The 230686-nt window shown below is 69.2% G+C and carries 188 protein-coding genes (2 of these 188 only partly in view); 109 read left to right on the top strand and 79 right to left on the bottom strand.

Annotation, left to right across the window (positions count from 1 at the left end; translation table 11 throughout):
* The 4 genes in view from EHF44_RS19435 to EHF44_RS19420 are tightly spaced (at most 7 nt apart) and all read left to right on the top strand, a layout consistent with a single transcriptional unit that may run on beyond the window.
* On the top strand, nt 1–1845 hold the 3' portion of the coding sequence (locus EHF44_RS19435) for a DUF2235 domain-containing protein (protein WP_124685379.1). 411 nt of this gene lie to the left of the window's left edge; 1845 of the gene's 2256 nt are visible here — the last part of the coding sequence; the start codon falls outside the window, past its left edge; the stop codon is at nt 1843–1845.
* Nucleotides 1842–2099 (top strand): PAAR domain-containing protein, encoded by a 258-nt coding sequence (locus tag EHF44_RS19430; protein WP_367613712.1) that lies wholly within the window; start codon nt 1842–1844, stop codon nt 2097–2099. Before EHF44_RS19435 ends, EHF44_RS19430 begins: the two co-directional genes overlap by 4 nt.
* 7 nt (nt 2100–2106) lie before the next feature.
* Nucleotides 2107–3375 carry a hypothetical protein gene (locus EHF44_RS19425; protein WP_124685377.1) on the top strand — a complete coding sequence of 423 codons (1269 nt, stop codon included), beginning with the start codon at nt 2107–2109 and terminating at the stop codon, nt 3373–3375.
* A 1-nt stretch (nt 3376) separates the two neighbouring features.
* Nucleotides 3377–7045, top strand: a complete 3669-nt coding sequence (locus tag EHF44_RS19420) for an ImcF-related family protein (protein ID WP_124685376.1) — start codon at nt 3377–3379, stop codon at nt 7043–7045.
* Here EHF44_RS19420 and glgX read toward each other — a convergent pair.
* Nucleotides 6937–9114 (bottom strand): glycogen debranching protein GlgX, encoded by a 2178-nt coding sequence (gene glgX / locus EHF44_RS19415; RefSeq protein WP_124685375.1) that lies wholly within the window; start codon nt 9112–9114, stop codon nt 6937–6939. The genes EHF44_RS19420 and glgX overlap by 109 nt on opposite strands.
* Before the next feature lie 196 nt (nt 9115–9310).
* Complete coding sequence (locus EHF44_RS19410; protein ID WP_124685374.1) at nt 9311–10306, bottom strand: alpha/beta fold hydrolase; 996 nt, start codon at nt 10304–10306, stop codon at nt 9311–9313.
* Between the two features lie 257 nt (nt 10307–10563).
* On the opposite strand from EHF44_RS19410, the gene EHF44_RS19405 reads away from it, so the two are divergent.
* Both EHF44_RS19405 and EHF44_RS19400 read left to right on the top strand, forming a co-directional pair.
* On the top strand, nt 10564–12234 hold the full coding sequence (locus tag EHF44_RS19405) for a RecQ family ATP-dependent DNA helicase (RefSeq protein WP_124685373.1): 1671 nt from the start codon (nt 10564–10566) through the stop codon (nt 12232–12234).
* A gap of 92 nt (nt 12235–12326) precedes the next feature.
* Nucleotides 12327–13139: a hypothetical protein gene (locus tag EHF44_RS19400; RefSeq protein ID WP_124685372.1), complete on the top strand. Its 813-nt coding sequence runs from the start codon at nt 12327–12329 to the stop codon at nt 13137–13139.
* Nucleotides 13140–13154: 15 nt separating this feature from the next.
* Here EHF44_RS19400 and EHF44_RS19395 read toward each other — a convergent pair whose 3' ends face one another.
* The 3 genes from EHF44_RS19395 to EHF44_RS19385 are packed head-to-tail and all read right to left on the bottom strand — an operon-like array spanning nt 13155 to nt 16035.
* Nucleotides 13155–14444, bottom strand: a complete 1290-nt coding sequence (locus EHF44_RS19395; protein ID WP_124685371.1) for a CaiB/BaiF CoA transferase family protein — start codon at nt 14442–14444, stop codon at nt 13155–13157.
* A complete protein-coding gene (locus EHF44_RS19390; RefSeq protein WP_124685370.1) occupies nt 14441–14854 on the bottom strand; it encodes a Zn-ribbon domain-containing OB-fold protein in 414 nt (137 codons plus the stop codon). Before EHF44_RS19390 ends, EHF44_RS19395 begins: the two co-directional genes overlap by 4 nt.
* 14 nt (nt 14855–14868) lie before the next feature.
* A complete protein-coding gene (locus EHF44_RS19385; protein WP_124685369.1) occupies nt 14869–16035 on the bottom strand; it encodes a thiolase domain-containing protein in 1167 nt (388 codons plus the stop codon).
* Nucleotides 16036–16289: 254 nt separating this feature from the next.
* Between EHF44_RS19385 and EHF44_RS19380 the strand changes: the two genes are divergently transcribed.
* On the top strand, nt 16290–17819 hold the full coding sequence (locus tag EHF44_RS19380) for a class I adenylate-forming enzyme family protein (protein ID WP_124685368.1): 1530 nt from the start codon (nt 16290–16292) through the stop codon (nt 17817–17819).
* On the top strand, nt 17816–18811 hold the full coding sequence (locus tag EHF44_RS19375) for a tripartite tricarboxylate transporter substrate binding protein (protein WP_124685367.1): 996 nt from the start codon (nt 17816–17818) through the stop codon (nt 18809–18811). Before EHF44_RS19380 ends, EHF44_RS19375 begins: the two co-directional genes overlap by 4 nt.
* Before the next feature lie 497 nt (nt 18812–19308).
* On the opposite strand, the gene EHF44_RS19370 is transcribed toward EHF44_RS19375, so the two are convergent.
* On the bottom strand, nt 19309–20106 hold the full coding sequence (locus tag EHF44_RS19370) for an enoyl-CoA hydratase/isomerase family protein (RefSeq protein WP_124685366.1): 798 nt from the start codon (nt 20104–20106) through the stop codon (nt 19309–19311).
* 172 nt (nt 20107–20278) lie between these two features.
* On the opposite strand from EHF44_RS19370, the gene EHF44_RS19365 reads away from it, so the two are divergent.
* Nucleotides 20279–21181 carry a LysR substrate-binding domain-containing protein gene (locus tag EHF44_RS19365; protein ID WP_124685365.1) on the top strand — a complete coding sequence of 301 codons (903 nt, stop codon included), beginning with the start codon at nt 20279–20281 and terminating at the stop codon, nt 21179–21181.
* 21 nt (nt 21182–21202) lie between these two features.
* On the opposite strand, the gene EHF44_RS19360 is transcribed toward EHF44_RS19365, so the two are convergent.
* Nucleotides 21203–22735: a class I adenylate-forming enzyme family protein gene (locus EHF44_RS19360; RefSeq protein ID WP_124685364.1), complete on the bottom strand. Its 1533-nt coding sequence runs from the start codon at nt 22733–22735 to the stop codon at nt 21203–21205.
* A gap of 148 nt (nt 22736–22883) precedes the next feature.
* Nucleotides 22884–23846, bottom strand: coding sequence for a Bug family tripartite tricarboxylate transporter substrate binding protein (locus EHF44_RS19355; RefSeq protein ID WP_124685363.1), 963 nt, complete (start codon nt 23844–23846; stop codon nt 22884–22886).
* 230 nt (nt 23847–24076) lie between these two features.
* Between EHF44_RS19355 and dkgB the strand changes: the two genes are divergently transcribed.
* The 7 genes from dkgB to EHF44_RS19320 all read left to right on the top strand — a co-directional run bounded on the left by dkgB (nt 24077) and on the right by EHF44_RS19320 (nt 33142).
* The gene (gene dkgB / locus EHF44_RS19350) at nt 24077–24880 is read left to right on the top strand and encodes a 2,5-didehydrogluconate reductase DkgB (RefSeq protein WP_124685362.1); all 804 of its coding nucleotides are present in this window, start codon (nt 24077–24079) and stop codon (nt 24878–24880) included.
* A gap of 110 nt (nt 24881–24990) precedes the next feature.
* Entirely contained in the window at nt 24991–26121 is a 1131-nt protein-coding gene (locus tag EHF44_RS19345; protein ID WP_124685361.1) for an alkene reductase, read from the top strand.
* 244 nt (nt 26122–26365) lie between these two features.
* Nucleotides 26366–26800, top strand: a complete 435-nt coding sequence (locus tag EHF44_RS19340) for an auxiliary protein of the heavy metal cation-transporting efflux system HmyCBA (protein WP_124685360.1) — start codon at nt 26366–26368, stop codon at nt 26798–26800.
* Between the two features lie 200 nt (nt 26801–27000).
* On the top strand, nt 27001–28407 hold the full coding sequence (locus EHF44_RS19335; protein WP_124685359.1) for a TolC family protein: 1407 nt from the start codon (nt 27001–27003) through the stop codon (nt 28405–28407).
* A gap of 2 nt (nt 28408–28409) precedes the next feature.
* Nucleotides 28410–29567, top strand: a complete 1158-nt coding sequence (locus EHF44_RS19330) for an efflux RND transporter periplasmic adaptor subunit (RefSeq protein WP_124685358.1) — start codon at nt 28410–28412, stop codon at nt 29565–29567.
* Between the two features lie 6 nt (nt 29568–29573).
* On the top strand, nt 29574–32690 hold the full coding sequence (locus EHF44_RS19325; protein WP_124685357.1) for an efflux RND transporter permease subunit: 3117 nt from the start codon (nt 29574–29576) through the stop codon (nt 32688–32690).
* A gap of 83 nt (nt 32691–32773) precedes the next feature.
* Nucleotides 32774–33142: a DUF2880 domain-containing protein gene (locus tag EHF44_RS19320; RefSeq protein WP_124685356.1), complete on the top strand. Its 369-nt coding sequence runs from the start codon at nt 32774–32776 to the stop codon at nt 33140–33142.
* On the opposite strand, the gene tehA is transcribed toward EHF44_RS19320, so the two are convergent.
* Entirely contained in the window at nt 33111–34121 is a 1011-nt protein-coding gene (gene tehA, locus EHF44_RS19315; RefSeq protein WP_124685355.1) for a dicarboxylate transporter/tellurite-resistance protein TehA, read from the bottom strand. The genes EHF44_RS19320 and tehA overlap by 32 nt on opposite strands.
* Nucleotides 34122–34352: 231 nt before the next feature.
* Between tehA and EHF44_RS19310 the strand changes: the two genes are divergently transcribed.
* Nucleotides 34353–34850 carry a DUF1579 domain-containing protein gene (locus tag EHF44_RS19310; protein WP_124685354.1) on the top strand — a complete coding sequence of 166 codons (498 nt, stop codon included), beginning with the start codon at nt 34353–34355 and terminating at the stop codon, nt 34848–34850.
* A gap of 41 nt (nt 34851–34891) precedes the next feature.
* Here EHF44_RS19310 and EHF44_RS19305 read toward each other — a convergent pair whose 3' ends face one another.
* Nucleotides 34892–35215 (bottom strand): hypothetical protein, encoded by a 324-nt coding sequence (locus EHF44_RS19305; protein ID WP_253700256.1) that lies wholly within the window; start codon nt 35213–35215, stop codon nt 34892–34894.
* A 226-nt stretch (nt 35216–35441) separates the two neighbouring features.
* On the opposite strand from EHF44_RS19305, the gene imuA reads away from it, so the two are divergent.
* Genes imuA through EHF44_RS19290 form a run of 3 tightly spaced genes read left to right on the top strand, consistent with a single transcriptional unit; the run spans nt 35442 to nt 41316 of the window.
* On the top strand, nt 35442–36335 hold the full coding sequence (gene imuA, locus EHF44_RS19300) for a translesion DNA synthesis-associated protein ImuA (RefSeq protein WP_124685352.1): 894 nt from the start codon (nt 35442–35444) through the stop codon (nt 36333–36335).
* Nucleotides 36268–37845, top strand: a complete 1578-nt coding sequence (locus EHF44_RS19295; protein ID WP_124685351.1) for a Y-family DNA polymerase — start codon at nt 36268–36270, stop codon at nt 37843–37845. Before imuA ends, EHF44_RS19295 begins: the two co-directional genes overlap by 68 nt.
* A 15-nt stretch (nt 37846–37860) precedes the next feature.
* Nucleotides 37861–41316 (top strand): error-prone DNA polymerase, encoded by a 3456-nt coding sequence (locus tag EHF44_RS19290; protein WP_124685350.1) that lies wholly within the window; start codon nt 37861–37863, stop codon nt 41314–41316.
* A 663-nt stretch (nt 41317–41979) separates the two neighbouring features.
* Here the strand turns inward: EHF44_RS19290 and EHF44_RS19280 are convergent.
* The 6 genes from EHF44_RS19280 to hpnD form a co-directional block, all read right to left on the bottom strand.
* Nucleotides 41980–42822 (bottom strand): citryl-CoA lyase, encoded by an 843-nt coding sequence (locus EHF44_RS19280; RefSeq protein ID WP_124685349.1) that lies wholly within the window; start codon nt 42820–42822, stop codon nt 41980–41982.
* On the bottom strand, nt 42819–44018 hold the full coding sequence (locus EHF44_RS19275; protein ID WP_124685348.1) for a CaiB/BaiF CoA transferase family protein: 1200 nt from the start codon (nt 44016–44018) through the stop codon (nt 42819–42821). The genes EHF44_RS19280 and EHF44_RS19275 overlap by 4 nt, the downstream gene beginning before the upstream one ends.
* Nucleotides 44019–44037: 19 nt before the next feature.
* Nucleotides 44038–45015 (bottom strand): Bug family tripartite tricarboxylate transporter substrate binding protein, encoded by a 978-nt coding sequence (locus EHF44_RS19270; RefSeq protein ID WP_124685347.1) that lies wholly within the window; start codon nt 45013–45015, stop codon nt 44038–44040.
* 228 nt (nt 45016–45243) lie between these two features.
* Nucleotides 45244–45936, bottom strand: a complete 693-nt coding sequence (locus EHF44_RS19265) for a phosphorylase (protein ID WP_124685346.1) — start codon at nt 45934–45936, stop codon at nt 45244–45246.
* The gene (shc, locus tag EHF44_RS19260) at nt 45933–47876 is read right to left on the bottom strand and encodes a squalene--hopene cyclase (protein WP_253700254.1); all 1944 of its coding nucleotides are present in this window, start codon (nt 47874–47876) and stop codon (nt 45933–45935) included. Before shc (EHF44_RS19260) ends, EHF44_RS19265 begins: the two co-directional genes overlap by 4 nt.
* Nucleotides 47877–48002: 126 nt before the next feature.
* Nucleotides 48003–48851 (bottom strand): presqualene diphosphate synthase HpnD, encoded by an 849-nt coding sequence (gene hpnD / locus EHF44_RS19255; protein WP_124685344.1) that lies wholly within the window; start codon nt 48849–48851, stop codon nt 48003–48005.
* 39 nt (nt 48852–48890) lie between these two features.
* Between hpnD and EHF44_RS19250 the strand changes: the two genes are divergently transcribed.
* Nucleotides 48891–49136, top strand: a complete 246-nt coding sequence (locus tag EHF44_RS19250) for a hypothetical protein (protein ID WP_124685343.1) — start codon at nt 48891–48893, stop codon at nt 49134–49136.
* Nucleotides 49137–49254: 118 nt separating this feature from the next.
* Here the strand turns inward: EHF44_RS19250 and EHF44_RS19245 are convergent, their stop codons facing one another.
* Nucleotides 49255–49458 carry a cold-shock protein gene (locus EHF44_RS19245; protein WP_008650922.1) on the bottom strand — a complete coding sequence of 68 codons (204 nt, stop codon included), beginning with the start codon at nt 49456–49458 and terminating at the stop codon, nt 49255–49257.
* Between the two features lie 927 nt (nt 49459–50385).
* On the opposite strand from EHF44_RS19245, the gene EHF44_RS19240 reads away from it, so the two are divergent.
* The 9 genes from EHF44_RS19240 to EHF44_RS19200 all read left to right on the top strand — a co-directional run bounded on the left by EHF44_RS19240 (nt 50386) and on the right by EHF44_RS19200 (nt 66137).
* Nucleotides 50386–53265 (top strand): bifunctional glycoside hydrolase 114/ polysaccharide deacetylase family protein, encoded by a 2880-nt coding sequence (locus EHF44_RS19240; protein ID WP_124685342.1) that lies wholly within the window; start codon nt 50386–50388, stop codon nt 53263–53265.
* A complete protein-coding gene (locus EHF44_RS19235; RefSeq protein ID WP_124685341.1) occupies nt 53228–57391 on the top strand; it encodes a tetratricopeptide repeat protein in 4164 nt (1387 codons plus the stop codon). The genes EHF44_RS19240 and EHF44_RS19235 overlap by 38 nt, the downstream gene beginning before the upstream one ends.
* Nucleotides 57392–57420: 29 nt before the next feature.
* Nucleotides 57421–57969: a penicillin-binding protein activator LpoB gene (locus EHF44_RS19230; RefSeq protein WP_124686675.1), complete on the top strand. Its 549-nt coding sequence runs from the start codon at nt 57421–57423 to the stop codon at nt 57967–57969.
* Between the two features lie 13 nt (nt 57970–57982).
* On the top strand, nt 57983–59491 hold the full coding sequence (locus tag EHF44_RS19225; RefSeq protein WP_124685340.1) for a PelD GGDEF domain-containing protein: 1509 nt from the start codon (nt 57983–57985) through the stop codon (nt 59489–59491).
* A gap of 3 nt (nt 59492–59494) precedes the next feature.
* Nucleotides 59495–60481, top strand: coding sequence for a tetratricopeptide repeat protein (locus EHF44_RS19220; protein WP_124685339.1), 987 nt, complete (start codon nt 59495–59497; stop codon nt 60479–60481).
* On the top strand, nt 60478–62064 hold the full coding sequence (gene pelF, locus EHF44_RS19215; RefSeq protein ID WP_124685338.1) for a GT4 family glycosyltransferase PelF: 1587 nt from the start codon (nt 60478–60480) through the stop codon (nt 62062–62064). The genes EHF44_RS19220 and pelF overlap by 4 nt, the downstream gene beginning before the upstream one ends.
* Before the next feature lies 1 nt (nt 62065).
* The gene (pelG, locus tag EHF44_RS19210; protein ID WP_124685337.1) at nt 62066–63436 is read left to right on the top strand and encodes an exopolysaccharide Pel transporter PelG; all 1371 of its coding nucleotides are present in this window, start codon (nt 62066–62068) and stop codon (nt 63434–63436) included.
* Between the two features lie 232 nt (nt 63437–63668).
* Complete coding sequence (locus EHF44_RS19205; RefSeq protein ID WP_124685336.1) at nt 63669–64388, top strand: response regulator transcription factor; 720 nt, start codon at nt 63669–63671, stop codon at nt 64386–64388.
* Nucleotides 64389–64421: 33 nt separating this feature from the next.
* Complete coding sequence (locus EHF44_RS19200) at nt 64422–66137, top strand: sensor histidine kinase (protein ID WP_124685335.1); 1716 nt, start codon at nt 64422–64424, stop codon at nt 66135–66137.
* Between the two features lie 327 nt (nt 66138–66464).
* On the opposite strand, the gene EHF44_RS19195 is transcribed toward EHF44_RS19200, so the two are convergent.
* Both EHF44_RS19195 and EHF44_RS19190 read right to left on the bottom strand, forming a co-directional pair.
* Entirely contained in the window at nt 66465–67322 is an 858-nt protein-coding gene (locus EHF44_RS19195) for an MlaA family lipoprotein (protein ID WP_124685334.1), read from the bottom strand.
* A 99-nt stretch (nt 67323–67421) separates the two neighbouring features.
* Nucleotides 67422–70148, bottom strand: a complete 2727-nt coding sequence (locus EHF44_RS19190) for an MMPL family transporter (RefSeq protein ID WP_124685333.1) — start codon at nt 70146–70148, stop codon at nt 67422–67424.
* Nucleotides 70149–70315: 167 nt separating this feature from the next.
* Here EHF44_RS19190 and EHF44_RS19185 point away from each other — a divergent pair, with 167 nt between their 5' ends.
* Nucleotides 70316–70942: an MlaC/ttg2D family ABC transporter substrate-binding protein gene (locus EHF44_RS19185; RefSeq protein ID WP_124685332.1), complete on the top strand. Its 627-nt coding sequence runs from the start codon at nt 70316–70318 to the stop codon at nt 70940–70942.
* 48 nt (nt 70943–70990) lie between these two features.
* Here EHF44_RS19185 and hpnH read toward each other — a convergent pair whose 3' ends face one another.
* Together hpnH and ispH are read right to left on the bottom strand one after the other, a co-directional pair.
* Nucleotides 70991–72160, bottom strand: a complete 1170-nt coding sequence (hpnH, locus tag EHF44_RS19180; protein WP_124685331.1) for an adenosyl-hopene transferase HpnH — start codon at nt 72158–72160, stop codon at nt 70991–70993.
* Nucleotides 72161–72192: 32 nt separating this feature from the next.
* Nucleotides 72193–73191 (bottom strand): 4-hydroxy-3-methylbut-2-enyl diphosphate reductase, encoded by a 999-nt coding sequence (gene ispH, locus EHF44_RS19175; protein WP_124685330.1) that lies wholly within the window; start codon nt 73189–73191, stop codon nt 72193–72195.
* Nucleotides 73192–73472: 281 nt separating this feature from the next.
* Between ispH and hpnA the strand changes: the two genes are divergently transcribed.
* Entirely contained in the window at nt 73473–74411 is a 939-nt protein-coding gene (gene hpnA / locus EHF44_RS19170) for a hopanoid-associated sugar epimerase (protein ID WP_253700394.1), read from the top strand.
* A gap of 23 nt (nt 74412–74434) precedes the next feature.
* Here the strand turns inward: hpnA and EHF44_RS19165 are convergent, their stop codons facing one another.
* From EHF44_RS19165 to EHF44_RS19155, 3 genes are all read right to left on the bottom strand, one after another.
* Nucleotides 74435–75580 carry a glycosyltransferase gene (locus EHF44_RS19165; protein WP_172966132.1) on the bottom strand — a complete coding sequence of 382 codons (1146 nt, stop codon included), beginning with the start codon at nt 75578–75580 and terminating at the stop codon, nt 74435–74437.
* A 272-nt stretch (nt 75581–75852) separates the two neighbouring features.
* Entirely contained in the window at nt 75853–76137 is a 285-nt protein-coding gene (locus EHF44_RS19160) for a hypothetical protein (protein ID WP_124685328.1), read from the bottom strand.
* 127 nt (nt 76138–76264) lie between these two features.
* On the bottom strand, nt 76265–76534 hold the full coding sequence (locus EHF44_RS19155) for a hypothetical protein (protein WP_124685327.1): 270 nt from the start codon (nt 76532–76534) through the stop codon (nt 76265–76267).
* A 201-nt stretch (nt 76535–76735) separates the two neighbouring features.
* Between EHF44_RS19155 and EHF44_RS19150 the strand changes: the two genes are divergently transcribed.
* Nucleotides 76736–77857: an AGE family epimerase/isomerase gene (locus EHF44_RS19150; protein ID WP_172966131.1), complete on the top strand. Its 1122-nt coding sequence runs from the start codon at nt 76736–76738 to the stop codon at nt 77855–77857.
* A gap of 2 nt (nt 77858–77859) precedes the next feature.
* Here the strand turns inward: EHF44_RS19150 and EHF44_RS19145 are convergent, their stop codons facing one another.
* Complete coding sequence (locus EHF44_RS19145) at nt 77860–78717, bottom strand: LysR family transcriptional regulator (protein WP_124685326.1); 858 nt, start codon at nt 78715–78717, stop codon at nt 77860–77862.
* 133 nt (nt 78718–78850) lie between these two features.
* Here EHF44_RS19145 and mdtD point away from each other — a divergent pair, with 133 nt between their 5' ends.
* Entirely contained in the window at nt 78851–80263 is a 1413-nt protein-coding gene (mdtD, locus tag EHF44_RS19140) for a multidrug transporter subunit MdtD (protein ID WP_253700251.1), read from the top strand.
* A gap of 7 nt (nt 80264–80270) precedes the next feature.
* On the opposite strand, the gene EHF44_RS19135 is transcribed toward mdtD, so the two are convergent.
* The 4 genes from EHF44_RS19135 to EHF44_RS19120 form a co-directional block, all read right to left on the bottom strand.
* Nucleotides 80271–81437 carry an AAA family ATPase gene (locus EHF44_RS19135; protein ID WP_124685325.1) on the bottom strand — a complete coding sequence of 389 codons (1167 nt, stop codon included), beginning with the start codon at nt 81435–81437 and terminating at the stop codon, nt 80271–80273.
* 120 nt (nt 81438–81557) lie between these two features.
* Nucleotides 81558–81929 (bottom strand): hypothetical protein, encoded by a 372-nt coding sequence (locus tag EHF44_RS19130; RefSeq protein ID WP_124685324.1) that lies wholly within the window; start codon nt 81927–81929, stop codon nt 81558–81560.
* 46 nt (nt 81930–81975) lie between these two features.
* Nucleotides 81976–82647: an alpha/beta hydrolase gene (locus EHF44_RS19125; RefSeq protein WP_124685323.1), complete on the bottom strand. Its 672-nt coding sequence runs from the start codon at nt 82645–82647 to the stop codon at nt 81976–81978.
* An 87-nt stretch (nt 82648–82734) separates the two neighbouring features.
* Nucleotides 82735–83040, bottom strand: a complete 306-nt coding sequence (locus EHF44_RS19120; protein ID WP_124685322.1) for a hypothetical protein — start codon at nt 83038–83040, stop codon at nt 82735–82737.
* A gap of 456 nt (nt 83041–83496) precedes the next feature.
* On the opposite strand from EHF44_RS19120, the gene EHF44_RS19115 reads away from it, so the two are divergent.
* The 6 genes from EHF44_RS19115 to EHF44_RS19090 all read left to right on the top strand — a co-directional run bounded on the left by EHF44_RS19115 (nt 83497) and on the right by EHF44_RS19090 (nt 95411).
* Nucleotides 83497–87447, top strand: a complete 3951-nt coding sequence (locus EHF44_RS19115; protein ID WP_124685321.1) for a cobaltochelatase subunit CobN — start codon at nt 83497–83499, stop codon at nt 87445–87447.
* Nucleotides 87448–87685: 238 nt separating this feature from the next.
* Nucleotides 87686–88756, top strand: coding sequence for a cobalamin biosynthesis protein CobW (gene cobW / locus EHF44_RS19110; protein ID WP_124685320.1), 1071 nt, complete (start codon nt 87686–87688; stop codon nt 88754–88756).
* Nucleotides 88757–88774: 18 nt separating this feature from the next.
* Nucleotides 88775–92557 carry a cobaltochelatase subunit CobN gene (cobN, locus tag EHF44_RS19105; protein ID WP_124685319.1) on the top strand — a complete coding sequence of 1261 codons (3783 nt, stop codon included), beginning with the start codon at nt 88775–88777 and terminating at the stop codon, nt 92555–92557.
* Complete coding sequence (locus EHF44_RS19100) at nt 92554–93564, top strand: ATP-binding protein (protein WP_124685318.1); 1011 nt, start codon at nt 92554–92556, stop codon at nt 93562–93564. The genes cobN and EHF44_RS19100 overlap by 4 nt, the downstream gene beginning before the upstream one ends.
* Nucleotides 93565–93620: 56 nt before the next feature.
* Entirely contained in the window at nt 93621–94238 is a 618-nt protein-coding gene (locus EHF44_RS19095; RefSeq protein WP_253700249.1) for a vWA domain-containing protein, read from the top strand.
* 99 nt (nt 94239–94337) lie between these two features.
* Entirely contained in the window at nt 94338–95411 is a 1074-nt protein-coding gene (locus tag EHF44_RS19090; protein WP_124685317.1) for a methyl-accepting chemotaxis protein, read from the top strand.
* A 12-nt stretch (nt 95412–95423) separates the two neighbouring features.
* On the opposite strand, the gene EHF44_RS19085 is transcribed toward EHF44_RS19090, so the two are convergent.
* Nucleotides 95424–96305, bottom strand: a complete 882-nt coding sequence (locus tag EHF44_RS19085; RefSeq protein WP_124685316.1) for an alpha/beta hydrolase — start codon at nt 96303–96305, stop codon at nt 95424–95426.
* A 461-nt stretch (nt 96306–96766) separates the two neighbouring features.
* Here EHF44_RS19085 and EHF44_RS19080 point away from each other — a divergent pair, with 461 nt between their 5' ends.
* Both EHF44_RS19080 and EHF44_RS19075 read left to right on the top strand, forming a co-directional pair.
* Nucleotides 96767–97270, top strand: coding sequence for a copper resistance protein CopQ (locus tag EHF44_RS19080; protein WP_124685315.1), 504 nt, complete (start codon nt 96767–96769; stop codon nt 97268–97270).
* 153 nt (nt 97271–97423) lie between these two features.
* Nucleotides 97424–98038 carry a TetR/AcrR family transcriptional regulator gene (locus EHF44_RS19075; RefSeq protein ID WP_124685314.1) on the top strand — a complete coding sequence of 205 codons (615 nt, stop codon included), beginning with the start codon at nt 97424–97426 and terminating at the stop codon, nt 98036–98038.
* Between the two features lie 68 nt (nt 98039–98106).
* On the opposite strand, the gene EHF44_RS19070 is transcribed toward EHF44_RS19075, so the two are convergent.
* From EHF44_RS19070 to EHF44_RS19050, 5 genes are all read right to left on the bottom strand, one after another.
* Entirely contained in the window at nt 98107–98874 is a 768-nt protein-coding gene (locus EHF44_RS19070) for an alpha/beta fold hydrolase (RefSeq protein WP_124685313.1), read from the bottom strand.
* Nucleotides 98871–99902 (bottom strand): M14 family zinc carboxypeptidase, encoded by a 1032-nt coding sequence (locus EHF44_RS19065; protein ID WP_124685312.1) that lies wholly within the window; start codon nt 99900–99902, stop codon nt 98871–98873. Before EHF44_RS19065 ends, EHF44_RS19070 begins: the two co-directional genes overlap by 4 nt.
* Before the next feature lie 20 nt (nt 99903–99922).
* A complete protein-coding gene (locus EHF44_RS19060; protein WP_124685311.1) occupies nt 99923–100837 on the bottom strand; it encodes a LysR substrate-binding domain-containing protein in 915 nt (304 codons plus the stop codon).
* Between the two features lie 232 nt (nt 100838–101069).
* Nucleotides 101070–103214: a phosphocholine-specific phospholipase C gene (locus tag EHF44_RS19055; RefSeq protein ID WP_124685310.1), complete on the bottom strand. Its 2145-nt coding sequence runs from the start codon at nt 103212–103214 to the stop codon at nt 101070–101072.
* A 61-nt stretch (nt 103215–103275) separates the two neighbouring features.
* A complete protein-coding gene (locus tag EHF44_RS19050) occupies nt 103276–103482 on the bottom strand; it encodes a hypothetical protein (RefSeq protein WP_124685309.1) in 207 nt (68 codons plus the stop codon).
* 456 nt (nt 103483–103938) lie between these two features.
* Between EHF44_RS19050 and EHF44_RS19045 the strand changes: the two genes are divergently transcribed.
* Nucleotides 103939–104421, top strand: a complete 483-nt coding sequence (locus EHF44_RS19045) for a hypothetical protein (RefSeq protein WP_124685308.1) — start codon at nt 103939–103941, stop codon at nt 104419–104421.
* A 12-nt stretch (nt 104422–104433) separates the two neighbouring features.
* Here EHF44_RS19045 and EHF44_RS19040 read toward each other — a convergent pair whose 3' ends face one another.
* On the bottom strand, nt 104434–105597 hold the full coding sequence (locus EHF44_RS19040) for a DSD1 family PLP-dependent enzyme (protein WP_124685307.1): 1164 nt from the start codon (nt 105595–105597) through the stop codon (nt 104434–104436).
* A 178-nt stretch (nt 105598–105775) separates the two neighbouring features.
* On the opposite strand from EHF44_RS19040, the gene EHF44_RS19035 reads away from it, so the two are divergent.
* The 3 genes from EHF44_RS19035 (at nt 105776) to EHF44_RS19025 (ending at nt 108343) form a co-directional block, all read left to right on the top strand.
* Nucleotides 105776–106150: a DUF6152 family protein gene (locus EHF44_RS19035; RefSeq protein WP_124685306.1), complete on the top strand. Its 375-nt coding sequence runs from the start codon at nt 105776–105778 to the stop codon at nt 106148–106150.
* A gap of 3 nt (nt 106151–106153) precedes the next feature.
* Nucleotides 106154–106651 carry a DUF6644 family protein gene (locus tag EHF44_RS19030; protein WP_124685305.1) on the top strand — a complete coding sequence of 166 codons (498 nt, stop codon included), beginning with the start codon at nt 106154–106156 and terminating at the stop codon, nt 106649–106651.
* Between the two features lie 147 nt (nt 106652–106798).
* Complete coding sequence (locus EHF44_RS19025) at nt 106799–108343, top strand: methyl-accepting chemotaxis protein (RefSeq protein ID WP_124685304.1); 1545 nt, start codon at nt 106799–106801, stop codon at nt 108341–108343.
* Between the two features lie 16 nt (nt 108344–108359).
* Here EHF44_RS19025 and EHF44_RS19020 read toward each other — a convergent pair whose 3' ends face one another.
* Nucleotides 108360–108953: a 2-hydroxychromene-2-carboxylate isomerase gene (locus tag EHF44_RS19020; RefSeq protein WP_124685303.1), complete on the bottom strand. Its 594-nt coding sequence runs from the start codon at nt 108951–108953 to the stop codon at nt 108360–108362.
* Nucleotides 108954–109133: 180 nt separating this feature from the next.
* On the opposite strand from EHF44_RS19020, the gene EHF44_RS19015 reads away from it, so the two are divergent.
* The 14 genes from EHF44_RS19015 to EHF44_RS18950 all read left to right on the top strand — a co-directional run bounded on the left by EHF44_RS19015 (nt 109134) and on the right by EHF44_RS18950 (nt 123864).
* Nucleotides 109134–109826 carry a PadR family transcriptional regulator gene (locus EHF44_RS19015; protein ID WP_124685302.1) on the top strand — a complete coding sequence of 231 codons (693 nt, stop codon included), beginning with the start codon at nt 109134–109136 and terminating at the stop codon, nt 109824–109826.
* Nucleotides 109827–109828: 2 nt separating this feature from the next.
* Nucleotides 109829–110665, top strand: a complete 837-nt coding sequence (locus EHF44_RS19010) for a siderophore-interacting protein (protein WP_124685301.1) — start codon at nt 109829–109831, stop codon at nt 110663–110665.
* Between the two features lie 72 nt (nt 110666–110737).
* A complete protein-coding gene (locus tag EHF44_RS19005; protein ID WP_124685300.1) occupies nt 110738–111121 on the top strand; it encodes a hypothetical protein in 384 nt (127 codons plus the stop codon).
* Between the two features lie 122 nt (nt 111122–111243).
* Nucleotides 111244–112461 carry an alanine transaminase gene (alaC, locus tag EHF44_RS19000; protein ID WP_124685299.1) on the top strand — a complete coding sequence of 406 codons (1218 nt, stop codon included), beginning with the start codon at nt 111244–111246 and terminating at the stop codon, nt 112459–112461.
* A gap of 115 nt (nt 112462–112576) precedes the next feature.
* Nucleotides 112577–113518 (top strand): LysR family transcriptional regulator, encoded by a 942-nt coding sequence (locus EHF44_RS18995; RefSeq protein WP_124685298.1) that lies wholly within the window; start codon nt 112577–112579, stop codon nt 113516–113518.
* Nucleotides 113519–113618: 100 nt separating this feature from the next.
* Nucleotides 113619–115400 carry an IlvD/Edd family dehydratase gene (locus EHF44_RS18990; protein ID WP_124685297.1) on the top strand — a complete coding sequence of 594 codons (1782 nt, stop codon included), beginning with the start codon at nt 113619–113621 and terminating at the stop codon, nt 115398–115400.
* A 166-nt stretch (nt 115401–115566) separates the two neighbouring features.
* A complete protein-coding gene (tcuA, locus tag EHF44_RS18985; protein WP_124685296.1) occupies nt 115567–117009 on the top strand; it encodes an FAD-dependent tricarballylate dehydrogenase TcuA in 1443 nt (480 codons plus the stop codon).
* Nucleotides 116996–118168 carry a tricarballylate utilization 4Fe-4S protein TcuB gene (tcuB, locus tag EHF44_RS18980; RefSeq protein ID WP_124685295.1) on the top strand — a complete coding sequence of 391 codons (1173 nt, stop codon included), beginning with the start codon at nt 116996–116998 and terminating at the stop codon, nt 118166–118168. Before tcuA ends, tcuB begins: the two co-directional genes overlap by 14 nt.
* A 44-nt stretch (nt 118169–118212) precedes the next feature.
* Complete coding sequence (locus EHF44_RS18975; RefSeq protein ID WP_124685294.1) at nt 118213–119001, top strand: class II aldolase/adducin family protein; 789 nt, start codon at nt 118213–118215, stop codon at nt 118999–119001.
* A 383-nt stretch (nt 119002–119384) separates the two neighbouring features.
* On the top strand, nt 119385–120350 hold the full coding sequence (locus EHF44_RS18970) for a tripartite tricarboxylate transporter substrate binding protein (protein ID WP_253700246.1): 966 nt from the start codon (nt 119385–119387) through the stop codon (nt 120348–120350).
* Between the two features lie 10 nt (nt 120351–120360).
* On the top strand, nt 120361–121251 hold the full coding sequence (locus EHF44_RS18965; protein WP_124685293.1) for an amidohydrolase family protein: 891 nt from the start codon (nt 120361–120363) through the stop codon (nt 121249–121251).
* Between the two features lie 60 nt (nt 121252–121311).
* Nucleotides 121312–122298 (top strand): Bug family tripartite tricarboxylate transporter substrate binding protein, encoded by a 987-nt coding sequence (locus EHF44_RS18960; protein WP_124685292.1) that lies wholly within the window; start codon nt 121312–121314, stop codon nt 122296–122298.
* Nucleotides 122299–122303: 5 nt separating this feature from the next.
* Complete coding sequence (locus EHF44_RS18955) at nt 122304–123305, top strand: D-2-hydroxyacid dehydrogenase (protein WP_124685291.1); 1002 nt, start codon at nt 122304–122306, stop codon at nt 123303–123305.
* 88 nt (nt 123306–123393) lie between these two features.
* Nucleotides 123394–123864 (top strand): response regulator, encoded by a 471-nt coding sequence (locus tag EHF44_RS18950; RefSeq protein ID WP_124685290.1) that lies wholly within the window; start codon nt 123394–123396, stop codon nt 123862–123864.
* A 120-nt stretch (nt 123865–123984) separates the two neighbouring features.
* On the opposite strand, the gene lpdA is transcribed toward EHF44_RS18950, so the two are convergent.
* The 3 genes from lpdA to EHF44_RS18935 all read right to left on the bottom strand — a co-directional run bounded on the left by lpdA (nt 123985) and on the right by EHF44_RS18935 (nt 127767).
* Nucleotides 123985–125787, bottom strand: a complete 1803-nt coding sequence (lpdA, locus tag EHF44_RS18945) for a dihydrolipoyl dehydrogenase (RefSeq protein ID WP_124685289.1) — start codon at nt 125785–125787, stop codon at nt 123985–123987.
* 173 nt (nt 125788–125960) lie between these two features.
* Nucleotides 125961–126695: an SDR family NAD(P)-dependent oxidoreductase gene (locus EHF44_RS18940; RefSeq protein WP_124685288.1), complete on the bottom strand. Its 735-nt coding sequence runs from the start codon at nt 126693–126695 to the stop codon at nt 125961–125963.
* Nucleotides 126696–126855: 160 nt separating this feature from the next.
* On the bottom strand, nt 126856–127767 hold the full coding sequence (locus tag EHF44_RS18935; RefSeq protein WP_124685287.1) for a LysR family transcriptional regulator: 912 nt from the start codon (nt 127765–127767) through the stop codon (nt 126856–126858).
* Between the two features lie 168 nt (nt 127768–127935).
* Here EHF44_RS18935 and EHF44_RS18930 point away from each other — a divergent pair, with 168 nt between their 5' ends.
* The gene (locus EHF44_RS18930) at nt 127936–128400 is read left to right on the top strand and encodes a RidA family protein (protein WP_124685286.1); all 465 of its coding nucleotides are present in this window, start codon (nt 127936–127938) and stop codon (nt 128398–128400) included.
* A 180-nt stretch (nt 128401–128580) separates the two neighbouring features.
* Nucleotides 128581–128775, top strand: coding sequence for a hypothetical protein (locus tag EHF44_RS18925; RefSeq protein WP_124685285.1), 195 nt, complete (start codon nt 128581–128583; stop codon nt 128773–128775).
* A gap of 14 nt (nt 128776–128789) precedes the next feature.
* Here EHF44_RS18925 and EHF44_RS18920 read toward each other — a convergent pair whose 3' ends face one another.
* From EHF44_RS18920 to EHF44_RS18905, 4 genes are read right to left on the bottom strand one after another with little or no spacing between them, the layout of a single operon-like run.
* Nucleotides 128790–129530, bottom strand: a complete 741-nt coding sequence (locus EHF44_RS18920; protein ID WP_124685284.1) for an SDR family oxidoreductase — start codon at nt 129528–129530, stop codon at nt 128790–128792.
* Between the two features lie 42 nt (nt 129531–129572).
* Complete coding sequence (locus EHF44_RS18915; RefSeq protein ID WP_124685283.1) at nt 129573–131189, bottom strand: DHA2 family efflux MFS transporter permease subunit; 1617 nt, start codon at nt 131187–131189, stop codon at nt 129573–129575.
* Entirely contained in the window at nt 131186–132334 is a 1149-nt protein-coding gene (locus tag EHF44_RS18910; protein ID WP_124685282.1) for an HlyD family secretion protein, read from the bottom strand. The genes EHF44_RS18915 and EHF44_RS18910 overlap by 4 nt, the downstream gene beginning before the upstream one ends.
* Nucleotides 132335–132366: 32 nt before the next feature.
* Complete coding sequence (locus EHF44_RS18905; protein ID WP_124685281.1) at nt 132367–132909, bottom strand: winged helix-turn-helix transcriptional regulator; 543 nt, start codon at nt 132907–132909, stop codon at nt 132367–132369.
* Between the two features lie 110 nt (nt 132910–133019).
* Between EHF44_RS18905 and EHF44_RS18900 the strand changes: the two genes are divergently transcribed.
* Nucleotides 133020–134477, top strand: coding sequence for an efflux transporter outer membrane subunit (locus EHF44_RS18900; RefSeq protein ID WP_124685280.1), 1458 nt, complete (start codon nt 133020–133022; stop codon nt 134475–134477).
* Between the two features lie 16 nt (nt 134478–134493).
* Here the strand turns inward: EHF44_RS18900 and EHF44_RS18895 are convergent, their stop codons facing one another.
* Nucleotides 134494–134703 (bottom strand): DUF2945 domain-containing protein, encoded by a 210-nt coding sequence (locus EHF44_RS18895; RefSeq protein WP_124685279.1) that lies wholly within the window; start codon nt 134701–134703, stop codon nt 134494–134496.
* A gap of 154 nt (nt 134704–134857) precedes the next feature.
* Here EHF44_RS18895 and EHF44_RS18890 point away from each other — a divergent pair, with 154 nt between their 5' ends.
* A complete protein-coding gene (locus EHF44_RS18890) occupies nt 134858–135775 on the top strand; it encodes a YihY/virulence factor BrkB family protein (protein ID WP_409559002.1) in 918 nt (305 codons plus the stop codon).
* 62 nt (nt 135776–135837) lie between these two features.
* Here the strand turns inward: EHF44_RS18890 and EHF44_RS18885 are convergent, their stop codons facing one another.
* Both EHF44_RS18885 and EHF44_RS18880 read right to left on the bottom strand, forming a co-directional pair.
* On the bottom strand, nt 135838–136287 hold the full coding sequence (locus EHF44_RS18885; RefSeq protein ID WP_124685278.1) for a DUF3597 domain-containing protein: 450 nt from the start codon (nt 136285–136287) through the stop codon (nt 135838–135840).
* A 91-nt stretch (nt 136288–136378) separates the two neighbouring features.
* Nucleotides 136379–137107 (bottom strand): IclR family transcriptional regulator, encoded by a 729-nt coding sequence (locus EHF44_RS18880; RefSeq protein WP_124685277.1) that lies wholly within the window; start codon nt 137105–137107, stop codon nt 136379–136381.
* A 166-nt stretch (nt 137108–137273) separates the two neighbouring features.
* Between EHF44_RS18880 and EHF44_RS18875 the strand changes: the two genes are divergently transcribed.
* The 3 genes from EHF44_RS18875 to EHF44_RS18865 all read left to right on the top strand — a co-directional run bounded on the left by EHF44_RS18875 (nt 137274) and on the right by EHF44_RS18865 (nt 139970).
* Complete coding sequence (locus tag EHF44_RS18875) at nt 137274–138254, top strand: tripartite tricarboxylate transporter substrate binding protein (protein WP_124685276.1); 981 nt, start codon at nt 137274–137276, stop codon at nt 138252–138254.
* Between the two features lie 79 nt (nt 138255–138333).
* Nucleotides 138334–139029 carry an RraA family protein gene (locus EHF44_RS18870; RefSeq protein WP_124685275.1) on the top strand — a complete coding sequence of 232 codons (696 nt, stop codon included), beginning with the start codon at nt 138334–138336 and terminating at the stop codon, nt 139027–139029.
* Complete coding sequence (locus EHF44_RS18865; RefSeq protein WP_124685274.1) at nt 139026–139970, top strand: hydroxyacid dehydrogenase; 945 nt, start codon at nt 139026–139028, stop codon at nt 139968–139970. The genes EHF44_RS18870 and EHF44_RS18865 overlap by 4 nt, the downstream gene beginning before the upstream one ends.
* A 79-nt stretch (nt 139971–140049) precedes the next feature.
* Here EHF44_RS18865 and EHF44_RS18860 read toward each other — a convergent pair whose 3' ends face one another.
* The 4 genes from EHF44_RS18860 to EHF44_RS18845 all read right to left on the bottom strand — a co-directional run bounded on the left by EHF44_RS18860 (nt 140050) and on the right by EHF44_RS18845 (nt 143952).
* Nucleotides 140050–140859 carry a GntR family transcriptional regulator gene (locus EHF44_RS18860; protein ID WP_124685273.1) on the bottom strand — a complete coding sequence of 270 codons (810 nt, stop codon included), beginning with the start codon at nt 140857–140859 and terminating at the stop codon, nt 140050–140052.
* A gap of 107 nt (nt 140860–140966) precedes the next feature.
* Complete coding sequence (locus tag EHF44_RS18855; RefSeq protein ID WP_437340357.1) at nt 140967–141758, bottom strand: isocitrate lyase/PEP mutase family protein; 792 nt, start codon at nt 141756–141758, stop codon at nt 140967–140969.
* A gap of 92 nt (nt 141759–141850) precedes the next feature.
* Complete coding sequence (locus EHF44_RS18850) at nt 141851–142981, bottom strand: TauD/TfdA family dioxygenase (protein ID WP_124685271.1); 1131 nt, start codon at nt 142979–142981, stop codon at nt 141851–141853.
* A gap of 11 nt (nt 142982–142992) precedes the next feature.
* Entirely contained in the window at nt 142993–143952 is a 960-nt protein-coding gene (locus tag EHF44_RS18845; RefSeq protein WP_124685270.1) for a tripartite tricarboxylate transporter substrate binding protein, read from the bottom strand.
* Nucleotides 143953–144378: 426 nt separating this feature from the next.
* Between EHF44_RS18845 and EHF44_RS18840 the strand changes: the two genes are divergently transcribed.
* A complete protein-coding gene (locus EHF44_RS18840) occupies nt 144379–144564 on the top strand; it encodes a hypothetical protein (protein ID WP_124685269.1) in 186 nt (61 codons plus the stop codon).
* 116 nt (nt 144565–144680) lie between these two features.
* Here EHF44_RS18840 and EHF44_RS18835 read toward each other — a convergent pair whose 3' ends face one another.
* The 3 genes from EHF44_RS18835 to EHF44_RS18825 form a co-directional block, all read right to left on the bottom strand.
* On the bottom strand, nt 144681–145058 hold the full coding sequence (locus EHF44_RS18835; protein ID WP_124685268.1) for a DUF427 domain-containing protein: 378 nt from the start codon (nt 145056–145058) through the stop codon (nt 144681–144683).
* Nucleotides 145059–145350: 292 nt separating this feature from the next.
* Nucleotides 145351–146040: a GntR family transcriptional regulator gene (locus EHF44_RS18830; RefSeq protein ID WP_124685267.1), complete on the bottom strand. Its 690-nt coding sequence runs from the start codon at nt 146038–146040 to the stop codon at nt 145351–145353.
* Nucleotides 146041–146232: 192 nt separating this feature from the next.
* Nucleotides 146233–146766 carry an Lrp/AsnC family transcriptional regulator gene (locus tag EHF44_RS18825; protein ID WP_253700244.1) on the bottom strand — a complete coding sequence of 178 codons (534 nt, stop codon included), beginning with the start codon at nt 146764–146766 and terminating at the stop codon, nt 146233–146235.
* Nucleotides 146767–146911: 145 nt separating this feature from the next.
* Between EHF44_RS18825 and EHF44_RS18820 the strand changes: the two genes are divergently transcribed.
* Entirely contained in the window at nt 146912–147928 is a 1017-nt protein-coding gene (locus EHF44_RS18820; protein WP_124685266.1) for a 1-aminocyclopropane-1-carboxylate deaminase, read from the top strand.
* Nucleotides 147929–147962: 34 nt separating this feature from the next.
* Here the strand turns inward: EHF44_RS18820 and EHF44_RS18815 are convergent, their stop codons facing one another.
* Entirely contained in the window at nt 147963–148718 is a 756-nt protein-coding gene (locus tag EHF44_RS18815) for a TerC family protein (RefSeq protein WP_124685265.1), read from the bottom strand.
* Between the two features lie 227 nt (nt 148719–148945).
* Between EHF44_RS18815 and EHF44_RS18810 the strand changes: the two genes are divergently transcribed.
* From EHF44_RS18810 to EHF44_RS18780, 7 genes are all read left to right on the top strand, one after another.
* A complete protein-coding gene (locus EHF44_RS18810) occupies nt 148946–149971 on the top strand; it encodes a 2-dehydropantoate 2-reductase (protein ID WP_124685264.1) in 1026 nt (341 codons plus the stop codon).
* Between the two features lie 221 nt (nt 149972–150192).
* Nucleotides 150193–150924: a GntR family transcriptional regulator gene (locus EHF44_RS18805; protein ID WP_124685263.1), complete on the top strand. Its 732-nt coding sequence runs from the start codon at nt 150193–150195 to the stop codon at nt 150922–150924.
* 310 nt (nt 150925–151234) lie between these two features.
* The gene (frc, locus tag EHF44_RS18800) at nt 151235–152506 is read left to right on the top strand and encodes a formyl-CoA transferase (protein ID WP_124685262.1); all 1272 of its coding nucleotides are present in this window, start codon (nt 151235–151237) and stop codon (nt 152504–152506) included.
* Nucleotides 152507–152617: 111 nt separating this feature from the next.
* Nucleotides 152618–153400 carry a fumarylacetoacetate hydrolase family protein gene (locus EHF44_RS18795; RefSeq protein ID WP_124685261.1) on the top strand — a complete coding sequence of 261 codons (783 nt, stop codon included), beginning with the start codon at nt 152618–152620 and terminating at the stop codon, nt 153398–153400.
* 247 nt (nt 153401–153647) lie between these two features.
* The gene (oxc, locus tag EHF44_RS18790) at nt 153648–155381 is read left to right on the top strand and encodes an oxalyl-CoA decarboxylase (RefSeq protein ID WP_124685260.1); all 1734 of its coding nucleotides are present in this window, start codon (nt 153648–153650) and stop codon (nt 155379–155381) included.
* A gap of 39 nt (nt 155382–155420) precedes the next feature.
* Nucleotides 155421–156671: a formyl-CoA transferase gene (gene frc / locus EHF44_RS18785; RefSeq protein WP_124685259.1), complete on the top strand. Its 1251-nt coding sequence runs from the start codon at nt 155421–155423 to the stop codon at nt 156669–156671.
* Nucleotides 156672–156858: 187 nt separating this feature from the next.
* Entirely contained in the window at nt 156859–157305 is a 447-nt protein-coding gene (locus EHF44_RS18780; protein WP_124685258.1) for a PAS domain-containing protein, read from the top strand.
* Between the two features lie 72 nt (nt 157306–157377).
* Here the strand turns inward: EHF44_RS18780 and sucD are convergent, their stop codons facing one another.
* The 4 genes from sucD to EHF44_RS18760 form a co-directional block, all read right to left on the bottom strand.
* Nucleotides 157378–158250: a succinate--CoA ligase subunit alpha gene (gene sucD, locus EHF44_RS18775; protein ID WP_124685257.1), complete on the bottom strand. Its 873-nt coding sequence runs from the start codon at nt 158248–158250 to the stop codon at nt 157378–157380.
* Complete coding sequence (sucC, locus tag EHF44_RS18770; RefSeq protein WP_124685256.1) at nt 158238–159431, bottom strand: ADP-forming succinate--CoA ligase subunit beta; 1194 nt, start codon at nt 159429–159431, stop codon at nt 158238–158240. Before sucC ends, sucD begins: the two co-directional genes overlap by 13 nt.
* A gap of 196 nt (nt 159432–159627) precedes the next feature.
* Nucleotides 159628–159945, bottom strand: coding sequence for a LysR family transcriptional regulator (locus tag EHF44_RS18765; RefSeq protein ID WP_124685255.1), 318 nt, complete (start codon nt 159943–159945; stop codon nt 159628–159630).
* 111 nt (nt 159946–160056) lie between these two features.
* A complete protein-coding gene (locus EHF44_RS18760; protein ID WP_124685254.1) occupies nt 160057–161016 on the bottom strand; it encodes a LysR family transcriptional regulator in 960 nt (319 codons plus the stop codon).
* 211 nt (nt 161017–161227) lie between these two features.
* Here EHF44_RS18760 and oxlT (EHF44_RS18755) point away from each other — a divergent pair, with 211 nt between their 5' ends.
* The 4 genes from oxlT (EHF44_RS18755) to oxlT (EHF44_RS18740) all read left to right on the top strand — a co-directional run bounded on the left by oxlT (EHF44_RS18755) (nt 161228) and on the right by oxlT (EHF44_RS18740) (nt 165977).
* Nucleotides 161228–162568 (top strand): oxalate/formate MFS antiporter, encoded by a 1341-nt coding sequence (oxlT, locus tag EHF44_RS18755; protein ID WP_124685253.1) that lies wholly within the window; start codon nt 161228–161230, stop codon nt 162566–162568.
* Between the two features lie 47 nt (nt 162569–162615).
* Nucleotides 162616–163527, top strand: a complete 912-nt coding sequence (locus tag EHF44_RS18750) for a LysR family transcriptional regulator (protein ID WP_124685252.1) — start codon at nt 162616–162618, stop codon at nt 163525–163527.
* Nucleotides 163528–163775: 248 nt separating this feature from the next.
* Entirely contained in the window at nt 163776–163988 is a 213-nt protein-coding gene (locus EHF44_RS18745; protein ID WP_124685251.1) for a hypothetical protein, read from the top strand.
* A 666-nt stretch (nt 163989–164654) separates the two neighbouring features.
* The gene (oxlT, locus tag EHF44_RS18740) at nt 164655–165977 is read left to right on the top strand and encodes an oxalate/formate MFS antiporter (protein ID WP_124685250.1); all 1323 of its coding nucleotides are present in this window, start codon (nt 164655–164657) and stop codon (nt 165975–165977) included.
* A 185-nt stretch (nt 165978–166162) separates the two neighbouring features.
* On the opposite strand, the gene EHF44_RS18735 is transcribed toward oxlT (EHF44_RS18740), so the two are convergent.
* Nucleotides 166163–167176: an alpha/beta fold hydrolase gene (locus EHF44_RS18735; protein ID WP_124685249.1), complete on the bottom strand. Its 1014-nt coding sequence runs from the start codon at nt 167174–167176 to the stop codon at nt 166163–166165.
* Between the two features lie 140 nt (nt 167177–167316).
* Nucleotides 167317–167937 (bottom strand): TetR/AcrR family transcriptional regulator, encoded by a 621-nt coding sequence (locus tag EHF44_RS18730; RefSeq protein WP_124685248.1) that lies wholly within the window; start codon nt 167935–167937, stop codon nt 167317–167319.
* 284 nt (nt 167938–168221) lie between these two features.
* On the opposite strand from EHF44_RS18730, the gene EHF44_RS18725 reads away from it, so the two are divergent.
* From EHF44_RS18725 to EHF44_RS18620, 22 genes are all read left to right on the top strand, one after another.
* Complete coding sequence (locus EHF44_RS18725; RefSeq protein WP_124685247.1) at nt 168222–168608, top strand: helix-turn-helix domain-containing protein; 387 nt, start codon at nt 168222–168224, stop codon at nt 168606–168608.
* 360 nt (nt 168609–168968) lie between these two features.
* Complete coding sequence (gene hmgA, locus EHF44_RS18720) at nt 168969–170297, top strand: homogentisate 1,2-dioxygenase (protein WP_124685246.1); 1329 nt, start codon at nt 168969–168971, stop codon at nt 170295–170297.
* Between the two features lie 19 nt (nt 170298–170316).
* Complete coding sequence (gene fahA, locus EHF44_RS18715; RefSeq protein WP_124685245.1) at nt 170317–171582, top strand: fumarylacetoacetase; 1266 nt, start codon at nt 170317–170319, stop codon at nt 171580–171582.
* A 469-nt stretch (nt 171583–172051) separates the two neighbouring features.
* Nucleotides 172052–172807, top strand: coding sequence for a beta-ketoacyl synthase chain length factor (locus tag EHF44_RS18710; RefSeq protein WP_124685244.1), 756 nt, complete (start codon nt 172052–172054; stop codon nt 172805–172807).
* The gene (locus EHF44_RS18705) at nt 172800–173576 is read left to right on the top strand and encodes a lysophospholipid acyltransferase family protein (RefSeq protein WP_124685243.1); all 777 of its coding nucleotides are present in this window, start codon (nt 172800–172802) and stop codon (nt 173574–173576) included. Before EHF44_RS18710 ends, EHF44_RS18705 begins: the two co-directional genes overlap by 8 nt.
* Nucleotides 173563–173832: a phosphopantetheine-binding protein gene (locus tag EHF44_RS18700; RefSeq protein WP_124685242.1), complete on the top strand. Its 270-nt coding sequence runs from the start codon at nt 173563–173565 to the stop codon at nt 173830–173832. The genes EHF44_RS18705 and EHF44_RS18700 overlap by 14 nt, the downstream gene beginning before the upstream one ends.
* 40 nt (nt 173833–173872) lie before the next feature.
* Nucleotides 173873–174130 (top strand): acyl carrier protein, encoded by a 258-nt coding sequence (locus tag EHF44_RS18695; protein ID WP_124685241.1) that lies wholly within the window; start codon nt 173873–173875, stop codon nt 174128–174130.
* 8 nt (nt 174131–174138) lie between these two features.
* Nucleotides 174139–174696 carry a hypothetical protein gene (locus EHF44_RS18690; RefSeq protein ID WP_124685240.1) on the top strand — a complete coding sequence of 186 codons (558 nt, stop codon included), beginning with the start codon at nt 174139–174141 and terminating at the stop codon, nt 174694–174696.
* A complete protein-coding gene (locus EHF44_RS18685) occupies nt 174689–176437 on the top strand; it encodes an AMP-binding protein (RefSeq protein ID WP_253700243.1) in 1749 nt (582 codons plus the stop codon). The genes EHF44_RS18690 and EHF44_RS18685 overlap by 8 nt, the downstream gene beginning before the upstream one ends.
* Nucleotides 176434–177207 (top strand): glycosyltransferase family 2 protein, encoded by a 774-nt coding sequence (locus EHF44_RS18680; protein WP_124685239.1) that lies wholly within the window; start codon nt 176434–176436, stop codon nt 177205–177207. The genes EHF44_RS18685 and EHF44_RS18680 overlap by 4 nt, the downstream gene beginning before the upstream one ends.
* A complete protein-coding gene (locus EHF44_RS18675; protein ID WP_124685238.1) occupies nt 177204–178202 on the top strand; it encodes an LpxL/LpxP family acyltransferase in 999 nt (332 codons plus the stop codon). Before EHF44_RS18680 ends, EHF44_RS18675 begins: the two co-directional genes overlap by 4 nt.
* Nucleotides 178203–178225: 23 nt before the next feature.
* The gene (locus tag EHF44_RS18670) at nt 178226–178642 is read left to right on the top strand and encodes an acyl-CoA thioesterase (protein ID WP_124685237.1); all 417 of its coding nucleotides are present in this window, start codon (nt 178226–178228) and stop codon (nt 178640–178642) included.
* The gene (locus EHF44_RS18665; protein WP_124685236.1) at nt 178639–179262 is read left to right on the top strand and encodes an outer membrane lipoprotein carrier protein LolA; all 624 of its coding nucleotides are present in this window, start codon (nt 178639–178641) and stop codon (nt 179260–179262) included. Before EHF44_RS18670 ends, EHF44_RS18665 begins: the two co-directional genes overlap by 4 nt.
* The gene (locus tag EHF44_RS18660; RefSeq protein ID WP_253700242.1) at nt 179255–181624 is read left to right on the top strand and encodes an MMPL family transporter; all 2370 of its coding nucleotides are present in this window, start codon (nt 179255–179257) and stop codon (nt 181622–181624) included. The genes EHF44_RS18665 and EHF44_RS18660 overlap by 8 nt, the downstream gene beginning before the upstream one ends.
* 5 nt (nt 181625–181629) lie before the next feature.
* Complete coding sequence (locus EHF44_RS18655; RefSeq protein WP_124685235.1) at nt 181630–182859, top strand: NAD(P)/FAD-dependent oxidoreductase; 1230 nt, start codon at nt 181630–181632, stop codon at nt 182857–182859.
* A 26-nt stretch (nt 182860–182885) separates the two neighbouring features.
* Complete coding sequence (locus EHF44_RS18650) at nt 182886–183455, top strand: DUF3261 domain-containing protein (RefSeq protein ID WP_124685234.1); 570 nt, start codon at nt 182886–182888, stop codon at nt 183453–183455.
* Complete coding sequence (locus tag EHF44_RS18645) at nt 183452–184642, top strand: beta-ketoacyl-ACP synthase (protein WP_124685233.1); 1191 nt, start codon at nt 183452–183454, stop codon at nt 184640–184642. Before EHF44_RS18650 ends, EHF44_RS18645 begins: the two co-directional genes overlap by 4 nt.
* A 2-nt stretch (nt 184643–184644) precedes the next feature.
* The gene (locus EHF44_RS18640) at nt 184645–185124 is read left to right on the top strand and encodes an ApeP family dehydratase (RefSeq protein WP_124685232.1); all 480 of its coding nucleotides are present in this window, start codon (nt 184645–184647) and stop codon (nt 185122–185124) included.
* Entirely contained in the window at nt 185121–185852 is a 732-nt protein-coding gene (fabG, locus tag EHF44_RS18635) for a 3-oxoacyl-ACP reductase FabG (protein ID WP_124685231.1), read from the top strand. The genes EHF44_RS18640 and fabG overlap by 4 nt, the downstream gene beginning before the upstream one ends.
* On the top strand, nt 185849–187078 hold the full coding sequence (locus EHF44_RS18630; protein WP_124685230.1) for a beta-ketoacyl-ACP synthase: 1230 nt from the start codon (nt 185849–185851) through the stop codon (nt 187076–187078). Before fabG ends, EHF44_RS18630 begins: the two co-directional genes overlap by 4 nt.
* An 88-nt stretch (nt 187079–187166) precedes the next feature.
* A complete protein-coding gene (locus EHF44_RS18625) occupies nt 187167–187613 on the top strand; it encodes an excinuclease ATPase subunit (RefSeq protein WP_124685229.1) in 447 nt (148 codons plus the stop codon).
* Between the two features lie 42 nt (nt 187614–187655).
* Nucleotides 187656–188351 carry a 4'-phosphopantetheinyl transferase family protein gene (locus tag EHF44_RS18620; protein ID WP_124685228.1) on the top strand — a complete coding sequence of 232 codons (696 nt, stop codon included), beginning with the start codon at nt 187656–187658 and terminating at the stop codon, nt 188349–188351.
* A 21-nt stretch (nt 188352–188372) separates the two neighbouring features.
* Here EHF44_RS18620 and EHF44_RS18615 read toward each other — a convergent pair whose 3' ends face one another.
* A complete protein-coding gene (locus EHF44_RS18615; RefSeq protein ID WP_124686665.1) occupies nt 188373–189107 on the bottom strand; it encodes an IclR family transcriptional regulator in 735 nt (244 codons plus the stop codon).
* A gap of 262 nt (nt 189108–189369) precedes the next feature.
* Between EHF44_RS18615 and EHF44_RS18610 the strand changes: the two genes are divergently transcribed.
* The 4 genes from EHF44_RS18610 to EHF44_RS18600 all read left to right on the top strand — a co-directional run bounded on the left by EHF44_RS18610 (nt 189370) and on the right by EHF44_RS18600 (nt 192210).
* Nucleotides 189370–189726 (top strand): helix-turn-helix domain-containing protein, encoded by a 357-nt coding sequence (locus tag EHF44_RS18610; RefSeq protein ID WP_124685227.1) that lies wholly within the window; start codon nt 189370–189372, stop codon nt 189724–189726.
* Entirely contained in the window at nt 189727–191049 is a 1323-nt protein-coding gene (locus EHF44_RS18605; protein WP_172966130.1) for a type II toxin-antitoxin system HipA family toxin, read from the top strand. It abuts the gene before it with no gap.
* A 180-nt stretch (nt 191050–191229) separates the two neighbouring features.
* Nucleotides 191230–191400, top strand: coding sequence for a hypothetical protein (locus EHF44_RS28405; protein ID WP_172966129.1), 171 nt, complete (start codon nt 191230–191232; stop codon nt 191398–191400).
* Between the two features lie 18 nt (nt 191401–191418).
* Complete coding sequence (locus tag EHF44_RS18600; RefSeq protein WP_124685226.1) at nt 191419–192210, top strand: alpha/beta fold hydrolase; 792 nt, start codon at nt 191419–191421, stop codon at nt 192208–192210.
* Nucleotides 192211–192379: 169 nt separating this feature from the next.
* Here EHF44_RS18600 and EHF44_RS18595 read toward each other — a convergent pair whose 3' ends face one another.
* The 4 genes from EHF44_RS18595 to EHF44_RS18580 form a co-directional block, all read right to left on the bottom strand.
* Nucleotides 192380–193108: a DUF4198 domain-containing protein gene (locus EHF44_RS18595; protein ID WP_124685225.1), complete on the bottom strand. Its 729-nt coding sequence runs from the start codon at nt 193106–193108 to the stop codon at nt 192380–192382.
* Nucleotides 193109–193127: 19 nt separating this feature from the next.
* Nucleotides 193128–195563, bottom strand: a complete 2436-nt coding sequence (locus tag EHF44_RS18590) for a TonB-dependent receptor (RefSeq protein ID WP_124685224.1) — start codon at nt 195561–195563, stop codon at nt 193128–193130.
* A 115-nt stretch (nt 195564–195678) separates the two neighbouring features.
* Entirely contained in the window at nt 195679–196701 is a 1023-nt protein-coding gene (locus tag EHF44_RS18585) for a FecR domain-containing protein (RefSeq protein WP_124685223.1), read from the bottom strand.
* A gap of 3 nt (nt 196702–196704) precedes the next feature.
* Nucleotides 196705–197226, bottom strand: a complete 522-nt coding sequence (locus EHF44_RS18580; protein WP_124685222.1) for a sigma-70 family RNA polymerase sigma factor — start codon at nt 197224–197226, stop codon at nt 196705–196707.
* A 908-nt stretch (nt 197227–198134) separates the two neighbouring features.
* Between EHF44_RS18580 and oxlT (EHF44_RS18575) the strand changes: the two genes are divergently transcribed.
* Nucleotides 198135–199454, top strand: coding sequence for an oxalate/formate MFS antiporter (gene oxlT / locus EHF44_RS18575; protein WP_124685221.1), 1320 nt, complete (start codon nt 198135–198137; stop codon nt 199452–199454).
* A 79-nt stretch (nt 199455–199533) separates the two neighbouring features.
* Here the strand turns inward: oxlT (EHF44_RS18575) and shc (EHF44_RS18570) are convergent, their stop codons facing one another.
* Together shc (EHF44_RS18570) and EHF44_RS18565 are read right to left on the bottom strand one after the other, a co-directional pair.
* Entirely contained in the window at nt 199534–201513 is a 1980-nt protein-coding gene (shc, locus tag EHF44_RS18570) for a squalene--hopene cyclase (protein ID WP_124685220.1), read from the bottom strand.
* On the bottom strand, nt 201510–202097 hold the full coding sequence (locus tag EHF44_RS18565) for a TetR/AcrR family transcriptional regulator (protein WP_124685219.1): 588 nt from the start codon (nt 202095–202097) through the stop codon (nt 201510–201512). The genes shc (EHF44_RS18570) and EHF44_RS18565 overlap by 4 nt, the downstream gene beginning before the upstream one ends.
* Nucleotides 202098–202257: 160 nt before the next feature.
* Here EHF44_RS18565 and EHF44_RS18560 point away from each other — a divergent pair, with 160 nt between their 5' ends.
* Entirely contained in the window at nt 202258–203811 is a 1554-nt protein-coding gene (locus EHF44_RS18560; RefSeq protein WP_124685218.1) for a methyl-accepting chemotaxis protein, read from the top strand.
* A gap of 27 nt (nt 203812–203838) precedes the next feature.
* On the opposite strand, the gene EHF44_RS18555 is transcribed toward EHF44_RS18560, so the two are convergent.
* The 6 genes from EHF44_RS18555 to EHF44_RS18530 all read right to left on the bottom strand — a co-directional run bounded on the left by EHF44_RS18555 (nt 203839) and on the right by EHF44_RS18530 (nt 210392).
* Nucleotides 203839–204033 (bottom strand): DUF1653 domain-containing protein, encoded by a 195-nt coding sequence (locus tag EHF44_RS18555; protein WP_253700388.1) that lies wholly within the window; start codon nt 204031–204033, stop codon nt 203839–203841.
* Between the two features lie 173 nt (nt 204034–204206).
* Nucleotides 204207–204758 carry an RNA polymerase factor sigma-70 gene (locus EHF44_RS18550; RefSeq protein ID WP_301337491.1) on the bottom strand — a complete coding sequence of 184 codons (552 nt, stop codon included), beginning with the start codon at nt 204756–204758 and terminating at the stop codon, nt 204207–204209.
* 411 nt (nt 204759–205169) lie between these two features.
* On the bottom strand, nt 205170–206573 hold the full coding sequence (locus EHF44_RS18545) for a lysine N(6)-hydroxylase/L-ornithine N(5)-oxygenase family protein (RefSeq protein WP_124685215.1): 1404 nt from the start codon (nt 206571–206573) through the stop codon (nt 205170–205172).
* Between the two features lie 65 nt (nt 206574–206638).
* Nucleotides 206639–207658 carry a GNAT family N-acetyltransferase gene (locus EHF44_RS18540; protein ID WP_124685214.1) on the bottom strand — a complete coding sequence of 340 codons (1020 nt, stop codon included), beginning with the start codon at nt 207656–207658 and terminating at the stop codon, nt 206639–206641.
* Nucleotides 207659–207736: 78 nt separating this feature from the next.
* Complete coding sequence (locus EHF44_RS18535; RefSeq protein ID WP_124685213.1) at nt 207737–208726, bottom strand: alpha/beta hydrolase; 990 nt, start codon at nt 208724–208726, stop codon at nt 207737–207739.
* Between the two features lie 22 nt (nt 208727–208748).
* The gene (locus EHF44_RS18530) at nt 208749–210392 is read right to left on the bottom strand and encodes a cyclic peptide export ABC transporter (protein ID WP_124685212.1); all 1644 of its coding nucleotides are present in this window, start codon (nt 210390–210392) and stop codon (nt 208749–208751) included.
* Nucleotides 210393–210596: 204 nt separating this feature from the next.
* Here EHF44_RS18530 and fhuF point away from each other — a divergent pair, with 204 nt between their 5' ends.
* Entirely contained in the window at nt 210597–211340 is a 744-nt protein-coding gene (fhuF, locus tag EHF44_RS18525; protein ID WP_124685211.1) for a siderophore-iron reductase FhuF, read from the top strand.
* On the opposite strand, the gene EHF44_RS18520 is transcribed toward fhuF, so the two are convergent.
* The 5 genes from EHF44_RS18520 to EHF44_RS18500 form a co-directional block, all read right to left on the bottom strand.
* Nucleotides 211288–211476, bottom strand: coding sequence for a hypothetical protein (locus EHF44_RS18520; protein WP_124685210.1), 189 nt, complete (start codon nt 211474–211476; stop codon nt 211288–211290). The genes fhuF and EHF44_RS18520 overlap by 53 nt on opposite strands.
* A complete protein-coding gene (locus EHF44_RS18515) occupies nt 211473–212633 on the bottom strand; it encodes a PepSY-associated TM helix domain-containing protein (protein ID WP_124685209.1) in 1161 nt (386 codons plus the stop codon). The genes EHF44_RS18520 and EHF44_RS18515 overlap by 4 nt, the downstream gene beginning before the upstream one ends.
* A gap of 75 nt (nt 212634–212708) precedes the next feature.
* The gene (locus EHF44_RS18510; protein WP_124685208.1) at nt 212709–214946 is read right to left on the bottom strand and encodes a TonB-dependent siderophore receptor; all 2238 of its coding nucleotides are present in this window, start codon (nt 214944–214946) and stop codon (nt 212709–212711) included.
* 90 nt (nt 214947–215036) lie between these two features.
* The gene (locus EHF44_RS18505) at nt 215037–226877 is read right to left on the bottom strand and encodes a non-ribosomal peptide synthetase (RefSeq protein WP_124685207.1); all 11841 of its coding nucleotides are present in this window, start codon (nt 226875–226877) and stop codon (nt 215037–215039) included.
* Nucleotides 226878–230686, bottom strand: the 3' end of a protein-coding gene (locus tag EHF44_RS18500; protein WP_124685206.1) for a non-ribosomal peptide synthetase. The gene runs 3979 nt beyond the window's last position; 3809 of the gene's 7788 nt are visible here — the last part of the coding sequence; the start codon falls outside the window, past its right edge; its stop codon occupies nt 226878–226880.

Below are 230686 nucleotides of genomic sequence, written 5' to 3'. Positions count from 1 at the left end.
GGCGTGTCCAGGATGGGTGATATCGAGAAGGCGCGCAAGCGGGCCCGGCAAGCGCTGATCGATGCGCTGGACGAGATGTCGTGGCGTCCCATTGCACAGACCTTCGAAGACGCCATTGCGCACGCAAGAACGTTGCCCGACAAGACGATCAGGGTGCTGCAACTGGCCGCGGAACGGCGCTGGGTGAGGCGGGCCATGGCAGCGGGGCGGGCGGCCATGTACGACATCAAGAAGAATCCGCTGAAGGCCGCAGTTGTATTTGCGAAAGCCATTTCTGTTGACGTCGTCCTTGATGCCATTCCTTTTGTCAGGGATAGCCGATTTGCCGCAATGGTGTTCGGAACGGGCGTCGAAGACCGGCTCAATGCCGCGCTGAAACAGTTCGAGAATGCCTATCGTGACGTAAAGACCAACGCCGGAAAAGTCCAACGCATCGAGGTATCGGTGTTCGCGGCGGACCGTGGCTGTGTGATCGCGCGTGCCTTCGTCAATGAACTCGTGCGCAAGTACAAGGGCCGCAGTGATCTCGATCTCCGGATGGTGCCTGTCGGCGAGAAGGGTGACCCGATCGAGATCCGCTTTCTCGGACTGCTCGACGCAGTGTCCTCGATCATGGCCGAGAACGAGCTGGTTGGCATTCTGCCATTCGTCGGCATGATCAAACAGCATCATGGTGACCGCGAACTCGCGGTGCCCGCGGCGGTTCAGAAATGTGTGCACTTCGCGGCTGCCCATGAACTGCGTTTCTACCAACGGCTCGACAGCCTGGAGAAGACGCGCGGCGAACAGTACCTTTATCCCGGCACGAGCGAGGACATCACTGGCGGCGCACCGCCAGGCTCGTTGGGCTTTAGGGCCGAACTGCAGCGTGTGGTCCTGCGAGACATGCTGCACGAGGGCTTGATGGCTGGCTCGATGCTAGACACGATGGAAGACTTGGAGAGACACAAGCTCTGGACTTACGAGAAATTCACCCTGGCCGCCCCCCTCTCGAACGGCAAGACGAACCACAGGATTCCCGATCTCATCGACGCGTATCGCAAACTGGTGCCGCGCGAGCGGGGTCTCAACTTTCAGGCACACATGGAAGTGTTCCTTCGCTGGCTCGCCGTCCGCTACCAGTCGCCCGAGTTCCGCAAGACAACGACCGCCCATACTGACGAAATCAAGCGACAGCATGTCGAGCGCGCACAAGAGATCAGGGCGGCGCAAGCGGCCTACAACGAGGAACGTCGCCGCTTGCCGGCCGATCGTGTTGCGATGGGCAAGGCACTTGCCAGGTTGCACGCCGCGCGCGAGGCGCAGGTCCTCGCCTTGCCGGGTACCGTGCTTCAGCTGCAACAGCCCATCGTGGGCGTCTGGGAGCGTATCGAGACTGAAGCGGCCGAACAGGTGCGGCAGCGTGCCGCCCATGAGAGTCTCAAGCGATCCGCAGAGAAGATCCGACAGATGTCGAACGACGCGGATTTCTCGGTTCGCCAGGAAATAGAAAGTGCCGCCGACGCCGTGGAGTCCATGCTGATGAGTCAGGAGGCCCTGGCGCTCGTGCAGGCATGGAAAGACGGCCTGTCTGGCAAGCATCCGCTGCCGGATGAAGTCATGATGCTCTTCGACATGCTGGTGCACGACACGATGTTGACCAGTTGGCACGATCATGTGCTGTCGTCAACGCTGTACTTCAGGACCCGTGCCACGGATACGCTGGGTGAGACCGATGACTTGGCCGAAGCCATGCAGCGGCAGCGCGACGACATGCGCGCTCGGCGCGCCGAGCAGATGCCGAGGATGGCACCGCCTGTGACGCGGCCCTCCGCAGGCTCAGGCGTCGCGCCGCGGAGGCAATGATGTCCGGGATCATCAGGGAAGGCGACCGCTTGAGCCAAGGCGGAGTGGTGCTGCGTGGCGGGGGCCGGATGTTCATGGGGCGTGCGTTGGCACGCCGTTCCGACCCGGTGCAGTGCGATGTGCACGGCTACAACTACATCGCCGAGGGCAATCCAGACATTCGCGATGGAGACCTTGAAGTGGCCGAGGACGGTCATCGATGTGCCTGTGGCTGCAGGCTGATCTCCTCATTGGCCAACAGCGGCTCGCGTTAGGACAGAGATGGCAGTTGATCTTTCGCGCTTGCCGGAGGAAGTACCCGTTCCAGAGGCCAGGCCATCACTCCTCGTCTGGTCGATGATCTTCATCGTGCTTGTGCTGTCTGGCTCCGCCTCCGCGCTGTGGCTCTGGCCCAGACAAGCTACGCCGCCCACAGCCTGGTTCTGGATCTCGGTCGTCTTGCTCCCGCTGTGTCTGGCCGGTGCCCTGGTACTGCGACACTTCGCCCGCATCGAAGGCCAGAAGAACCAGGCGCTGGCCATGAACACGGCGGTCAGGGCATTCCGCAACGCAGTATTCAAGGTGGCCAGCACGCCGTTGGCGGTGCTGTCTTCCGCATACATCGTGGACGTGGATGAAGCTGACAACGCGTTGGACGTCATCAGGCAACCTGCCGTGAAACGCACGCGCCAGTCCCTGCATTCGCGCGAGCGGATACAGGCTCGCGTACTGGACCCCTTGGCGGCGGCGTTGACTGTGGATGACAGGGCGCGCCAGAAGGCCACGCTGTCATGGGTACTCAAGTCACTGCTGGCGTCGGCTGCCGACAAGCTGGAGACGATTCCTCCGAGCATTCCGGTAACGATCCAACTCGATATTCGGTCGGTGCTCGATCAGTCGGACCTCCAGGAGGTTTGGCGGCAGCTTCCTTCATCGGTACGTTCGCCCAGACTCGTGGGCGATCCCGTGTTCGCGCCGACCGGCGGGCTGTGGCTGGTCGACGCGTGGCTCGACCGTGCCGCGTCTGAAGTGCGGGATGTCGTCAGCATGCTCGTCAGCGTCTGCCTGAGCGAGGTCCGCGAGGCAGACCCGCAGTCTGGTAGTTGCGAGGCAGCGTCGATACTTCTGGCGTGCCCGGAGGACCTCGCGTTGCGGCTGGGGCTCTCCATTGACGGGTGGCTCCATCGTCCGCAGCAATGCAACGGCATGTCGATGGAGCAGGCGTTGGGCTATGCGCTGAAATGGGGCCGGGTCGAAGCCCAGGCGATAGGCGGCGTCATCAGCGCTGGCCTGCAACAGGAGACCGCCTCGCAGCTGCGTATCGGCATGCATAAGGCGGGACGCTCGGAGCGTAATGCGGCTTCCGCGGATGTTGTGCTCGACACGATGGTCGGCGATGCCGGGCTTGCCGCGCCATGGCTCGCTGCCACCTTGGCATTGGCGGAGGCAAAGCAATCGGGAAGGCCGTGCATCGTTGCCACGCAGGATGAGCAACGCACCTTGCTGGCGGTCTTGGTGCCCTTTGCACATGAAGAGCAGGAAGGTAGGTGAAATGTTCAAGTTTCGTGTCGACGTAATTTCGTATGTGCTGGTGGCAGTCGTCATGGGTACCGTCATCTGGTACAAGGGCGATACCCTCGGGCTGGAATCGGAAACCCAGCGAGCCGCTGCAATCAGCGTACTGTGCGGCTTGCTGCTGCTGGTTGCGCTCTATTTCGGCTTCGAGAGCCGGCGTGACGAGGCCCAGGCGGCGCAGCGCCTGGCCAGGCTGCTTCGCCAGAATGCCGATCAGCTCGACGGCACTACGCAGTCACTGATCCTTGGCAAAGAAGACACACGTCGCAATGCGCAAGAGGTTGCCGACCTGGAAGCGCTGTGCCGACGACTGAAGGACGAGGAGGGCTGGCGGTGGCGGTATCGCCGGCCCTGGCTGCTGCTGACAGGGGACGATGCGGCGCTGGATCGGCTCCTTCCCGGCTTCGGGCATGGCAGTTGGTTGCTGACGCCCGACGCGGTGTTGCTGTCCCACAGGCCGGTCGAGGAAGGCACCGTGGACGCGCCATGGCTGAAGCGGTTGTGTCAATGCAGGCGACGACGTCCTGTTGACGCGGTTGTCATCGTGACAGACGGCAATCTGGCAGTACCCGAACCCCGGCGGAGTTCGCCTGCGTGGCGACACGTAGCGTCGCGTATCGCAGCCGTGCTTCGTTGGTCGGCACCGACCTTCATGCTTGAGGTTGCCATGACCGCCCGGCGTTCAGGAGAAGACTCTGCTACGCCCATCGTGGCTTGTGAATGCGGTGAGGAAACGGGTACGGGAGACCTGTCTCGAATGTTGCTGACGGTTCGGGACCAACTTGCGTCGCGCAGCCTCTCGCAAAGGATGGGTAGCCAACCTCGAAGCTATCTGGCGCGCCTGTCGCAACGGCTCGATCATCGCGCGGACGCCCTTGCGGCATGGCTGTCGCAGAACGCGGCTCAGCGGCGTCGGGCCGTCCACGGCATAGTGTTTGCGCCATATCCCCCTGGTCCGGCGACCTCCACCACGGAAGTCGAGACAGATTCGTTTCTCTGGCAATACCTCACCGAAGCAGCACGCCGCCACCCCGGCCGCCGGACGGTCTGGCATCCGCTGACGATTGCCGCCGGCGTGACCACGGCAGCCGTGGGCCTCTGGACCACCGCCATGCTTCTCTCCGCCGTCCAGAACCACCACGACCTCCGCACCGCCCGCCAGGCAGTGCAAGCCCTCCACACCGCGAGAACCAACCCCGAAACCCGCCTCCAGGCCCTCGACACCCTCCAGCAACACATCCAGCGCTACGAACACCGCCTGCAGAACTCGGCCCCTCTGTTCACCCGTTTCGGCATGAACCGCGACGCCGAGGCGCTAGCCGCGCTCTGGAAGCCCTACGCAGCCGCCAGCCATGCCGTGCTGGTCACGCCCGTGGTGCAGGACATGGAGGCGACGCTGGTCGATCTGGCGCAGTTGCAGGTCCAGGGCCTGACCGACGAGACCAGCCGCTGGGCGCTCGATGGCCGGGACACCCTGAAGGCCTACCTGATGCTGGTCCACCCCGAGCGGGTCGAGCCCGACTTCCTCGCCCAACAGCTCGCCCGGCACTGGTCCACCGAAGCCCGGATCACGCCGGGCCGGAAGCAGGATCTGGCCGAGCGCTTGGCCCGGTTCTATGCCGATCATCTGCGGGTCCATCCCGACTGGCGGGTCACGCCGCGCGCAGAACTGGTGGCCGGGGCGCGCCAGACGCTGCTGGCGGTAATCGGCGAGCGCAACGCGGTGGATACGATCTATCAGACGATTCTCGAAGGCGCCGGGCGTAAGTATCCCGACCTGACCCTGGCCGCGCTCGCCGCGGGCACCGATACCCGGGGCCTTGTCCGTGCCACCGGCGCCGTGCCCGGCGTCTTCACGCGGCAGGGCTACGAGGGCTACGTCGAGGCGGCGATCGAGAAAGCCACCCGCAGCCAGGACGTCGCCCACGACTGGGTGCTGACCGACGGTCAGGCGGAGGCCGCGCCATCGTCGCCCCAACCGTCAACTTCAGCCGATGCCTTGCGCGATGCCCTCGCGCAGCGCTACTTCGCCGACTATGCCGAGCATTGGCAGCAGTTCATGAACGGGTTGCAGTGGGAGCCGGCCACCACGCTGCCGGGCGTGGTCGACCAGCTCAAGCTGCTGGCCGACGCGCGGCAGTCGCCGGTGATCGCGCTCATGAAGTCGCTCGCCTACCAGGGCGGCGCCGGGGCGCGCAAGGATTCGCTATCGGACACGCTGGTCGCCAAGGCCCAAGGCATCCTGGGCCGCAAGGACGAGGCGCCGGAAACCGTCCGCCCTGACCCCGCCGGCCCGCTCGGCGCGGCCTTCGGGCCGGTGCTGCGGCTGGCCGGGCAGCCGTCCACCGGCAATACGGGCGGCAGCGAACTGAGCCTGCAGCGCTATCTGGACCGTGTCACGGCGGTGCGGCTGCGCCTGCAGCAGATGACCCAGAGCGCCGACGCCAACGCGCTGGCGCGCCAGATGGCGCAGTCGCTGTTCCAGGGCAAAGGGTCCGATCTGGCCGACACGCAGGCGTACGCGCGGCTCATGGCGGCCAGTCTCGGCGCCGAATGGGCCGGCATGGGCGAGACGCTGTTCGTGCGCCCGGTCGTGCAGGCCGAGCAGTCGGTGCTGCAGCCCGCGCAGGCGAGTCTCAACGAGGCATGGCGCCGATCGATCGCGCTGCCGTGGCAACGCGCGTTCGCCGGCCGCTATCCGTTCGCGGCGACCGCCAACGACGCGTCGCTGCCCGAGCTGGCCCGCTACATCCGGCCGCAAAGTGGCCTGATCAACACGTTCCTGCTGGCCGAACTGGCCGGCGTGCTGGCGCTGCAGGGCGACCAGTGGGTGCCGGTGGGCAGCGGCACCGGGCTGACGTTCGACCCGGCGTTCCTGAAGTCGATCAACACGCTGCAGCGCATCGGCGCCCATCTGCTGGTGCAGGGCGAGCCGCGCTACCAGTTCGAACTGCGCCCGATCCCGACGCCGGGCCTGACCGACACCCGGCTGACCCTGGATCGCCAGACGCTGCACTACTACAACCAGCGCGAGACCTGGCAGGCGATGTCGTGGCCGGTGGCCAACCTGCAGGAACCGCGCACGCTGCTGCAATGGCAGACCGAGCGGGCTGGCACGAACAAGACGCTGGAGATCGAGGGCGTCTGGGCGTGGGTGCGGATGCTGGAACACGCACGCGTGACGCCGATCGACAGCGCCACGGTGCAGTTGACCTTCCACGCGCGACCCGACACCGGCGATACCAGCCCGGGCATGGCAAAGCCCAAGCCCGAAACCGCCGAGCCCCCCGACAGCGCCGCCAGCCTGCTCCCGCGCGCCGAGCGCGTCGCCGCACCGGCCACGCTCGTCCATCCGATCCACTACCAGATGCGCACGGCCGTCGGCCGGGGCCCGCTGGAAGCGCTGGAACTGCGCGATTTGCGTCTGCCGGAGCGGATCTTTGTGGATCGGGCGGCGGTGCCAGCGCGACCTTTGAACTCAGGTAGCAGCACCCTGCGGCCACGGCCAAACGGCTTCCAGCGTTCCAGGGATGGGGGTCACGACTCCGACGTCGTCAGCGCCTTCTCCAGTTCGTCGAACACCCGCGCCGTGGCGCCCTTGGCCGCCAGCGAGAACAGCAGCAGCGAGTGGGCGGTGACCTGGTAGACGTCGCCGGACTGGAACACCGGCAGTTCGTCGCGCACGGCCATGTTGGTGTCGATCAGGCAGGTCCATTCGTCCTCGCCGGGGATGTCCGGCAGTGCGAAGTTCACTGGCTCGTGGTGTGCGTTGACCACCAGCAGCACCGTGGCGTCCGACGCCGGCTTGCGGATGCCCGACGTGCGCGCGCGGCCGTCCAGCACCAGCCCGAAGCAGCGCATGTTGCCGTCGTCCCATTGCTCGGGCGTCAGGTCGTCGCCGGTCGGGGACAGCCAGCGCACGTCGGCCACCTGCGTGGCCTCGTCCAGGTCGCCTGAGAGGAAGCGGCTGCGGCGCAGCACGGGCAGCTTGCGGCGCAGCGTGATCAGGTTCTGCACGAACGCGGTCAGCGCCTGGCCGTCCTCGGTGCGGTCCCAGTCGACCCAGCTTATCTCGTTGTCCTGGCAGTAGGCGTTGTTGTTGCCCTGCTGGGTGCGGCCGAATTCGTCGCCCGCGCACAGCATCGGCGTGCCCTGCGACAGCAGCAGCGTGGCCAGCAGGTTGCGCTTCTGGCGCTCGCGCAGCGCGATGATGTCGGGGTTGTCGGTCGGCCCCTCGGCGCCGCAGTTCCAGGCGTTGTTGTCCGAGCTGCCGTCGCGGTTCTCCTCGCCGTTGGCGTCGTTGTGCTTGTCGTTGTACGAGACCAGGTCGTGCAGCGTAAAGCCGTCGTGCGCGGTGACAAAGTTGACGCTGGCCCACGGGCGCCGGCCACGATGGTCGAACAGGTCCGCCGACGCGGTGAGCCGCCGCGCCAGTTCCGGCGCCATGCCCTCGTCGCCCTTCCAGAACCGGCGCGCGGTGTCGCGGAACTTGTCGTTCCACTCGCCCCAGCCCGGCGGGAAGTTGCCCACCTGGTAGCCGCCGGGGCCGCAGTCCCATGGCTCGGCAATCAGCTTCACGCTGGACAGGATCGGGTCCTGCCGGCATGCCTTCAGGAAGCCGCTCTCGTAGTCGAATCCCTGCGGCTCGCGCGCCAGGATGGTCGCCAGGTCGAAGCGGAAGCCGTCGATCCGCATCTCGGTGACCCAGTAGCGCAGGCTGTCGGTCACCATCTGCAGCACGCGCGGGTGCGACAGGTTCACGGTGTTGCCCGTGCCCGTGTCGTTGATGTAGTAGCGCTTCTGGTCGGGCAGCAGGCGGTAGTACGACGCATTGTCGATGCCCCGGAACGACAGCGTCGGCCCGCGCTCGCTACCCTCGGCGGTGTGGTTGTAGACCACGTCCATGATCACTTCCAGCCCCGCCTGGTGAAAGCGGTCGATGGTCTGCTTGATCTCCTGCACGTTGCCGGCCTTGCCGGACAGGAAGCGCTGGTCAGGCGCAAAGAAGCCGATCGTGTTGTAGCCCCAGTAGTTGGTCAGGCCCTTGTCCAGCAGGTGGCTGTCGTTGACAAAGGCGTGCACCGGCAGCAGTTCCACGGTGGTCACGCCCAGGCTCTTCAGATAGTCGATCACCGGCTGCTGGCCCAGCCCGGCAAACGTGCCCTGCAGCGGCTTGGGCACCAGCGGGTGCCGCTTGGTATAGCCGCGCACATGTGCCTCGTAGACCACGCTCTGGTCCCACGGCACGCGGCTGGCCAGCGGGTGCTCCCAACTGAACGCCTGATCCACCACCACGCACTTGGGCATGAAGGCCGCGCTGTCGCGGGTGTCGAAGCTCAGGTCTTCCTCGGGCGCGCCAATCGTGTAGCCGAACACGGCGTGGTCCCACTTCAGCTCGCCCACGTACGCCTTGGCGTACGGGTCCAGCAGCAGCTTGTTCGGGTTGAAGCGGTGCCCCTCCTCGGGCGCATAGGGGCCGTGGACGCGGTAGCCGTAGACGGTGCCCGGCGCCAGCCCGTCGATCCGGACGTGCCAGATCTCGTCGGTGAATTCGGGCATGTCGATCCGGTCGATCTGCTCGCGGCCGTCGGCGTCGAACAGGCATAGTTCGACGCGCGTGGCGTGAGCCGAAAACAGGGCGAAGTTGACGCCGCTGCCGTCCCAGGTGGCTCCCAGGGGAAAGGGGTGGCCCTCGCTGATGCGCGATTGCTGCATGGTGGTTCTCTCCGCTTGACTGTGCGTGTTGCCGGAAGGCGTGCCTTCGGAAGAGCCCTCCCAAGCAGGAGCCATGCCGGTTCGCGCCCCGCGCCGGCGCAAGGCGAATTGCAAGAATTGCGCGCGCCATCATGCACACCCGGCCGTCCCGACGCCTTTTTTTCAACCGGACGCGCCTGCGCGGCGGCGCCGGCCGCTACACCACCAGATGCAGGCCGATGCCCGTCATGGCGCCCACCGCGTTGACCACGGCCGCCGTGCCGCCATGGTGGATCATGTGGCCGGCGCCGGGAGTGAGCACCAGCACGCTGTGCGGGATGTCGCGGTGCAGCCGCTCGCTCTGCCGGGCGGGGTCGACGACGTGGTCTTCCTCGCCGGCCAGCACCGTGACCGGCATGGTCAGGTGCGGGTACAGGCGGTGCAGCGTCTCCACGGCCGGCACCAGGAACGTGGCGTCCTCCGATGCGGCGCGGATCTGGCTGGGCCGCAGGATCAGCTCGCGCGGCACCACGTCCAGATAGTCGTCGGGCACCGGCCAGGGCGCGAACATCGTGCGCACGGCCCGCCTCAGCAGCGCCCGCCACGCCAGCGGTAGCGCGGTATGGCCCAGCACGTCGCCCACGCCGGGCACCGCGCCGGGCAGGTTGAGCCAGACGTCGGGCCGGGCCGTGGGGTAGTAGTAGCCGGACATCAGCACCAGCCCCGCCACGTCGGCCGGGGCGCGCAGCCCCATCGCCACGGCCACCAGCGTGCCCCACGAATGGCCGACGATGACCGGATGCTCCACGCCCAGCCAGCCCAGCGCCTTCCACAGCAGCGCGGCCTGCGCCTGGGGCGTCCAGCGCCGCAGGCGGGGCCGCTGGCTGTAGCCAAAGCCGGGCCGGTCGATGGCGATCACGCGGTGGCGGCGCGCCAGCGCGTCCACCAGCCCGCTGGCGATGAAGTCTTCCAGCTGCACGCCGTTGCCGTGCAGCAGCACCACGGCCGGCCCCTGGCCGCGCTCCAGATAGTGCAGGCAGACGCCGTCCACTTCCAGGAAGCGGCCGACGGGAAAGTGTTCGCGCTCGGCCTGGCGCGCGCGATGGCGCACCCAGAGCGCGGTGGCGGCGCCGGCCGCGACCACCGTGGCAAGGCTTGCCAGCAGGCCGCGGTGGCCGGTCGACGAAGGCGGGGAGTGGTTGGAATCTGACATGGCGGCAATGGCTGCGAAGGCTGCGATGGCGGCAAGATGAACGTGGGATTCCGGTTTGTCTCGCAATCGATATGCCAGCGGGCCGGCAACGGCCTGCGCCGCGCTGGCCGCCCGGCCCGATGGCGTGGCGTGCAATCCATGGACGCACGCGGTGCAGTAACTACAGCGGCTGGCGCCCCCGGCGGCGGTGCGGCCGGGGCCGCCCGGTGTGGTGCGGATTTTGCTGCGCACCGGCTTGTCGCCACCCGCCATCCATCATGACCCTGACGCTTCCCGCCGCGCTGATGCGCATCCTTGAGGACCGCTTCGGCGTCACGCGCCTGCGGCCCGGCCAGGCCGACGTCCTGCGCAGCGTGCTCGACGGCCGCGACACCATCGCCGTGATGCCCACCGGCAGCGGCAAGTCGCTCTGCTTCCAGCTACCGGCGCTGGTCAGCGACGGGCTCACCGTGGTGGTGTCGCCGCTCATTGCGCTGATGCAGGACCAGGCCACCAAGCTCGGCAACCTGGAACTGGCGCCGGCCGTGCTCAACAGCGCCGTGGGCGACGCCGCGCTGGCGGATCTGGCCCGCCGCCGCGAGCGCATCCTGCTGACCACGCCCGAGCAGCTCGAAGACCCCGAGGTGGTCGATACGCTGCGCCGCAACCGCGTGGCGCTGTTCGTGGTTGACGAGGCGCACTGCATCTCCCAGTGGGGCCACGACTTCCGCCCCGCCTACCTGGGCCTGCGCGACGCCGCCAAGGCGCTGTCGCGCCCGCCGCTGCTGGCGCTGACCGCCACGGCCACCGACGCGGTCATCCAGGACATCGTGCAGGAACTGGGCATGCGCCAGCCGCGCATCGTGCGGGCGCCGTTGTACCGGCCGAACCTGCACTATGCCGTGGAGCATGTGTCGGGCGATGCCGGGCAGCTGGACGCCGTGCGCCGGCTGGTGGGCCGCGAAGCCGGGCAGGGCGGGGCCGGCATCGTCTACACGGCCACCGTGGCCATGGCCGAGCAGTTGCACGGGCTGCTGCGCGAAGCGGGCGTCGAGGCCGCGCTCTATCACGGCCGGCGCACCGCCGCCCAGCGGCGCGCGGCGCAGGACGCGTTCATGACCGGCCAGGCCGCCGTGATGGTGGCGACCAATGCCTTCGGCATGGGGATCGACAAGCCCGACGTGCGCTTTATCGTGCACGCGCAGTCGCCAGGCAGCCTGGACGCCTACTACCAGGAATCGGGCCGCGCCGGCCGCGATGGCGCGCCGGCGCGCTGCACGCTGGTGTTCGACGAGCGCGACCGGCGCATCCACCAGTTCTTCCTGGCCGGCCGCTACCCGGCGGCCACGGACCTGCACCGCATGGCCCTGGCCGTGCAGGACGCGCCGCTGGCGCTGCCGGCGCTGGCCACGGCGCTGCCCGATATCGGCGTGCGGCGGCTGCAGGTTGGCATGCGGATGCTGCGCGACTTCGGCATCGTGGCGCGCGACCGCGCCGGCCGCTTCGCGCTGCGCGACCCGGCCGCGGCCGGCGTCGACGTGATTGCCGCCCGCTACGCAGCGCGCAGCCGCGAGGACCACGCCACGCTGCAGGCGATGCTGGACTACGCACGCAGCGGCGGCTGCCGCTGGGCCACGCTGCTGGCCTACTACAGCGAGGCGTTCGCGCAGGCGCGTTGCGGCACCTGCGATAGCTGCCGCCGCATGGACGAACTGGCACAGCCGGCCGCCGCCGCGCCGCCGGCGCCCGAAAAACGTCCCGCATCCACGCCGGTGACCGGCCCCGCCTTTGCCACCGGCGACGCGGTGCGCGCCCGGCGCTTCGGCGCGGGCGTGGTCAATGCCGTGTCGGACGAATGGGTCGAGGTGCGCTTTCCGGACGACAGCGTGCGGCGCTTTCTGCCGCATTTCCTGCGGGCGGTGGCGGCGGAACGCCGGCGCGCCGCGTGATCCCCCGGCCGTGGGGTGCCGGCGCCGGCCGGTGACCCGGCGCGGGCAATTGTGCAAGAATGTCGCCGGTCAAGATCGCATCGGCAACGGAAGTGGGCGTTTTCAAATTTTTCCGCAAGCGCAAGCCGGTACCGGCCGTCCCGCCGAGGACGCCGCCGGGCGCCGCGCCTGCGCTCTACGTCCAGGACACCACCAGCTCCTACGAACGCGTGTTCAACCGCGTGATGGCGACGGTGGTGGGCATCTCCGAGGAGGAGGCGTCCGAGATCCTGGCGATGGTCAACCGCAGCGGCTCCGACGGCCTGAACATGGCCGGCTACTTCGAGCAGGTGTACGCGGCGTACTTCCGCGGCCGCGACTGGACCTGGACCGAGTACGACCAGTGGGCGCGCATCTTTGCCGAAATGGGCGCGTATCCGTCGCACTGGACCGATATCGACCAGCCCGCCAAGCCCCGCACCCGCACCGAGGAACTGCTCGCGCAGCGCGTGGGCGACATTCGCGCGTTCCTGGACGGCCGGGGCGTCGAGTATCCGCCGCACGCCGCCAAGGCGCAGCTCGTGGCGCTGGCCGAGGTCACGCCGGGGCTGGAGGATTCCACCCTCTGGCAGGCCGTGCTGGCCACGCGCCGGCAGGATGCGCAGGCCGCCGCCGAACGGCGTCCGCGCCTGCTCTACGACCTGCTGATCCGCACCATCGCCTACCGCGCCAAGAGCGAGCGCGACGCCGAGCGCGCCAAGGCGGCCGGCGTCAAGCGCTTCGACCTGATGCTGACCATCGAGGCCGACCGTCCCTTCGTGGAAGTGGCGCGCAAGAAAAGCCCGTCGGCCGTGCCGCCTTTCTTTCCCAACGATTTCACGCTGCTGCGCCCGATCATCGAGAACGGCGAGCCGGGCGGCCGCTAGGCTGCGCCGGCGCGCCTACAGCACGCCGCGCGCCCGCAGCGCCGCCACGTCCTGCTCGCCCAGCCCCAGGCACTCGCGCAGCACCTCGTCGGTGTGCTGGCCCAGCGCGGGCGGTGCGTGGCGCAGCGTGGGCGGCGTGTCCGACAAGCGCAGCGGGCTGGCCGTGCTGCAGATCCGGTTGATGGGGTCGGACGCCGGCTGCGCCCCGTCGGCGTAACGGTACTGCTCCACGCGCAGGCCCCGGTGCCGCACCTGTTCGTCCGCGAACGCCTGGCCGATGTCGTTGATCGGCCCGCACGGCACCGACGCCGCCTCCAGCAGGGCAATCCACTCATGCGTGGGCTTGCCGCGCGTCACCGCGTTCATCATCGGGATCAGCGTCGCCCGATGCGTGACACGGGCGCTGTTGGTGGCGTAGCGCGCGTCGTGCGCCCAGTCCACATCGGCCACCTCGCAGAAGCGTGCGAACTGCCCGTCGTTGCCGATCGCCAGCAGCATCTTGCCGTCCTGCGTCGGAAAGTCCTGGTACGGCACGACGCTGGGATGCACGTTGCCCTGCCGCGCGGGCACCACGCCCGCGTTCAGGTAGCCGGCGCCCTGGTTGGCCAGCACGGCCATGGCCACGTCCAGCAGCGCGATGTCGATGCGCTGGCCGCGCCCCGTGTGGTGCCGCGCTTCCAGCGCGCCCAGGATGGCCGTGGTGGCGTACATGCCCGTGAACACGTCGATCACGGCCACGCCCACGCGCAGCGGCCCTTCGCCGGGCTCGCCATCGGGCTGGCCCGTGATGCTCATCAGCCCGCTCATCGCCTGCACCAGCAGGTCGTAGCCGGGCCGCGCCGCATAGGGCCCGGTCTGGCCGAAACCCGTGATCGAGCAGTAGATCAGGCGCGGATTCAGCGCGGCCAGCGTGTCGTAGTCCAGCCCGTAGCGCTTCAGCCCGCCGGTCTTGTAGTTCTCGATCACCACGTCGCTGCGCGCCGCCAGCTCGCGCACCAGCCGCTGGCCGTCGGGCGTGGCGATGTCCACGGTCACCGATCGCTTGTTGCGGTTGCACGCGGCAAAGTAGCTGGCCTGCGGCGTGGGGCCGTCGTCGCCGTGCAGGTACGGCGGGCCCCAGTGGCGCGTGTCGTCGCCCGCGCCGGGCTTCTCGATCTTGATCACGTCGGCGCCCAGGTCGGCCAGGTTCTGGGTACACCAGGGGCCGGCCAGCACGCGCGACAGGTCCAGCACGCGCAGATGGCTCAGCGCGCCGGTGCGCGCGGACGGCGGCGGCAGGCCGGGCGAGGCGGCGGCCGACGTCATGCCGGCGCCTGGTCGACCGGCGCGAACACCGGCACCGGCGCGCCGCCGTCGGTCTCGGCAAACCGCACCCTGACGCGCTGGCCGATGCGTACCGTGTCCAGGTCGGTATCGACGATGTGGGTCATCATCGTGATGCCCTCGTCGAGCTTCACGTAGGCGATGCAGAACGGATGCGGGCCGGCGCGGCGCGTGATGCTGAACGAGTAGATCTCGCCCAGGCCGCTGGCGGTCTTCCAGTCGGTATCGCCCAGGCAGAACGGGCACAGCGCGCGCGGGTACCAGTGGGGCTTGCCGCACGCCTTGCAGTGGCGCACCAGCAGCTTGCCGTCGCGGGCGGCCTGCCAGAACGCGGCGTTGTCGGGCAACTCGTCCGGGGCCTTGTGGACGGTGGGAATGTAGGGAGTGGTCATGGTAGGCGTCCGGGCTATTCGCGTTCGAGGATCAGGGTGGCGGAGCCGTGGCGCGAGCCCATGTAGCCGCCCGTGCCCTGCGCCAGCGCCAGCTGGCAGTTCCTGACCTGCACGGCGGGATGGGCCTCGCCGCGCAGCTGGCGCACGGCCTCGATCACCTTGGTGATGCCGCCGCGGTTGGCCGGGTGGTTGTTGCACAGGCCGCCGCCGTCGGTGTTGACCGGCATCCGGCCAACGCCGGCGATCAGGTTGCCGTCCATCACGAACCGGCCGCCTTCGCCCTTGCGGCAGAACCCCAGGTCTTCCAGCTGCATCAGCACGGTGATCGTGAAGCTGTCGTAGATCGACGCGTACTGGATGTCCGACGGCTTGACGCGGGCTTCCTCGAACGCTGCCGCGCCCGATACGCGCGCGGCGGACCACGACAGGTCCACCTCGCCGCCCAGCAGCCCCTTCACGTGCTCGCCGGCGCCCAGCACCTTGATGCGCGGGCGGTTCAGCTTCGCGGCGATTTCCGGGCGGGCCACGACCAGCGCGCCGCCGCCGTCGGACACCACGCAGCAGTCCAGCCGGTGCAGCGGGTCGGAGATCATCGGCGAATTCAGCACGTCCTCGACGGTCACCAGTTCGCGCAGCATCGCGTTGGGGTTGTGCTGCGCATGGTGCGACGCCGCCACCTTGATCCACGCGAGCTGTTCCGGCGTGGTGCCGAACTCGTGCATGTGGCGCTGCGCCACCATCGCGTAGAGATTGACTGTCACCGGGCTGTACGGCGCCTCGAACGGCTGGTCGGGCAGGTTGGCGCCCCAGTTGCGCGCCTGCGTGCCGCTGGAGCCCTCGGAGCGCGGCCGGCCAGCCAGCGTGATCAGTGCCACGTCGCACTTGCCGGCGGCGATGGCCTGCGCGGCGTGCGACACGTGCGCGATATACGATGAGCCGCCCATCTCGCTGGAGTCGACGTGGCGCACGTTCAGGCCCAGGTAGTCGACCATGTTGACCATGCCAAGCCCGGGCGCGTCGCCGGCGCAGAAGTAGCCGTCGACGTCGGCCAGCGTCAGGCCGGCGTCCTGCAGCGCGCCGCGCGCGGCCTCGGCGTGAAGCTGGGGCACGGTCTTGTCCGGTGCCTTGCGGGTCGGGTGCTCGTAGGCCCCGACGATGTATGCCTTGCCGTGGATTGTCATGCGTGGGTCTTCCTCCAATGTCCTGGCTGCCGTGCCGCGTATGCAAGCCGATCTGGCCGATTCTAGGGGCCGGCGCCCCGCGCTGGTTCGAGAATGCCGAATCCGGCCTTCCGGATCGCAAAATGCCGCCCGGCGCCCCGCTGGCGCGCTTCCAGGTCGGCAAAGCCGCCCCTTGTGATTTACGAATGGCGGCGTGCGGGCTTTCGGCTCATGCTGCGCGGACTTCTTCATCGCATTCGTAAAGGACGGCAGGCGTGACCACGCGGATCCATCAACTGCTCGACCACTGGCTGGCCCTGGCGCCCGGCCAGCCGTTCATCCACCTGCCGGACGGCCGCACGCTGGACTTTGCCGCGCTCGGCGCGCTGACCGCCACCGCCGAGGCCGAACTGCGCACGCTCGACGTGCGGCCTGGCGACCGCGTGATGGTGGTGGCCGAGAACTGCCCCGAGCACGCCGCGCTGATCCTGGCGTGCAGCCGCGTGGGCGTGTGGTCCTGCGGCGTCAACGCGCGGATGGCGCCGGCCGAGATCGACGCCTTCGCCGTCAAGGCCGATGCCCGCGTGGTCTATTTCACGGCGGCGGCGTCGCGCGCTGCCGCCGGCCATGCCAGCCGCTTCGGCGCGGTGGCATCGGCGCTGCCGGGCATGCAGCGCGGCCCGGTGCGTGCCGATGCCACGCCCGAGCCGCAGCCGTTGCGCGACGCGGTGGCCGCGCTGATCTTCACGTCCGGCACCACGGGCGCGCCCAAGGGCGTGATGCTGACCCACGACGCGCTGATCCACTTCGCCCGCGTCACGCGCGACGCCCGCGCGCTGGGGCCCGCCGACCGCAGCTATGCGTTCGTGCCGATGACGCACATCTTCGGCCTGGGCACGGTGCTGCTCAGTTCGCTGCTGGCCGGCGCGCAGCTTGTGATGCGTCCGCAGTTCGACCCGGCGGACCTGCTCGACGCGCTGGCCCAGCACGGCGTATCGCAGCTCCAGGGCCCGCCCACGCTGTTCTCGCGGCTGCTGGCCTACCTGCAGGAGCAGGGCATCGGCCAGCCGGTGGCGCCGGCGCTGCGCTACCTCTACACGGGCGCCGGGCCGCTGGACCTGTCGCTGAAGCGCCGCGTGGAGGCGATGTTCGGTCTGGCGCTGCACCACGGCTATGGGCTGTCCGAGTACGCCGGATCGGTCCACGTGACGCGGCTGGGCGAGCAGCGGCCCGATACCAGCGCCGGCTACGCGGTGGCCGAGGCCGAGGTGCAGGTCACCGACAGCGTGACTGGCCGGGCGCTGCCGCTGGGCACGCGCGGCGAACTATGGCTGCGCGGGCGGGGGCTGATGCCCGGCTACTTCCGCGATGCGGCCGCCACGGCGGCGGTCATGCGCGAAGGCGGCTGGTACGCCAGCGGCGACCTGGGCGAGATGCACGCCGACGGCGCGCTGTTCGTGGTCGGCCGGCTCAAGGAAATGATCATCCGCTCGGGCTTCAACGTCTATCCGGCCGAGGTGGAGACGGCGCTGAACGCGCATCCGAGCATCCAGCGCAGCGCCGTGGTCGGCTGCCCGGAGCGGGACGGCAACGAGGAAATCGTCGCGTTCGTCGAGCTGCGCCCGGGCGCCGGGCTGGACACCGCCGCGCTGCACGGCCACCTGCGCGAGCGGCTGGCGCCTTACAAGCGGCCCGCGCGCATCGTGGCGCTGCCCGAACTGCCCACCAATAACAACGGCAAGATCCTCAAGCGCGTGCTGCAGGAGCAGGCCGGCTCGATGTTGACCCAAGGAGACCCCGCATGACCCGCTCTTTCCAAGCGCCTTCCGCCCTGCGCCGGCGGCTGATGGCGGCCGGCCTGTTCGGCGCCGTGGCGCACCCGTTCGCGGCGCTGGCGGCCGATGCCTGGCCAGCCAAGCCGGTGCGCCTGATCGTGCCGTTTCCGCCAGGCGGCCCGGTGGACAGCACCGCGCGCATCGCCAGCCAGAAGCTCGGCGAGATCTGGAAGCAGCCGATGGTCATCGACAACCGCGCCGGCGCCGGCGGCACGATCGGCGCCGCCATCGCGGCGAAGGAGGCGCCGGACGGCTACACGCTGTTCCTGGGATCGATCCACCATGCGGTGAACCCGTCGCTGATGGGCAAGCTGCCATACGACATCGAGAAGGACTTCGCCCCGGTCAGCTTTGCGGCGATGTTTCCGGTGTTCGTGGTGGCCCACCCGTCGGTGCCGGCCAGCAACATCAAGGAACTGGTCGCGTACGCGAAGGCGGGGCACACGCTGGCCTACGGGTCGTCGGGCAACGGCGGCGGCACGCACCTGGCGGGCGAGCTGTTCAACATCGAGGCTGGCACCAAGCTGCAGCACGTGCCGTACAAGGGCAGCGGCCCGGCCATGAACGACCTGCTGGGCGGCCAGGTGCAACTGATGTTCAGCGATGCGCCGACCGCGCTGCAGCACATCAAGTCGGGCCGCATCAAGGTACTGGGCGTGGCCAGCCGCCAGCGCTCGGGCATGCTGCCCGACGTGCCCACCGTGGCCGAGTCGGGCCTGCCCGGCTACGAGGCGTATTCCTGGGCCGCGCTGTTCGCGCCAGCCCAGACGCCCAAGGCCGTGCTGGACAGGATCAATGCCGACTTCAACGTCGCCATGAAGGACCCCGCCGTCAAGCAGCGCCTGCTGCAGGCCGGCGCCGAGGCCGACGCGGGCACCCAGGCCCAGATGCGCGACCGGCTGCATGCCGAGATCGCCAAATGGCGCAAGGTGATTCAGACCGCGGGGATCACGGCGGGGTGAGGTTTGGGCGGCGTCGCAGGTTGGACGGCCGGCCCTCTCCCCCAGCCCCTCTCCCGCACGGCGGGAGAGGGGAGCAGACCGGCGGGGTTTGAACCGTCAGCAGCAGGCATGCCCGCGCGCTATGCGCTGCCCTTTTTACCGCGTGGGAGATGGTTTGAACTGCCATGCCCTCACCCCCGACCCCTCTCCCGCACGGCGGGAGAGGGGAGCAAACCGGCGGGGTTTGAGCCGTCAGCAGCAGGCATGCCCGCCGCTATGCGCTGCCTTTTTTACGGCGTGGGAGATGGTTTGAACTGCCATGCCCTCACCCCCGACCCCTCTCCCGCACGGCGGGGGAGGGGAGCAGACCGGCGGGGTTTGAGCCATCAGCAGCAGGCACGCCCGCCGCTATGCGCTCCCCTCTCCCACGCGTGGGAGAGGGGTTGGGGGAGAGGGCGTCGAGGCTCTGCTTGCCGACCAGTCCCAGTTAGAGCCCCCAGCCCAGCCAGCAAGAACCACTACCCGCCTTCCGCCGCCGGCCACCGGAACAGCGGCGGCTCCTTTTCCTTGAAGCGCCTGACTGCCTCGTGGTGGTAGTCGGTGGTGAACGCAATGCCTTGCCCAAGCGATTCCAGTTCCAGCATGCCGCGCACGTCGTTGCCCAGGGACTGGTGCAGCGCGCGCTTGGTCAGGGCGAAGGCCACCGGCGAGGCGGCGGCCATGGCGCGGGCGAGCTGGTCTGCGCGGGCGTGCAGCCGTTCCGCGGGAACGATCTCGAAGACGGCGCCGATCTGGCGCGCTTCCTCGGCGCCGATCTCGCGCGCGCTGAAGACGAGGTCGCGCGCGCGGGCCATGCCGACCACGCGCGGCAGCGTGTACAGCGCGCCGCAGTCGGGCACCAGGCCCACCTTCATGAATGGCATGCAGAACCGCGCGCGCGGCGTGGCGACGATGAAGTCGGCCAGCAGCGCCAGGCTGAAGCCGGCGCCGTAGGCCACGCCGTCCACCGCGGCCACCACGGGGCGGTCCAGGTCGGCGAGCAGGGCGATCCAGCCGTGCAGATCGTCCATGCGGTTGCGGCCGGCGTCGGCGGCGGTCACGTTCATTGCGCGGATGTCGCCGCCGGCGCAGAAGTCCGTGCCGGCGCCGCGCAGCACCACGGCGCGCACGTCGCGGTTGGCGCGGATGTTCTGCACGGCCTCGCGCAGCGCATCGCGGATCGGGCCGTTCAGCGCGTTCTTCTGCTGCGGGCGGTTCAGCGTCAGCGTGGCCACGCCGTCCGCGACGTCCACCAGCAGCGTGTGTTCCTCGGTCATGCCTTGTCTCCGGGCGCGTTCGATGGCACAGCTTGAACGATGCGTGGCGGCGCGGCTATTCCGATGTTCGGAATCCGGCATTCGCCTGCGGCGAAGTCCCCCCGTAGTTGCGAGCATGGCGAAGGGGCGGCGGTTCGGGGGATAATCGCCGACCACCCCGGGAGACAACGTCATGCGCTTCGATCTGGTCGATCTGAACCTCTTCACGCATATCGCGGAAGCCAGCAGCCTGACCCGCGGTGCAGAACGTTGCCACCTGTCGCTGCCGGCGGCCAGCACGCGCATCAAGAACCTGGAAGAGCAGGTGGGCGTGAAGCTGCTGAGCCGCAGCAGCCAGGGCGTGAAGGTCACGCCGGCCGGCGAGACGCTGCTGGCCCACGCGCGCCGCGTGCTGCGCCAGATCGAGCAGTTGAGCGGCGACCTGCAGGAGTACGCGTCGGGCATCAAGGGCCACGTGCGCGTGTTCGCCAACACCACGGCCATGAGCGAATTCCTGCCCGGCGTGCTGCGTACGTACCTGGTCAACCATCCCGATGTGACCGTCGACATCCGCGAACGGCTGAGCCCCGACATCGTGCGGGCCGTGCAGGAAGGCATGGTCGATATCGGCATCGCGGCCAGCGGCGTGAACATGGAAGGGCTGGAGGTGATGCCTTACCGGCGCGACCGCCTGGTGCTGGCCACGGCGCTGAGCCACGCGCTGGCGCAGCGCAAGCGCGTGCGGTTCGTGGAGACGCTGGACTACGACTTCATCGGCCTGCCCGAGGAAAGCGCGATCCACAACTTCCTGAAGCGCGCCGCCGCCGACCTGCAGCGCACGCTGCACTGGCGCATCCAGGTCAGCAACTTCGAGACCGCCGCCCGCATGATCGAGGCCAACGTCGGCATTGGCGTGCTGCCGGAAAGCACGGCGCGCCGCCATGCGCAGACCATGGCGCTCAACATCGTGCAGATCGAGGATGACTGGGCCGAGCGCAAGCTGCAGATCTGCGTGGCGGACCTGGACGCGCTGCCGGTGTTCGCGCGCAAGCTGGTGGACCTGCTGGTGGCGGATGGCACCGGCGAGCCGGCCTGAGCCGGCGCGGGCCCGGCTGCGCTAGGCCAGCTCCGCCAGCATGCCGCGCAACTGGTGCTTGTGCAGCTTGCCGCTGGCGGTGGTGGGGATGGCCGGCACGCGCACGATGCGCGCCGGGCGCTTGTAGGGCGACAGCCGCTCGGCCAGGTAGGCGTGCAGCGCCGCCGCGTCGAACGTCTCGCCGTCGCGCAGTTCCACGAACGCCACCACTTCCTCGTTGCCGTCGGCGGCCGGGCGGCCCACCACGGCCGACAGCCGCACCGACGGGTGTCCGTTGATGACCGATTCCACCTCGATCGGGTAGACGCTGAAGCCCGAGCGGATGATCAGGTCGCGCGTGCGGCCGACGATGTACAGCGCGCCGTCGGGGCCAAGCCGGCCGATGTCGCCGGTGTTGAGCCACCCGTCCGGGCGCAGCGCCTCGGCCGTCTGCGCCGGCGCGCGGTAGTAGCCGCGCATCACGCCCGGGCCCTTGACCCACAGCTCGCCGGGCGTGCCGGCCGGCACGGGCTCGCCGTCCGGGCCGACGATGCGCAGCGCCGCGCCTTCGACAATCTCGCCGGCCGAGCAGTCGCTGCGCGGGCGATCCATCCGCGTGATGAACAGCGAGCCCGCGTACTCGGTCATGCCGTAGCCATGGTGCAGCGGCTGGCCGAACAGGGTCTCGACGTTGCGCTTGAGCGTGGGCTCCAGCGGCCCGCCGCCCGTGTACAGGTAGCGCAGCCGCCGCGTGGGCAGCGTGGCAATGCCCTGCTTGTGCAGGTGCGCCAGGATGCGGCTGAACATGGCCGGCACGCCCTGCAGGATCGAGATGGCCTCGCGCTGCAGCGCGGCGCAGGCGTCGTTGACGTTGAAGCGCGCCACCAGGTACAGGCTGCCACCGCCCTGGAACGTGGCCAGCAGCAGCGTCGCCAGCCCGAAGATATGGGACATCGGCATCACCGCGTAGGCGCAGTCGCCGGGGCCGATGCTGCGCGTGTCGGCCGTGACGCGCGCGTAGTGCAGCAGGCCGCGGTGGGTGACCATCACGCCCTTGGGCTGGCCGGTGGTGCCGGATGTGTAGATCAGCGCGGCCACGTCGCGCGCCACGTCGGCCGGCTCGCGGGCGCTGCTGGTATCGACATCGGCGGCCATCAGCGGCCCGAGCCCGGCCGGGGCGATCTCGCGCGCGCGGTAGCGCAGGCCGTGCCGCAGCGCGTCGGGCGAGGCCGCGTGGGTGAACAGCATCAGGCGCGGCGTGCAGTGGGCGCGGATTTCCTCGATCTCGCGCGCCGTGAGCCGCGCGTTCGTCACCACGGGCCAGGCGCCGATTTCCGACAGCGCAAAGACCAGCGTGATCACGGCCAGACAGTTCTCGCCAATGACCATCACGCGGTCGCCGGTGTCCACGCCCTGCGCGGCCAGATAGTCGCGCGCCAGCCCCACGGCGTCCCAGAGCTGCGCGAACGTGACGGTCCGCTCGCCTTCCAGCACGGCCACGTTGGCCGGGGCCTGGGCGGCCCAGTGGCGGGCGATGTCGCTGATGCGGGTGGCGCTGGCTCGGTCCTGCGGCATCTCGCTGAAGTCCTTTTCGAAGGGGGATTCGGGGTCGTCCGGGCCGGAGGCTTTCCGGCATGTCGCAGTGTAGGGGCGGCCTTGCCGGCCCCGCAATTCGTGATCGGGAAAGCGGCGCTTCGGCCCGGCGGAAGCCCCGCTCGCCGTGCTATTCCACCTCGATGCCGGCGGTCTTCACCACCTTGCCCCACAGCGCCAGTTCGCGCTTGATGCGGTCCTGCAGCGGCGCCGGGCCGGTGATGTTCAGGTCGTAGCCCACCTCCGTCATGCGCGTGCGGAACGCGGGGTCCTGTCCCACGGCCTGCTGGGCCTTGACCAGCCGGTCCACCACGTCGGCCGGCATGCCCGGCGGGCCGACCAGGCCGTACCAGCCGGTCAGGTCGTACTGCTTGAGGCCCGATTCCACCAGCGTCGGCACTGTCGGCAGCGCGGCGTTGCGCGTCTTCGACGTGACGGCCAGCGCGCGCACCTTGCCGCCCTGGATGTGGCCGATGGCGGTGCCGGTGATGTCGAACATGAACGTGACCTTGCCGCTCATCACGTCGGCCATGGCCGGCGCGTTGCCCTTGTACGGCACGTGCAGCATCTTCACGCCGGTCATCTGCGCCAGCAATTCGGCCGACAGGTGGTTCGACGCGCCCACGCCGGCCGACCCGTAGCTGACCTCGCCCGGATGCTTGCGCGCGTAGGCCACCAGTTCGTCGACGTTCTTGGCCGGGAAGTCCTTGTTCAGCAGCAGGACGTTGGTGTAGTCGGTGATTAGCCCCACGTAGCTGAAGTCCTGCGCGGGCTTGAAGCTGACCGATTTCTGGATCAGCGGGGTCATCGTCATGGTGGGACTGGCCACGAAGTAGAGCGTGTAGCCGTCGGGCTTCGCGCTGGTGGTCATGCCGGCGGCAATGGCGCCGCTGGCCCCGGCGCGGTTGTCCACGACCACCGGCTGCTTGAGCACCCGGCCCATGTAGTCGGCGTAGATGCGCGCGGCCGTGTCCACCGGGCCGCCCGGCGCGTAGCCGACCAGCAGCCGCACGGGGCGCGCAGGATAGGTGTCGGCCAGCGCCGTCCCTTGGGTCAGCGCCAGTACCGCGCCGGCCAGCATGATTCGCAGCATCGTCTCCTCCTTTTTCAGGATTGTGGGAGCAGACTGTGCGGCAGCGCCGCCCCCCAGGCAATTTGCATTTCAAGAAGGTGGCCTTCGAGGATGCGATAACAGCGGGGCGGCTGATTGTTGATTCCGGCTCAATGGTGATTCGTCGATACGCGGCTTAATCCGCAACGGCCAATCCGGCACACTGCGTCATCCGCGGCGAGATGCCGCTTTCCCATCACAGGAGTTGACCCATGAGCATCCCATCCTTCGGCGTCGGCACGTTCCGTCTGACCGGCCAGGCGGCCGTGGACTCGGTGCGCCAGGCACTGGAACTTGGCTATCGCGCCGTCGATACGGCCCAGATCTACGGCAACGAAGCCGACGTGGGCCAGGCGCTGGCCGAAAGCGGCGTGGCGCGCGGCGATCTGTTCGTGACCACCAAGATCTGGACGGCCAACTACCCGGCCGACAAGCTTGTGCACAGCCTGCGCGAGAGCCTGGACAAGCTGCGGACCGACTACGTTGACCTGACGCTGATCCACTGGCCGGCGCCCGGCAACGGCGTGCCGCAGCCCGAGTTCATGGCCGCGCTGGCGGACGCCAAGGCGCAGGGGCTGACGCGCCAGATCGGCGTGTCGAATTTCAATATCGACCTGACGCGCCAGGCCATCGACGTGGTGGGCGCCGGGCAGATCGCCACCAACCAGATCGAACTGAGCCCGTACCTGCAGAACCGCAAGCTGGCGGCGTTCCTGCAGGAGCAGGGCATCGCCGTGACGTCGTACATGACGCTGGCCTACGGCAAGGTGCTGAAGGACCCCGTGCTGGCGCGCATTGCCGACAAACACCACGCCACGGTGGCGCAGGTGGCGCTGGCCTGGGCGCTGCAGCTTGGCTACGCGGTGATCCCGTCGTCCACGCGGCGCGAGAACCTGGCCAGCAACCTGCTGGCGCGCGACCTGAAGCTGGACGATGCCGACATGGCCGCCATCGCCGCGCTGGAGCGCAATGGCCGCGAAGTGAGCCCGGACGGCCTGGCACCGCAGTGGGACTGAACGGGCGATTGTTGATCCTGTTTCAAAGGTATTTCGTCGATTCAAGGCTTAATCCGCAAGAGCGCAGCGGGCACACTGTGACCATTCCGAATGGTTAACAGGAGTTTCCGATGCCTACTTCCCCGATCGATACCGCCGCGCCGCTGTTCCAGCCCCACCAGCTCGGCAGCCTGACGCTGCCCAACCGGATCGTCATGCCGCCGATGACGCGCTCGCGCGCCAGCCAGCCCGGCGACGTGGCCAACGACCTGATGGCCGCGTACTACGCCCAGCGCGCCAGCGCCGGGCTGATCGTGGCCGAGGGCACGTGGATTGCCCCGCTGGGCAAGGGCTATGCGTGGACGCCGGGCATTCATACGCCGGAGCAGGTGGCCGGCTGGCGCAAGGTCACGTCGGCCGTGCACGCGGCGGGCGGGCGCATCTTCGCGCAGCTCTGGCACGTGGGCCGGCTGAGCCACACCAGCCTGCTGGGCGGGCAGTCGCCGGTGTCGTCGTCGGCCATCCAGGCCACCGGGGTGAACGTCTTTGCCGCCGGCCAGGACGGCACGCCGGGCTTCGTGCAGGCGTCGGCGCCGCGCGCGCTGGCCGTGGACGAGATCCAGGCGATCGTCGACCAGTTCCGCCAGGCGGCCCGCCATGCCATGGAAGCCGGCTTTGACGGCGTGGAGTTGCACGCGGCCAACGGCTACCTGGTCAACCAGTTCATCGATTCCGGCGCCAACCACCGCACGGACGCCTACGGCGGCTCGCTGGAAAACCGGCTGCGTTTTCTGGGCGAAGTGGCCCAGGCGCTGATCGAGGGCACCGGCGACCGTACGCGCGTCGGCATCCGGCTGGCCCCGCTGACCACGCTCAATGGCTGCGTCGATGCCGATCCCGAGACTACCTACACGGCGGCCGCCCGGCTGCTGGGCGAGCTTGGCGTGGGCTACCTGCACATTGCCGAAGCCGACTGGGAAGATGCACCGCACATGCCGCTGGCGTTCAAGCAGCGCCTGCGCGAGGTATTCCCGGGCACGCTGATCTACGCCGGCAAGTACACGGCCGAGCGGGCCGACGCGGCGCTGCGCGAAGGCTGGGCGGACCTGATCGCGTTCGGCCGGCCGTTCGTGGCCAACCCGGACCTGCCCGAGCGGCTGCGGACCGGCGCGCCGCTGGCCCTGCACGACCGCGACACGCTGTTTGGCGGCGGCGCCCGTGGCCTGACCGACTACCCGGCGCTGGACGCCAAGGCTGCCTGACGGCCGGGGGAAGCAGAGAGCCGGCCGCCTGCGCGCCGGCTTTTTTCCGGTTATCTCGCTTTGCAGCTTTTGCACGCCAGGCGCCGCTTTCCGGCCAATTTGTGACGAATAAGAGTCGTACCGGCGGCCTGCAGGCTGGAACTCATGGCCGTTTTACGAGTCCATGTTGCGTTCGGTTACAATGCTGTCCCGCAGCAATGCATATCCGGCATTGTTCGCAATTGTCTGCAATCGCGCCCCCATCTTGTTACGTTTCGTCCTCTTCCTGCTGACTGCCCTGTGCCTGTCCGCGCTGTCGTTCACGGCAGCGGCGAACGTGCGCGCGGACGCGCAGGTCGATGCCGCGATCGAGGCGGCGGCCGGCATGACGACCGAGACGCCCGATTACGCGATGCTGGCCACCGGCGACGACCTGTCGCAGCTCGTGCTGCCGGGCGACCCGGACTACGGCGCCGACGACGTGGCCGATGACGGCCCGCCGCCGGGCTACTGCAACATCTGGTCCGCCGATCTGCTCGACCCGCTCGACCTGTTCGACGCGGTGGACGAAACCAGCGCGCTGTTCGTGCTGCCCACCTTCAAGCCTGGCCTGTCCGTGGACGACCTGTTCCTGGCGCCCACGGCCCGCACCACGTTCGAATCCGAAGGGCTGTTCCGCCCGCCCAACCTGCGCGCCTGATTCTCCAGGCCCCCGCCCGGCGTTCCTGCCGGGTGGCGCGCTTTCCTTGCCCTTGCGCCCCCGATCTGTCCGCGAACCGCGTGTGTCGCGGCGTGCCCTGCCTGTCAATGCACCCGGTGTCCTGAACTGACGCCCGGCCCGCATGGCGGCACGGTGCGGCGTGGGTTGCCGGGCAGCCGTACCGTTAGAACCTTTCCGACATGAAGACCAAGAAAACGTTGACCTGGGTCGCGTCGCTGTCGCTATTGGCGGCGCCGGTCTGGGCCGCCCAGCCGGTGCCGGCCGGCGCCGCTGCGTCGAAGTCCCAGCCGGACGCCGCCCCGGCGTCGTCCATGCGGCCGTCCACGCAGCTCCTGGCCGCCAAGGCCATGCCGCGCGCCACCACGCCCGCGGCCGAAACCTTCGAATTGTCCCAACTGCTGGAACTCGCCCAATCGACCAACAAGGGCGTGGAAGCGGCGCAGGCGAACGTGGATGCCGCCACCGCGGCCATCACCACGTCGCGTGCGTATCCGAACCCGCAGGTGGAAGTGATGTACGGGCGCCTGTCCGGCAAGCAGCCGGGTGTGGCCAGCGGCAACGCGCCGTCGTATGCCGTGGTCCAGAAATTCGACTATCCGAACCAGCGCAGCCTGCGCGAGCGCATGGCGGGCCGCGGGCTGGAGGCGACCGAGGCGCAGCGGCTGAGCTTTCGTGCCGAACTGGCCGCACGCGTGAAGACGTCGTACTACCAGGTGCTGCGCCGCGAGACCGAACTGGCCGCCGCGCGCGAGGACCTGAACCTGATGCGCCAGATCCAGGAACGCGCCAAGGTGCGCGTGGACGTGGGCGAGGCGCCGCGCTACGAACTGATCAAGGCCGATACCGAACTGCTGGCCGCGCAGAAGACGCTGCAGACCGCCGAGCTGCGCGTGGAGCAGGCCAAGGCATCGCTGCGCCAGCAGGTGGGCGGCGCCATGCCGATGCGCTATGGGCTGCACGGCAGCCTGGCCAACACGCCCGACATCCCCACGCTGGCCGTGTTGCGCGACACCATGCAGGCCAACAACGCCGAGCTGATCCAGCGCCGCAGCGAACTGGAACGCGCGCGGCTGGGCGTGGATTACCAGCGCTCGCTGCGGCTGCCCGAGGTGGCGCTGCGGGCCAGCACCGACCGCCAGCCGGACAACAACGTCTCGCAGATCGGCCTGGTGATGACGATTCCGCTCTGGGACCGCCGCAGCGGCCCCGTGGGCGAGGCCACGGCGCAGGCCACGCAGGCGCGCACCGCGCTGGAAGCGCGCGAGTTCGAACTGACCCAGGAGCTGGACACCGCGTTCCAGCAGTACGAGATCACGCAGGCCCAGGTCACGGCGCTCGAATCGGGCATCGTGCGCGAGGCCGAGTCGGCGCTGGGCGTGGCGGAAGCCGCCTACCGCTTTGGCGAGCGCGGCATCCTGGACTACCTGGACGCGCAGCGCGTGCTGCGCAATGCGCGCACCGAGCTGATCAACGCGCAGTACGAGATGCAGATCGCCGCCATCCAGATTGAAAAGCTCATGTCGGCCACGCCCGGTGCCCCCACCGGCCCCGCGCCCTCCATGCCTGTATCCCCGAATCTGAACTGACCATGCGCCCCAACCATTCCCTGCTTTCCATTGCCGCCGCCGTTGTGCTGGCGCTGTCGCTGGCCGGCTGCTCCAAGGAGCCCGAAGCCGTTGCCGAGGCGCCCAAGCTGCCGCCCGGCGTGGTCAAGCCCGAAGAAAACCTCCAGAAGACCCTCAAGGTGGCCGTGGTGGCCACGTCCCCGTTCAGCGAGATGCTGCGCGTGGCCGGCCGCGTCGACTTCGACGAACAGCGCGTGTCGCGCATCGGCGCCACCGTTACCGGCCGCGTGACCGACCTGTACGCCATCCTGGGCCAGGAAGTGAAGGCCGGCCAGGTGCTGGCGCGCCTGCACAGCAGCGAACTGGGCGCCGCGCAGATGGCGTTCCTGAAGGCCGAGGCGCAGAACGAGCTGCAGGCCCGCAACGCCGAGCGCGCGCGCCAGCTGTTCGACGCCGACGTGATCGGCCGCGCCGAACTGCAGCGCCGCCAGAGCGAGTACGCGATTGCCGCGGCCGAGATGCGCGCCTACCGCGACCAGCTGCGCGTGCTGGGCATGTCGGCCCAGGCCATTGCCACGCTGGCCAAGAACGGCAGCATCGAATCGTATTCGCCGGTGTTCTCCAGCATCAACGGCACGGTGGTGGAGCGCAACGTGGCCCAGGGCCAGGTGGTGCAGCCGGCCGACGCGCTGTACACCGTGGCCGACCTGTCGCGCGTCTGGGTGGTGGCCGAGGTGCCCGAGCAGCAGGCCGCGCAGGTGGCCGAGGGCCAGGCCGTGGATATCGAGGTGCCGTCGCTGGCCAACAGCAACGGCCGCATCACGGGCAAGCTGATCTACGTTGGCCGCACCGTGAATCCGCAGTCGCGCACGGTGCTGGTCCGCACCGAGCTGGAGAACAAGGAAGGGCGCCTGAAGCCGGCCATGCTGGCCAGCATGCTGATCGCCGGCAAGCCGGTGGACACGCTGGTGGTGCCGGGGTCCGCCGTGGTGCGTGACGGCAACGACGAGCAGGTGTACGTGGAAACCGCGCCGGGCCAGTACCGCCTGACCAAGGTGAAGCTGGGCTCGGAGAGCGACGGCATGCGCGTGGTGCAGAGCGGCATCAAGTCGGGCGACCGCGTGGTCGTGGAGGGCGCGTTCCACCTCGACAACGAGCGCAAGCGACTGGAACAGGGGTAAGCCGCCATGATGACATCGCTTGTGGAAGCCGCGATCAAGCAGCGGCTGGTGGTGTGCGTGGTGGCGGTAGTGCTGTTCTTCTTCGGGCTGCGGGCGGCGGGCAAGCTGTCGGTCGATGCGTTCCCGGACGTGACCAACGTCCAGGTGCAGATCGCCACGGAAGCCACCGGCCGCTCGCCCGAGGAAGTGGAGCGCTTTGTCACGGTGCCCATCGAAATGTCGATGACCGGCCTGCCCGGGCTGGAGGAAATGCGCTCGCTGAACAAGGCCGGCCTGTCGCTGATCACGCTCGTGTTCACCGACAAGACCGACGTCTACTTCGCGCGGCAGCTGGTCATGGAGCGGCTGATCGAGGTGGGCGGGCGCATGCCCCAGGACGTGGCGCCGGTGCTGGGCCCGGTCTCGACCGGCCTGGGCGAGGTGTACCAGTACACGCTGGACCGCGCCGACGACGGCAACCGCGAACTGACGCAGGAAGAGCTGGCCGAGCGCCGCATCGCGCAGGACTGGGTGGTGCGGCCGCTGCTGCGGTCGATCCCGGGCGTGGCGGAAATCAACTCGCAGGGCGGCTTCGTGCGGCAGTACCAGGCACTGGTCAACCCGGAGCGGATGCGCCACTACGAGGTCAACATCCAGCAGGTCTACCAGGCGCTGGCGCGCAACAACGCCAACTCCGGGGGCGGCGTGCTGCCGCACTACGCGGAGCAGTACCTGATTCGCGGCGTGGGCCTGGCCAAGGGCGTGGAGGACATCGGCAGCATCGTGCTCAAGGAGGTCAACGGCACGCCGGTGTACCTGCGCGACGTGGCGCAGGTGACCATCGGCCACGAGGTGCGCCAGGGCGCGCTGGTCAAGAACGGCCAGACCGAGGCCGTGGGCGGCATCGTGATGATGATGCGCGGCGGCAACGCCAAGGAGGTGGTGAGCCGGATCAAGGCCCGCGTGGCCGAGATCAACGACAAGGGCATGATCCCCGGCGGCCTGCAGATCGTGCCGTACTACGACCGCAGCGAACTGGTGGACGCCGCGCTGTGGACGGTCACCAAGGTGCTGCTCGAAGGCGTGGTGCTGGTGGTGATCGTGCTGTTCCTGTTCCTGGGAGACGTGCGCTCGTCGGTCATCGTGCTGGCCACGCTGGTGCTGACGCCGCTGCTGACGTTCATGGTGATGAACCGCATGGGGCTGTCGGCCAACCTGATGTCGCTGGGGGGGCTGGCCATCGCCATCGGCCTGATGGTGGACGGATCGGTGGTGGTGGTGGAGAACGCGTTCGAGCGGCTGGGCCACGCCGACAAGAGCGGGCTCACGCGCACGGAGATCCTGGTCAAGGCCGTGCAGGAGGTGGCCACGCCGGTGATCGTGGGCGTGGGCATCATCATCCTGGTGTTCCTGCCGCTGATGACGCTGCAGGGCATGGAAGGCAAGATGTTCGCGCCGCTGGCCGTGACCATCTCGATCGCGCTGGCGATCTCGCTGTTCCTGTCGCTGACGCTGTCGCCGGTGCTGTCGTCGTACCTGCTCAAGGGCGGCGCCGAGCATGACACGCGCATCATCGCGTTCATGAAGCGCCACTACCTGCGCATGCTGCACTGGGCGCTGCTCAACAGCAAGAAGACGGTGCTGGGCGCGGTGGGGATGTTCGTGGCCACGGTGCTGATCGTGCCGATGCTGGGCACGTCGTTCATCCCGGAGATGAAGGAAGGCTCGATCGTGCCGGCCATCGACCGCGTGCCGAACATCTCGCTGGAAGAGTCGATCAAGCTGGAGAAGCAGGCCAACAAGCTGGTGCTGGAAGTGCCCGGCGTGAAGTCGGTGGTGTCCGGCGTGGGCCGCGGCGAAAGCCCGGCCGACCCGCAAGGCCAGAACGAGTCGACCCCGATTGCCAGCCTGAAGGACCGCGACGAGTGGCCCGACGGCTGGACGCAGGACGACATCGCCAACGCCATCCGCGAGAAGCTCAAGGCCATTCCCGGCGTGCAGATCGTGATGGCGCAGCCGATTTCGGACCGCGTGGACGAGATGGTCAGCGGCGTGCGCTCGGACATCGCCGTGAAGATCTTCGGCGACGACCTGGACAAGCTGCGTGACCTGGCCGGCGAGATCGCGCGCGTGGCGGGCGGCATCCAGGGCTCGCAGGACATCCGGATCGAGCGGATCTCGGGCCAGCAGTACCTGTCGATCGAGATCGACCGGGCGGCCATCGCGCGCTACGGGCTGAACGTGTCGGACATCCACGACATCATCGAGATCGCCATCGGCGGCAAGCGTGCCACGGACATCTTCGAGGGCGAGCGCCGCTTTGCGGCGGCCGTGCGCCTGCCCGAGGAATTCCGCAGCAACGTGCAGGCCATCCGCAACCTGCTGGTGCAGGCGCCGGACGGCGTGCAGGTGCCGCTGCAGAGCGTGGCGAAGATCGAGGTCAGCGACGGCCCCGCGCAGATCAGCCGCGAGATGGCCAAGCGCCGCGTGGTGGTGATGATCAACGTGAAGGACCGCGACCTGGGCGGCTTCGTGGCCGAGCTGCAGTCGGCCACGGAGAGCAAGGTCAAGCTGCCGGAGGGCTACTACTACGAGTGGGGTGGCCAGTTCCAGAACATGGAACGCGCCATGGGCCACCTGCAGCTGATCGTGCCGCTCACCATCGCGGCGATCTTCTTCCTGCTGTTCCTGCTGTTCAACTCGCTGCGCTTTGCCACGCTGATCATCACGGTGCTGCCGTTCGCGTCGATCGGCGGCATCATCGGGCTGTTCGTCACGGGTGAATACCTGTCGGTGCCGGCGTCGGTGGGCTTTATCGCGCTGTGGGGCATGGCGGTGCTGAACGGCGTGGTGCTGGTGTCGTACATCCGCACGCTGCGCGAGCAGGGCATGTCGCTGCGCAACGCCGTGGTGCGCGGCGCCACGCAGCGGTTCCGGCCGGTGATGATGACCGCGACCATCGCGATGCTGGGCCTGGTGCCGTTCCTGTTCTCGTCGGGGCCGGGCTCCGAGGTGCAGCGGCCGCTGGCCGTGGTGGTGATTGGCGGGCTGATCACGTCGACGCTGCTGACGCTGGTGATGGTGCCGGTGCTCTACCGCTGGTTCGACGACCGCAAGCCCGAGGCGCGCGACATGTCCGTGTAATCGCCCAGGCAACCGCCGCAGTACAATGGCAACCGGCCGGCATGCATCGCGCGTGCCGGCCGTTTTTGTTGGAGTGAATACCCATGACAACGCATGCACGCCGCTTGCTGCTGGCGTCTATCGCTTTCGTGACGGGCGCGGCCCTGCCGGCCATCGCCCCGGCGGCCGATGCCCCGGTCAACGTCGAACTGGGCCAGCGCGGCGGCCGCCCCGAGGCGCCCGAAGCCCCGCTTGCCTGCATGCAGGCGGTCAAGGCCAAGCTGCCGAATCCGGACCGGTTCCGCTGGCTGGGCAGCAACACGCGCCGCGTGGCCGAGGACGTCTACAGCGTGGTGGGCACCATCGCGTTCGTGAACCAGGCCGGCGAGGCGCGGCAGGGCGACGCCCAGTGCGACGTCATGCGCGCACCGGGCAACCAGTTCATCGTGCCGAAGGTCCGGCTGCCGCAGTAGGGTCGGGCCGGCGCGCGGCGGGCAGCAGGTCGCCGCGCAGCAGCCGCGCCGCCGTCTTCCACAGCAGCACGCCGATGATGGCATTGGCGGCGACGAACAGGCCGAACGCCAGTTGCGGCATGACGCCGCCGGCGCCGCGCTCCACCATGCGGATGGCCATGCCGGGCAGCGCCGCCACGCCAAAGCTGAAGGCCCAGAGCCCCTGCGAAAACCGCTGCACGCCAATCCACGGCGCCAGCCGCAGCATCACCAGCGCCTGGTACAGGCCGTACCCCAGCAACGCATACGCGAACAGGTCTGGCTGGCCGTGCGTCAGCGCCATCCACGCCGTGCCGCCCACCACGGGCGGCGCAATCTGGATGCCCAGCAGCGCGCGCCGCGCCTCGGGCAGCGGCGCGTTGACCGCCGCGCGGTTCAGCAGCATCGACTCGATCGCCAGCCACGACAGCAGGCTTACGCCGAACAGCATCATGCCCACCTGGTGCCAGCCGAACATGGCCGCCGCCGTGGCCCCGACAAAACCCGGCGCCACGGCCGGCAGGTAGGCCGCCGGCGTGATGGCCGCCGGTTCCATCCCGCCTTGCCAGAGCCGCCCGTGCAGCGCGGCGCCCAGCGCGAGCTGTCCGACCGTCGCCACCCCGAACATCACCATGGCCACCTGCGGCGCGTAGGGCTGGACGATCTGCGTCGCCAGCAGCGTGGAGGTGGGGATCAGCGCCGCGAACGACGACTGCACCGGATCGGCCATTTCCGCGCGCGCGACATCGGGCGCCACGGCCCACTTGCGCAGGTAGGCGCCGATCAGCACCGCCCAGAGCGCCAGGCCGAAGCCCGCCAGCACCACGGCGGGCAGCGCCGGGATAGCCCAGACGCGCACGGCGCCGCGCCACGCGTTGGCCAGGGCCAGCGTGCCGACCGCCATGCCGAAGAACGACAGCGGGATGGTACGAAAAACGGAAGATGGGGTGGGGGCGCCCATGATGTGCTCGCAAAAGTGCCGGTTGATGCCTTGGATGGTACGCAGCCTTGGCGCGCGGCGTTGACGCGACCGGCTCAAGCTGTTGCTGATTCGTCTCAATCGGGTTGACGCATGACATTTTCGTCATGTTCCGGATCGAATGTGGACATCGGACGGATCGTCGACTAGGCTTTGTGTACGCTGTACACAAGATGGCGGCGCAACCGTGGCAACCGAACTGGAGACGTTTGCATGAACATCGAAACCACCAACGAACACCGCTGGCTGCACAAGCTGGCTGGCAACTGGATGGCCGAGGGCGAGGCACAGATGGGCCCGGACGGCCCCACCGAGAAGTGGCAGATTCCCGAGCAGGTCAGCAAGATCGGCGACGCCTGGGTGCAGACCCGCTCGGAGGGCGATTTTCCCGGCTGCGGCCCGGCCGTGACGGTGATGACGCTGGGCTACGACCCGGCCCGCAAGCACTTTGTCGGCACCTTCGTCGGCTCGATGATGACGCACATGTGGGTCTACGAAGGCGACCTGGAGGCCGATGGCAAGACGCTGACGCTGCGCGCCGATGGCCCGGCCTTCAACCCGGACGGCAGCGTGGTGCCGGGCAAGATGGCGAAGTACCGTGACGTCATCGCGTTCCAGGATGACGACCACCGCACGCTGACGTCGTTCATGCAGACCGACAGCGGCGAGTGGATCCAGATCATGCAGGCCCGCTACCGGCGGGAACGCTAGGGAAGGAAGCGGCCGGCCCGGGCGGCCTGGATCAGGCTGGATCAGGCGCGGTCGAGTTCGTTGCTGTTCCACCATGCTTCCAGCAACGGCTGGAAGCGGTCGTCCGGGGCGGGCGGCACGCGCGTGCTCTTGCGCGCGGGCGGCAACTGGCGGCCGGTCAACTGGTAGAAGACGGCGGCCGGCGGGGTGCCGGGGCCGTAGGGCACATGGTCGATCACGCTCATCTGCCGCGCGGCCTTCAGCGCGCGCGTGGTTTCCTCGGCCGTCAGGCCGCACCCGTCGGCCAGCGCGTCACGGCGCAGGGGGCCCTGACGTTGCAAGCCTTCGATCAGAAGATGAACGCACTCGCGCGTATTCCTTTTCATGCAGCGCATTTTTCCGCACTGCCTGACACTTCACAATGACACTTGACACTTGTTTGCAATTCACCGCACGCAACTGTGGCAAGCGCGCAAATCCGGCCGCCAAAGCGCTGGACGCGCCACTTGCGGTGTCCGGCGCTTGCGCTCGTCCCGATACTGTATAAACATACAGTATTCGACGAATTCCTATGTCCGCGCCGGCGACCCCCGGCCGGACGACTGCCACACCATGACCGCATCCCCGCATGGACAGTTGCCGCTGGCGGCACCGGACCATGTGCCATCTTCCGCCCCGCCCGCGCCGTCGCCCGATGGTCCGCCGCCGGCCGCGCCCCGCGAATCGGTGCGCGAGCTGGAGCAGCGCTATCCGGGCCTGTGGCGCGCGGGCCAGCTTGGCCGCGCCGGGCGCCTGCCCGTCTGTCCCACCGGCTACGACGCGCTGACCGCCGAGCTGCCCGGCGGCGGCTGGCCCGCCGGCGCCGTGACAGAGCTGATGCTGGCGCACGACGGCACGGGCGAACTGCGCCTGCTGATGCCGGCGCTGCGCACGCTGGCCGCCGGCGGCCGGCGCATCGGCCTGGTCAATCCACCCTACCTGCCTAATGCCGCCAGCCTGGCGGCGGCCCGGCTGCCCGCGCGCCAGGTGTACTGGGTGCGCCCGACCCCGGCGGCAACGCTGGCGTCGCAGCGCACGGACATGCTCTGGGCCGCCGAGCAGATGCTGCGCAGCCAGGCATTCGGCGCGGTGCTGGTCTGGCTGGGCCGCGCGCGGCCCGAGGCGCTGCGGCGCCTGCAGGTGCTGGCGCAGGGCGGGGACACCGTGGTCTGGGTGCTCCGGCCGCTGCGGGTGCTGCATGAGTCGTCGCCCGCCGTGCTGCGGCTGGCGCTGTCGCCGCAGCCGGGCAACCTGATGTCGATCGACTTCCACAAGCGGCGCGGCCCCGTGCGGGACACGCCGCTGATTTTGCCGCTGGAAGGCATGGCCCACGTGCCGCAACGCACGGGCATGCCCGCCGTCCTGCCCGCCACGCCGGCGGGTGCCGACCATGTTGCCGATGACGTACTGGATCGCGGTGCACCTGCCGCGCCTGCCGCTGGACGCGCTGCAGCCGAGCTGGCCTGAGCCCGCCGGCCCGCCCGGCCCGGCCGCCCCCGGCATCGGCACGCTGCACAAGCTGCCGGTGGCGGTGGTGGAGCACGAGCGCGTGGTGCTGGCCAACGGGCCGGCCATGGCGCTGGGCGTGTGCTACGGCATGCGGCGCGGCGGCGTGCAGGCGTTGTCCGCCGATGTGGTGCAGCTGGAACGCGGGCTGGCGGCCGAGGCGGACCTGCTGACGTCGGTGGCGCTGACGCTGCTGCACTTCACGCCGGCCGTGACGATCGACACCGAGCCGGAATCGGCCACGGTGATGCTCGACGTCACGGCCAGCCTGCGGCTGTTCGGCGGCCATCGCGCGCTGTGCCGGCAGGTGCGCGCCCGCGTGCGGCAACTGGGCACGTTCGCGCAGGTGGGCAGCGGCACCACGGCGCAGGGCGCGGCATGGCTGGCGCGCCAGCCGGTGCGCCGCACGCCGCGCGGCATCGTCCGCCCGGCCCGCCGCGCAATCCAGCCGGCGCGCATGACGCGGCTGCTGGACCGCCTGCCCGTGGATTGCCTGCACGCGTACACCGACCCGGAATGGCTCGAAGGCATCGGCTGCCGCACGCTCGCGCAGGTGCGGCGCCTGCCGCGCGCGGGGCTGTCGCGCCGCATCGGCACCGAGCTGCTGGCGCGGCTGGACCAGGCCTATGGCCATGCCCCATCGGGCTTTGCCTGGTTCGAGGCGCCGCCGGCCTTTGCGCAGCGCATGGAGCTGCCCGGCCGCATCGAAGCGGCCGATGGCGTGCTGGCCGGCGCGCAGCGGCTGCTGCTGGCGCTGTCCGGCTGGCTGGCGGCGCAGCAGGCCGGCGTCACGCGCTGCGTGCTGGTGCTGGAACACGAGCGCTACCGGCTGGGCGAGGACACCGACAGCACGCCGGTGCCGCTGGCGCTGGCGCAGCCGAGCCGCGACCCGGTCCACCTGTCGAAGCTGCTGCGCGAGAAGCTGGACAAGGTGCGTTTTCACGCGCCGGTGAGCGGGCTGGGTTTGCGGGTGGAGGCGATGGAGACGTGCCTGCCGCAGAGCGATTCGCTGTTCCCGGAGCCCGGCGCGGAGCCGGCCGAGCTGGGCCGGCTGCTCGATACGCTGGTGGCCCGGCTGGGCCGCGACAACGTGCTGCAGCCGCAGCCGCTGGCCGACCATCGGCCCGAATGCGCCAACCGCTGGGGCCCGCTGGGCGACGCGCCCGCGCGTGCGCCGGCCCCGGGCGCGCTGCCGCCCGAACGCCCGCTGTGGCTGCTGGAATCGCCCCAGGCGCTGCGCGTGGAAAAGCACCGCCCCGTCTACCAGGGGCCGCTGGTCATGCTGACGCGGCCGGAGCGCATCGAGGCCGGCTGGTGGGACGGCGGGCTGGCCACGCGCGATTACTTCATCGCCGAACGCGCCGACGGGCTGCGCTGCTGGGTCTATCGCGAACGCCCCGGCCGCCCCACGCGCGACGGGCAGGAAGACGGCGGCGACTACCGCTGGTTCCTGCACGGCCTGTTCGCCTGAATACCACCCTCGACCATGCTGCCCGGACTGTCTTCCCTGCTGCCGTCGCTGCCCGACTACGTCGAGCTGCACTGCATTTCGAACTTCACGTTCCTGGACGGCGCGTCGCACCCGCAGGAGCTGATCGCCCGCGCGTTCCAGCTGGGCTACAGCGGGCTGGCGCTGACCGACGAGTGCTCGGTGGCCGGCACGGCCCGCGCGCACCACGCCATCAAGGTGCTGCGCGAGGACATGTGGGAAGCGGTGGCGCGCAGCGCGCGGCGGCTGTCGGCCGGGCAGGCCGCCGGCGAGGCCGACGACGTGGACGACATCGTGGTGTTCGTCGACGAAGATGACGACGACCCGGATGCCGGCGACGCCGCGGCAGGCGACGAGGACGGCGAGGATGGCGAGGCCACGGCCGGCCCCGCCGACGACCACGCCGCCGCCGAGCGCCGCCACGCGATGCTGGAAACGCTGGCGGCCGCGGCCGACGCCTTCAACCTGGTCATCGGCAGCCGCTTCACGCTGACCGCCGCGCCCGGCGACGCCATGCCGGCGCCGCGCCTGGTGCTGCTGGCGTGCAACCGCGACGGCTTCGGCAATCTCAGCGAGTTCATCACGCTCGGCCGCCGCCGCGCGGAAAAAGGCAGCTACCTGCTGTATCCGTCCGACATCGCCGATCCCCAGCCCGACGAACACCACCTGCGCGGCATGCCCGACTGCCTGGCCATCCTGCTGCCCGGCTACTGCGCCGATGCCGACGTGCTGCGCGCGCAGGCGCAGTGGTGCCGCGAGGTGTTCGGCGCGCGCGCGTGGATCGCGCTGGAACTGCTGCAGGGCCATGCCGATGCGCTGCACCGCACGCGGCTGCAGGACGTCTCGCGGGATACCGGCGTGCCGCTGGTGGCGGCCGGCGCGGTCAACATGCACGTGCGCTCGCGCAAGCCGCTGGCCGACGTGCTGACCGCCATCCGGCTGGGCCAGCCGCTGCCGCAGTGCGGCATGGCGCTGGCGCCGAACGCCGAGGCGCACCTGCGCATGCGGCAGGTGCTGTCGCGGCTGTACCCGCGCGACGCGCTGGCGCAGACGCTGAAGATCGCCGCGCAATGCCGCTTCTCGCTCGACGCGCTGCGCTACGAGTATCCGGAGGAACTGGTGCCGGCCGGCCTGACGCCCATCGGCTACCTGCGCCAGGAAGTGAAGAAGGGCATTGCCGAACGCTTTCCGCACGGCATGGAGCCTGACTGGGAGACCCAGTTGGAAGGCGAGCTTGCGCTGATCGAGGAGAAGCACTACGAGCCGTTCTTCCTGACCGTGCACGACATCGTCCGCTTCGCGCGGGAGCGCGGCATCCTGTGCCAGGGCCGGGGCTCGGCCGCCAACTCGCTGGTCTGCTACTGCCTGCACATCACCGAGGTCAGCCCCGAGCAGGCCAACCTGCTGTTCGGCCGCTTTCTGTCGCGCGAGCGCGACGAGCCGCCCGACATCGACGTCGACTTCGAGCACCAGCGGCGCGAGGAGGTCATCCAGTACATCTACGACAAGTACGGCCGCCACCGCGCCGCGCTGGCCGCGTCGCTGATCACGTACCGCTCGCGCAGCGCGCTGCGCGACGTGGGGCGCGCGCTGGGCATCGACCCGAGCGTGGTGGAGCAGGTAGTGAAGGGCCAGGCGTGGTGGGACGGCGGCACCGCGTTCATCGAGCGGATCTCCCGCTACGGGCTGGACCCCGATTCGCCGGCCGTGCGGCAGTGGGCCAGCCTGACCGAGCAGCTTCGCGGCTTTCCGCGCCATCTGTCGCAGCACGTGGGCGGGTTCGTGATCGCGCGGCACAAGCTGTCGCGGCTGGTGCCGATCGAGAACGCGGCGATGAAGGACCGCAGCGTGATCCAGTGGGACAAGGATGACCTGGAGTCCCTGGGGCTGCTCAAGGTGGACGTGCTGGCGCTGGGCATGCTGACCGCCATCCGGCGCGCGCTGGCGATGATCCCGAACCCCGAGCCGGAGCGCGCGGGCCTGCCCACGCGCATGGAGGACCTGCCCGAGACCGACGACGCCACCTACGAGATGATCTGCAAGGCCGACACGATCGGCGTGTTCCAGATCGAATCGCGCGCCCAGCAGTCGATGCTGCCGCGCCTGCAGCCGCGCCAGTACTACGACCTGGTGGTGGAGGTGGCCATCGTGCGGCCCGGGCCCATCCAGGGCGGCATGGTGCACCCGTACCTGAAGCGGCGCGAGGACCTGCGCCGCACCGGCAAGATGCCGACCTACTTCAACGACGTGATCCGCCGCGTGCTGGGCCGCACGCTGGGCGTGCCGATCTTCCAGGAACAGGTGATGCAGCTTGCCATCGAGGCGGGCGGCTTCACGCCGGGCCAGGCGGACCAGTTGCGGCGGTCGATGGCGGCATGGCGGCGGCGCGGCGATCTCAAGAAGCACCAGGACGCGCTGGTGCGCGCGCTGACATCGCGCGGCTACCCCGAGCCCTTCGCGCTGGCCATCTGCAAGCAGATCGAGGGCTTTGGCGAGTACGGCTTTCCGGAAAGCCACGCGGCCAGCTTTGCCAAGCTGGTCTACGTCAGCGCATGGATCAAGTGCCACTACCCCGACGCGTTCCTGTGCGCGCTGCTCAACAGCCAGCCCATGGGGTTCTACTCGCCGTCCCAGCTCGTGCAGGACGGGCGCCGCCATGGCGTGGCGACGCAGCCGGTGGACGTCACCATCAGCGGCTGGGAAAGCACGCTGGAGCCGCGCCGCACCGGGCAGCGCCATCGCGACGTGCGGCTGGGCATGAACCGCGTGAAGGGCATGCGCGAGGCGGCCGCGCTGCGCATCGAGGCGGCGCGCGCCGCGCGGCCCTTCGACAGCGTGGAAGACCTGGCGCACCGCGCGGCGCTGGACGCGCACGACATCGACGTACTGGCCGCCGCCGACGCACTGGTGTCGCTGGCCGGCCATCGGCATCAGGCCCGCTGGCACGCACGCGGCGCCGCCGTGCAGAGCGCGCACCGCGACCTGCTGCACGAGGCGCCGCCGCAGGAACTGGCGCTGGCGCTGCCCGAACCGAAGCTTGGCGAGGACGTGGCGGCCGACTATGCGAGCCTGGGGCTGTCACTGAAGTGCCACCCGCTGACGCTGCTGCGACGCCGCCTGGCCGCGCTGCGGTACGTGACCGCGCAGCAGTTGTCCCGGCTCGGCAACGGCCGCCGCGTGCGCGCGTGCGGCATCGTCACGGTCCGCCAGCGGCCCTCCACGGCCAGCGGCACGATCTTCACGTCCATCGAGGACGAGACCGGCGCCATCAACGTGATCATCTGGCCCGGCCTGGTGGAACGCCAGCGCAAGGAAGTCCTCGGCGCCACCCTGCTCGGCGTGATCGGCACCTGGCAACGCCAGGGCGAAGTCCGCCACCTGGTCGCCGACGAACTCGTCGACCTGAGCCCGCTGCTGGGCCGGCTGATGGTGGGAAGCCGGGATTTTCATTAGGGGCGAGAAACGCCGCTGGCGAATGTAATGCCGCTGGTTTTCTTGCTTTTCGTACAAAGTGGGAGAGGGGCAGGGGGAGAGGGCTTGGCGTGTCTGCTTGCGGATCGACGTGGCAATTTGAGCCGCTGGCCCTCTCCCCCAACCCCTCTCCCGCAGGCGGGAGAGGGGAGCGAAAAACGTCGTTGGCGATTGTCGAGGGGGAGCAAGAAATGCCGTTGGCGAATGTGTGTCGCCGGTTTTCTCCCCTCTCCCACAAAGTGGGAGAGGGGCCGGGGGAGAGGGCATGGCGTGTCTGCTTGCCGATCGACGTCGCAATTTGAGCCGCTGGCCCTCACCCCCAACCCCTCTCCCGCAGGCGGGAGAGGGGAGTGAAAAACGGCGTTGGCGATTGTCGAGGGGGAGTGAAAAACGTCGCTGGCGATTGTCGAGGGGAGCAAGAAATGCCGTTGGCGAATGTATGTCGCCGGTTTGCTCCCCTCTCCCACAAAGTGGGAGAGGGGCCGGGGGAGAGGGCGTGGCGTGTCTGCTTGCCGATTGACGTCGCAATTTGAGCCGCTGGCCCTCACCCCCAACCCCTCTCCCGCAGGCGGGAGAGGGGAGCAAAAAACGTCGCTGGCGAACGTCGAGGGGAGCGAAAACCAGCGGTACCACGGCTACACCGATCTACGCTGCCCCTGGCACATCCCGCTGCGGCTGTCCGTCGTAGGTCCACAGGAACTGGCGTGGGATCGGGCCCTTGTTGCGGCCGCCTTGCTGGGTTTGTTCCCAGGCGTGGGACAGGATGCCCACCGAGCGCGAGAGGCAGAACAGGCCGCGGGCCAGCGGGGCCGGGAAGCCCAGTTCGGCGTAGATGACGGCGGTGGCGCCGTCGATGTTCATCGGGATCGGCTTGTCGCGGCCCTGGCTCAGGTGGCGTTCGACGGCGCGGGCGATGGCGGCATACCGGCCCGATACCACGCCGTCGCGCGCGGCGTCGTCCACCAGCGCCAGCAGCCGTGGCGCGCGTGGGTCCAGCGGGTGGAAGCGGTGGCCGAAGCCGGACACGAACTTGCCGTGCAGGTCTCGATAGTGGGCCAGGCCGGCGGCCACGGCCGCGTCGGGCGATTCGCCGGCGTCCTGGCGCCGCGCGATGTCCTGGTACAGCTCCACGGCCTGCTCGCCGGCACCGCCGTGCACGTCGCCCAGCACATTGACGGCCGACGCCATCGCGTTGTTCAGGCCCACCCCGCATGTCGCGGCCATGCGCGCGATGGCGATGCTTGGCGCCTGCGGGCCGTGGTCCACGGCCGCCATCAGCGCCGCGTCCAGCAGGTCGCCGGCGCGTTTCTCCGGCAGATCGCCGCGCAGCATCAGCCAGATCATCTGCGCGAACGACACGTTGCCGATCAGCTGCTCGATCGGATAGCCCCGGTAGCGGATCTCGCCCGGCTTCATGTCGATGATCGACGTACGCCACCAGTCCTGCGACGCCTGCCGGCCCGCGTCCATCGGGAAAGTCTCGCTCATAGCGCGCGCTCCTGTTTCAGTGTGGCGATGGCGTCGGCGTCGTAGCCGAGTTCGCCGAGGATGTCGTCGGTGTGCTGGCCCAGTTGCGGCGGCGGCGTGTCCACCGCGGGCGCCGTGCCGTTGACCTTGAAGCCGGTGCGGACCACGCGGATGTCGCGGCCCACGCCGGGCACGTCGGCAAAGTCGCCGATCATGCCGCGATCGCGCACCTGCGGATGCGCCAGCACGTCGGGCACCTGCATGACCGGCCCGGCCGGCACGCCGGCCGCGTTCAGCAACTGCCACCACTCGGTGGCCGACTTGCCCGCCAGCGCCGCTTCCAGCTCGGCGGTCAGCGCGGCGCGGTTGGCCAGCCGCGCCTGGCGCTCGGCAAAGCGCGCGTCGGTGGCCAGATCGGGGCGGCCCACCACGCGGCACACGGCCTCGAACTGTTCCTGCTTGTTGGCGGCGATGTTGAGCGGGCCGTCGCCGGTGCGGAACGTGCCGGACGGGCTGGCGGTCATGTTCTCGTTGCCCATCGGCACCGGGTTCTTGCCGGCGATCAGGTGGTTGGACACCACCCAGCCCATCGTCGCCATGGTGGCTTCCAGCATCGACACGTCCAGGAAATAGCCCTCGGTGCGGTCCCGGTCCGCCAGCGACGCGGCGATGGCGAACGCGGCCGTCATGCCGCCGATGGTGTCCGACACCGGATACCCCACGCGCAGCGGCGCGCTGGCCGCGTCGCCGGTGATGCTCATCACGCCGGACATGCCCTGGATGATCTGGTCGTAGGCGGGCAGGTCAGACAGCGGGCCGTCCTGGCCGAAGCCCGAGATCGCGCAGTAGATCAGGCGCGGGTTCTCCAGCTTCAGCGCGTCGTAGCCGAGCCCGAGCCGCGTCATCACGCCGGGGCGGAAGTTCTCGACCACCACGTCGGCGCCCTGCACGAGCTTGCGGAACACTTCCTTGCCGCGCGCGTGCTTGAGGTTGATCGTGATGGAGCGCTTGCCCGGGTTCTGCGCCAGGAACGACACGCCCATCAGGTTGCGGTTGAGTTCGGCATCGGCGCCAAGCTGGCGCGCGAGGTCGCCGGTGCCCGGCGTTTCCACCTTGATGACCTCGGCGCCCATGTGGGCGAGCTGGTGGCAGCAGAACGGCCCCGCCAGCACGTTGGTGAGGTCGAGCACGCGGATGTTGCGTAGCGGCTTGTGCATAGGGTTCCTGCCCGGATGATTATTCGGCGCGTGCGCCCGATTCCTTGACGATTGCGCCCCAGCGGGTGTTCTCGCTCTTGATGAAGGTGGCCAGCTCGGCCGGCGAGCCGCCGCGCGGCTCGCTGCCTTCGTCGTGCAGGCGGGCGATCGTTTCCTTGTCCTTCAGCGCCTTGTTGACCTCGGTATTGAGCCGGGCCACCACGTCGGCCGGCGTGCCGGCCGGCGCCACCAGCGCCTTCCAGTCCTCGGCCTGGAAGCCGGCGTAGCCCTGCTCGGCCACGGTCGGCACGTTGGGCAGCAGCGCCACGCGGTGCGCCGACGTCACGGCCAGCGCGCGCAGCTTGCCGGCCTTCAGCATCGGCATGGCGATGGGCGGCGTGGCGAAGTAGAAGTCGGTCTGGCCGCCCATCAGGTCGGTCAGCGCGGGCGACGCGCCCTTGTACGGCACGTGCAGCGCCTTGATGCCGGCGCGGCGCTGGAACATCTCGCCGGTCAGGTGGCCCACCGTGCCGGTGCCGGCCGACGCCATCGACAGCTGCTTGCCCTTGGCGGCAGCCACCAGGTCGGCCAGGGTCTTGTAGGGGGCGTCCTGGCGCACGATCAGCACCACCGGCTGCGACGCCACCAGCGCGATGGGCGTGAAGTCCTTCACCGCGTCGTACGGCATCTTGGGATAGAGCGTGGGGTTGATCGCCAGGTTGGCGGTCTGGCCCATGCCGACCGTGTAGCCGTCGTTCTTCGCCTTGGCCACGAGGTCCAGCCCGATGTTGCCGCCGGCCCCGGCGCGGTTTTCCACTACCACGGTCCAGCGCGTGGACGTGCTGACCTTGTTGAACACAAGCCGCGACAGCACGTCGGTGCCGCCGGCCGGCGGGAACGGCACGACCAGGCGGATCGGCTGGGCCGGGTAGGCATCGGCGGCCATGGCGCCGGTCATCAGGGCCGGCGCGACGGCCAGGGCAAGCAGCGATTGCAGGAAGGTGCGGCGCAGGGTCATGCGTGTCTCCGTGTGTTCTATTGTTCTATAAGATAGAACGTTGGGCTTAAAGAAAGAATGAACGGGAGAATAGGAGGGATGGGTGGGGCTGTCAAGGCGGGGGGCGAGCGGCTGGATTCGCGGCGTAGGTCTGGCACGCGTTGTCGCGCCTTGCCGGGACGTGGCAGGGCGGCCCTCGCCACGCTGCGCGAGGGTTCTTTCAGGGAAGGGGAGCGGGAAAACGCCGCCTCAGGCGGCAACCACTGCCGGCAGGGCGAAGCCCGCGCCGGTGGCGCGGCAGGCTTCGGTCAGGGCGGCCTTGGCTTGCGAGGCATCGCGCCCCAGCCGCAGCAGGCCGCCGAGCTGGTGCGGGGCCTTGAGCAGGCCGAGCATCACGGCGCGCACGTCGGTGCTGCCGTCGGCGGCCATGCCGGCAAAGGCCAGCGGCGGTACGGCGCGGTCCGCGGGATCCAGCACCACGCGCAGCGCGGCGAAGGGAATGCCGTGGGCCTGGGCCGCGCGGGCGGCCACGTGCGATTCCATGTCGACGGCCAGCGCCCCGTGGGCTTCATGCAGGGCCGTCTTGTCGGCCACGGTCAGCACGGGCGTGTCGGACCCGGCCAGCAGCCCGGACACCGCGTGCGGCAGCGCGCGGCGCAGCGCGGCGGTCCAGTAGGGCGCGGTGCTGTACGACGCCTCGCCGCTGCGCACGGCCGTCGCCACGATCACGGTGCCCGGCGTCAGCGTGGGATCGAGCCCGCCGGCCACGCCCACGCTGATCAGCCCCGCACAGCCCTGCATCAGGCGGATGTCCAGCGCGCGTGCCAGCATCACGCCGCGCTGGCCGTACAGCGTCTGCACGCCTGGCCCCTGCGCGATGCGCGCCTCGAAATCCATGCCGCAGACCGCCAGCACGGGCGCCAGCGGCGCCGCGGAACTCATAGCCCCCATGCCACGGCGCGGTTGCCCTCGCGCAGCAGGTTGCGGAAGCGCGCGAGCGCCCACAGCGGGAAGAAGCGGGCGTAGCCGTGGTAGCGCAGGTAGAACACGCGCGGAAAGCCCACGGCCGTGAAATGCGGCTCGTCCCAGAACCCGTCGCCGGCCTGGGTGCGCAGCAGGTATTCCACGCCGCGCGCCACGGCCGGATGATCGCCGGCGCCGGCCGCCATCATGCCCAGCATGGCCCAGGCGGTCTGCGATGCCGTGCTCGGCGCCGGCTCGTAGCCGTGGTAGTCCAGCTTGTAGCTGTCGCCGGATTCGCCCCAGCCGCCGTCGGCGTTCTGGATCGATGCCAGCCATTGCGCGGCGCGCTGCATCTCGGGCGCGTCGGTGCCGATGCCGGCGGCGTTGAGCCCGCACAGCGCGCTCCACGTGCCATAGATATAGTTCGTGCCCCAGCGGCCGAACCAGCTCCCGTCGGCCTCCTGTTCGTCCAGCAGGTAGCGCAGCGCGCGCGCCGCCGGTTCGCTGCTGGCCGGCATCTGGCCCAACTGGCACAGCATGGCCAGGCAGCGCGCCGACACGTCGGCGGTGGGCGGGTCCAGCAGCGCGCCGTGATCGGCGAACGGGATGTTGTTCAGGTAGAGATGCGTGTTCTCCGGCTCGAACGCGCCCCAGCCGCCGTTGCTGCTCTGCATGCCGATGACCCACTCGCAGGCGCGCGCGATGGCGGGCGTGTAGCGGTTGGAGCAGTCGCCGCGCTCGGCGCGGTCCATGGCGGCGGCCACCACGGCGGTATCGTCCACGTCGGGGTAGTGCGCGTTGTTGTACTGGAACGCCCAGCCGCCCGGCCGCACGTCGGGGCGGCGCACCGTCCAGTCCCCGCGCAGCTCCAGCTCCTGCAGCGGCACCAGCCAGTCCAGCCCGCGCGACGCCGCGGCGATGGCGCGCGGTTCGCCCACTTCCAGCAGCGCATGGGCGGCCAGCGCGGTGTCCCAGACCGGCGACAGGCAGGGCTGGCAGTACGCCTCGTCGTCGCGGATCACCAGCAGCTTGTCGATCGACTTGCGCGCGATGGCGCGGTCCGGGTCGTCGGGCGGCACGCCCAGCACGTCGAACATCATCACCGCGTTGACCATGGCCGGGAAAATGGCGCCCAGGCCGTCCTCGCCGTTCAGGCGCTCGACGGTGAACGCGCGGGCACGGGCGATGGCGCGGTCGCGCATGCGGCGCGGAAACAGCGGCTCGGCCACGCGCACCACGGCGTCCAGCGCGCGGAACACGCCCACCCAGAGCGGGCTCTGGTGCGGCGCCCGGCGCGGCAGCCGGGTGGCCTGGCAGGGCCGCACGAACAGTTCGTCGATGCCCACGTTGCGCGGGTTGCGCGCCTGCGGACGCAGGCTGTTCAGCACCAGCAGCGGCACGACGACCGTGCGCGCCCAGTACGAGACCTTCGACAGATGGAACGGAAACCACTCGGGCAGCAGCATGATTTCCACGGGCATCATCGGCACGGCCTGCCACGGCATCACGCCGTACAGCGCCAGCAGCGTGCGCGTGAAGACGTTGCTCTGCTCGGCGCCGCCCATGGCGTGGATGCGGGCGCGGGCGCGGCGCATGTGCGCGGCCTCGGGGTCGTCGCCGGCCATCTTCAGCGCGAAGTACGCCTTGACGCTGGCGCTGACGTCCGACGCGCCGGCGTGGAACAGCGGCCAGCCGCCATCGGCGCCCTGGATGCGGCGCAGGTAGTTGGCAATCTTGCCCTCCAGCACCGCGTCGGGCGTCTCGCCCAGGTAGTGCACCATCAGGATGTATTCGGCCGGGATGGTGGCGTCGGCTTCCAGTTCGTAGACCCAGTGGCCGTCGTCGCGCTGCTGGGCCAGCAGCGCATCCACGGCCTTGGCGATGCCGTCGTCGAGCGGATCGGGCAGGGACGCAGCCATGGCGCGCCGGCTCGGCGCGTCTGCATGCGGGCGGGTGATCGTTGCAGCCTGGTTCATCGATTCGGGGGCACTTCTCTCTTGGCCACGGCGCGGCCGGGGCCACGCGCATCGGCATCCAAACAACGTTCAGGCAATGGCATGCCGCAGCACGATCCAGGCAAGCCGGGCCTTGGGCACGCGCACCCGCGTACGCGGCGCGCGCCAGCCACGGGCCAGCAGGCGGGTCAGGATCTCGTGATAGACCTCGTACATGATGCGCGGCGAGCGCACCACGCGCGACGGGCAGCGCGCCATGACGGCGGCGGCGGCGTCGTAGTGCGCCTGCGCGTCGCGGGCCACGCCCCGGCAGACCGTGTCGATGGCCGGGTGGGCGATGATCTGGTGCGGCGTGCCCGGCGGAATGCCGGCGGCGGCCAGTGATTCGGCGGGCAGGTAGAGCCGGCCGATGTCGGCGTCCTCGTCCAGGTCGCGCAGGATGTTCGTCAGTTGCAGCGCGCGGCCCAGGTGGTGGGCCAGCTCGATGCCGGGCGCCTCGTCCAGGCCGAACACGCGCACGGCCAGGCGGCCGACGGCGCTGGCCACGCGGTCGCAGTACAGGTCTAGCGTGGCGGCGTCGGGCGCGACGATCGTCGCCACGACGTCCATGATCATGCCGTCGATGACGGCCTCGAAATCCTGCTGCTGAAGGTGGAACGTGCGGATCTGCGCGTCGAGCGCGTGCAGTGCGGCGGGCGCGTTGCCGGCGTAGCAGGCAGCAATGTCGCGGCGCCAGTCTTCCAGCGCGGCCAGGCGGTCGGCGTGCTGGGTATCGCCGTCGGCAATGTCGTCCACGGCGCGGCAGAACGCATAGATCTCGAACATGGCCTGCCGCTGCGACGGCGGCAGGATGCGCATGGCGGTGTGGAACGAGCTTCCGGAAGACACGGCGGGTCCGGCGGGCGGGGCGCCGGGCGTTGCAATTTCAGTACCGGCCACAGGTTTCCTCGGCACGCTTTCGATGTCCAGACGGCTGTGATGGCAGGCAGCCTGGCTTCTGGGTTTTTAGAGTCGGGCGATTATAGCAACTTCACCGATCCGGCGAATTTGTGGCGCATGGCGCACTTCAAGCGCAGCGTGGGCCACGCTGGCAGGGATGCCGAGGTTCGCCCGCGCGGGGACATCGGCAACCAGAATCGGGTGGGCGACGGCGGCCGTGCCAAATCCATCGTCCATATAAGAAAACCGGCAAACGAAATGCCGGCGCAGCATGAGTTTCACTGATTAATCGACCGGCCGGTCAAAACGTCAGCAATGCCATACATTATCGGGCGCATAAAAGCAGAAAGCCCCGCCGAAGCGGGGCTTCCCAGGCCTGAAAACCGGCCCGGCGTATCCGGGCTCAGATGGCCTGGATCTTCGTGGCCTGTTCGCCCTTCTGGCCCATGGCCTTCACGTAGCGGACCTTCTGGCCTTCCTTCAGCGACTTGAAGCCATTGCCTTCAATCGCCGAGAAATGCGCGAACAGGTCGTTGCCGCCTGCGTCCGGGGTGATGAAGCCGAAGCCCTTGGCGTCGTTGAACCACTTAACGGTACCGGTTTCCATATTTCTATCCAACCTTGAATTTCAGATGAGCGTGATTGCCCGACCAAGCATGGTGCCCACTACGAACCGGAGCATTAACGCTACAGCCGGTGCACATGCGAGCAGCCATTCTGACGGTTTTTTTTCGCGTGTCAATCAGCCTTAGCCCCTAACGGTATTTCGGCATGCGAACAGCAGATATTAGAGATTTCTAGATCATTTCAGCGTTTGTCCGACATCAGGCGGAATGGATTGGATGGTATGACACGTATTCCGGTATCTGTGGTATCGGCAGTGCGTACCGCCACGCGGGGTTTCCCCAGTGCCTTGCCACAAATCGGTCCGGTCGAGCCTACTCCATATGGACTATGGCTACCGATGGATGATGCCGGGACAATGCGCGTCAAAACCAGAACCGGTTGCCGCCCTCCATGGGCGAGCGCGCCGGGACGGCGTGGCAGCTGGCGCGCCAGACGAATGGAACGGGGAATCGGGATGTCGATGCATTCTTAGCCAGAAACCATGGCACAACGGGCCGGCGGGCCCGCCACCGGCATGTGCCGGGCATTTTCCGCCGTATTTTGCTGCGAGACCGAAGCCATTGCCGCGCCAAAGCCCGGCAGGGTGACATGCGTCCGTGTCCGGCATATGTCACCGGTCTTTCGGCACAATTTTTGACAATCTCCGTCGTACGAATGGCCTAGCATCCGACCTGCCGTGAATTAGTAAAAACGCTAGTTCGATACGGCGGCGACGGCATAATGCGGGGCGCGGGCCAACGGGCGAAGATCCGTCCGGTACGCGCAGCGCCAGCCGCGCGGGCCATACCAACACGAAAAAAAGCGGACAACAGCAGTGAAGCACTTGCAGCGTTCTATCCGGGGGCTTTTCCAGAAGGTTGGCAACCATGGGTCACGGCGTGCGGCAGCGCGCGTCTGCCGCCATGCGATGCTGGCCGTCGCGGTCATGGCGTCGCTGGGCGCGACATTGCTCGGCGCGCTGACGCCGTCGGGCGATGCCCAGGCGCAGCCCGCTCCCCAGGCCCCCGCCGCCCCGAATGTGGCCTTCCACTATGGCGCCAAGCCGCCCGTCGACCAGTTGCAGGCGTTCGACGTGGCCGTGGTCGAGCCCGACAGCGGCTTCGACCCGCGCCGGGCCAAGACCCCCAATACCGCGTGGTTTGCCTACGTCAGCCTGGGCGAAGTGCTGCCCAGCCGCGCCTACTTTGCCGATATCCCCAAGGCGTGGCTCACCGGCAGCAACGACGCCTGGAACGCCCGCGTGGTGGACCAGGCCGCCGACGGCTGGCCCGCGTTCTATGTGGACCGCGTGATCAAGCCGCTGTGGGAGCGCGGCTATCGTGGCTTCTTCATGGACACGATGGATTCGTACCACCTGGTGGCCAAGACCGACGCCGAGCGCGCCCGTCAGGAAGCCGGCATGGTCCGCGTGATCCAGGCCATCAAGGCGCGCTACCCCGAGGCCCGGCTGCTGTTCAACCGCGGTTTCGAAATCCTGCCGCAGGTGCATGGGCTGGCCTACGGCGTGGTGTTCGAATCGCTGTTCCGGGGCTGGAACCAGGCGCAGGGCGCCTATACCGAGGTCAGCCAGCAGGACCGCGACTGGCTGCTGAACCAGGCCCGCATCATCCGCGACCAGTACAAGCTGCCGGTCATCTCGATCGACTACTGCCCGCCGGCGGACCAGCGCTGCCGGCGCGACACCGCGCGCCGCATCCGCGCGCTGGGCATCACGCCGTACGTGACGGACTCCGGCCTGCAGACCGTGGGCGTGGGCCAGATCGAGGTCATGCCGCGCCGCGTGCTGGTGCTGCAGGAAAGCCAGCCGGGCGTGTCGATCGACAACAGCGAGGGCGTGCGCTTTGTGTCGATGCCGCTGAACTACCTGGGCTACCGCGTCGACTTTGCCGAGACGCGCGACGCGCCGCCCGAAATCACGCCGGACCGCTACGCGGGCGTGGTGGTCTGGTCCAACGGCTACTTCACGCGCAACGCGGCCCGCTACCAGGCCTGGCTGGAAAAGCTGACGGCCCAGGGCGTGCCCGTGGTGTTCATGAACGGTTTTGGCATGCCGGCTAGCAGCCCGCTGCTGCGCGGCCTTGGGCTGACCCAGGCCAAGGGTCGCCTGACCGGGCCCGTGCAGATCGTGTCGAAGGACAGGATGATGGGCTTCGAGCAGCCCGTGGCGCCCGATGCCACCGACGCGGTGGCCGTGCAGGTGCAGGACGGCGCCGCCGGCACGCGCTCGCTGCTGCGCCTGCGCGCTGGCGCGGTGACCTACGACGCGGCGGCCATCACGCCGTGGGGCGGCTACGTGACGGGCCCGTACGCGGTTCGCCAGAACTACGCCATTCGCCAGAACTCGTCGAGCGACCAGGATCGCTGGATCGTGCAGCCGCTCGATTTCCTGCGCGAGGCGCTGCGTCTGCCGGCCATGCCCGTGCCCGACACCACCACCGAAAGCGGCCGGCGGCTGCTGACGATCCATATCGATGGCGACGGGTTTGCGTCGAAGGCCGAGATCCCGGGCGGCGGCTTCTCCGGCGAGGTGCTGTTCCGCGAAATCTTCGACCGCTACCGGCTGCCGATGACCATGTCGGTGATCGAGGGCGAGGTGGGCAAGACCGGCATGTACCCGAAGCTGACCGCCGAGCTGGAGCCCATCGCGCGCAAGATCTTTGCCCAGCCGTATGTCGAGGTGGCCAGCCACACCTATTCGCACCCGTTCGAATGGGGCCGCACCGTGACCGGGCAGGGCGGCGACGCCCGCGTGACCGAGGGCGACGAGGAATTCCACCTGGCCATTCCCGGCTACAAGATGGACCTGAACCGCGAGATCGGCGGTTCGATCGACTACATCAACAAGGTGCTGTCGCCGAACAAGCCGGTGAAGATGCTGCTGTGGCCCGGCGACTGCCAGGCGCCGCCCGAGGCGATCAAGCTGGCCGATGCCGCCGGCGTGCTGAACATGAACGGCGGCGACACGCTGATCACGCGCAGCAACCCCACGTGGACGGCCATCGCGCCGCTGGGCATCCACAAGGCCGACAACACGTTCCAGGTGTTCGCCACCAACCAGAACGAGAACGTCTACACGAACCTGTGGCGCGGCCCGTACTACGGCTTTGAGCGCGTAATTGAAACCTTCGAGATGACCGAGAAGCCGTATCGCTTCAAGGCCGTGAACATCTACTACCACAGCTACGCGGGCACCAAGGCGGCGTCGCTGAAGGCGCTGCGCAAGGTGTACGACTACGTGCTGACGCAGAACCTGCTGCCGATGCATTCCACCGACTACGTGCTCAAGGTGCTGGACTGGCAGGGCATGGCCGTGGCGCGCGAGCTGGGCGATGGCGCCGACGGCGCGCCGGCCAGCGGCGCCTGGGTGGTGCGCGGCGACGGCAACCTGCGCAACCTGCGCTGGACCGGCGCCGGCGTGCCCGACGTGGCCACGGCGCAGGGCGTGACAGGCTCGTCGCCGGCACCGGGCGGCGGCGTCTACGTCCACCTGGACGGCGGCAACGCGCGCTTCCGCTTCGTGCCGGCCGCCACGCGCGCCGTGCCGGAACTGCCCGAGGCCAACGGCCTGGTGCGCGACTGGCGCCGCGACGGCGCCACCACCCGCTTTGCCTTTTCCGGCTACTACAAGCCGTTCTTCCGGCTTGCCAACGCCGGCCAGTGCAGCGTGACCATCGACGGCAAGCCGGCCCGCGGCGTGCGCGAGAACGATACGCTGCGTTTCGATACCCCTGCGGTGAATGATCCGATCCATGTCCAGCAACAAGTCGAAGTCCGCTGCGGCGCCTGAGCGCGAGCGGCTGTTGCCGCCGGCGCTGGTTCTGACCTTTACCGCGATGGTGGGGGTGGGCCTGGCGCTGATGTTCCCGCGCGAGACGCTGCGCGAGCGCCTGCTTGGCCAGGGCCGTACGGTCGATGGCCTGACCGTGGCCTACCTGGAGGCGTGGTCGCGCGTGGCGCCGGACGACACCAGCTTCATGAGCGTGCTGGCGGAGCAATACGCGCGCAGCGGCCGCCTTGATGACGCCGAGAAGATGCTGGAGCGAATGATGGCGGTGCACGGCCAGGACCTGACCGGCCATATCCTGCGCACCCGCATCGAGATCACGCAGCAGCGCGCCTATGCGGCCCAGCCCGAATCGCCCGAACGCGCCGAGCGCCTGGCGCTGATGAAGGACCTGATGCGCCAGGCCACGGCCGCCGACACCATGCGCCGCTGGACGCTGGCCGACCTGCAGACGCTGGCCACGCAGGCCCGCCAGATCGGCGATGCGGACGCGGCCAACGTGCTGTTCCGCGCGCTGGGCCAGCGCGACCCGGCCAACGCCGACTTCTACAACCGCCAGCTTGCCAGCATCGCGCTGGCGGGCGGCAACTATCGGGACTCCGCACAGGCGCTGTTCGACGCCCAGGCGCGCTCGAAGAACCTGTACGAGCAGCGCACGCTGTTCCTGCAGGCGTTGCAGACGCTCCAGTCGGGCAACCTGCTCGACGAGGCACTGGCGGAAGCCGAGCGCCGTGGCGGCAAGCTGCTCGACGATCCGGACGTGCTGCGCTTCCTGACCCGGCTGGCGCTGGCCGCCAACAAGCCGGACGTGGCGGCGAAGTACGTGGAACGGCTGCTCAAGCTGTCCGCCAGCCGGCCATCGGATGCCGCGCGGATCGCGCTGGCCGAACTGCGCCGCGACGAGGCGCGTGCCGGCGTGCGCCGTGTGTCCGACAGCGAACCGTGGCTGGCCCGCCAGTACGTGTACCTGGATGGCCCGCAAGGCAGCGCGCTGCGCACCCGCATGGACCAGTTCGGCGTGCGCCGCGTGCATGCCGAACAGCCCGCCGTGCTGGCCCAGGCCACGCCGCGTCCCGGCCCGGGCAACCCGACGCAGGCCGAGGCGCAGGCCGCGGCCAAGGAAGACGTGGCCGCTGCCGTGGCGGCCGGCAAGTCCTTCAACGCCGACGACCACGACCTGGCCTACCGCGTGTTCCTGGCGGCCGGAAAGCTCGACCAGGCCCAGAGCGTGGCGCAGACCGCCGTGCGCAAGCTGCCGAACGAGCCGGTCTGGCGCGAACGGCTGGCACAGGTGGCCGAATGGAACCGCCAGCCGACGGTGGCGCTGCAAAGCTGGCTCGAATACGCGCAGGCCACCAACGACGCCCGCGCATGGAACAACGTGCTGCGGCTGGCGCCGGGGCTCAACGACGACCGCGCCTACCTGGCCGCGCTGCGCCATCGTGCCGGCGGCGGTGACCTGAAGGTCATCGACGAGGTCGTGGCGGCCTACGAGCGGCTGGGCGAGCCCGAGGCAGGCATGGCCTTCCTGGACTCGCTCGCCAACGGCCCGAACGGCCGCCAGGTGATGGAGCGCAATGCCGAACTGGCCGAGCGCGCGGGCAAGGACGACCGCGCCTTCGCGCTGTACGGCCAGCTGCAGAAGCGCTTTGGCGCGCGGCCCCGCTACGCGGTCAAGCGCGCCAACATCCTGTTCGTGCGCGGCCGCCTGGACGAGGCCATGGACGCGCTGCTGCCGGCGCGCAACCAGGCCGGCCCGCAGGACCTGCTGTACTGGCGCTCGTTTACCGAGCTGGCCCGCCTGACCCAGCGCGAGGACCTGCTCAAGGAAGGCTATCGCCAGATGATGTTCGCGATGGCCGCCAAGCATGACGACCACTGCATGCAGTTGCCGCCGGGCGCGGCCCGCAACGACTGCATTGCCGAAGTGCGCGACACCGAGGAAGCCGACTTCGCGAACATGGTGCAGTACTACGACCGTTCGCCGATCGACGCGGGCCGCATTGCCGAGGCGGGCTGGCGCAAGGGTGGCAAGCTGGAGGACTTCCAGCTTGCGATGTACTACTACACGCGCGCCCACGCCTACCGCCGCATCGAGGGCCTGCTGGCGGAGCTGACGCCCGCGCAGCTGCGCGAAGCCGAATCGTCGGCGCTGTTCCTGATGCGGCGTGCCGAATACTGGCGCCTGACCGGCAACCGCGACCGCGCGATGGCCGACCTGCGGCGCGCGGCCGGCCAGCCCGACGCCGACAGCGAGACCTTTGGCGCGCTGCTGTGGGCACTGGTCGACAACGGCACCGACAGCGAGGTGCGCGCGGTGATGCAGCGGCTGAAGCCCAGCGCCGAGCAGGACCCGAACCTGTGGGGCGCCTACGCCGCCGGCGCCATGCGCTTCCAGGATGGCCGCACCGCGCTGCACTACCTGACCAAGATGCAGCAGGGCAAGCATCCCGATCCGCTGTGGCTGGGCCTGACGGCCGACGCCTACGAGGCCATCGGCCAGACGTCCACCGCGTGGCGCATCCGCCGGCAGGCGTGGAACGAGCTCCACCACGCCTGGGGCCCGGGCGGCCCGAACTGGGCCGGCGCGGCCGAGCGCGAGGACGAGGACGACGGCCAGGACGGCCCGCCGCGCGCAGACCTGCGCCGCCAGCGGGTGGCGCTGGGCCAGATCTTCGCGTCGGGCGATGTTTCGCGCAGCCTGGTGATCGAGATGCTGCGCCGCGACGGTGCCGAAGTGGCGGCGCGCCGCCAGGCGCCGGGCGACGCGAAGTCGCCGTCGCAACTGGGCGACGTGCCGGGGCTGCCGCCGCTGGACGTGGCGCCGCCGGCCGAGGTGGCACAGGCGCAGGGCCGCCGCCAGGAGCAGATTTCGGCGGCCAGCCGCGAGGTGGCGCTGGCCTGGGCAATGTCGTCGGAATCGAACGAACTGGCGCGCGCGTGGCTGGCCCGCCAGTACGCGAGCCGGTTGCAACGCCCGGCCTATGCCGAGATCGCGATTGCGCTGGACCGCAACGACATGGACCAGCTCGACCGCATCCTGGAGCGCCAGGCCGGCCGCGTGCCCGTGACGAGCCAGATCGAGGCCAACCGCCAGCTCGACCGCCTGTCGGCCGCGCAGACGCAGGCGTTCGAGACGCAGGAGCTGGCCCGCACCGACGACACGCTGCAGCAGACGCTGGAAGACGCGCTGCTGTTCAACGCGCAGGCCATCGAGCCGCGCGCGTCGTTCCAGCGCCAGAAGCCGCTGGAGTTCTACGAGTACAGCCTGGCCGGCGGCGCGCGGCTGTGGGACGGCTTTGCGCTGAACCTGCGCGGCGTGTTCCGCGACCAGCGCTCGGCCGACCGCACGCAGATCGACAACGTGCCCGCGTCGGACCGCCGCGCCGAACTGGCGCTGACCTACCGCGACAGCCAGAAGAACTGGCTGCTCGGCGTGGGCCGGCGCGACGGCCTGCAGAGCTTCACCACGGCCCGCCTGACCGGCAACTGGAACCAGGATGGCCGCGTGCAGTACACCGGCACGCTGGGCTACAACCAGCCGGCCGACGAGTCGTCGCAACTGCGCGTGGGCGGCATGAAGGACGTGGCCGAACTGGGCGCGCAGTGGCGCCTGGGCCTGCGCGAGTTCGTGGGCGGGCGCGTGCAGTACAACCATTTCTACGGGCAGGACCGCACGGCGCTGGGCCACGGCATGGTGTTCGACGTCGAGGCCGGCTACCGCATCCGCACGCAGTATCCGGACTACACGGTGCGCGTGGTGGGCACGCGCGGCATCTACAGCACCAACGGCGGCACGCTGTCGCCCGCCATGCAGCGGCTGCTGCCGGCCGGCGACGACGAGGCGAGCCCGTCGTTCTACATGCCGCAGAGCTTCACGCAGGCCGGCGTGCTGTTCGGCTTCGGCACGGACCTGATCGACGACTACACGCGCAAGTGGCGGCCGTTCCTGGAGGCCGGCGCGCTGTACGACACGCGCGCCGGGCACAACTTCCGGGGGCAGGTTGGCGTGGCCGGGTCGGTGTTCGGCAACGACCACCTTTCGCTGTATGTCTCGCACGACACCGCGGCCCGTACCACGGGCACGCCGTTGACCGAAGTCGGCCTGCGCTACCGCTGGCTCTATTGATTGTTTCCAGATAACGAGGGGAATCTATGATGAACAGGACCAATACCCGCATGGGCCGGCTGATGGCCTGGTGCGCCGCCACCGGTGCGGCACTGTGGCTGGCCGGCTGCGCCGTGACCGACGTGGGCCGCGCGCCGCAGATGGCCGCCGGCGACACCGTGGCCGTGCTGCCGATCGTCAACTACACCGAGACGCCGCAGGCTGGCCTGCGCGCCGAAGCCATCGCCGAATCGCTGCTGAAGACCGGCGGCGTGGCGAACCTGAAGCGCTACCCGGCGTCGCTGAACCCGGAAACGCTGTTCGAGCCGGCCGAGCGCGAGTCGGTGGGCAAGGCGCTGGAATGGGCGCGCGGCGAGCGCGCACGCTACGCGCTGACCGGCGCCGTGCAGGAATGGCGCTACAAGGTGGGCGTGGACGGCGAGCCGGCCGTGGGCATCTCGCTGCAACTGATCGACGTGGCCTCGGGCCAGGTGGTGTGGTCGGCCACGGGCAGCAATGCGGGCTGGAGCCGCGAGTCGCTGTCGGGCGTGGCCCAGAAGCTGCTGCGCCGCCTGCTGGCCCCGCTGATGCAGGGCTGATGCAACGGCCCGGATGGAATCGAGTGGAAAACAAGGACGGGTGACAAGCGTGGCACACACCGCGGAAAAAACGCGCCAGACGGCTCGCAAGGGGCAGGGCATCAGCCTGGGCGGGCGCTATGCGCGCTGGCTGGCCCCCGCGGGAGGCGGGGCGGTGGCCGTGCTGGAAATGATCGTCGTGATGGTGGCGGCGATGGCCATCGCCTGGGTGGTCCTGCCGCAGAACCCGCTGCTGCTGGGGCTGGGCTTTCCGTGGGCATGGCTGCTGCCGGTGATCCTGGCGCTGCGCTACGGCACGCTGCTGGGCGTGGGCGCCGTGCTGATGCTGCTGGGCGGCTGGTTCTTCTTTGACGGCATGGGCGCGCACCACGAGGCGTTTCCGCGCATGTTCTTCCTGGGTGGCCTGCTGCTGGTGCTGGTGGCCGGGCAGTTCGGCGACGTCTGGAACACCCGCCTGGCGCGGGCCCGGGCCGTCAATCGCTACCTGGACGAGCGGCTGTCGGCGCTGACCAAGAACCACTACCTGCTGCGCATCTCGCACGCGCGGCTGGAAAACGACCTGCTGGCCCGCCCGACCACGCTGCGCGACACGCTGTCGCAGCTGCGTGCCGTGGCGCTGCAGGACGCCGGACGGGTTGCCCGCACCGAGCGGCTGGCCGGCGCGCAGCCGATGCTGCAGGTGGTGGCGCAGGCGTGCCAGGTGGAAGGCGCGGCGCTGTATGCCTGCCAGGGCGATACGGTGCTGCCCGATGCCGTGGCAGCCATCGGCCCGGGCTTCACGCTCGACGTGAACGACCCGCTGGTGCGCCACTGCATCGACACGCGCGAACTGGCGCACCTGCGCACCGCCGGCCTGCAGGACGACGCCGAGACGCGCTACGTGGCCGTGGCGCCGGTGCTGGCCGGGTCCGACCGCCTGATCGGCGTGCTGGTCGTCGAGCGCATGCCGTTCCTGTCGCTGACCTATGAAAACTTGCAGCTCCTGATGGTGCTGATGGGCTATTACGCCGACGGCGTGGAGCACGCCGAGGCCACGCACGGCATCCAGGAACTGGCACCGGCCATTCCGTACGCGTTCGCGCTGGACTACGCGCGGCTGTCGCGCCTGCGCCGAGAGACCGGCATCCAGAGTTCGGTGGTGGCGCTGGTGTTCGACCTGGACGAGGCGCGCGACGCGCTGTTCGAACAGGTGGTGCGCAGCCGCCGGGCGCTGGACGTGGCCTGGCCCGCGCGCGGCGCCCATCAGCGGGCAATGCTGACGCTGATGCCGCTGTCGGACAGCCAGGCCGTGTCGGCCTACCTGGTGCGGATCGAGGACATGCTGCGCGCCCAGTTCGGCAACGACTTCGCCACCGCGCACATCGGCGTGTACACGCTGCCGGTGCCGGCCGCCGGCGCCGAGGAAGCGCTGGTGCGGCTGCTGCATCGCTGCCATCTGGACGGCATCGCGCCGGACCAGGTGGCGGCGGCCACGCCCGGTGCCGGCCCCGCGCCGGCCGCCGGCCAGACGCAGGCGGGCTGACGCATGGGCAAGCTGACCATCGGCGGCACCGCCATCCAGATCGCGGCCCTGTACCTGCTGTTCCGGGGCGATACGGGCCTGCCGCTGCTGCTGTCGTTCCTGGGCCTGCAGGCCGTGGCCGCGGCGCTGCTGGGCCTGGCGCTGTGGCGCCTGCTGCCGCGCCGCTTCCGCACGCCGTTTGCGTGGAGCTACGCCTACCTGGCCGCGTTCTGCTTCTTCGTGCCGCTGGGCGGCGCGCTGGTGTGCCTGGGCAGCCTGCTGTTCTCGAAGCTGTTCCCGAAGCAGCGTGACAGTTCCGGCATTGCGTCGATCGCGCTGCCCGAGTTCGTCACGCACCTGATCCAGCGTGTCACGCACGGCGGCGGCGCCCGGCTGCGCGCGCAGCTTGGCAATACGCGCGCGCCGCTGCCGGAACGGATGACCGCGCTGGTGGCGATGCAGTCGATGCCCACGCGCACGGCCAGCCCGGTGCTGCGCGAGCTGCTGGCCGACAGCACCGACGACATCCGGCTGCTGGCCTACGGCATGCTCGATGGCGCCGAGAAGCAGCTGACGCAGAAGATCCTGGCCGAACTGCCGCGCCTGCAGGCGGCCGACACACCGCAGGCCCGGCTGGAAATCAACAAGCGGCTGGCGGACCTGTACTGGGAACTGATCTACCAGAACCTGGTGCAGGGCGACGTCTACCGCTACACGGCCAGCCAGGTGGAGCGCTACGCCAGCGCCGCGCTGGAGATCGACGACGGCAATGCCGCGCTGTGGTACATGCGCGGCCGGCTGGCGCTGTCGCGCAACGCGCCGGGCGAGGCCCGCGACTTCCTCGGCCGAGCCGAGGCGCTGGGCTTTGCCCGGGAGCGCGTGCTGCCGCTGCTGGCCGAGGCCGCCTACCTGGAACGCGACTATGCCGCGGTGCGCCGCCTGATGGCGGCTTTCGACAGTCCTTCGCCGCTCCCGCTGGTGCGGCCCCTGCTGCGGTACTGGCAATCATGAGCGAAATTCTGGTCAAGGGAACGTCTGCCGACGTCATGCTGCTGCTCGAAGGCACGTTCCCGTATGTAAGCGGGGGCGTGTCGAGCTGGGTCAACCAGATGATCCGCGCGTTTCCCGATATCCGCTTCGGCATCGTCTTCATCGGCAGCCGCCGCGAGGACTATGGCGACATGGCCTACCCGTTGCCCGACAACGTGGTGCACCTGGAAACCCATTTCCTGTACGACTTCCCGCCGCCGCCGCTGGTACACGGCACGGCCGGCGACGCGCGCGCGTTCGACAAGTCCGACGCGCTGCACGAACTGCTGCGCCAGCCGGGCCGCGAGGCCGAGGCCGGCGCGCTGATCCGCGAGCTGATGCCGCAACTGCGCGAGGGCGGGGCGCTGTCCGAGGACGCGTTCCTGTACAGCAAGCGCGCCTGGGACACCATCACGGACCAGTACCGCCAGTTCTGCACGGACCCGTCGTTCACCGACTACTTCTGGACCATCCGCATCATGCACAAGCCGCTGTGGCAGCTTGTGCGGATTGCCGACGGGCTGATCCCGGCCAGGGTCTACCACACGGTGTCCACCGGCTACGCGGGCTTTCTGGGCGCGATGCTGCGCCACCGCAACGGCCGGCCGCTGCTGGTGTCCGAGCACGGCATCTACACCAAGGAACGCAAGATCGACCTGTTCCAGAGCCAGTGGATCCGCGACAACCGGAACATCTTCGAGCGCGACATTTCCCAGATCAGCTACTTCCGCGAGCTGTGGGTGCGGTTCTTCGAGACGCTCGGCCGGGTCTGCTACGAGGCCGGCGACGAGATCACCGCGCTCTACGAGGGCAACCGGCGTCGCCAGGTGCTGGACGGCGCGCTGGCCGAGCGCACGCGCAATATCCCGAACGGCATCAACCTGCCGCGCCTGGCCGCCCTGCGCGACAGGCGCGCGCCCGGCGTGCCACCCGTGCTGTGCCTGATCGGCCGCGTGGTGCCGATCAAGGACATCAAGACCTTCATCCGCGCCATGCTGACCGTGGTGCGCGAGTACCCCGACGCCGAGGGCTGGATTGCCGGGCCGGAGGACGAGGACCCCGAGTACGCGCGCGAATGCCGCAGCCTGGCCGAGAGCCTGGGGCTGGGCGACAAGGTCAGGTTCCTGGGCTTCCAGAAGATCGACGACCTGCTGCCGAAGGTGGGCGTGCTGATCCTGAGCTCGATCTCCGAGGCGCTGCCGCTGGTGGTGCTGGAAGGCTTTGCAGCCGGCGTGCCGTGCGTGACGACGGACGTGGGCTCGTGCAGCGAGCTGGTCTACGGCCTGCCCGGCGAGGACGCCGCGCTGGGCGCGGCCGGCGACGTGGTGCGCATTGCCGATCCGGCCGCGCTGGCCACCGCCGCGCTGGGGCTGCTGCAGCATCCGCAGCGCTGGCAGGCGGCCCAGGCATCGGGCATCGCGCGGGTGGAGAAGTACTACACGCAGGAACAGATGGTGGGCAGCTACCGCACGCTCTATACGGACCTGATGGCGATGCCCGACGGCGCGCGCCGCGAGCGTGGCGCCAGCCCCGCGAAGTGCCCGGTGCACGGGGGAGGACGCTGACATGGCCGGCATTGGATTCGAACTTCGCAAGATGCTCCGGCGGGACAGCCTGTCGGGCATGCTCAGCGCCTACGCCTACGCGGGCGTCATCAGCTCGGGCCCGTGGGTGCTGTCGATCCTGGGCATCCTGCTGATCGGCATGATGTCGATCGGCTGGGTCGTGCCGGGGGCGCTGATCACGCAGTTCCAGGTGTCGGTCACGTACCTGATCGCGTGCAGCCTGATACTGACCGGGCCGATGCAGCTGTCGTTCACGCGCTTCACGTCCGACCGCCTGTTCGAGAAGCGCGCGGACATGGTGCTGTCGAACTACCACGCGGTGGCGCTGCTGTGCACCGGGCTGGCCGGCGCCATCGGCCTGGCCTGCGCGGTGTGGGCGTTCGACGACCAGTCGGTGCTGTACCGGCTGCTGATGATTGCCGGCTTCGTCATCATGAGCAACATCTGGATCGCAGCCATCTTCCTGTCGGGCATGAAGCAGTACAAGGCCATCGTCTGGACGTTCGCCGTGGGCTACACGATCACGGTGCTCACGGCGCTGGCGCTGCGCACGCACGGGCTGGAAGGGCTGCTGGGCGGCTTCGTGTTCGGCCAGCTTTGCCTGCTGGTGGGCATGATCACGCTGATCTACCGCAACTACACGAGCCACCGGTTCATGTCGTTCGAGGTCTTCCAGCGCCGCTACGCCTACCCGAGCCTGGTGGCCATCGGCCTGTTCTACAACCTGGGCATCTGGATCGACAAGTTCATGTTCTGGTACGCGCCGTCCACGGGCCAGCCCGTGATCGGGCCGCTGCATGCGTCGATCATCTACGACATCCCGGTGTTCCTGGCCTACCTGGCGATCATCCCGGGCATGGCCGTGTTCCTGGTGCGGATCGAGACCGACTTCGTCGAGTACTACGACGCGTTCTACAACGCGGTGCGCGGCGGCAGCTCGCTGGAGCACATCGAGGACATGCGCAACACGATGGTCCAGACCATCCGGCTGGGGCTGTACGAGATCGTCAAGGTGCAGGCCATCGCGTCGCTGCTGCTGTTCGTGGTGGGCGGCTGGCTGCTGCGGCTGCTGGGCATCTCCGAGCTGTATCTGCCGCTGCTGTACGTGGACGTGATCGGCGCCAGCCTGCAGGTGGTGCTGCTGGGCGTGCTGAACATCTACTTCTACCTGGACCGCCGGCGCGAGGTGCTGCTGCTGACGGGTACGTTCGTGGTGCTGAACTTCGCGCTGACCCGGCTGACGCTGTCGCTGGGGCCGGCCTGGTACGGCTACGGCTTCGCAGTGTCGCTGCTGATCGTGGTGGCGCTGGCGCTGTACCTGCTGGACCGCAAGCTCGACCGGCTGGAATACGAGACGTACATGCTGCAATAGGCCGGGCCGGCCATGTGCCGGTGCCGCCGCTCCGCCATGCGCCATCCGCGCATGGCGGCTCAGGTTTTCATTACGCCCGCAAGGCGCGCGCCGTCCAGGCGGCAGTCTGCGGCGCGCCTGCAACACCCGCATGGGTGGCCCCCCTCCAATGTAGCCTCGACGCGCCATGGCGCGTTTCGGTAACATGACGCCGCCGCGCCAGACACCGGCCGCAGTCACCAGAGGGAAGTAGATGAGAATTGCCTCAGTCGAGGACGATCCCGCACAGGCCGACCAGATCCGGCAACTGCTCGAAGAGGCGGGCTACCGCTGCACGAGCTTTGCCACGGGCGCCGCGTTCCTGCGCGCGCTGCGCGACCAGGCGTTCGACCTGGTGCTGATGGACTGGCAACTGCCCGATACCAGCGGCTACGAGCTGGTGAGCTGGGTGCGCCAGCACTCGGGCCGCCTGCCGCCCATCCTGTTCCTGACCAGCCGGATCGACGAGGCCGACATCGTCGCGGGCCTGAGCGTGGGCGCCGACGACTACCTGGCCAAGCCGCTGCGCCCGGCCGAGTTCATCGCCCGCGTGCGCGCGCTGCTGCGCCGGGCGTATCCGGAGGCCATGCACGACGACGAGCTGATCCGCCAGGGCCACTACGTGGTGGATGCCCGGCGCCGCACCGTCGCAGTGGACGGCCAACTGGCCGACCTGTCGCCGCGCGAGTTCGACCTGGCGCTGTTCCTGTTCCGCAATATCGGCCGGCTGATGTCGCGCGAGGTGATCGAGCAGGCCGTCTGGGGCCGGGCGATGGATGCCGGCTCGCGCACGCTCGACACCCACGTGTCGCGGCTGCGCATCAAGCTGGCGCTGCGGCCCGAGAACGGCGTGCGGCTCAGCTCGGTCTACTCGCACGGCTATCGGTTCGAGGCCGCCGGTGCCACCGATGCTACCGATGCCACCGATGCCTAGCCGCGGCGCCGCCGCCGGGAGCGCCGGGCGGTGATGGCCCGCCGCGCCCCCGCCGATCCGGCCGCCGTCGTCTTCCATCGCCGCACCCGCGTGGAATGGGTGCTGATGCTGGCCGCCGTCATCGTGCTGACCACGCTGGTGGTGCGCTTCAACGGCTTCGAGCGGGCCGACCTGGCCGTGCTGGACTTTGCCGTGGCCAACATGCCCGAGGCGCTGCGCGGCGGCCCGGGCATCGCGCGCGTGCCGATGCTGGTGCGCTGGCTGGCCACGCTGGTGCCCGTGACGCTGGCGGCGCTGGCCGTCTGGATGCTGACGCCGCGCGACGCGCTGGTGGCCGTGGCCGTGCTGGTGGCCGCGCTGGTCGGCGGCAGCATCATGCTCATGGGCAGCCTGCAGCTATGGTTCGCGCCGTCGGCGGCCGTGTTCGGCTGCCTGCTCGTCTATCCGATCTGGAGCTGGCGGCGCCAGGAGGCCGCGCTGCGGTTCCTGTCCGAGGAACTGGCGCGGCTGGTGCGCGAGCCGGGGCTGCCGGGCGTGCCGGCGCGCGTCGACCATTCGCTGGACGGCCGCATGCAGGCGGTGTACGACATGACGTCGCGGCTGCGCGACATGCGGCGCTTCCTGTCCGACGGCCTGGAGAGCCTGCCCGAGGCCACCGTGATCTGCGATCTCGACGGCGGCATCCTGGTGGCCAACCGCCGCGCCGTGGCGCTGGTGCCGGCCGTGCTGCGGGGCATCAACGACCTGCCGCAGCCGCCGTCGGCGGCGGGCATGGGCGGCGACGCCTACGCGGACATCTACGGCGGGCTGGGCCGTCCCGGCCTGCCGGACGTGATCGAGACACTGTTTCCCGTGCCCGGCCCGGGGCTGGCGTACTGGGATGCGCTGTGCGGCGCGCTGGACGCCGACGCGCCGGTCACGTCGTCATCCGATTCGCACGGCGTGGAGCTGGCCACCGAGGATGACCGCCGCTACCTGCTGCACGGCGCGCCGCTGCACGGCGAGACGGGCCGCCCGGCCGGCGTCATCGTCACGCTGGTCGACATCACGGCCGTGCGCCGCGCCGAGCGCCAGCGCGAGCAGACGCTGCACTTCCTGTCGCACGACATGCGTTCGCCCCAGGCGTCGATCCTGGCGCTGATTGACCTGCAATCGCGCCCGGAGCGGGCGCTGCCGCAGGCCGAGCTGCTGGGCCGCATCGGCGAGCACGCCCACCGCACGCTGGCGCTGGCCGACGATTTCATCCGGCTGGCCCAGGCCGAATCGCAAAGCCTGCCGTTCGCCGACGCGGACCTGACCGCGCTGGTGCTGGATGCCACGGACGAGATGTGGGCGCTGGCCAAGTCGCGCGGCATCGAACTGCGGCTGGACCTGGACGGCGACGGGGTGTCGCTGCGCGCCGTGCCGGCGCTGCTGGTGCGGGCCATCGCCAACCTGGTCAGCAACGCCATCAAGTTCAGCCCGGACGGCGCCCCGGTGACGGTGGGCCTGCGCAAGCTGGGCCCGTACATGGCCATCGAGGTGACCGACCAGGGCCCCGGCATCGCGCCGGAAGCCCAGGCACGCCTGTTCCGCCCGTTCAGCCGCGTCCACGCGCCATCGACCGACGCGCCGTCGGGCAGCGGGCTGGGACTCGTATTCGTGAAGACCGTGGCCGAGCGCCACGGCGGCCGCGTGATGCTGCGCAGCGCCCCGGGCGAGGGCGCAACGTTCTCGATCTGGCTGCCGCTCCGCTACCGCGCCGGCTGACCGCTGCCGACACAATTGTTGGCAATCCCCTGTGCAGAAATTGCCTACGATCTGTCGGACCACGGACACCGCATCCGTGGCCTTCCAGCCCACGTCGTGCCCCGGCGTGGGCGTTTTTTTGGGGGTGGTCGGCAAGCAGAGCCTCTAGGCCCTCTCCCCCAACCCCTCTCCCGCGATGCGGGAGAGGGGAGTCGGACGGTGGAATTGATTAGGCTGCGGCCCGAACCGGCTGCGGGGTTTTAGCTCCCCTCTCCCGCCTGCGGGAGAGGGGCTGGGGGAGAGGGCAAGCCGTTCAAACCGCGATACCCGCCCCTCAAGCCAGACCGCCTACTTGGCCATTCCCGGCGCCGGTGCCGGCGTTGCGGGGGTAGCCGGTGCCGGCGTGGCCGGGGCTTCGGCGGGTTTCTTGTCGTCCTTGTCGGCCGGGGGCGTGTCCTCGTCGTCCTCGTAGGACGGCAGGGCGTCGCCGCCGCCGCTGAGCAGGTACTGGCGGCGCTGCGTGTAGGCGTCGCGGACGAAGGCGTACTTGTCCAGCGCGGCCTGGGACAGCAGGTCGGTGGCGCCCAGCATGTTGGCGCGGGTGTTGATCAGGTTCACGCCGAACATCGAATAGCGCCAGGCGTCGTCGAAATAGTGCGCCGGGTCCAGGAAGATGCTGCCGGCCACGCCCACGCCGTCGCGGAACGAGCTGGGGCCGAACAGCGGCAGTACCAGGTACGGGCCGGACGGCACGCCCCAGGTGCCCAGCGTCAGGCCGAAGTCGGTGGAATGGCGCGGCATGCCGGCGGCCGTGGCCACGTCGATCAGGCCGCCGATGCCCAGCACCGTGTTGATGGCCACCCGCATCATCGTTTCCACGGCTTCCACGGGCTTGCCCTGGAGCACGTTGTTGGCGAAGTTGCCGACGTCCGAGAAGTTGTTGAAGAAGTTGGTCACCGCCAGCCGCGCCGGTTCCGGCGTCACGGCCTGGTAGCCCTTGGCCAGCGGCTGGGCCACGTAGGTGTCGGCCTTGTCGTTGACCGTGAAGATGGCCCGGTTCAGCGGTTCCAGCGGGTCGGCCGGGTTGGCGTTGGGGCCGGTGGCGCAGCCGGTGGCCAGCAGGGTCAGCGATGCCGCGCACAGCGCGGTGGCCAGCCGGGACGAAACGGGCGCCGCGGCGCGCAAGGACGTAAGGCGGGAGAGCATGGTGAGACGGTCTGTCTTTCTCGGTTCTTGTCATGGAGGACGGCCGCGCCCCGTGGCGCCGGGCGTGGCCGTCTGGCGTGCGTCGGCAGGCCGCCCGGACTAGCGCCGGGGTTTGCCGGATTCCGACCCTGCTGAATTATCGGCAGATTGTGCCATGGTCGTAGCCACCGTGAGTGGCGGCAGCGACGGGCCGAGTGGCTCGGGCCGGCCGGGCAGCTCGCGGCGCGGGCGGCCCATCAGGATCGGCTGGAAGAACACCGCGCCGGCCAGCGTGCACGCCAGGGACAGCGCCAGCAGCTTGCCCATGCTGGCCGTGCCGGGATGGTGCGACAGCCAGAGGCTGCCGAACGCCGTGGCCGTGGTGGCCGCGCTGTACAGCACCGCGTGGGTCAGGCTCGATTGCAGCAGCTTGGTCTTGCCGTGGCGCCACGCAATCACGTAGTAGATCTTGAACGCCACGCCGATGCCCAGCAGCAGCGGCAGCGCGATGATGTTGGCGAAGTTCAGCGAGATGCCGAACAGCACGCACAGTTCCAGCGTGATCAGGCCCGACACCAGCAGCGGGATCAGCGTCCGCAGCACGTCGCCGACACGCCGGAGCGTGATCCAGAGCAAGACGGTGATCGAGATGACGGCCCAGATGCCCGCGTGGATGAACGCGGTCATGATCGTGTCGGCCGAGCCCTTGATCGCGATCGGCCCGCCGGTGGCGTCCGGCTGCACGCGCGCCATCACGTCGATGAATCGGTCAAGCGTGGCCTGCCGGGCGGCTTCGTTCTTGGCGCCCGGGGGCGGCAGCCTGGGGCTGACGTTGACCAGCGCCTGGCCGTCCGGGGCCAGCCAGTCGCGCACCAGCTCGGGCGGCAGTGTCTGCTGGGTGATCGTCTGCGGCTGCAGCGCCCGTTGCAGCGACGCCAGCGCCAGCCGCAGCGGCAGCGCCACGGCCCGCTCGGCGCGGTCGCGCGTGGCGGGCGGGGCATCGGCCAGTTGCTTGAGAGACCGGGACAGGTGCTCGGCCGACGCGGCGCCCGGGCCGGGGTGGTCCAGCGCGGCCAGCGACAACTGGCGCGACGCGTTGCGCAGCGACGCCACCCGCAGCGCGTCGGTGGCCGGCGTGGCGGTCTGCTGGGTCAGCACCGGCATCAGGTTCTTCGCCATGCCAGCGATGATCGGCAGCTTGGCGGCCTGGTCGTCCGGGATGAACGTCTTCAGCGTGACCACGCGGGCCACCTCGGGCACGGCCTTGAGCCGGGCGGCCACGGCCTCGGCATCCTTCAGCGTCGGGGCCAGCACCTTGACGTCGTCGGTGCCGGCCTGCGGCGCGTCCTTGAGCGCCAGCAGCGTGGACATCGACTCGGAATGGGGGTCCTTCAGGTGCAGCGGGTCGAAGTCAAACCGCAGGTGCGGCAGCAGCGGGAAACCGCCGATCAGCACGGCCAGCACGCCGACCAGCGTGCCCTTGCGATGGCGCTCGAAGAACGCGTCGGCCGGGGCCAGCCAGCCGAAGCCAGGCATTTCCGCCTCGCCGCCCGGCGCCAGCACGCGGATCAGGGCCGGCAGCATCGTGAACGTGGTGGCGAAGGCGATGACCATGCCGACGCCGGCGATCTTGCCCAGCTCGGCCACGCCGCGGTAGTCGGTGGGCAGGAAGCAGAAGAACGCGGCGGCCGTGGCGGCGGCGGCCAGCGTGAGCGGGCCGGCCACGTCGCGGGCGGCCAGCGTCAGCGCGTCGTTCAGGTCGCCGTGGTCGTGGCGCTCGGCCCGGTAGCGCACGCCGAACTGGATGCCGAAGTCCACGCCCAGGCCCACGAACAGCACGGCAAAGGCCACCGAGATCATGTTCAGCGCGCCCACCATCATCAGGCCCAGCGCGGCGGTGATGATCAGGCCCGAGATCAGGCTGACCAGCACGGCGGTGATCAGGCGCGCGGATCGCAGCGCCATCCACAGGATGCCAATCACGACGACCAGCGTCAGCACGCCGTTGAGCACGGCGCCTTCGCTGACCGAGGCGAATTCGTCGTCGGCCAGCGGCTGCGGGCCGGTCAGGCGCACCACGGCTTCGTAGCGCTCGGCCAGCTTGAGCTGCGTGGCGGCGGCGCGGATTGCGTCGCTGGCGCCCGAGCCGGCCTTGAGGTCGCTGAAATCCAGCACCGGCGACAGCGTGACGAAGCTGAACGCGCGGCCGTCGGCATTCGGCTTCAGGCTGTCGTCGACGAGTCCGGCCCAGGATAGCGCCGCGGGCTTGTTGGCCAGCACGCCATCGACGGTCCGGGCGCTTTCGGCCAGCAGCTTGTCCATGTCGGACAGCTTGACCTGGCCCAACTGGAGCGGCAGGTTCAGCGTGGTGGTCAGCAAGTCCGACAGCCCGCGCAGCGTGGGGTCGTGGGCCAGGTTGTTGAGCAGCGGGCGCGCCTGGCCGAGCTTGTCGGCCATGTCGTGCACGCTGGCCGTATCGGCGAACAGCAGGCCGTTGCGCTCGAAGAACGGGCCCGAGCCGGGCTGCCCGACGGCCTTGAAGCGGTTTGGCTGCTGGCGCAGCGCGTCGGCCAGCTCGTTGGCGGCGGCGTCGGCCAGTTCCTTGGCCGGGGCCTGCACGACGGCCAGGATCATCTTGTCGCGCTGCGGAAAGGCGGCGCTGATCGCGGCATCGTTGGTCGCCCAGGGCGCGTCCGATTCTAGCAGCTTGCTGATATCGGTATTGATGGCGAAATTGCGTGCCGCATAGACGCCGCAGCCGACGGTGAGCAGCAGGGTGATGCCGATCACGAGCCAGGCGTGAACGGTGGCGAACTTGACGGTGCGAACCAGCAGCGGTCTGATCATGTGTCTGTGTATCTTCAACGCCCGCAAGCGGCGGGGGCGCGCGGGCGGCACCCGGAGTATAGCGGTTGGAGGCGGGTAACCCGCACGCGCGGGGCGGCCCGAATCCCATCGCGATCCGCTATATACTGGCCCGACTGGCCAACCCGGCCGTGTTGCCCCGAAGAGTCATGAACCGTTACGGAATCCTCCCCGCCGCGATCATCGCGCCCATCGCCATGGTGGCCATCGTGTCCACCGCCCATGCGCAGGCCACCGCGAGCGCGTCGCCCGACAAGCTGGTGCAGGCGGCTGTCGAAGGCGTGATCACGAAGATCAAGTCCGACCCCGAAACCCGCGCCGGCGACCTTGCAAAAATTACCGCAGTCGTGCGCCGTGAATTCCTGCCTTACACCGACTTCGGCCGCACCACGCGGCTGGCCGTCGGCAACGCCTGGAAACAGGCCACCCCCGAGCAGCAAAAAACGCTCCAGGAACAGTTCACTTCGTTGCTGGTGCGCAGCTATGCCGTGTCGCTGTCGCAACTGCGCGAGCAGAGCCCCAAGTTCTCGTACAAGCCGGCCAAGACGGGCAGCAACGCCAACGACTCGGTCGTGGCGACGCGGGTGCTGAACAACGGGGACGAAATGCTGATCGACTACCGGCTGCAGAAAGGCGCCGACGGCTGGAAGATCTACGACATCAACATGATGGGTGCGTGGCTGATCGAGGTTTATCGCAAGCAGTTTGCGGACATCGTGGCACGCGACGGGATCGACGGGCTGATCAAGTACCTGACCAGTCACAACGCGCGGTAGGCGGTTGGGTTTTGCCCTCTCCCGCAGCGCGGGAGAGGGCCGTCCAGATCAGTGGACCTGGGCGGTCGCCTGGACCTTCTCGGCGCGGCTGCCCTGCGCCTTCTTCAGGTTGCCGATCTCGGCCAGCTTGATCTCCACGTGGCGCGAGAACACGTATTCGGCCGGGCGCTGCTTGTCCAGCGGGATGTCCGGGGCCATCGGGCCGTCGGTCTTCACGCCGCGCAGGCTCACGCCCAGCGCCTTGATCGGGTGGGCGAACGTGTCGGCCACGGCCGTGGCCTCGAAGCCGCTGTGGACCATGCAGTTGGCGCACTTTTCGTAGTTGCCAACCCCGTAGGCGTCCCAGTCGGTGCCTTCCATCAGTTCCTTGAACGTCTTCACGTAGCCTTCGCCCACCAGGTAGCACGGACGCTGCCAGCCGAACACCGTGCGGGCCGGGTTGCCCCACGGCGTGCACTTGTAGGTCTGGTTGCCGGCCAGGAAGTCCAGGAACATCGTCGACTGGCTGAACGCCCAGTTCTTGCCGGCGTTGCCGCGGGCCAGGATGTCGCGGAAGAGCTGCTTGGTCTTGCCGCGGTGCAGGAAGTGCTGCTGGTCCGGGGCGCGCTCGTAGGCGTAGCCCGGCGACACGGTGATGCCGTCCACGCCCATCGCCTTGACCGAGTCGAAGAACTGGGCCACGCGGTCCGGCTTGGCGTCGTTGAACAGCGTGCAGTTGATGTTCACGCGGAAGCCGCGCTCCTTGGCCATGCGGATGGCTTCGACGCAGCGGTCGTAGACGCCTTCCTGGTTGACCGAGTGGTCATGCATCTCGCGGTCGCCGTCCAGGTGGATCGACCACACGAAGTACGGGCTCGGCTCGTACTGGTCGATCTTCTTTTCCAGCAGCAGCGCGTTGGTGCACAGGTAGACAAAGCGCTTGCGGGCGATGATGCCGCGCACGATCTCCGGCATGTCCTTGTGCAGCAGCGGCTCGCCGCCGGCGATGGACACCACGGGCGCGCCGCATTCGTCCACGGCTTCCAGGCATTCCGCCACCGACAGGCGCTGGTTCAGAATGGGGTCCGGATAGTCGATCTTGCCGCAGCCGGAGCAGGCCAGGTTGCAGCGGAACAGGGGTTCGAGCATCAGGGCGAGCGGATAGCGCTTCTGGCCGGAAAGATGCTTGCGGACGATGTAGGCGCCTACGCGGGCGACCTGGAGAAACGGGATGGCCAAGGGGGTGCTTCCTTCTGGTTCAGTGTGTCGGTTCAGCCTGCAGCCGTCTGGCTGGCAAGCCGGGCGTCACTGATGTCGGTTGTTCTTCTGGCCCCTGGGGCCAGCGTTGCATCGGCTAGTTCAGCCGGCAGGCGGAATTCGGCATGTTCCTCGATGCCTTCCATGACCGATACGTCGACCGGACCAAGGCGTCGCAGGGCGGCAATGACGTCTTCCACCATGTCTTCGGGCGCCGAGGCGCCCGCGGTAATGCCCACGACATTCGCGTCGCGGACCCAGGCCGGGTCCAGTTCGCTGCCGTCGGCGATCAGGTAGCTCGGCACGCCGCTTTCCGTGCCGATCTCGCGCAGCCGGTTCGAATTCGAACTGTTGGTGGCCCCGATCACGAGAATCACATCCACGCGTGTGGACAAGTCGCGCACGGCGCTTTGCCGGTTTTGCGTGGCATAGCAGATATCGCGCGTACTGGGCCCGACCAGGTCGGTAAACCGCCGGCCGAGCGCCGCAATGATATTACGGGTGTCGTCCACGGACAACGTGGTCTGGGTGATATAGGCAACCGGCGCGTCGGCCGGCAGGTCCAGCCTGGCCACGTCGGCCTCGTTCTGCACCAGGATCACCCTGCCCGGAATCTGGCCGATCGTGCCTTCCACCTCGGGGTGCCCGGCATGGCCGATCAGCACCACGTGGCGCCCGGCCGCCGCGTACTGGCGGCCCTGGTTATGGACCTTGATGACGAGCGGGCAGGTGGCGTCGATGGCATGCAGCTCGCGTCGCTGCGCCTCTTGAATCACTTTCCGCGACACGCCGTGGGCGCTGAAGATCGTGACGGCATCGCCCGGCACCTCGTCGAGTTCCTCGACGAACCGCGCGCCTTTCTTCCGCAGCCCGGCCACGACGTGCTTGTTATGGACGATCTCGTGGCGGACGTAGACGGGGGCGCCGTACTTGATCAGGGCGCGGTCGACGATGTCGATCGCCCGGACCACGCCGGCACAGAAGCCCCTGGGCTGGGCAAGTATTACCTGCATGCAGACGGCCCCCCGACCCTCTTGTGACAATTCCTGGACATTACTTTTTTTTGGTATTCCGGCATCACTTCCCCGGTTCACGGTAGGTACTATATACCGGGTCGGATTTTCGCGTCGTCGCGTGGGGTATTGCCAACACTGGCATTCCGGTGAAAATGCGCGACTGCCGTCCGCGATAACGCGCCATCGTCGCGGAACGTGCACGCAACGCCAACAGGGGATTTGAAATTCACAATTGCATTCTCGTGACAGGAGCCTCGGGCTTCCTCGGTTCTTCGGTCATGCGCCAGGCGCTGGAGCGCGGTTTCCAGGTGCGGGTGCTGGTGCGACCCACCAGCCCGCGCGCCAATCTGGCCGGCCTGCCCGTGGAGGTGGTGGAGGGCGACATGCGCGACCCGGCGTCGATGGCGCGGGCCATGGCGGGCGTCCGCTACCTGTTCCATGTGGCGGCCGACTACCGGCTCTGGGCGCCCGATCCGGAGGAAATCGTCCGGTCGAACGTCGATGGCACGGTGACGACGATGAACGCGGCCCGCGACGCCGGCGTCGAGCGCATCATCTACACCAGCAGTGTGGCCACGCTGCGAGTGGCCGGGGCCACCGGCCCGGTCGACGAGACCGCCGCCATGGCCGGGCACGAGGCCATCGGCGCCTACAAGCGCAGCAAGGTGCTGGCCGAGCGCGAGGTGGAGCGGCTGGTGGCCGAGGGGCTGCCGGCGGTCATCGTGAACCCGTCCACGCCGATTGGCCCGCGCGACGTCCGGCCCACGCCCACCGGGCGGATCATCGTCGAGGCGGCCACCGGCAAGATCCCGGCTTTCGTCGATACGGGCCTGAACCTCGCCCACGTGGACGACGTGGCGAACGGTCATTTCCTGGCGCTGGACAAAGGCCGGATCGGCGAACGCTACATCCTGGGCGGCCAGGACGTGCTGCTGCGGCAGATGCTGGCCGACATCGCCGGCATGGCGGGCCGCAAGGCGCCGACCATCGAATTGCCGCGCTGGCCGCTGTATCCGATCGCCCGGGTGGCGGAAACCATCGCCCAGTTCACGAAAAAAGAGCCGTTCGTGACCGTTGACGGCCTGAAGATGTCGCAATACCGGATGTTCTTCACATCGGCCAAGGCCGAGCGGGAGCTGGGCTACACCGCCCGCCCGTACCAGCAGGCGCTGCAAGACGCGCTGGACTGGTTCCGCGGCAACGGCTACCTGAAGTAGCCGCCCTGGGCAGGAGCCGGGCCTCAGGAGCGCACCGGCGCCTGGCTGCGGCCCTTCCACTGGCCGCCGCGCCGCAGGTAGTAACGGCGCGCGGAGTCCAGCGTGGCGCCCAGGTAAAAAAGCGCGGTCAGCGGCAGCAGCGGCGCCAGCCAGGCCGGCTGGCGATACTCGCGCAGCATGGGGCGATAGCTGACCGCCATCAACACCCACGCCAGCCATGCCGGCCACAGCGCGGCGCCGCCTGCCAGTGCCAGCACGGGCGGCGCCAGGTAGGTCAGGACCATGCCGAGCGTGGCGCCCGCCAGCATCGCCGGCGAATAGTGGAGTTGGGTGTAGGCGCTGCGGGCGATCATGTTCCACAGGCTTTGCCAGTCGTCGTACGGACGCAGCGAAATGCTGTCGTCGGCCAGGTCGAGCCGGATGGACCCACCTGCCTTGATCTTCGCGGCCAGGCTGCAATCGTCGATCAACTCTCCGCGAATGGCCGCGAAACCGCCGATCCGGGCCAGCGCCGAGCGCCGCGCCAGCATGCAGCCACCAGCCGCGCCCGCCACCTTGCTGCGGGAGTCTGCCACGCGGCGGAACGGATAGAGTTTGGCGAAATAGAACACAAAAGCCGGCACGATCATGCGTTCCCACCACGATTCGCAGCGCAGCCGCACCATCAGCGACGTCAGGTCGCGCTGCTCGTGCTCGGCGCGTGCCACCAGTTCGCGGATGGTCTGGGGGCCGTGCCAGATATCGGCATCGGTCAGGAAGACGAAACCCGCGTCCGGCATCTGCCGGTCAGCTTCGGCCAGCCCTTCGGACTGGGCCCACACTTTGCCGCTCCAGCCAGCCGGCAGGTCGCGCGCGGCGATGACCGTCAGCGCGTCGGCCTTGCCGATTGACACGGCCGCCGCGCGGGCGATGTCGGCGGTGCCGTCGGCGCTATGGTCGTCCACCACCACCAGTTGTAGACGGCCCGGGTATTGCTGGGTCAGCACCCCGGTCACCGCGCGGGCAATCACGTCGGCCTCGTTGCGCGCCGGAATCACGCCGATGACCGGTGGCCACGCGGCCGGATCGGGCGAGGGCAGGGGCTTCTGCACGCGCCAGAAGCCGGCGCGCGCGAACACGAGGACACACCAGACCAGCAGGGTCAGCAGGGACAATCCGAACAGCAGCATGAGATGTACTTGAGAAAGCGTTGCGCCGGCCAGGCCGGATTCGGCACGATGGCGGGGCGGACGAGGCGCGCATCATACCCCGCGATGCGCCGTTCGTTCCTGGCCAGGACCGCCGTCACGCGGCGGTCGCATGGTGTTGTCACTGGCGCTCCGGGCCAAGGATGGCGGCAGCCATTGTAGCCAGCCGGAGCGGTTGTTGCAGATGTGTGTGTCGTGAAAGCTGGACGGGGAGGTGGTTCCCCGTCCGGTGTCAGCCCGGCAGCCGGGCCGGGTCAGCGCGCGTGGTGGACGCCCGGTGCCGGGCGCGGTCCCGGCGGCTGGCGATGCCAGTCCTGCGCGATGTCCGGAAACACATCGCACTCGCCGCGCACGATGTTCTCGATCGTCGCGCAGATGCCTTCGGTGCCGCGCGGCCCCACGCAGACCAGGCTGCGTGGATGGTCGGAATGCGCCGGAATGGCGTAGACGTGCATGCCCTCGCGGTAGAGGGGATGCTGGGTGAGCCGCTCGTTCAGGATCTCGACAAAGCGGCTGGGGCTTACGGTTGGCTTGTCCATCGCTGTCTCCCTACGGGTCTCCAGCCTATGGCGGGGACGTGCCAGGTTCAAGCGGCTCGGCGGCGCTTCAAGCGCTCATTGGGTCGCATCGTCACGTAATGTCACGCATGTTGACGGGTGGCTACGTTCAGTGGGCCGCGCGGGCGGCGCCCAGGTCACCCACTTCGCTGGCAATGCGGCGCCCGTCGAGCATGCCGTTGCCGGTGGCCCAGCAGGCGGCCTCGGCTTCGGCGTGGGACGAATAGTCGGTCTGGGCTTCGATCATGCTGTCGCAGTCGGCGCCGCCGCATTTCTCCTCCACGACGATGCGCCAGGTGTAGCGCCCGGGCGGGTCTTCCATGACGTGCATGACCAGCGTGCGGCGGTGATCGGACAGGGACATCGGATGGGTGGGCATGGCGTTCTCCCTGGGCAGGCGGCCCGGTGGACTTCCACCATAGTCAGCGGTTCCCGGCAATTCCAGCCCGATTTGATGCAGTGCGGCGTCCGCGGCCTTTGCATGGCCGATGCGTCCTGCTATCGTGCTGGCCTTGGGATTCGGGGTCGACATGGCCGCCTGACAACGGCCCGGACCGGACCCGCTCGTGGAGCCTCGACCATGCCTGCCGATCCGAATCTGACCCCGCGCATTACCGCGCTGCTCACCCACTTCAACACCGTCGTGCCGCCCGCCTGGACGGGTGCCGGCTGGAACCCTTCGATGCAGCTCGCGCACGAGGCGCTGGACGGCGCCACGGGCCAGCCCCGCCCGGACCAGCGCTATCGCACGATGGCCTGCGCGCGGCAGCTCTACGTCTTTGCCACCATGGGCAACCTTGCCCACGCCGCCACGCTGTTCGGTTCGCTGGTGCGCCATTTTGGCGATGGCGCGGGCGGCTGGCTCTACAGCATCGACCCGCAGGGGGCGCCGCTCGATACCACGCGCGACCTCTATACCCACGCCTTCGTCGTCTACGCCTGCGCGCACTACTACCGCGCCAGCCGCGACCCCGCCGCGCTGGACGTCCTGCATCGCACCGTGGCCGTGATCGAATCACGCTTTGCCGATGGCAACGGGCTCTATCACGCGGCATTGGCGGCCAATTTTGGTTCGAACGACAGCGGCGTGCTGCAGAACCCGATCATGCATCTGACCGAGGCGTACCTGGCGGCGCTGGACGTCGCCAATGAACCGTGGATGGCGCAGCGGCTCAAGACGCTGGCCGATGCGGTACATGCCACGTTCGTCGATCCGGCCGACGGCTGCGTGGCCGAGCTGCCGCGCGGCGCGGCTGGCAACCGGATCGAGCCCGGCCATCAGTTCGAGTGGTATTCGCTGGTCATGACCGCGCCGGCGCTGTTTGCCGATGGCCCGCTGGCCGCCACGCTGCCGCGCGCCTACGACTTTGCCCGGCGGCACGGCGTGGCCGCCGGCACGCTGGGCGTCTGCGCCGCGCTGGACGGGCAGGGCGCCGTGCAGGACGCCACCGAGCGCATCTGGGCGCAGACCGAGTTCGCGCGAGCGCTGGTCGTGCACGCGGCCGTGCAGCACGACGATGCGCCGCTGGCCGAGCTGGCGGACTGGATCGACAGCTTCCAGCGCCGCTTCCTCCATGCCCGGGGCTGGCACGAGTGCCTGGCGCCGGACGGCGCCGTGGTGCGCGCCGAAATGCCGTCCACCACGCCCTATCACCTGCTCACGTCCTTGCAGGCGCTGCGCGCGCTGCTGCCGGCTGCCTGACGCTAGTCCGCGCGCGGCGCGCGCAGGTCGCTCTGGCGGATCAACTGGAGCAGCGTGTCCGCCGGTTTCGACAGCCGCCGCGCGGCCAGCGTGATGAATTCCACCTCGGGCAGCGCCGGCAGCGCGTGCCCGTTGATCGGCGAGACCAGCCCGCCGCCAGTCAGGTTCTGGGCCCGTACCGTGATGCCGAGTCCGCCGCGCGCCGCGGCAATGCAGCCGGAATGGCTGCTGCTGGTGCAGACCATGCGCCACTGCCAGCCGGCGGCGGCCAGCGTATCGAGCACGACCGACCTTGTGACGCTCGGCTCGTTGACGAGGATCAGCGGCAGCGGCTGCCCCACGTCGACGACCGTGCCCGGCCGCGCCAGCCATTCAAGCTGCCCCCGGAACAGCGGCACGCCGCGCCGCTCGCCTTCGCGGCGCTTGCCGATCATCAGGTCCAGTTCGCCCGCCTCCAGCCATTCGTAAAGCTTGCCGGTCATGCCGATGTTGATTTCCAGCTCCACGTCCGGGTGCGTGGCACGGAACGCGGCCAGCACATTGGGCAGCGGGCCCTGCGCCAGGTCTTCCGACGTGCCCAGCCGCACGCGGCCCTGCAGCCGGGGCGCGCTGAACTGCTGCTCGGCGCGCGCCAGCGTTTCCAGGATCAGCCGCGCATGCACCAGCAGCGCCTCGCCGTCGGGGGTCAGGGCCAGGCTGTGGGTATCGCGCACGAACAGCCGCCGGCCCACGCTCTGTTCGAGCCGGCGGATATGGTCGCTGACCGACGACTGCGAGAAGCCAAGCTGGCGCCCGGCGTCGGTAAAACTGCGCGACGTGGCCACCGTGGCAAAGGTCTGGATCCAGATGGGATTGAGCATCGCGGCATTGTCATCGGGTTTGCCGATGGCAGTCAATCAAGCTAGAGGGGTTCCCGATGGGGGCCGCGGTCCGTACCATGGAGGCCGGTTGTTCGCGGTTTTCCCCGATGGACGCCGCCCCTGGAATCGAATCATGCACACCGCCCCCGCCCCAGCCGCCAGCCCGGCCGCATCCCGCAAAGCCATGCTCTGGATCGTCTTCGCCGGCTTCTTCATGCAGACGCTGGACACGACGATCGTCAACACCGCGCTGCCGTCGATGGCCCACAGCCTGGGCGAAAAACCGCTCGACCTGAAACCGGTGGTGGTGGCCTATACGCTGACCATGGCGATGCTGACGCCGGCGTCGGGCTGGCTGGCCGACAAGTTCGGTACGCGGCGCGTGTACTTCAGCGCGATCCTGATCTTCGTGCTGGGATCGGTGTTCTGCGCCTCGGCCCACACGTTGACGCAGCTGGTAATCGCGCGGGTGCTGCAGGGGGTGGGCGGCTCGATGCTGCTGCCGGTGGGCCGGCTGGCCGTGCTGCGCAATATTCCGGGCGAGCAGTACATCGCGGCGCTGGCGTTCGTGTCGATTGCCGGGCAGGTGGGGCCGATCTTCGGGCCCGTGCTGGGCGGCTGGCTGGTGCAGAGCGCGTCGTGGCACTGGATCTTCCTGATCAACGTGCCGGTGGGGCTGGTGGGCCTGTTCGCCGTGCGCCGCTACCTGCCGGCGGGGGAATCCGGCGTGGCGCCGCCATTTGACTGGATCGGCTGCGGCCTGCTGTCGCTGTGCATGGTGACGTTCTCGCTGGCGCTGGAAAATGGTGGGCACGGCACGGGCAGCGCGCTGCTGGCCGCCGTCAGCGTTGCCAGCGCGCTGCTCTACATTCCCCACGCGCGCCGGCACGCCACGCCGCTGTTCCGGCTGGCGCTGTTCCGCGAGCCCAACTTCAGCATCGGGCTGATCGGCAATCTGGTGTGCCGCATCGGCTCGGGCGCCGTGCCGTTCCTGCTGCCGCTGCTGTTCCAGTTGCAGCTTGGCTATTCGCCGCTGCACTCGGGGATGATGCTGCTGCCGGTGGCCATCGCGGGCACGCTGTCCAAGCGGTGGATCGTGCCGCTGGTCAATCGCTTTGGCTACGACGCCTTCCTGCTCGTCAACACGGTGATCGTCGGCGCGTCGATCGCGTCGTTCTCGGCGATGTCGCCGGGCTGGCCGCTGGCCCTGTCGATCGTGCAGCTTGCGGTGTTCGGCGCGGCCAATTCGATGCAGTTCGCGGCCATGAACAGCGTGACGCTGAAGGGCCTGACCCGCGAGGACGCCGGCAGCGGCAACAGCCTGTTCTCGATGGTGCAGATGCTGGCCATCGGGCTTGGCGTGACCATCGGCGGCGGCCTCGTCGGCCTGTTCTCGCTCAAGCTGGGCGCCGCCGCGCCGGCCTACCGGCTGACCTTCCTGGTCGTCGGCACCATCACGCTGCTGTCCGCCGTGGTCTTCCGCCGGCTCGACGCCGGCCTGCTGAATCCGAAGTCGGTGAAACGCGCCGCCGTGCAGGCACGGTAGCAGTGCCTCAGCCGGCCGGCGGCGGCCAGCCGCCTTGTGCCGCCAGCGCCTGGTACCACTCGTGCATCGCCGAATCCTGCACGGAATACTCGCCGCGCGCGGACTTCCAGACCAAGGCGGGGGTACGGTCGCGCAGGCTGTCCAGCGCCGCCTGCACCTTCTGCGGCGACACGGTCAGCCCGGGGCAACGCTCCCGATAGAACGCGAGCGATTCGGCATCGTAGGGCCGGAACGCGCGCCCGGCCGCCAGCATGCGCCAGAGCACCGCCTGCTCCAGCGGCTTCAGGCCCAGGAAGTCGGACTGCATCTGCGCGGTGTCCTGCGCCTGCCGCCGGCGCGCGGCGGCCAGCACGCGCTGCTCGAAGCGTTCGCCGTCGCCGGCCTCCAAGGGGTTCAATGCCTCGCCAATCGCGGCGTGGAAGAACTGTGGCCGCTGGCCGAACAGCTCGAACGCCTGGAACAGCGCCGCGTGGTCCACCGGTTTCAGGTCGGGCCGCTGCGTGCCGATCAGATCGGCCACATAGTCGACGTAGCGTTTGCCCAGCGTCGGCATCTGGTGGATCGACGAGCCATAGAAGGGCGCGGCAGCGGAATTGACCAGCCGCAGCAGCTTGTCGCGGTCTGAGCCGGACATCACCAGCATCAGCGTGACGTTGTCCGGCGTGTTCATCTGGTCGCGGGCGGACTTCAGCGCTGCCATGGCCGCTTCGCCCCATTCGCTGGTCAGCGCGTGCTGCGCTTCGTCGATCAGCAGCGCCACGGGTTTGCCGGCGGCCCGGTGCAGAGCCTGCAGCGCCTGCGGCAGCGTGGCGCCGTCGGGCCGGCCGATCTTCGACGTGTCGATCTTCAGCGTGCCGGCGATGGTGACGCTTTCCAGCCGGGCCTTGCGCGCCGCGCGCGCCACCACGCCCTGGTGGTCGGCCAGCGCCAGCGCAATGCCCTCGGCGATCAGCTCGCCGGGATCGCGGCGCTGGTTCGACCACAGGTCGACGTAGATGACGAGCACATGGTTGTCTTCCAGCGCGGGCAGCAGGTCGTGCTGCAGGAACATCGACTTGCCCGTGCGCCGGGGTGCCGCCAGGAACAGCCCATTCTGCGCATCGCCAAACATGGCGCGGCCCTGCAGCTGGGTGGCCAGGTCGGCCGCAAGGTCGGGTCGGCGGTAGTAGCCCATCCTTTTATCCGGAATTATTTCGATCCGGATAATTTATGGAATCCGGGATAAAAGTCAATAATTGGGCGTCCCGTGACACGAAAAGAGGCTCATAATGCACCTTTACGGGGCTGCGGCCGGCTATTCCTCTACCCCGTTCTCGCGCAGCATCCGCTCGCATTCGTCGAGCATGTCGTGGGCAAAGGCAGACTGGTAGTTGGGGTCGAGCGCTTCCATCATCTCGTGTGACGCATAGAGCCCGGCTTCGCGCGACAGCGTATCGGCCAGTTGCCGCGCAAGCTGGTCGCTCAGTTCGGACAGCAGGCGCCGTTCCGACAGCGCCAGTTGCAGCTTCGATCGCGACAGCCAGCTCGCGGCCAGCGTGGCGCCCTGGGCGTCGGTCAGCCATTTCCCATGCTCGTAGAACGCCGCCAGCCGTTCGGCGGTCAGCGCGAACATCAGCGCCTTGCGGGTGTTGAAGTCGATACGGGGCGGAGGCGATGCGGGAATCATGGGCAGCGGGGCAGGGTGACAAGGCGCGCCATGGTAGCGCAGGCGCTCAGGCAAAGCGGGCTTGCAGCCATGCGCCGATGTCGGCGATTTCTTCCAGGCAGACCGAATGCGGCATGCTGGCGTACGCCTGCCAGGTGATCGGCTGCCCCCGGGCGGTCAGGAAATCACGCGCCCGGATGCCCAGCGCCATCGGCACCACCTCGTCGGCGGTGCCATGGGCGGCAAACACCGGCGTGGCCGCGTTGGCGGGCGTGGCTTCGGCCTCGATCAGTTCGGTGGACGGGATGTAGGTGGACAGCGCAATCACGCCGGCCAGCGCTTCCGGGTGGGTCAGCGCCGTGGTGTAGGCAATGGCGCCACCCTGCGAGAAGCCGGCCAGCACGATGTTGGCGGTGGGCACGCCGCGTTCGTTTTCGCGGGCGATCAGGGCGCGGATGGCATCGCGCGACTGCCTGATGCCGGCCAGGTCGGCCTTGCGGCCCGCTTCATCCAGCGAGTAGATGTCGTACCACGCCGGCATCACGTAGCCGCCGTTGCAGGTGACCGGGATGGCTGGGGCGTGGGGAAAGACAAAGCGGACGGCGGCGGTGGCGGGCAGGCCCAGTTCGGGCACGACGGGCACGAAATCGCTGCCGTCGGCGCCCAGCCCGTGCATCCAGATCACGGCATGGGTCGGATGCGGGGCGGTTTCGATGTCAATGGCGGGCAACAGGCGCATGGCCGCTCCAGGGGATGCCGGAAAGCGGGCAGTATCGCACAGGCGCCTGGCGCGTCCGTGCGACGGTCTGCTGCGGTAAGACAGGGATCAGGCGGCGCTCGGGACGATCGGAATCGTGGCCAGGCCGGGGGCGCTGCGCGCGGGCGACGTGGATTGCAGCACGGGCATGTCCGGCTGCGGCGACGACCCGAAGCGGCGGTCGGCCACGCCTTCCACGCCGGTGGCGCCCACCTCTTCCAGGAAGGCGATCATGTTGCGGTAGTAATCGACTTGCATCTGCGCTTCAAGCAGGCGGCGTTCGGCCTGGAAGAGCGTCAGCCTCATGTCTTGCAGTTCCTTTTCGGCGATCTTCTCTGGCGTCGGCGGACTGAACAAGTTTGCAAGCGAACGCATGGCAGTTACCTCCCGGGGCTTTTGTACGTCTGGTGAGTCATTTCGGTTGAGCGCGCCATGCCGTCAAATATAGACGATCCGGCGCAAGGTACACGATGGGTCACCATGGCTGATGTGGGGTCCCCCACAAGAATGATTGCCGTCACCCGGATGGTGCGGTAGATTTACCGCCCATCAGCCGGTACGCGCCAACGGGCCCGTGCCGGCTTTGTCTTTTTTACGTCCCGGCGTGATACGAAATTTCCGATTGTGGCGAAAGCTGCCGTTTCGGAATCGTTACGAGATGGGACGCCCGCCTGCCCGGTCAATCTCTGCCATCGGCAAAAAAACCACACGCCGGGCCGGCCCCGCATCGGCGCCGGCCGACGGGGGACCGGATGTGACAGCGGCGTGACCGGCCCAGACCCCGGCAGGCAGGTAGAATGCCGCGCCAGCGCCTCTTTTCGCCCCCGCCACGTGTTCGCCACGCTTCCCCTTTCTGCCGCCTGCCGCCGACTGCTGGTCTGGCTGGCCTGGCTGTGCGTCTGCCTGCCACTGGTGGCCGTGGCGGCGCCGGTGCGGGTGGTCGTGGTGTCGTCCCAGACCCATCTGCTGCCTGCCGCCGCGGAGGCGTTCCGCGCGGCCCATGGCGAAGGCGTGGCCGAATTCCGATTTGCCAATGCGGCGCTCGATGCCGCGACGCTGGCCCGCGCCGACGTGATCGCGGCGTGGTTCGTCCCCGCCGCCGCGCTGCGCCAGATGGGGCCCGATATTCGGCAGGCCCAGGCGCGTGGCGCAACGGTGCTGGCCATGCCGGCGGAGACCGCCGACGCCGCGTGGCAGATCCATACCGATGCGACGCTGAGCGCCGGCGCCCAGCGCTACTGGGACGCCGGCGGCGTCGACAATCTTGCCGCCTTCCTGGCCTACGCCGTGGCCGCGCAACAGCGTGCCGCCGGCGTGGCGCCGATCACCGTGCCGCCGGTCCGGCCCGCGCCCGCCGCCGGGCTCTACCACCCGCGCGCGCCGCAACCGTTCGCGTCGCTGGACGACTACCTGCGCTGGTACCGCGCCAACGGCGGCCTGCGGCCCGACGCGCCGCTGGTCGGCATCGCGTTCTATGCGACGAACTACCGCCAGCGCGACCTCGCTCACGTCGACGCGCTGATCGCGGCGCTGGAGCGCGCCGGCATCGGCGTGGTCCCGGCCTTTGGCTGGCCGCTGTCCGCGCTCGACGGCCTGCTGACGCAGGACGGCGCCACGCCGCTGCGCGCGCTGCTGGCGCTGAACCTGACCATTCCGCGCGCCGAGGACAAGGACTGGCTGGCGCGCCACGGCCTGCACACGATCAACCTGATTGCCACGCGCGACAGCGCCGACCGCTGGCGTGCCGACGTGCGCGGCATTGCCGGCGAGCGCCTGCCGCTGCTGCTGACCGCCGCCGAGCGCAGCGGGGCGACCGAGCCGATCCTGTTCGCCACGCAGGAGCCGCAGGACGGCGCCACGGCCAGTGCGGCGGTGCCGGAGCGTGTCGACGCAATCGTCGCGCGCGTGCGGCGCTGGATCGCGCTGCAGGACACGCCGCCCGCGCGCAAGCATGTGGCGGTGCTGTACTACAACAACCCGCCCGGGCGCGGCAATATCGGCGCGAGCTACCTGGCGACGCTGCCATCGCTCGCCCAGATCCTGCAGCGCCTGCGCGCGGCCGGCTACGACACCGGCACCAGCCTGCCCGACACCGCCGCGCTCACGTCGCTGCTCGAAGCCAACGGCCGCAACGTCGAGACGTGGTCGCCGGGCGAGCTGGACCGCATGGTCCGCGCCGGCCACGTCACGCTGGTGCCGCTGGCCCAGTACCGCCGATGGTTCGATGCGTTGCCGGCGCCGTTCCGCGCGTCGGTGGAGCGTGCGTGGGGCCCGCCCGGCCGCCATCCGCTGATGCTCGCGCGCGACGCGCGCGGCGATCCCGCCTACGTGCTGCCGGGCCTGCGCTTTGGCAACGTGTTTGTCGGCCCGCAGCCGCTGCGCTCAACCTTCGACCGCGCGATGGACGTCTCGCACGACACGATCACGCCGCCGCCGCACGCCTACATCGCCGCCTACCTGTGGTATCGCCACGCGTTCGGCGCCGATGCCGTGGTCCACGTGGGCCGCCACGGCACGCTGGAATGGCTGCCGGGCAAGCAGGTCGCGCAGGCGGGCGGCGACGCATCCGAACTGCTGCTCGGCGACCTGCCGAACGCCTACGTCTACATCCAGGACGGCGGCGGCGAGGCGATCCAGGCCAAGCGCCGCAGCGCGGCCGTGCTGGTAAGCCACCTGTCGCCGCTGCTGGCCTCGGCGGGCCAGCCCCCGGTGCTGGCCGCCCTGGACGAGGCGATCGAACAGGCCGACGCCACGCGCGACAGCGCGCCGGAGCTGTCGGCCCAGTACCGGCGCCAGGCGCTGGCCAAGATCCGCGCGCTGAAGCTGGACCAGCAACTAGGCGTCGATGCCGGCGCGCCCTGGGACACCATCGAGCCGGTCGTGCACGCCTTCCTGCACAAGGTGGAGGCCGAACCGATGCCGCTGGGCATCCACACGCTCGGCCAATTGCCGCCCGACGCCGACCAGGCCGACGCGCTGGCGCTGATGCTGGGCACGCAGGTCAAGGCCGATGCCGACCGCCTGCGCGCGTGGTCGGCCGCGCTGGTGGCGGGCCGCGACGTCGAGGGCTCGGACGATGCCGAACGCCGCGCGCTGGCCGCCGGCCGCCAGTGGCTGGCCGACCTGCGCGCGTCGCCCCAGCGCGAACTGGATGGCCTGGTCATGGTGCTGGCCGGCCGCTACCTGCCCACCGGCCCGCTGGGCGACCCCGTGCGCGTGCCCGACAGCCTGCCCACCGGCCGCAACCTGCACGCCTTCGACGGCGCGCGCATTCCCACCCAGGCCGCGTGGGCGCTGGGCAAGACGATGGCGGCACAGACGCTCGACCGCTTCCGCCGCGAGCGGGGCAAGTGGCCGGAGTCGGTGTCGATGGTGCTCTGGTACGGCGAGACCGAGCGGCACCAGGGCGCGATGGAGGCCGAGGCGCTGTACCTGATGGGCGTGGAACCGGTGTGGAACGCGCGCGGCAATGTGGAGGACGTGCGGCTGATTCCCGATGCCGATCTGGGCCGGCCACGCGTGAACGTGCTGCTGACCACCTCGGGCATCTACCGCGACGGCTTTGGCGACAAGATCGCGCTGCTGGACAAGGCTGCCCGGCTGGCCGCCGCTGCCGGTGAGAATGCAATTAGCCGCCATGACGAGGCTGTCGCCATGGAACTGGGCCGGCAGGGCGTGGAGCCGGGGCAGGCGCAGCGGCTGGCGCGGTCGCGGGTGTTCGCGGCGCGGCCCGGCAACTATTCGATCGGCGTGCAGCAGATGGTCGAGCAGAGCCGCGACGCGCAGGGCCCGCCCGATGCGCTGGCGCGCCAGTACCTGCGCTACATGAACTTCGCCTATTCGGCCGATGGCTGGGGCGAATCGGCGCCGGGGGCGCTGGCCAGCCACCTCAAGTCGAACCAGGCGGTGCTGTTCTCGCGCGCCAGCACGCTCTACGGCGCGCTGGACAACGACGACACCTACCAATACGCGGGCGGCCTGGCCGCCGCCACGCGCGCGGCCGGCGGCACGGCGCCGCCGCTGTGGCTGCACAACCTGCGCCGCCCGGGCCGGGCCGAGACCGTGGACGCCCGCACATGGCTGGCCACGGAGCTGAACGCGCGCCAGTGGAATCCGAAGTGGATCACCGGGATGCAGCGCGCGGGCTACGCGGGCGCCCGCGAGATGTACAAGGAGGTGGAGCACCTGTACGGCTTCCAGGCCACCGTGCCCGAGCAGATGCCCGGCGAGTTCTGGCAGCGCACCTACGACGTCTATGTGGCCGACAAGCTCGGGCTGGGCATGGCGGCGTTCTTCCGCGGCGCCAATCCGCACGCGCGGCAGGGCATCCTGGCGCGGCTGCTGGAGGTGGACCGGCAGGGCAGCTACCGCTTCACCGACGCCGAGCGCCGCGAATTGCTGCGCCAGTACACGGCGAGCGTGCAGCGCGACGGGCTGTCGTGCACGGCCAATACCTGCGGCAATCCCACGCTGATGGCGCATATCGCGCGCGCGGGCCGCGCGGCGCGGATCGACATGAAACCGGTAGGCCGCGCGCTGACCGACGCGGTGGTGCGGCCGGCGCAGCGGGAGGCGCAGGCGGTGCGGACACCGCAGGCCGTCGTGCCGGCGGCGCCGGTGGCGTCGACATCGGATGTCGAACACGTCAGCGGCCAGCGGCTGGTGGCGCAGCTGGCCGCGACGCCGGCGCGAACGGGACGACCGGCGATCGGGTGGCTGCTGGCGGCACTGGCTGTCGTGGGGGGTGCGTTCGCGGGGTGGTGGCGGGGGCGGCGGGGGTAGCAGGCTGCGATGCTTGCCCTCTCCCCCCACCCCTCTCCCGCGCGGGAGAGGGGAGCAAACCGACAGGAATGGCAATGCGATGGTGTTCTCCCCTCTCCCGCGCGCGGGAGAGGGGCCGGGGGAGAGGGCCAGCGCTTGCCCGACCCACCACGCCACCCCACGCCAGGCACCCCCAAATAGACAGCCCCCTCGTATGTCCGTATCCTGATCGCCTTCGCAAATCACGCCCATCCCCCGCATGCAGACCTCCAAGATTCCGGCCACCATCGTCACGGGCTTTCTCGGCAGCGGCAAGACCACGCTGCTGCGCCATATCCTCGACAACGCCAACGGGCGCCGTATCGCGGTGATCGTCAACGAGTTTGGCGAACTCGGCATCGACGGCGAGATCCTGAAGGGCTGCGGCATTGGCTGCGACGATGCCGGCGAGCCCACGGGCCAGCTCTACGAACTGGCCAACGGCTGCCTGTGCTGCACGGTGCAGGAGGAATTCTTCCCGGTGATGGAGCAACTGCTGGAGCGCCGCGGCCAGATCGACCACGTGCTGATCGAGACGTCGGGGCTGGCGCTGCCCAAGCCGTTGGTGCAGGCGTTTCACTGGCCGAGCATCCGCAATGCGTTCACGGTGGATGCCGTGGTGACCGTGGTCGACGGCCCAGCGGCGGCGGCCGGGCAGTTCGCGGCCAATCCGGTGGCGGTGGATGCCCAGCGCCGCGCCGATCCCAATCTCGACCACGAGTCGCCGCTGCACGAACTGTTCGAGGACCAGCTTGCCAGCGCGGACCTGGTGATCCTGAACAAGACCGACCTGATGGACCCCGCGCAGCTGGCGGCCGTGGAGGCGCTGGTGCGGCCCGAGATTCCGGCCGAGGTCAAGATCGTGCCCGCGCAGGCCGGCAAGCTCGACGTGGCGATGCTGCTGGGCCTGCAGCGCGCGTCGGAAGAGACGATCCACCTGCGGCCCGATCACCACGGCAGCGCCGACGACCCCGACCATGCCGATCATCATCACGACGAGTTCGATTCCGTGGTCGTGCAGGCCGGCACGGTCGAGCGCGACGCGCTGGTCGCCGCGCTGCAGAAGCTGGTGGCCGACCACACGATCTACCGCGTCAAGGGCTTTGCCACGCTGCCGGGCAAGGCGATGCGGCTGGTGCTGCATGGCGTGGGCCAGCGCTTCGACAGCTATTTCGACCGCGCCTGGCGCGCCGGCGAGCCGCAGGGCACGCGCGTGGTGCTGATCGGGCAGGACCTGGACGGCGCGGCGCTGCAGGCATCGCTGGACGCCGCGCTGGGCGCCACGCGCTGACCACCGGGCGCTGGCGCGATGCACCTGCTGTCCACCCGTCCCGGCGGCTTTGTCGAGGACAACGGCGTCGTGCTGCGCATGGACCAGACGCCGGGCGACATCGTCATCCTCAGCGCGGCCGACACCACGCTGTCGCTGCTGGCCGCTGCGGTGCCCCGGCTCGGCGCCGGCTATCCCACCGTGCGGCTGGCCAACCAGATGTACCTGCGCCAGCCGGCGTCGCTCGATCTCTACGTCGACGAGGTGCTGCAGCACGCGCGCGTGGTGGTGGTGGACCACCTGGGCGGCGCCAACGACTGGGCCTACGGGCTGGAACGCCTGCCCGAGATTGCGCGGGCGCGCGGCCAGTTGCTGGTGATGTTCTCCGGCGACCTGGCCGAGGACGACAACCTCGCGCGGCTGGGCAATGCGCCGGCGGCGCTGTCGCATCAGCTCTGGCGCTACCTGCGCGAAGGCGGCGCCGGCAACGCCGAGCAGTTCTTCCGCTGCCTGGGCCAGCATGCGTTCGGCCACACGGAGCCGGTGCTTCCGTTGCAGAGCCTGCCGCAGGCCGCGCTCTATCACCGCGACCATGGCGTGGCCACGGCCGCCGACTGGCAGCGCGAATGGGCCGCGCGCGGCCTCGGCGGCGCGCCCGTGGTGGCGCTGCTGTTCTATCGCTCGCACCTGCAGGCCGGCAATACCGACGTGTTCGACGCGATGGCCGATGCGCTGCTCGACGCCGGCCTGTGCCCGCTGCCGCTGGCGGTCAGCTCGCTCAAGGAGCCGGTCTGCCGCGACGTGCTGCAGCGGCTGTGCGACGCCCACGCGGTGTCGCTGGTCCTGAACACCACGGCCTTCTCGGTGGCCTCGCTCGAGAACGCCGGAGAGGCCGACGCGCCGCTGGCCAACGACGCGCCGGTGCTGCAGGTCATCCTGAGCGGCGGCAACCGCGAGGACTGGCTGGCCGACAGCCAGGGCCTGGGCACGCGCGACGTGGCCATGCATGTGGCGATGCCCGAGGTCGACGGCCGCATCATCACGCGCGCCATCAGCTTCAAGGGGCTGGCCTACCGCTGCCCGCACACCCAGGTGGATGTTGTGCGCTACCAGCCCGATGCCGGCCGCATCGGCTTTGTCGCGGAACTGGCGCGCCGCTGGTGCCGGCTGCGCACGCTGCCGGCGGCCGACAAGCGGCTGGCGCTGATTCTGGCCAACTACCCGGCCAGCGAGGGCCGCATCGGCAACGGGGTGGGGCTCGATACGCCGGCGTCGGTCGTGCGGATACTCGCCATGCTGCGCGATGCCGGGTACGCCACCGGGCCGCTGCCGGCCGATGGCGACGCGCTGATGCAGGGCCTGACGCGCGGCGTGACCAACGACATCGCGCAGCACGCCGCACGCCCCGCGTTCCAGAGCGTGGCGCTGGACGACTACCGCGCGTGGCTGGCCCGGTTGCCGGCCGCGAACCAGGCGGCCATCGCGCAGCGCTGGGGCCCGCCCGAGGCCGATCCGATGGTCCGCGCCGGGCGCTTCATGATCGCCGGCGTGCGCGCGGGCAACGTGTTCGTCGGCATCCAGCCGGCCCGCGCCTATGGCGTGGACGACTACGCGAGCTACCACGATGCCGAGCTGGTGCCGCCGCACGGCTACCTGGCGTTCTATTTCTGGCTGCGGCACGTGTTCGCCATCGACGCGGTGGTCCACGTGGGCAAGCACGGCAACCTGGAATGGCTGCCCGGCAAGAGCGTGGCGCTGGCCGACACGTGCTGGCCCGACGCAATCCTGGGCCCGCTGCCGCACCTGTACCCGTTCATCGTCAATGACCCCGGCGAAGGCGCGCAGGCCAAGCGCCGCGCGCAGGCCGTGATCATCGACCACCTGATGCCGCCGCTGACGCGCGCGGAGAACTACGGCCCGCTGCAGGACCTGGAGCGGCAGGTCGACGAGTACTACGAGGCACTGACCGTGGACCCGCGCCGCGCGAAGTTGCTGCGCAAGGGCATCCTGCGCGCCATCGTCGACCAGCAGTTGCACCGCGAGCTAGGCATCGACGCGCCGGCCAGTGGCGAGGAAGAAGACGCGCTGCTGAACCGTACCGATGCCTGGCTCTGCGAACTCAAGGAGTCGCAGATCCGCGACGGGCTGCACGTGTTCGGCCAGTCGCCGCAGGGCCGGCAGCGGCGCGATACGCTGGCCGCGCTGGGCCGCTTCCCCGTTGGCGACGGCCGCGAGGGCCGGGCCAGCCTGCTGGCGGCACTGGCGGCCGACCTTGCGCTCGGCGACGGCTTCGACCCGCTGGACGCGGACTGGGCCGCGCCGTGGACCGGTCCGCGCCCGGCGGTGCTGGCCGAGGTCGACGCGGCGCCGTGGCGCCACCATGGCGATACGCGCGAGCGGCTGGAAGCGCTGGCGCTGCGGCTGCTGGGCGACGGCGCGGCCATCGGGCCGCAGTCGGCGGCGGTGCTGGCGCGCCTGCGCGATACGGTGGCGCCGCGCCTGGACGCCTGCGGCGCGCAGGAACTGCTGCAGCTCGAACGCGGGCTGGCTGGCCGCTTCGTGCCGCCCGGCCCCAGCGGCGCGCCATCGCGCGGGCGGCCCGACGTGCTGCCCACGGGCCGCAACTTCTACTCGGTCGATACGCGCGCCGTGCCGACGCGCACGGCGTGGACGCTCGGCCTGCGCGCGGCCAGCCAGCTTGTGGAGCGGCATCTGCAGGAACATGGCGAGTATCCGCGCGCGGTGGGGCTGTCCGTCTGGGGCACGGCCACCATGCGCACGGGCGGCGACGACATCGCGCAGGCCATGGCGCTGATCGGCGTGCGGCCGAAATGGGCGCATGGCAGCCATCGCGTGGTCGACTTCGAAATTTTGCCGATGACCGTGTTCGACCGCCCGCGCGTGGACGTGACGCTGCGCGTGTCGGGCTTCTTCCGCGATGCGTTCGCCAACCTGGTGGCGCTGTTCGACGCGGCCGTGCAGGCCGTGGCCGCGCTGGACGAGCCCGCCGACGTCAACCCGATCCGCGCCCGCGTGCTGGCCGAGCAGCAGGCGCTGGAAGCGCGGGGCATGGCGCCCGACGCGGCCCGCGTGCGCGCCGGCTGGCGCGTCTTCGGTGCCCGGCCCGGCGACTATGGCACGGGCCTGCAGGCGCTGGTCGACGGGCGGCGCTGGCAGACCGATGCCGACCTGGCGCACGCCTACCTGCATGCGGGCGGCTACGCCTACGGCCAGGGCACCGATGGCGTGGCGGCGCCGGACACGTTCGCCACGCGGCTGGCCGGCATCGACGCCGTGGTCCAGAACCAGGACAACCGTGAGCACGACATCCTCGACGCCAACGACTACTACCAGTTCCAGGGCGGCATGGTGGCGGCCGTGCGCCACCTGGGCGGCGCGCAGCCGGCGATCTACCACGGCGACCACGCCAACCCGGCGGCGCCGCGCGTGCGCACGCTGCAGGAGGAAATCGCGCGCGTGATCCGCACGCGGGTGGTCAATCCGAAATGGATCGACGGCGTCAAGCGCCACGGCTACAAGGGGGCGTTCGAGATGGCCGCCACGGTGGACTACCTGTTCGGCTATGACGCCACCGCGCGCGTGGTGGCCGACCACCAGTACGCGCTGGTGGCCGACGCCTACGTGCACGACCCCGCCACGCGCGACTTTCTGGCGCGGCACAATCCGCGCGCGCTGCAGGGCATCTGCGAGCGGCTGCTGGAAGCCATGGCGCGCGGGCTCTGGCAGGCGCCGGGCGACCAGAAGGACCGCATCGAACATCTATTGCTCGACAACGAGCAGCATCTGGAAGGCATGCCATGACGAAGACGGCCCTGCGCCCGATTTTTCCGTTCAGTGCCCTGGTGGGGCAGGCGCCGCTGCAGCAGGCGCTGCTGCTGGCGGCCGTGGACCCGGGCATCGGCGGCGTGCTGGTGACCGGGCCGCGCGGCACGGCCAAGTCCACGGCGGCGCGCGCGCTGGCCGAGCTGCTGCCGCACGGCCAGTTCGTAACGCTGCCGCTGGGCGCCAGCGAGGAACAGCTCACCGGCACGCTGGACCTGGGCCACGTGCTGCAGCAGGGCGAGGTGCGCTTCCAGCCGGGCCTGCTGGCGCGGGCGCACGACGGCGTGCTGTACGTCGACGAGGTCAACCTGCTGCCCGATCCGCTGGTCGACCAGTTGCTGGACGTGGCCGCGAGCGGCGTCAACGTGGTGGAGCGCGACGGCGTGTCACACCAGCACGCGGCGCGCTTCGTGCTGGTCGGCACGATGAATCCGGAAGAGGGCGAGCTGCGGCCGCAACTGCTGGACCGTTTTGGCCTGGCGCTGGCGCTGTCGAACTATGCCGACCCGGCCGCGCGGCAGGCCATCGTCCGGGCCCGGCTGGCGTTCGATGCCGACCCCGAGGGCTTTCGCGCGGCGGTGGCGCAGCGGCAGGCCGATCTTGCAGCGCGCGTGGCGCGGGCGCGCGGCGCGCTGGGCGGGCTGCCGTTTGGCGACGCCGTGCACGACCGCGTCAGCGCGCTGTGTCTGGCAGCGGCCGTCGATGGCGTGCGCGCGGACCTGGTGATGCTGCGCGCCGCCCGCGCGCTGGCTGCGTGGCAGGCTGCGGCGGCCATCGACACCGGGCACGTCGATGCCGTGGCAGAGCTGGTGCTGCACCACCGGCGCCAGGCATTGCCGCCCGAAGCGGACGCGGCACGGGCGCCCGCGCCGGACTCGGCGCCATCGAACGACCCGTGGGGCGCGCTGCCGCCGCCGACGCCGCCGGGCATGGCCGACGTCAAGCCGCTGAAACCGTTCGGGAAGCTCGCGCCAAAAAAAGCCTGAGCCACCGGCGGCCGTCTGCGCAGGACCGGCAGGGCGGCCACCGGTGGCAGGCTCCCTTGTCGCCCCGGCAGACGGCCCCCGGTGGCACGCCGGGCCCGCGCGTGCACTGGCCGCGCACGCTGGCGGCGCGGCGGCAGTCGACGCTCGATGCGAGCCATCTGCGCTTCCGTCGCACGGCGGCGCGCGCCGGCGTGCTGCATTGCTTCGTGCTCGACTGTTCGGGGTCGATGGCCCACGGCGAGCCGCTGGCGCTGGCCAAGGGCGTGCTGGCGCGGCTGGTGGAGCGGGCCTATCAGGCGCGCGCCGACGTGGCGCTGGTCTGCTTTGCCGGCCAGCAGGCCGAAGTGCGGCTGGCACCGTCGCGCGCGCGGCCGTGGAACGACGACTGGATCCGGCCGATCGCGGGCGGCGGCGGCACGCCGCTGGCGCTGGGCGTGGCGCGTGCCGACCAGTTGCTGGCGCGGCACGCGCGCCGCTGGCCGGCGCAGCAGCGCTGGCTCTGGCTGCTGACCGACGGCCGCAGCCCCGAGGCGCCCGCGCGGCCGGCGTGGGCCGACCATGCAACCATCGTCGACGTGGAGCGCCACGCCCAGCCGCTGGGCCGCTGCCGCCAGATCGCCGCCGCCTGGGACGCCGACTACCGCACCGCCGAATCGCTGGCGCAGGGCCGCTAAAGTTTCCGGCCGCCCGGGCCGTTAGCCCATCGATAGCCCCGGACAACGCGGGGCGGCAAACGTGGAGCGGAATCGATCATGGCCTGGGACAACTTGAGCATGCGCACCCGGTTGGGCGCGGCATTTGGCGTAAACGTGCTGCTGGTGGCGGCCATCCTGGTGCTGGCGCAGGGCCATGTGTCCGATGGCAGCACGCGTAGCTGGCTCTGGACGCTGGGCATCGTCGTGCTGGTCTTCAGCGTGGTGTGCTGGTTCCGGCTGGCGCGGGCCATCGAGGAACCGCTCAAGGAGGCCGAATTCATCGCCGAGACCGTGGCGGCCGGCGACCTGAGCAAGGATTTCGAGACCGAGCGCGGCGGCGACTTTGGCCGCCTGCTGGGCGGGCTGGGCGAGATGGAGGACATGCTGACCGAGCTGGTGACGCGGATCAAGGCGGCCAGCGATTCGATCTCGTCGGCGTCGCAGCAGATTGCGGTGGGCAACACGGACCTGTCGCAGCGCACGGAAGAACAGGCCGCCACGCTGCAGGAGACGGCGTCGAGCATGGGCGAGCTGACGTCGATGGTCAAGCAGAACACCGAGCGCGCGCGGACGGCCAACGGGCTGGCGGCGTCGGCGTCGGGCATCGCCGAGCGCGGCGGCGCCATCGTCGGCAACGTGGTGCAGACCATGGACGCCATCAGCGCCAGCTCGCGCAAGGTGACGGACATCATCGCCGTGATCGAGGGCATCGCCTTCCAGACCAATATCCTGGCCCTGAACGCGGCCGTGGAAGCGGCGCGGGCCGGCGAGCAGGGCCGCGGCTTCGCGGTGGTGGCGGGCGAGGTGCGCACGCTGGCGCAGCGCAGCGCGGCGGCGGCCAAGGAAATCAACGTACTGATCAACGACTCGGCGCGGCAGGTGGAAAGCGGCTCGGCGCTGGTCGGGCAGGCGGGGCAGACCATGGAGGAGATCGTGCAGGCGGTGCGCCGCGTGACGCAGATCCTGGGCGAGATCGCCGTGGCGTCCGAGCATCAGAGCGAGGGCATCGAGCAGGTCAACGTCGCCGTGACGCAGATGGACGACGTGACGCAGCAGAACGCCGCGCTGGTGGAGCAGGCCGCCGCGGCGTCGTCGGCACTGGCCGACCAGGCGCAGGTGCTGCAGAAGGTGGTGGGCGAGTTCCGGCTGTAGGCGCCGGGCCGGCTACAGCCGGCTACCGCGCAGCCAGCCGATCACGGGCGCCCAGAACGTGTTCATGCACGTGGCGTCGATGGCGGCGTTGTGCGGCAGGCATTCGAACACCACCAGCCGGCTCGGGCCCTGCGTGGCGCGCACCAGGTGCTCGGCGTGGTGGAACGGGATGGTGGCGTCGCACCGGCTGTGGATCAGCATGACGGGCAGCTTCAGCGCGCGCAGCCGCGCGATGTTGTCCCAGGGGTTGGGCAGCGCCCACGCCAGCCAGCCCGGCACCAGCCCCGTCGCCACGGCTGCGGCACGGGCCGAGCGAAAGCCGGCGCCGATCACCACGCCGTCAGGCAGCGGCTGCAGGCCGCCCAGCACATCGAGCAGCACCCCGCTGCCCAGCGAATACCCCATCACGACATGCCGCGCCGCGCGCGGTGCGGCGGCGCGGAACTGGGTGTAGGCGGCCAGCGCGTCCTGGCGCAGCCGGCGCACGCTGGCGGTGCCGGAACTGGCGCCATAGCCGCTGTAATCGAACACGAACGAACTGATGCCGGCTTCGTGCAGCAGCGCCTGCACGGGCGCCCAGTCGGCCAGAGATTCCTCGTCGCCATGGAAAACCGCCAGCGCGGGCGCCGCCGGGTCTGGCGCGGCCACCCACGACGCGTGCAGCGAGCGGTCGCCGCTGTCGAACCGGAATTGATGCGAGGTGACGCCAAGGTCGTCGGGCGTCAGCGTGCCGGGCTGGCCCGGCCCGAATGCCTCGCGCTCGATGGCGCGGTACAGCAGCAGGCGGCCCATGCCGGCCGCCATCGCCAGGCCGGCCAGGCCCAGCGCACCGACAAACCAGTGGCGGGCGCTCAGGGGCGTGGGGGGCGCGGGCGGCGCGGTGGGCTCGGACATGGTGTCGTTCGACGAGAGCGAGTGTGTGATAACCGTAGCACTCGGCGGGGCAATCGTCATGCGCGGCGCACAGTCGTCACAGATTCGGGACGATTTTCTCCTTGTGAATCAATCGTATATCGACGAAATAAAGCCGCTCAATCGGCCCGATAGAAAAGTTTTTGGCCTGGATCGCCATCTTGTCCTTGCGAATCTATCTACAGGTAGATAGTATTCACACCATGGACAGCGACGCACCGGAACGAACCGGCAAGCCAGCCGAAACGAACCCAGCGCCACCGTCCACGCAATACCAGAGGTTGCCGTTCCGACGGCGGTTTTTTAGGCCCGATCCTCTATCTAGCAGTAGATAGCATCACGCTAGCGAGGACTACCGGGCAGGCCGCCGACTTTGCCAAACATCCGGGCAGCACGATCCGCCAACGAACCAGGATCTCGCCGCCCCAGCCAAGGAGAGCATCATGAACGCCAAGACCATCCTGACCGCCGCCGCCCTCGCCGCCGCCTTCGTGACCGGTGCCGCACAAGCCGCCCAGCCGCGTGGCGAAGCCTACGGCTACACCTACCGCGTCAACGACGCCCGCAGCACCTTTACCGACGGCGCCCGCATTGGCCAGCGCGATGCCTTCACCGACGGTGCCCGCATCGGCAACCGTGACGCCTTCACCGATGGTGCCCGCGTGACCAACCGCGACGGCCTGGTGGCCGGCATCGCCAACCGCGACGTGTATTCGGGCGGCGCCCGCATCAGCAACCGCGACGGCTTTACCGACGGTGCCCGCACCGCCGACCCGTACCTGGACGGCGCCCGCTTCGTGGCCGGCCTGGACACGAAGGGTGTGTCCGCCAGCCCCGGCCGCAAGGTCGATCCGTATCTGGACGGCGCCCGTGGCAACGGTCCGCGCAACCCGTACTTCGACGGTGCCCGCTCGACCGACGTCTACACCGACGGCGCCCTGGCCTGATCCCGCAGTAGTCGAGCACCGCGTCAGGACCTGACGCCCGCCGACGCAGGCGCGCACCCCAAAAAGGTGCGCGCCTGCCCATTTGTACGGCCGCAGTTGACTCCGGGAAAATCCCGGTTGAGTATCTATCTTCGTGTAGATAAAGTACCAGCCATGAAAACCCAACCCGTCCGCGAGCAACTGCTCGAACATACGCTGGTCCTGATCCGCAGCCGCGGCGCCAACGGCTTCAGCTATCGCGACCTGGCCGAGCTGGTGGGCGTCAAGACGTCCAGCATCCACTATTACTTCCCGTCGAAGGACGACCTGCTGCTGGAAGCGGTGAAGGAGTACAGCCGGCGGATCTCGGAACGGCTGGCGGGCATCGACCCGGCCCTGCCGGTGCTGGAGCAGGCGCGCCAGTACCTGGAACCGCTGCGCCAGACGTGCGGCTCCGGCCAGATCTGCCTGGCCGGCATGCTGTCTACGGAGATCCTGAGCCTGCCCGAGTCGGTGCACCACGTGCTCAAGGAGTTCTATCACATCAACGAGGCGTGGCTGACGCGGCTGCTCGAACGCGGCCAGCGGGAACGCGAGACGCCTTACCCGGTGCCCCCGGCGATGCTGGCGCAGGTGATCTACGGTTCGCTCCAGAGCGGCCTGATCGCGGCGCGGCTGTTCGGCACGCAGGACCGGCTGGAAGCGGCGGCCGAAACGCTGCTCGGCGCCCTGTGCAACAAGCGGGCAAAGGCGCTGCTGGATTCGCAGATCACCTGCGGATCGCTGTAACACTCCCGTCGCTTGCCGTACCGGCCGCCGCACCAGGCGGCCGTTTTGTTTGATCCGGCGCCTATTGCTTATGGCGGACGCCGCGACCCCTCGGCCACCCAGGCCCCCACCGTTTCACACAACCATTCCGGATCGTCGTGCGGCAGGTCATGGCCCGCCCACGGATGGCGCACGTGCCGCGCCGCGCGCCAGGCATCGGCAAGCCGGGCCGAGCAGGACGGATTGACCAGCCGGTCGGCGTCGGACGACACGATCAGCGTCGGACACGCCGGCGCCGCCGGCTGGGCCCGGAAGCGTGCGGCGGCCATCAGCTGGCGCCAGGCCGCGTCCCGCGTGACCGGCGCGGTCTGGCCGATTTCGACCCAGCGCGCCAGGTCGGCGTCGCGCGTATCCAGCCGTTCGCAGGTCAGCCGATGGATCGTGCGCTCGCAGCGCGGCCGGTCGTGCCAGTGGCGAACCATGCCGGCGATGGCGGCCCAGTTGCGCGGCCGCAGCCGCTCGGTGGCCCGGCTGAACGGACGCATGCTGGTGTTGACCAGCACCAGCCCGGCCACTTCGCCCGGCCACGCCTGCGCCCAGTCGGTGGCCACCATCGCGCCAAGCGACATCGCCAGGATGTGCCACGGCCCCGGCCACTGCGACGCCCGCGCCGCGCCGCGCACGGCCTCGGTCATGCCGCGCACGGTGGCCGGCACGGGCAGGTGGCGGGCGTTGCCATTGCCGGGCAGGTCGATCATCAGCGGCGGCGGCAGGCCGTGGGCGGTCCAGCGCTCGGGCAGGGCGCCCCAGTGGCGCGATTCGCGCGTTAGCCCGCGCAGGAAGATCCAGCCGTTCATGGCGCCGTCTTGCCGTTCTGCCAGTGCGCGCGCGCCTGGTCCAGCAGCAGTTGCCGGTGCTGGCCGTGCGGCAGCCAGCGCTCGGGCGCCACGGCCACGCGGCCCAGGAAGTCGAACAGGCTCACGTGGCGGCGCAGCACGCGCGCGGTGCGGTGGGCCTTGATCGGATTGAAGATGCCGGCGCGCGAGAACAACTGGCGCGGGTTTTTCTTGATCCAGAGCCACGAGCCCAGTTCCAGCGTCATCGGCAGGAACAGGTTGGCCGGCGGCGTGCGGTCGTAGGCAAAGTCCCACAGGTCGCCGTGCAGCAGGTACTGGTGGCTCTGCGGCTCGAAGGCGTAGCCGTGGTGGGGGTGGGCCTGTTCGAACATGGTCTTGAGCAGATACATCTCGGGCAGGTGCGGCATCGGCGCGTGCGTGCGCGCGTAGGGGAACCAGATGCTGTCGCGCCAGCCGTAGCCGGAATGGCAATCGACCGCGAAACTGAGCGGCCGGGGCAGCAGTTCCTGTTCCACCACGTGCAGCAGCGCCTGGCTTTCGGCTTCCATCGGCGATCCGGCGCGGCCGCGATACCACGGCAGCCACTTGCCGATGCGCTGGCCGCCGGCCAGGAACGGCACCGGGGCATCGGCATTCTGCGGCGCATTGCGCATCAGGTCCACCCCGTTGGGATTGGCGCGCGTGGCCAGGTACATGCCGCCCGGATTGACGATCGGCATGAACACCAGCCGCACCGTTTCGAGCTGGCGGTGCAGCAGTTCGTCCCAGCTCATCCGGCACAGCAGCGAGCGCAGGTAGTCCAGCACGAGCTGGGTGCCGATGCGCTCCAGCCCGTGGATGCCGCCGAAGATGCCGATGGCCGGCGCGTCGGGCGCGCGGGTGCCAAGGCTGGCCACGTGGACGTCGAGCGTGCGGTCGGCCACGCTCACCTGGCACGCGCTGCGGGTGTCGAACCAGGGCTCGCCCAGCTCCAGCAGCGTCAGGAGCTGATCGTATTCTGGAAAACCGTGGGGGGCCTGACCGGTCATCGGCGGGGTGCGGGGGCGGGTCAGTTCAATATAGGCGCTGGGGGCGGCGCCTCGCAACGCGGCCCGGCGGCATCGAGCGGCGCCACCAGGCAGTCCAGCAGGGCGCCCACCAGCCGCGTATGGCGGCGGCCGGCCAGGCAGTACAGGTATTCGTGGATCACCGGCGCCTCGCTGGCGAATGGCACGGCCACCAGCGCCGGGTCGTGCGGCACCTCGCCCACCGGCATCACGCTGGCGCCAAGGTTGTGGCGGATCGCCTCGCAGATGGCCTCGCGGCTGCCGATCACGGTATGCGACGGCATGCCCGCGCCGGCGGCCCGCAGCGACGCCTCGGTGGCCTCGCGGGTCATCGACCCCTGCTCGCGCACCAGCAGGTGGCAGGCGGCCAGTTCGGACACCTCCACGCGCGGCCGGCGCGCCAGCGGATGCACGGGATGCACCACCAGCACCATCGGGTCGGCGGCCAGCGTCACGCGGTGCAGGCGGTCGTCGTCGAGCGCGTGCGACGAGACCGCGGCATCGATCCGGTATTCGTAGAGCGCGTCGATCATCTGCTTGGAATTGCCGATCTCGATGCTGATCTCGATGGCCGGATAGCGCTGGCGGAACGCCGCCACGCTGCGCAGGATGTAGTACGGCCCGGTGGCCCCGATGCGCAGGTTGCCGAACCGCAGGTTGCCCGCGTTGCGCAGCAGGAAGTCGGCATTGCTTTCCTGCTGCATGATCTGCTCGGCCAGCGGCATCAGCGCCACGCCCACGTCGCTCAGGTCCACCCGGCTGGCGCGGCGATGGAACAGCTCCACCCCATACAGCTCTTCAAGCTGGCGGATGCGACCGGTGACCGTGGGCTGGCTCACGCGCAACTGCCGCGCGGCCGTGGTGATGCTGCCCTGTCGCGCCACCTCGTAGAACGTCGTCAGCAGGTCGCCAAGCATGGGGGTATCCGATAGACCAAAGGCAATGGTCGCGGACTATAAGGCGGAAATGTGACAGGGTGACGAAGGGGGCGGGCGAGGGTTTGCTCCCCTCTCCCGCGCGCGGGAGAGGGGTCGGGGGTGAGGGCGGGGAGGGTCTGCTTGCCGACCGTGTCCGCATATTGAGCGGCCGGCCCTCACCCCCAGCCCCTCTCCCGCAGGCGGGAGAGGGGAGCAGACAAGCCGGGGTGGATCAACCGCCCATCGCCGGATCCGACGTGGTGTGCTTGCCGTTCTCCAGCCGGCCGGCGAAGCGGCGGCTGAAGCCGCCCTGCTGGGTGGTGACCGTGAAGTCGTACCAGTTGCCTTGCGCCGCCACGGGCCAGTGCTGGTCGTGGTCCCCGCCGGCGGGCACTTCGAAGGTCCACGGGCCGTCCTGGCGATAGGCGTTCGGCTTGACCGTGAACGTGCACGGCGCGGAGCCCCGGTTCAACAGCGTGAGCCAGACGGCGGCGTTGGCCTCGTCGTAGCAGACGCGGATCTCCGGCGCGGCGCCGCCGCCGGCGGCCTTCTGGGCGGTGATGTCGCCCACGAATGCGCGGTGGTAGCCGTTCGGGCCCAGCACCCAGAAGTTGTAGCGGCCGCCGCTGGCGCTGACGTCGATCGTGGCGATGTGCTCCTTGCCGGCTTCGATCGCATAGCGGCGCGGCACGTTGCCCAGGTGCAGGCGGTCGTAGACGTGGAACACGGCTGCCTGCTGGCCGTCGTTCCTGAAGTGCAGCCGGAACGTATTGGTCAACGGCTCCTCCAGGCCGCTGGTGTGCAGCGAGTAGGGCAGCGCGCGCGACGGGCGCGTGCCGCTGGCCTGCTTCGGCATGGTCTGCGCCAGCACGGTCGGCGCGGCGATCTGCGGCTTGGCGTCCTGGTCGGTGCGCGCGGCGTCGGCGCCGGCCTTGGTCAGCGGCGTGACGCCGAGCGTGAAGTTGCCGTTCGGGTTGACGAAGTCGAACGCGCTCATCAGGTCGCCCATGATGGCGCGGCGATAGGCGCTGATGTTGGTCTCCGCCACGCCAAAGCGCTGCTCCAGGAAGCGCAGCACCGACGTGTGGTCGAACACCTGCGAGTTGACCCAGCCGCCGCGGCTCCACGGCGACACCACGTACATCGGCACGCGCGGGCCCGGGCCGAACGGCGTCTTGTCCACGCTGTAGTACTCGGTGTCGGCGTTCATCGTCGTATGGCCCACCGGCAGGCCCGCGGCGTCCAGCGCCGGTGCGCACGGCGGCGGCACGTGGTCGAAGAAGCCGTCGTTCTCGTCGAAGTTGATCAGCAGGACGGTGCGGCTCCAGATGTCCGGATTGGCCGTCAGCGCGTCCAGCACCTGCTGGGTGTACCACGCGCCCTGCACGGGGCTCGACGGCCCCGGGTGCTCCGAATACGTGGCCGGCGCCACGATCCACGACACCTGCGGCAGCGTGCCGGCGGCAATGTCGTCGCGCAGCGCCTGCAGGAAGCCGCCGTCGGGCATGGTGTTGGCGATGCCCTTGAACAGCGGGTTGGCGGTGTCGTCGGCCGGGGTGTACGGCGGGTACGGCGAGCCGTTGGCGGCATTGCCGCGCGCGGCGTTGGCGGCGCGGTACTGCTGGAAGCCGGCCAGCGGGTTGTCGGTGAAGTTGTCCGGCATGTTCTGGTAGACCTTCCAGCTCACGCCGGCGGCCTGCAGGCGCTCCGGGTAGGTCGTCCAGGTGTAGTTGATGCCGGTGGCGTCCAGCGAATCGCCGCGGTTGTCGATGACCGGGCCGCCGTGCGTGCCGGCCGGGTCGTTGGTGCCGGTCCAGTGGAACAGGCGGTTGGTGTTGGTGCCGCCGTGGAAGCTGCAGTGGTAGGCGTCGCAGATCGTGAACGCGTTGGCCAGCGCGAACTGGAAGCCCAGTTCCTGCTCGGTGTAGTAGCCCATCGACTGGGTCTGCTTGGCGGTGGGCCAGGCGCTCATGCGGCCCAGGTCCCACGCGGCCTGCGCGTCGGGCTGGCTGTGCGGCGTGCCGTTCACGCGCTGGGCGTTGCCGGCGGTCTGGTCCAGGTGATAGGGCAGCACCACGCGGTTGACGTTGCCGTTGGCGTAGGTCTGCTGGAACACGTTGCGGCCGCCGGGCAGCGGGATCGTGATGCGGTCGCCAAAGCCGCGCACGCCGGCCATGGTGCCGAAGTAGTTGTCGAACGAGCGGTTTTCCTGCATCAGCACCACGACGTATTCGACGTCGCGGATCGATTTGGTGGCGTTGTTGGCCGGGATGGCCAGGGCGCGGCGGATGGCGGGCGGGAACGCGGCAAGCGCGGCGGTGGCCGCGGCGCTGCCGCCGGCCATCTTGAGAAAATTGCGTCGGCTGCTGGAAGTCATGTCGGAATGCCTGAGTGGTCGGATGCGCGAAAGGGCGGACGTACGGTCGTGGGGCGGGCCCTCAGGGCGCGCACTTCATCTGCGGCTTGACTTCGGGGGTGCTGGCACCGGTGCCGGGGTTGCCCGGCGTATTGGGCGTGCCGGGTGTGCCGGGCGTGGCCGGGCTGTCGCTGTCGCCGCCGCAGGCGGCCAGCGCCGCGCAGAGCAGCACGGCGGCCAGCAGGCCCGGGGGGCTGCGCCTGGCAAGGTGTCGGATGGCTTGGGTCATGGTCTGTTGGCTCGTGGGGAGGAACGGACCGCAGCGTAAGCAGCCCGGAGGTCACCCCGGTGACATGCGCATCAAGATTTCCGATGCCGGCATTCGCGGATTTTGTGGTCCATGTACAGACATTGCATACATGGGCAGGATACGAAAGACTTGCGGCGCAAGTGCTTTTTGCGATGCCGAAACGTGCATCTGGCATGCAATTCGTGCTGCGTCGCACCACGCCGTGTGCTAAGGTTTTAGACGTTTCGCTCAGATCCACGCTGGCGCCGCGCCCCCGCGGCGCCGCTGCATTTTCGGCAGACCCAGGCCCCACAAGGGCTGCAGGGTCGCCACCGGGCAATAGACCCGGATTGCGCTATTTTTGTTGCGGTCGCAACAGGCCGTGACCTTGCTTGTAAACGGGGCAGGCCGCCACCAGAGTAGAGGCGGATCGATGCGCGTTTGCAGGAGCTTCACATGGAACAGGAAAACGGATTCGTCTGGCACTACACGGTCGGCACACCGCTTGTCGCCATTGCCCGCTCAGGTCAACTGATGCCGGCCGTGGGGCACGCGAGTGCGCCGCGATCCGGCGACGGCATCCTGTGGTTCTCCCGTAACCAGCAGTGGGACCCGTCCGCCACCCGCGACGATGGGCTGAGCGCCGCGCGCCAGTCGCTGTCGCGCGCCGCGCTGCATGCGCGCTTCGGGCTGTACCGGTTCGGGCTGCCCGAGCAGGACCTGCGGCTGCTGCCGTGGCCCACGGTGACGCGCGTGGCCGACATCGACGTGCCCGAGGCCATGACGATGGTCGCCAGCGGCCTGCGCTGCGGCGCCGCGCCGACCGACTGGGTCGGCACGCTGTCGGCGATTCCGCTCTCGGATCTGCATTTCGAAAAATGGTCGGGCACCGCCTGGGTGCCGGCCGACCTCAACGAACTGGTGGCCCAGTTCGCCTGACGCCCGGGCCGCTCAGCGGCTCAGGCCCCGCGCCGCCACCGGCCACACGCATTCCACCACGCCGTCGCGCACGCCGATGATCTCGTCGTAGAGGTTCAGCGTCGGGTCGCAATGGCCCGGCACCAGCATCACGCGGCTGCCCAGCGCGGGCAGGTCGCGCACGCGGCTGGCCAGCCTGGGCGCGATGATCCCGTGCTCGTCGTTGGCCGCCACGTATTCCAGCGTCTCCGAGCGCGCGCCGTTGGCCCAGATCCACGGCAGCCCCGAATCCACGGCCATCGACTTCAGGCCGGCATCCACCACCACGCGGTCCCCGGCCGCCACGCTCATCACCGCGCTGGCGATGAACAGGCTGTGCTCGCAGTTCGTCGACGCCGGGCGCTCGTCGGTCAGGTACTCGTTGGCGCCATAGTCGGCGTCCATGAACACGTACGAGCCGGGCTGGATCTCGGTGTAGACGCCGCTCTGCAGGTCGAACTCCACGCTGCCGCTGCCGCCGCCGGTAATCACCATGTTGCGCGCGCCGGCCGCCTCCAGCCGGGCCACGAACGCGCCGGTGCGATCCGCCGCGCGCGCCGCGCCGGCACGCCGTTCCTGCCAGCCGCGCAGGTGCTGGATGCCGCCGTGGTATGCCTGCAGGCCGCACAGCGACAGCGGATGAAGCCGCGTGATGCGGTCCACCAGCGGCAGCATCGCGGCCGGGTCGGTCACGCCGCAGCGCCCCTGGCCGACGTTGACCTCGATGAAGACGTCGAACCGGGTGCCGACCGCTTCGGCGGCCTTGGCCAGGATGTCGATCTGCGCCATGTCGTCCACGCAGACGCTGACGTGCGCACGCAGGGCCAGTTGGGCCAGCATCGCCGCCTTGGCCGGCCCGGCCAGTTCGTTGCTGATGTGGATGTCCCGCACGCCCGCGCGCGCGAACGGAATCGCCTCGCTGATCTTCTGGCAGCAGATGCCCACCGCGCCGCGCTTGATCTGCGCCAGCGAGATATCGGGGCACTTGTGCGCCTTGGCGTGCGGCCGCAGCTTGACGCGCGCCCGGTTGGCGGCGCGCTGCATGCGGTCCACGTTGCGCTCGAAGGCGTCGAGGTCCAGTACGAGCGACGGGGTGTCGATGGTGTCGGCGGGTTGGCCCGGGCGTGCGGCCGGCGGCAGATCGAAGGCGGTGGACATGGCGGGAGTTGCGTGGGAGATGACCGTTGACAGGCGGCCACAGCGTAACACGGCGTGCGGGATGCCTCGGCTTGGCGGGCCGGCCCCGGTCATCTACGATGGGTGGGGTGTCCCTTGCGGCGGTTGCGCTGCCCGCCAGCCCATCCGCGCCCCCATATCCACGCTCCAGGAGTCCGACATGTTCGCCCTGCGTCCCCTCGTTTCCCGTATCGCGCTGGCCGCTACGGCCGCCGTTGCGCTGGCCGCCGCGCCGGCGCTGGCCCACCACGGCTGGTCCACCTACGACGAGACCAAGCCGCTCACCGTGACCGGCAAGATTGTCGAAGCCCATTACGAGAACCCCCACGCCACGATCCGCGTCGACGCGCAGGGCAAGCGCTGGTTCGCGGTGCTGGCGCCGGTGTCGCGCATGACGTCGCGCGGGGCCACGGCGGAAAAGGTGGCCGTCGGCCAGCAGGTGACCATGGTCGGCTACGCCAGCAAGGAAAAGGCCGACGAAATGCGCGTGGAGCGCATCACGTTCGACGGCGGCCAGACCGTGGAGCTGCGCTGACCGATGGGCTGGCTCGATGGCTGGGCCGCCCAGTTGGCGGCGGCGCCGTTCGCGGTATGGCTGCGGGCGTCGCCATGGGCGTACCCCGCCTGCGAGATCCTGCACCTGGCCGGCATGGCGCTGCTGTTTGGATCGATCGTCGTGGTGGACCTGCGGCTCGCCGGGCTGGGCCGCCAGTTGCCGGTGTCGCTGCTGCTGCGGCACGCGCTGCCCGCGTCGGTGGTCGGCTTCCTCGTCATCCTGGCCAGTGGCGCGCTGCTGTTCGTGGCGCATGCCGATGAACTGGTCGCCAACCGCGCCTTTCTGGTCAAGCTGGGGCTGATCGCGTTCGGGGTGGCCAACGCGGCGTGGTTCCACGCCGGGCCGTATCGCCAGCTGCACGCCGGCGCGGGCTGGGAGACGCGCCGCGCGCCGCCCCCGCTGGCACGCGCGTGCGCGGTGCTGTCGCTGGTGACGTGGACACTGGTGATCTGCGCCGGACGGCTGATTGCCTACGTCTAGCCCCAGCCGGTGGCGGTCATGTGGCGTCAGCGCCGCATGGTGGTCCTTTGATTTGATGTAGCGCAAACGCCGGGCGGCGCGCGTCTCAAGCTTTCAGGGTGGTGCGACGTTAAGGCGGGCTGAATCCATACGTGTAGAGCCCCCTTGATGAACAACCTCAGTATTCGCCACGGCCTGCTGGCGACGCTTGTGATTTTCGGCCTGATGATCGTATTCGGCGCGGTGCTTGGCGTGAGCCAGCTCAGCGCCAGCAGCGACGCCGCGGAACGTATCCACGTGATTGCGTCGCGCGCGCTGCTGCTCAACGACGCCTACAAGGACATGACGCGCGCGCGCTCCGCGCTGACGCGCGCGTACAGCTCGGCCAAGGCCAGCGGGCACGCCAACGACGACGCGCTGGCCAGCGCGCAGAAGTCGATCGGCAAGTCGAAGGACGAGCTGGATGCGTTCGAGAAGGCGCCGGCCTTTCCGGAGCAGGATGCCGCCACCCGCGACGACATCGTCGCCGCCGGCCGCGCCCACATGGACGTGGTGCAGCGGGGCCTGGACGCGCTGCGCAAGGGCGATCCCGACGCCTACGCCGCCATCAACGACAAGGACATCACGGCGTCCGGCGCCAGGTACTCGGCCGGCGTGGAGCGCTTTCAGCAGTTCGCCACCAAGCTCAACGACGATGCGATGGCCGAAGGGCGCGCGCGCCTGAACCGGGTGATCGCGCTGGTCTGCGTGGGGCTGGCGATGTCGGCCGCGCTGATCGTCGCGGTGCACCTGGCGCTGCGCAAGCTGGTGGTGACGCCGCTGTATCTGGCGCGCGACCTGATCATGCGCGTGGCCGACGGCGACCTGACCATCGACGTGCCGCGCGCGGGCCGCAACGAGATCGGCCAGTTGCTCGATGCGGTGTCCCGCATGCAGGCTGGGCTGACGCAGACCGTGGCCAAGGTGCGCGCGGGCTCTGATGCGGTGACCACCGGCGCGCGCGAGATTGCCGCCGGCAACACGGACCTGTCGTCGCGTACCGAGGAGCAGTCGTCGGCGCTGGAGCAGACCGCCGCCAGCATGGAGGAGCTGACCTCCACCGTTGGCAGCAACGCCGAGAGCGCCACGCATGCCAGCACGCTGGCCCGCAACGCGGCAGACCTGGCCGCGCGCGGTGGCGAGGTGGTGCGCGGCGTCGTGCATACGATGAGCGAGATCAACAGCAGTTCGCAGAAGATCGTCGACATCATCGGCGTGATCGACGGCATTGCGTTTCAGACCAATATCCTGGCGCTGAACGCCGCCGTGGAGGCCGCGCGGGCCGGCGAGCAGGGCCGCGGGTTTGCCGTGGTGGCCGGCGAGGTGCGCAGCCTGGCGCAGCGCAGCGCCAATGCCGCCAAGGAGATCAAGGGGCTGATCGACTCGTCGGTCGACAAGGTGGACGCCGGCAGCCAGCAGGTGGAGCAGGCCGGCAGCACCATCGAGGAAATCGTGGCGGCCGTGAAGCGGCTGGCCGATACCGTGAGCGAGATCTCGGCGGCGTCGATCGAGCAGTCCAGCGGCATCACGCAGGTCAGCGAGGCCGTGTCGCAGATGGAGCAGGTCAACCAGCAGAATGCCGCGCTGGTGGAGCAGGCGGCGGCCGCCGCCGATTCGCTCGAAGCCCAGGCCAACCAGCTAGCCGCCGCCGTGGCGACGTTCCGGCTGGCCTGACCCCTGGGCCGTGCATTCAGCCGGCGAGCTGTTCCTCGACGAACAGCAGCCGGTCGTTGCCCCAGTAAAGCTGGCCGTCGACGATAAAGCTCGGTGCGCCGAAGATGCCGCGCGCCACGGCGTCTTCCGTCGCGCGTTTCAGTTCGGCCTTGACCTCGGGGTCGTCCAGCATTGCCAGCGCCTCGCGCGCGTCCAGCCCGGCCTCGGCCAGCACCTTGCCAATCTCGTTCGGATCGTTGAGGTTGCGGCCGGCTTCCCACATCGCCGTGTAGATGGCGTCCACGTAGCGCTGGAAGTCGGCGTCGCCCTTGCGCTGGTAGCCCACCGCGCCGCGCATCAGCGCCAGCGTGTTGACCGGGAAGTGCGGGTTGTGCCGGAACGGCACGCCGTAGCGGCGCGCCCAGCAGGCCAGGTCGCCATCGGACCACTGGCGCTTGGCCTCGATCTCCATCGGGCTATGGTTGCCCGTCGCCTTGAACACCCCGCCCAGCAGCATCGGCCGCCAGACGATCGTGGCGCCCGTGCGGGCCGCCACGCGCGGCAGTTCCTTGTAGGCGAGATACGAATAGGGGCTGCCGAAATCGAAGAAAAACTCCACCTGCCTGGTCATGGGCTGTCTCCGTCGTGGTCGTGTCGGGTCTTTGGCCGCCGGCGGGGGCCGGGGTGGCTTGCATTGTGACAGGAACTCCGCGCGGTTGTCCGGCCCAGTTGGCAGCGCGAAATCCGTCCTTGACTTTATATCGTACGATATATATCTTACGATACGTCTTACGACATCACGGAGTGCACGATGCGACATCTTTTCGGACACCGGGGCCACCACGGCCACGCTCACGGCCACGGCCATCCCTTCCACCACGGCATGGGCCGGATGATGATGGCGGCGATGGGGCGGGGCGGCTTCTGGTCGGGCGGCGGCGGGGGCGACTTCGGCGGCGACGACGGCTTTGACGGCGACAACCTGCGCCGGGGCCGCAAGTTCAGCGCCGAGGACCTGCAACTGCTTCTGCTGTCGCTGCTCGACGAAAAGCCGTCGCACGGCTACGAGCTGATCAAGGCGCTGGAGACGCGCACCGGCGGCTTCTACAAGCCCAGCCCGGGCGTGGTCTACCCGGCGCTGACGTTCCTGGAGGACGTGGGCTATGCCACCGTCGACCTGGAAGGCAACAAGAAGCGCTACCAGCTATCCCAGGCCGGCCGCGCCTACCTGGACCAGCACCGCGCCCGCCTGGAGCAGATGGTGGCGCGCCTGCAGCACGTGGCGCGCAAGATGGACTTCATGCGCCGCGCCATGAGCGGCCAGCCCCAGCGCGACGTGGAAGAAGGCGGCTGGACGCCGGAACTGGTGCAGGCCCGCGCGCGGCTCAAGCAGATGCTGATGATGCGCAGCGGCGCGCCGGCCGACGAGCAGCGCCGCATCGCCGCCATCCTCGAACGCGCCGTCGACGAGATCGAACGCGGCGCCAGCCAGCCGGGGGGTTGACCATGAGCGATAACCGCGACCTGACCGTGCAGCGCGTGCGCCATCCGCTGAAGATGCGCCGGCTGCAGGTGCTGCGCACGCGCCAGGTGTCGCCGCAGCTGCTGCGCGTGACGCTGGGCGGCGACGACCTGGCCGACTTCGTGTCCGCATCGTTCGACGACCACATCAAGGTCTTCTTTCCCGCGCCGGGCACCGACCAGCCGGTGTTGCCCGAGGTAGGCCCCGACGGCATCGTGTTCCCCGAGGGCCAGCCCCGGCCCCAGGCGCGCGACTACACGCCGCGCCGCTATGACAACGCCGCGCGCGAGCTCGACATCGAGTTCGTGCTGCATGGCGATGGCCCGGCGTCCACGTGGGCGGCGCAGGCCCGGCCGGGGCAGACCCTGGGCGTGGGCGGCCCGCGCGGGTCGTTCGTGATTCCGCACGGGTTCGACTGGCACCTGCTGATCGGCGACGACACCGCGCTGCCTGCCATCGGCCGCCGCATCGAGGAACTGGGGCCCGATGCGCGCGTGATTGTCGTGGCCGAGGTGGCCGACGCGTCGGCGCGCATCCCGCTGGCCACCGGCCCGCACGCCGAGGTGCACTGGATCTTCCGCGATGCCCACCGCGATGCGCAGGGCGGCGACGTGCCGGAAGGCAGCCAGCTCACCCCCACGCTGCGCTGGCTGACGCTGCCGCAGGGCGAGGGCTACGTCTGGGCCGCCGGCGAGGCCGCCGCGATGCGCGAGGTGCGCCAGCACCTGGTGAACGAGCGCGGCATCCACAAGACGCGCATCCGCGCGTCGGCCTACTGGAAGCGTGGCAACGCGGCCGTCCACGAGACGCTGGACGACTGAACCCAAAGTATGGTTTGCGCGGGCGTGCGGCGCGGCTACACTGCCAGCACGCCCATTGCCACGGACCCCGCCATGCCACGTCTGCCCCTGTTGCTCGCCGCCCTGACAGCCTCGATCGGACTGGCCGCCTGCGCGCCCGATTCGTTCCGCAACTACGAGGCGCGCGGCCTCAACAGCTATCTGGACAAGGTGCAGGACGTCTGCGCCAATACGCGCCTGGGCAGCCAGCCGCTGGGCGAATGGCTGCGCAGCGGATCGGACGACAGCGACAGCAACTACGTCTACTGGCTGGACCAGACGTCGCGGCTCTACTACAACCGCATCACCGTGCCGCAGTACCGCGACGCCATCGCCGCCACGTTCGGGGGCAGCAAGGCCAACGCCGACGCGCTGGACTGCATCGTGCGCCACCTGCCGGCGGACCGTCCCACCAGCCCGCCGGGCGGCATGTTCTGATTTTTGTGGCGACGGCCAGTTGTGCGATCGCGCGCGGCTGGCTATGATCAGTCCCCAGTGGCCGAGACAACGGCCACGACGTCGCTCGGACGGTTCCGGGCGCTTACGTAAAGGACTCCTCCATGACTGCCGAATCCGGCAAGCGCCGCTTTGCGCGCATCGATCGCCTTCCCCCCTACGTCTTCAACATCACCGCCGAGCTCAAGATGGCCGCCCGCCGCCGTGGCGAGGACATCATCGACATGAGCATGGGCAACCCCGACGGGGCCACGCCGCCGCATATCGTGGCCAAGCTCGTCGACGCCGCGCAGCGGCCGGACACGCATGGCTATTCGGCGTCCAAGGGCATCCCGCGCCTGCGCCGCGCCATCTCGCACTGGTACCGCGACCGCTACGACGTGGAGATCGACCCCGACCGCGAGGCGATCGTCACGATCGGGTCGAAGGAAGGGCTGGCGCACCTGATGCTGGCCACGCTGGACCGGGGCGACACCGTGCTGGTGCCCGATCCGAGCTACCCGATCCACATCTACGGCGCGGTCATCGCCGGGGCCGATATCCGCTCGGTGCCGCTGACGCCGGACATCGACTTCTTCGCCGAGCTGGAGCGCGCCATCCGCGGCAGCTACCCCAAGCCCAAGATGATCGTGCTGGGCTTTCCGTCGAACCCGACGGCGGCATGCGTGGAGCTGGACTTCTTCGAGCGCGTGATCGCACTGGCACGCAAGCACGACATCTTCGTGGTGCACGACCTGGCCTACGCCGACATCGTGTTCGACGGCTGGAAGGCGCCGTCGATCATGCAGGTGCCGGGCGCCAAGGACATCGCCGTGGAATTCTTCACGCTGTCCAAGAGCTACAACATGGCGGGCTGGCGCATCGGCTTCATGGTCGGCAACCCGGACCTCGTGGCCGCGCTGACCCGCATCAAGAGCTACCACGACTACGGCACGTTCACGCCGCTGCAGGTGGCGGCCATCGCCGCGCTGGAAGGCGACCAGCAATGCGTGAAGGAGATTGCCGCGCAGTACCAGGCGCGGCGCGACGTGCTGGCGCGCGGCCTGATCGAGGCAGGCTGGCCGGTCGATATCCCGAAGGCGTCGATGTACATCTGGGCGCGGATTCCCGAGCCGTACCGCGCGCTGGGGTCGCTGGAATTCTCGAAACAGTTGCTGGCCAAGGCCAAGGTGTCGGTGTCCCCGGGCATCGGCTTCAGCGACTTCGGCGACGAGTACGTCCGCTTCGCGCTGATCGAAAACGAATCCCGCATCCGCCAGGCCGTGCGGGGCATCAAGGCGATGTTCCGCGCGGAGGGGTTGGTAAAGGTGGCGGGGGGGTGAGTTGGCCGATGGTTGTCTCCCGGGCGCCGCGGCGCGCCCGTATCTGGTATAAGACCCGGGAACATGGGAGCCGACCCCCGCTGGCGCGGGCGGGCCGGCCAGCCGGGGGAGCCAGATGGAATTGCGCCAGCTTCAGTATTTTGTCCGGGTGGTCGAACTGGGCAGCATGAGCCGGGCCGCGCTGGAACTGGACATGGTCCAGTCGGCCGTGAGCCAGCAGATCAGCCGGCTGGAAAGCGAGCTGGCCACCCGCCTGCTGCGCCGCACGCCGCAGGGCGTGACGCCCACCGAGGCCGGCCTGGCGTTCTTCCACGAAGCGCAGCTCACGCTGCGCCATGCCGAGCAGGCCCGCCGGGCCGCGCACCAGGCGCGGCTGTCCGGCGCGGTGAGCGTGGGGCTGGCGCCGACCACGGCGTCGGTGATCGGCGTGCCGCTGATCCGCGCGATGCGCGAGCGGTATCCCGACGTCCGGCTGCATATCGTCGAAAGTCTCTCCGGCCACCTGACGGCCATGCTCAACGCGCGGCAGCTTGACCTGGCCGTGCTGTTCGGCACGCACGCGGCCCGGCGCTGGACCGTGCTGCCGCTGCTGGAGGAAACGCTGTTCCTGATCCAGTCGCGCCGCAGCCTGCCGCAGGGCCGCGCCGATCCGCCCGCGCAGCGCACGATGGCGGACCTGGCCGGCGTGCCGCTGATCATGCCCAGCGGCGTGCATGGGCTGCGCAGCACGCTGGACGCCGCGTTCGCGCGCGCCAAGGTCACGCCGCACGTGGTGCAGGAGGTCGATTCGCTGGCCATGCTGATGGATGCCGTCGACATGGGCTTTGGCGCCACGCTGCAGCCGTGGGCGGCGGTCGGCCGCTATCCGGACGCCGAGACGCGCTTCCACCTGGCCCAGATCGACGATCCGCAGGTCGGCCGGCGCAACCTGCTGTGCAGCCTGTCCGACGACGAACTGTCGCCGGCCGCGCTGGCGCTGCGCGTGGTGCTGGGTGACACGGCGCGCGGGCTGGTGCGCTCGGGCGAGTGGCACGGCGCCAGGCTGCTGGAAGGCTAGGGCTGCCGGCCAGCGGGCGCGCGGCCGCCCATTCCGCTATGCTCGGGGACGCCAGGCGCGACACGCCGCGCGGCTCCCGCAACCGCCAGCAGGAAGCCTCATGTCCAGCGAAGACCAGCACCCCGACGGCGCCCCGCGCCATGACATCGCCCCGGAAGCCGCCGCCACCGGGATCTCCAAGGGCCTGACCCACTACGGGGACCGTGGATTCTCGCTGTTCCTGCGCAAGGCGTTTATCAAGGGCGCCGGCTACACCGACGCGGCGCTGGACCGCCCCGTGGTCGGCATCGTCAACACCGGCAGCGCCTACAACCCGTGCCACGGCAACATGCCGCAGCTGATCGACGCGGTACGGCGCGGCATCATGCTGGCCGGCGGCCTGCCGATGGACTTCCCGACGATCTCGGTCCACGAGAGCTTTTCCGCGCCCACCAGCATGTACCTGCGCAACCTCATGTCGATGGACACCGAGGAGATGATCCGCGCGCAGCCGATGGACGCGGTGGTGTTGATCGGCGGCTGCGACAAGACCGTGCCCGCGCAGCTGATGGGCGCCGCGTCGGCCGGCATCCCGGCCATCCAGCTGATTACCGGCTCGATGCTGACCGGCTCGCACCGCGGCGAGCGCGTGGGCGCCTGCACCGACTGCCGGCGCTACTGGGGGCGCTTTCGCGCGGAGGAGATCGACGCTGACGAGATTGCCGACGTGAACAACCAGCTTGTGGCCAGCGTGGGCACGTGCTCGGTCATGGGCACGGCCAGCACGATGGCCTGCATTGCCGAGGCGCTGGGCATGACGGTGCCCGGCGGCGCGTCGCCCCCGGCCGTGACGGCCGACCGCATCCGCGTGGCCGAGCAGACCGGCGAGCAGGCCGTGCGCATGGCCCGCGAACGGCTGACCATCGACCGCATCCTGACGCCGGCCGCATTCGAGAACGCCATGCGCGTGCTGCTGGCGATTGGCGGGTCCACCAACGGCATCGTGCACCTGGCCGCCATCGCCGGCCGCATGGGCTACGACATCGACCTGGCCGCGCTGGACCGCATGGGCCGCGATACGCCGGTGCTGCTGGACCTGAAGCCGTCCGGCGACCACTACATGGAGGATTTTCACCACGCGGGCGGCATGGCCACGCTGCTGCGCGAGCTGAAGCCGCTGCTGCACCTGGACGCGCTGACCGTGACCGGGCGCACGCTGGGCGAGGAAATCGAGCGGGCCGGGCCCGGCTTTGCCCAGGACGTGGTGCGCCCGCGCGCCCACCCGATCTATCCGCAGGGCGGCATCGCGGTGCTGCGCGGCAACCTGGCGCCGGGCGGGGCCATCATCAAGCAGTCGGCGGCTGACCCCCGGCTCATGGAGCACGCCGGGCGCGCCGTGGTGTTCGAGGACGCCGAGGATCTGGCCAACCGCATCGACCGCGACGACCTGGACGTCACGGCCGACGACATCCTCGTGCTCAAGCGCATCGGTCCCAAGGGTGCGCCCGGCATGCCCGAGGCCGGCTATATCCCGATTCCGCGCAAGCTGGCGCGGGCCGGCGTCAAGGACATCGTACGGATATCGGACGGCCGCATGAGCGGCACGGCATTTGGCACCATCGTGCTGCATGTGACGCCCGAGGCTGCCGTGGGCGGCCCGCTGGCCCACGTGCGCGATGGCGACCGCATCAGCCTGTCCGTGGCCAGCCGCACGCTGCACCTGGACGTCAGTGACGCCGAACTGGCGCGGCGCGCGGCCGAGCGGCCCGTGGTGGAACCGACGGCCGAGCGCGGCTATCGCAAGCTGTTCCTGAGCGCCGTGAACCAGGCCGACCAGGGCGTCGACTTCGATTTCCTGCGCGCCGCCCACACGCGCGGCAAGGTGCCCAACAGCGGCGGCTGACCGCGCCGGGGCGGGTGGCGGCCCGGGGTCATCACGAATCGTGATACCCCCATGCCGGGCCGGGGCTTAGCAGCGTTCCGCACGGCCGATAGAGTGCCGGACAGACTACAGAAGGCATTGTCGTGTCCATTCCCACTCCCCCCACCCGCCGGCAGGGCTGCCGCGCATGATCGATGTCCTTGTGATCGGCGGCGGCAATGCCGCGCTCTGCGCCGCGCTGATGGCCCGCGAGGCCGGTGCCAGCGTGATGCTGCTGGAAGCCGCCCCGCGCGAATGGCGCGGCGGCAATTCGTCCCATACCCGCAACCTGCGCTGCATGCATGACGCGCCGCAGGACGTGCTGATCGACGCCTATCCCGAAGAGGAATACTGGCAGGACCTGCTCAAGGTGACCGGCGGCCTGACCAACGAGACGCTGGCGCGGCTGGCGATCCGGGCGTCGTCCACATGCCGCGACTGGATGCGCCGCCACGGCGTGAACTTCCAGCCGCCGCTGTCTGGCGCGCTGCACGTGGCGCGCACCAACGCGTTCTTCATGGGCGGCGGCAAGGCGCTGGTCAACGCGTACTACCGCAGCGCCGAGCAGCTTGGCGTGCAGATCCGCTACAACGCGCCGGTCGATGCAATCGAGCTGGACGGCGACCGCTTCGTGGCGGCGCGCATCGGCGCCGAGCGCATCGAGGCGCGCGCCTGCGTGCTGGCCGCCGGCGGCTTCGAGTCGAACCGCGAATGGCTGCGCGACGCCTGGGGCCAGAACGAGCGCGGCGAATGGCCGGCCGACAACTTCCTGATCCGTGGCACGCGCTTCAACATGGGCGTGCTGCTCAAATACATGATCGACGCGGGCGCGGACGCCATCGGCGAACCGTCCCAGTCCCACTGCGTGGCCATCGACGCGCGCGCGCCGCTGTACGACGGCGGCATCTGCACGCGGATCGACTGCGTGTCGCTGGGCGTGGTGCTGAACGCCAACGCCGAGCGCTTCTACGACGAGGGCGAGGACTTCTGGCCCAAGCGCTACGCGATCTGGGGCCGCCTGGTGGCCCAGCAGCCGCAGCAGATCGGCTATTCGATCATCGACGCCAAGGCCGTGGGCCGCTTCATGCCGCCGGTGTTCCCCGGCGTGAAGGCCGACACGCTGCCCGAACTGGCGCGCAAGCTCGGGCTGGACGAAGCCACGTTTCTGCGCACCATCGGCGACTACAACGCCGCCTGCCGCGTCGGCACGTTCGACCACACGGTGCTGGACGACTGCCACACCGAGGGCGTGTCCCCGGCCAAGACCCACTGGGCGCGGCCGATCGACACGGCGCCGTTCTACGGCTACGCGCTGCGGCCCGGCATCACGTTCACGTACCTGGGGCTCAAGGTCAACGAGGCATCGGCCGTGCATTTCGGCGGGCAGCCGAGCCCGAACCTGTACGTGGCCGGCGAGATGATGGCCGGCAACGTGCTGGGCAAGGGCTACACGGCCGGCGTGGGCATGGCCATCGGCACGGCGTTCGGGCGCATCGCCGGCACGCAGGCGGCGCTGGCCGCGGCCCGCATGGCCGCCCTGGCGCCGCACGCATCGCGGCTATCGAAGGAAAAGGAACATGCAACATCTTGAAACGCTGACGCGCGAGGCGGCGGCGCTGGCCAACGGCGCGCTGCCATTGACCACCGACGAGGCCGAGGTGGCCCGCACGCTGCAGATCTGCAACGCGTGCCGCTACTGCGAGGGCTTCTGCGCCGTGTTTCCGGCCATGACGCGCCGGCTGGAGTTTCCGAAGGCGGACATCCACTACCTGGCCAACCTGTGCCACAACTGCGGCGCCTGCTACCACGCATGCCAGTACGCGCCGCCGCACGAGTTTGCGGTGAACATCCCCCAGGCCATGGCCAAGGTGCGCGTGCAGACGTACGGCGACTATGCGTTCCCGGCGGCGCTGGGCGGGCTGTACCGGCGCGCCGGCACGACCATGGCGCTGGCGCTGGCCGGCGGGCTGGCGCTGTTCCTGCTGATGGTGCTGGCCATGCGCGGCACGCTGTGGCATGAACCGCTGGCCGGCAACTTCTACGCGATCTTTCCGCACAACCTGCTGGCGGCGATGTTTGGCGCGGTGTTCCTGTTCGCCGTGGTGGCGCTGGGCATCGGCGTCACGCGCTTCTGGCGCCGCGTCACGCCCGGCGAGCGCAGCGGCGACGCACGGGGCGCCGCCGTGGGCGGGGCCGCGCACGACGCGCTGAAGCTCAAGTACCTGGACGGCGGCCACGGCAAGGGCTGCAACAACGATGACGACGCCTTCACGCTGCTGCGCCGGCGCTTCCACCACTTCACGTTCTACGGCTTCATGCTGTGCTTCGCGGCTACCGCCGTGGCCACGCTGTACCACTACCTGCTTGACCTGCACGCGCCGTACCCGGTGACGAGCGTGCCGGTGCTGCTGGGCATCGCGGGGGGCATCGGGCTGCTGATCGGCCCGGCCGGGCTGCTGTGGCTGAACCTGCGCCGCGACGAGCGCACCATGGACACGAAGCAGAAGCCAATGGACCGCGGCTTCATCGCGCTGCTGTTCCTGACCAGCGCCAGCGGCCTGGCGCTGCTGGCGCTGCGCGACACGGGCGCGATGGCGTCGCTGCTGGCCGTGCACCTGGGCATCGTCATGGCGCTGTTCCTGACGCTGCCCTACGGCAAGTTCGCGCATGGCATCTTCCGCAGCGCGGCCCTGCTCAAGTACCACATCGAAAAACGCCGGCCCAGCGATCTCGCGCTGGGCGCGGACTGAACCGCATCGCAAAAGAAAACCGAAATCCCCAAAGGAGACCCATCATGACGAAACCCGGTGTGCTGAACATCCCGTCGATGCGCGGCCAATGCAGCGAGGCGGAATGGCAGGCGCGCGTGGACCTGGCCGCGTGCTACCGGCTGGTCGAGCTCTATGGCATGGCCGACATGATGGCCAACCACATCTCCGTGCGCGTGCCCGACGAGGACAACGCCTTCCTGATCAACCCGTACGGCATGATGTACGAGGAGATCACGGCGTCCTGCCTGATCAAGGTGGACCACGACGGCAAGATCCTGTCCAAGCCCGATTTCGGCGCGCTGGACTACGGCATCAACAAGGCCGGCTACGTGATCCACAGCGCCGTCCACCACGCCCGGCCCGAAGTGGCGTGCGTAATCCACACCCACAGCTGGGCCTCGATGGCCGTGTCGTCGCTGGCATGCGGCCTGCTGCCGATCACCCAGACCGCCATGCGCTTCCTGAAGATCGGCTACCACGACTACCAGGGCGTGGTGCTGGACACCGCCGAGCAGGAATCCCTGATCGCCGACCTGGGCCGCGGCGAGGCGCTGATCCTGCGCAACCACGGCGCGCTGACCGTGGGCAACTCGGTCGGCGAAGCCTTCAACTGGATGCACCGCCTGGAACTGGCCTGCCGCTCGCAGGTGGCCGCCATGTCGTGCAACACACCGCTCCAGCAGGTGCCCGCCAACGTGCTGGAGGAAACCTGGAACAACTACCAGCCCGGCACCCGCCGCCCGTACGGACTGATGGAATGGCCCGCGCTGCTGCGCAAGCTGGATCGCATCGATCCGGGGTATCGGGAGTAACGGCGGCGGGCTGGCAGACGCAATGCCGCTGGTTTTCTCCCCTCTCCCGCAAAGCGGGAGAGGGGCCGGGGGAGAGGGCGTGGACGTTCTGCTTGCCGACCAACGTCGCAATGTGAGCCGCTGGCCCTCTCCCCCAACCCCTCTCCCGCAGGCGGGAGAGGGGAGCAAAAAAAGCCGCTGGCAAACGCAATGCCGCTGGTTTTCTCCCCTCTCCCGCAAAGTGGGAGAGGGGCCGGGGGAGAGGGCGTGGAGGTTCTGCTTGCCGACCAACGTCGCAATTTGAACTGCTGGCCCTCTCCCCCAACCCCTCTCCCGCAGGCGGGAGAGGGGAGCTTTAAAACAAGCGAGATCAGAAACACCCTGCAGAGTGTGGAGGAGACACGATGAACCGCAGAACCATGCTGGCGCGGATGCTGGCGCTGGGCGCCGCCCCTTATGTGCTTGATGTCCGTGCGCAGGACAAGCCCGTCACGCTGGTGGTGCCGTTCGCGCCCGGTGGCAACCTGGACGTGGTGGCGCGCGCCATCGCGCCGGCGCTGGAGCAGACGCTCGGCCGCAACGTGATTGTCGACAACCGGCCCGGGGCCGGCGGCGTGATCGGGGCGTCGGCCGTGGCGCGGGCGGAGCCCGATGGCAGCACGCTGCTGGTGACCACGCCCAACGCGTTGGTGGTGCTGCCCAAGATGACCCGCACCAACTTCAAGCTGGCGAGCTTTGCGCCGGTGGGGCTGGTGTCGACGACGGCGCTGGTGATCGTGGTCAAGGGTGGCGATACCCGGTTCAAGGATGTCGACGCGCTGCTGGCCTTCGCGCGCGCCAACGCGGGCAAGCTGGCCGCCGGCCATGCCGGGCCGGGCACCACCAACCACATGGCGTTGCTGCAGCTCGAAGACGCCGCCAAGGTCCGCTTCAACCAGGTGCCGTACAAGGGCTCGGCCCCGGCGCTGGTGGACCTGATGGGCGGGCAGATCGACTTCGTGGTGGACCAGCTCACCAGTTCCGCGCCGCATATCCAGTCGGGCGCGCTGCGGGCGCTGGCCGTGATGTCGCGCGAGCGCGATGCCGCGCTGCCCAAGGTGCAGACGCTGCGCGAGGCGGGGCTGGCCAACTTCGAGGCCACCACGGCCACCGGCCTGCTGGCGCCGGCGGGCACGCCGGCCAAGGTCATCGACACGATCAACGCGGCGCTGCGCAAGGCGCTGGCCGAGGGCAGCGTCCGGAGCCGGCTCCAGAACGTGGGCAGCGTGGCCCAGGGGTCGACGCCGCAGGAGCTGCTGGCGTCGCTGCAGAAGGAAGATGCGCGCGCCCAGGCGCTGGCCACGGCCGGCCGCCTGAAGGCCGCGGAATAGGAGCGCCGGCATGACACGTCCCTGCCTGCCGCCGCTGGCCGATATCACGCCGCCGGCGTTCCGCGCGCCCCCGGGCGCCTGCGACAGCCACGCCCATGTGTTCGGCCCGTTCGCGCGCTATCCGCTGGCCGACGACCGCAGCTACACGCCGGCCGAGCATCCCGCCGACGCCTTCATCGCCCATCTCGATGCGCTGGGGCTTACGCACGGCGTGCTGGTCACGGCCAGCGCCAGCGGCACCGACAACAGCGTGGTGACCGACGCCCTGCGCCAGTACCCCAGCCGCCTGCGCGGCATCGCCGTACCGGCCGCCGATACCACCGATGCGCAGCTCGACGCCTGGCACGACGCCGGCGTGCGCGGCGTGCGCTTCAACCTGTACCAGCTCGACGGCCACGCGGTGTACCGCAACGGCGTGGGCATCGACGTGCTGGAGGCGCTGGCGCCGCGCCTGAAGGCGCGTGGCTGGCACGCGCAGATCTGGATCCATGCGCCCGACCTGGTCACGCTCGGGCCCCGCCTGCGCGCGCTGGGCCTGTCGCTGGTGGTCGACCACATGGGCCGCATGGCCACGTCGCGCGGCGTGGGCGATCCGGGCTTCCAGGCGCTGTGCGCGCTGCTGGCCGATGGCGTGGCATGGACCAAGATCTCCGGCGCAGACCGCCTGCAGCCGGCCGGCGCGCCGTACCGCGACGTGGACGCCTTCGTCGCCGCGCTGCTGGCCGCCAACCCGGAGCAGATCGTCTGGGGCTCGGACTGGCCGCACATCAACTATTTCGATCCGGCGCAGATGCCCGACGACGGCGTGCTGTTCAACCTGCTGGCGCGCTGGCTGCCCGACGAGGCGGCGCGGCAGCGCGTGCTGGTGATGAACCCGGCACGGCTCTACGGCTTCGACTGACGGCCGGAGCCCGGCCCCACAACGACGACACCTACAACAACGACTGGAACGGAGACAACCATGAACCGATTCGCCCTGACCCAGCCCGCCGCGCCCTGGCTGCTGTCCGCCGTGCTGGCGGCCGGCGCGCTGCTGGCCCAGCCGGCCCGTGCCGACGACTACCCGACCAAGCCCGTGCGCGTGGTCGTGGCTTTCACGGCCGGCGGCACCACCGACATGCTCGCGCGCAGCGTCAGCCAGATCCTGGCGCAGCGCTTCAAGCAGTCGTTCGTGGTGGACAACCGCCCTGGCGCCGGCGGCAACATCGGCACCGAGTTCGTGGTGCGCGCGCCGGCCGACGGCTACACGCTGCTGGTGAACTCGGTGGGGCCGATCTCGATCAACCAGTCGCTCTACAAGAAGCTCAACTACGACCCGCTGACCGACCTGGTGCCCGTGGTGCAGATTGCCGACGTGCCCAACGTGCTGGTCGTGCATCCGTCGCTGCCGGTCAAGACGTTCGAGGAGTTCGTTGCCTACGCCAAGGCCAATCCCGGCAAGCTCAACTACAGCTCCACGGGCGTGGGCACGTCGTCGCACCTGTCGGGCTACATGCTGACCGAGCGCATGGGCACGCAAGCCACGCACATCCCGTACAAGGGTGCCGATGCGCTGAACGACCTGCTGTCGGGCCGCATCCAGTTCATGTTCGCGACGATTCCGTCGGTGATGCCGCATATCCAGGCCGGCAAGCTGCGCGCGCTGGCAGTGTCCAGCGCCAAGCGGTCGCGCTCGCTGCCCGACCTGCCCACCGTGGCGGAAAAGGGCTACCCCGGCTTCGAGGCCGGCTCGTGGTTCGGCTTCTTCGCGCCCAAGGGCACCCCGCAGGACGTGATCACCAAGGTCAACCAGGCCGTCAACGAGGCGCTGCCGTCGCTGCAGGCGCAGATGATCCGCGAAGGCGCCGACCCGGTGGGCGGATCGGCGAAGCAGTTCGGCGACTTCACGCGCAAGGAATACGTCAAGTGGAAGGCCGTGGTGAAAGCCTCCGGCGCCACGGTCGATTGAGCGCCATGGCCAGCGCGCCCCTGCGGATTCTGCTGTCGGCCGCCACGCTCGACGCGCACCGGCCGGCCATCGACGCCGCGCTGGGCCAGGGCCGCGCGTGGCAGCCGGTGGTGGTGCCGGACGTCGACGATGCGCGCGCCGTGGATGCCGATCTGGCGTTCGTGTCGCGCGACGTGACCGGGCTGTCGACCAAGCACGAAATCCTGCCCGCCACGCAGCGGTTCTATACGGCCATGCTGCAGGCGCCGTCGCTGCGCTGGGCGCACGCGCACTCGGCCGGTGCCGACCGGGCGATCTACGGCCAGCTCCGCGCGCGGGGCGTGACGGTGACCACGTCGTCCGGGGCCAACGCCGGCGTCGTGGCGCAGACCGCGCTGGCCGGGCTGCTGGCACTGGCGCGCCACCTGCCGCAATTGATCGACGCGCAGCGGGCCAGCCGCTGGGCGCCGCTGATCGGCAGCGGCCTGCCGCGCGACCTGCAGGGCCAGCACGCCACCATCGTGGGCTGGGGCCCGATCGGACAGCAGATCGGCGCCGTGCTCGATGTACTGGGCGTGGGCGTGACCGTGGTCCGGCAACGCGCCACGCCGGTGGCGGGCGGCTTCGAGACCGTGACGTTCGACCAGTTCGACGCGGTGCTGCCGCGCACTGACTGGCTGATCCTGGCCTGCCCGCTGACCGACGTCACGCGCGGGCTGGTCAGCCGCGCGGCGCTGCAGCGGCTGCCCGCCGGCGCCCGGCTTGTGAACGTGGCGCGCGGCGAGGTGGTCGACGAAGCCGCGCTGATCGATGCGCTGCGCGTGCAGCACCTGGGCGGCGCGTTCCTGGACGTCTTTGCGCATGAACCGCTGCCGGCCACGTCGCCGCTCTGGTCGCTGCCCAACGTCATCGCCACGCCGCACAGCGCCGGGTTCTCGGACGGCAACGCGGCGCGCGTGGTGGAGATCTTCCTGGACAACCTGCGCCGCTGGGCCGACGGTCAGCCGCTCCGCAATATCTCAAGTTAAGCGGACGCCACGCGGTTGCGGAAATTTCCGCATTGAGTTGCCGACGTTTCCGCCACCGCGCGGCCAGGCCAGCCGCGACAATCGTGGCATGCCTTCGCACGTCGTCCAACCTGCTTCCACGCTCGTCTCTACCGCCGATGCCAGCCCGTCCGGCGCGCCCGCGGCCGCGCCGCCGCCGCTGCCGCGCGTGGTGATTGCCGAGGACCATCCCGCCTATCTGCTGATGATGCAGGAGCAACTGCTGCGTATTGGCGGCTGCGAGGTGGTGGCCTGCGCGCGTGGCGACGACGCCTGGGCCGCGTGGCGGCAGGGCGGGGCGGCGCTGCTGCTGACCGACGTCGGGTTGCCCGGCATGGATGGCCTGGCGCTGGTGCGCGCGGTGCGGCAGGCGGCGCAGGCGCAAGGGTCGCGCGTGCGCATCGTCGTCATTACCGTCAGCATCACCGAGGCGCTGCGGCGTGACTGCCGGGCCGCCGGCGCGGACCTCTTGCTCGAAAAGCCCGTGGGCCTGCGCGCGATGACCGCGCTGGTGCAGCGCTTCGCGGCCGGGCCGGGCTAGTCAGCCGCGCCAGGCCGAGCTGCGGATCACGCTCAGTTGCTGGACGTATCGGGGCCGCTCGATGTCTTTGCCGAAGCCGGCGGAATACCGCACGCGCTTTGTCTCGGCGCTGGACTAGCGCTACATATTTAGCGCCCGCTTCTGCACCGCCAGCGCGGCCTCGCGCATGACCTCGGACAGCGACGGGTGCGGATGGCTGATGATGCCGATGTCCTCGGACGCGGCCTTGAACTCCAGCGCCGCCACGCCCTCGGCGATCAGGTCCGAGGCATTGGCCGAGATGATGTGCACGCCCAGCAGCTCGTCGGTCTGCGCGTCGGCAATCATCTTGATGAAGCCGTCCGGCCGGCCCATGCCCATTGCGCGGCCGTTGGCCTGCATCGGGAACTGGCCGGTGCGGTACGCGCGGCCTTCGGCCTTGAGCTGGGCCTCGGTCTTGCCCACCCACGCGATTTCGGGCTCGGTGTAGATCACCCACGGGATGCAGTTGTAGTCGATGTGCGGCTTCTGGCCGTCGATGATCTCGGCCACCATCACGCCTTCGTCCTCGGCCTTGTGGGCCAGCATCGGGCCGCGCACCACATCGCCGATGGCGTAGATGCCGGGCACCGTGGTGCGGCAGTGATCGTCCACGGGGATGAAGCCGCGCGCGTCGGCGGCCAGGCCCACGGCGTCCAGGCCCAGGTCGTCGGTGTTCGGCACGCGGCCGATCGACACGATCAGGCGGTCGGCTTCGAGCTTCTGCTCGGCGCCGTCCTTGTCCTTGTAGGCGATGCTGACGCCCTTGGCCTTCGCCTTGACCTCGCCGATGGTGACGCCCAGGTGGATCGTCAGCCCCTGCTTCTTGAACAGCTTGGCCGCCTCCTTGGCGATGGCTTCGTCGACGCTGCCCAGGAACGTCGGCAGCGCTTCCAGGATCGTCACCTCGGCGCCCAGCCGGCGCCAGACCGAGCCCAGCTCCAGCCCGATCACGCCCGCGCCGATCACGGCCAGCCGCTTGGGCACGGTGTCGAACGACAACGCGCCCTCGTTGTCGGAGACGATCTTGTTGTCCACCGGCACGCCGGGCAGGTGGCGCGCCTTGGAGCCCGTGGCGATGATCACGTTGCGCGCCGTGTAGGGCTTGGTATTGCCCGCTTCGCCGGCCTCGACGGTGACCACGCCGTCCGCGCCCCGGCCCTTGAGCTTGCCATGGCCCTTGATCCACGTGACCTTGTTCTTGCGGAACAGGAATTCCACGCCGCCCGTGAACTTGTCGACGATGGCGGCCTTGCGCCGGATCATCTGCGGCAGGTCCAGCGTCACGCCCTTGATCTGCACCCCGTGGTCGGCCATGCCGTGCTGGGCGTGCTCGAAATGCTCGGACGACGCCAGCAGCGCCTTGCTGGGAATGCAGCCCACGTTCAGGCAGGTGCCGCCCAGGCGCGGCTTGCCGGCCTCGTCCTTCCATTCCTCGATGCAGGCCACGGTCTTGCCAAGCTGCGCGGCGCGGATGGCGGCGATGTAGCCGCCCGGGCCGGAGCCGATCACGATCACGTCGAAATCGGCCTGCGCCGACGCGCTGGCGCCACCGGCGACCGGTGCCGGTGCGGCGGCGGGAGCGGGCGCCGGGGCAGCCTGGGACGCGGCCGGTGCCGGGGCGGGGGCCGCTGCCTTGGGCGCCGGGGCCGGCGCGGCCTTGCCTTCGGTATCGACCACGGCAATCACCTCGTCGGCATGCACCGTGGCCCCGTCGGGCTTGACGATCTGGGCCAGCACGCCGTTGTCGGGGCAAGGCACCTCCAGCGTCACCTTGTCGGTTTCCAGCTCCACCAGGATCTCGTCGCGCTGCACGGCCTCGCCGGGCTTTTTCTTCCACTGGATCAGCGTGGCTTCCGAGACGGATTCGGAAAGCTGGGGCACCTTCACTTCTATCGTGGCCATGGTCGGGGGGTTCCGGGTGAGGAAAACCTCCAGTCTAGGAGACCGGGCCTCCACCCACACGCCGCGCGACCAAGGGTTTACCCGTGTCCGGACGCCAGACAGGACAACGGCCCACCGGGCGCGGCGGGCCGTCGGCAGGCAGGCCGGGGTGGCCTGCCGGCTGGCGCGGTGGGTCAGTGGCCGGCGCTCTGGCCGCCGTCGACGTGCAGGATCTCGCCGGTCACGAACGGCGCCGATTCCAGGAACAGCACGGCCTCGGCGATATCGCTCATTTCGCCCATGCGGCCCATCGGGTGGAGCGCGCCCAGCGCCGCGTGGGTTTCCGGTGCGTGCATCGGCGACTTGATGATGCCGGGCGACACCGCGTTGACGCGGATGCCGCGCTTGGCGTACTCGACGGCCAGCGACTTGGTGGCCGCGTTGATGCCGCCCTTGGTCAGCGACGCCAGCACCGACGGCACGCCGTCGATGGCATGGTCGACGAGGCTCGTGGTGATGCTGACCACGTGGCCGCTGCCCTGCTTTTCCATCTGCGCGATGGCAAGCTGCGTGATGTGGAAGAAGCCGGCCAGGTTCACGCCGGTCTTGGCGGCGTAGTCCTCGGCCGTGTAGGCCGTGAACGGCTTGGCGATGAAGATGCCGGCGTTGTTGACCAGCGCGTCGACGCGGCCAAAGCGCTCGATGGCCTGCCCGACCACGCGCCGCGCGGTCTCCGGGTCGGCGATGTCGCCCGGCACGGCCAGCACGTCCGCATCGTCGGGCTGCTGGATGCCGCGGGCCGTGGCCACGACGCGGTAGCCGCGCTGGCGGTATGCCTTGACCAGCTCGGCGCCGATGCCTTGCGAGGCGCCCGTGACGATGGCGACCTTCTGGGTGGTGGTGGGGGTGGTGGTTTGCGTGGTGCTCATGATGTGCCTCGTTTGTCTGGATGACCTTGGCGTCCTTGCCAATCGAACCGTCGTGGTCGATGGCTGGAAATGTAGGTGAGGCGGGCGGGGGATTGAACGGCACCACGGCACAAACACTTGTGCGCGCCGGTAACAAGTGGCCGGCGCGCGGCCGTGTCAGCTACGCGGAAAACTTCTCGACCAGGAAGTCGACGAAGGCGCGCACGCGGCGCGAGACGTGGCGGGCGTGCGGATAGAGCAGGACGAACGGCCGCGTGCTGCCGCCAAAGGCCTGCAGCACCTCGACCAGCGTGCCGTCGCGCAGGTCCTGCTCCACGACGAAGCGGTAGGTCTGGAACAGCCCGGCGCCGGCGCGGGCCAGCGTGGCGCCGCCCAGCGCGTCCTCGGACGTGCCATACGAGCCCGTGGTGACCACGTCGACGTCCTCGCCGTCCTGGCGGAACGTCCATGGAATGCGGCGCCCGCTGCTGGGCCGCTCGAACTGGATGCACGCGTGGGCCAGCAGGTCGTCCAGCGTGGCCGGCGTGCCGTGGCGCTTCAGGTAGGCCGGCGTGCCCACCACCACCATCTCGGCGTCTTCGAGCTTGCGGGCGATCAGCGTGGAATCGTCGGGCGCGCGGCCTCGCACCGAGAGGTCGTAGGTATCGTCGGCAAAGTCGACGTTGCGGTTGCTGATGTGGACGTCGATGTCCACGTCCGGGTAGCGCTCGCGGAATTCGGGCAGCACAGGCAGCACGCGGTAGTGCGCGTAGGGCGTGGGCAGGCTGATGCGCAGCCGGCCGGCCGGCGTGGCGTGCTGGCCGCTGATCTGCCGCTCGGCGTCCACCAGCTGCGCCAGCGCCTGGCGGGTTTCCTCGAAGTAGGTGCGGCCCTCGTCGGTCAGCCGGATCTGGCGCGTGGTGCGCACGAACAGCCGGACCGCCAGCCGTTCCTCCAGCCGCGACACGCTGCGGCTGACCGCCGCCGGCGTCACGCCCGCCGCCACCGCGGCCGCCGTGAAGCTGCCCAGTTCGGCTGCCAGGCAGAAGAGTTCGATGCTGCCAAGCTGGAGGTCGTCGAATTGGCGCTTCATGGTCGGGGCGGCAGGGGAGGCAGGGGCGATGGCCGCCAGTGTATGCGATGGCCCGCCGGGCGGCCGATTTGTTCCATGGCGTATCAATCGATGTTCCCGCCGGCCCGTTCCTCGCCAGCGGCCCGGCGCCTATAGTCATCCGCAACCCCAACCTTCCACGGAGTCACCATGACCGTCGCATCGAAACTGGCCGCGCTGGGCCTGACCCTGCCCCCGCCGCCGCGGCCGCTGGGCCGCTACACCGCCGTGAGCCAGGCCGGCGACCTGCTGTTCATCTCCGGCCAGTTGCCGCTGCGCGACGGGCAGGTGGTCTGGCAGGGCCAGGTTGGCAAGGACCTGACCGTGGAGCAGGGCAGGCAGGCCGCGCAGTTGGCGGCGCTGAACGTGCTGGCGCAGATCGACGCCCATCTGGGCGGCTTTGCGCGGCTGGACCACATCGTGCGGGTGGAAGGCTACGTGACCAGCGCGCCCGGCATGCTGGAACAGCCGGCCGTGATCGACGGGGCGTCCGAACTGTTTGCCGAGGTGCTGGGCGACCAGGCCGGCCACGCGCGCGCGGTCTACGCGCAGAGCCAGCAGCCCGGCAACGCGGCCGTGATCCTGGTCGTCATCGCGCAGGTCAGGCCCGCGTAGTAGAACTCCGGGGCGCCCAGGGTGCCCCGGTCGGGTCGGCACCCTATCCGAACGGATGAGACGGATAAGCGACTGGCTGGGTGGCCCGAGCCTCTCGTACAGCAGCCAGCGCGGCGTGCAGGCGATAGCATCGAAGCCATTGGTCCTTATCGCTCGTCCTTATCGCTCCGAGGTGCTGGCATGACGCTTTCCGTGGTTGCCCCGACGTTGTTCCTCGAAACCAGCCGCCGCTATCTGCTGGCGACGCCCATGCCCGCCCCGGCGCCCGCGCGCCCGGCGCTGGACACCACGTGGCAGCCCCGCGTCGATGACGGCCGGTTCAGCAGCAGCCGCGCCGCGCCGCTGGCCCCGTGGCCGGCCGACCCGCGCGCGTGAAGCGCGACGGCGGGCTACCAGCGTTCCATGTACGGCCGCAGGTCCAGCTCGAACGTCCAGGCGTCGCGCGGCTGCGTGTGCAGATACCAGTAGTTGTCGGCGATGTGCTCGGGGTTCAGGATGCCGTCCTGGTCCTTGAGCGCGTAGCGGTCCGGGAACGTGTCGCGGATGAACGCGGTGTCGATGGCGCCGTCCACCACCACGTGGGCCACGTGGATGTTGCGCGGCCCCAGCTCGCGCGCCATGCTCTGCGCCAGCGCGCGCAGCGCGTGCTTGGCGCCGGCAAACGCGGCAAAGTTGGCACTGCCGCGCAGCGCGGCCGTGGCCCCGGTGAACAGGATCGTGCCCCGGCCCCGCGCCACCATCCGGCGCGCGGCGGCCTGCGCGGTCAGGAAGCCGCCAAAGCAGGCCATCTCCCAGATCTTGAAGTACTTGCGCGGCGTCTCTTCCAGGATGCTGCACGGCACGTTGGCGCCGATGTTGAAGACCAGCACCTCCACCGGGCCATGCTCGGCCTCGATCTGGTCGAATAGCTGCGCCACCGCGTCTTCCTGCCGCGCATCGCTGGCGTAGCCGAACGCCTGGCCGCCATCGGCGCGGATGCGGTCCACCAGCGGCTGCAGCTTGTCCGCCGATCGGCGCGTGACGCAGGCGATGTAGCCCTCGCGCGCAAAGCGCCGCGCAATGGCGCCGCCCGTGGCGTCGCCCGCGCCGATGACCAGGGCAACCTTCGCTGGGGATGGGGGGGTCGTCATGTCGTCTCCATGGGTGTTTTCGACAGTGTAGGGGGCCGCCGGTCAGTGTGCATCGGCCGATGGCGCCTTGGGCGGGGCAATCCTGCGCATCAGCGGCACCAGCGGGATGGCCACGACAAAGCAGACCAGGATGACCAGGAACGCATCGGCATAGGTCAGCGTATGGGCCTCGCGCATGACCAGCGTCCAGAGCTGGCGCACGGCGGCGGCGTGGCCGTCGGTCACCTCGTTGCCCAGCGCCGACAGGTGGGCCGTGCTGTTGCCCAGGAACTCGGCCATGGCCTCGTTGCGGATGTTCAGATGCTCGGCCAGCCGCAGGAAATGCAGGTTCGTGCGGTCGTTCAGGATCGTCCCGCACACGGCGATGCCGATGGCGCCGCCCAGGTTGCGCATCAGGTTGAACAGGCCGGAAGCCAGCTTCAGCCGCGCTGGCGGCAGCGCGCCCAGCGTCAGCGTGACCGTGGGCGCCACCGCGAACTGCTGGCCCATGCCGCGCAGCGCCTGCGGCAGCAGCAGCTCCGTGCTGCCCCAGTCATGCGTGATCGGCGCAAAGCTCCACATCGACAGCGCGAACATCGACAGGCCCACCATCAGCAGCCAGCGCAGGTCCACGCGGTTGGCCAGATACGAGTAGAGCGGGATCGACATCACCTGGAACACGCCCGTGGAGAAGATAGCCAGCCCGGTCTGCAGCGCGCTGTAGCCGCGCACCTGGCCCAGGAACAGCGGCGTCAGGTAGATGGTGGCGAAGATGCCGATGCCGGTGACGAACGAGAAGAAACAGCCCAGCGCGAAATTGCGGTCTTTCAGCGCGCGCAGGTCCACCACGGGGTTGGCGTACGTCAGCGAGCGCCACAGGAACGCCGCCCCGGCGATGCCGGAGATCCACGCGGTGGCGACGATGGTCGGGTCGCCGAACCAGTCCCAGCGCGGGCCTTCTTCCAGCGTGTATTCCAGGCAGCCCAGCGACAGCGCCAGCAGCAGCATGCCCAGGTAGTCGGCGCCCTTGAGCAGCGACCAGTCGGGCTGGTCGATCTTCACCAGGACCGGCACCATGACCGTGACGAAGATGCCCGGCACGAGGTTGATGAAGAACAGCCAGTGCCACGAGTAGTTGTCGGTGATCCAGCCGCCGATGGTGGGGCCCAGCGTGGGCGCCAGCGACGCCAGCCCGCCCACGATGGCCGCCGCCGCCACGCGCTGGCGCCCGGCGAAGAACGCGAACGCGGTGGTGAAGACCATCGGGATCATCGACCCGCCCAGAAAGCCCTGCGCCGCGCGAAAGGCGATCATGCTGTCGATGTTCCACGCCACGCCGCACAGCAGGCTGGTCAGCGTGAAGCCGGCCGCGGACGCCGAGAACAGCCAGCGCGTGGACATCACGCGCGCCAGCCAGCCCGACAGCGGGATCACGATGATCTCCGCGATCAGGTACGCGGTCTGCACCCAGACCGTCTCGTCGGTGCCCGCCGACAGCCCGCCGCCGATGTCGCGCAGCGACGCGGACACGATCTGGATGTCGAGCAGCGCGATGAACATGCCCACGCACATCGTGCCGAACGCCAGCACGCGCGTGGCGATGGGCAGTTCGGCGGGGGAAGGCAGCGCGGGCGGGGCGGGCACGGTGGCGCCGGGTCCGGCAGCGACGGCGGTGCTCATGGCTTGCCCGGTGCGGCGGTGGCCACGTCAGCGGTGTCGGTGCGGCCCGCGTGGGTGTCGATCTCGGCCACGACCGACAGGCCCGGCCGCAGCACGCCCAGCCGCGCGTCGGCATCGTCGAGCACGATCCGCACCGGCACGCGCTGGACGATCTTGGTGAAGTTGCCGGTGGCGTTCTCGGGCGGCAGCACGCTGAACTGGGCGCCCGTGGCCGGCGCCAGGCTTTCCACGCGGCCGTGGAAGACCTTGCCGGGCAGCACGTCGGCCACGATCGTGGCGCGCATGCCGGGCTGCATATGCGCGAGCTGGCCTTCCTTGAAGTTCGCATCGACCCAGAGGCCGCGCGCCGGCACGATCGACAGCAACTGTCCGCCGCTGGCCGCATAGGCACCCACGCGCGCGCGGCGGTTGCCGACGGTGCCGTCCACGGGCGCGCGCAGTTCCGTGTAGCTCAGGTTCAGCCGTGCGATGTCGCGCTCGGCCACGGCCTGCGCCAGCGCGGCTTCGGCCTGCTGCTTCTGCGTGGCGATCACGTCGAGCTGCCGGCGCGCGGCCTCCGCGCTGGCCTTGGCCTTCTGGCCGTGGGCCAGCGACTGCTTGAAATCGGCGTCTGCCTTCTGCGCGCTCTGGATCGACACGGCCGACTTGGCCACCAGGCTGGCGTAGCGCGTCTGGTCGTCGCGGGCGCGCAGGGTTTCGGCGTCGGCGGCCGTCACGCCGGCGCGGGCCTCGGCGATCACGGCGTCCTGCAACCGGGCGCGGGCATCCAGGTTGGCGATCAGGGCCTGCTGCGCGGCCACGGCGCCCTCGGCCCGGGCCAGCGCGGCGCGGTAGTCGCGGTCGTCGATGCGGGCCAGCACGTCGCCGGCGCGCACGGCCTGGTTGTCGGTCACGCGCACCTCGGTCAGGTAGCCGGGCACCTTGGCGGCAATCAGCGTGACGTCGCCGCCCACGTAGGCGTCGTCGGTCTCCTGCACGAACCGCGCGTCGGTCCACCAGTGGTAGCCATAGCCAGCCGCGGCCAGCACCACCAGCGCGGCGCCGGCGCGGATCAGCAGGGCCTTGCGGCCGGGTCTGGCGGGCTGGGCCGTGGGGGTGGCGGCGCCTGCGGGCACGCGGTCGGCGGTCGTCGTACTGCTTGTCATGGGAAACGCTCCGTAGCGGCAACGCGCCTTTGTCAGGCGCGGGAAGTCGGGGATGAAGAAGGGGTGGGATGCGATGCGGGCGGCGTGCCGGGCGGGGCCGAACGTGCCAGCCGCGCGCGCAGGGCCGGGCTGGCGGCGTCGCCGGCGGCGATGTAGTGGTCGGTCTCGGTGATGCGCTGGCCCGTATCGGCATCGACCAGCGCGATGCGCACGGTGCGCCCGGTCTGGCGCTCCACCAGCCGCACCGTGCCGGTCTGGTCCGCGAAATGGCGGTCGCCCCAGTCCATCAGCGTCAGCAGCACGGGCCGGAAATCGCGGCCCCGGGCGGTCAGCACGTACTCGTCGCGCGGCGGGTGGGCGCAGTACGGGCGGCGCGCCAGCAATCCTTCGTCGACCAGGCTGTTCAGCCGCCGGGTCAGCATGTTCGGCGCGATGCCGAGCCGCTTCTGGAAGTCGTCGAAGCGGGCGGTGCCGTAGAACGCCTCGCGCAGGATCAGCACCGACCACGTGTCGCCCACCCGTGCAATCGCCCGCGCCGTCGGGCAGGCGCCGTCCTTGTGCGCGGTTTTCTGCATCGCTCGGTCTCCCGCAAGAAATTGGTTGCTATCAATATGAAAGTTAGTCTAGGCTAGTCGCTATCAAGATGCAACTAACTTTTTGCATCGATCTGACGAAAGGAACGGAAATGACGGAGCAGACACAGGGCAGGGGGCGCCGCGCGACAACGCTGGCGGCGGCGTTGGCCGCGATGTTCGGCATGGCGGCGTGCGCGGTGGGCCCCGACTACCGGGCGCCCGCCACGGCCATGCCGCAGGTCTACCCGCACGCGGCCGCGCTGGCGGCGATCAACGAGGCACGGCCGCCGGTCTCGCTCGATACCTGGTGGGACGGGTTTGCCGATCCGCAGCTCACGCGGATCGTCCAGCGCGCGCTGGATCAGAACCTGGATCTGGCGGCGTCGCTGGCGCGGGTGGAGCAGGCGCGCGCGGCGGCCCGGTTTGCTGGCGCCGAACTGCTGCCGCAGGCCAGTGCCTACGGCGACGTCACGAAGCAGCGCCAGTCACTGGAAAGCCCGCTTGGCAAGATCGGCAGCACGCTGCCCGGCTACACGCGCGGGCAGACGCTCTACGCGGTGGGCGCGGCGGCCACGTGGGAAATCGACCTCGCGGGCGGGCTGCGGCGCGGCGCCGAGGCGGCCGATGCCGAGTGGCAGGCCGCGCAGGCCAGCCACGTGGGTGTGCGGATCCTGGTGGCCGCCGAAGCCGCCGACGCGTACTTCCGCGTGCGGGCCGCGCAGGACCGTATCGCCATCGCGCGGCAGCAGGAGACGACGGACCAGCGGCTGCTGGAACTGGTGCGGCTGCGGCTGGCCGATGGCATTGGCGCCGAGCGCGAACTGGCGCAGGCGGAAGCCCGCGTGGCGCAGACGCGCGTCACGATCCCGCCGTTGCGGATCGAACTGGACACGCAACTGAACCGGCTGGACGTGCTGATGGGCGCGCAGCCGGGCACCTATGCCGCTGAACTGCGCGAGGCGCCGGCGGCGCTGACGGTGCCGCAGGTGGCGCTGGCGCAGGGGCCGGCCAACCTGCTGCAACGGCGCCCCGACGTGATCGCGGCCGAGCGCCGGCTGGCGGCGTCGAACGCGCGGATCGGCGTGGCGACGGCCGAGTATTACCCCAAGCTGTCGCTGTCGGCGCTGCTGGGCTTCGAAAGCCTGTCGGCCGGCAAGCTGTTCACCGCGCAGGCATTCCAGCCCGCCGCCACGGCCGGCCTGCGCTGGCGGCTGTTCGATTTCGGCCGCGTGGACGCCGAGGTGGCCGGCGCCAACGGGGCCTACGCGGAAGCGCTGGCCGGGTATCGCCGGGCCATGCTGCAGGCCACCGAGGACGTGGAGAACGCGCTGGTCACGCTGACGCAGCTCGACGCCCAGCGGGTGGAACTCGACAAGGAGGTATCGGCGCACGAGCGGGCGCGCAATGCGTCCGAGGAGGCGTACAAGGGCGGCGCCGTCAGCCTGTTCGAGGTGCTGGAGGAAGACCGGCAACTGCTGGCCGCCCGCGACCAGCAGGCCCGCGTGCGCGCCGACAACGCACGCGCGGCGGTAGCGGCCTTCCGTGCGCTGGGCGGTGGCTGGTCGTAGCCCGGCGGCGGGCCGGTCAGCGCGCCTTCTTCAGCGCCCCGGCCTTGTGGATCGCCTTCTTGCCGGTCTTGGCGCTGCGCACCTCGTACTGCGGGTCCTTGGCCGACGCCTTGGCCACGTGGCCGCCCGCCTTGGCGGTGCCGGTCACCTTGCGCGTGACGGTGCCTTCGGTCTGGCCCTGCGAGGTCTGCCACTTGACCTTGTCGCCCTTCGAGATCGTCGCCATGGCGTGCTCCTGGCATGTGGATGATGTGGCAATGCACATGCAATGGCCATGCCGGTACGCCCCCGGCGCGGCGCATGTCAGACCGTGACCGATACCCGTGCGCGGCATCGGCCACTAGGCTTCAGACAGGCAGCGCCAGCGAAGGAGGGCGACGATGCAACGCGAGCTCATGGCCGGACGGTCATTCGGTACTTTCTGGGTCCTGCTCAAGGACACGTTTTCCGCCTGGCTGGACGACTACGCGCCCAGCATGGGCGCCGCGCTGGCGTACTACACGATCTTCTCGGTGGCGCCGCTGCTGCTGATCGTGATTTCGGTGGCGGGGCTGGCCTTTGGCGCCGAGGCCGCGCGCGGCGCCGTGGTCGACCAGATTGGCGGCATGGTGGGCGAGGAAGGTGCCAAGGCTATCGAAAGCATGCTGGTATCGCTCAGTTCGCCGGAAAAAGGCACGCTGACCGCGCTGCTGAGCATGGTGACGCTGCTGGTGGGCGCCACCACGGTGTTCGCGGAATTGCAGGACGCACTGGACCGCATCTGGCGCGTGCCGGAGCGCAAGAAGCCGTCGGGCATCTGGGAACTGCTGCGCGCCCGGGTGCTGTCGTTCGGCATGATCCTCGGCATCGGCTTCCTGCTGATCGTGTCGCTCGTGGCCAGCGCCGCGCTGGCCGCCATCGGGCGGTACTGGTCGCCGATGCTGGGCGAGGGCGAGGCCATCGGCCACCTGATCGACATGGCGCTGAGCTTCGGGCTGGTGACCGTGGTGTTCGCGATGATCTACAAGATCATGCCGCACGCCGATGTGCGCTGGCCCGACGTGTGGCTTGGCGCCGTGGTCACGTCGGTGATGTTCACGGTGGGCAAGCTGCTGATCGGGCTGTACATCGGCAAGACCGGCGTGGCCACCGGCTACGGCGCGGCCGGGTCGCTGGTGGTGGTGCTGGTGTGGGTCTACTACTCCGCGCAGATCTTCCTGCTGGGGGCCGAGTTCACGTGGCTCTATGCCAACCGGTTCGGATCGCTGCGCAAGCGCGACACCGGGGGCGAACGCCAGGCCCCCACGCGCCGCGCCTGAGCGGCGGCCCGCCGTGCATTGCAGAAGCTGCGGTGCAATCTTGCACGGCGGGTGTCAGAAAGTCAGTCGGTCAGGTCCTTCGGCAGCTTGCCGCCATTGGCCGCCAGTTCCTGCATCACGCGCTTGTGGAGCCACATGTTCATGGCCGCCGAATCGTTGGTGTCGCCGGTGTAGTTCAGCTCCTTGGCCAGCGCCTTGCGGTGTTCCAGGCTGCTGTCGATGCCCAGCGCCTTGAGCGTGTCGACGATCGACGTGCGCCAGTTCAACGGCTGGCCGGCCTCGCTGGCGGCCTTGTCCATGACGGCCTCGACGTCCACCTGCGACAGCGGCTGCTGGCCCTGCGCCGGGGCACTCCCAGCGGGGGGCGTGGCACCCGGTGCCGGCGCGGCGGGGCTGGCGCCCGGTGCCGTGGTGCCCGGCGTGGCGCCGGGCGTGGCCGTAGCGGTGGTCTGCGCCGAGGCGGACTGGCCGCGGTGCAGCAGCTTGTTCAGGATGTCCTTGAAGATGCTCATTTCGGTCTCCGATAGGGTGGGCGGGACCTTGGCGCTGCAACTATCGTTCCGGGCGGGGCGGACGTGCCGATCATCGCGTCAGGCTGCCCGGTCAGTCCGATGCGCGCGCCGCCGCGCCGTAGACCTTCTCGCACCACAACGCGCTCGCACCCAGCCGGCGTGACAGCCTGGCGGCGGCCACGAGCTGCACGCGGGCGATGTCTGCACGGTTGGCCGCCTCCAGCCTGGACGCGGGGCCGGAGAGCGTCAGCGCGGCCATGAACTTGTCGCCGGCGCCGAACAGCGGGGTGGCAAACGCGGCGGTGTAGATGTCCCGGAAGCCCGAGGTGAACCACGGCAGCGGTTCCTCGCGGCGCGCGCTGGCATCGTCCTTTCCCCAGTACTTCAGCACCGATCCGATGGCCGTGTCGTCGAGCGGCAGGATGGTGCCCGGCAGCCGCGTCTCGCGCAGGCCCTCGCTGGGCTCCGCGCGATACAGGCACATGCGCTGCTCGTCGCCGTGCAGCACGTAGTACGACGCGCTTTCCTTCGTCGCCAGCGCCAGGTCCTGCAGCACCGGCTCGATCACGGTGCCGAGCTGGAACGACTGCTCGTAGAGCTTGCCCAGGTAGAGCAGGCGCGGGCCCAGCGCGTAGCGGCTGTCGGCCGTGCGCACCACGTAGCTCATCCGTTCCAGCGAATTCAGCAGCCGGAAGACCGTGGTCTTGTGCATGCCCGATGCGGTGGCCAGTTGCGCCAGCGACATGGTTGTCGCGCCGAGCCGGAAACAGTCCAGCAGCCCGAGTGCCTTCTCGACCGCTGCCACGCCGTGATTACTCATGTGTCCTTCCCCCGGATGCCATGCTAGCGATTGTACGATGTACAACGCGGTTTTGCACAGTACACGGGTTAACGATAATCGGAAGGCGAAGCGTACCGGACTATAGTGGTCGCATATTAATGAAACGCCGTTGTACAGAATACAACGTGTCAGACGGAGACAACTCATGCGTGCAGTGCGACCCCTGTTCTTTTCGATGTGTGCCCTGGCGGCGGCGCTGGCCGTGACGGCCGCGCCGGCCCGTGCCGCGTGGCCGGACGACCGGCCCATCGAGGTCTACGTCGGGTTTGCCGCCGGCGGCGGCACCGACCTGCTGGCCCGGGCCATGACGCCGTTCCTGCAGAAGCACCTGGGCGGCAAGGCGCGCATCGTCGTCGTGAACAAGCCGGGCGCGTCGGGCGAGATCGCCTACTCGGCGCTGTCCCGCGCGGCGGCCGACGGCTACACGATCGGCATCGTGTCCACGCCGTCGCTGCTGACCATCCCCATCCAGCGCAAGCCGAAGTACGACCCGGCCGCCATCGTGCCGCTGGCGCGCGTGATCGACGATCCGGCCATGTTCGTGGTGGCCGGCGACAGCAAGCTGGCGTCGATGGCCGACCTCGTGAAGCAGCTCAAGGCCAACCCCGAGGGTCTGTCGATAGGCAGCAACGGCATCGGCACCAACGGCCACATGGCAGCGCTGGCGCTGCAGCAGGCCACGGGTGCCAAGGTCAACCACATCCCGTTTGCCGGCACGTCGCAGACCAAGACCAGCCTGCTGGGCCACCACATCGACCTGATGGCGATGAGCACGACCGAGTTCACCGAGGCCGACCGCGCGTCGAAGGACGTGAAGGTGCTGGCCCAGCTGGGCGCCGAGCGCCGCCCCGGCCTGGTGGCCGACGTGCCGACGGCCCGCGAGCAGAAGCTGGACATCACGATTTCGTCCGAGCGCGGCTTTGCCGCCCCGCGCGGCCTGCCGCCGCAGATCGCCAAGCGCCTGCAGGACGCCATCGAGGCCACCACAAAGGACCCCGAGTTCCTGGCCCGCGCCGTCAACGAGGCGCGCGGTATCTCGTATCTGTCCGGCGCGGCGTGGACGCAGCACATGGCCACGCAGCGCGGCAAGTTCGAAAGCCTCTGGAAGATCGCGGCCACGAAGTAGGCGCCGACCCGCCGGTCCCCCGATTCCCGTATTCCCGTATTTCCGTATTCCCGTATTTCCGTCTTACCTGGAGCCGTACATGAGCCAAGCCAAAGCGTCCCCCGCGATCCGTCGCGACTATCCGCGCGTGTCGCCCGAACTGGTCGAGCGCGCCTCGACATTCCAGGCCGCCATCCTGGCCGACGTGGTCGGCCGCCGTGGCACGATGAACGCCCGCGTGCAGGGCCTGTCGCCCGCGATGAAGGTGTGCGGCCCGGCGCTGACCGTCGAGGTCCGGCCCGGCGACAACCTGATGTTCCACGTCGCGCTGGCCATCGCCCAGCCCGGCGACGTGATCGTCGTGGACGGCAAGGGCGACCAGACCGCCGCGCTGTGCGGCGAAATCATGGCCACGCAGGCGCAGGCGTCTGGCGTGGCCGGCTTCGTGATCGACGCCGCCGTGCGCGATTCGCACGAACTGGCCAGCGGCCCGTTCCCGGTGTTCTCGGCCGGCACCAACCCGTGCGGGCCCACCAAGGCCATCGGCGGGCTTGTGAACTGGCCGGCCGCCGTGGCCGGCGTGGCGGTCAACCCGGGCGACCTGATCGTCGGCGATGCCGACGGCGTGGTGGTCATTCCGCGCGAGGACGTGCCGGCCATTCTGGAACTGGCGCAGAAGAAGGTTGATATCGAGGCCAGGCGCATCGCGGCAATCCGGGCCGGCGAACTGCGTCCGGGCTGGCTGGACAAGGAACTGCGCGCCGCCGGCGTGCTGGCCGAAGGGGAATCGCTGTGACCGCCGTGAAAAAGCCCGCGCTGCTGGTGACCGGCAACGACCTGGCGCCGCAGGCGCTGGCGCTGCTGAACGATTTCGAGGTCAGCTTTGCCGGCAAGCAGTGCAGCGAGGACACCGTGGTGGCGCTGGCCAGGGCCACGGACCCGGTGGCGATCATCGTCCGCTACGGCAAGATCGGCGCCTCCGTGATGGACGCCGCGCCGTCGCTGAAGGTCATCTCGAAGCACGGCAGCGGCATCGACGTGATCGACCAGCAGGCCGCCGCCGCGCGCGGCATCGCGGTCCGGGCGGCGGTGGGGGCCAACGCGGCCGCCGTGGCCGAGCACGCCTGGGCGCTGATCTTGGCCTGCGCCAAGGCGGTGCCGCACCTGAACGACCGCATGCGCGCCGGCCATTGGGACAAGTCGATCCACAAGACCATTGAGCTGAACGGCCGCACGCTGGGCCTGGTGGGGCTGGGCGAGATCGGCCGGCGGGCGGCCGTCACTGGCGTGGCGCTGGGCATGCGGGTCATCGCGTTCGATCCGTACGCGAAGACGGTGCCCGATGGCGTGACGCGGGTGGACGACCTGCACGACCTGTACCGCCAGTCGGACGTCGTGTCGCTGCACTGCCCACTGACCGACGAGAACCGCGGCATGCTGAACCGCGACACGCTGGCGCTGTTCAAGGACGGCGCGATCCTGGTGAACACGGCGCGGGGCGGCCTGATCGACGAGGCGGCGCTGGCCGAGGCGCTGACCAGCGGCAAGCTCTACGCGGCCGGGCTCGACAGCTTTGCCGTGGAGCCGATGCCCGTGCCGCACCCGTTCCAGCAGGTGCCGAACCTGATTCTTTCGCCCCATATCGGCGGCGTCAGCGACGCGGCCTACGTGAACATGGGCGTGGGGGCGGCCCGCAACGTGCTGGCCGCCTTGCAGGAAGCGGCCGCGGCGGCCTGAATTCCTGAACGTGCCGATGCCGCAGGGCGGGGCGCCGGTCCATGGCGGACGGCTGGCATGACGCCGGCCGCGCAGTGGATCAGCCGTCCTGCTGCGCGCGGCCGCTGCGCCAGGTGCGGTCGAGCACCATCCGGTACGAGAAGCGCTCCGCCGGATGCACCGACCACGCCATCTCGATCAGGTTGCCGGCGGTGTCGCGGTACTGGCGGTTGATCCACAGGCCCGCAGCGCCGGCCGGCATGCCCAGCAGCGCGGCGATGTCGGCGGGCAGCGCCGCCGCGTGGATGACCTGCTCGATGCGCGAGACCGAGACGTTGAACTGCTGCTCGATCAGGTGGAAGACCGACGCCTCGATGTCCTGCTCGGCGCCGCGCACGCCGCGGTAGTCGGGGTGGACCCAGACCTCGTTGTAGCAGATCGGCGTCCCGGCATCCTCGCCGGTGCGCACGCCCCGGATCACCAGCCAGAGCTGGCCCTGGTACGGGTGCAGCACGGGATCGGCGTCGTCGCCCACCTCGCGCAGGTCGCGCGACAGCACGCGCATGCGCGTGGTGGCCGCGTACTGGAGCAGGTCGCCCACCTGGCCCACGGCCAGTTCGTAGCCCTGCTTGGCGCGCGCGGCCGTGACCACGGTGCCCACGCGCGGCGTGCGCTTGATCATGCCAAGCCGCACCAGCCGTTCGATGGCGGCGCGCACCGTGTGGCGGCTGGCGCCGAACTGCTTGCACAGTTCCATCTCGGTCGGCAGCTTGCCGCCCACGGGGTAGGTGCCCGATTCGATCTCGGCGCGCAGGCTGCGGGCCAGCGCCAGGTAGCGCGGGCTGGCGTCGGCGCGCACGTCGGCGTCCGCGTCGGCAAAGTCGTCTGGAAGGGTGCTGCCTTGTTCCATGGATCGCAGTGCAAGCCTCAGGTGGCGGTCACGGGGTCATCGGTAACGGAGCATAGCCGGCACCCCGCCGCACGGGCAAGCGGCCCCGCCGGCCGGCGGGGCAGCGGTCATGAAGCGTGCCGCTTGTCGAAATCCCAGACCGATTCGAAATCCATCAGCGTGTTGAAGCGCGGGAAGTCGTAGAGCCGGTCGCCGATGCCCAGCGACGTGCGGTGCGTCTGCAGGTGGCCGTAGACGTCCTCCAGCGCCTTGCCCATCGCCAGGAAGCCGACGGCGGGATAGATGGCGATGGCAAAGCCCATCTGCTCCAGCGTTTCGGCCGGCAGCACCGGCGTGCGGCCCGTTTCCACCACGTTGACCAGCAGCGGCAGGTCGAAGGTGCGGCCGATGGTCTCCAGCTCCTGCTCGGACTCGGGCGATTCCACGAACAGGATGTCGGCGCCGGCCCGCGCGTAGGCTTCGGCGCGGCGCAGCGCCTCGTCCAGGCCCAGCGTGGTGCGCGCGTCGGTGCGGGCGAGGATCAGGAAGTCGCGGCTCTCGCGCGCTTCCACGGCCACCTGGATCTTCTTGACCATGTCCTCGACGGGAATCACGCGCCGGCCCGGCGTATGGCCGCATTTCTTCGGGAATTCCTGGTCTTCGAGCTGGATCACGCTGGCGCCGGCCCGTTCGTAGCCGCGCACGGTATGGGCGACGTTGAGCAGGCCGCCGTAGCCGGTATCGCCATCGCAGATCATCGGTACCGTGGCCGCCGAGCAGAACGCGCCGACGCGGTTGACCATGTCGGTGTAGGTGGCCAGGCCCGCGTCGGGCAGGCCCAGGTACGAGGCCACCGTGCCGTAGCCGGTCATGTAGAGGCAGTCGAACCCCATGCGCGTGGCAATGCGCACCGAGATCATGTCGAACACGCCGGGCGCGGCGATCAGGCGCTTGCGCGCCAGCAGTTCGCGGATCGACGGGCGGGCGGCGCCCTGGGAGGGGGTGGCGGTCATCAGGCGGCTTCCTTGACGGGGTAGATGCGCAGTTTCATGCCGTGGGCGTTGGCCATGCGGGCTTCGAACGCGCGGATTTCGGGGGTGATGCCGGTGCCGCGGAATCCGCCGCGCACGCAGGCGGCGTCCACGTCCTTGTAGGCGTCGAGCCAGCCCAGCGGCAGCGGCTGCGCCTGGGGCAGCGACAGCCAGAGCCGGAACAGGTGGCGCTTGCGCTCGGGCTCGGGATGGTCCTCGTACTCGGTGCGCGAGTGCAGCACGATATGGTTGTTCAGGAGCTGGATGTCGCCGGGCTGCAGGTCCATGTCGTAGCACAGGTCCTCGCGCGCCAGCAGCGCATCGAACAGGTCCAGCGCCTCGGTCTGCCCTGGCGACAGGCGCGGCACGTCCGGAAACGTGGCCTGCGCGCCCTTGATGTGGTTGCGGATGTGGCGGCACGCAAAGTGGCCGTCGCGCACGCCAAAGATCGGCGCGGCATACCACGGGGCTTCCTCGGGCGCTTGTTCGCCCTGGCGGCTGAAGATCAGCGGCGCGTAGAGCTCGGCGGCCAGGTCCGGCCGCTGGCGCACCATCTCGTTGTGCGCGGCGATGGAACTGGTGATGAGGCTGGAGCCGCCGCGCCTGGCCGTGCGCACGCAGAACAGGCCGACCATGTCGCTGCCATCGGCGTGGAAGTCCAGGCCCGAGCGCGTGTTGTAGCCGCGGCCGGTGCTGGAGCGGTAGGTGCCGCCGGCATCGCGCACGTCGGAGACGAACTGGCTCAGCTTGCCCTGCGGACGCGGCACGCCTAGCAGCAGGCCGATGCCCCAGAACAGCTTGCGCAGCGCATCCACGTCCCAGCGCTCGACCGGAAAGCCGCGCAGCAGCTTGACGCCAAAGCCGCCCTGGGTATCGTCGACCAGCGCCACCAAGCGGCGGCGCACGCGGGCGTCGAGCGGAAAATCCTCGATCGACATGTCGAACATGTCCTTGCCGGTGGCCAGCGCATGGCGCAGGGCCTGCTCGAACGCGGCGATTTCCTCGGCATCGAGCACGTGGATCCAGCTTGTGTCGCGCTCCATGTCGGCGCGGGTCCAGCCGCCGGGCACGGGGCGGATGGCATCGACGGACGGGGTGTCTTGGGGGGTCATGTTCGCTTGCCTCACTCTGCTTGCAGGTTGACTTCCTTGGCCAGGCGCTGCCAGAAGGCAAAGTCCTTCTTCACCTGCTCGTTGAACGCGTCCACCGGCTGGGCCACGGGCGTGGCGGCCTGTTCGGCGAGGATTTCCTTCATGTCGGGCGCCATCACGATCTCGTGGATTTCCTTCTGCATCCGCTCCAGCGCCGCCTTGGGCGTCCTGGCCGGGGCGTAGAGGCTGTAGGACGTGTAGACCTCGAAGTCCTTCATGCCGGACTCGATCATGGTGGGCACGTTGGGCAGCGCCGGCGTGCGCTGCGCGCCGGTCACCGCCAGCGGGCGCAGCTTGCCGGCCGTGATGAACGGCTTGGCGGTCAGCACGCTGGTCACGCCGACCGTGGTCACGCCGCCGATCACGTCGGTCATCAGCGGCGCGCCGCCCTTGTAGGCCACGTTGACCATGTCCAGATGCTGGTACTTGTTGTACATCTCGCCAACCAGCCGGGTCATGTTCTCGGAGCTGCCGTAGGAGTACTTGTCCGGCTTGGCCTTGACGTGGCGGGCAAACTCCACCGCGTTCCTCGCCGGGAATTCGCTCTGCGTGACGAAGACCAGCGGCGACTGGCAAACCATGGTGACGCCAACCAGATCCGCGAAGGTGTCGTACGGCAACTTCTTGTAGAGGATGGGGTTGAGCAGGTGGGTGTTCACCACGAGCACGTAGGTATGGCCGTCGGGCGGCGACTTGACGACGTATTCGGTGCCAATGATGCCGTTGGCGCCGGGCCGGTTGTCGACCACGACCGACTGCTTGAGCCGGGGCGTCAGGCGCTCGGCCAGGCGGCGGGCGACGATGTCGGTGCCGCCGCCGGCCGAATACGGCACGACGATTCGCACCGTCTTGTCGGGAAACTCGGCCCGCGCGGGCAGGGCGATCACGGCAAGGCCCAGCGCGATGGCCGTGAGGGTGTGGGGCGCAGTCATGCGGTTGTCTCCTCTTTCCTGCGATGAAGTCCGGCTGGAGCCGGATCGGGATCATCTTGTCCGATTTATTATTTTGTCCGGACAAATAATGGGATAAGGATAGGAAGCGGGGTGGTGCGAGGCAAGGCGCGGGGTGTCGGTGCTTACCCTAGCGGTGTTGGCGCTCGGTGATGCATCCATACCACGGTGCCGATCGCAATACATCGTTTCGGATTACGAAATTCCATTGCGATATGTGGAAGATCAGTCGCTATTCGGCGACGCCAGGCATGCCCGGCGCCACTTTGGCTCGGCGGCGGGTGCCCGAATAGGGTGAAATGGCGCGCCTCCTTCCATACGCACTATTACCTAATGCTGCAATGCCGCAATCGCTCTGCTACAATTCGGGAAAACCCCATAAGGGTAATCCCTGTAAGGAAGGACGCCATGAACACCCAATCCGATATCAAGCTGACCGATCAACTGGAACGTGACCTCATCGACCGCGAACTGGGCGCGCAAAGCCTGGGCTTCGCCAACGACGTGAAGCGCGTGATCGCCGCCGTCCAGAACGTTTTCACCCGCCTGCAGGCGGAAGCGCGCAAGGCCAAGGTGGTCTACGCGAACGGCTGATCGGCCGACGCTGATTGCGTGAGCGGCGCCTCCGGGCGCCGCATCGCCATATAAAGAACCGGCCCGCCGCACACGGCTCAAGTGTGCGGCGGGCCGGTTTTTTTCTTTTCGCGGGCTCAGTCGAGCAGTTCGATGCTGTCGACGCGATTCGGGTAAAACGCGACGTGGCCGGCAATCTGGGCCACGGCGGCGTGCGGCTGCTCGTAGCTCCAGACCGCGTTGTCGCCCCGGGCGCCCGCCGAGGCGATGCTGAAGTAGCTGGCGTCGCCCTTGTACGGGCAGTGGCTTGTATGTGACGTAGGCAACAGTTGCGCCATGTCCACGTCCTCGCGCGGGATGTACTGCACGGCGGGATAGGACGCTTCCTGCAGGTTCAGCGCCCGGCGGGAATCGGCGACGACATGGCCGCCGGCCTTGACGACGACGCGCTGGCGCTGCGGGGTGATCGTGATGGGATGGTCGGGGCCGGGGATCTTGACGGACGGGCCGGTCATGGCGACTCCTTGAGGGGAACGGCGGGAAAAAGGTAGGCGCGGCAAGCTGCCGCGCCCGCGCCGGCCATGTCGCACGCCTGAGAGCCGTGCGCGCCCGCGCCAATCATGAAAAAACCGCCACGGAGGTGACGCGGGGCTGAAAGGGAGAGAGTTCCTGCAGCCCTGGGAAGAAGATAGCGGCTGCGATCGTTGCGGAAAAGCGCAACGGCGGAACACACTTTTCGGCCCCATAGAATAATGGCCCCGTCGGAGCGGAGCCATGTGGGACCATGCGGGGCAGAGTGGGGCGGGCCTAGCTGCCCGATTGTTCCTCGATCCAGAGCGACAGCCGCACCTTGTACGCCTGCTGGATATGGCGCCGCGTGATCAGTTCGGCCTGCTCGGGGTTGCGCGCCTCCAGTGCTTCCACCAGCGCCATGTGTTCCTCGTACGAGCCGCGCGCCCGGCCCGGCACCGCTAGCGTCGACCGGCCCAGCAGCGCCATCGACTCGTGCAGCGAGCGCAGGGTCTTGAGCAGGTAGCGATTGTGCGCGCAGCGGTGCAGCGTCTCGTGGAACAGGCGGTTGTTCATCGCCAGCTTGTCGGGGTCTTCGGCGAACGACAGGTCGCGCTCGACGATGTCGCGCAGCAGCGAGATTTCCACATCGGTCGCGTGCCGGGCTGCCAGCGCCGCCGCCGTCGATTCCAGCACCTCGCGCATCACGTAGAGCTCGCTGACCATGCTGGCGTCCAGCCGCGTGACCATCATGCCCCGGTTGGGCTCGTTGACCACCAGGCCCTCGGATTCCAGCCGCGACAGCGCCTCGCGCACCGGCGTGCGCGACAGCCCCAGCGACTCGGCCAGTTCCACTTCACGCAGACGGGTACCTGGCGGCAGCTGGCCTGCCTGGATGGCGGCACGCAATTGTTGATAGGCCCGCTCGGAACGCGGCAACGAAGCACTCTGGTCGCCGTCGGCGCCAGCCAGGTCCGTAGGAAGCATGAAAACGTCAGGAGTTGACTGCAGGACAGCCGGTTTTTGGAGAATAACCGAAATGAATCAGGCGGTTATCCGGTCGGGCCGATGGTCGGTATCAGGCGGACACCGCAAATCGGCCAAAACGCACGATTCTACATCGCCGGACCGGGTGCGCCGGGGTTGCGCCGTCACCCGGCATCACGCCCCTGACCTGGCTCAAATGGGGAACTGCGTCGTCGAGAGGACCTGCTTGAGCACCATGAACGACCGAATCTGCCGAACGCCGGGCAGGTAGAGCAGCTGCTCCGCGTGCAGGCGATTGAAGCTGTCGCTGTCGCGTGTGCGCACCAGCATGAAATAGTCGAACTCGCCGGTCACCACGTGGCATTCCATGCAGCCGGACACCTTCTGCGCGGCCGTCTCGAACTGCGCGAAGGATTCGGGCGTCGAGCGGTCCAGCACCACGCCAATCATTACCAGCATCCCGGCATCGAGCGCCTTCGGGTTCAGCAGCGCCACGATGCCGCGAATCAGGCCCATCTCCTTGAGCCGCTCTACCCGGCGCAGGCACGCGGGCGGGCTTAGGTTCACCTTGGCGGCCAGCGCCACGTTGGAGATCGACGCATCCTGCTGCAACGTGCGCAGGATGGCCTTGTCGGCCCGGTCCAGCGCGTTGACATGCGGTAACGGCGTGTCCGCGGGCTCCGACGCCGGGGTTTGCTTCCGGGTACGAAATTTTGTTTCTTTCATGGAATGGTTGGCGGAATATTAAAAGGTCGAACGCCATTATCGATACCCGATGGTGTGGCGAAACGACATTCTTTGCAACCACGTTTCGAGTCGTTTTCCCTAGCATGGAGGCTGTTTCCCCACCCATCGAGATGGAGCTGCCACCATGCATCTGGAACGCTTTCCCCGTTATCCCCTGACGTTCGGCCCCACGCCGATCCAGCCGCTGAAACGCCTGTCGGACCATCTGGGCGGCAAGGTCGAGCTGTACGCCAAGCGCGAGGACTGCAACAGCGGCCTGGCGTTCGGCGGCAACAAGACCCGCAAGCTCGAATACCTGATTCCCGATGCGCTGGCGCAGGGGTGTGACACGCTGGTGTCCATCGGCGGCATCCAGTCCAACCAGACGCGCCAGGTGGCCGCCGTGGCCGCGCACCTGGGCCTGAAGTGCGTGCTGGTGCAGGAGAACTGGGTCAACTACGCCGATGCCGTGTACGACCGCGTCGGCAATATCCAGATGTCGCGGATGATGGGCGCCGACGTGCGGCTGGTGGCCGACGGCTTCGACATCGGCATCCGCAAGAGTTGGGAAGAGGCGATGGAGAGCGTACGGCAGGCCGGCGGCAAGCCGTATCCGATTCCGGCCGGCTGCTCCGAGCATCCGCTGGGCGGGCTTGGTTTCGTCGGGTTTGCCGAGGAAGTGCGGGCGCAGGAGACCGAACTGGGCTTCCGGTTCGACTACATCGTCGTGTGCTCTGTCACGGGCAGCACGCAGGCGGGGATGGTGGTCGGTTTCGCGGCCGATGGCCGGGCGGACCGCGTGATCGGCATCGACGCATCGGCCAAGCCGGAGCAGACGCACGCCCAGATCCTGCGGATTGCCAAGCACACGGCCGGGCTGGTCGGACTGGACCGCGATATCGCCGCCGCCGATGTCGTGCTGGACACGCGCTATGGCGGCCCGGAGTACGGGCTGCCATCCGAGGGCACGCTGGAGGCCATCCGCACCTGCGCGCGCTACGAAGGCATGATGACCGACCCGGTCTACGAGGGTAAGTCGATGCACGGCATGATCGACATGGTCCGCCGTGGCGAATTTCCCGCCGGATCGCGCGTGCTGTACGCCCACCTGGGCGGCGTCCCGGCGCTGAGCGCCTACAGCTTCCTGTTCCGCAACGGCTGAGGCCGGACCACTGCCCGGCCTGCCGCAGACCGGATCAGGCCGGGTGGCTGCCGCGCGCCTTCTCGCGGCGCCGGCGCGCCAGCATGTTCAGCCCCTCCACGGCCGTGGAGAACGCCATCGCCGTGTAGATGTAGCCCTTGGGCACGTGATGGCCCAGGCCATCGGCAATCAGCGTCATCCCGATCATGATCAGGAAGGCCAGCGCCAGCATCACGATGGTCGGATTGCGGTTGATGAAGTTGGCCAGCGGCGTGGCGGCCACCAGCATCACGGTCACGGCGGCGATCACGGCCACGAACATGATCGGTACGTGATCGGTCATGCCGACGGCCGTGATGATGCTGTCGATCGAGAACACCAGGTCCAGCACCAGGATCTGGCCGATGGCGGCGGCAAAGCTGGGCACCGCGCGCACCTTTGCCGCTTCGTCGCCGTGCTCGGCGTCGGGCGCCACGTGCTGATGGATCTCGCGTGTCGCCTTCCAGACCAGGAATGCACCGCCGGCCATCAGGATGATGTCCCGCCACGAGATGCCCTTGCCGAAGATCGTGAAGACCGGCTCGGTCAGCGCCACGATGATCGCGATGGTGGCCAGCAGCGCCAGCCGCAGGATCAGCGCCAGGCCGATACCGATGCGGCGGGCCTTTTCCCGGGTTTGCTCGGGGAGCTTGTTGGTGAGGATCGATATGAAGATGAGGTTGTCGATGCCGAGCACAATCTCCATGGCCACCAGCGTGGCCAGCGCGGCCCAGGCGGACGGGTCGCGTACCAGTGCGAGCAATGTTTCCATGCGGACTCCAGATCTCCGGGGGACGGTGGACGACAGGCCGGGGCGGCGGCCCGCAAGCGGACAACAGCCCACATGGTAGCGCACACCCTAGCGTGGACGGAACCGGTACAGCGGGTCAGTGCGCGCGCGGATGCAGATCGAGGTTGTCGAACCGCGATTGTGAAATATAGTATGTGATATACCAAGACATCTAACGCATCACTATCATCACAATCGAGGAGACAACCATGAAGATTTGTATCTATGGGGCCGGCGCCATCGGCGGCTACATGGGCGCGCAGTTGGCGTTGGCCGGTGCCGACGTCAGCTTCATCGCCCGCGGGCCGCACCTGGCCGCGATGCAGGCCCACGGCGTGCGCCTGCAGATCGAGGGCGAGGAGCGCGTGGCGAAAGTGCGATGTACCAACGATCCGCGCGAACTGGGCCCGCAGGACTATGTGTTCATCACGCTCAAGGCGCACCAGGTGCCGGGCGTGGTGGACCTGATGCAACCGCTGCTGGGCCCGGACACGGCTGTGGTGACCGGCGTCAATGGCATTCCGTACTGGTACTTCCACCAGCATGGCGGCGAATTCGCCGGCCGCACGCTGGAATCGGTGGACCCGGGCGGCAGGCAGTGGAATGGCCTGGGGCCGGAGCGCGCCATCGGCTGCGTGCTGTACCCGGCAGCCGAGATCGTGGCGCCGGGCGTCATCAAGCACGTCTATGGCAAGAAATTTCCGATCGGCGAGCCCGATGGCAGCCGTTCCGCGCGCGTGACGCGGCTGGCCGAGATCATGGGCCAGGCCGACCTGGACGCGCCGGTCCGGGACAATATCCGCGACGAGATCTGGCTCAAGCTGTGGGGCAACCTGTGCTTCAACCCCATCAGCGCGCTGACCCACGGGACGCTGGATGTCATCACGTCGGACCCAGCCACCCGGGCGCTGTCGAAGCAGATGATGCTGGAGGCGAAGGCCATCGCCGAGAGCTTCGGCGTGCATTTCCGGGTCGACGTGGAGCGCCGCATCGACGGCGCGGGCGCGGTGGGGGCGCACAAGACGTCGATGCTGCAGGACCTGGAGGCGGGCAGGGCGATGGAAATCGACCCGCTGCTGACGGTGGTTCAGGAAATGGGCCGGATGATCGGCCAGCCGACGCCGATGATCGACGCGGTGCTGGGCCTGATCAAGCAGCGCGACACCATGGCAAAGGCAGCGCAGGCGGCACCGGCGGCACAGGCCTCAGCGGTGCCAGTGGCGCGCGCGGCCTGAGGGCGGAGGGCAATGACCCTCCGGTCCTGCCTTCGATGTGATATACCATATACGAAAGGCCGGATCGGCCCCTTCGCCCACGTTGCCATGCGCGCCTGCCCAAGATAGATGAGCAGGACGCATGGCGCCATGCCAAACTGGATGGAATGACGTTCGCGAAGGGTCGGCCGCCACCAGGTGCCAACCGGCACCCGGGGCTCCGGCCACTGATGAGTGCATTCATGTCTGCCCAAAGCCAACCCGAAGTCCAGCCGCATGTACAGCCGCACGGGCTGTCCCTGTCGCTGCAACCGATCAATGCGGGCGCCAGCCTGCGCGACCAGGCGTACGCGATGCTGCGCCAGGCCATTGCCGACGCCGACATCTACCAGTCGCGCGAGGAGGTGAGGCTGGACGAGCGCGTGCTGTCCGAAGCGCTGGGCGTGAGCCGCACGCCGATCCGCGAGGCCATGACGCTGCTGGAGCAGGAAGGCTTCCTGCGCACCGTGCCGCGCCGGGGCATCTACATCACGCGCAAGACCAAGCGCGAGATCGTGGAGATGATCCAGGTCTGGGCCGCGCTGGAGAGCATGGCCGCGCGGCTGGCCACCGAGAACGCCTCGGACGAGGAAATCGGCAAGCTGCGCCATATGTTCGACAGCTTCCGCGATTCGACGCCGGCCGAGCATATCGAGGAATATTCCGACGCCAACATCGCGTTCCACCAGGCGATCGTGCAGCTGTCGAAGTCGCAGATCATCATGGACCAGATCAAGAACATCTTTGTCCATGTGCGCGCGATTCGGAAGATGACGATCTCGCAGAGCGACCGCGCGGCGCGATCGATCGTTGACCACCTGCGGATCATCGAGGCGCTGGAAAAGCGCGACACGGAACTGGCCGAGCGCCTGGTGCGCCAGCACTCGCTGGACCTGGCCGAGTACGTGCAAAAGTATTGCGATTTCCTGGATTGAGCGGCCTGTCGCGTCACGCGATGTTTGGCCGCTGAGCATTGGCCGGTGCGAGCACGCGCCGGCACCTCCCTTCCCATCTCCCCATCCGCCGCCCCCCGGCACGCGGCGCGTCGTCATTGGCGTGTGAGCGCCTTTCCCCCGGTCTCTGAATCCCCCTGAACAGCCTGTTTGCAAGGCTGTGCGTGCGGCCAAATTGCATTTGCTGCGCTGCAACGACGAAACCTGCGCATATGGGGGTGAAACCCTCTTGCATCTCCGTGATATACCACATACTGTATGTCAAAAGAACACGCAAACCCAGGAGACAAGCATGGCCGAGAGCCGGAACCCCAGCGACACCAGCAGCCCGGAGCAGCGCAAAGCTTTGGATGGCATCCGCATCCTTGACATGACCCATGTGCAGGCCGGTCCGTCGGCCACGCAGTTGATGGCATGGATGGGGGCCGACGTGATCAAGGTCGAAATGCCGGGCCGGGGCGACATCACGCGCGCGCAGTTGCGCGACGTGCCGAATGCCGACAGCCTGTACTTCACCATGCTGAACAGCAACAAGCGCAGCCTGACGCTGAACATGAAGACGCCGGAAGGCAAGGCGCTGCTGGAAGACCTGATCCAGCAGAGCGATGTGCTGATCGAGAACTTCGGCCCGGGCGTGCTGGCCCGCGCCGGGTTCGACTGGGACCACATCCAGAACCTGAATCCGCGCATGATCTATGCGTCGATCAAGGGCTTCGGCCCCGGCCCGTACCAGGACTGCAAGGCGTACGAGAACGTGGCGCAGTGCATGGGCGGCTCGGCCTCGACCACCGGCGAGGCCCACGGCACGCCGATGGTGACGGGCGCGCAGATTGGTGATTCGGGCACCGGCGTGCACTGCGTGGTCGGCATTCTGGCCGCCTTGCTGCAGCGCGAGCATTCGGGCCGCGGCCAGCGCGTGGAAGTGGCCATGCAGGACGCCGTGCTGAACCTGTGCCGCGTGAAGCTGCGCGACCAGCAGCGCCTGGAGGCCGGCCCGTTGCGCGAGTATCCCAACGAACAGTTCGACGACCACGTGCCGCGCGCCGGCAACGCGTCGGGCGGCGGCCAGCCGGGCGCCGCGCTGCGTTGCGCGCCGGGCGGCCCCAACGACTACGTCTACGTCATCATCCAGCCGCAGGGCTGGGAGCCGCTGATGCGCCTGTGCCGCCGCGAGGACCTGATCACCGATCCGGAATTCGCCACGCCGGAAGTGCGGCTGAAAAAGCTGTCCACCTGCTTCGGCATCATCGAGCAGTGGACGCAGGGCCGCAGCAAGTTCGAGGTGATGAACGCGCTGAACCAGGTGGACGTGCCGTGCGGCCCGATCCTGTCGATGAAGGACCTGATCGAGGACCGCTCGCTCTACGAGCGCGGCTACCTGGTGGAGCTGGAGCATCCGGCGCGCGGCAAGTACGTGCAGCTTGGCTCGCCGATCATGATGTCGGCGTCGCCGGTTAGCGTGGAGCGTTCGCCGCTGCTGGGTGAGCACACCGACGAGATCCTGGAATGGCTGGGCCGCTCGCCGGCGCAGATTGCCGCGCTGCGCGTGGCGGGGGCCATCTAGACGCCGGCGCCCGGCCCGCGCGGGCCCATCTCCACGGCCCCTGACAGGGGCTTCCATTTCCGCTGACAGCGCAGGCGCGGCACGCCCGCCGCCTGCCGAAGGAACGCTGCCGTGCAAACCTGGATTCGCTTTCGCCGTCCTGACGGCGACACCGCTTACGGCCGGATCGACGACGCCGATGCCGACCGGGTCATCGAATACGATGGTCCCGGCTATGCCGATCCCCGCCCCACGGGCAACACCTACACCTATGGCGCGCTGGAACTGCTGGCGCCGTGCCAGCCCGGCAAGATCGTGGCGCTATGGAACAACTTCCACGCGCTGGCGGCCCGGCTGGAAAAGTCGGTGCCCGTGCATCCGCTGTTCCTGCTCAAGCCGGCGAGTTCCCTGGCGGGCCCCGGTGACGCGATCGTGCGGCCGAGTGGCTACACCGGCAAGATCGCCTACGAGGGCGAACTTGGCATCGTCATCGGCCGCGAATGCCGCAACGTGGCGCTCAGCGCGGCGGCGTCGCACATCTTTGGCTACACCATCGTCAACGACGTCACGGCGGGCGAACTGCTCAACGCCGATCCCAATTTCCCGCAGTGGACGCGTGCCAAGGGCTCGGACACCTTCGGGTGCATCGGGCCGGCCATCGTCCGCGATTTCGACTGGCGCGCCGCCAGCGTGGTGACCCGCCTGGACGGCGTCGAGCGGCAGAACTACCCGCTGTCGGACATCGTGTTTTCGCCAGAAGAGCAGGTCAGCCGGCTGTCGCAGGACATGACGCTCATGCCGGGCGACGTGATTGCCGTCGGCACGTCGATCGGGGTTGGATCGATGAAGGACGGCGCGGTCGTGGAGGTGTCGATCCGTGGGATCGGCGCGCTGGTCAACCACATGCGCGGCTGAAGCCGGCTGCGCCTGGGCACGGCGGGGCGTTGTCTTTTTTACGCCCCGGTTTGCAGGAAATGCTGCGTTGCATCGACGAAAGTTGGTCGCAACACGGGAAAATTCCTTGCCGATTGTTGATATATCACATACCGTATTTCAGCGTCACCGGCGGATGCGGCCTCAGGAGGAGACACCGGGGCAGCCGTTGAAGACATCCCAGCAGAGACATTCCCATCACCGTCACTTTGCAAAGAAGGAAGCAACCATGGCAGAAGTCGGCAACGAACTGCAGCGTCACGCTGTGGAAGAGCAACAGGCACAAACCGATGGTTTTCATCTGGTCATTGACGCGCTGAAGCTCAATGGCATCGAGAACATCTACGGCCTGCCCGGCATTCCGGTCACCGATCTGGCCCGCCTGGCGCAGGCCAACGGCATGCGCGTCATCAGCTTCCGCCATGAGCAGAACGCAGGCAATGCGGCGGCCATCGCCGGCTTTCTGACGCAGAAGCCCGGGGTTTGCCTGACCGTGTCGGCGCCCGGCTTCCTGAACGGGCTGACGGCGCTGGCCAACGCCACCACCAACTGCTTCCCGATGATCCTGATCAGCGGCTCCAGCGAGCGCGAGATCGTCGATCTGCAGCAGGGTGACTACGAGGAGATGGACCAGTTGGCCATCGCCCGTCCGCACGCCAAGGCCGCCTTCCGCGTGCTGCACGCCGAAGACATCGGCGTAGGCGTGGCCCGCGCCATCCGCGCGGCCGTATCGGGCCGTCCGGGCGGGGTCTACCTCGACCTGCCGGCCAAGCTACTGGCCCAGTCGATGGAAGCCGAGCAGGGCCGCAAGTCGCTGATCAAGGTTGTCGATCCCGCCCCGCGCCAGCTGCCCGCGCCGGACGCGGTGGACCGCGCCGTGGAGTTGCTCAAGGGCGCCAAGCGTCCGCTGATCCTGCTGGGCAAGGGCGCCGCGTATGCCCGCGCCGATGCCGATATCCGCGCGCTGGTCGAGAAGACCGGCATCCCGTACCTGCCGATGTCGATGGCCAAGGGCCTGCTGCCAGACACGCACCCGCAGTCGGCGTCGGCCGCGCGGTCGTACGTGCTGGCCGAAGCCGACGTGGTGATGCTGGTGGGCGCCCGCCTGAACTGGCTGCTGTCGCACGGCAAGGGCAAGACCTGGGGCAAGCCGAAGCAGTTCATCCAGATCGACATCTCGCCGACCGAGATCGACAGCAACGTGGCCATCGCCGCGCCGGTGATCGGTGACATCGGCTCGTGCGTGTCGGCACTGCTGGGCAAGATCGGCAACGACTTTGCCAAGCCGGGCGCCGACTGGCTGGGCGCGGTGGAGGAACGCAAGGACAAGAACCTGTCGAAGATGGCCGAGACGCTGGCCAGGGATACGTCGCCGATGAACTTCCACAGCGCGCTGCGCGTGCTGAAGGACGTGGTCAAGGACCATCCGGACATTCCGTTCGTCAACGAAGGCGCCAACACCCTGGACTACGCGCGCGCCGTGATCGACATGTACCAGCCGCGCAAGCGCCTGGACGTGGGCACCTGGGGCGTGATGGGCGTGGGCATGGGCTACGCGGTGGCGGCGGCGGTGGAAACCGGCAAGCCGGTGCTGGCCGTGTGCGGCGACAGCGCGTTCGGCTTCTCGGGCATGGAAGTGGAGACGATCTGCCGCTACAACCTGCCGATCTGCGTGGTCGTGTTCAACAACAACGGTGTCTACAAGGGCATCGACGTCAACCCGTCGGGCGGCAAGGACCCGGCGGTCACGATGTTCGTGCCGGGCGCCCGCTACGACAAGATGATGGAGGCGTTTGGTGGCGCGGGCCACACCGCCACCACGCCCCAGGAACTCGAAGCCGCGGTGCGCGACGCGCTGCGGTCGGGCAAGCCCACGCTGGTCAACGCCGTGATCGATCCGGCCGCGGGCACCGAAAGCGGTCGGCTGACCAACCTCAATCCGCAAAGCTCGGCCAAGAAGTAATCCCCTGCATTTCACCTCCATTCCAATGGGAGACAGAACGTGAACCTACCTCTGAACGGCATCAAGATCATCGACTTCACGCATGTCCAGGCCGGCCCCGCCTGCACGCAGCTTCTGGCGTGGTTTGGCGCGGACGTGATCAAGGTGGAGCGCCCCGGATCGGGCGACGTTACCCGCACGCAGCTTCGCGACGTTCCGGACGCCGACGCGCTGTACTTCACGATGCTGAACAGCAACAAGCGCTCGCTGACGCTGGACACCAAGAAGCCGGAAGGCAAGAAGATCCTGGAGCAGCTCATCCGCGAGTCGGACGTGCTGGTGGAAAACTTCGGCCCGGGCGCGCTGGACCGCATGGGCTTCTCGTGGGAGCGCATCAACGAGCTGAACCCGATGATGATCGTGGCATCGGTCAAGGGCTTCAGCGACGGCCACCACTATGAAGACCTGAAGGTCTACGAGAACGTGGCGCAGTGCGCGGGCGGTGCCGCATCCACCACGGGCTTCTGGGACGGCCCGCCGACCGTGTCGGCTGCCGCGCTGGGCGATTCCAACACCGGCATGCACCTGGCCATCGGCATCCTGACGGCCATCATCGGCCGCCAGCAGACCGGCAAGGGCCAGAAGGTGGCCGTGTCGATGCAGGACGCCGTGCTGAACCTGTGCCGCGTGAAGCTGCGCGACCAGCAGCGCCTGGACCGCCTGGGCTACCTGGAAGAGTATCCCCAGTACCCGCACGGCACGTTCACCGACGTGGTGCCGCGTGGCGGCAACGCCGGCGGTGGCGGCCAGCCGGGCTGGGTGCTGAAGTGCAAGGGCTGGGAGACCGATCCCAACGCGTACATCTACTTCACGATCCAGGGCCACGCCTGGGAGCCGATCTGCAAGGCGCTGGGCAAGGAAGAGTGGATCACCGACCCGAACTACAACACGCCCAAGGCGCGCCAGCCGCACATCTTCGACATCTTCAACACCATCGAAGCCTGGCTGGCCGACAAGACCAAGTACGAAGCGGTGGACATCCTGCGCAAGTTCGACATCCCCTGCTCGCCGGTGCTGTCGATGAAGGAAATCGCCGCGGATGAATCGCTGCGCAAGAGCGGGTCGATCGTGGAGGTGCCGCACAAGCAGCGTGGCACGTACCTGACGGTGGGCAGCCCGATCAAGTTCTCGGACATGAAGCCCGAGATCACCGGGTCGCCGCTGCTGGGCGAGCACAGCGAGCAGGTGCTGGCCGGGCTGGGCTACAGCGAGGAGGATATCTCCCGCCTGCGCGAGGCCCAGGTCATCTGACCCAGGTGCTGGCGCCCTGGCGCCAGCGTCCGGGTGCCGGGGCCGCGTGGATGGCATGCCACGCGGCCCCGGCGTGTTTTGGGCTCCCGGACGCCCCGACGCCCCGGCCGCAAGGCCGGTGCCATAATGAGCCGCCCGCTGACCGGGCGGTGCAGCAGATCCTTCTCCCCATTCCTCAGGAATGACCATGCAGACTGAAATCGACTACCAGCAACTGGTGTCCGCCATCGGCGACGCGGTCATCATCTCCGGCCCCGACGGCGCCATCACGCTGTGGAACCCGGCCGCCGAATACATGTTCGGCTATACCCAGGAAGAAGCCCTGGGCAAGTCGCTGGACCTGATCATTCCCGAGCGGCTGCGCGCGCGGCACTGGGAGGGCTACGACAAGACCATGGCCACGGGCCAGACCCGCTACGGCCACGACCTGCTGAAGGTGCCGGCGGTCAACAAGCGCGGAGACGCGATGTCGATCGCCTTTACCGTGGCGCTGATGCACGGCGCCGGCGGGGAAATCACCGGCATCGTGGCGGTGATCCGCGACGAGACCGCGCGCTTCCAGGAAGAACGGGCGCTGCGCAAGCGCATTACCGAGCTGGAAGCCAAGGCATCGGCCGTGGCCGGCGCTGGCTGACGCAGGCTGGTCGGACTTTCGTCCGCCGCTTCGGTGTGTACAGGGGGGGCGGGGCCAGCCCGCTCCCGCTGCCTATTTCAACGCCGCCGCCATCGTCGACCCCAGTTCCGCGGGCGACATGGCCACGTGGACGCCGGCGCCGCGCAGGGCGTCGATCTTGGCCTGTGCCGCGCCCATCCCGTTCGAGACGATGGCGCCCGCATGGCCCATGCGGCGTCCCGGCGGCGCCGTGGCCCCGGCGATGTAGCCCACCACCGGCTTGCGCCGGCGCGCGTCGCGCAAGAACCGCGCGGCTTCCTCCTCGGCCGAGCCGCCGATTTCCCCGATCATCAGGATGCCTTCGGTCTGGTCGTCGGCCATGAACAACGCCAGGCAGTCGATGAAGTCCGTGCCGTGCACCGGGTCGCTGCCAATGCCGATGCAGGTCGATTGCCCGAGCCCGGCCGCCGTGGTCTGCGCCACCGCTTCATAGGCCAGCGTGCCCGAGCGCGACACCACGCCGATCCGGCCCGGCGCGTGGAGCGGCCCCGGCATCGCGCCGATCATGCACTGGCCGGGCGTGATGATCCCCGGGCTGTTCGGCCCGACAAGGCGGCTGGCGGAGCCTGACAACGCCCGCTTGACGCGCACCATGTCCATGACCGGCACGCCTTCCGTGATGCAGACGATCAGCGCGATGCCGGCGTCGATGGCCTCCAGGATCGCATCAGCGGCCGACGCGGGCGGCACGTAGATGACCGACGCATTGGCGCCGGTGGCCTCAGCCGCCGCGGCCACGGTGTCGAACACGGGCAGGCCCAGGTGCGATTCGCCGCCCCGGCCCGGCGTGACGCCGCCGACCATGTTCGTGCCGTAGGCCAGCGCCTGTTCGGCATGGAACGTGCCCTGCGCGCCGGTAAAGCCCTGGCAGATCACGCGCGTGTTCTTGTCGATCAGCACAGGCATGGCGCTCCTTTCTTGCGGCTGGCGCCGACGGCGGCCACGATTTTCCCGGCTGCCTCGGCCAGATGGCCGGCGCAGACGATGGGCAGGCCCGCATCGCGCAGGATCTGGCGGCCCAGGTCGGCACGGATGCCTTCGAGCCGGACGACGATTGGCAGGGTCAGGTCAGTGTCCCGCACGGCGGCGACCACGCTTTCGGCCAACGCGTCGCAGTGGACGGTGGCGCCAAAAAGGTTGAGCAGGATGCCTTCGACCTGCCGGTCGGCCCGCAGCAGCCGGAAGGCTCCAGCGAAGTGTTCCGGCGTGGCGTCGCTGCGCAGGTCGAGGAAGCTGGCCGGTTCGGCGCCGCCCAGCCGGACGAGGTCCATGGTGGCCATCGCCAGGCCGGCGCCGTTGGCCACGCAGCCGATATTGCCGCCCAGCCGCACATAGGCCAGCCCGTGGTGCGCCGCCTCGGCCTCGGCGGGGTCTTCCTCGCTCTCGTCGCGCATGGCCTCGATCTCGGGATGGCGGAAGAGGGCGCTGTCGTCGAACCGGAAGGTCGCGTCCAGCGCGATCAGGTCGCCGCAGCCGGTGACGCCGAGCGGATGGATTTCCAGCAGCGAGGCATCGAGTTCGACAAAGGCGCGGTAGGCGGCATGGACAAAGCGCGTGGCGGCGTCTACCTGCCGGCCGGACAGCCCCATCGCGCAGGCCAGCCGGCGCGCATGGAACGGCTGGATGCCGGTGGCCGGATCGATCGTCACCTTGAGGGCGCGGGTGCCCGCGTCGACGTCGGGGGCGGCCAGCATGGCGACCCGCGACGTGGCGCGGTCGATCTCGATGCCCAGGAACAGCTCGCGCTCCACCTCCACGCCTTTCTCGACGTAGAAGCGCCGCACCGTCCGGCCCGCCGGCCCGGTCTGGCCGGTCACCAGGGTCTGGCCCAGCATCTGGGCCGCGTGGGCCTGCACCGCGTCGATCGACGTGGCGACGCGGACGCCGCCCTGTCCCGAATCATCGCCGGCAAAGCGCCCTACATCGCGGCCGCCGGCGTGGATCTGCGCCTTGACGATCCAGACCGGGCCTCCCAGCTTGCGTGCGGCGTGGGCGGCCTCGTCCGGCGTGAAGGCCACGCAGCCCGGGGGGACGGGCACGTCGTAGCGCCTCAGCAGCTCCTTTGCCTGATGCTCGTGGATATTCACGTGTCTCCTTGTGCGTCTGGCCGGCAAACTGCTGCCGGTCTGATATCGTTATTGGAATATGGTATGTGATATACCAACGAAAGCAAGGAGATGTGCTGGAAAGGATGCTTGGGGCCACGGCCGCCTACAAAAGCAACGGGCCCCTTGAAGGGGCCCGCAGCGGACGGTGTCGGCGCCAGGAAGGCGTTGCGCGGAATCAGTTGATGCCGGCGCCTTCGCGGGCCTTCAGGTACGCGTTCTTCTTGTCGAAAATCAGCTGGCTCAGGAACGGCGCGTCATAGGCCGTGAGCAGGTGGGCATGGTACTGCTCGATGTAGCGCGTGACGCGCGTCTTCTCGCATTCGATGCCGCAAAGCCAGTCGAACATCGGCATGTCCCAGCGGAAGCGCAGGCCGAGTTCTTCGAACGCGGCGTTGAAGGCTGCCAACTGGTTGTCACGATCAGGACGGCGCATCTCGCTGACGGCCGCCGACATTGCGGCGGTGGCGGGCGCGTCTGACTGGAGGTGGTTCATGATCGTCTCCTCGGGTTGAACAACACACGTCTTTCGCGTGTGAAGTGGAGCTTAGGCCCGGGGAACGATTTACGATAATTAAAGTTTCAGCGCAAAACCATAAGTCATCGTTTATGTATGGGATGACTTGGGCCGATGGGGGCGGATCAGGCCTTCCACGCCCGTGATCTGCTGGATCAGCGTGTGGCCTTCCTCCATCAGGAACTGCTTGAAAGCCAGCGCCACGGGCGGCAGGCGCTTGTTCTTGCGGTGGACGACATACCAGTTGAGCATGACCGGGAAGCCCTGGATGTCCAGCACCGCGAGCTTGCCGGCCTGCAGCTCCAGCCCCACCGTGTGCGCGGACAGGAACGCAATGCCCATGTTGGCGATCACGGCCTGCTTGATCGTCTCGGTGCTCTTGATCTCCATGGCGATGCGCAGGTTCGACAGCCGGCCCGCAAAGCCTTCCTGCATCGAGTTCCAGGTGTCCGATCCTTTCTCGCGCGACACGAACGCTTCCTCGGTCAGGCCGGCCAGCGGGATGTTGCGCTCGCCCACCAGCGGGTGGTTTGGCGCGGCGACGATCACATAGGGGTGGGGCGCGAACGGCTCGGCAATGGTATCCATGCCCTCCGGCGGGCGGACCATCACGGCCAGGTCGGTCAGGTTGCCGCCTAGCTGGTGCAGCAGTTCCTCGCGGTTGTGCACGGCAAGGTTGAGCGTGACGCCATCATGCCGGTTCATGAATTCGGCCAGCAGCCGCGGGAAGAAATAGTCACCGGCGCTGATCACGGCGACGTTGAGCCGCCCCCCGGATATACCCTTAAGCTGCGCCATCGCGTCTTCCGCTTCGCGGAATTGCTGGATGATGCTGCGGCTGTAGTGGAGCATCTCGGTGCCCGCCGGCGTCAGGTAGATGCGCTTGCCGAGCTGTTCGAAGAGCGGCAGCCCCACGTGCTGCTCCAGCTGCCGAACCTGTGTGGAAACAGCGGGTTGGGTGAGATGCAGTTCCTCCGCCGCGCGCGAAAAGCTCAGGTGGCGGGCCACCGTTTCGAATACTTTCAGCTGGCGCAGCGTGGCATTCTTCATTGAACGATTTCCCGCAATCTATAAACGATCGTCAATGATCATAATAAAAAACTTTATGCTGTGCTGATCTAAGTTTGAAGTAGCATCAATCCACGAATTCAGTGCCGCAATGTCAGGCGCTCATTCAGTAGTGAAAGTCGGGCGTCCCCCCAGGCCAGCCCACAACGCGCGCCGCAGAGCGCGAAAGACACTAATGCAAGGAGACAACGACATGGCGCACTTCGATGCGACAGGCCCCGCCATGGGCGACACCAACGGCGGTCTGCTCCGCAACCGCTGGTTCCAGCTATTCATCGGCGTACTTTGCATGGGCCTCGTGGCGAACCTCCAGTATGGCTGGACGCTGTTCGTGACGCCCATGAACGCCAAGCACCATTGGGGCGACTCTGCGATCCAGGTCGCCTTTTCCATTTTCATCGTCACCGAAACCTGGCTCGTGCCGCTGGAAGGCTGGCTCGTCGACAAGTTTGGCCCGCGTCCCGTGGTGGCCGGCGGGGCGATCTGCGCCGGGCTGGCGTGGGTCATGAATTCCTATGCCACGTCGCTGCCGATGCTCTACACGGCCGCCGTGATTGCCGGGATTGGCGCGGGCGGGGTCTATGGCACCTGCGTCGGCAACGCGCTGAAGTGGTTCCCGGACAAGCGGGGCCTGGCCGCCGGCCTGACCGCGGCCGGCTTTGGCGCCGGCTCGGCCCTGACCGTGATCCCGATCGCCAACATGATCCAGAAGTCGGGCTACGAGCATGCGTTCTTCACGTTCGGCATCCTGCAGGGCGTGCTGATCTTTGCGATGGCGCTGCTGCTGGTGAAGCCGCAGCCGCCGAAGGGCGTGAAGGCCAACAAGGCCATCCTGACCAACCCGGTGGAGTTCACGCCGGGCCAGATGGTGCGCACGCCGGTGTTCTGGGTGATCTACGCCTCGTTCGTGGCGGTGGCGGCCGGCGGCATCATGGCCACGGCGCAGCTGGGCCCGATTGCCAAGGACTTCGGCTTCGCCACGATGCCGGTGACCATGCTGGGCATGACGCTGCCGCTGCTGACGATGACGCTGTCGATCGACAACCTTTGCAACGGGCTGACGCGGCCGCTGTGCGGGCTGGTCTCGGACCGCATCGGGCGCGAGAACACGATGTTCGTGATCTTCATCGGCGAGGGGCTGTCGCTGATCGGCCTGCTGGAGCTGGGACACAACCCGTACTGGTTCATGCTGTTCGCGGCGCTGACGTTCCTGTTCTGGGGCGAGATCTTCTCGATCTTCCCGGCGCTGTGTGCCGATACGTTCGGCAGCAAGTTCGCCGCCGCCAACGCCGGCACGCTGTACACGGCCAAGGGCACGGCCGCGCTGCTGGTGCCGCTGGCATCGGTGCTGTCGCATACCGGGGGCTGGAACCTGGTGTTCGCGGTGGCGGCCGTCATGACCGTGGCGGCAGGGCTATCGGCAAAGTTCGTGCTGCAACCGATGCGCCGGCGCTTCATCACCGGCCACGCGGCGGCCAGGACGGTCGGCGACAACGGCTACTTGGCCGGTCTATCCACGGGCAAAGGCGAATAGCCGGCGCTCCCAACCCCAGCAGTCCCCGCACAGGAAGGAGCGGCACCATGAATGTTTCGCTTCCTCAGTTGAAGGCGTTCGCCGCGGTGGCGCGCCAGAAGAGCTTTACGCGCGCGGCGGCCGAGCTTGGCCTCACGCAGTCGGCCATCAGCCGCAGCGTGCGCGAGCTGGAAGAAGAAATCGACCAGCGGCTGTTCGATCGCACCACGCGGCAGGTGGAGCTGACCGACGCCGGCGAGATGCTGTCGCAACGCATCTGCCATCTGATCGAGGAGGTCGAGCAGACGCTGCGGGACAGCCACGGCACCTGCAAGCCATCGCAGGGCACGGTGCAGATCGCTACCGATCCGGTGCTGTCGTCGATGTCGGTGCCGATGTGGCTGGCCGGGTGCCGCAAGGCGTGGCCGGGCATCGGCATCACGCTGCGCGACAAGGCGCATGATTCGGTGCTGCAGAGCGTGCGCAGCGGCGAGGTCGATTTCGGCATCGCCAGCAACCCCGCAGCGTGCGACGACCTGTATTGCGAGCCGTTGTGCACCGATCCGCTGCAAGCGGTCCTGCCGGCGGACCATCCGCTGGCGGCGCGCGAATCGCTGGGGTGGGGCGAACTGGCCGACGCGTCGGTGCTGGCCCTCGATCAGAACTCGGGCGTGCAGCCGGCCGTGGAGCGCGCGCTGTCCACGTATCACGTGCGGCCCGGCTCGCTGCAATTGCTCGGGCATTTCGCGGCCATCTTCGGCATGGTGGCGATGGGGCTCGGCATCGGCGTCGTGCCGTCTCGCGCGCAGGCCAGCGGCATGGCGCCAGCCGCGGTGTTGCGCCCGCTGCGGCCACAGGTGACGTCGAACGTCATGCTGGTCCGGCGCAAGGCCCGGTCGCTGAAGCCTAATGCCGCGGCCGTGTGGGACAACCTGCGCGCCCAGGAGTACGACCAGGGTTTGCTGAAGAAAGTAGGGTAGGGCGATGAACGGGATTCATCTGGTGCGGTGCGATAGCGTGATTTGTGTCGATATCGGCATTTTCCGGAGCTGATCTGCCCGTAGCGCACCCTTCGACATCTTCTTTTGAGACGCACAACGCACCCCCCGGGGTGCGTTGTTGTTTTTGGAGCAAAAACTCTAATGATATACCACATACCAAATATTTACAGACCTCGCAGTGCAGCATATAATGAATCCACCTTGATCCTTACGACTTAGGAGTTTTCATGAACGCCACGCTGCTTACCATCCTCGCCCTCGGTGTCCTTTCGCTGGGTGTCACCGTGACTTACGTGCTCGCCACCGTCCTGCCGATGGGTCTGCTGACCACCGCCCAGGAACACGGCCGTTTCGCTGGACTGGGCTCGTCGGAAGAATCGACCGGCATCGGCAGCTCGGCTTCGGACATGGTGCTCCAGCCGCGCTTCCTGCACGCCTGATCGCCATTCAGTCAGTCAGCAGTCTCAAGTAGTTGCAGTCTGGGTGTTGTAGCGGCCGGCAACCCCCGCAGTAGTTGAGTTCAAGCAGTCCTCAGCGGCCGTCTTCTCTGCAGTTCTCCATGCCCCTGCGCCCGCGGACCTCAGGTCCCGACGCAGTCCGGCAAACCTCCCCATTCCTTGACGATTTCTCTGTCTCGCGCCTCGCCGCACGGCCCGCGCTTTCGCGTCGCCATGGCGAGATTTCAGCGTTTCCGGGACTCCGGACTTTCCCTAGCACGGGTTATCCGTGACATGCGCCGCAGCATTTTTCATTGATGCCCGATCCATTTCCAAGTGGTTGATCCGAAAGGGAAGTGCCCGGCCTGGCGATGCAGTTTTCATGCGACCGCTGCACCAGTGCGGACCATCTCGCCACTGCGCACTTTCGAATGTCTTCTTGAGCAGTCAGGTATCACGCCGAATCGGCTTGACTTGGTTGATATATCACATACTGTATAGCACTAGGACGGCTCAGCCGGCCGCATAACAAGACAGCACAACAGACTCACCATAAGAAGACTCACCACAACAAGACCTACCCGAGAAACACCAGGCAGTAGACACCATGGCATCCAATGCAGATGCCCATTCCACAACGGTGGGACCACCCACCTAGAAGGAGACACCATGGAAAGTCAGCAAAGCGCACGCGCGCAAGCGTCGTGGTATGCATCGCCGTGGATGCAGCTCGTATTTGGCGTGATCTGCATGGCGATGATCGCCAACATGCAATACGGCTGGACACTGTTCGTCAACCCGATCGACGAGAAATACCACTGGGGCCGCACGGCCATCCAGGTGGCGTTCACCATTTTCGTGGTGACCGAGACCTGGCTCGTGCCGATCGAAGGCTACCTCGTCGACAAGTACGGCCCGCGCCCGGTGGTAGTGGGCGGGGGGCTGCTCTGCGCAGTGGCCTGGGCGTTGAACTCGGTGGCCTCCACGCTGCCGATGCTGTACGTGGCCGCCGCCATCGGCGGGGTGGGTGCCGGGGCGGTCTATGGCACCTGCGTCGGCAATGCGCTGAAGTGGTTTCCCAACCGTCGCGGGCTGGCGGCCGGGCTGACCGCCGCCGGGTTTGGCGCCGGTTCCGCGGCCACCGTGGTGCCTATCGCCAACATGATCAAGACCAGCGGCTACGAATCGACGTTCCTGTCGTTCGGCCTTGGCCAGGGCCTGATCGTGATGCTGCTGGGGGTGCTGCTGCTGCCGCCGTCGACCAAGATCCTCGGCGAAGTGAAATCGACGCTGAAGGCCGCCGCCACCTACAACGCGTCGCCGCGCCAGGTGCTGTCGTCGCCGATCTTCTGGGTCATGTATGCGATGTTCGTGATGATGGCAGCCGGTGGCCTGATGGCGACGGCCCAGCTCGGCCCCATCGCCAAGGACTTCGGCCTGCATGACTCGCCAGTGTCGATCATGGGCCTGACGTTGCCGGCCCTGACCTTCGCGCTGACCATCGACCGCGTGCTGAACGGGCTGACCCGGCCGTTCTTTGGATGGGTATCCGACAACATCGGCCGTGAAAACACGATGTTCCTGGCGTTTGCCGTGGAAGCGGTGGGCATCCTGCTGCTGGCCCGCTACGGCCATAACCCCGTGGCGTTCGTGGTGCTGACCGGCATCGTGTTCTTCGCCTGGGGCGAGATCTACAGCCTGTTCCCGGCCACCTGCGGCGACACGTTCGGTCCCAAGTTCGCCGCCACCAACGCCGGCATGCTGTACACGGCCAAGGGCACGGCAGCGCTGCTGGTACCGTTCTCAAGCGTCATCACGGCCGCCACGGGCGACTGGTACGCGGTGTTCATGCTGGCGTCGGGCATGGCTGCCATCTCGGCACTGATGGCGATCTTCGTCCTCAAGCCGATGCGGGAAGCCCACGCAAAGAAGTACGTCCAGGACGCCTCCACTCCGATGGGGTATCGCGCCGTACCTGAAGATCTGACGTGATCGTCTGATTGCTGGACCATCCCTGACGAGAAAGCCCGCGAAAGCGGGCTTTTTTCATGACACGGAAGGCGATTGGTGGCTGTTTGGCAATTAACCGCCAAACATCTCGTTCGCCCACGAGCGCTTCCGGCCATGGCCGGAAGCAGGGCGGGGCGAGCAGGGTAGGGGGTGGCCAGGTGGCGGGTTCAGTGCGGCGCGGACGTCTGGCGGGCCGGCGCCGTGCGGAGGGGCGGCACGGCCGGAGCGGCGGCCAGTCCGCAGATGAAATGGGCGACATGCGACACGACTTCCGCATCGCGCAGGATGCGGCGATGGCCCAGGCCCTCGGTCGTGATGAGCCGCGCGTCGGGCCACGCGCCTGCGATGGCCGCGCCGTCTTCCCAGCGCACTTCCTTGTCGTCGCGGTCGTGGATGACCAGCACGGGCGGCACGGGCCGCGTACGGCCGATGTCGGGCACGTTGAAGGTCGACCACGGTGCGCCCAGCCACTGTTCGCTCAGCGCGCGCATGCGGTCGAGCACGCGCGGCGCGGCGCCGAGACGCCAGGCGAGCGTGGAGCAGGCGTCGTACATGTCGGCGGGCGAGCCGATCATCGCCACGCCGCGGGTCGGCAATCCCTCGCGGATGGCCTGCGCCGCCGCCGCGCCGCCCAGCGAGTGGGCAACCACCGCGTGGACCGGCCCGACATGCCACGCCACCGCCAGCAGCGAGCGCGCCATCTCCAGCACCGACGACTGCTGCTGGCCACGCGCGCCCGCATCGGACGCGCCGTGCGACAGCGCGTCGAAGGCCACGACGCGCATCCCGGCCGCCAGCAGCCCGGTCGCCATCGCGTGCCATTGCCCGGCGTTGCCGCCCCAGCCATGCGCCAGCAGCACCACCGGGCCCTTGCTGCCCCAGCGATACACGCGCACGCGGCGGCTGCCGCCCTGGCCGGTCACGAGGGCCCATTCGGTGCGCGCCGAATCGAGCAGGCGGCGACCTTCGGGGCTGATGCGCCCTTGCGGCGGGCTAAACCAGAGGCGTTCCAGCGCGTGCGCGGTCGCCGTCGGAAAGAACAGGCTGCCGGCCTGCCAGCGCAGCCGTTGCCAGGCCGCGACGGCGGCCTCCAGCGTTTGGCCGAGGCCACGACGATTCGGGGGGGTGCCACGCGGCGAGGACGGGGCGGGGCGGGATGTGGATGACAGCACTTGCGGCACGACGAATACCTCCGGCTGAAACGTTGCCCACCTGAGCGGCGGCAAGACCCTTTTGGGTGAATTTTTTTATGCTTTACGACCGACCGGTCGTGCTATTTTCCAGGCAAGAAAACACGGCAACCTTGCCGTGGGAACTGGATTCAATATGGCCGGGCGGACGCCTCGGCGCGATTCTCTCTGAAGTCATTGACCAGCCGCGCGAACGCGCGACGAGCCATCGTTTCGGCGTCGCTGCGCGCCATCAGCCGCGAAGCCTGGTGGTACGACATGCCCACGCCGACCATCTCGAACGCAAACTGACGCGCGTCGGTGTCGGCGCGCAGATCGCCTTCGTCGATGGCGTCGCTCACGACGCGCACGATGGTGCTGTGCCAGTCCTTGAACGCCTGCACCAGCTTGTCGCGAATCACGCCAGGCCGGTTACGGTACTCCTGGGACAGCGCCATGAACACGCAACCGCCTTCGCTCACGGCGCCGGCAATCCACGTCAGATATCCGTCGAACAGGGTCTCCAGCCGCCCGGCGCCGCGGTCCACGCGCATGGCCGGCTGCACGACGATTTCCGAGAACCGTTCCATCGCGCGGCCCAGCACGGCTTCCTGCAGCGCCTCTTTCGACTTGAAGTGGGCATACAGGCCGCTCTTCGACATGTTGGTGTCGGCGGCCAGCGAGGCCAGCGACAACTGCTCGAAGCCGACCTGCGACGCCGCCTGCAAGGCCTGTTCGATGATCGCGGTGCGCGTGAGCTGTCCCTTTTGCATGCGCTGGAGAATAGCACGACCGGTCGGTTTGTCAACTTGCCTTGTGCCACACATGGACGATACTGATGTGACGTCAACGCAAAGCGTGCATTCTCGTTATGTGGGGGCGGGAGGAGGGATGATGTGCGGTATCCGTCTTTTGGACGAGGGTCCGGGCGTCAGGATCAAGCCATCATAAGAAATCTGTAAAAGTGTTCCACAACAGACCTTACGGAACGCTTAACGTGCTCTATACTCGAATGCACGTCCGCGCACTTTTTTTTCACTGGTGACTGGAGACCGACATGAACAGTACAGCCGTGCCAAGAGGCGCTAGCGAACCGTTCCGGCAACTGCGGGCGTTGCGTCGAGCGCGCAAGCTCAAGCAGGAGGACGTCGCCCGTAAGGCCGGGATTTCCCGCGAGGCATATCTTCGTGCCGAATCGGGCCAGGCCGACCCGCGCATGTCCACTTTCCTGGCGGCCTGCGAGGCGCTGGGGCTGGAAGTCGTGCTGGCGCCGCAACACCTTGCCGCCGACGTCAACGCATTCATTGCCAGCCGCAACGGCGGCGTGACGGCGGCGTCGATGGCAGGCCAGCCCGCCCAGGCTGCAGCGCCGGCTGCATCGAGCCCCACGTCAGGTGGATTCGGTTCCGGATCCACGCCGGGAGAGGGCCACAAGCCCGTCTGACCCGAGGAATTCGTGACAGGGCAGGTCGATCGATCTGCCCTGTCGTGCATTTCCATCCATGCCAGGCCGTCCGGCCTGTGCCATGTCCTGCCTGTCCGGCGCCCCTCGCGGGCGTTGTCCCAGCGTCGCCCGCGCCGCTGCGTTCCGCTTTTTTCCCGTTTCCACCTTCTTGTCCGCCCGCCACACCGGCTGGCCCGTCCCCGCTCGCCTATCGTAATTGTGGTTTGACATCGCGCGGCAATGTGATTACGATTTGGTGAATCAGTTTTACTATTCGTAATTTACGGACTTGGCGACCACGCCATGCCGATGAGACGCACGCTGGCCTGCGGGCCGGCGGAGGTGTGAGAGGAAGACTTCATGACGCAGACACAATTGCACGCGGCCGAGACGCAGGTGGCCCAGTACATGTCCGGCTTTGCCAACGAATTCGCCACGGAAGCGTTGCCCGGCGCGCTGCCGGTGGGCCGCAATTCCCCGCAGCGGGCGCCGTACGGCCTGTATGCCGAGCAGATTTCCGGCACGGCGTTCACCGCGCCGCGCGCCCACAACCGGCGGTCGTGGCTGTACCGGATGCGCCCGGCGGCCATGCACAAGCCGTTCGAGCGCATCGACAACGGCCACTGGCTGAGCCGTTTTGACGAAGTGCCGCCGTCGCCCAACCAGATGCGCTGGAATCCGCCGCCGATGCCGGCCGCGCCCACCGACTTCGTCGACGGCATCGTCACGATGGCCGGCAATGGCGGCCCGGAGGCGCAGACCGGCTGCGGCATCCACCTGTACCTGGCCAACCAGTCCATGCAGGACCGGTTCTTCTATAACGCCGACGGCGAGATGCTGATCGTGCCGCAGCAGGGCCGCCTGCTGATCGCCACCGAGATGGGCCGGCTGGCCGTGGAGCCACAGGAGATTGTCGTGATTCCGCGCGGCGTGCGTTTCCGCGTGGAACTGCCCGACGGCCAGGCGCGCGGCTATATCTGCGAGAACTACGGCGCGCTGTTCAAGCTGCCCGACCTTGGCGTGATCGGCTCGAACGGCCTGGCCAACCCGCGCGACTTCCTGACGCCCGTGGCCAGCTACGAGGACCGCGAAGGCAGCTTCGAGCTGATCGCCCGCTTCCAGGGCAACCTGTGGCGGGCCGAGATCGACCATTCGCCGCTGGACGTGGTGGCGTGGCACGGCAACTACGCGCCGTACAAGTACGACCTGCGGCACTTCAACACGATCGGGTCGATCAGCTTCGACCATCCGGACCCGTCGATCTTTCTGGTGCTGCAGGCGCCGTCGGACACGCCGGGCGTCGACACCATCGACTTCGTGATCTTCGGCCCGCGCTGGCTGGCCGCGCAGGATACGTTCCGCCCGCCCTGGTTCCATCGCAATATCGCCAGCGAGTTCATGGGCCTGATTGCCGGCGTCTACGACGCCAAGGCAGACGGCTTTGCCCCGGGCGGCGCCAGCCTGCACAACTGCATGAGTGGCCACGGCCCCGATGCCGAGACCTTCGAGCGGGCCAGCGCGGCCGATACGGGCACACCGCACCACATCCAGGACACCATGGCGTTCATGTTCGAGACGCCGGGCGTGATCCGCCCCACCCGCTACGCCGCCGAATCGGCGCTGCTGCAGCACGACTACTACACGTGCTGGCAGGGCCTGAAGAAGCATTTCAATCCGAACGTGCGCTGATTTCCGGAGTGCCACAACAATGACCGCCCCCAAGACCAGCTGGGTTGCCTCGGCCAACGACGGCAAGACCCATTTCCCGCTCCAGAACCTGCCCTACGGTATCTTTTCCGCCGCCGGCGGCACGCCGCGCGCCGGTGTGGCCATCGGCGACCAGGTGCTCGACCTGTCCGTGCTCGACGACGCCGGCCTGCTGCCGGCTGCCGCCCGCGGCACGTTTGCCGGAGCGAGCCTGAACCGCTTCATCGCGCTGGGCAAGCCCGTGTGGTCCGAAACGCGCGCGCGGCTGACGGCCTTGCTGTCCAGCGACGACCAGACGCTGGCCGGCAACGCGGCGCTGCGCGACAAGGCGCTGGTGCCGATGGCATCGGCCAAGATGCACCTGCCGGTGGACATTCCCGGCTACACCGACTTCTATTCGTCGCGCGAGCACGCCACCAACGTCGGCCGTATGTTCCGCGACCCGGCCAACGCGCTGCTGCCGAACTGGCTGGAAATCCCCATCGGCTACAACGGCCGGGCCAGTTCCGTGGTGGTCAGCGGCACGCCGCTGCGCCGCCCGAACGGCCAGATCAAGCTGCCGGACCAGCCGCGCCCCGTGTTCAGCCCGTGCCGCAAGCTCGACTACGAGCTGGAAATGGCGTTCATCGTCGGCAAGCCGTCGATGCTGGGCGAGCCGGTCAGCACGGCCGACGCCCCGTCGCATATGTTCGGCATGGTCATCCTGAACGACTGGAGCGCCCGCGACATCCAGCAATGGGAATACGTGCCGCTGGGCCCGTTCAACAGCAAGGGCTTCGGGACGTCGATCTCGCCATGGATCGTGACGATGGAAGCGCTCGAACCGTTCCGCAGCGACAACCCCGAGCAATCGCCCGAGCCGCTCGACTACCTGCGCCAGCCCGCGCGCAACGCCTACGACATCGCCCTGGAAGTGGCGCTGCAACCCGCTGGCGCCCCGGCCGCCACCACGGTCTGCCGCACCAACTTCAAGGCGATGTACTGGACGATGGCCCAGCAACTGGCTCACCACACCGTGTCCGGCTGCAACGTCCGCGTGGGCGACCTGATGGGCTCCGGCACGATCAGCGGCACCACGCCCGATTCGTTCGGCAGCCTGCTGGAAACCACCCGCAACGGCGCCGAGCCGGTGACGCTGGCAGATGGCACCACGCGCGGCTTCCTGGAGGACGGCGATTCGGTCGTCATGACGGGCTGGTGCCAGGGGGAGGGGTATCGGGTGGGTTTTGGCCAGGTGGAGGGAAAGATCCTGCCAGCCAAGCGCTGATACACCGTAGATTTCCGATCCTCGGAACGGGGCGGGAGCAGTCTGTGAGGGCTGCTTCCGCCCCGTTACATTTGCGCAGGAACGTTACGGTTGCGCCATAGCCTCGCCCACACCCTTTATGCGAGAATTCGGCCCTGACAAAAACGCGGGGTAGAAGTTCGTGATGCCCGCCTTGCCCCCTGTCGGAGGGGGTGCAGGCGAGGGTGCCGGAACCGACACCATGAAAGCCGTTGCGGCGCCCGCCGGCATGTCCGGAGGCTGCCGGCGCCGGGCCAGGGCGACGAACGCCCGCGCGCCACAAAAGACATACAACGTCGCCGATCTGATCGGTCTTTGACACTAATTTCAGGGAAAAATGCGGAACTGTCCCCGGGGTCGCGCGGACATGGTCGCCTTGCGCGCGCCATTCTCGTTCGCCGTGGCCAACGCCTGAGGCGAGCCCGGGTTCACATTCACCCACGCGATTGGCATGGCAATGGAATTTGGAATTCGCGCATGGGCGGCGATAGCGCCGGCATTGCATACGCCTGAAGCCTGGCAGGCCTGGGCGTTGGCGCCCTGGCTGCCCGAGGGCGCAGCCCTGCCGGCACTCCAGGCCATGGCCCCGATGTTGCGCCGGCGCGTCAATGCAATTGGCAAGGCAGCCCTGCACCCCACTTACGACGTGGTGGCCGAGCCCGGCGAGGGCGCGCCCCACCGTCCCGCTGTCTTCGCATCGCGCCATGGCGATACCCAGCGCGCGTTCGAGATGCTCAGCGAGCTGGCTGCCGGCGAGCCGTTGTCGCCCACCGCGTTCGGGCTGTCGGTCCACAACGCGATCGGCGCCATGTTCACGATCGACCGGGGCGACGCCTCGAACCTGCAGGCCGTCGCCGCAGGGCGCGATACGGTGGAAACCGCGGTCGTCGAGGCCTGCGCCCTGCTGGCCGACGGCGCCGACGAGGTCCTGCTGGTCTGCTACGACGCGCCGCTGCCCGAGGCCTATGCCGAATTCGCCGACGAGCCGGGCTGCCTGTATGGCTGGGCCTGGCGCATGGGCCGTCCCCAGGCCGGCAAACCTGTTTTCACGCTCGACATCGTGCAGCCGCGCAGCGCCGGCGACAGCCATCCCGTCCGCCACGCGCTTCCCCATGGGCTCGATGTGCTGCGGTTCATGCTGGCAGGCGAACCGGCACTGCCGCATCGTGGCGAGCGCGCGATCTGGAGGTGGCAACGTCATGGTTGAACGCCTGGACCGCATGTGGCGGGTCTGCGCCACCGGCTTCTGCTTTTCCAGCTTCGGCGTGGGCGGCCTGCTGCTGCGGGTGCTGGTGTTTCCGGTGCTGGCGATCCTGCCGTGGTCCACGCAGACACGCCAGCGTGCCTGCCGCGGCGTGATCCATCACGCCTTCCGTCTGTTTGTCTGGCTGATGCACACGGTGGGCGTCATCCGCCATGAAGTGCGCCATGCCGAGCGCTTGCGCCGGCAGGGCCTGCTGATCGTTGCCAACCATCCGTCGCTGATCGACGTGGTGTTCCTGATGTCGCTCACACCGCGTCCGGATTGCGTGGTCAAGTCCGCACTCGTGCGCAACCCGTTCACGCGCGGTCCGGTGCTTGCCACCGGCTGGGTCCGCAACGATGCCGGCGCGGCCATGGTCGACGACTGCATCGCCTCGCTGCGCGCGGGCAACAACCTCATCATCTTTCCCGAAGGCACGCGCACGCGTCCCGGGCAGGCGCTGCAACTGCTGCGCGGGGCGGCGAACGTGGCCGTGCGCGGCGGGTTCGCGCTGACGCCGGTGGTCATCCGCTGCCATCCGCCCACGCTGACCAAGGGCGAGAAGTGGTACCACGTGCCGGTGCGCCGGCCGCGGTTCGTCATCGACGTCCATCCCGACGTGGCGGTATCCGAATGGGTGCCGACGGGGCTGGACGACGCGCTGGCTGTGCGTCACCTGACGCAATCGCTATCCGAATTTTTCTCCAGGGAGATCCGCCGTGAAGGCGCTTGAGCAAGAAATCAAGGAACTTATCATCTCGTCGCTTTCCCTCGAGGACGTGACCGCGGATGATATCGACCCGGCGGCGCCGCTGTTCATCGAAGGTCTCGGCCTCGATTCCATCGACGCGCTGGAGCTTGGCCTGGCGCTGCAGAAACGCTATGGCATCACCATGAATGGCGACAAGGAAGCGGTTCGCGCCCGCTTTGCCAGCGTGGCCGCGCTGGCTGCCTTCGTGGCCGAACAGCGCGGGCAGGCGCCGGCCTGATCCATCGACACAGTAATCCTGCCCAGACACGGAGTCCGACATGACCCATGACGAAATCTTCGCGCGCGTGGCCGCGGTTCTTGAGGAAACCTTCGAGATCGAGCCGGCCCGCATCACGCCGGAGGCGCGTCTGTACGACGACCTCGACATCGACAGCATCGACGCGGTGGACCTGCTGGTGAAGCTCAAGCCAATGCTGAACAAGCCGCTCAAGCCCGAGCAGTTCAAGTCCGTGCGCACCGTGCAGGACGTGGTGCAGGCGCTGGCGCTGCTGATCGACTCCCCGGCCACCGCCTGACGCCGAGCATGGCCTGGCGCAAGTGGGGGCTGGGACTGCTCACGCTGTCCTATCCGCTGGTGATCTACCTCGGGCTGCAGCATTTCTCGCCGCGCGTGATGGCGCTGGCGCTGGTCGCGCTCGCGCTGCTGCGCGCGGGGACGAGTCGCCAGGCCGGCTGGCGCGTGATGGCGCTGCTGTCGGCCGCCCTTGCGGTGGTCGTCATGGCGTCCGGCCACGCGCTGCCGCTGAAGCTGTACCCGGTGCTGGTCAACGTGGCGATGCTGGGGGTATTCGGCTGGACGCTGCGCTATCCGCCCACGCTGGTCGAGCGCCTGGCGCGGATGCGGGAGCCGGACCTGCCGCCGAGCGGGGTGGCCTACACGCGCCGCGTCACGCAGGCATGGTGCGTATTTTTCGTCTGTAACGGCACGATTGCGGCCATCACGGCCTTTGCCGCCAATGACCGAGTCTGGGCGCTCTACAACGGCGCCATTGCTTATGGCCTGATCGGCGCGATGTTCGCCGGCGAATGGCTCGTGCGCCAGCGCGTCAGGGCGCGCGGCGCGGAGAAACGTCATGGTTGAGGGAAAGCCGGCGTGGACCGGCCTGGGTGGGGTCATGGCGGCGCTGGCCGCTGCGCCGGTTGCGCGATGCGTGGCAGGCGATGCCGCCAGCGGTGTCGGCGCCCAACGCTTCGTGGCGCGTGCCGCAGCGTGGCGCCGCATGCTGGCCGATGCGCCCGGCGCGCGCTGGGCGATCCATATCGAGGATGTGGCCGAGTTTGCCGCCGCGCTGTTCGGCGCCTGGTACGCCGGCAAGCACGTGGTGCTGCCGGGCGATACGCGGCCCGAAACGCTCGCGGCGCTGCGCTCGGAGAGCGACGGCTGGGCTGGCGAATTGCCCGATGCCAGGGTGCCTGTCGCCGCCAAGGACGCGGACCTCGACCCCGACCCCGACCCCGACGTCGATTGGCCGATGCTCGCCACCCACGACACCTGGGTCACGCTGTTCACGTCCGGTTCCACCGGCGTGCCGGGCGCGATCCACAAGCGGCTCGCGCAGCTGGACGCGGAAGTCCACACGCTGCAGCAGGCGTTCGGGCAGCACTGCACCCCCGATACGCGCGTACTCTGCACCGTTTCCCACCAGCACATCTATGGCCTGCTGTTCACGGTGCTGTGGCCGCTGGCGGCGGGGCGTCCCATGCGTGCAGCCCGGTTTGCGTTCCACGAAGAACTGGTTGCGGCATGCCAGGCCGAGGCCGGTCCCGCCGTGTTCGTCAGCAGCCCCGCCCATTTGAAGCGCATGCCGGCCGCGCTGGACTGGGCCGCGGTACGCAGGTCGGTCCGCGCGGTGTTTTCTTCGGGCGGACCGCTGCCGCCCGAAGCCGCCGCCGATGTGCTGCGCCATATCGGCCACTCGCCCATCGAAGTGTTCGGCAGTTCGGAAACGGGCGGCATCGCATGGCGCCAGCGCACCGTGCACGCCGATCGCTGGAACGCGCTGCCCGGCATTGCGTGGCGGCTCCAGGACGGCTACCTGGCGGTCCGCTCGCCGCACCTGCCCGATGACGGCTGGCATGTCTGCGCGGACCGCGCGTTGCCTGCCGGTGACGACAGCTTCGTGCTGGCCGGCCGGGCCGACCGCATCGTCAAGATCGAGGAGAAGCGCATCTCGCTGACCCAGATCGAGCAGTCGCTGGCCGCCGCGCCGGGCGTGCGCGAAGCGCGGGTGGTCATGGTCGAACTCGATGTCGGCATGCGTGTGGCCGCCGCCGTCGTGCTGGACGAAGCGGCCCACGCGCAGCTCGAAGCCGACGGCCGGGGCGCGGTGAGCGCCGTCCTGCGCAAGCATCTGGCCGGCGCCATCGACCCGGTGGCCCTGCCGCGCCGCTGGGCGTTCCTGCCCGCGCTGCCTTGCAACGCGCAAGGCAAGACCACTGAAGCGATGCTGCGCGAAGTGTTCCGCCGCACGGTGCCAGAGGTGCGCTGGCTCGACCACGACGCAACATCGGCGACCGCCGAGCTGTACGTGGCCGAAGACCTTGCCGTGTTCGACGGACACTTTCCCGGGGCGCCGATCGTGCCCGGCGTTGCACAGGTAGACTGGGTCATGGCGCTTGCGCCGCAGAAGCTCGACGTGCCGCCGCGTCAACGCTTCGCGCGGCTCGACGTGCTCAAGTTCCAGGCCGTCATCCGCCCCAACAGTACCGTGCAGCTAGCGCTGATGTGGCAGGCCGACGTGCGCGCGCTGGGGTTCCGGCTGACGTCCGATGCCGGGCCGCACGCCAGCGGCCGGATCATGTTCCATCCCGAAGCGCCATGAGCCCCACGCAGCAGTCCTGCTCCGATGCCAGCTTCCGGCCCGTGGTGCTGGTGCCCGTCTACGACCACGAAGGCGCGATCGGCGCGATGGTCGACGCCATCCTGCGGCATCCGATTCCGTGCCTGCTGGTCGATGACGGCAGCGGCCCGGCCTGCGAGCGCGTGCTGCGCGAGATTGCCGACGCCCATCCCGCCCGCATCCGCCTGGTGCGGCTGCCGCAGAACCAGGGCAAGGGCGGCGCGATCATGGCGGGCTTCGAGGCGGCCGCGGAGCTCGGCTACACGCACGCGCTGCAGATCGATGCCGATGGACAGCATGACGCCGCGTGCATTCCCCAGTTCCTCGCGCTGGCCGAAGCTGATCCCCAGGCGATGATCTGCGGGCATCCCGTCTACGACGCGTCGGTGCCGAAGCACCGGTTGTACGCGCGCTATCTGACGCACGTCTGGGTGTGGATCAACACCCTGTCCTTCGAGATTCGCGATTCGATGTGCGGCCTGCGCGTCTACCCGCTGGCCGCGGTCACGCGGCTGATGCGCGAGGTACGGCTGGGCCGCCGCATGGAGTTCGATACCGAGGTGCTCGTGCATCTGGTGTGGCGCGGCGTGCGGATCGTCAATGTGCCCACGCGCGTCACGTATCCCGCCGACGGCGTGTCGCATTTCCAGGCGTTGCGGGACAACGTGCTGATCTCGCGCATGCATACGCGGCTGTTCTTCGGCATGGTCTGGCGTCTGCCGCGCCTGCTCTGGCGCAAGGTGGCGGCATGAGCGCGGCGCACTCGAATCCGGCAAGCACTGCCGCCGCGGCGCGCTCGCGCCACTGGAGCACGATTGGCGAGGTGACATGCGTCTGGGGCGTCTGGTGCCTGTATTTCCTGAACCGGATCTTCGGCCGCACGCTGTTCCGCCTGGTCGTCTATCCGGTGGTCAGCTACTACTGGCTGACCCACCCGCTCGCACGCCGCTCGTCGCTCGACTTCCTGACGCGCGTGGAGCGCACCGCCGGCACCATCGGTGGCCGGCCCACATGGCGGCATACGCTGCGCCACCTGTTCTCGTTTGCCGATACGCTGCTGGACAAGCTGCTGGCCATCGGCGGCCAGTATCGATTCGGCAGCGTCAGGCGCGAAGGCAACGAGGTGCTGCTCGAACAGATCGCGCGCGGGCAGGGCGGCATCATCATGACCGCGCACATGGGCTGCCTGGAGCTGTGCCGGGTGCTGGCCAACCAGCGCAACGGCATGCGGCTGACCGTGCTGGTCCACACGCATCATGCCGAGCGTTTCAACCGCATCCTGTCGCGGATCGATCCCAGGTCCGGCGTGCAGCTTTACCAGGTGGACGATATCTCGCCCGCCACGGCGCTGGAATTGACCGCCAAGGTGCAGGCCGGCGAGTTCGTGGCCATTGCTGGCGACCGCGCGCCGGCCCACGGTGGCCGCGCGGTACGGGTGCCATTCATGGGCGACCCGGCGCGCTTTCCCGTTGGCCCCTATGTGCTTGCCGCGCTGATGCGCTGCCCGCTCTATGCGATGGGCTGCGTGCGGCAGCGCGAGGGCCATCTGCTGCGCTTCACCGAGATCGCGCACGAGGTGAACCTGCCCCGGGCGCGCCGCGAGCAGGCGCTCGTGGCGCTGGCCACCGCCTACGCCGCGTGGCTGGAGGCACTGGTCGTGCAGTCGCCCTACGACTGGTTCAATTTCTACGAATTCTGGGCCGACGATCCCGTGACCGTCGGCCGCCAGGGCGCGCAGGAGGCTTGAGCGGCCTGCGCTCACCGATTCCCATGTCAAAAGTCATCCACCACGCCATTACGCTGACCCCGGCTTTCCACGATCTCGACCCGATGAACGTGGTCTGGCACGGCAACTACATCCGCTATTTCGAGCTGGCGCGTTGCGCGCTGCTGCAGACCATCGACTACGACTACCCGCAGATGCGCGATTCGGGCTATGCGTGGCCGGTGGTCGACCTGCGGGTCAAGTACGTGCGGCCGCTGGTCTACGGGCAAGCGGTGGACGTGCACGCGTCGATCGTCGAATGGGAGAACCGGCTCAAGATCGACTACGAGATCCGTGATGCCGCATCCGGCCAGCGCCTGACGAAGGGCTACTCGATCCAGGTGGCGGTGGACATCGAGACGCAGGAGATGCTGTACGTCTGCCCGCCGGTACTGCTGGAAAAGCTGGGGATCACGCCATGAACCGCCGCCAGTTGATGCGTGGCGTGCTGCTTGGCGCGGCGATGTTGCTGGGCTTGCCAGCCCATGCCGCCGATCTGCTTGGCGATGTCGCCGCGCGGCTGGCCGATGCGCCGGTGATCCGCGGCCAGTTCGCGCAGACCCGCAAGCTGTCGGGTTTCAGCAACCCATTGGTCTCGCGTGGCGATTTCGTGCTGGCCAAGGGCCGCGGCGTGGTGTGGGCAACGCGCGAGCCGTTTGTGTCGAGCCTGCTGGTCACGCCCGACCGGCTGGTGATGCGGGGGGCGGACGGCAAGGTGCAGCAGCAGATGCAAGCCGATTCGCAGCCGGCGATGCGCGTCGTTGGCGAATCGATGATCGCCGTGCTGCGGGGCGATCTGCGTAGCCTGCAGACGCGCTTTGACGTCACGGGCAAGCTCGTCGGCAAGGCGGGCTGGACATTGACGCTGACGCCGACCGACGCCGGCATGCGCCGCGTGTTCACCCGCATCGAGCTCGCGGGCGACAGGTTCGTGCGCGATGTCCGGCTGGAAGAGGCGGGCGGCGACAGCACCGTCGTGAAGATGATCGGTCCCGTCTCGGCCGCCAGTCTGACGCCCGCCGAGGAGCAGCGTTTTGAGTGAGACGGCGGGCGTGGCGATGCGCGGCGGACTGACCCGGATCGAGCGATGGCTTGCCGTTGGCTGGCTGCTGTTCGTGCTGGCGCTGGTGGCACACCAGGTGGCGTTCTGGCGGGCATCGCGGCTGGATACCGACGTGCTGGCGCTGCTGCCGACGAGCGAGCGCACGGCGACGGCGGACCGCGTGCTGCGTCGGCTGGCCGAAGGCGTGGAGCAGGAAGTGATCGTGCTCGTGGGCAGCGACGACTGGTCGCGCACGCGCGCCGCCGCCGAGCGGTTCAGTGCGGCCACGGCGCGGCAGGCGTCCCTGCTCACGCCCGTCGACAAGATCGCGGCATTCGATTTCGATGCCGCGCTGGCGTTCTACCGGCCGTGGCGCGATCGGTTGCTGACCGATGCGCAGCGCGCGCAGCTTGCCACGGCCGATGCCGATACGCTCGCCCAGCAGGCCCTCACCAGGCTGTACCAGTTGTCGACGGGGCCGCGCCTGACCGACTGGGCGGCAGACCCGCTGGGGCTCTGGCAGGACTGGTGGCTGTCGCGCGCGGCCGTCACCCGTGTGCACGAGCGTGACGGATTGGCGTCGCTGTCGGGCGATGGCAAGGAGTGGGCGCTGCTGTCGTATCGCATTACCAAGCCGGCTTTCTCCGTCAGTGGCAGCACGGACTACAGCGATCTGCTGGTCGCGGCCGAGCACGCGGCGCGGCAGGGCGACGATGGCGTGCGGGTGATTGCCGCCGGCATCCCGCTGCATGCGGAGGCCGCCGCCGCGCAAGCCAACTGGGAGATGAACGTGATCGGCTGGGGCTCGCTGGCCGCCGTGCTGCTGCTGGTGTGGCTGGCGTTCCGGTCGCTGCGGCCGATCTTGCTGGTCGGGCTGTCGCTGGTGATCGGCACGGCCGCGGCGATTTCCGCCACCGCCATCCTCTTCGACCGGGTACACCTCGTCACGCTGGTGTTCGGCGCCAGTCTGGTCGGTGTGGCCGAGGATTTCGGCATCCACTACTTCGTCACGCGGCAGTCGATGCCGCACGCGACGCCGCCCGCCGTGATGCGGTTCCTGTTGCCGGGCCTCGCGCTTGCGCTGCTCACGAGTGTCGTGGCGTACATGGCGCTGGGCGTCGCGCCTTTTCCTGGCTTGCGCCAGATGGCGCTGTTCTCGGCCGTCGGGCTTGTCTGCGCCTTCCTGACCGTGGCGTTCTGGTTCCCGCTGCTCGATCGCGGCACGCTGCGCCAGACCCGGCTGTCCACGTGGCTGGCCGGCAGCCTGGGCCGCTGGCCCAGCGTTCGCAACGATCGACGCACGTGGATGGCGCTGGCCGTGCTGGCATTGTTCATCGTGCCGGGCGTCTTGCAGGTACGTGTGGTCGACGATGTGCGCCAACTGCAGAGTTCGCCGCCTGCGCTGGTGGAGGCGCAGCGCACCGCTGGCCGATTGCTCGGCACGCCCAGCCCGGCGCAGTTCGTGCTCGTGCGTGGCGCCACGCCGGACGAGGTGCTGGCGCGCGAGGAAGCGGTCAAGGCAAGGCTCGGCGATGCGATCGCGCGCGGCGATCTGGCGGGATTCCTGTCGGTGTCCGACTGGGTACCGTCCGCTGCCCGCCAGCGCGCCGATGCGGTGCTCGCGGATCGGCAGGAAAATGCGGTACGCCAAAGCGTGGCGAGGGCACTCGGCGGTACCATCGCCGCGCCCAGCGCGAAGGGTGGCGATGTCGTGCTGACACTCGATGCATGGCTCGCGCATCCGGTGTCCGGCACGCTGCGCCACCTCTGGCTGGGACGCGAAGGCAATGGCTACGCCAGCGTGATGCTGCTGCGCGGGCTGGACAAGCCGGCGGTGATGCCGGGCATCGCGCGGGCGGTTGGTGAAGTGCGGGGCGCCGAATGGGTGGATCGCATCGCGGATCTGTCGGGCCTGCTGCGCCACTACCGCGTGCTGATGAGCTGGCTGTTGCTGGCCGGTGCGGCCGGGGTTGCGCTGTTGCTGGCGTGGCGCTACGGGCGTGCCGGATGGCGCGCACTGGTGCCCACGCTGCTGGCGGCGGCCATCAGCGTGGCCGCGCTCGGCTGGCTGCACGTGCCGTTGCAGTTGTTCTCGGTGCTCGCGCTGGCACTGCTGCTTGGCGTGGGTGTCGACTACGGCATCTTTCTGCTGGAGCATCCGGGCGATGGCGTGTCGTGGACGGCCATCGTCCTTGGCGCGGCCAGCACGCTGCTTGCGTTCGGCCTGCTCGCGCTGTCGTCGACGCCGGCGTTGCATGCGTTTGGCATGACCATGCTGACGGGCGTGGGTGCCGTATGGTTCTTGTCGCCGTGGTTTCGCCCGGCGGCCAGTCCACCCCATCACAACATTGAACAGGGTTGATCCTCATGAAGAAGGAACAGGTTGATGTGCTGATCGTCGGCGCCGGTCCTGCGGGGTCGGTGGCGGCGGGGCTGCTGCGCAAGCGGGGCATTGGCGTGCTGGTGATCGAGAAGGAGCAGTTTCCGCGCTTTTCGATCGGCGAGAGCCTGCTGCCGCAGAGCATGGCGTATATCGAGGAGGCCGGGATGCTGCAGGCCGTGGTCGAGGCCGGCTTTCAGCACAAGAACGGCGCGGCCTTCTCGCACGCGGGCCGCCATACGGCGTTCGACTTCCGCGACAAGTTCTCGCCCGGCTGGGGCACCACCTACCAGGTGCAGCGCGCGGATTTCGACAACGTGCTGATCCGCGAGGCCGAGAAGCAGGGTGCCGAGGTCCGCTTCCGGCATGTGGTGGAAGCCGTCGACGTGAATGGCGCCCAGCCGCTGGTGACCGTTCGCGCCCCGGACGGCGAATCCTACCTGGTAGAGCCGCGCTTCCTGCTCGATGCGTCCGGCTTCGGCCGCATCCTGCCGCGCCTGCTGCAGCTCGAATCGCCGTCGAACTTCCCGGTGCGGGCCGCGATCTTCACGCATGTGGAGGATCGCGTGCCGGTGGGCGCGTTCGACCGCAACAAGATCCTGATCAGCGTGCATCCCGAGCACACCGACGTCTGGTACTGGACGATTCCGTTCTCGAATGGCCGTTGCTCGCAGGGCGTGGTGGCGGAGAAGTCGTTCCTCGACCGCTATCCCGGCGACGAAATGGCCAGGCTCAAGACGCTGGTGTTCGAGGAGCCGGGGCTGGCCGGGCTGCTGGGCAATGCCAACTGGGACACGCCGGCCCGGCAGATCGTCGGCTACTCGGCCAATGTCCGTTCGCTGTGGGGCAAGGGATATGCGCTGCTGGGCAATGCCGGCGAGTTCCTCGACCCGGTGTTCTCGTCGGGCGTGACCATCGCATTCAAATCGGCCAGCCTGGCGGCGGCATGCGTGGCGCGCCAACTCGCGGGCGAGCAGGTCGACTGGGACGCAGACTTTGCCAGGCCGCTGAAGGGCGGCGTGGACTGCTTCCGCACCTATGTGGAGGGCTGGTATGACGGCACCTTCCAGAAGGTGATCTTCTATCCGGACAGCACGCCGGAGATCCGCCAGATGATTTCCTCGATCCTGGCCGGCTATGCGTGGGACCGGGATAACCCGTACGTGGCCGAATCGAAGCGGCGTCTCAAGGTGCTGGAGCAGCTTTGCACGGCCTGAGTCCTTTTCTCCGATGGATCGCAGGGGTGGCACTGGCGGGGACGCTCGCGCTGGCTGGCTGCGCGTCCGCGCCGCGTGCCGTGGAGCCGCCGGCCCGCACACTGTCCGCCGAAGCGGTACCGTTGCTGCGGCTGCCGCCTGCATCGCTGGGCCGGACGCTGCAACTGCAGCAGCAGATCACCGTGCAGTACCCGTCGCCCCAAGGCGAACAGACGCGCGACATCGTGGCCTTGCTTGAGGCCGATGCACAGCACACGCGGCTTGCCGCCGTGGCGGGCGGGCAGGTGCTGGCCCGGCTCGACTGGGACGGGCGCGACCTGCGCGTCACGCGCGCGCCGTGGGCGCCCCAGGAGCTGCTGCCCGAGCGTATCCTCAGTGATCTGCAACTGTCGCTGTGGCCCGTGCCGGCCATCCAGGCCGCACTGCCCGCTGGCTGGCGGATGGATGCCTCGCCAGGGTTGCGCCAGTTGCGCGCCGGTGACGAGGTCGTCGCGGAAATCCGTTATCCCGATGCCCGAACCACGCTGTTCGTGCAGCATCGCGACGGCTACCGGCTGACGATTCGGACGCTGCAGGAGACAGGAGGCGCGCGATGACGGTCTATCTCAATGCGATGAACGTGATCTGCGCGCTCGGCAGCGGCAACGATGCGGTGCGCGCGGCGCTCTGGCGGACCGACGGGCCGTCGGGTGGCGAAACCACCGACCGCTATACGCCGGGCACACCGCTGCACCTGGGGACGGTACGCGAACCGATTGCGGCGTCCGACCTGCCCGCAGGCGTCCCGCCGGCGCTGTTCAGTCGCAACAATGCGCTGCTGGACCGCACGCTGGCAGCGCTGCGGCCGGCCGTGGACGCAGCCGTCGCGCGCGTGGGCCCGACGCGGGTGGCGATCGTGCTCGGCACCAGCACGTCGGGCATCAGCGACGGCGAGACAGCCGTACGGGCACGGCAGCAGACCGGCCAGTGGCCGGCGGCGTTCCACTACGGCCAGCAGGAACTGGGGTCGCCGGCGCAGTATCTCGCCCTGGCGTTGGGGGTGGCCGGGCCGGCCTATACCATTTCCACGGCCTGTTCTTCCAGTGCCAAGGCGCTGGCGGCGGCGGGCCGGCTGCTGGAGCAGGGCGTGGTCGACGTCGCCATTGCCGGCGGCGTGGACACGCTCTGCGCCTTCACGATTGCCGGGTTCCGTTCGCTGGAATCGATCAGCGCGGAGCGCTGCAATCCGTTGTCCGCCCATCGTCATGGCATCAACCTCGGCGAAGGGGCGGCATTGTTCCTGATGTCGCGCGAAGCCGGGCCGGTGCGCCTGGCCGGCTGGGGCGAGACTTCGGATGCGCATCACATGTCGGCGCCCCATCCGGACGGGCTGGGCGCACGGACGGCCATGGCGCAGGCGCTGCACCGCGCGGGCCTGCGGGCCGCCGATATCGACTACCTTAACCTGCATGGCACGGCGACCGAACAGAATGACGCGATGGAGTCCCGCGCCGTGATGGACCTGCTTGGCGCCGACGTGCCCGTCAGTTCCACCAAGCCGCAGACCGGCCACACGCTGGGGGCGGCCGGCGCGGTGGAAGCCGCGCTGATGTTCCTGACCTTGACCGACAATCCGCAAGGGCGCCTGCCCGCGCACTGGTGGGATGGCGCGGCCGACGCCACGCTTCCGGCCCTGCATGTGGTGGGTGCGGACGAATCGCTGGGCCGGCCGGCGCGCCATGTGATGAGCAATTCGTTTGCGTTTGGCGGCAGCAACAGCGTGCTGGTGCTGGCGGAGGGGTAAAGATGGCGACAACCGAACCGATATCGCATATACCGTTGCCCCCGGTGGCCGAGGTGGTGCCCCATGCCGGGGCCATGCGCCTGATCGACGAACTGGTCGAGGCGGATGCGGAGCACTGCGTGGCGCGTGCCACGGTGCGTCCCACGCAGTTGTTCGTGGCCGACGACGGCATGCCTGGCTGGGTCGGCATCGAATACATGGCGCAGACGATCGCGGCATGGGCCGGGGTGAAGGACCGTGCGGCGGGGCGGGCGCCCGGCATCGGCTTTCTGCTCGGGTCGCGCCGCTACGCGTGCGACGTGGCCGCATTCCCGGTCGGCGGCGTACTGACGATTTTCGTGCAGGCCGAACTGGTGGGCGACAACGGCCTGGGCATGTTCGCCTGCACACTGGCGCTGGATGGCCGTGAAGTGGCCCGCGCCAACGTTTCCGTGTTCCAGCCTGGGGATGCGGAGGCTTTTCTCCAGGGGCAGCAAGCATGACGAACAAGACCGTGCTGGTCACGGGATCCTCGCGGGGCATTGGCCGCGCCATCGCATTGCGCCTGGCGCGCGACGGCTACGACCTGGTGGTGCATTACCGCTCGCGCCGCGACGAAGCGGAGTCCGTGGCCGATGCCGTGCGGGCATTCGGCCGCAACGCGCGCGTGCTTGCCTTCGACATCGCGCAGCGCGACGCCACGGCGGAAGTGCTGCTCGCGGACGTCGAGAAGCACGGCTGCTACTACGGGGTGGTGTGCAACGCCGGCATTGCCCGCGACGCGGCATTTCCCGCCATGACGGGCGAGGAATGGGACGACGTCGTGCACACCAACCTCGACGCGTTCTACAACGTGCTGAATCCGCTGGTCATGCCGATGGTGCAGCGGCGGCAGCCCGGCCGTATTGTCACGCTGTCTTCGGTATCGGGGCTGGTCGGCAACCGGGGCCAGACCAACTACAGCGCCGCCAAGGCCGGCATCATCGGCGCCACCAAGGCGCTGGCGATCGAACTGGCCAAGCGCCAGATCACGGTGAACTGCGTGGCGCCGGGCTTGATCGACACCGAGATGGTGGACGCGCATGTGCTGGAGGAGGCGCTGAAAATGATCCCCGCCCGGCGGATGGGAACGCCGGACGAGGTGGCCGCCACGGTGGCTTTCCTGCTGTCGCCGGATGCCGGTTACATTACACGGCAGGTGATTTCGGTGAACGGGGGGATGTTCGGATGAAGCGGGTCGTCGTAACCGGCGCCGGGGCGATCAGCGCCCTGGGCAATGACTGGGCCACGGTGCGCCAACGCCTGGCCGGCGGGCGCAGTGCCGTGGTCCGCATGCCGGATTGGGAGGACATCCGCGGCCTGAACACGTGGCTGGGCGCGCCCGTGCCCGCTTTCACGCCGCCGTCGCACTACACGCGCAAGCTGACGCGGTCGATGGGACGCGTGTCGCTGATGGCCGTGATGGCCAGCGAGGCCGCGCTGGCCGATGCCGGCCTGACGGGCAGCCCGCTGGTGACCGGTGGCCGCATGGGCGTGGCCTATGGTTCGTCGACCGGCTCGCCGGCGGCGGTGCAGGATTTCGCCCGCATGATGGTCGACCGAACTACCGAGGACATCAGCGCGACCACGTACATCCGCATGATGCCCCACACCACGGCCGTCAATATTGGCGTGTTCTTCGGCATCACGGGCCGCATCCTGACCACGTCGAGCGCGTGCACGTCGGGCAGCCACGGCATCGGGTACGCGTTCGAGACCATCCGCGCGGGCCGTCAGACGTTGATGCTGGCGGGCGGCGCCGAAGAACTGGACGCGACCGAAGCGGCGGTCTTCGACACGCTGTTTGCCACGAGCACGCGCAACGATGCGCCGGAAACCACGCCCCGGCCGTTCGATGTGAACCGCGACGGCCTGGTGCTTGGCGAGGGCGCCGGCACGCTGGTCCTGGAAGAGCTGGAGCATGCGCAGGCCCGCGGCGCGCGGATCCTGGCGGAGATCGTCGGCTACGGCACCAACAGCGACGGCGCGCACGTCACCCAGCCGCAGGCGCGGACCATGGCCGATGCCATCCGGCTCGCGCTGGAAGACGCCAGCCTGTCGCCCGAGGCCATCGGCTACGTCAACGCGCATGGCACGGCAACCGACCACGGCGACGTGGCCGAATCGCATGCCACGCACGAGGTGCTGGGCGCCCGCGTGCCGGTCAGCTCGCTCAAGAGCTACATGGGGCATACGCTCGGCGCCTGCGGGGCGCTTGAGGCGTGGATGTCGATCGAGATGATGCGCGACGGGTGGTTCGCGCCGACGATCAACCTGTCGGACCCCGATCCGCGCTGCGCGCCGCTCGACTACATCATGGGCGAGGGCCGCCGGATCGACACCGATCATGTGATGAGCAACAATTTCGCGTTCGGCGGCATCAACACCTCGCTGGTATTCCGCCGCTGGACCGATTGAAGGTGGGCGGGCCCCGCCAGTGGCAGCAGTCAAGTCATCAGTACGGCAGTTGTTTCAACCTGATCCACAACCAGAAAAAGGAAGATCAATGAAATTCGCTCTCCCGCTGGCCGCCGTGGCCTGTGCTGCTTCGCTGCTTTCGACGCCTGCCGCGGCGCGCGATACCAAGTACATGCTGCCCCTGGCAGACGTGCTCAACATGCCCGAGGCCAAGGAAAAGCTCGACGGCTCGGTGAAGTTCTACCTGGCGGGAGCGCCCACGCCGACGGTGCTGGAGAAGAAGGACAGCGACGTATCGAACCGCAAGACCAACGGCGTGGGCAAGAGCGACGAGGATGCCTGCCGATGGGCCGCGTTGTCGGCGCTGATCTCGTTCCAGGACAAGGCCAGGACGCTCGGCGCCAACGCCGTGATCGACATGGTCAGCTACTACAGGAAGGACACCAACGCGAACGCCACCGACTACGAATGCCATGCCGGCGCCGTGGTGGTGGGCGTGGCGCTCAAGGGCACCTTCGCCCGCGTGGCGCAGTAACGCACGGCGCCCCCAGCCTCGCCGCCCATAGAGACCAAAGCCATGCCGCTCGCCCTGCGCACCGGATCGGTCATGGCCTTTGCCGCCATGGCGCCGCCTGTCAGCCGGTGGATGTCGCCGGAGGAACTGGCGCGGCTGGCCGAGATGCGGGCGCAGCAGCGCGCGGAGCAGTTTGCCGCCGGGCGCTGGCTGGCGCGCCGGCTGCTGGCGGTGACGTTTGGCGGGGATGCGTCCGAATGGGCGCTGTCGGCGGCCGAGGATGCGCCGCCGCTGGCCACGCACACGGGCGGGATGGTGGGCACGCCGGTGTTCGTGTCGATTGCCCACTCGGGCGACCATCTGGCATGCGCGGTGTCGGACATGCCTGTCGGTGTCGACATCGAGGAACTGCAGCCGCGCAAGCATCTCGACACGCTGATCGAGGCCACCACGACCGAGGCCGAGCGGGCCGCGCTGCCGGCGCTGCTGGCGCGCGGCGACGACGATGCGCGCATGCTCGCGTTCTTCCAGCTCTGGACGCTCAAGGAAGCGTGGATCAAGTGCCATGGCGGCAACCTGTTCCAGACGATGGTGGGTCACGTGGTGCAGGCCGTGCCGGCGCCGCTGGAACAGGCCAACGGGCTGACTTGGCAGCGCAAGAACGCCGTGCTGGCGCTGGCGGCTGCCACGCTGGTCGACGAACTGGAGTTGCCGCAGGCCACGGGCTGGCGGCTGGATGCGCGCGAAACGGTCGACTGAACGCCCCGGCCGCCGGCCGGTTCAGGTCTTTTCCAGCGACGCGCAGGCCGCGCGCAGGATGGCGGCGTAGCGGTCCAGATGGGGCTCGATCCGGTACACCGGCCCGGCAATCGAGATCGCGTAGCACTCGCCGGACAGCCGCACCGGCCACGCCAACGCGCCCACGTCGGGCATTGATTCACTGAGATTGACATAGGCGCCGCGCTCGCGCGCCAGGCGCAGGTCCGCTTCGAGCGTGTCCGGCGTGGTCAGCGTGCGCGGCGTGAAATGCTGGAACGTCAGGCGGGGCAGCAGCGCCGCGCGCTCCCCGTCGTCCATCGCGGCCAGCAGCGCCTTGCCGATGGAGTTGGCATGCAGCTCGCGCCGCTCGCCGGCCGTGGCGATGTAGCGGATGGCGTGCGGAGACTCCAGCACGTCCAGATAGACCACCGCCGTGCCTTCGTGGAGCTTGCCGATGACGATGGTTTCGCCGGTGGCATCGCGCAGTTCGCTCATGGTGCTGTGCACGCGGTCCAGCACGGGGTCGTGCCGGGCGATCTGCTGGGCCATCGCCAGCAGGCGGCCGGTGGGGTAGTAGCCCTGGCGGCGCGCGGTTTCGTAGAGGTAGCCGAGCGAGGTCAGCGTGCGGATCAGCGCCAGGCAGCTCGACGCGGGCACCGCCAGCAGGCGGGCCAGTTCGGACAGCGACAGCGCGCGACGCTCGCGCGCGAAGGTCTCGATGATCTCGATCACGCGCAAGGCGGTCTTGACGTTCATCGCCGGGGTCTTGGTGGGCTCGGGGCGCTCTGGCATGGGCGGCGGTTCGGGTTCGGATCGGGCGGACGCCATCGGCCGCGACTGTAGCACGGCACCGGGCCACCAGGCGACCGGCGGCGCCCGGCGCGCCAACCCGTACAACCTATCGGTTGTATCGGCGTTTTACAACCAATACGTTGTAAATTGCCAATACAACGTTTACGGTGTAAAACGCCTTTACAACCGATACGATGTCGGCCGCCCCCATCCATCCTGTCCCGCCATGTCCACGACCTACCCGATCCGCATCCTGAGCCAGCTCAGCCCCGTGCTGCAGGGGTTTCGCAAGGCGCGCGGCCTGACCCAGGCCGAACTGGCCGCGCGGCTGGGCGTCAGCCAGCAGAGCTACGCGCGGCTGGAAGCCAATCCCGGCCGGGCCAGCATGGCACGCGTGCTGGCGGCGCTGCAGGCACTGGAGGTGGACCTGGCCCTGACGCCGCGCGGCCAGCTCGATGCCGGGACGGCGGCCAAGGCGTCGAAAGCCCCGAAAGCCAACGCCCCGAAAACCCCGCCCGCCGCCAAGACAGCCAGGCCGGCCCGTTCGCGCAAGCCCCGGACGGCGCCGGGGGAGGACTGGTAAATGGGTCGACGCGCGCTGCGGCGCCGGCTGGGCGTGTGGATGAACGGCTGGCTGACCGGCATCTGGGAGCATGGCCCGGACGGCGAGTCCTTCGCCTACGACGCCGACTGGATGGCCAGCAGCCAGGGCCGGCCGCTATCGCTGTCGCTGCCGTTCCGCTCCGACGTGCTGCCGTACCGTGGCCGGGTGGTGACCGCCTATTTCGACAACCTGCTGCCCGACAGCGACGCCATCCGCCGCCGGCTGGCCCAGCGGCACCGCACGCAGGGCACGGGGCCGTTCGCGCTGCTGGCCGCGCTGGGCCGCGATTGCGTCGGCGCGCTGCAACTGCTGCCGGCCGATGCGGCGCCCGAGCACCTGCGCAGCATCGACGGCACGCCGCTGGACGAAGCCGCCATCGCTCGGCTGCTGCGCGACGCCACGCGAAGTGTGCCGATGGGCCAGCACGACGACGACAGCGACCTGCGCCTGTCGATCGCCGGCGCGCAGGAAAAGACCGCGCTGCTGTATCACGAAGGCCGCTGGCTGCTGCCCCACGGCAGCACGCCAACCACGCACATCCTCAAGCTGCCGCTGGGGCTGGTGGGCAACATGCGGGCCGACATGCGCACGTCGGTCGAGAACGAATGGCTGTGCGCGCGGCTGGTGCGGCATTTCGGGCTGGCGGTGGCCGATTGCGCCATCGCCACGTTCGAGGACCAGAAGGTGCTGGCCGTGACGCGCTTCGACCGCCGGCTGGCACCCGATGGGAGCTGGATCATCCGCCTGCCGCAGGAGGATTTCTGCCAGGCGCTGGGCCTGTCGCCGTTGTCGAAGTACCAGGCCGACGGCGGGCCGGGCATCGCCGACATCATGGCGGTGCTGGCCGGGTCCGAGACGCCGGGCCATGACCGGCGGCAGTTCTTCACCGCGCAGATCCTGTTCTGGCTGCTGGCCGCCACGGACGGCCATGCCAAGAACTTCAGCCTGTCGATCGGGCCCGGCGGCCGCTACTGGTCCACGCCGCTCTACGACGTGCTCTCCGCGTATCCGATCATGGGCAGCGGCGCCAACCAGTTGGCTCCGCAGAAGGCGCGGCTGGCCATGGCGGTACGCGGCAGCCAGAACCACTATCGCGTGGCGCAGATCCTGCGCCGGCACTGGCTGGAGCAGGGGCGCCGGGTGGGGCTGCCCGCCGACGAGGTCGAGGCCATCCTGGCCGGCCTGAAGGACGCCGTGGCGCCGGCCATCGACGCCACGGCCAGCGAACTGCCCGCCGGCTTTCCCGCCGACGTGGCCGAGCGCGTCTTTGCCGGGCTGCGCGCGCAGGCCCGGCGCATCTGAGGTCTGGCCGGCCGGTGGCGGCGCCCGGTTTGTACCGTTCTGTATCCGCGCGGACCGGCGATACGTCGGCACACGCAACGGCCGGGTGCGGCACACGGGCGCGATACGTCCATCCCTTCCAATAGGCTCCATGGCCGGCGCACGGGGCGCCGCCAAACCACGGTCAGGCAGGAGCCACCCATGTCGAAATGGAATATTGCGTTGCAGATGGCGAGGGCCGCGTTCTCGTCGCTGCCGCCCGGTGCGCTCCAGGGGCTGACGCTGGCCGCGGCGATGCTCGCCGTGGCTACCGCGTGCGCGGCATTGACCGTCGCGTGGCAGGCGCGCTCCATGCCGGCCTTCACCCAATAGTGAATCTGGAGAGATCCCATGTTGAAACGAACGATTGCATCGCTGGCGGTGGCTGCCCTGGGTCTGGGCGTGGCGTCGGCGGTCTCGGCCGCGCCCGCGGCGCAGGCTGCCGACAAGGCGCAGACGCCCACCGTCGTCATCGTCCACGGCGCGTTTGCCGATGGCTCGGACTGGGCCAAGGTGATTCCGCTGCTGCAGGCGCGCGGCGTGAAGGTGCAGGCGGTGCAGAACGGGCTGGAATCGCTGGCGGGCGACGTGGCGGCCACGCGCCGGGCGATCGACAATCAGCCCGGCAAGGTGGTGCTGGTGGGCCATTCCTGGGGCGGCACGGTCATTACGGAGGCGGGCGCCAACGACAAGGTATCGGCACTGGTCTACGTGGCCGCGTTCGCGCCTGAGGCCGGGCAGTCCACCGAGGAAGCCGGCAAGGCATTTCCGCCCGCGCCGGGCATCGGCAAGCTCGTGGCCGACAAGGACGGCTACCTGTCGCTGCCGCCCGAGGCCGTGGCCAGCGACTTTGCGCAGGACGTGCCCGCGGCGCAGGCGCGCGTGATGGCAGCCACGCAGGGGCCGATCCAGGCCAAGGCGTTCGGCGAGAAAACGACCGTGGCGGCGTGGGCCAGCCGGCCGTCGTGGTACATCGTCAGCGCCAACGACCGGATGATCCCGCCCGACCTGGAGCGCGCGATGGCCAAGCGGATCGATGCCAAGGTCACCACGCTGCCGACCAGCCACGTCCCCCAGCAATCGCGCCCGGCCGACGTGGCGAAGGTGATCCTGGACGCGGTGGAGACGGTGAAGGGACGGTAGCAGGCAGGTAGACGGACGCGCGCTGCCGCAAGGCGCGTGACGTGGTTATGCGCTCCCCTCTCCCGCGCGCGGGAGAGGGGTGGGGGAGAGGGCCGGCGTTCCCCATCGCGACACCGCGCAGCAGCCAGACACCCAACCGCTGGCGGCAGACGAAAGCAGGCCGGGCGGCTTACTTGTTCGGCGTGGCCGCCGGGCCGGCCGGGATCGGGTCGATGCCGTCGCGCTTCACGTAGGTCACCGACGTGACGTAGCTGGCCGCCGTGTACTTCTCCACGCCGTTGGTGCCCTGGCGCTCGCCGCCGGCCGGGTCGTTGTGCTGCAGCTCGGCCACGTACATGCCCTTCCACGGCATGTCGAACGTCACCAGGCCCTGCTCGTCGGTGCGGCCTTCCTTGGCCCAGCCCGACTGCGTGACCAGCGCGACCTTGGCCTTGGGCAGCGGCTTGCCCTGGTAGTACGCCTTGAACGCGCCCGGCTGGCCGGCCGGCACCAGATCCAGCGTCAGCCGGGGCGGCTGGGCGGCGAAGTCGGACACCCAGCGCGCGGCCGGATGGTAGCGGTTCGTGAATTCCTTGTCGGCGCGCTTGCCCGTGTAGAGCGGGTAGCGGGCGTCCTCGGCCACCAGCGCGTCGCGCTCGCCCAGCGTGAACGGCAGTTGCAGGCCGTTGCCGGTCTTGCTGGCGGTGGCGGTTTTCTCGCCGCTGGCCGAGATCAGCGTGGCCGTGGGCGCCACGAACTTGTCCAGCAGCCCCGGCGAGACTTCGCGCAGGTTCTCGCCGAATTCGCCGAAGCGGATGGTGGCCGGCTGCCCGGCCGGCTGTTCGATCCAGATCTGGTGCGCCTGGGCGGCGCCGGTCAGGGCAAGCAGGGCAGCAGCTACGGTAATGCGCGGGTGCATAGGGCCTCGTCGTGTTGGGTCAGAAATCGAACTGCGCGGACAGGAAGACCGTGCGCGGTGCCGCAACAGTAGCGTAAGTGCCGCTCACGAGCCAGTAGTTCGAGTTGAACAGGTTTTCGATGTTGGCACGGAACACCACCGACTTGCCCATGACCTTGGTGCGATAGCGGGCACCGATGTCGTAGCGGGTCCAGCTCGGCATGCTCAGCGTGTTGGTCGCGTTGAAGTACAGCGACGACGTGTGGATGATCCGCCCGTTGACGCTCAGGCCCGGCACCCAGGGTACGTCCCAGTCGGCGCCCAGGTTGAACGCGTTGTTCGGCACGCCGTTGGCCTTGTTGCCGTCGTTCACGCCGCCGGCGGTCTGCGTCAGCTTGGCGTCGTAGAACGTGGCGCTGGCCATCAGGCGCAGGCCGCGCACCACTTCGCCATAGGCCGACAGCTCGATGCCGCGGTTGCGCTGCTCGCCGTCGAAGCTGTAGAGGTTGGTGGCGGGGTCGGTGATGGCGCTCGGGCGCTCGATCTGGAAGGCCGACACCGTCGTGGTGACCGTGCCCCAGTCCACCTTCACGCCGCCCTCGTACTGGTTCGACTTGTACGGCGGAAAGACCTGGCCCGCGTTGGCGGCCGTGGTGGGCGCCACGCCGCCGCGCGACAGGCCCGAGGTGAAGTTGCCGTACAGCGACACGTTCTTTACCGGCTTGATCACGATGCCCGCCAGCGGCGACACCGCGCTTTCGTCGTAGCTGGACTGCCGGGCGCCCGTGGTGGTGCTGAAGTTGTCCAGCCCCACGCGCTGGTGGCGCAGGCCGCCGGTCAGCAGCAGGCGGTCGTCGAACATGGCCAGCGTATCGGTCAGCGTGAAGCTCGTGAGCGCCGATTCGGATGCCTTGGTGGCGTCGATGCGGGTGCCCACCACCGGCGTCAGCGGCACGGGGTTGTAGAGGTTCGACGCCTGGGCCGGTGCCGACGACGGCACGTAGGCGTTGCCCAGCTCCTGCTCCAGCCGCGAGAAGCTGGCCGTGACCATGTGGCCGATGCCGAACGTGCTGAACGACGTGCGCGCGCCCACGTCGGCCGTCCAGGTCTTGCTGTACGAGTCGTAGAACGCGTTCGTGACGTTGAAGTTGCCCTGCGCGTTGGCCGGACCCAGCGGGAAGGTCTGGTAGGCCGACCCGTCGCGGTAGCCGCCGGCCGCGTAGACGGTCAGGTTCGGCAGGATGTCGTATTCCAGCCGCGACATCACGGCAGTGTCATGCAGCCACAGCTCGGTGCCGGGGTAGAAGTTGCGGTGGCCCGACGGCGCGTCCGGAATCCTCGTCACGCCGGCCTGGAAGCCGATCTGCGGGCGGAAGTTGTCGGTGCCTTCGTGCTGGGTGTACGTGTCCAGCGACCAGCGCAGCTTCTTGCCGCGATAGTCCAGCGCCAGCGCGCCCACGCCCTGTTTCTGGCGGCCGTCGTCGAGCGTGGTATCGCCGCCCCGGAACACGCCGTTGACGCGCACGCCCCATTCCTTGTTCTCGCCAAAGCGGCGGCCCACGTCGGCCTGCACGCCGAACAGCGACTTGCTCTCGTAGGTCGTGGTCAGGCGGGTCAGCGGCTCGTCGCCCGCGCGCTTGGTCACCACGTTGATGGCGCCGCCGATGCTGCCGTTGGGGCCGATGCCGTACATCAGCGTGCCGGGGCCCTTGAGCACCTCCACGCGCTCCATGATGGCGGCCGGCATGCGGCTGGACGATGCCATGCCGTACAGGCCGTTCAGGCCCACGTCGCCGCTGGCCACGGTGTAGCCGCGAATCTGGAAGTCCTCGCCAAAGCCGCCGCGCGACGTCAGCGTGCGCACCGAGGCGTCGTTGATGACCACGTCGGCCAGCGTGCGTGCCTGCGTGTTCTCGATGATGTCGCTGGTGTAGTTGGTGGTGCTGAACGGCTGGTCCATCACGTCGGACGTGCCGAGCACGCCCAGGCCGCCGCCGCGCGCCACCTGGCCGCCGGCGTAGGCGCCGGGCAGGTCATGGGCGCCGGCCGCCGATACGGTGACCACCGGCAGCGTGCGGGCGCCATCGGCCGTGTCGCCGCCGGCCGGGCCGTTGATCAGGTAGCTGCCGTTGGCTTGCTGCGCCACTTCCAGGCCGGTGTTGGCCAGCAGCGCGTCCAGGCCGGCGCGCGGGGTGTAGGTGCCTTGCAGGCCGGCGCTCTGGCGCCCGGCCGTGATTTCGGGCTTGAACGACAGCATGATGCCGGCATCGCGGCCAAAGCGGCTCAGCGCGTCTTCCAGCGAGCCCGCCGGGATGCTGTAGGCGCGCGCGGCGGCCTGGGCGTGCGCCGCCATCGGCACGGACAGCGCGGGCGCGGCCACCACGGCGCCAAGGGCGACGCGGCCGACCAGCGTCGTCAGCAGCTTGCGGCGGAAAACACGATTGGATGGACGCTGGCGCGCCGGTACCGGACCCATGATCAGACCTTTCGAATAGGAGGTGAAATGACGTTCTTGCCCTCCTTGACCCGCGAGTTTCGAAAACGGATCAGGTCCAGCGCATTTTTTTTCGATCGGTGCGACAGCACGGCAGTCAGGCCTGCGGCGCCGGTAGCAGGCGGATCTCGTCCTGGCCCCAGAGCCGCGTGGTGGTTTCCTTGCGCAGGTTCAGCGTGCTGGCCAGCGTCTGCAGCACCTTGCCGAGGTCGTCGAGCGGGAACGACCCGCTCACGCGCACGCCGGCGATGGCCGGATCGCACGACAGCGCGGCACGGCTGTAGCGCCGCAGTTCGGCGATGAAGGCATCCAGCCGCATGCTGCGCGCGACGATGAAGCCGTCGGCCCAGGCGATGCGCGCCGCTTCGGCGGGGAAGGGCGCGCCGATGGCCTGCACGGTGTAGCGCGCGCAGGCGCCTGCCCGCAGCACGCGCGGCCGGTCGGGCGCCGCGTGCGGGCGGATCTCGACGGCGCCTTCGAACACGCAGACTTCGGTGTCGGCATCGTCCTGCCGCACGGCGTAGCGCGTACCCAGCGCGTGGGCGCTGCCGTGGGCGGTCTCGACGAAGAACGGACGCGGCGCGGCCTGCGGGTCCTTTGCCGTGGTGACGAGGATTTCGCCGGCCAGCAGGCGCACGCGGCGCGCGGTGGCGTCGAAGCGCACGTCCACGGCGGTATCGGTATTGAGCTGCAGCCGGGTGCTATCGGCCAGCACCACGGTCCGCCGCTCGCCCACGGCGGTGCGGTGGTCGGCCATCCACTGGCGCCAGGGCGTGTGCTCGCGGGCCGTCCACGTGAGCCCGCCGGCAAAGGCCAGCAAGGCCAGCGTCTTCATGGCCTGGCGGCGTGGCTTCGGGCGTGGCGTGGCCAGGGCGGCGCGCGCCAGCCCGGCCGTTTGCGGCGCGGACAGCGGCGCCAGCCGGCCGCGCACGGATTCAATGCGCTGCCACGCGCGTTCATGATCGGGATGTTCGGCGCGCCAGCGCATCCACGCCTGCCGCACCTGCGGCGAGACGGGGTCGGCCTGCAGTTCCACCAGCCATTCGAGCGCGCGCTCGGCCACGTGCGGGGGAATCGTCGCCGCGTCGGCGGTCGCCCGGTACCAGGAAGAGGCGGGCACCGGTCAGCTCACGAACGACAGGTCGGCAAAGTAGCATTGCTGCAGCCCCTTGACGACGTAGCGCTTGACGGTGGGAATCGAGATGCCCAGGGCTTCGGCCACCTGGGCGTGCGTGTGGCCATCGAGCTGCGACAGCAGGAACGCCTGCCGCACCAGCGGTGGCAGGCCGTCGAGCAACTGATCGAGTTCCAGCAGGGTTTCGAACAGGATCGCGCGGTCTTCCGGCGAGAGTTCGACGTCGCGCGGCGCCAGGGCCAGCGCTTCCAGATACGCGCGCTCCAGTTGCTCGCGGCGCCAGTGGTTGGAGACGAGGTTGCGCGCCACCGTCGTCAGGTAGGCGCGCGGTTCGTCCAGGCGGGCCGGCACGCGTTCGCTATGCAGCAGCCGGACGAAGGTGTCGTGGGCCAGGTCGGCCGCCTGCTCGGCGCTGCCCAGCCGCCGTTGCAGCCAGCCCTTGAGCCATGCATGGTGGTCGCAATAGAGCGACTCGATGGTCGAAGGAAAGAGGGAGCCTGGCGTACTCATGATCTAGCCCGTCGTGGGTCGACTACACGCAGCCCCGTGAGCGGTCTCCGGCGAGCCATGCAGCTAACTATTGTCACAAATGAGAATCATTACTATTAACAGAAAGCTGACGCGTCTGTCAAATAAATGGGCATATCACGCGGGGTGAATACGTTGCGCGAACAACACAGACATACGGCGCCGCGGTTTGTGATGCCCTGGCCATTCGGGTTGGCCCGTGGCGGGCGGGTACTGCAAACGGGTTATTTTCCCCGCCTATTTGAATTCTGACAAAAATGTAATGCATTAATGGTTGGCGAAAACCCTGCATATACCTTTCGCGCCGCAAAACTTCACCTATAAATATGCCTACGTGTTGCGAACTGGTGTCACGCTCCACGCCTCCGCCCGCTTGTGCTAGCCTGCGGGCTTTTTTTTGCCCGTCGATAATCCATGCATTCCCCGCGATTATTAATGGCAAATGGTTGATCTTTCCCCCGCATCAATCGCTCCCGGCATGGTGAAAACCCTGCCCAGCCTTTATCTTGACTAACCTGGCATATCACATACCTTATACCTATCGCGGCTCACGATTACGCGAACATTACGTCGAACATTACAAATCTGTAATTCATTCGGCGTTTTTCAATATGTCGGAGGTTTGATATGGGATACGAATAACACGTTGGTGCGGTGCTCGGAATCCACCACCGGGCAACAGTTCTGGCGCGCTTCGGTACCAACTCGTAATCGGGCAATGGCGGTCCTGCGCAGCATTTCAAGCAAATCCATAAGCACAACAACAAAAATAACGATGACACAGGAGACACGCAAATGCACACGACCGCATTAAGGTTCGAACGCACGGTGCCGGTGTATCGAACGACATTTCCCACAAAGGCAGGCCATTCGATTACAGGGAGCGCGCAATGACTTACGCAACGTCGGGGGCCATGCGCCCCAATCCGCAGGTTTCGGAACGCCGCCGCTGGCTGCAGCTCCTGGTCGGCGTGGTCTGCATGATCGCCACGGCCAATATCCAGTACGCCTGGACATTGTTCGTGCCGGAAATCCAGGACACATTCGGCTGGTCACGCGCCAATATCCAGATCGCCTTTACGATCTTCGTGCTGGTGCAGACCTGGCTGGCGCCGATCGAAGGGTATTTCATCGATAAATTCGGGCCCCGCCTGATGGTGGCGTTTGGCGCACTATTCATCGGCTTCGCCTGGGTGATCAATTCGCAGGCCACCACGCTGATGGGCTTCTACGTCGGCGCCGCCGTGGGCGGGCTGGGCGTGGGGTCGATCTACGCCACCTGTATCAACAACGCCATCAAGTGGTTCCCGGACCGCCGCGGCCTGGCCGTGGGCCTGACGGCCGGCGGCTACGGCGCGGGCTCGGCGGCCACGATCCTGCCGATCGCGGCGATGATCGAGTCGCAGGGCTTCCAGCACACGTTCATGTTCTTCGGCATCCTGCAGGGCTCGCTGGCGTTCCTGGCCGCGTGGTTCCTGCGCGCGCCGCAGGCGAACGAGGTGAAGGCGTCCAGCAAGATCTACCAGTCCACGCGCGACTACACGCTCGGCGAAGCGCTGCGCACCAAGCTGTTCTGGCTGATGCTGGTGATGTTCGTGCTGGTGGTGACGGGCGGCATGATGGCCGTGGCGCAACTGGGCGTGATCGCCAAGGACCTCGGCGTCAAGGAGTTCAAGGTCAACCTGTACTTCTTCACGATGGCCGCGCTGCCGCTGGCGCTGATGCTCGACCGCGTGATGAACGGCATCTCCCGACCGTTGTTCGGATGGATTTCCGACAACATCGGCCGAGAGAAGACGATGGTGATCGCGTTCTCGCTCGAAGGCATCGGGATCATCGCGCTGGGCTACTTCGGCAGCAACCCGTACGCGTTCCTGATCCTGTCGGGGCTGGTGTTCCTGGCGTGGGGCGAGGTGTATTCGCTGTTCTCGGCACTGGCCGGCGACGCGTTCGGCACCAAGCACATTGGCAAGATCTACGGGGTGCTCTATACCGCAAAGGGGATCGGCGCGCTGTTCGTGCCAATCGGCAACCTGATGATGGAGGCCACGGGCACATGGTCCACTGTGCTCTACACCGTGGCGACGATGGACCTGATGGCCGCGTTCCTGGCGTTCACGGTACTGAGACCGGTGTTCTCCAACCACGTGGCGGCCGCGAAACAGCGATACGCGGACGAGCAGAGGGCGGGTACGCAGGTGCCAGCCTGACGCGAATGGAAGGGCGCCCATGGCGGGCGCTATGGAAAAATGGGGCGCTCCGGCGCCCCATTTTCTTTCTCCCAGCCCCTCAGGCCAGTTCCCGCTCCGGCACCGTTGCCGGACGGGTGGCTTCTGCCGGCCGCCTGCCGGCCAGCCGCCGGTACCGGCCCAGCGCCCACAGCGGGAAGTACGCCGTGTAGCCGTGGTACTTCAGGTGGAAGATGCGCGGGAAGCCCGGGGCGTTGTGGAACGGGTGCGTCCAGAAGCCGTCGTCGCCCTGGTTGCGCACCAGCCATGCCACGCCGCGTTTCACCGAATCGGATTCATGCTCGCCTAGCGCAAGCTGGCCCAGCAGCGCCCAGGCGGTATGTTCGGCCGTGCTGCCGGCCGCGTGCGTGCCGGCCAGTTCGGGATGCAGGTAGCTGTCGTTCGTCTCGCCCCAGCCGCCGTCGGCCAGTTGCTTGCCGCGCAGCCAGTCCACCGCCTTGCGCACCATCGGCAGCTTGCGGTCGACGCCGGCCAGCGCCAGGCCGGCCAGTACGCTCCACGTGCCATAGATATAGTTGGTGCCCCAGCGGCCCCACCAGCTACCGTCGGGCTGCTGGGTGTCGCGCAGGTAGCCGATGCAGCGGTCGCGCGCCGTGGCGTCCTGCGGGCGGCGGGTCACGCCCATGGCCAGCAGCATGCGGCCGGACACGTCCTCGGTCGGCGGGTCCAGCAGGGCGCCGTGGTCGGCGAACGGGATGGCGTTCAGGTAGTCGCGGTCGCAGTCGGCGTCGAACGCGCCAAAGCCGCCGTTCTTCGACTGCAGGCCGATCGACCAGTCCAGCGCGCGGTCCACGTGCGGCTGGAACCGTTCCGCCTGGCCCGTGCGCTGGCCGTGCGCGTGCAGCATGGCCAGCACCACCGCCGTATCGTCGATGTCGGGGTAGTAGGGATTCTCGTACTGGAACGCCCAGCCGCCCGGCCGGGTGCCCGGCGCGGCGTTGTGCTGCCAGTCGCCGGTCAGGTCCAGCACCTGGCGCGCGGTCATCCAGTCGTAGCCGCGCGCGACGGCCTCGGCCGAGCGCGGGCTGGCCGGCGCCTGTTCCAGCGCCATCAGGCTCCACGCGGTGTCCCAGACCGGCGAGAGGCAGGGCTGGCAGTACGACACGCCGTCGTCGCGATGCACCACCAGCTTCTTCAGCGCGTCCATGCAGTCGCGCCGCATCGGATGGTCCTTGGCATAGCCCATCAGCACCATCATCTCGTAGGCGTAGACCATGGGCGGGAAGATGCCGCCGAAGCCGTCCTCGCCGTTCATCCGCTCCTCGCTCCAGCGCACCGCCCGCTCGATGGCCTTGCGGCGCAGCGCGCGCGGGATCAGCGGTTCCACGTGGCGCACCACGCGGTCCAGCTTCAGGAACAGGCCCTGCAGGCCGCGCTTGCGCGGAAAGTACTCGGTCTCCAGATCGGGCGGCGTGACGAACAGTTCCTGCACGTGGATGCCGAGCGGATTCCTGGCGCGCGCCCGCATCGAGCACAGCACCAGCAGCGGCACCATCGTGGTCCGCGCCCAGTACGCCACCTTGTCCATGTGGATCGGCGCCCAGCGCGGGAACAGCACGAACTCCACGGGCATGAACGGCGTGGCGCGCCACGGCACCTCGCCGAACGTGGCCAGCAGGATGCGCGTGAAGACGTTGGATTTCGCCGCGCCCCCGTGCGCCAGGATGGCGTCGCGCGCCTGCACCATGTGCGGGGCGTCAGGCGAATCGCCGGCGGCCTTCAGCGCAAAGTACGCCTTGACGCTGCACGACACGTCGACGTCGCCGCCGTAGTACAGGTCCCACGCGCCGTGCCGGTCGCGCCGCTGCAGCGCGCGCAGGTAGCGCGCCATGCGGGCCTGCAGCGCGGTGTCGATCTCGTCGACGAAATGCATCATCAGGATGTATTCGGCCGTGATCGTGGCGTCCGATTCAAGTTCGAAACACCAGTGGCCGTCGGGCTGCTGCAGGTCCAGCAGGGCGTCGCGGGCGCGTTCCAGCGCGGCATCGAGATCCGATGCCGGAATGTCTTGGGGCGTCATGCTTGTTCTGTTGCCGGGCGCGGGCGGGTCATCTGTTCGAGTTGGCGCACCAGCGCCGCGCGTTGTGTGGGATCGATCGAGCGATGGCCGAGCAGGTCGGCCAGCCACAGGCCGTCGGCGGCCAGCCGGCACAGCAGCAGCCGCGTGGCATCGTCGCACCCGGCGGCGTCATGCTGCAGCGACGCGGCCTCCCATGCCTGGTAGGGCATGCGGAATTCGGGGCGGGCCATGACCAGCATCATCGCGGCCTTCCACAGCTCGCGCTCGCCGGCCTCGACAAAGCCGTCGGCCGACGCGCGCAGGTAGGCGCGCGTATGGCGGCCGTGCGGTTCGGTATCAGACGCCGCCACGGTCTCCACCTGGCGCTTGAAATGGTCGAGCACCTCGCTCGACAGCGCCTGCAGCAGTTCCTGCTTGCTCGAAAAGTGGTGTTGCAGGCCCCCCTTGGACACGCCGGCGCGGGCCGCGACGGCGTTGAGCGTGACCGCGCCAATGCCTTCCTCGACCAGCAGGTCGATGGTGGCGGCGATCAGGCGGTCGCGGATCAGCTGGGGCTGCTTGGGGCGGCGGTGGGCTTCGCTCATGGCGGCGGAAGATACCATCCGGACGGATTGTTTGCAATGTGGGCCCGGCGCCGCGCGCCAATGTCTACATATGTCTACATGCGTGTAAAAGCTTCAGCCGGGGTGGCGGCTGGCCGTTAGTGCGCTGCAGCATCGACAACGGTTTTCCTGATACGCGACCATGCCCACCAGACTTTCGATCCGTTTCCGCCTCAACGCGGCCCTGGCCGTGCTGGCCGCCTTGCTGACCCTGATCGGCATCATCGGCGTGTTCGGCATGCGGGCGTCCATTGCCGATATCCGCGAGATCTACACCAACCAGCTTGCCTCCACGCGCTACGTGGCGGCGTCGCAGTTGAACGCGGCCGTGGTGCGCACCACGCTGGACCGCGCCGTGTTCCACCCGGACGCGGCCGACGTGCCGGCCACCATCGACAAGGCCGCCGCCTACCGCGACAAGTCCGAGCAGGCGTGGCGCGCCTACCAGGCGCTGGCCAAGTCGCCGGAGGAGCAGGCGCTGTCCGACAAGGTGGCGGCGCTGCGCCAGCGGTTCTTCACCGAAGGTGTCGAGCCGCTGGTGGCTGCGCTGCGCGCCCACGACACGGCCGCCGTCGACCAGCAGGTCATGGCCCGCATCCCGCCGATGTTCGTCGAACTGACCGCCGCCGTGAACGCGCTGGAACGCAACCAGAGCGACCAGGCGCAGCAGATGTACGAGCACGCCACGGCCCGCTCGCAACGGTTCCTGTGGATGGTGATCGGTGCCATCGGCGTGGGCATCGCCGGCGCGCTGGCCTGCGCCATCGGCCTGCGCCGCGCCATCTCGGTGCCGCTGGTGAGCATGCTGGAAAGTTTCGGCCGTATCTCGCAGGGCGACCTGACCGAGCGCATCCGCGCCACCAGCCACGACGAGATGGGCGACCTGACGCAGGGCCTGCAGCGGATGCAGTCGGGGCTGGTCCATGCCATCCACACGATGCGCGGTGGCAGCGACGCCATCGCCACGGCCACGCGCCAGATCGCGGCCGGCAACCTGGACCTGTCGCAGCGCACCGAGCAGCAGGCGAGCGCGCTGCAGGAAACGGCGGCCAGCATGGAACAACTGACGGCCATCGTGCGCCAGAACGCCGAGAACGCCCACCAGGCCAACCTCCTGGCCGCCGAAGCGTCCGACACCGCGTCGCGCGGCGGCGAGGACATGCGCAACGTGGTGTCGACGATGAGCGGCATCCAGCAGGCGTCGCGCCGCATCGGCGAAATCACGGCCGTGATCGAGGGCATCGCGTTCCAGACCAATATCCTGGCGCTGAACGCCGCCGTGGAGGCCGCGCGGGCCGGCGAGCAGGGCCGCGGCTTTGCCGTGGTGGCGGGCGAGGTGCGCGAACTGGCGCAGCGCTCGGCGTCGGCGGCCAAGGAGATCGTGCAGCTGATTACCGATACCGTCGATCAGGTGGAAGCCGGCACGCGGCAGGTGGACAAGGCCGGCACGACGATGCAGGACCTGGTGCAGGCCGTGGGCCGCGTCACGTCGATCATGGGCGAGATCAGCACCGCGTCGCGTGAGCAGAGCGCCGGCATCGACCAGGTCGGCAAGGCCGTCACGCAGATGGACCAGATGACGCAGCAGAACGCCGCGCTGGTGGAAGAGGCCGCCGCGGCGGCCCAGGCGCTGGAGGAACAGGCCGACGTGCTGCGCGCCTCGGTGTCGTCGTTCCAGGTGCCGGCGCTGGCCTGAGCCGCCGGCCGCCCGGTCAGTCCCGGCTCAGAGCGGCGCGAAGCGCAGCCGCTCGTCTTCCAGCCGCCCGTGGAACATCTCCGCCGGGCGCACCCACGGCGACGTGTCATGCGGCCAGAGATGGACGTAGACAGTCAGCACGTCGCCGTCTTCCGAATGTTTCGCCTCAAAGACGCGACGGTATAGCCCGCCCTTGTAATGGCGATGGGTGGCCAGCTTCAGCGCCTCGGCCTCGCTGGCGGGGCGGTAGCGCGGATTGCGGCCTTCGCCGAATTCGCTGACGAGCGCGAACGCCTGCGTGATCGCGTCGATGTCGGTGTCTTGCATGGAAAGCTCCGGTACGGCCCGCGTGCGCGGGCAAGGCCCGGCATTCTACGCGGCGCCGCCGGGCACGCTCAGATGGCCTGCTGGCGCGTCAGCCGGGCGCGGCAATGGATGCAGGCGTCGCGCACCATGAAGTTCACCAGCGTGGGCGACACGCCCAGCTGCGACGCGATGTCCTTCTGCGCCATCCCCTGCACGCGGCACATCTCGAACGCCCGCTGGGTGCGCTCGGGCAGCTCCGCCAGCGCCCCGGCCAGCGCGCACAGCGCCTGCCGGCCGATCATGATCAGGTCCGGCGCGGTGGTGGGCGACGGCGCGTTGATGCCCTCGTCCTCGTCGGCCATCCATCGCTGCTCCAGCGACTGGCGGCGATAGGTGTCGATGGCCAGGTTGCGCACCACCTGGAACAGGTAGCTGAGCCGGCAGCGGATGGCGCCGTCGTCGGTCATGTCGCGCAGCCGCAGGAAGGCGTCCTGCACCACGTCTTCGGCCACGTCGCGCGAGCCGACGATGCGGGCGGCGGCACCCACCAGCGCGCGCCGGTTTTCCATGAACAACCCTAATAGCGTGTCTGCGCCCACGGGCGCGGCGGGGCGTTTCTCAACTTCGGTTGCGGGAATCACGGGGGCGGCTCCTAGGGGCTGATGCAGTCAGGAGCAGGTACGTTAATAATAATGAGAATGATAGTCAATTAACTAAACTGTAACCCTGTTGTTACTTCAGGCGCCGAAACTGTCACGATTCCAGCATGTGGAAGCCATTAAATTGCGCGATGGCTGGTTCGTCTAGGGAAACGGCCATGCGGGAGCGGCGCGATTAAATTTCCGGCCAGGCCGCTCGTCACCATTCGATTGGGGATACACCAGGCCGGTCGCCGGCAGCGCCAGACGGCTGTGGCGTCGGGGCAACTCCGGCAAAAAGCCTTGTCGACGGAAGGGGATCGCCGCGATGGACGGGCGGCAGGTGAGGCGGGCGGGTCCGCCCGGCCATGTGCCGATGCGGACCCGGTAAGCGGGCGAGTGGAAGGCTGGCGCTCAGGCCGCGGCGGCCTGGCTTGCGGCGGCCGCCGACTGAGGCGTCCAGCCACGGCCGGCGTGCAGCGCGTCGTGGATCGCGCTGGCGATTTCCTCGGCGCGTACCGGCAGCACGGACAGCAGCGTGTCGCTCAGGCCATGGCTGCTCTGGCAGAAGCCTTGCAGATAGACCGGCACGGCCAGTTCCGCCGACGCCTGCACGCGATAGTTGCGGTCGACCGAGAAGTCGCCCAGGTGGTCCGCCAGCGGCGCCAGCAGCCGCCGGTGGCTCTCGCGCTCGTAGCCGGTGGCCAGCACCACGGCGTCATAGCGGCGCGTCTCGGTATCGGATGCCCGGCCGGAAGCGCGTCCGGACCCGCCGTCCGCACCGGACATCGCCGTCGGCGCCGTCGACCCGATCGTCAGCTCCACGCCATGCGCACCCGCGTGGGCGGCCAGCGCCGCCTTGCAGGTCAGCAGGTTCACGCGGAACTGGCCGCTCACCTTCTGGCGGTACAGCATCGCGTAGATGCGCTCGATCAGGTCGGCATCGATCACCGAGTAGTTCGTGTTCAGGTATTCGTCGATCAGCCGGTCGCGGCCGGCCTGCGTCTGTTCGTAGACCACGTCGGTGTAGGCCGGCGCAAAGATCTCGTTGACGAACGGGCTGTCGTCGGCCGGCTTCAGCGCCGCGCCGCGCACCAGCCAGTCCACCTTGGCCGACGGATAGTTGTCGTGCAGGTCGATGAACGCCTCGGCGGCGCTCTGGCCCGCGCCGACCACGGCAATCCGCATCGGCTCGCCGCCCGCGCACGGCTGCTGGCGCACCCAGTTCAGGTAGCCGCTGTGATGGGTGATGCGGGCATTCCCGCGCAGCCCGGCAAACGCTGCCGGAATGCGCGGCGTGCCGCCCGTGGACAGCACCACCGACCGCGCCACCCGCACGCGCTCGCGGCCCTGGCCGTCGACGGACACCACCCGCACGCGGTCGATGCGCCCGTCGGCGCCGCGCTGACCATCGGGCTCCACGCGCTGCACGTCCTCGCCCAGGCTGCACTGGTCGGCAAAGTGGCTGGCGGCCCAGCGCAGGTAGTCGTTGTACTCCATTCGGCTCGGATAGAACGTGCGCAGGTTGATGAAATCCACCAGCCGGCCGTGCCGGTGCAGGTAGTTGACAAAGCTGTACGGGCTGGTGGGGTTGCGCATTGACACCAGGTCTTTCAGGAACGAGATCTGCATCTCGCTCTGCGATACCAGCGTGTTGCCGTGCCAGTGGTACTGCTGCTGCTTTTCCAGGAAGTGGGCGTCCAGCGGGCGGCCGGCATCGGCCTGCTCCTGCAGCGCGATGGCGAGCGCCAGGTTGGACGGCCCGAAGCCGATGCCAATCACGTCATGGACGGCGGGTGAGAGGTCGCGAAGCGTCATGGGTACGGTCCTTGGCTGAAACAAGTCGGGAAGGGCGGGACGGCTCCCGCGGGCTGGCAGGGGAATCAGGGGCGCGGGGCGTCCGGCGCCGGCAGCAGCAGGTGCTCGCCGAAGAACCGCTCGCGCAGCAGCATCACCAGCATCGCGCGCTTGTGCGGGAAGTCGAACTCCTTGATCTTCGAGAAGCCTGCCTTGTCCAGGTTGGCAATCTGGCGCACGTGGTCGGCGCGCGGCTCGCCGACGATGCGCTGCGTGCGCGGATCGTCCAGGAACTGGTAGTGCTGGATGGCCGGGAACCACGCGGTCAGGAACTGCTTGCCGCGGAACGCCGGCTCGCCGATCAGCACGTGCCAGCCGCGGTCGTGATCCTGCGCGTCGTAGAACGGCGCGATGCGATTTTCCTTGGCCCAGTAGACCTCGAAGTAGCCGAACGGCGTGTCGTCGAACGCGGCAATCAGCGGCAGCATGTGGCGGTCGTTGATCAGCCCCTGCAGATAGGCGCGATGCTTGGCCTCGTCGCCTTCCTCGTTCCAGAAGTACGCCACGTCGGGGTCGTTCATCCAGCGATGCAGCAGCGGCAGGTCGCGCGCCAGTTCGGCGGCGCGCAGCGTCAGCGTCTGGCCCAGCCAGGGGATGTACCGCGCGTAGACCACGCCGGACGGCTTGGGCGGGCGCTGCGGGTGGCGCTTGCCATCCGAGATCGCGTAGCGCAGCGGATACGGGCCGGCGGACGGCGCCAGGTACAGCTCCGGCCGCTGCCAGAGCTGGCTGGCGTGCGCGCTGCCGTTGTCGAGCACGCCCAGGCTGGCAAGCTGCCGCTCGGCGTCGCGCGATTCGATGCGCAGCCGCAGCGTGCGTGCGGCGCCATGGGCAAAGGCGGCATCGAGCGCGGCCATCGCGGCCGGCACCAGCGCGTCGGCATCGCCTTCGAGAAGCTGCAGCGCGTCGGTGTCCAGCGCAAAGCGCGCGAGCTGGCGCTCGTCCTGCGTCACCGTGAGGCACTGGCCGTCATGGCGGCTCGTGCAGCGCAGCGCGGGCTGGGCGGCAAAGGATAGGTGGGTGAAGGCGGGAATCGGAGTCGGCATCGTTACTGTCCTGCGGAATGAGCGGGCATCGCTGCGTGGATCGGCATGCCTGTTGAGACGATGGACGTGGCGCGCGATTTACAGCGCGTCGGCCGTCTGCGGCACCGCCGCCGTGAAATGCCGGGCCAGCGCCCCGGCGATGTCGTCGAGCGCCTGCCCGGCCTCGGCCACGATGTTCCCCATGCGCAGGAACTCGTGGACCATGCCCGGGTACTCGCGCACGGTGACCGGCACGCCGGCCGCAGCCAGCTTGCGGCCGTAGGCTTGGCCCTCGTCGCACAACGGGTCGCACTCGGCCAGCACGATCCACGCGGGCGCCACGCCAGCGTGATCGGCCGCGCGCAGCGGCGCAAAGCGCCAGTCCTCGCGGTCGCGCGCGTCGCGCAGGTACTGGCTGTAGAACCACTCGATCGTGTCGGTATCGAGCAGGTGGCCCTGGCCGTATTGCCGGTGCGATGCCGTGTCCGTGGTGCCGCCCAGCCCCGCGTAGCACAGCACCTGCAGGCAGGGGCGGGGCAGCGTCGGATCGTCGCGCGCGGCCAGCGCCAGCACGGCGCTCAGCGTGCCGCCGGCACTGTCGCCACCCACGGCGATGCGTGCCGGATCGAGCCCCAGCGCCGGCGCCTGCGCGCCCAGCCACGCCAGCGCGTCGATGGCGTCATGCACGGCCGTCGGAAACTTGTGCTCGGGCGCCAGCCGGTACGCTACCGACACCACGGCGCACGGCGTGCGCGCGGCCAGCGCACTGCATAGCGCGGCATGGGAGTCCAGGCTGCCCACCGTGAAGCCGCCGCTGTGAAAATGCAGCAGCACGGGCAGCGGATCGCCATCGCCATGCGCACGGGGGGCGTACAGCCGGGCGTCGATGCGCTGGCCGTCGCGCGTGGGAATCGACAACGGCTCGACGCGGGGCAGCGGGGCGGGCGGCAGGTCCAGTGCCGTCGACGCCGCGTCGAATTCGCGCCGCGCCTGCGCCGGCGTCAGTTCATGGATGACCGGGCGCTTGCCCGTGGCGGTGGCCATTTCCACCATGTCGAGCAGGGCTTCGAGATCGGGATGCAGGGGCATGGGATACGGGGCTGGGAATGCGTCAGGCGGCGGACGCCACGGGCAGCGGCTGGCTGTGCGCCGGCACGGCGGAATCGGCCACGATCTGGCCGTTCTCGATCTTGATCATGCGGTCGGCCAGGTCGAAGTAGCGGTCGTCGTGCGAGATCACGAGCACGGCCTTGCCCTGCGCGCGCAGTTCCGGCAGCACCTCGCGATAGAAGATGTCCTTGAACAGCGGGTCCTGGTCGGCGGCCCATTCGTCCAGGATCAGCACCGGGCGGCGTTCCAGGCAGGCCACGATCAGGGCCAGCCGCTTGCGCTGGCCCTGCGACAGCGCCTGCGTGTTGAAGCGGCCATCGCGCACGCTGACCTTGTGGCCAAGCTGGAAGCGCGCGATCAGCCGGTTGGCCAGCGCCTCGTCCTGCGGGTCGTGGGCCAGCAGCGTGTCGAACAGGTGGAAGTCCGAGAACACGGCCGAGAACAGCGCGCGATAGTCGGCCAGATGCGCGGCATCGGCGGGCCGGCCGTTGTGCAGCAGGTAGCCCGACAGCGGCGGGTACAGCCCCGCAATCAGCTTGGCCAGCGTGGTCTTGCCGCTGCCGTTGCCGCCCACCAGGAACACGATCTCGCCGGCGTGAAGCGTCAAATCGACCGGCCCCAGCGCAAAGAAGCTGTTCTCGGCCTCGTGGAAGTAGCGATGGCTGGCGCCGTCCAGCGCCACCGACGCAAACGGCGCGGCGGCCGGCGCGCGCGGCGGCGCCTCCGGCTCGGCATCGGCGCCCAGCGCGTCGATGCGTGCGTAGGCCACGCGGCCCATGCTCAGCGCCGGCAGCGCGTTGAGCAGCGATTCCAGCGGCGACATGATGTACAGGAACATGATCGTGAACCCGGTCATCACGGCGGGGTCCAGCGGCGTGGCGCGCGGCGCGAACAGCACGCCGCCGATCACCGCGAAGAACAGGAAGCTGCCAAAGCCCAGCGCGACGAAGAAGATCGACAGGCCGCGCGTGCGCGCGCTGCGCACCGCTTCGAGCGTGGTCCCCAGGCTGTCGCGCAGGAAACTGCGCTGCTTGTCGTGGTTCAGTTTCAGCTCGCGGGCGCCGGCCACCAGCGCCTTGAACTGGCCGTGCAGCGCATCCTGCGCGGTGCCGGCCTGCTTCAGGTGCACCAGCGCGCGGCGGTGGTTCAGGTGATAGACCCACGAGCCGAGGCCCAGTATCGCGCAGGCGATGCCGAACGTCGGCAGCGATAGCCACGCCAGGTAGCCCAGGCAGCCCAGCACCACCATCGCGTTGGTCAGCACCACGGGAATCACCGACAGGCCATTGGCCACGTGCTGGCTGTCGTCGGCCAGCGCGGCCTGCACGCGCGCGTTGCCAGTCTGCTCGATGTGGGGGTAGGGCGCGCCGATAAAGCGCTCGCAGATCTGCGCCCGGATGCGCGCCAGCGCACTCTGGCTCACGCGCACGAACAGCGTGGACGCCAGCGTGCGGCAGGCCAGCACCGCGATGGCCAGCGCCGCGAACGGCAGCGCCAGCCGCGGCGCGTCGGCGCCCTGGGTGGCCAGCACACGGTTGATCAGCGCGACCATGCTGACGGCGCAAAGGCCCGCGGCAAGACTGGCCCCGGCGGCCAGGACGATGGTCAGCCGCAGTTTGCGCGGCAACGAAGCAATGAGCGACATGCGGGAAGGGGATCGGATCGACACTGTCTGGAAGACGGGTGGCGACGGCCGAAAGTTAGGGCCCGGGCAGGGGTAAATTTCGCGGCGGGCTATCCGTCTGCTGTGGAAAGCGGTGCGCCATGTTTCCTCCGCTCTCCCGCACGCGGGAAAGGGGCCGGGAGTAAAGGCCAGCGCCTCCAGCACCGCCACGCTCAAGCCCAACCCATGCTTCCCTTCCTGGCCCCTTATTTTCCCGGCCCGCTGCGCCCCTTCGCCGACCGTCTGTGCCTGGCGGGGCCGGCTGACGCCGTGCCGCAGCCGTGGGTCACCGAGGCGCTGGCACGCGTCGCGCAGGCGCTGGGCTGCGCCGATCGCCGCCCGCTGGCGGCTGCGTGGTTCCGCGACTACACGAAGGCTGTGCTGCCGGGCGCGCTGGTGGCGGCGGCCGTGTATCGGCGGTGCCTGCCGTTCGACCGGGCGTCGCTGCAGCTCGCGGCAAACGGGTATCTCGGCCGCCTGAACCTGCCCGACGATGGCGAGCAGGCGCCAGCCGGTACCCCGTTGCCGGCCTTGCTGTCACCGCTGGTCCATGTGGAAATGCCGAAGGTCGTCGCGGCGCTGGCCGCGGCTGCCAGGGTGCCCGAGCGATTGCTCTGGTGCACCGGCGGCGTCGCCGCAACCGGCATCGCGCGCCAGGTGGCGGCCCATCCGGCGCTGTCCGCCGGAGCAAGGGATGAAGTGCTGGCGTGGATCGGCCACGCGGTGTCCGCCGACGGCCTCGCCAATCCGTTGCATGGCGCGTTCCGCCCCGGCGCGGAGCCCGGTGTGCCGGGCGTGGCGCCGGTGCGGCGCATCTGCTGCCTCAGCTACCGGCTGCCGGCGGAAGGCCACTGCGGCACGTGTCCGCGCGTGGCGGTCAGTCCTGCACGTCCCGCGCGCGCCATTGGCGCCACAGCCACCACGCCGTGACGGCCACGGGCACGCCAAGCCCGACCCAGCACAGCGCGTCCCACGCGCCATCGCCAAAGATGCCGGCGGCCAGCCCTGCCAGCGACAGCGCGCCCAGCAGCCCCGGCATCGGCCACGTATCGTCCATCAGCTTCATGCCTGGTCTCCCGACAACTGCGGTGGCAGCGGCGCGCGCGCGTCCTCGCGGCTGCGGCGCGGGCGCTTGAGCCAGAAGATGAAGCCGGTGACCGTCGCGCCGGCCGTGATGACGGTCAGCAGCGCCCACAGGATCTGCAACGGCCGGCCCGCATAGTCGCCAAAGTGGAACGGCGCCGACAGCAGCAGCACCTGCAGGTACCACGGCATGCCGCGCACGGCGGCCACGCTGCCGTCCCCTGCATCGACCAGCACGATGGCATAGACGCGCTTCTGCAGCTCGGTATGGCCGCGCAGCACCACGCCGTAGTGGCGGCCGGTCGAGAATTCGGTATTGGGATAGAACACGAAGGCCGGGTCCTTGCCCGGCACTTCGCGGTGCGCCTGCTCCAGCGCGCGGTCCACCGGCACGAACGTGGCCGGCGTGGGGCCGGGCAGCGTGGCGATCAGGTGCTGGAGCTCGGTCTTCTGCCACACGCCGATGATCAGCGGCGAGAACGACAGGAAGGTGCCCGTCAGCCCCACCACCAGCGCCCAGACCATCACGACGATGCCGAACAGGTTGTGCAGGTCGGCCTGCACGATCCGCACCGGCTTGCCGAACCGCACCAGCCCGAACGCCAGCTTGCGCATGAATGGCCCGTAGACCACCAGCCCGCTGATCAGGCTCAGCACGAACAGCACGCCGATGAAGCCGATGAAGAACTGCCCGGGCAGCCCCAGGAACAGGTTCAGGTGTAGCTTCAGGATGAAGCCGCTGAACGTCTCGCCCGGCGGACCCGGCTTGCGCGTGGCGCCCGTGGCCGCGTCGAACTGCGTGGTCGTGCCGTTGCGCAGCTTCGGCTCTCCGGGCGGGCCCACGCGCACGCCCACGGCATCGGCATCGTCGTCGGCAAACGATATCGACTTGGCCACCTGGCCCGGATGCGCGGCCTGTGCGGCATCGACCAGCGACTGCAGCGGCGGACGCTGCGCCGGCACGGCCACGGTGCGCTCGGCGGCCACCAGGCCGTGGTGCTCCTGGCCCAGCAGGGCGTCGATGTCCTCGTGGAAGATCAGCAGCAGCCCGGTCACGCACAGCACCAGCAGGTTCAGCGTGCACAGCAGGCTGGTCCAGCGGTGGATGGCATACCAGATGCGCAGGGTGGGGGCTTTCATGTGGGCTCCTGAGCGGCGCGGCCCCGCCGCCGGCAGGTACCGGAGGCGGGACCGTTCAGGCCGGTGACGCGCAGCTTACCAGCGGTAGCTGGCCGTGCCGATGATGGTGCGGCGGCGGCCGTAGTAGCAGTTGGTCGCGCTGTCGCAGGCCGCCACGTACGTCTTGTCGAACAGGTTGTTGATGTTCAGGCGCAACGTGTAGTGCTTGGCAAACGAGTAGCTGGCGGCCAGGTCGAACAGCGTGAACGCGGGCACCTCGGTCACGTTGGTCTGGTCGTAGGTCTTGCTGACGTAGCGCACGCCGCCGCCCAGCCACACGCCCTGCAGGAAGCCGAAGTTGCTGCCCAGGCGGTAGTCGGCCCACAGCGACGCCATGTGCTTCGGAATGTACTGCGGCGTCTTGCCCGCGTTCGGCGCGCTCGGGCCGGCCGCGGTGACTTCCGCGTCGGTGTACGTGTACGACGCCAGCACGTTCAGGTTCGGCGTGACGGCCCAGGTGCCTTCCAGCTCCACGCCGCGCGAGCGTACTTCGCCAATCTGCGAGAACTGGCCCGACACCGGCGACGTGGTCAGCACGTTTTCCTGCGTCAGGTTGAACAGCGACAACTGCGCAAAGCTGCGGCTGCCGGCGGGCTGGAACTTCAGGCCGGCCTCGTACTGCTTGCCGGTGGTGGGCTTGGGCGTGCCGCCGCCGAACAGCGTGGTGGCGCCGGTGGGCTCGAACGACGTCGAGTACGAGAAGTACGGCGACAGCCCGTATGGGCCCTCCCACAGCACGCCAGCCCGGCCGGTGAATTTGCCGTCGTTGGTGCCGGTGTTGGCCACGGCGCCCGTTGCCAGCGTCTTGGTATCGGTATCGACACGCGCCTTGTCGTAGCGGCCGGCGGCCTGGAAGACAAAGCGGTCCGCCACGCGCAGCATGTCCTGCAGGTAGAAGCCGATCTGGCTGCGGCGCACGTCGCTGTCGGTCTGGTAGGCCGTGCGCACGAAGTTGCCGTACTGCGGGTTGAAGATGTTCAGCGGCGGCTCGGTGGTGGCGGTGGGGATGCCGGAGGCCGGCGTCACGGCGGTCTGGCCCAGCAGCCGGTCGAAGTGCGACCACGAGTAGTCCACGCCGGCCAGGATCGTGTGGTCGAAGATGCCGTGCTTGACCTTGACCTGCGCCTGGTTGTCCACCGTGAACACGTCGAACGATTCGCTCGAACGCAGGCCCAGGCGGCGCAGCAGGTACGGGCCGTTCGGCGGGTTCGCCACCAGGCCGCTGTTGCTGCCGATGTTCTCGTAGCTGGCGTACTGGTGCGCGTAGCGCAGGTTCTGGCGCAGCGTCAGCGTGTCGTTGACGCGGTGCGAGAACTCGTAGCCCGCCACGTACTGCTCGCGCTTGAAGCGGTCAAAGCCGGGCTCGCCGGTGAACAGGCTGGTCGGGATCTTCGACCCGTTGGCCAGCGGCGTGATGGTGCCCAGCGCGGGCAGGAAGTTGGCGCTGTTGCCGGCGTCGTCGTGCAGGACCTGCGTGTAGAACGTGAAGTTCGTATCGGCGGTTGGGCGCCACGTGATCTGCGGCGCGATGAAGAAGCGGTTGTCGTCGGCGTGGTCGGTCTGGGTGCCGCTGTCGCGCGCCAGCGCGGTCACGCGGTAGAGCACCTTGCCGTCCTGGTCCAGCGCGCCGGTGAAGTCGCCCGAGACTTCCTTGCGGTTGTAGTTGCCGAAGCTCAGGTTGATCTCGTTGGACGACTCGGCCTGCGGACGCTTGCTGACCTGGTTCACCAGCCCGCCCGGCGACGTCTGGCCGTACAGCACCGACGACGGCCCGCGCACGATATCCACGCGCTCCAGGCTGTACGGGTCGATGTCCCAGTAGGCGTAGCCGCCGGACCACGGCAGCTTCAGGCCGTCCAGGTACTGGCCGTTCTGCGCGGCGTTGAAGCCGCGGATGTAGAACGTGCCGCGCCGCGTGTCGACGATCGGCTGCGTGCGCACGCCGGCGCTGTAGCGCAGCGATTCCTCAACCGTGGTCGAGCCCTGGCTGCGGATCTGGTCCGCCGTGATCACGCTGATCGACTGCGGCGTGTCCTCGATCGGCACGTCGGACTTTGTGCCCGAGGTCGACTTCTTGCCCGCCGGCCCGTAGTTCTCGGCCACGGTGTCGGCGCGTACGCTGACCGTGGGCAGCGTGGTCTCGCTGCCCGTGGCCGGTGCGCTGGTCTGCGCGTACGCGGCCTGCACCGATACGGCCAATGCCAGCGCGGTCAGCGCGAACGGTTGACGGCTCCCCTGGGTCTGGCTCGACCCACCGCTTCTACCCCTTTTCATATTTCTCCTGATTTCTGCAGTTTTTCTGATGGCGCGCACATTCTAAATACAAATCATTCGCATTTCTATTGCGAGGCGATTGCGGAATACCTACGTCGGGAGGGTTGCGGCACGGCGGTCTGCTACGTCGGCGGCGGACCCTGTCGTGCCACGCGCCGGCGCGGGGGCATCGAGCCAGCGGGCAAGATCGGCCAGCAGCCGGGGATCCCGGACGATGGCGTGGTGGTCCACGCCGTCCAGCACGGCCTGGCCGGCCGGCTCGCCAGCCCGTTGCGCCAGCCGTGCAATGGCATCGTCACGACCCGTGCGCCACCACACAAACCGTGGCGCCTGTACGACAGGTACGGCCGCCTCCGCCGATACCAGCGCGCCAAGCCGATGCGCGGCGACGAACATCTGGGCCAGTTCGTCGGCGCCGGGCACCCCCTGCGTCGACGCCACCAGTGGCACCAGCAGTGCGGCCACGCCAGCCACATCGGGCGCGGCGGCCGCCGGCGTGGAGATCGCCAGCGGCGCACTGCCGGGCAGCAGGCGCGCGGCGAACGCCTGCAACGCGGCGGGCCAGCCCGGTGCCTGGGTATCGTCCGCTGGCGCGGCCTCGGGCACGAACGGGTCCACCAGGCCCAGCCATTCCACTGTCTGCCCCTGCTGTTCGAGCTCGCGGGCCATCCACGTGGCCAGCGTGGCGCCGACCGACCAGCCGAGCAGGCGATACGGCCCCTGCGGCTGCGCGGCGCGCCATTCGCGCACGTAGTCGGCCGCCAGTGCGGCCAGCGACGTGTCGCGCCACGCTGGATCGCCCACCGCGCGCGACTGGAAGCCGTAGACGGTGCAGTGGCGCCCCAGCGCGGCGGCGATGGCGTCGTAGTCGAACAGCGTGCCGAGCGCCGCGTGGACCACCGCCACCGGCGGCAGCGCGCCGGCGGCCGGCCCCTGCACCAGCACGCGCAGCGCCGTCGGCGCGGACGGTGCCTCGGCCTGCCCGTCGGGCAGCAACTGGCCGATGGTGGGCGTACGCATCAGGTCGCGCAGCTTCAGGTCGATGCCAAGCGTCTTGTTGGCCCGCACCCGCGAAATCACCTTCAGGCTCAGCAGCGAATCGCCGCCCAGCGTGAAGAAGTTGTCGTCCAGCCCCACGCGCGCCACGCCCAGCACGTCTTGCCAGACCTGCGCCAGCCAGCGCTGGGCCTCGGTGCGCGGCGCAACGAACTGGTCGGTCGTCACGGCCTCGGGCGCGGGCAGCGCGCGGCGGTCGAGCTTGCCGTTCGGCGTCATCGGCAGAGCATCGAGTACGACGAACGCGGCCGGCACCATGTAGTCGGGCAGTTCGGCAGCCAGCGCGGCGCGGATTGCTTCGACGTCGATGCGCGCACCGTCGGCGGCGACGACATAGGCCGCCAGCCGCGCACCGGAAGGGCCATCGACAGCCAGCACTGCCGCATGGGCGACGCCAGCCTGCGCGACAATCCGCGCCTCGATCTCGCCCGGCTCGATCCGGAAACCGCGGATCTTGAGCTGCTGGTCGATCCGACCCAGGTATTCAAGCTGCCCGTCGGGCAGCCAGCGAGCAAGGTCACCGGTGCGATAGAGCCGCGCGCCATCCTCGGCAAACGGGTCCGGCACGAAGCGCTCGGCCGTCATCGCCGCGCGGTTCAGGTAGCCGCGCGCCAGCCCTTCGCCGCCGATATACAACTCCCCGGCCACGCCGGGCGGCACGAGGTTCAGTTCGGCATCGAGCAGGTAGCAGCGGCGGTCGCCCACGGGGCGGCCAATCGGCGTATACGTACCGGTGAAGTCGGCCGCGTCGGCCCGGACCTTCCACACCATCGGCGTGACCACGGTCTCGGTCGGGCCGTAGCCGTTGATATAGGTCCGGGCACCCAGCGCCCGGCGCGCCTGCGCAAAGGCGCCACGTGGCATCGCCTCGCCGCCGAACGAGTAGAGCGCCACCGGCGGATGCTCGCCGCGTTGCTCGCAATGCTCGGCCAACTGGCGCAGGTAGGCCGGCGGAAAACCGGCGTTGGTCACGCCGTGGCGAGCCATGGCCTCGGCGGTCTGCTCGGGCGTCCAGAGCGTGTCATCGCGCAGCACCAGCGAGCCGCCGCAGGCCAGCGCGCAGAGCCAGCGCTCGTGGGCGCCATCGAACGCGAACGACAGGAAGTGCAGCTCGCGCGAGGCGGGCGTCATCTCGTAAAGCTCGATGGTCGCCGCCACATGCATCGCCAGCGGCCCGTGCGACACGCACACGCCCTTGGGCCGCCCCGTGGAGCCCGACGTGTAGATCACGTAGGCCAACTGGTCCGGATGGACGGCGACCTCGCCCAGCGGCGTCACATCGGCACTGACCATGTCGAGCGTCAGCACGGGCAGCGCGGCCGGGGCTGGCAGCACGTCGAGCAGCGCCGGCTCCGTCACCAGCAGCCGGATCTGGCTGTCGTCGAACAGATAGGCCAGCCGGTCCTTCGGATAGCTCGGGTCGAACGGTACGTATGCCGCCCCGGCGCGCATCACGGCCAGCAGCGCGACGATGATGTCGGGCGAGCGGGACAGCGCGATGCCGACGCGATCCTCGGCGCCGATGCCGCGCGCACGCAGCGTGGCCGCCAGCCGGTCGGCGCGGGCCAGCAGATCGCCGTAGCGCAGCGATTGCTCGCCGCTGATCACGGCGATGGCCTCGGGCTGCGCGGCGGCATGGCGGGCGATATGGGCGTGGACGGGCAGGCAGTCGCCGGCCGGCGCGATGCCGTGGCCGATCTGCTTCAACGCGCCCAGCGCGTCCGGCGTCAGCAGGCTCCAGCGGCCCACCGTGCCGGCCGTGTCGATGCCGGCCAGCAGCGCCATCATCTGCGCGCCCAGCCGTTCCACCTGCGCCGCGTCGAACGCGCGCCGCATGTACGTGAAGCTCAGCCGCAGCGTCTGCCGCAGGCTCACCTCGACGTCCATCTCGTACTCGGTCAGGCCCGTGCTGCCCTGGGTCTCCAGCCGCAGCCCGCTGCGCGTGGCTGACGCCAGCGCGTCTTCCAGCGGAAAGTTCTCGAACACCAGGATGCTGTCGAACAGCCGCTGCCCGGCCTGGCCGCCCCAGCGCTGGATGTCGGACAGCGGCGTGTGGCCGTGCTCGCGCGCCGCCACGTTGAACGCCTGCAGCTGCCGCAGCCACTCGCCGATATCGTGCTCGGCGCGCGGCGTGGCGATGACCGGCAGCGTGTTGATGAACAGCCCCAGCATCTGCTGCGCGCCCGGCACGTCGGCCGGACGGCCCGCCACGGTGGCGCCGAACGCCACGCGCCGTTGGCCCGTGTAGCGCTGCAACAGCAGCAGCCACGCGGCCTGCACCACGGTGTTCAGCGTCACCTTGTGCGCGCGGGCGAAGGCGGCCAGCCGGTCGGTCATCGGCTGGCTGCACGCCTGCTGCAACAGGCCGTAGCCCTGGCCCGACGCGGGCGCCTGCACGGTCTCCGCCAGCCGCGTCGGCGTGTCGAAGCCTTCCAGCGCGCCGGCCCAGAACGTCCGTGCCGCATCGGCATCGCGCGTCTGAAGCCAGCCGATGTAGTCGGCAAAGCGGCCCGCCGGTGCGCTCACCGGCTCGCCGGCATAGCGCTGCAGCACTTCGCCCAGCAGTTGCGACGTGCTCCAGCCATCGACCAGCAGGTGGTGGACCGTCCAGACCAGATGATGGGGGGCGGCACCGGTGCGCACCAGCGCCAGCCGCATCAGCGGCGGCTGTTCGAGGTCGAAGCCCCGTGCCAGTTCGTCGGCCGCCAGGGCGTCCAGCGCGGCCGCGTGGTCGTCGCGGCCCGACCAGTCATGCTCGGCAATCGGCAGGGCCACGTCGTGCGCCACCCATTGCAGCGGCTGCTCGCCGCGCGGGACAAAGCCCGTGCGCAGCGTGTCGTGGCAGGCCAGCGTGTCTTGCCACGCCCGCGCAAAGCGGGCCGGGTCCAGCCCGTCGATATCGACGCGCAACTGGTTGATGTAGGCATGGCCGGCATCGGCCCGCGCCACGCTGTGGTACAGCATGCCGGCCTGCATCGGCGACAGCGGATAGATGTCCTGCACGCGCGCGGCGTCCAGGCCCAGGCTGTCCAGTTGCGGCTGCGACAGCCGCGCCAGCGGAAAATCGCCGCTGCGCAGCGCGTCGCGGCGCCGGGGCGCCTGCGGGGCGGCTGCCGCTGACTCGGCCATCATGGTCGCGGCCGCAGCCACCACGGCCAGCGTCTGGCCCTCGAACAGGTGCTTCGGCGTCAGGTGCCAGCCCAGCGCCCGCATCCGGGCCACGATCTGCAGGCTCAGGATCGAATCGCCGCCCAGTTCGAAGAAGTTGTCGGCCCGGCCCACGCGCGCCACCTTCAGCACGTCGCGCCAGACTCCGGCCAGCGTTTCCTCGATCCCGGCCTGCGGCGCCTCGTAGGCGGCCGTGCCCGTAAAGTCGGGCGACGGCAGCGCGCGGCGGTCCAGCTTGCCATTTGGCGTTACCGGCATGCGGTCCAGCACGACCACCGCGCCCGGCACCATGTAGTCCGGCAGCGCCTGCGCCAGCCACTGGCGCAGCGTGTCGGCCTGCGCCGTGGCACCCGCGGCCGGCACCACGTAGGCCACCAGCCGCGCCGGGCCGTCCTGCGTCTGCGCGATCACCACGGCCTCGCGCACGCTGTCGTGCGCCAGCAGCCGCGCCTCGATCTCGCCCAGTTCGATGCGCAGCCCGCGAATCTTCACCTGATGGTCCAGGCGGCCCAGATACTCGATCTGCCCGCCGGCCAGCCGCCGCGCGAGGTCGCCGGTGCGATAGAGCCGCTCGCCGTGCGAGCCGTGCGGATCGGCCACAAAGCGCTCGGCCGTCAGCGCCGCGCGGCCCAGATAGCCGCGCGCCAGCCCGGCGCCGCCAAGATAGAGTTCGCCGGCCACGCCATCGGGCACCGGTTGCAGCGCCGCGTCCAGCACGTGGGCGCTGACGTTGGCAATCGGGTGGCCGATCGGCACCACGTGGCCGTGGTCGGTGCGGCAGGTCCAGTGCGTGACGTCGATGGCCGCCTCGGTGGGGCCGTACAGGTTGTGCAGCCCCGCGTGCGGCAGCAGCGCCAGCGTGCGGCGCGCCAGGTCGGCGGGCAACGCCTCGCCGCTGCAGACGATATGACGCAGCGTGCCGCAGGCGTCCGCGACGGCCGCATCGGCGACGAACGCCTGCAGCATCGACGGCACGAAGTGCAGCGTCGTGACCCGATGCTGCGCGATCAGCGCGGCAATGCGCTGCGGATCGCGGTGATCGCCCGGCGCGGCCAGCGCCAGCCGCGCGCCGGTCATCAGCGGCCAGAAGAACTCCCAGACCGACACGTCAAAGCTGAACGGCGTCTTCTGCAGCACGGTGTCGGCGCCATCGAGCCGGTATTGCCGCTGCATCCACCAGAGCCGGTTGAACAGCGCGCCGTGGCGGTTGGCGGCACCCTTGGGCCGACCTGTCGACCCCGACGTGTAGATGATGTAGGCCAGATGCTCGGGCGACAGCGGCGGCGCGGGATTGCCCGCGTCGCCATCGTCGTGCCCGGCCGCCGCGCGCAGGTCAAGCGGCGTGATCGCGTGCGATAGCGGCGGCATTGCGTCCGGCCGTTGCACCAGCACCAGCGCCACGCCGCTGTCCTCGATCATGTAGCGCAGGCGGTCGGCCGGGTAGTCGGGATCGAACGGCACGTAGGCGCCGCCGGCCTTCAGGATGGCCAGCAGCGCCACCACCATCTCGAACGAGCGCTCGGCCAGCACGCCCACAGGCACGTCCGGCCCCACGCCGCGCGCGATCAGCCGGTGCGCCAGTGCGTTGGCGCGGCGGTTCAGCGCGCCGAAGGTCAGCGACTGGTCGCCCAGGCACAGCGCGATGGCGTCGGGCTGCGCGTCGGCGTGGGCTTCGAACAGGCGATGCACGGGCTGGCTGGGCGGATACGGCTCGGCCACGGCGCCTTGCCCCAGCGCGGCACGCGCATCGGCCGGCGCCAGCAGGCCGAGGCCCGCCAGCGGGCGCGCGGCGTCGGCGGCCATCTGGCGCAGCACCGCGAACAGGCTGGCGGCCAGTTGCCGCGCATGGTCCTCGGCCAGCAGCGCGCGGTCGAAGCGGCAGGTCAGGTGCAGCGGATCGGCCTGGTTCTGCGCGAACAGCAGCGTCAGCGGGTAGTTGGTCTCGGCAAGGTTGCGCACGCCCGAGAACGCCAGCCCGCCCGGCGTGCGGCGCAGCGCGGCATCCACGGGGTAGTTCTCGAACACGACGATCGAGTCGAACAGCGCCTGCCCGCCGTGGCCGGCCCAGCGCTGGATATCGTAGAGCGGCGTGTGCTCGTGCTCGCGGATGGCAAGGTTGCGCGCCTGCACCTCGCGCAGCCAGTCGCCCACGGTCATGGCGGCTTGCGGCGCGGCCACCACGGGCAGCGTGTTGATGAACAGCCCGAGCATCTGCTGCGCGGCCGGCAGGTCGGCCGGGCGCCCGGCCACCGTGGCGCCAAACGCCACGCACGGCTGGTTCGTGCAGCGTTGCAGCACCAGCAGCCACGCGGCCTGCACCAGCGTGTTCAGCGTCACCTTCTGCGCGCGGGCAAAGCTGGCCAGCGCGGCGGTTTCGGCGGCATCGAGCTGGTGATGGTGCTCGCCCTGGCCCTGGCCGCTTTCCGGCGCCGGCAGCGCGGCCAGCAGCCGGGTCGGGGCGTCCAGCGGCGCAAGCTGTTGTTGCCAGAACGCCCGGCTGGCGTCGGCATCGCGCGACTGGAGCCAGCCGATGTAGTCGCCAAAGCGGCCCGCCGTGGCGGGCAGCGCCTCGCCGGCGTAGTGGCGCAGCACCTCGCCGAGTAGCTGGGCCGTGCTCCAGCCATCCAGCAGCAGGTGGTGGACGGTCCAGACCAGATGGTGCTGGTCCGGCCCGGTGCGCAGCAGCGCCACGCGCATCAGCGGCGGCCGGGCAAGGTCGAAGCCCATGGCGCGCTCGCTGGCGGCAAAGGCGTCGATCTCGGCCGCGTCGCGCCCGGTCCAGTCTTCGATCCGCACCGGCAGCGCCACGTCGCGGGCCACCCACTGCAGCGGCTGGCCGGCGCGATGAAGAAAGCCGCAGCGCAGGCTGTCATGGCGCGCCAGCGCGGCCTGCCACGCGGCCGTGAAGCGCGCCGGATCGACACCGGTCACGTCCACGCGCAACTGGTTGGTATAGGCGCTGCCGTGCTCGCCGAACACGCTGTGGAACAGCATGCCGGCCTGCATCGGCGACAGCGGATACAGGTCGGCCGTGGCGGCCGGGTCCAGCGCCAGCGCGTCCAGCCCGGCCTGCGACAGCCGCGCCAGCGGGAAGTCGGACGGCGTCAGCCCGACGGCGCCCGACGTGCAGTGGTTGACCACGTCCTCCAGCGCCACGCGCAGGCTGGCAGCCAGCGTGTCGATGGCGGAGGCATCGTAGCGGCCACGCGCATAGGCCAGCGACAGCCGCAGTTGGCCATCCTGCACCTGCCCGCTGACGGCCAGCGGGTGCGATAGCGGCGTGGCGGCGTCCTGGTTGGCGCCGGTGGCACCGGCCGCGCGCTGCCACGGAGCGTCGCCCGCCAGCGTGGCATCGACCTGGCCCAGGTAGTTGAAGACGACCTCCGGCCGCGGCACGGCGGCCAGGGCCTGCTGCTGTGCGGGCGTGCCAAAGCGGCGCAGCAGGCCGTAACCGATACCTTCGCCCGGCACCGCGCGCAGTTGCTCCTTCACGGCGCGGATGGCGTGGCCCACGTCGCCGCTGGCATCCAGCGCCACCGGGAACACGGTCGTGAACCAGCCGACCGTACGGCTCAGGTCGATGGCGTCATCGACGCCGGCCGCGCGGCCATGGCTTTCCAGATCGATCAGCACCTGCGCGCGTTGCGTCCAGCCCGACAGCGCGCGGGCCAGCGCGGTCAGCAGCAGGTCGTTGACGCGCGTGCGGTAGGCGGCCGGCGCGCGTTGCAGCAGCGCCTGCGTCAGGTCGGCCGGCAGGGTCAGGTGGACGTGCGCGCGCGCTGCCATCGTGCACGGCGCGTTGGCATCGACGGTCGGCAGCGTGGCGTCGAGACCAGCCAGCGCCTGCCAGTGCGGCAACTCGTCGGCCCGGCGCGCAGCGTGGTCGCGCAGCGCCAGCGCCCAGCGCTGGTACGACGCGGTGCGTGGCGGCAGCGCGGGCGTGTCGCCTTGCAGGCGCTGGCGATAGGCCGCCAGCAGGTCTTCCACAAGCACGCGCCACGACACGCCGTCGACAACAACGTGGTGAATCACCAGCAGCAGTTGCCACGCGCCACCGGTTTCCAGCGCCACGGCCCGCAGCAGCGGACCGTTGGCGATATCGAGGCTGCGCTGGGCCGCCTCGCAGTGCGCCAGCCGCCCGGCTTCGTCGTCGGCATGGCGCACCCACAGCAGATCGGCGCACGGCTCCGCGTCGGCATAGACCTGCTGCCAGCCGCTGCCATCAGGGGTGAAGCGCAGCCGCAGCGCGTCGTGATGGGCGACGATGTCGTCGAGGGCCCGGCGCAGCGCGTCGGTATCCAGGCCGTCGCGGCAGTCCAGCAGCACCGACTGGTTCCAGTGGTCGCGGCGCGGCATCGGCTGGGCGAAGAAGTCGGCCTGGATCGGCAGCAGCGGCACGGCGCCACGCGGCGCGGCATGGTCGTCGACAACGTCGGCGCCCACCGGCACCGCCACGGCGGCCAGTTCGGCCAGCGTCTGGCGCTCGAACAACTGGCGTGGCGTCAGCAGCCAGCCCGCCGCGCGGGCCCGCGCGACAATCTGCAGGCTCAGGATCGAATCGCCGCCCAGTTCGAAAAAGTTGTCGGCCCGGCCCACGCGCGGCACGCCCAGCACGGCCGCCCAGATGGCGGCCAGCGCGGTCTCGGCATCGCCCTCGGGTGCGACGAACGCCTGTGCGCTGTCGAACGTCGGCGCGGGCAGCGCGCGGCGGTCCAGCTTGCCGTTCGGCGTCATCGGCAGCGCGTCGAGCACGACGAATGCGGCCGGCACCATGTAGTCGGGCAGTTCGGCAGCCAGCGTGCTGCGGATTGCGTCGACGTCGATGCGCACCCCTTCGGCGGCGACGACATAGGCCGCCAGCCGCGCGCCGGAAGGGCCATCGACAGCCAGCACCGCCGCATTAGCGACGCCAGCCTGCGCGACAATCCGCGCCTCGATCTCGCCCGGCTCGATCCGGAAGCCCCGGATCTTGAGTTGCTGGTCGATCCGGCCCAGGTATTCGAGTTGCCCGTCCGGCAGCCAGCGGGCAAGGTCGCCGGTGCGATAGAGCCGTGAGCCATCCTCGGCAAACGGGTCCGGCACGAAGCGCTCGGCCGTCATCGCCGCGCGGTTCAGGTAGCCGCGCGCCAGCCCCTCGCCGCCGATATACAACTCCCCGGCCACGCCAGGCGGCACGAGATTCAGTTCGGCATCGAGCAGGTAGCAGCGGCGGTCGCCCACGGGACGGCCAATCGGTGCGTAGGTGCCGGTGAAGTCGGCCGCCTCGGCGCGGACCTTCCACACCATCGGCGTGACCACGGTCTCGGTCGGGCCGTAGCCGTTGATGTAGGTCTGGGCACCCAGCGCCCGGCGCGCCTGCGCAAAGGCGCCACGTGGCATCGCCTCGCCGCCGAACGAGTAGAGCGCCACCGGCGGATGCTCGCCGCGTTGCTCGCAATGCTCGGCCAGCTGGCGCAGGTAGGCCGGCGGAAAACCGGCGTTGGTCACGCCGTGTCGGGCCATGGCCTCGGCGGTCTGCTCGGGCGTCCAGAGCGTGTCATCGCGCAGCACCAGCGAGCCGCCGCAGGCCAGCGCGCAAAGCCAGCGCTCGTGGGCGCCATCGAACGCGAACGAGAGGAAGTGCAGTTCCCGGGACGCCGGGCTCATCTCGTAAAGCTCGATGGTCACCGCGACATGCATCGCCAGCGGCCCGTGCGACACGCACACGCCCTTGGGCCGCCCCGTGGAGCCCGACGTGTAGATCACGTAGGCCAACTGGTCCGGATGGACGACGACCTCGCCCAGCGGCGCCACATCGGCGCTGACCATGTCGAGCGTCAGCACGGGCAGCGCGGCCGGGGCTGGCAGCACGTCGAGCAGCGCCGGCTCCGTCACCAGCAGCCGGATCTGGCTGTCGTCGAACAGGTAGGCCAGCCGGTCCTTCGGATAGCTGGGATCAAAAGGCACATAGGCCGCCCCGGCGCGCATCACGGCCAGCAGCGCGACGATGATGTCGGGCGAGCGGGACAGCGCGATGCCGACGCGATCCTCGGCGCCGATGCCGCGCGCACGCAGCGTGGCCGCCAGCCGGTCGGCGCGGGCCAGCAGATCGCCGTAGCGCAGCGATTGCTCGCCGCAGATCACGGCGATGGCTTCAGGCTGCGCGGCGGCATGGCGGGCGATATGGGCGTGGACGGGCAGGCAGTCATCGGCCGGCGCGATGCCGTGGCCGATCTGCAGCAGTGCGTCGCGCTCGCTGCTGTCGAGCAGGTCCACGGCGCCGAGCGCCACGCACGGGTCATCGGCCAGTTGCCCCAGCAGCCGCAGGTAGTGGCGTGCCAGCCGCTGCACGGTGGCCGCGTCGAACAGTTCGCGCGCGTAGAGGAACGACGCGTGGATGCGGCCGGCCGAGTCTTCGCGCGTGTCGAGCGTCAGTTCCAGCGCCGTGCTGCGCTCGCCCACGGGGGCGCTTTCGAGTTCGAGGTCGGGCAGCGACACCCGCGCGGCGCGGTCGCCCCGCCGATGGTTGTGCACGACCTGGAACAGCGGGTGGTAGCTCATGCTGCGCGCCGGTTGCAGCGCATCCACCAGTTGCTCGAATGGCAGGTCCTGGTGCGCCTGCGCGCCCAGCACGGCCTGCCGGATGCCGTCCAGCAGCGCGGACAGCGGCTGGCGCCCGTCGATGCGGCCGCGCACGATCTGCGTGTTGACGAACAGGCCCACCACGCGCTCGGTCTCGATGCGGTTGCGGCCGGCCACCGGCACGCCGACGCAGATGTCGCCGCTGCCCGTGTAGCGGTGCAGCAGCGCGTGGAAGCCGGCCAGCAGCGCCATGAACAGCGTGCCGCCCTGGGCCTGTGCGCGCGTGCGCAGCCGGGCGGCCAGCGTGTCGGGCAGGTCGATCTCGCACCGGTCGGCCACGTACGCGGCGGCGGCCGGGCGTGGGCGGTCGGTCGGCAGCGCCAGTACGTCGGGTGCGCCGGCCAGCGTGTCGCACCACCACGCCAGCTGGCGCTCGCGTTCGCCGGCTTCGAGCCAGTTGCGTTGCCAGGCCGCGTAGTCGGCGTAGCCGATGGGCTGGGCCGGCAGCGCCAGCGCTTGGCCGGCGCGTTGCGCGCGGTATGCGGCGGCCAGTTCGTCGATCAGCAACTGCATCGACCGGCCATCGGAGACGATGTGATGCATCACCAGCACCAGCCGGTGGGCCTGCGTGCCCAGCTTCAGCAGGTGCACGCGCAGCAGCGGCGCGTGGCCGAGGTCGAACGGTGCCTCGGCAATGGCGGCGGCGCGGGCATCGGCGGCGGACGGGTCGGCCGACAGGTCGGTGACCGGTAGCGCGATCGTCACCGCCGGGCGCACCCGCTGCGTGACCTGGCCTTCGGCATCGGCCCCAAAGGCGGTGCGCAGCGCGTCGTGGCGCTGGGCCAGCACGGCAAAGGCGGCTTCCAGCGCGGGCACGTCCAGCGTGCCGCGCAGGTCGACGCTGCTGCTGATGTGATACGCGGCGCTGTCCGGCTCGAAGCGGTGCAGGAACCACTGCCGCTGCTGCGCGTACGACAGCGGCGCGTCATGCACGGCGCCGGCGTCGGGGCGCGGCAGCGCGGGAATCGGCAGTTGCGCGAATGCGATGCCTTGCTCGGCCATCTTGTCGAGGAAGGCGCGGCGCTGGGCCGGCGCCAGCGTGGCAAAGCGCGCGGCCAGACGCGCCGCGGTGTTGGCTTCGATCATTCAGACTGACTCCAGGGAATTGGCAAACGCTTCAAGCTCCAGCAGGGCGGCTTCGTCGGCATGGCGTTGCTGCAATGGCAGCGCGGCGGCCAGTTCGGCCAGCGTCGCCGCGCCGAACAGCAGCGCCAGCGGCGCGTCGATGCCGAGTTCGCCCTGGATGCGGGAGAGAAGCTGGACGGCCAGCAGCGAGTGGCCGCCCAGGGCAAAGAAGTTGTCATGGCGATGCACCACGGGCACGTGCAGCAGGTCTTGCCAGATGGCGGCCAGCCGGATCTCCACGTCGCCCTGCGGCGGCTCGCCGGCGGTGGCCAGCGGGGCATTGGCCGTGGGCAGCGCGCGGCGGTCCAGCTTGCCGTTGGCGGTCAGCGGCAGCGCATCGAGCAGCACGATGGCGGCCGGCACCATATGGCCCGGCAGCACGGCCGCCAGCGCGCGGCGCAGCGCGGCCGCATCGGGTTGCGCGCCGGCGTCGGGCACGGCATAGCCCACGAGTTGCACGCCGGTATCGGCGGATGCGGCGATGACGGCGGCCTGCCGGATGCCCGGCAGCGCGGCCAGTTGCGTGGCGATTTCGCCGGGCTCCACGCGGAAGCCGCGGATCTTGACCTGGTCGTCGATGCGGCCCAGGTACGCGAAGCGGCCGTCGGCATGGCGCCGCACGCGGTCGCCGGTGCGATACAGGCGCGCGCCGTCGGCCGCGAACGGGTCCGGCACGAAGCGGTCCGCCGTCAGTGCCGCGCGGCCCAGGTAGCCGCGCGCCAGGGCCGGGCCGCCCAGGTACAGCTCGCCGGCCACGCCATCGGGCAGCGGCTGCAAGTCGGCGTCCAGCACGTGCGCGACGGTGCCGGCCAGCGGCTGGCCCAGCGGCAGGCCGGCGCCGGGCCGGGGCGCGGTGCCGGCCACATGGACCAGCACGCCGACCGTGGTTTCGGTCGGCCCGTAGTGATTGACGAGCCGGCAGTCCGGCCGCGCCGCGTGGATGCGTGCGCGCAGCGCGGCGTCGGTGGCCTCGCCGCCGAGCACGAGCGTATGCGCGGGCAGCACGTCGGCCTCTGGCACGCCGGCCGCCGTCGCGCCATCGAGCAGCGCCCGCAGGTGGCTTGGCACGATCTTGAGCACGTCGACGCCATGGCCGGCCATGTCGCGCGCAAACGCCGCCGCGTCGAACACGCAGCGGCGCTCGGGCAGGTGCAGCGCGGCGCCGCTGGCCAGCGCGCCGAACAGCACGGTGTGGCCCAGGTCGGCGGCCGGCGTGGACACCATCGCCATGCGCAGGCCCGGCGGCAGCGCCAGTTCGGCCAGCACGCCATGCAGGTAGTGCGCCAGCGCGGCGTGCGAGATGCCCACGCCCTTGGGCCGGCCGGTGGAGCCGGACGTGTAGATCACGTAGGCCAGATGGCGCGGATCGAGGTCGACGGCCGGGTTGGCGGCGTCACCGTCGTACAGCGCCGGCGCCGTCAGGTCGATCACCGGCACGGCGCACGCGGCCGTCTGCGGCAGGCCGGCGTGGCGCGTCAGCAGCAGCGTCACGCGGCTGTCGTCGACCATGTAGGCCAGCCGGTCGGCCGGGTAGTCGGGATCGAACGGCACGTAGACGCCGCCGGCCTTGAGGATGGCTAGCAGTGCCACGACCATTTCCACCGAGCGCTCGGCCAGCACGCCCACGGGCACGTCGGGCCCGACGCCGCGCGCCAGCAACCGCGCGGCCAGCGCGTTGGCGCGACGGTTGAGTTCGCGGTAAGTCAGCGTCTGGCCGTCGGCGTTCAGTGAAACGGCGTCCGGCGTGGTGGCCGCGTGGGCCTCGAACCGGTAGTGGGCCAGCGGCTGCACCGGCACCGGCGCGGGCGGCGCGGCCACCGATGCCGGCGCCAGGCCGATCTGGCCCAGCGGACGCGCCGCATCGCGCGCCATGTCCCGCATCACGTGGTACAGGCTTTGCGCCAGCCGCTGCGCCTGCGCGTCATCGATCCGCGCGCGGTCGAAGCGGCAGGTCAGGCGCAGCACGTCGGTCTGCGCCAGCACCAGCGTCAGCGGATAGTTGGTCTCGGCGCGGTTGGTGACGTTGCCGAAGGCGAGCCCGCCCGGCGCGGTGCGCAGCGCGGCATCCACCGGGTAGTTCTCGAACACGACGATCGAGTCGAACAGCGCCTGCCCGCCGTGGCCGGCCCAGCGCTGGATGTCGTAGAGCGGGGTGTGCTCGTGCTCGCGCAGCGCCAGGTTCAGCGCCTGCACCTCGCGCAGCCAGTCGCCCACGGTCTGCTGCGCGCGTGGCGCGGCCACCACGGGCAGCGTGTTGATGAACAGGCCCAGCATCTGCTGCGCGGCGGGCAGGTCGGCCGGGCGCCCGGCCACGGTGGCGCCGAATGCCACGCCGTCCTGCCGCGTGGCGCGTTGCAGCACCAGCAGCCACGCGGCCTGCACCAGCGTGTTCAGCGTCACCTTCTGCGCGCGGGCAAGGCTGGCCAGCGCGGCGGTCTCGGCGGCATCGAGCAGATGGTGCTGCTCGGCATGGCCGGCCGCGTGGGCCGCCTGCGCCGGCAGCGCCGCCATCAGTTGCGTGGGCGATTCCAGCGGGCGCAGGCTGGCCTGCCAGAAAGCCTGGCTGGCCGTGGCATCGCGCGACTGGAGCCAGCCGATGTAGTCGGCAAAGCGGCTGCCCGACGCGGCCAGCGGCTCGCCGGCGTAGTGCCGCAGCACTTCGCCCAGCAGTTGCGCGGTGCTCCAGCCATCCAGCAGCAGGTGGTGGACGGTCCAGACCAGATGATGGCGAGCGGCGCCCGTGCGCAGCACCGCCAGCCGCATCAGCGGCGGGCGGTCCAGGTCGAAGCGCTGCGCGAGCTGGTCCTGCGCGAAGCGGTCGAGCGCGGCGGCGTCGCGGCTGGTCCAGTCCTCGGCCATGACGGGCAGCGCCACGTCCTTGGCCACCCATTGCAGCGGCTGGTCGCCGCGATGGAGAAAGCCGCTGCGCAGACTGTCGTGCCGCGCCAGCGCGGTGCGCCATGCGGCGACAAAGCGGTCGGCGTCCAGCCCGTTCACGTCCACCCGTAGCTGGTTCGTGTAGGCGCTGCCGGCGGGCGCGTACAGGCAGTGGAACAGCATGCCGGCCTGCATCGGCGAGAGCGGGTAGATGTCCTGCACCTGCGCGGCGGCCAGGCCCAGCGCGTCGAGCCCGGCCTGCGTCAGCCGCGCCAGCGGGAAGTCCGATGGCGACATGCCCTGCGCGCCCGAGGTGCAGTGCGCGATGACGGCGGCCAGCTCGGCGCGGATCGCGTCGGCCAGTTGTTCGATGGTGGCGCCGCGATGCCGCGTACGGCTGAACGCCAGCGTCAGGTGAAGCTGGCCGTCGAACACCTGCCCGCTGATCGACAGCGGATGCGACAGCGGCGCGGACGGGTCCTGCGCGGTGCCCGTGGCGCCCGACGAACGCCGCCACGGGGCGTCGTCGGCCAGCGTGGCGTCGAACTGGCCCAGATAGTTAAAGACCACCTGCGGGCGCGGCACGCCGGCCAGCGCCTGTTGCTGCGCGGGCGTGCCGAAGTGGCGCAGCAGGCCAAAGCCGATGCCTTCGCCGGGCACCGCGCGCAATTGCTCCTTGACGGCGCGGATGGCGTGGCCCAGGTCGCCGCTGGCGTCGAGCGCCACCGGGAACAGCGTGGTGCACCAGCCGACCGTGCGGCTCAGGTCGATGGCGTCGTCGACACCGGCCGCGCGGCCGTGGCTTTCCAGGTCGACCAGCACCTGCGGACGCCCGGCCCAGTTGCCCAGCGCGCGTGTCACGGCCGTCAGCAGCAGGTCGTTGACGCGCGTGC

This window comes from Cupriavidus pauculus (assembly GCF_003854935.1).
In the GTDB taxonomy this organism is placed as follows: Bacteria; Pseudomonadota; Gammaproteobacteria; order Burkholderiales; family Burkholderiaceae; genus Cupriavidus; species Cupriavidus pauculus_C.
Note: the sequence above shows the minus strand (reverse complement) of the source record. Positions and strands in the feature narration are given on the sequence as shown.

Bases quoted from the DNA above. Each gene is read 5' to 3' on its own strand.
- EHF44_RS18535 (WP_124685213.1), bottom strand. From the start codon at position 208,726: ATGCCCCTGCATCCCGATCTCGAAGCCCTGCTCGACATGGTGGAAATG.
- oxlT (WP_124685221.1), top strand. From the start codon at position 198,135: ATGACTTACGCAACGTCGGGGGCCATGCGCCCCAATCCGCAGGTTTCG.
- EHF44_RS18960 (WP_124685292.1), top strand. From the start codon at position 121,312: ATGAACCGATTCGCCCTGACCCAGCCCGCCGCGCCCTGGCTGCTGTCC.
- tcuA (WP_124685296.1), top strand. From the start codon at position 115,567: ATGATCGATGTCCTTGTGATCGGCGGCGGCAATGCCGCGCTCTGCGCC.
- EHF44_RS18815 (WP_124685265.1), bottom strand. From the start codon at position 148,718: ATGGAAACATTGCTCGCACTGGTACGCGACCCGTCCGCCTGGGCCGCG.
- EHF44_RS19295 (WP_124685351.1), top strand. From the start codon at position 36,268: ATGACGTACTGGATCGCGGTGCACCTGCCGCGCCTGCCGCTGGACGCG.
- EHF44_RS19065 (WP_124685312.1), bottom strand. From the start codon at position 99,902: ATGACCGGTCAGGCCCCCCACGGTTTTCCAGAATACGATCAGCTCCTG.
- EHF44_RS18620 (WP_124685228.1), top strand. From the start codon at position 187,656: ATGCCGCTCGCCCTGCGCACCGGATCGGTCATGGCCTTTGCCGCCATG.
- EHF44_RS19305 (WP_253700256.1), bottom strand. From the start codon at position 35,215: ATGAAAAGGAATACGCGCGAGTGCGTTCATCTTCTGATCGAAGGCTTG.
- EHF44_RS19055 (WP_124685310.1), bottom strand. From the start codon at position 103,214: ATGACTTCCAGCAGCCGACGCAATTTTCTCAAGATGGCCGGCGGCAGC.
- EHF44_RS18695 (WP_124685241.1), top strand. From the start codon at position 173,873: ATGACCCATGACGAAATCTTCGCGCGCGTGGCCGCGGTTCTTGAGGAA.
- EHF44_RS18655 (WP_124685235.1), top strand. From the start codon at position 181,630: ATGAAGAAGGAACAGGTTGATGTGCTGATCGTCGGCGCCGGTCCTGCG.
- EHF44_RS18905 (WP_124685281.1), bottom strand. From the start codon at position 132,909: ATGCAGAAAACCGCGCACAAGGACGGCGCCTGCCCGACGGCGCGGGCG.
- EHF44_RS19120 (WP_124685322.1), bottom strand. From the start codon at position 83,040: ATGCGTTCGCTTGCAAACTTGTTCAGTCCGCCGACGCCAGAGAAGATC.
- fahA (WP_124685245.1), top strand. From the start codon at position 170,317: ATGACCGCCCCCAAGACCAGCTGGGTTGCCTCGGCCAACGACGGCAAG.
- EHF44_RS19330 (WP_124685358.1), top strand. From the start codon at position 28,410: ATGCGCCCCAACCATTCCCTGCTTTCCATTGCCGCCGCCGTTGTGCTG.
- cobW (WP_124685320.1), top strand. From the start codon at position 87,686: ATGCAGACCTCCAAGATTCCGGCCACCATCGTCACGGGCTTTCTCGGC.
- EHF44_RS19270 (WP_124685347.1), bottom strand. From the start codon at position 45,015: ATGACCCTGCGCCGCACCTTCCTGCAATCGCTGCTTGCCCTGGCCGTC.
- EHF44_RS19040 (WP_124685307.1), bottom strand. From the start codon at position 105,597: ATGTCCACCGCCTTCGATCTGCCGCCGGCCGCACGCCCGGGCCAACCC.
- EHF44_RS18965 (WP_124685293.1), top strand. From the start codon at position 120,361: ATGACACGTCCCTGCCTGCCGCCGCTGGCCGATATCACGCCGCCGGCG.
- oxlT (WP_124685253.1), top strand. From the start codon at position 161,228: ATGGCGCACTTCGATGCGACAGGCCCCGCCATGGGCGACACCAACGGC.
- EHF44_RS18830 (WP_124685267.1), bottom strand. From the start codon at position 146,040: ATGCTTCCTACGGACCTGGCTGGCGCCGACGGCGACCAGAGTGCTTCG.
- EHF44_RS18730 (WP_124685248.1), bottom strand. From the start codon at position 167,937: ATGCAAAAGGGACAGCTCACGCGCACCGCGATCATCGAACAGGCCTTG.
- EHF44_RS18750 (WP_124685252.1), top strand. From the start codon at position 162,616: ATGAATGTTTCGCTTCCTCAGTTGAAGGCGTTCGCCGCGGTGGCGCGC.
- EHF44_RS19060 (WP_124685311.1), bottom strand. From the start codon at position 100,837: ATGCTTGGCGACCTGCTGACGACGTTCTACGAGGTGGCGCGACAGGGC.
- EHF44_RS19205 (WP_124685336.1), top strand. From the start codon at position 63,669: ATGAGAATTGCCTCAGTCGAGGACGATCCCGCACAGGCCGACCAGATC.
- EHF44_RS19005 (WP_124685300.1), top strand. From the start codon at position 110,738: ATGCCACGTCTGCCCCTGTTGCTCGCCGCCCTGACAGCCTCGATCGGA.
- oxc (WP_124685260.1), top strand. From the start codon at position 153,648: ATGGCAGAAGTCGGCAACGAACTGCAGCGTCACGCTGTGGAAGAGCAA.
- EHF44_RS19425 (WP_124685377.1), top strand. From the start codon at position 2,107: ATGGCAGTTGATCTTTCGCGCTTGCCGGAGGAAGTACCCGTTCCAGAG.
- EHF44_RS19370 (WP_124685366.1), bottom strand. From the start codon at position 20,106: ATGACCGAGGAACACACGCTGCTGGTGGACGTCGCGGACGGCGTGGCC.
- EHF44_RS19135 (WP_124685325.1), bottom strand. From the start codon at position 81,437: ATGGGCTACTACCGCCGACCCGACCTTGCGGCCGACCTGGCCACCCAG.
- mdtD (WP_253700251.1), top strand. From the start codon at position 78,851: ATGCACACCGCCCCCGCCCCAGCCGCCAGCCCGGCCGCATCCCGCAAA.
- EHF44_RS19240 (WP_124685342.1), top strand. From the start codon at position 50,386: ATGCTGGCCGTCGCGGTCATGGCGTCGCTGGGCGCGACATTGCTCGGC.
- EHF44_RS19385 (WP_124685369.1), bottom strand. From the start codon at position 16,035: ATGACAATCCACGGCAAGGCATACATCGTCGGGGCCTACGAGCACCCG.
- EHF44_RS18630 (WP_124685230.1), top strand. From the start codon at position 185,849: ATGAAGCGGGTCGTCGTAACCGGCGCCGGGGCGATCAGCGCCCTGGGC.
- hmgA (WP_124685246.1), top strand. From the start codon at position 168,969: ATGACGCAGACACAATTGCACGCGGCCGAGACGCAGGTGGCCCAGTAC.
- EHF44_RS18530 (WP_124685212.1), bottom strand. From the start codon at position 210,392: ATGTCGCTCATTGCTTCGTTGCCGCGCAAACTGCGGCTGACCATCGTC.
- EHF44_RS18875 (WP_124685276.1), top strand. From the start codon at position 137,274: ATGCGTGCAGTGCGACCCCTGTTCTTTTCGATGTGTGCCCTGGCGGCG.
- EHF44_RS18925 (WP_124685285.1), top strand. From the start codon at position 128,581: ATGACGCTTTCCGTGGTTGCCCCGACGTTGTTCCTCGAAACCAGCCGC.
- EHF44_RS19275 (WP_124685348.1), bottom strand. From the start codon at position 44,018: ATGCACAAGCCGCTACGCAACATCCGCGTGCTCGACCTCACCAACGTG.
- EHF44_RS19355 (WP_124685363.1), bottom strand. From the start codon at position 23,846: ATGCTGCGAATCATGCTGGCCGGCGCGGTACTGGCGCTGACCCAAGGG.
- EHF44_RS19420 (WP_124685376.1), top strand. From the start codon at position 3,377: ATGTTCAAGTTTCGTGTCGACGTAATTTCGTATGTGCTGGTGGCAGTC.
- EHF44_RS18760 (WP_124685254.1), bottom strand. From the start codon at position 161,016: ATGAAGAATGCCACGCTGCGCCAGCTGAAAGTATTCGAAACGGTGGCC.
- EHF44_RS18605 (WP_172966130.1), top strand. From the start codon at position 189,727: ATGGGTCGACGCGCGCTGCGGCGCCGGCTGGGCGTGTGGATGAACGGC.
- EHF44_RS19230 (WP_124686675.1), top strand. From the start codon at position 57,421: ATGAACAGGACCAATACCCGCATGGGCCGGCTGATGGCCTGGTGCGCC.
- EHF44_RS18890 (WP_409559002.1), top strand. From the start codon at position 134,858: ATGCAACGCGAGCTCATGGCCGGACGGTCATTCGGTACTTTCTGGGTC.
- EHF44_RS18910 (WP_124685282.1), bottom strand. From the start codon at position 132,334: ATGACAAGCAGTACGACGACCGCCGACCGCGTGCCCGCAGGCGCCGCC.
- EHF44_RS19290 (WP_124685350.1), top strand. From the start codon at position 37,861: ATGCTGCCCGGACTGTCTTCCCTGCTGCCGTCGCTGCCCGACTACGTC.
- EHF44_RS19145 (WP_124685326.1), bottom strand. From the start codon at position 78,717: ATGCTCAATCCCATCTGGATCCAGACCTTTGCCACGGTGGCCACGTCG.
- EHF44_RS18850 (WP_124685271.1), bottom strand. From the start codon at position 142,981: ATGACCCCCCAAGACACCCCGTCCGTCGATGCCATCCGCCCCGTGCCC.
- EHF44_RS19195 (WP_124685334.1), bottom strand. From the start codon at position 67,322: ATGCTCTCCCGCCTTACGTCCTTGCGCGCCGCGGCGCCCGTTTCGTCC.
- EHF44_RS18705 (WP_124685243.1), top strand. From the start codon at position 172,800: ATGGTTGAACGCCTGGACCGCATGTGGCGGGTCTGCGCCACCGGCTTC.
- EHF44_RS18950 (WP_124685290.1), top strand. From the start codon at position 123,394: ATGCCTTCGCACGTCGTCCAACCTGCTTCCACGCTCGTCTCTACCGCC.
- EHF44_RS18860 (WP_124685273.1), bottom strand. From the start codon at position 140,859: ATGGAACAAGGCAGCACCCTTCCAGACGACTTTGCCGACGCGGACGCC.
- EHF44_RS19155 (WP_124685327.1), bottom strand. From the start codon at position 76,534: ATGCCCACCCATCCGATGTCCCTGTCCGATCACCGCCGCACGCTGGTC.
- EHF44_RS18690 (WP_124685240.1), top strand. From the start codon at position 174,139: ATGGCCTGGCGCAAGTGGGGGCTGGGACTGCTCACGCTGTCCTATCCG.
- EHF44_RS18835 (WP_124685268.1), bottom strand. From the start codon at position 145,058: ATGACCGGCCCGTCCGTCAAGATCCCCGGCCCCGACCATCCCATCACG.
- EHF44_RS19130 (WP_124685324.1), bottom strand. From the start codon at position 81,929: ATGATTCCCGCATCGCCTCCGCCCCGTATCGACTTCAACACCCGCAAG.
- pelF (WP_124685338.1), top strand. From the start codon at position 60,478: ATGAGCGAAATTCTGGTCAAGGGAACGTCTGCCGACGTCATGCTGCTG.
- EHF44_RS18940 (WP_124685288.1), bottom strand. From the start codon at position 126,695: ATGAGCACCACGCAAACCACCACCCCCACCACCACCCAGAAGGTCGCC.
- EHF44_RS18560 (WP_124685218.1), top strand. From the start codon at position 202,258: ATGCCCACCAGACTTTCGATCCGTTTCCGCCTCAACGCGGCCCTGGCC.
- EHF44_RS18510 (WP_124685208.1), bottom strand. From the start codon at position 214,946: ATGAAAAGGGGTAGAAGCGGTGGGTCGAGCCAGACCCAGGGGAGCCGT.
- EHF44_RS18590 (WP_124685224.1), bottom strand. From the start codon at position 195,563: ATGGGTCCGGTACCGGCGCGCCAGCGTCCATCCAATCGTGTTTTCCGC.
- EHF44_RS19160 (WP_124685328.1), bottom strand. From the start codon at position 76,137: ATGGACAAGCCAACCGTAAGCCCCAGCCGCTTTGTCGAGATCCTGAAC.
- EHF44_RS18675 (WP_124685238.1), top strand. From the start codon at position 177,204: ATGAGCGCGGCGCACTCGAATCCGGCAAGCACTGCCGCCGCGGCGCGC.
- EHF44_RS19375 (WP_124685367.1), top strand. From the start codon at position 17,816: ATGACCCGCTCTTTCCAAGCGCCTTCCGCCCTGCGCCGGCGGCTGATG.
- EHF44_RS18580 (WP_124685222.1), bottom strand. From the start codon at position 197,226: ATGAGTACGCCAGGCTCCCTCTTTCCTTCGACCATCGAGTCGCTCTAT.
- ispH (WP_124685330.1), bottom strand. From the start codon at position 73,191: ATGCAGGTAATACTTGCCCAGCCCAGGGGCTTCTGTGCCGGCGTGGTC.
- EHF44_RS18915 (WP_124685283.1), bottom strand. From the start codon at position 131,189: ATGAGCACCGCCGTCGCTGCCGGACCCGGCGCCACCGTGCCCGCCCCG.
- sucD (WP_124685257.1), bottom strand. From the start codon at position 158,250: ATGCCTGTGCTGATCGACAAGAACACGCGCGTGATCTGCCAGGGCTTT.
- EHF44_RS18820 (WP_124685266.1), top strand. From the start codon at position 146,912: ATGCATCTGGAACGCTTTCCCCGTTATCCCCTGACGTTCGGCCCCACG.
- EHF44_RS18975 (WP_124685294.1), top strand. From the start codon at position 118,213: ATGACGAAACCCGGTGTGCTGAACATCCCGTCGATGCGCGGCCAATGC.
- EHF44_RS18515 (WP_124685209.1), bottom strand. From the start codon at position 212,633: ATGAAAGCCCCCACCCTGCGCATCTGGTATGCCATCCACCGCTGGACC.
- EHF44_RS19035 (WP_124685306.1), top strand. From the start codon at position 105,776: ATGTTCGCCCTGCGTCCCCTCGTTTCCCGTATCGCGCTGGCCGCTACG.
- EHF44_RS19225 (WP_124685340.1), top strand. From the start codon at position 57,983: ATGGAATCGAGTGGAAAACAAGGACGGGTGACAAGCGTGGCACACACC.
- EHF44_RS19010 (WP_124685301.1), top strand. From the start codon at position 109,829: ATGAGCGATAACCGCGACCTGACCGTGCAGCGCGTGCGCCATCCGCTG.
- EHF44_RS19250 (WP_124685343.1), top strand. From the start codon at position 48,891: ATGGCAGGCAGCCTGGCTTCTGGGTTTTTAGAGTCGGGCGATTATAGC.
- EHF44_RS28405 (WP_172966129.1), top strand. From the start codon at position 191,230: ATGTCGAAATGGAATATTGCGTTGCAGATGGCGAGGGCCGCGTTCTCG.
- EHF44_RS18935 (WP_124685287.1), bottom strand. From the start codon at position 127,767: ATGAAGCGCCAATTCGACGACCTCCAGCTTGGCAGCATCGAACTCTTC.
- EHF44_RS19150 (WP_172966131.1), top strand. From the start codon at position 76,736: ATGCCTGCCGATCCGAATCTGACCCCGCGCATTACCGCGCTGCTCACC.
- EHF44_RS18880 (WP_124685277.1), bottom strand. From the start codon at position 137,107: ATGAGTAATCACGGCGTGGCAGCGGTCGAGAAGGCACTCGGGCTGCTG.
- EHF44_RS19045 (WP_124685308.1), top strand. From the start codon at position 103,939: ATGGAACAGGAAAACGGATTCGTCTGGCACTACACGGTCGGCACACCG.
- EHF44_RS19405 (WP_124685373.1), top strand. From the start codon at position 10,564: ATGACCCTGACGCTTCCCGCCGCGCTGATGCGCATCCTTGAGGACCGC.
- EHF44_RS18955 (WP_124685291.1), top strand. From the start codon at position 122,304: ATGGCCAGCGCGCCCCTGCGGATTCTGCTGTCGGCCGCCACGCTCGAC.
- EHF44_RS18825 (WP_253700244.1), bottom strand. From the start codon at position 146,766: ATGAAAGAAACAAAATTTCGTACCCGGAAGCAAACCCCGGCGTCGGAG.
- EHF44_RS19075 (WP_124685314.1), top strand. From the start codon at position 97,424: ATGAAAACCCAACCCGTCCGCGAGCAACTGCTCGAACATACGCTGGTC.
- EHF44_RS19390 (WP_124685370.1), bottom strand. From the start codon at position 14,854: ATGACCACTCCCTACATTCCCACCGTCCACAAGGCCCCGGACGAGTTG.
- EHF44_RS18805 (WP_124685263.1), top strand. From the start codon at position 150,193: ATGTCTGCCCAAAGCCAACCCGAAGTCCAGCCGCATGTACAGCCGCAC.
- EHF44_RS19265 (WP_124685346.1), bottom strand. From the start codon at position 45,936: ATGAGTTCCGCGGCGCCGCTGGCGCCCGTGCTGGCGGTCTGCGGCATG.
- oxlT (WP_124685250.1), top strand. From the start codon at position 164,655: ATGGAAAGTCAGCAAAGCGCACGCGCGCAAGCGTCGTGGTATGCATCG.
- EHF44_RS19090 (WP_124685317.1), top strand. From the start codon at position 94,338: ATGCGCACCCGGTTGGGCGCGGCATTTGGCGTAAACGTGCTGCTGGTG.
- EHF44_RS18615 (WP_124686665.1), bottom strand. From the start codon at position 189,107: ATGAACGTCAAGACCGCCTTGCGCGTGATCGAGATCATCGAGACCTTC.
- EHF44_RS19280 (WP_124685349.1), bottom strand. From the start codon at position 42,822: ATGAGCGAGACTTTCCCGATGGACGCGGGCCGGCAGGCGTCGCAGGAC.
- EHF44_RS19125 (WP_124685323.1), bottom strand. From the start codon at position 82,647: ATGCGCCTGTTGCCCGCCATTGACATCGAAACCGCCCCGCATCCGACC.
- EHF44_RS18970 (WP_253700246.1), top strand. From the start codon at position 119,385: ATGAACCGCAGAACCATGCTGGCGCGGATGCTGGCGCTGGGCGCCGCC.
- EHF44_RS18840 (WP_124685269.1), top strand. From the start codon at position 144,379: ATGAACACCCAATCCGATATCAAGCTGACCGATCAACTGGAACGTGAC.
- EHF44_RS19395 (WP_124685371.1), bottom strand. From the start codon at position 14,444: ATGACGTCGGCCGCCGCCTCGCCCGGCCTGCCGCCGCCGTCCGCGCGC.
- EHF44_RS19165 (WP_172966132.1), bottom strand. From the start codon at position 75,580: ATGCTGCTGTTCGGATTGTCCCTGCTGACCCTGCTGGTCTGGTGTGTC.
- EHF44_RS18900 (WP_124685280.1), top strand. From the start codon at position 133,020: ATGACGGAGCAGACACAGGGCAGGGGGCGCCGCGCGACAACGCTGGCG.
- EHF44_RS18505 (WP_124685207.1), bottom strand. From the start codon at position 226,877: ATGATCGAAGCCAACACCGCGGCGCGTCTGGCCGCGCGCTTTGCCACG.
- EHF44_RS19085 (WP_124685316.1), bottom strand. From the start codon at position 96,305: ATGTCCGAGCCCACCGCGCCGCCCGCGCCCCCCACGCCCCTGAGCGCC.
- shc (WP_253700254.1), bottom strand. From the start codon at position 47,876: ATGGCTGCGTCCCTGCCCGATCCGCTCGACGACGGCATCGCCAAGGCC.
- EHF44_RS18870 (WP_124685275.1), top strand. From the start codon at position 138,334: ATGAGCCAAGCCAAAGCGTCCCCCGCGATCCGTCGCGACTATCCGCGC.
- frc (WP_124685262.1), top strand. From the start codon at position 151,235: ATGGCCGAGAGCCGGAACCCCAGCGACACCAGCAGCCCGGAGCAGCGC.
- EHF44_RS18665 (WP_124685236.1), top strand. From the start codon at position 178,639: ATGAACCGCCGCCAGTTGATGCGTGGCGTGCTGCTTGGCGCGGCGATG.
- tcuB (WP_124685295.1), top strand. From the start codon at position 116,996: ATGCAACATCTTGAAACGCTGACGCGCGAGGCGGCGGCGCTGGCCAAC.
- EHF44_RS18685 (WP_253700243.1), top strand. From the start codon at position 174,689: ATGGTTGAGGGAAAGCCGGCGTGGACCGGCCTGGGTGGGGTCATGGCG.
- EHF44_RS19025 (WP_124685304.1), top strand. From the start codon at position 106,799: ATGAACAACCTCAGTATTCGCCACGGCCTGCTGGCGACGCTTGTGATT.
- glgX (WP_124685375.1), bottom strand. From the start codon at position 9,114: ATGCAGCAATCGCGCATCAGCGAGGGCCACCCCTTTCCCCTGGGAGCC.
- EHF44_RS19325 (WP_124685357.1), top strand. From the start codon at position 29,574: ATGATGACATCGCTTGTGGAAGCCGCGATCAAGCAGCGGCTGGTGGTG.
- EHF44_RS18765 (WP_124685255.1), bottom strand. From the start codon at position 159,945: ATGAACCACCTCCAGTCAGACGCGCCCGCCACCGCCGCAATGTCGGCG.
- EHF44_RS19220 (WP_124685339.1), top strand. From the start codon at position 59,495: ATGGGCAAGCTGACCATCGGCGGCACCGCCATCCAGATCGCGGCCCTG.
- EHF44_RS19080 (WP_124685315.1), top strand. From the start codon at position 96,767: ATGAACGCCAAGACCATCCTGACCGCCGCCGCCCTCGCCGCCGCCTTC.
- EHF44_RS19335 (WP_124685359.1), top strand. From the start codon at position 27,001: ATGAAGACCAAGAAAACGTTGACCTGGGTCGCGTCGCTGTCGCTATTG.
- EHF44_RS18745 (WP_124685251.1), top strand. From the start codon at position 163,776: ATGAACGCCACGCTGCTTACCATCCTCGCCCTCGGTGTCCTTTCGCTG.
- dkgB (WP_124685362.1), top strand. From the start codon at position 24,077: ATGAGCATCCCATCCTTCGGCGTCGGCACGTTCCGTCTGACCGGCCAG.
- EHF44_RS18625 (WP_124685229.1), top strand. From the start codon at position 187,167: ATGAAATTCGCTCTCCCGCTGGCCGCCGTGGCCTGTGCTGCTTCGCTG.
- tehA (WP_124685355.1), bottom strand. From the start codon at position 34,121: ATGGGCGCCCCCACCCCATCTTCCGTTTTTCGTACCATCCCGCTGTCG.
- EHF44_RS19430 (WP_367613712.1), top strand. From the start codon at position 1,842: ATGATGTCCGGGATCATCAGGGAAGGCGACCGCTTGAGCCAAGGCGGA.
- EHF44_RS18920 (WP_124685284.1), bottom strand. From the start codon at position 129,530: ATGACGACCCCCCCATCCCCAGCGAAGGTTGCCCTGGTCATCGGCGCG.
- EHF44_RS18990 (WP_124685297.1), top strand. From the start codon at position 113,619: ATGTCCAGCGAAGACCAGCACCCCGACGGCGCCCCGCGCCATGACATC.
- imuA (WP_124685352.1), top strand. From the start codon at position 35,442: ATGACCGCATCCCCGCATGGACAGTTGCCGCTGGCGGCACCGGACCAT.
- EHF44_RS19365 (WP_124685365.1), top strand. From the start codon at position 20,279: ATGCGCTTCGATCTGGTCGATCTGAACCTCTTCACGCATATCGCGGAA.
- EHF44_RS18680 (WP_124685239.1), top strand. From the start codon at position 176,434: ATGAGCCCCACGCAGCAGTCCTGCTCCGATGCCAGCTTCCGGCCCGTG.
- EHF44_RS18540 (WP_124685214.1), bottom strand. From the start codon at position 207,658: ATGCCGACTCCGATTCCCGCCTTCACCCACCTATCCTTTGCCGCCCAG.
- EHF44_RS18520 (WP_124685210.1), bottom strand. From the start codon at position 211,476: ATGAAGCTGATGGACGATACGTGGCCGATGCCGGGGCTGCTGGGCGCG.
- EHF44_RS18725 (WP_124685247.1), top strand. From the start codon at position 168,222: ATGAACAGTACAGCCGTGCCAAGAGGCGCTAGCGAACCGTTCCGGCAA.
- EHF44_RS19070 (WP_124685313.1), bottom strand. From the start codon at position 98,874: ATGAACGGCTGGATCTTCCTGCGCGGGCTAACGCGCGAATCGCGCCAC.
- EHF44_RS18600 (WP_124685226.1), top strand. From the start codon at position 191,419: ATGTTGAAACGAACGATTGCATCGCTGGCGGTGGCTGCCCTGGGTCTG.
- EHF44_RS19020 (WP_124685303.1), bottom strand. From the start codon at position 108,953: ATGACCAGGCAGGTGGAGTTTTTCTTCGATTTCGGCAGCCCCTATTCG.
- EHF44_RS18670 (WP_124685237.1), top strand. From the start codon at position 178,226: ATGTCAAAAGTCATCCACCACGCCATTACGCTGACCCCGGCTTTCCAC.
- EHF44_RS19360 (WP_124685364.1), bottom strand. From the start codon at position 22,735: ATGCCGCAGGACCGAGCCAGCGCCACCCGCATCAGCGACATCGCCCGC.
- EHF44_RS19345 (WP_124685361.1), top strand. From the start codon at position 24,991: ATGCCTACTTCCCCGATCGATACCGCCGCGCCGCTGTTCCAGCCCCAC.
- cobN (WP_124685319.1), top strand. From the start codon at position 88,775: ATGCACCTGCTGTCCACCCGTCCCGGCGGCTTTGTCGAGGACAACGGC.
- EHF44_RS19100 (WP_124685318.1), top strand. From the start codon at position 92,554: ATGACGAAGACGGCCCTGCGCCCGATTTTTCCGTTCAGTGCCCTGGTG.
- EHF44_RS19310 (WP_124685354.1), top strand. From the start codon at position 34,353: ATGAACATCGAAACCACCAACGAACACCGCTGGCTGCACAAGCTGGCT.
- EHF44_RS18645 (WP_124685233.1), top strand. From the start codon at position 183,452: ATGACGGTCTATCTCAATGCGATGAACGTGATCTGCGCGCTCGGCAGC.
- fabG (WP_124685231.1), top strand. From the start codon at position 185,121: ATGACGAACAAGACCGTGCTGGTCACGGGATCCTCGCGGGGCATTGGC.
- EHF44_RS18640 (WP_124685232.1), top strand. From the start codon at position 184,645: ATGGCGACAACCGAACCGATATCGCATATACCGTTGCCCCCGGTGGCC.
- EHF44_RS18810 (WP_124685264.1), top strand. From the start codon at position 148,946: ATGAAGATTTGTATCTATGGGGCCGGCGCCATCGGCGGCTACATGGGC.
- EHF44_RS18845 (WP_124685270.1), bottom strand. From the start codon at position 143,952: ATGACTGCGCCCCACACCCTCACGGCCATCGCGCTGGGCCTTGCCGTG.
- EHF44_RS18710 (WP_124685244.1), top strand. From the start codon at position 172,052: ATGGCAATGGAATTTGGAATTCGCGCATGGGCGGCGATAGCGCCGGCA.
- EHF44_RS18995 (WP_124685298.1), top strand. From the start codon at position 112,577: ATGGAATTGCGCCAGCTTCAGTATTTTGTCCGGGTGGTCGAACTGGGC.
- EHF44_RS19320 (WP_124685356.1), top strand. From the start codon at position 32,774: ATGACAACGCATGCACGCCGCTTGCTGCTGGCGTCTATCGCTTTCGTG.
- hpnA (WP_253700394.1), top strand. From the start codon at position 73,473: ATGCGCCAGGCGCTGGAGCGCGGTTTCCAGGTGCGGGTGCTGGTGCGA.
- EHF44_RS19185 (WP_124685332.1), top strand. From the start codon at position 70,316: ATGAACCGTTACGGAATCCTCCCCGCCGCGATCATCGCGCCCATCGCC.
- EHF44_RS18610 (WP_124685227.1), top strand. From the start codon at position 189,370: ATGTCCACGACCTACCCGATCCGCATCCTGAGCCAGCTCAGCCCCGTG.
- EHF44_RS18855 (WP_437340357.1), bottom strand. From the start codon at position 141,758: ATGATCTCGGTGCGCATTGCCACGCGCATGGGGTTCGACTGCCTCTAC.
- EHF44_RS19235 (WP_124685341.1), top strand. From the start codon at position 53,228: ATGTCCAGCAACAAGTCGAAGTCCGCTGCGGCGCCTGAGCGCGAGCGG.
- EHF44_RS19030 (WP_124685305.1), top strand. From the start codon at position 106,154: ATGGGCTGGCTCGATGGCTGGGCCGCCCAGTTGGCGGCGGCGCCGTTC.
- EHF44_RS18930 (WP_124685286.1), top strand. From the start codon at position 127,936: ATGACCGTCGCATCGAAACTGGCCGCGCTGGGCCTGACCCTGCCCCCG.
- EHF44_RS19410 (WP_124685374.1), bottom strand. From the start codon at position 10,306: ATGTCAGATTCCAACCACTCCCCGCCTTCGTCGACCGGCCACCGCGGC.
- EHF44_RS18780 (WP_124685258.1), top strand. From the start codon at position 156,859: ATGCAGACTGAAATCGACTACCAGCAACTGGTGTCCGCCATCGGCGAC.
- EHF44_RS18595 (WP_124685225.1), bottom strand. From the start codon at position 193,108: ATGCACCCGCGCATTACCGTAGCTGCTGCCCTGCTTGCCCTGACCGGC.
- EHF44_RS19245 (WP_008650922.1), bottom strand. From the start codon at position 49,458: ATGGAAACCGGTACCGTTAAGTGGTTCAACGACGCCAAGGGCTTCGGC.
- EHF44_RS19200 (WP_124685335.1), top strand. From the start codon at position 64,422: ATGGCCCGCCGCGCCCCCGCCGATCCGGCCGCCGTCGTCTTCCATCGC.
- EHF44_RS18545 (WP_124685215.1), bottom strand. From the start codon at position 206,573: ATGACGCTTCGCGACCTCTCACCCGCCGTCCATGACGTGATTGGCATC.
- alaC (WP_124685299.1), top strand. From the start codon at position 111,244: ATGACTGCCGAATCCGGCAAGCGCCGCTTTGCGCGCATCGATCGCCTT.
- EHF44_RS19015 (WP_124685302.1), top strand. From the start codon at position 109,134: ATGCGACATCTTTTCGGACACCGGGGCCACCACGGCCACGCTCACGGC.
- EHF44_RS19050 (WP_124685309.1), bottom strand. From the start codon at position 103,482: ATGACCCAAGCCATCCGACACCTTGCCAGGCGCAGCCCCCCGGGCCTG.
- EHF44_RS18895 (WP_124685279.1), bottom strand. From the start codon at position 134,703: ATGGCGACGATCTCGAAGGGCGACAAGGTCAAGTGGCAGACCTCGCAG.
- pelG (WP_124685337.1), top strand. From the start codon at position 62,066: ATGGCCGGCATTGGATTCGAACTTCGCAAGATGCTCCGGCGGGACAGC.
- EHF44_RS18885 (WP_124685278.1), bottom strand. From the start codon at position 136,287: ATGAGCATCTTCAAGGACATCCTGAACAAGCTGCTGCACCGCGGCCAG.
- fhuF (WP_124685211.1), top strand. From the start codon at position 210,597: ATGCTTCCCTTCCTGGCCCCTTATTTTCCCGGCCCGCTGCGCCCCTTC.
- EHF44_RS18565 (WP_124685219.1), bottom strand. From the start codon at position 202,097: ATGAGCGAAGCCCACCGCCGCCCCAAGCAGCCCCAGCTGATCCGCGAC.
- lpdA (WP_124685289.1), bottom strand. From the start codon at position 125,787: ATGGCCACGATAGAAGTGAAGGTGCCCCAGCTTTCCGAATCCGTCTCG.
- EHF44_RS19190 (WP_124685333.1), bottom strand. From the start codon at position 70,148: ATGATCAGACCGCTGCTGGTTCGCACCGTCAAGTTCGCCACCGTTCAC.
- shc (WP_124685220.1), bottom strand. From the start codon at position 201,513: ATGACGCCCCAAGACATTCCGGCATCGGATCTCGATGCCGCGCTGGAA.